Raw genomic sequence first — 230686 nt, 5'->3', positions numbered from 1 at the left:
ATCTCCGTGGCTTTACTGACATAGGCCGCCTGCGGCTGAATACGCACCGACTGATAACCTATGATAGTCCCATTCTCAAACAGGGGAGAAACAAAGGCATCGACCCAATAATAATCACCATTTTTACAGCGATTTTTGACTATGCCTCGCCAGGATTGGCCGGATTTCAGCTTTTCCCACATCTCTTTAAAGGCGTCACTAGGCATATCTGGGTGACGCACTTTGTTGTGGGGATAGCCAATTAATTCTTCGACACTATAACCTGATACTTCTGCAAAACGTTGATTAACATAGGTAATGATCCCACGGGTATCCGTTGTGGAAATCAATTCGTCATGTGGTGTGAGGCGGACTTCTTGTGCGTTACTGTGGAGTTGACTGGTTTTACTGCGGCTAGGGTTACTCTGGCTCATTTAGTGTGTCCATTCAGGGCCGATACGACTTTGGGGTAAATGTAACTGGTAAAACGGGTGCCAGCTCTCATTGGAGTCGGCTTATTATGTGATAATGGTATCATTTTTGTGTGGTTATTGGAGAGCGGTTTTTCGCTTTACCCGCAACAAAAGTAATGTTTTATTGCTTTTATAAGGTTTTGCAAACATTAGTGTTTTTATCTTAAAGAAAACGATTTTTTATCCTGTTTAATGGTTGATTTTGTGTTTTATCCGCTATCGATACTTGTGTGATTACCTTAAAACTTGACCTGTTACCTAAAGATTGGCCGTCATCACTTCAATCTCTTATCTTGTGGAAGCAGCACAAGGGGTGAAAACGGATGCTACATAACTAAGTGCAATTGTGAACTCGATGCTCGACATGGCCAATCCATATGCCTTCGACTTACCTAGCAAATGGTCGTTCACATAAGAACGAACTTAAGCCCAAAAAATTCATACGCTTAGTTTCTTTGAATTGCACGAAAAAGGTGAGCCAGAACTAGGGCCGATATATTGAGCCGAAAATAATCATTGAATGGTGACAGAGCAGCCCTCTTGCTAACGATTCACCTCTGAGTTTAAGGGCTAATATGTTCGCTAAAAAAACAGGCCGAAACTGGCTTTCATACGAAATGATGACTATACCTATTAAATAAATTTAATAGGCTTTTGAGAATAAGAATGAACTCAAATAATGAGCCAAATTATACATAATTTAATTCTATTTAAACGATAGTATATTCACCAAATTAATTTGGTTGTATTTATTCGTCTTGAGTTTTATTTTGGCGATTAAATGTTATTCGGTTGAAATGGGTTAAGTATTCAATAGGAAATAAAATGAAGTTCAGTCATAAGATTGTTGCAGCATCCTCAGTGCTATTGTTATTGACGGTCGCTTTATTAACGACAACCCAATATTTTACCATTCAAAAAGAAATGAAGTCGCAGCTTGAAACGAGCGTCACCGAAATTGTTGACGGCGTTCGTAATACTGTGTCCTCTGAAATTGAAGCCCGTAAAAAAATTGCCGCCTATACCACGAGTTTAATCGAGCAAGACCTCGAGCCTGAACACATATCGTCGGTCATTAACCTTCCTGTTGTTAAAAACACCTTTTTACTTGTCGGCTTTGGTTACGAAAAAGACGGTAGCAATATTAATAATGACCCGACTTGGGACCCCGGAGCTGGTTGGAACCCTAGAGTTCGCCCTTGGTATACGGACGCAAAACAATCTGACAAGTTGATTATTACAGCGCCTTATGCCGATTCTGCATCAGGGGAGATACTTGTCTCCATCGCTACCCCGGTCAAGGATAAGGGCGCGTTTATTGGCGCTATTTTTTATGATGTTAGCCTTGCTGGTTTAGCAAAGCTTGTGAATGAAGTTGAGCTATTTAATGCGGGCTATGTATTTATTATTTCTGGCGATGGAACCACTATCGCGCATCCCGATGCAAAACGAAATGGTTTACCAATGAGTGATTTTTTGCCCAATATCAAGGTGATGGAGCGTCCACAAAAAGTCACTCTCGATGGTAAAAACTATACCCTTGGATTCTCTCGAGTATCAGGGGAAGATTGGTATGTCGGTGTTATCTTAGATGAGGCTATTGCCTATGCTGCGGTGACGAACTTACGTAATAGTTCAATTTTTTATTCTGTGGTCGCCTTAATTATCAGTATCACAGTATTGCTGTTTTTAATAACGAGTTTAATGCGGCCATTACAGACATTAAATAATGCCATTCAAGATGTTGCTTCGGGTGAAGGTGATTTAACTAAACGCTTAAATACCAAAACCGATGCAGAGTTTTCATCTTTGGCGATTGGGTTTAATACCTTTACGAATAATTTGCAGCAATTAATTATTGAATCTAAGTCCATTGGACAAGAAATCCATAAAAGCTCCGAAATAACCTCATTAGAGTTACAGCAATCTACGGATGCGATGAACTCACAACTACATGAACTCGAACAGCTTGCAACCGCAATGCACGAAATGGCAACGACTTCATCCGATGTTGCCCGTAATGCTCAAGGTGCTTCTTCTGCGGCTAAAGAGGCGGATGAGGCAACGGGTGTGGGATCAAAAGTGGTCAGTGAAACCACCGATGCGATTAATGCCCTATCATCGAGAATCGACATGGCGGTGTCTGAAGTCAACGCATTGGGCGCTGCAACGGATAACATTGCCACTATTTTGAAAGTGATTAATGACATTGCTGACCAAACGAACTTATTGGCCTTAAACGCGGCGATTGAAGCGGCAAGGGCGGGGGATTCTGGCCGTGGTTTTGCGGTGGTCGCCGACGAAGTGCGAACACTCGCTCAAAGGACTCAGCAATCGACAACGCAAATTCGCTCTATGATAGAGCAGCTTCAGGCAGGCGCCCGTGCGGTGACCGATGTGATGAGTCAAAGTAAAGATAATGCCAAAGATGCCGTAATTCGTGCACAGGACGCCAATACGGCGTTGGATAAAATTCGTGAAGCCATCATGCAGATCAGCGATATGAATTTGCAGATTGCCTCCGCAGCCGAAGAACAAAGCTTGGTTGCCGAGGAAATTAATAACAACACCATTAGAATTAAAGATTTATCTGTGCAGGTGTCGAATGTCGCGGTCAATGCTAACACAGCGATGCATACGCAAACTAAGTACATCAAAGAGCAAGATACGATTCTGAACAAATTCATTGTGTAGCGTGATTGCCAATCTTTTAGCTTGCAACTAAGAGCGGCTGCGACTCGCTGTGGTCTGTTGGTGAGCGATGTTTTTTAATAGTGCCGTTCTACATATGGCCGTTTTACATGGAATCATTTCACATAAGGACGTTCTATACGGTGCCATTGAATGCTTTGGCATGATGGGCTGCACCTGAGTGTTGGACTTGGTGTTTTGCCTAAATTGAGTTGGTCATTGATGTTCCTTGAAGTGAAGCATTCATGAACCCCAGAGGTTCGCAACTTCGGGTCGCTTGAGTCTATCAATCATGATTTTATCCCGTCTTCGGGACGGAAAATATGAATATAGGAAGGCACTCATCATGAGTAGAATCGTACAGTTACTATTAGTTAGTCTGCTTCCAGTCACTATGCAGGTTTATGCTCAAACCACGGAAGAAGCTGAACGATTGCAACAGCTTGAGCAAAGGGTTAAGGAATTGGAGCAACAGGCAAAATCGACCCAGCAATCTAGCCAGGCAATGCAGTCCTCCTTGAGTAATAGCCAGTTTTCCCTCTATGGTTCCCTTCGCCCCACCTTAGAATACCAAGACAAGTCGGACGACCAATGGGACATCGGTGATGCGCTTTCGCGTTTGGGCGTAAAAGCAGAAACCGAATTTGCGCCTAATTGGCGTGCCATTGCCCGCGGCGAATGGAAAATTCGTCTCGACGATAATGGGCGATTTGGTGAGGCCCGCCTCGCCTTTGCGGGGATAGCCTCTCCCTATGGTCAGTTAACTTTTGGCCGTCAACGCCCAGTACAATATACGTTAGTGGCTGAATATATTGATGTGTTTAATAACGCTAATAGTCCATTTGGTTACAATCAAGAAAGTCCTTTCTTTGTTAATAATGCACTGATATACGAAGTGAAATTCCAACCTGTCACTATCATGGCATCTGGTATTTTTGATGGTAATGCGGGTGGCAGCGGTGCAGATGCGGTGAATGTCGGTGCAGGCTTTGATAAGTATGGCGTTCATTTTGGTATCGCATATTTGCAGCAGGATACTTATACCGGTGAGGTGAAAACGGGGGAGGAGCAGCTCACAGGCGGGGTTATCTCCTACGAGTTTAATAATGGTATTTATGCCGCTGTGGGTTATCAAAATAAGGAATACAAGTTCGATATGGGTGATAACCGCACTGGCAGCACCTTTGATAGTGCGTTAGCTATCCCATTTGGTAATGCCTATAAGCTGAAGCTAGGCTACTTTTGGTTTAAAGATGGGATAGAGGATAGTACGAGTCTGGATTATGACGGCTATAACCTCACCTTAGAATGGCAAGCGGCGAGCAATGTGCGCTTGCATCTAGAATGCCTGCAACAAAACAACGATGAACGTGAAGATGACACCATTTTTGCCTTGGGTGTTCGCTATGACTTTGATTTGAATTGGAAGATTTGATGGTTAGTGGTTTATTCAAAATCACTAAGCAATCATTAAGCAAAGTGTCGTTAGCGCTTTGGGAAAACGGCATATATCTAAAGATGGACTGTAAAGGCGAGGGATAAGGCGTGCATTTGAATGCACGCCTTTATTTTAGGGCTTTGATTAAATGGCTTTTGTTGCCTTTGTCAGCCACTCAAGCTCACTACCCGACATTAATGGCGATAAGGTGTTAAACACTTTCTGATGGTAAGCATTAAACCAGTCGATTTCGCCTTGGGTTAACAGGCTCTTATCAATAAGGCGAGCATCCATTGGGATCAGCGTTAAGGCATCGAATTCATACATTTCACGCTCTGCGCCCTTTAAGGCTTCGCAGTGTTGCACTACCACTAGGTTTTCTAAACGGATCCCAAAACTGTCGGCGCGGTAATAACCTGGCTCGTTGGATAACACCATGCCAGGCATTAAGGCGATGGCATTGAGGTTTTTACCGATGCGCTGCGGACCTTCGTGCACGCTGAGGAAATGGCCAACACCGTGGCCTGTGCCGTGGTCGTAATCAAATCCATGTTGCCACAGATATTGACGGGCGAAGGCATCGAGTTGTTGCCCTGTGGTGCCTTTCGGATAGCGGGCCTGATCTAAGGCGATATGGCCTTTTAATACCAAGGTGACCATTTTCTTCTGTTCATCGGTCACGTTACCAATGGCTATGGTACGGGTGACATCCGTGGTGCCGTCCAGATACTGAGCGCCAGAATCCACAAGGTAAATGCTGTTCATCGTCATCATGGCAGGCGTGCCATTGTTATGGTTGTAGTGGCACATGGCCGCATTAGCGCCAGCGGCGGAAATGGTATCGAAACTGGGTTCGCGATACTGTGGAACTTCGAGGCGGAAGCTTTCTAATTTGTCGGCGAGGGTTGCTTCATCGTGCAGACGATTGGCCGCGACCTCGGCATCGAGCCAAGCAAGGAAACGACTCACGGCCACACCATCACGGATATGGCTGGCGCGCATGCCCGCTAATTCGGCGGCATTTTTCTGTGCTTTAGGCAGGGAGACCGGGTCAATTCCGGCAATTAACTTGGCGCCTGCATCGCGGGCGATATTTTGTGCCCAAGCGTTGGCAGAATTTGGATCGGCGAGCAGTTTCACGCCCTGTAAGCTTGCCAAGGTATCGGCAAGCGAAGCTTCGCTCTTAAAGCTCACACCCGCTCCAACGTGTTCCTCAATGCCTTCAGGGAGTTTGCTTAAATCGGTAAACAGTTGCATATCGCCATTGGCGTGAAGTAGCGCGCAGCCGAGCACGACAGGCAGACGCGGTACGTCATTACCTCGGATATTGAGCAGCCAGCAGAAGGAGTCTAAAGCGGCGATCAGCGCGACATCGGCGCCGGCTTTTTTGACTAGTGCGCCAATCTCGGTGCGTTTTTGCAGGCTGGTTTTACCCGCGCTCTCATTACTAAATAACGTGATAGCTGCGCTCGACGGTGCAGGTCGATTTTGCCAGTGCTTATCAATCGGATTCTGTTCGACGGCAACCAGTTCAATTTGGGCTTTTGCTAACGTGGCTTTGGCGTTTTCAAACCAAGCTAAGGTGTGTAAACGGGCATCGAAGCCCACACGTGAACCAGCTGCAAGCGTATCGCATAGCCATTCGATTTGTGGTGTGTCAGTCAGGCTTTCATAACTAAAGAGATTTGCATCCACTTGCAGACGCACTTGCACCGTATAACGACCATCGGTAAAGATGGCGGCTTTGTCTTTTAAGACAATGGCCATGCCCGCTGAGCCAGTAAAATCCGTTGCCCAGTACAGACGCTCGTTATGCTCAGGCACATATTCGCCTAAGTACTCGTCCGCGCGCGGGATGATAAAGGCATCTAAATTGGCACTGGTGAGTTCACTACGAATGGCGGCAAGACGGTTAGCAATCTTATTCGGTTGTAGGGATTGTGATGACGATGGTAACGACATAGGGGCTCCAAATATTGGCATTGGCGGCTGACGTAGGCGGCCAAAATTATAATGCGTAATGCTGGCGAAAAGGATGCGAATTGGCGGCGATTATCGCAAGCTCTACGCTTAAGATGCAAGGGGATGGAATAAAGGATTTTGTATACAATTTTGTTTTTTCGGCATCACTTTGCGGTAACAAGGGTTGTGATCTTAAACTAATTTCCAAATTGAAATGTTATCTTTATCACTCAGTTCTTCCGACTAATTCTTACAAATTAGCTACTTAAGTTTTATTCAATCGCTAATATTTACCCATTATGCTAACATTCGCCATCTCCGCTCGGGGTCAGAGGGGAGCACATGTATCAGTGGAGTTGGCGATGCAAACATTAACAATAGACGTGGGCGGTAGCAAAGCCCTGTTCGAACTTCAACTCAAGGGGCATACAGAACAATATAAAATCCCCACGGGTGAAGGCTTTAAAATTGAAGATTTAAATGATCAAATCGCGGCGCTGGAACGGGATTATGATTTACAGCATTACCAGTTAGCGATCGCTGTACCTGGACTCGTACAACAGAATCGTTTGGTGTCCTGTAAATCTCTACCTGGTCTCAATGGGCTAAGCTTTGAAACCTTGAAAACCCAAGGTGAACTTAAGTTTATCTGCAATGATATCGACGCCGGTATGCAGGCAACCTGTGATGAAAAATATGCCTGTGAGTTGTTAGTCATGTGTGGCACTGGGATTGGCATGTCGATCGCGTTGAGCGGCAAGGCTTTTACGGGGGCTACGGGAGTGGCGGGGGAGCTTGGGCATTGCCGAGTGATGACGGAGGCGGGGGAGTTTAGTCTCGAACAGCTCGCCAGCGGCGATTCTATCCGCAGCCGTAAGATTTCCACCGCCGATGATTTATATCTCGCCGGAACTTATCTGGGGATGGGGTTAGCGTGGGCGGTCAATCTGTTTAATCCTAATCGGATTTGGTTAGCGGGCGGCATGATGAACAGCGCGCCGTACTACAAGGGTTGTCTGGATAGTTTAAGACGCATGGCTCTCAGTGCACCGTTAGCCGAAATGAAGATTAATCGTGTCGATGATATGGAGACCTTAGTCTGTCGTGGCTTATCGGTGATCTTGGCTAGGGATTACTCGAAGGACGCCGCCTAACGGCTTTCGATTGAGGTGCGAATTGGTCAAGATTGAGGCGTGATAAGTTCGTTCAGGCTATCAATCTTGGCTTACTGACGCTGATATTGATTCAGATATTGGTTCAGATTAGGTCGAGAACAACAGCATGCGGCCATCGGATTTGTGTGTTTGCAGTGCACTCTGCATATCACCTGGTTCGATGACCGCATTTTTGTTTGCACGAGTTATCAAGTTGCGTCTTGCAAACCGCTTTCTTAAGACTTTCGATTTATTTTTATTGTCTTCCCTATTGGCGATACGAGTCGATGATAGGAGCCATAGCTTAAGCAATCCTTTTAAATACAATTCATTGCTCATTTTTTGCACTCAATGGTTTTACTTTTCCTTTAAGCGAATCCTGTGTTGGTAATCGGTGCAACGGCCCGTTTATTAATATTTAGTTGCAATTTAACGCTATAGCGGCATATGCTAATTAACGTAATGACAGCGTTGTCATTAGTGATAAAGGCAAACCAATCGAAAGATTGGGACGCAAAGCCTCCGGTCTAAGGGTTCGTTTGTACCTATGATAGCGGGGATACCACAGGTTGTTTCTTCATGCTGCCGTTGTACGCACATGGTTTTAAGAGTGTTGTTTCCTGTCTACGCTTTGTTTGCCTTATTGATGCATAACTTACTCAATAGGGAAATCTCATGTTTAAGACTCAAATCTCCACCTCGGCGATGTTGGTGGCCTCGGTGCTGGCATCCGTTGCCAGTTTTCAAGCCTTTGCTGCGCTCCCCGGTAAACCGACTTTAGGTTGGGGGGAAACCAAGTTTGCCATTATCGAGGTGAATCAAGCTGCCTCAGCCTATAACCAATTAGTGACGGTTAAAGATGCCGCCGATGTGTCGGTGACGTGGAACTTGTATAACGGCGATATCGGCAATAAGGCGCAGGTGTTACTCAACGGAAATGTGGCATGGGAAGGTCCATCGAGTGCGGCGGGTACGGCCAATTTCAAGGTCAATAAGGGCGGGCGCTATCAAATGCGCGTGCAGCTTTGTAATAACGAAGGTTGCAGTGCCAGTGATGCGAGGGAAATCTTAGTCGCCGATACTGATGGCAGTCATTTACTGCCACTCAATGCGTCTTTGAAGGAAAACAATCGTCCCTATGCGAATAAATCCGGCAAAGTGGTGGGAAGTTACTTTGTGGAGTGGGGTGTTTATGGGCGTAAGTTCCCCGTTGATAAGATCCCTGCACAAAACTTAACCCATATTTTATATGGCTTTACCCCGATTTGTGGCGGCAATGGCATCAACGACAGCTTAAAGGAAATCGAAGGCAGCTTTGAGGCGTTGCAGCGCGCCTGTGCTGGCCGTGCCGATTTTAAAGTGGCGATCCACGACCCTTGGGCAGCGGTGCAAATGCCGCAGGCGGGTGTGAGTGAGTATTCCGATCCCTACAAAGGCAACTTCGGCCAATTGATGGCGTTAAAACAAGCCTATCCCGATCTGAAGATCCTCCCCTCCGTTGGTGGCTGGACGCTCTCAGATCCCTTCTACTTTTTAGGGGATAAAACCAAGCGCGACACCTTTGTCGCCTCAGTGAAGGAGTTTTTACAAACTTGGAAGTTCTTCGATGGTGTCGATATCGACTGGGAATTCCCCGGCGGCAGTGGTGCTAACCCAAGCTTAGGTAATGCCAATGACGGACAAACCTATGTCACCCTGATGCGTGAATTGCGGGCGATGCTCGATGAGCTCAGCGCCGAAACCGGACGCACCTATGAGCTGACGTCGGCCATCAGTGCGGGCGGCGATAAGATTGCTAAGGTCGATTATCAGGCGGCGCAGCAATATATGGATTACATCTTCCTGATGAGTTACGACTTTAACGGCGGCTGGACCAACACTGAGCTGGGGCATCAAACCAATCTCTATGAGGCTAGCTGGGATCCTAATACCCGATACACCACGGACAAAGGCGTAAAAGCCCTGCTCTCTCAAGGGGTGACCCCGGGTAAGATTGTGGTCGGCGCTGCTATGTACGGCCGCGGCTGGACTGGGGTCAATGGCTATAGCGGTAACAATCCTTTCACGGGCACTGCAACGGGCAAAGTGAAGGGCACTTGGGAAGCGGGCGTAGTGGATTATCGCCAGATCGCCAAGGATTATATGGGCGCAGGTTGGAGCTATGCCTATGATGAAACCGCTGAAGCACCATCTGTCTTTAATGCATCTACGGGTGATTTAATTACCTTCGACGATGCTCGTTCTGTTAAAGCCAAGGGTCAATACGTGCTGGCCAATCAGCTCGGTGGTCTGTTCGCCTGGGAAATTGATGCCGATAATGGCGACATTCTCAATGCCATGCACGAAGGTCTAGGTCATGGCGAGGGCACAACGCCACCAGCGAATAAAGCGCCGATTGCCAACGCGGGAGCGGATATCACGGTAACCGGTACAGCGGATGTCACGCTAAACGGCAGCGCGTCGCGGGATCCTGAAAACGGCGCCTTGAGTTATCAATGGAGCCAAGTCTCTGGCCCAAGCTTAAGTATCAGTAATGCGGATATGGCCAATGCTATGGTGCAACTGAGCGCGACGGCGTCGGATGTGGTGTATGTGTTTAGCCTGCGAGTCACAGATCCTGAGGGATTATCTTCAACCGACACTGTGACTCTCACCCATAAGGCCGAGACGGCAAACCAAGCGCCAGTGGTGACTGTGCCTGCGACTGTAACGCTTGAAGCGGGGCAATCGGTGAGCATCAATGCGACGGCGACCGATGCCGATGGCGACAGCCTCACCTACGCATGGACAGTGCCAAGCGGCGTAGCGGCGAGTGGACAAAACACTGCCACATTGGTGGTGACGGCGCCAGCTGTTACTCAGTCGACCCAATACAGTTTGAGTGTATTAGTCTCCGATGGCGCCTTAGATGCCAGTGCTGCCTTGACCTTAACCGTGACGCCTAAGGCGACGGGCGGTCAATGTGACGCAACTGACCCCAATGCGGCCAACTATCCCGCTTGGAATGCGACAAGCATTTACAACACAGGTGATACAGTGAGTTATAACCAACTGGTTTGGAAGGCGAAATACTGGACTCAAGGTAACACACCTTCAAGAACCGCCGACCAATGGCAATTGTTGAGTCAGGTTGAGTTAGGCTGGGATGCGGGCGTTGCCTACAACGGCGGAGCAACGACTAGCTATAACGGTCGTCAGTGGCAAGCCAAATACTGGACTAAGGGTGATGTCCCCGGTGTCGCAGCAGTATGGACGGATATTGGCGCGGCGTCTTGCCCTTAGTCGATAGGGATTAAAGACAAAAAAGCCCTGCAATGCAGGGCTTTTTATTAAGGAATACAGCGTAAGATTAATTTATCTTCAGCAGCTCAACATCAAAAATCAGTACCGAACCGCCGCCAATTTTGCCTGTGCTGCGGTTGCCATAGGCCAGTTCGCTAGGAATAAAGAAGCGATACTTGTCGCCCTCGACCATCAGTTGCACGCCTTCAGTCCAACCTTTAATCACACGATTGAGTGGGAAGGCTATGGGTTCGCCGCGCTCGACCGAGCTATCGAACACTGTGCCATCAATTAAGGTGCCGTGGTAATGCACTGTCACTGTATCACTCGCCTTAGGATGAACTGTGCCAGTGCCTTGCTGTAACACTTGATATTGCAACCCAGAGACGGTGGTTTTCACCCCTTCTTGGGTTTTGTTTTGCGCTAAAAACTCATTACCTAAACGGATATTTTCTTGGGCCGCTTTTTGGTTATTCATCGAGGTAAAGAAGTAAAAAATCACCCCAGCAATCACAACAACGGCAAGTAACATTTTCATTTTAAGGAGCACCTCAGTCAATTTTGGTCATGTTATCAGTTTTTTAGCCGAAGTGGCTAGCGCCTCGATTTGGCGCGGTGTTGGATGATTCGCGTTACATTTTCTCACTTTTTTAAAATGGTTAAAGGCTTTATCCCGTTTTAGAGATCGCTTAACCTGTGACATTAGACTCTACAAAAACTCAATAAAAACAGATAAGAAGAATAAACAAGGACAGTCTTATGTTAACCAAAGCGGCAAAACCTCTGGTCAAGCTCGTCGACCGATATTTACCCGATCCTTATATCTTTGTCTTGCTCTTAACCTTAGTGGTGCTGATTTCGGCCGTGGTAGCCGAGCAGAAAACCCCACTCGAAGTCATCAATTACTGGGGCGATGGCTTTTGGGCGCTGCTGAGTTTTTCGATGCAGATGCTATTAGTGCTGGTGGCGGGATTTATGCTCGCCAGCTCGCCACCGATTAAGAAATTACTCGATGGCATCGCAGGATTTGCCAAGTCGGCGCCTCAGGCCATTATCTTAGTGACCTTGGTTTCCCTCGCCGCCAGTTGGATTAACTGGGGATTTGGTTTAGTGGTCGGCGCCTTATTCGCTAAGGCCTTAGCGCGTAAAGTACGTGTGGATTACCGTTTATTGGTCGCCAGTGCTTACTCGGGATTTGTGGTTTGGCACGGCGGCCTAGCGGGCTCTATTCCGTTAACTATTGCCACTGCGGGGCATTTCTCTGAATCACAAATCGGTATTATCCCCACCAGCGAGACCATCTTCGCTAGCTTTAACCTGCTGTTAGTGCTGATTTTATTTGTGGTTATGCCATTGGTGAACCGCTTTATGTTGCCCGAAGACAAAGACAGCATTTATGTCGACCCTAAGGCGCTTGAGGATGGAGGCGCAGACGATAAAGCGGTACAGTTAACGGCCAATACGACTCGTCCTGCGGATAAATTAGAAAACAGTCGCTTGCTTGGTTGGAGTGTCGGCGGCGCGGGACTCGTTTACTTAGGCTATTACTTTGCGGTGCAGGGCGGCAGCTTAAACCTTAACCTAGTCAATTTCTTATTTTTATTCCTCGCCATAGTGCTACATCAAACGCCACGCAGTTTATTACTGAGTCTCAACGAGGCCATTAAAGGCGGCGCGGGTATCGTCATCCAGTTTCCTTTTTACGCCGGCATTATGGCGGTGATGGTGCAATCGGGGTTAGCCCAGAGTATTTCCGAAGGTTTTGTGGCCATCGCCAGCGCCGAAAGTCTGCCATTTTGGAGCTTTATCAGTGCAGGGATTGTGAATATTTTCGTGCCTTCGGGGGGCGGACAATGGGCGGTGCAGGCGCCGATTATGTTGCCTGCGGCCGAAGCCTTGGGCGCCGATGTAGCACGGGTCGCTATGGCAGTGGCTTGGGGTGATGCGTGGACCAATCTTATTCAGCCTTTCTGGGCGCTGCCAGTGCTAGCGATCGCCGGATTAAAGGCGAGGGATATCATGGGGTTCTGTTTAATGCAGTTGCTGATAACCGGGGTGATTATCAGTATCGCCCTCAGCTGGTTTTAAGATCAAAGTGAGCAGTTTTGATAAAGGGCAATCAACTTGCCCTTTATTTTTATCTTCTTCTTTTTCTCTTTTTTAGCCACTTCACGCCTAAATGCGTTATCAAGTTAAGGTTTTAGTGTGTTGACGCAGCTTAAAACCATTTCTGCGGATAGGGGCGTCGACACAGCAGATTATGATACAGCCAGCCAAAGGATAGGATCAGCACTAGACCACTGGCGACCGGCGAATATAAAAAGTCCCACCCTTGCGCGGTCAGCATAATAACTAGCGGGTTTGCTCCAGCGGGAGGATGCACTGTGTGGGTCAGCATCATCAATGCGATTCCCGCTCCTACGGCCAACCCTAAACTCAGCGGCGAGACGCCCACACTGTGGAGGATGATAAGTCCCATCAGACTGGTCAGTAGGTGGCCGCAGACAATGTTTCTTGGCTGCGCCAATGGGCTATCGGGAAGGGCAAATAAAATCACCATAGTGGCGCCAAAGGGGGCCATCAGCCACAACAGGTGCGAACTCATTTGCTCCAAGCTTGCTAAGGCACTGATACATAACATGGCTCCTATGCCTGCGAGCAGTGCCGGTTTTAATTGCTGTTGGCTTATCACTTTCATTGTGTGTCCTTTGAGCCCAACTTGGCTATCGCGCAAGGGCTGTGGTTTATGTGGTGAATATCAATGGCTGCGGCTTGGGGGGCAGTGTTGGGTTGTCCGTTGACTCGATCCCAGTGGCCGCGATGCACTTAATTGTGTTGAATCTTTAATGGGTAGACCAATCTGTCTACTTGATATCATTGCATGAGTAGACTGAGTTGTCTACCTGTGAGATGATACGTTTAAATCCTAATTGCAGAGGAAGGCGATATGCCGCAACCCGAAGTGTTGTCAGATATGCCCTTAGATAAACGTCAACAGCTCATCAGCACTGCATTTAAACTGTTTTATTTTCAGAGCGTACATGGGGTAGGTATTAACCAAATTTTGCAGGAGTCGGCGATTGCCAAAAAAACCTTGTACCATCATTTTGCCAGTAAGGATGAGTTGGTCGAAGCTGTGGTGCAGTACCGCGATCAAGTGTTTTATCAATGGTTAAGCGAGCGAGTGCAGATGGCCGAGGTGGGCAAGGCGGGGATCCGCGCGTTATTTATGGCGCTCGATGACTGGTTTAATCAAAGAGTGCCGCAGCTGTGTGAGTTTCGGGGCTGTTTTTTTATCAATGTGAGTGCCGAATTTACCGATGCCAGCCATCCCGTGCATCGTTTGTGCGCCGAGCATAAACAGCGGGTGGCAGATTTAATGGGTCAGCAAGTGGCGGCCTTGGGCTTGTCCGAGGCAAAAGCGGCTTATCTTGTCGATACCCTATGCCTATTGAAGGAAGGCGCCATAGTGTCGGCGCAGCTGCGCGGCGACACAGGTGCCGCCATGCAGGCATTAAAAGTTGTCGAGCAATTGATTGAAATAGAAACGAATTAGGGTGACGGTTAAATCAATCTGTCCATGAAACCCGTTTGGATCCCATAACCCAGCAGGGCTAAGTTGGTCACGACCGTGAGCCAAAACAGTTGGCGAAAGGCGGCTTTGACCGATTTATGCCGTAGTAGCTGCTGGGCAAACAGTGCGCCGGGCCACCCACCGAGGAGAGACATTAAATGCAGGGTGCTTTCCTTGGTGCGCCAGCGGCCTTTACGCGCCGCCGATTTGTCGAAGGCGTAGGCGATAAAGGTGGATAAACTCAGCAGCAGATATAAACCCACAATCGCGAGGGGCAGCATGTGCCACCAAGCTGCGCCGATTAGCATCGCCAGAAAAACGAGCGCTAATAACAAAGGCATCGAACTCTGACGCGAGCGCGTGGCTCTAGTCTTAGCCGCTCTTGATTCAGTGGCTCTAGATTGAGTCACTCTTCTTTGAGTCGCTCTTCGTTCATGTACTGGAGCGGACGGCGTTTTATTGGCTCTTTTGTTGTTCATTGTTCGAGTTCAAATGGCTACTAGCGTTGATGGACTTAAAGGCGAGCTGGCGCCAGAGTTTTTCGAGTGGCCCTTGGTGAAAGTAGCGTAAATACAAGCTTGCCAGTAGCAATTGTAGCAGCGAGTAACCCAGCGCTATCGCCATATAACCACCCCTATCGAGGGTTAATAGTAACTCGGGGGCAAAGTGTCGAAAGATAAACACACCGACAATGGATTGCAATATATACAGGCTAAAGGCGAGTTTGCCGACATTTTGCAAAGGCTTTAGCACCGCCGAGCGATTTTGGCAGATTTTAACCAGTATATGGATGTAAATCAGTGCGGTAGGGATAGCGCTTAGCATGACTATGATGTCCGAAAACATCACCAGTATTGGGTTTTGAGTTAATCCCAGCAGGGTATCTAGCGCTGAGAGTACTAAGCTGGCTAAAACCAGCTTGATTAAGGTGTTTCGCTCAAATCCCTGCTTGAAGCTACCCTGGCGATAGAGCGCCATACCGAGCAGCATCAACCCACCCGTGAACCACATTAGCGTGAAGGGAATGACCAGCGCCATGTAGCCGACCTGCATGACATGCAGCAGCAGTTGATTAGGGTAACTCGCTGTCCAAGCGCTGTATTGCTCGGCGAATAAGGGCGATTCGCGGGTAAAGAGTTCGTCACTGCCCATGATGCTGATTAAGCAGATAACCACTAACGAACTGAAAATAAAAATATTGGCCTTACGTTTTAACTCGGCGATGCTGGCATCTCGGTAGCAGAGTGCTAAAAAACCGCTGATCCCATAGGTCAGTAAAATATCACCGGGCCAGATAATGATGCCGTGGATCAGGCCAAAGACAATCAACCATTTCAAGCGTGAGCGCAGCAGCGAATAGGCCGCTAAGCCTTTATCGCTAAATCGTTGGTACTGAATATAAAGCCCAACGCCAAATAAGATGGAAAACAAGCTGATAAAGCGCCCTTCAATAAAGAAATTGCTAAAGGCTTCTTGCACTTGATCTGAGAGTAATGGGATTTGATGGGGCGCATAGCCATAAAAGCTTATCCCCATAAAATAGATATTCATAAAAAATATTCCCAATACCGCTAGCCCACGTATGGCATCGAGGTTGGCATTACGTTCAGTTGGGATAGGCTGATGGGGCGTGTGAGTCGCATCGACGGGATTTCCCCAAGGATCCTGGGCAGCTTGAGTGATAGGTTTGATAGCAGGCATCCTTTTGCTATTGGAAAAAATTAACCGAGTCAGCTCGGCGAGATTGAGTTGATAATACAAGGCGCTAGCTTAACAGGCGCTCAAACCAAAGAACACTCAACGACATAAAGCGTTAGGCGCGTGAACCGCTTCGGAAGATATTGGCTATTCGCCAATATCTTCGTTCCATAGCTGTGGCTTGGCGGCGATAAAATCGCGCATTAACTGTTTGCACTCGTGATTGTCTACCACAGTCACTTCTACACCGCGGGACTGCACATAGGCTTCTGGCCCTTGAAAGGTGATATTTTCACCGACCACCACTTTAGGGATGCCGTAGAGTAGTATCGCGCCGCTGCACATATCGCAGGGGGAGAGAGTCGAATAGAGTGTGGCCTTTTGATAATCGGCGGCGGTTAGTCTGCCAGCATTTTCGAGGCAATCCATTTCGGCATGCAGCACGGCGCTACCTTGCTGCACGCGTTTGTTATGGCCGCGGGCGACAATTTTCCCGTCGATCACTAATACTGAGCCAATGGGGATCCCGCCTTCGGCTAATCCTTGTTTGGCCTCATCAATGGCGGCCTGTAAAAATTCATCCATTTCGATCCCCTGTCTTAGGTTGTTTGGCTTAGCATAGCAGCCTGCAAGCGTTGAGCAAGACAACCTAAGTGGTGATTTCGATTGATGATTAAGCTTGGCTTACTTCTGCGGCTTTTCTGAAATCCATAACTTGATATGCCCCTTCACGACCACAACACCTTGGGTGTCGTAGGCGGTAACGGGCACCAACATATCGCCGGGCGTCCACTGCTCTGGCGTGACTTCAGCAACACATAAAATATCACTGCCCGCCTTGGCGGTGTAATCTAGGCTCATGCCCTTAGGGATCCAACGCAGGTGAGCCGGAATCGATGCTTCGGCCATCACGCCCATCGCCATTTCTAAGCCGTTACAGATGGCGATAACATGCACGGTTTTTATATGGTTATGAACGGCATGACGTTTTTTAATCAGACAAGCGCAGCGGTTAAGGCGTAATTCAGTGATCAGTGGTTTGATGGTGCCAAAATAAGGCGCCATGCGTGATACCATGATGGAGAAGATTTTTTGGCCAAAGGGTAAGCCTTGGGTTTTATGGTAGAGCGCGAGAACCTTATTGGGCTTAGCGTTTGGGGTTTGTGCGTTAGGGCTCATGGTTATCCTTCATCGGAGTGCAAACTTAAGGTGTTAGTCTTGGGCCGCTGATATTTTTTAATGCTTAGCGGCGTGCCTGTTTCTTTCTGGTCGGATGAGTGTAACATTGGGATAACATTAAATGCCAGTCGGCCGAATTAAGTAAACTTCATTTCGCGGTTTTTACGCTAACACCGTATAATCACGACAAATTTGTCATCAATGACACGTCATAATGATTTAACTACAAGGACTCACAGTGAAATATTTGCTGACCTATTTTAAGGGAATGGCCATGGGGGCCGCCGATGTGGTGCCTGGGGTTTCGGGTGGCACTATCGCCTTTATCACCGGTATTCTCGATACCTTGCTCGAAAGCGTTAAACGTATTAATCCTTCCCTTTGGGGCGTGATTAAGTCGCAGGGGATTAAAGGCGCGTTTGAACATATTAATGGTGGATTTTTACTGAGCCTATTAGCGGGCATCCTGACCAGTATTTTTACCTTCGCTAAACTGATTTCTTGGTTGCTGGTGGCACATCCCATTCCGATTTGGTCATTCTTCTTTGGCCTCATCATCATCTCTGTGGTGCACATGCTTAAACAGGTGAGTGGTTTTACGCTGGCGCGTTTGGGATTATTTGCCTTAGGGGTTCTGGCTGCTTGGGTGATCACTGTACTGAACCCTGTATCGGTCGAGGCCAGCTATTTAAATATTTTCTTCGGCGGTGCGATTGCCATTTGTGCCATGGTATTACCGGGGATTTCGGGCAGTTTTATCTTATTGCTGCTCGGCTTATATCCAGTGGTACTCGCGGCGGCAAAAAATATCCAAATCGATATCTTGGCCTGTTTTGCCGTTGGCGCTTTGCTGGGAATTTTAAGCTTTAGCCATTTACTTTCGGCCTTGCTGCGTAAATACCATGATGCGACCGTAGTGTTTCTCACGGGCTTGATGCTCGGCACCTTAGGTAAAATTTGGCCTTGGAAACAAACCTTAACCTGGCGTACTAACTCCCACGGTGAACAAGTGCCGTTATTGGAGCAAAATATTTCGCCGCTGAATTTTGAACAAGTGACGGGCCAACCTTCACAGCTGATGTTAGCTGTTGTGTGTATGTTGGCGGCCATCGCCTTAGTTTGGGGTTTAGAGAAGGTCGGCAAACGGGATTAAGCCAATCCTGTGGATGATATAAATAAAAGCAGCGATATTCGCTGCTTTTATGTTTTAAGGCCGATGGAATGTACTCGACTTTTGGGCAATGTTATTTTGCTGGTCCGTTAAGTTACAATCGCGCCTCAGAGTGCAAGCAGTCGATGTTGTGCATCCGTTTAAACTCAGTGAGAGTTTGCAGTTACGATAAGGATATAGTTGTGGAAAAAAAACAGGTCCCCTGGGTTGGCGTGGCGCTAGCCATTTTTGCCTTAGGTCATGTGGTTAACTTAATCATAGATAAGCAAGATTCTGAAATATCCCCAGAGTTAAAGCTGCAAATTTCTGACACTATTCAGGCTCACAGAACACCCGCTTTCGCGAATAATGTCTTGATTGATGAGCCAAACACCCCTGAGATTGCTGAGACTTCGTCCAAAATCCCTATGCCTGCAGAATTAGCCGATGTGAGTCAAATCTACAGCAATCTCAATGCATTTGCGGCGCTCAAACGAGACGGTACTGTAGTCACATGGGGTGATGGCGAGTGTGGTGGCGATAGCAATAACGCCGCCGAGCCTCTACTTAATGTAAAACAGCTGTATGCGGCAGAGGATACCTGCGGCTTTGCCGCGTTAACCCATGACCACAAACTGATCCCTTGGGGAATGGGCGATGAAACTATGCCTTGGACTCGAGGGGTGAGACCTGTACTGCATGATGTGCGCGATTTTGTTGCGGCTAAGGGGCTCTATGCCGCCATTAAGCAAGATGGAAGTGTCGTCAGTTGGTCTTTTGAAGATGCATCAACTGCCGAGCTAGGCTCTGGTAAGCACGCCGCGCCTGCGATGACTAACGTCGTGTCTGTATCTGTTAACTATCGGGCTTTTGCCGCCTTAAAACGGGATGGAACAGTAGTGACATGGGGGCAGGCTAATTATGGTGGCGATAGTCGCGAAGTCGCCTCAGCGCTTAACAATGTGAAACTACTCTATGCTAATGATGATGCTTTTACCGCGATGACAGCGACGGGCAGATTGGTGTCATGGGGTAAGGTAAGAGAGGAGCAAAAAGGCCGTGAGCAAGTGGCAAAGCTTAGCCAGCTTGCGCCTGCCGTGAAAGTTGTTCCTTCTAAAAATGGCTTTGCGGCGTTACTGGCTGATGGCAGCATTTATGCGTGGGGGGAAGGGGAGTTAACTGAGTATGATGTGCCATTTCCTGCTCGCTTATCTCGTCCAAGTCGCGCCAATAAAGTGATTGATATTTTTGCCAATAATGACGCGTTTGCCGCCTTAACCATAGGTCGTCAACTTATCGTTTGGGGCAGTAAATACCATGGTGCTGATACGACAGTCCTTAAGGATAAGTTACAAAGCGTGCATAAGGTTTATCCCATTGATGAAGGATTTGTCGCGCTACGTAGGGATAATACGGCTATCGCTTGGGAAGGATGGGAATTGGCAGAAAACCAGCCGCGTTATCAAGAGGTCACTCAGGTAAGCAAAGTGGTGACTTATGAACGTGAGTTTGCCTTTTTAAAGCAGGATGGCACTGTGGTTGATGGCCACTCTGGCCCCAAAACTGACATTACTCAAGCAACGGATATTTTCCCTACGGGGTTAGGCTTTACGGTTAAACGCCAAGATGGCTCGATTGCAGTATGGATGCGGGAAGATCCCGCGGTGACGCTAGATAAGCAAGCCGTTGATTTGAGTCATATGCGCGATATTCGCAGTAATTTACTGGATGTGATTGCCCTTATGGACGATGGCACGGTACAGGCTTGGGATGTAACAGGTAGAACGAGCAATGTGCTCTAAGCTAATGAGCAATCCCATTTAAAGCTAGCAAGCGGATAAAAACAAAGGGCTAAGATGAACATCTTAGCCCTTTTGTTTTTAAGCGAGGCTTTTCTCGCTTTCTGCCTGATTGGCTTTAATTTCACGCAAATAGCGGTAAATGGAATGCACAGAAATCCCTAATCGCGTGGCGGCCACTTGGGCGCTATCCTTGAGTTCGAAAATCCCTAACTCATGGAGTTGATTGACAATTTCACGACTCTTTTGTGAAGGGGAAATCGCAAGATTCGCACGCACCTCGTGGTTAACACTATCGATAGTGCTGTGCAGCGCCTCATCAATATTTCGCGCAAACACCTCGGGCGAACTGGTCAATTCGCTGCCGAGGAGCTGCTCTGGCATCATAGTGCGCAGCACAGATTGCAGCGGCGCATCCATATCGGTATTGATGCACAGCAACCCAATCGGCAGGTTTTTAGGATTACGGATCACTGTGGTTATCGAACGTAATGTCTTACCGTTGGCACACTTGGTAAGGTAAGAGTTGGAAATATCCTGACCCGTTTTGAGCTTAAGCAAGGCCAGGTTCGTGATGGGCGCACCGACCTCACGGCCAGTGACATGACCATTGGCAATTTTGATCACAGAAGGGTGCTTAGCATCTAAGCTGTGCAGCACGACCTCTGTATGTTGGCCATACATGGCGGCAATCCCATCGACGATATTTTCGATGGACTTGAGTATATCCAGATCGCTTTGGGTTAAGTCTTGCAATTTCACAATATTCGGCCTTTTTCAGCAGCTTATCAGGAATAACCGTCTTATTCAGACATGATGTTAATGATTGTGACATCCGTAGATGACATGCCATTGAGTACCATCTTGCCTATGTTCTTAATGGTTTTCTCAACATCTTTGGCGATGATACCTTGGCCCGAAACGTTTTGGCTGTTGAGCGCCATTAAGAAGGAGCGCACCGCCGCACTCGATGAGGTACTGACCTTCATGGCGCAGGAGGCTTTGGCTCCATCACAGACCATGCCCGAGCTGTCGCTGATGACGTTTTGAATCGCAAAGCAGGATTGCTCGAAACTGCCGCCCGCTAAATACACCATGGCCATTGAGGCGGCGGCGCTGGTGACCGTATTGCCACAGAATGCCGATAACGGTGGATAGTGGGACTTGATATAAATCGCCCCGAGGTGGCTCATGATCAGCGCGCGAGCCAGTTTCTCTTCGCTGACTTTATAACACTGGGCGGTGATCACCACAGGGATCGTCGCGGCAATCCCTTGGTTACCACTGCCTAAATTGCTCATGGCAGGCAGATTGGCACCGCCCATACGCGCATCCGAAGCTGCCGCGGTGAGCATCACAATCTTATTGAGTAAGTCCTCACCAATGATCCCAGCGGCAATGCCGTTTTTCATGGTACGGCCGACTTCCAAGCCATAGGGTTTGGACATGCCTTCATCGGATAATTTACTATTTAATTCCGAGGCTTTAAGAATAAATTGGATTTCTTCGAAGGGCACTTCTTGGGCGAAGCGGTAAATCGATTCAATATTGATATCGACGCCGTCGCAAATTGAGCCTGTGGCCTTGGCTTGGGCGCTATCGGCGGTAAAGACTAACTCACCATTTAAGCGCTTCTCGGCAATTAAGGTATGGCCGCCGCAGATTTTTACCATGGCTTCTTGTTCGCCAGCGGTTAAGCTCACGCAGCAATAGATAAATTCGTCGGTCTCGGTACGCTCAACCTTCACTTTACCCGCATCGATAAGGGTTTGCGCCTGTGCCACTTGTTCAGGTGTCACGTTGGCCAAGACTTCTAATCCCGCATCGGCATTGCCTGCAAGCGCGCCTGCGGCTGCGGCGATAGCAAGACCGATTTTACCTGTGCCTGGGACATAAACGCCCATCGAGTTTTTATATAAGTTATCAGAAACTTGCACCGCAATTGACTCGGGTTCTACCGGTAATAAGGTGCGTGCTACGGCCGCCGCATAGGCCGCGGCAATCGGCTCGGTACAGCCTAAGGCGGGTTTAACCACTTGGTTAATGATCTGAATGTATTGCTGCCATAGAGGTTTCATCGGGCTACAACCTTACCAATTTATGCGTGAACGTGGGCGATGGCTTCTACTTCCACTTTGACACCCAGTGGAAGATCTTTTACCGCAAAACAGCTGCGGGCAGGGCAGTCGGTTTTGAAATAGGTTTTATAGACTTCATTAAAGGCGGCAAAGTCACTGATCTCACTCAAGTAACAGGTGGTTTTAAGCACGGTTTCTAGGCTGCCACCACCGGCTTCAATCACGTATTTCAGATTCTCAAGGCATTGCACAGATTGTTCGCTGATCCCGCCATCGACAACGCCGCCTTTCTCTTTACATACAGGTAGTTGCCCAGAGGTAAAAATCAGGTTGCCATAACTGGTGCCGTGGGAATAAGGGCCAATCGCGGCTGGGGCACGTTCTGCATGAATGATGCTTTTCATTATCTCTCCAATCTGCAAATAAAATTGAATGCTATCGAAATTCTATGTGCAATATTATTTGCATATTTTGGTTTGGTTGCAATTATTTTTTAATGTTTCATGCCGTAAAGACGAGTTTATGCGTCTTTCGGCGGGTTTTGGGCTGAATTGTGAGCGATGGCACTTTGTTCAACAAAAGTTGAGTATTTTGTTTGCTGAGTTTGTTTTGTTCAAATATATTTGCAAAAATTAACATCAACTCGGTTAGGATGAGATATGGATGCAAGGCTAACGGCGGCACAATGGAAAGAGGATACTCGCTTCGACAGTACGGATTGGGGCTGGATCATTATGAGTATTGGCATGGCGATTGGCGCCGGGATCGTATTTTTGCCAGTGCAGGTGGGGTTGATGGGCTTGTGGGTATTTTTGCTCTCCAGCGTGATTGGTTATCCTGCCATGTATTTGTTTCAGCGATTATTTATCAATACCTTGGCCGAGTCGCCTGAATGTAAGGATTATCCGAGTGTGATTTCGGGGTATCTGGGCAAAAACTGGGGCATCTTACTCGGCGGCTTGTACTTCATTATGTTGGTGATTTGGGTATTTGTGTATTCCACGGCCATCACCAATGATAGCGCCTCCTTTTTACAAAGCTTTGGCGCGACTACGTCATTGTTATCTGAAAATCCCTTCTATGGCCTAGCGCTGATCTGCGGTTTAGTCGCATTGGCCTCCCGTGGTGAAAACCTGTTATTTAAGATCTCCACCTTTATGGTGCTGACCAAGCTTGGTGTGGTGGCGGTACTCGGGCTGATGATGGTCGATAAGTGGGATATCAATAATATCGGTAGCGTACCCAGCGCCGACGATTGGCTAAAGGATGCAATTGTGATGTTGCCCTTTACGCTGACATCGATTCTATTTATCCAAAGTTTAAGCCCTATGGTGATCTCTTACCGCTCGCGGGAAAAATCCCTTGCCGTTGCCCGCTTTAAGGCGATGCGTGCGATGAACATTGCCTTTGGGGTGTTGTTTGTGGTGGTGTTTTTCTACGCTGTGTCTTTTACCTTAGCCATGGGACATGAGCAGGCGGTGCGCGCTTCCCATGAAAATATCTCCGCTTTAGCCATGGTGGCTCAAGGCATGCCAGGACAAACCTTAAAACTGCTTAGCCTGACCTTAAATATCTTTGCGGTAATGACGGCATATTTTGGTGTGTATTTAGGGTTTAGAGAGGCGTGTCAGGGATTGACCATGAATATGCTGCGCCGAGTGATGCCCGAGGAGCGGATCAATAAGTCGTTAGTGGGTTACGGCATCATGATCTTTACTATTTTACTGTCGTGGGGGGCGATTGTATTAAATGCCCCTGTGCTGAGTTTTACCTCTATCTGTAGTCCAATCTTCGGTTTAGTGGGATGTTTGATCCCGGCCTATTTGGTCTATCAAGTGCCTGCGCTGCATAAATATAAAGGGGTGTCGCTGTATATCATTATCGTCACCGGCTTACTGTTATGCGTCTCTCCTCTGCTTGCCTTTAGTTAATGATTTACCTCCTTTACAAACAGGTATGGCAGTTGTGCTGTGCCTGTTTTTTTGTCTGTGATTGGGACAAATTGTCTTAGTCGTCCCCTTGGCAATGGGTGACTCTGTGCGCTGGTAGTGGTTTTTGTCATGCTGTTCGCGCTGGATGAAATTTGGTGATTGTGCCCGATCGATAACTTTCTATAATCCTTGGCAACTACTTTAGTGGTATCTTTTTTTCTAATGCTTATCAAACTAAGGAATGCCTAATGCAAAGACGTGATTTTTTAAAGGGTGCAGCCATTCTGTCGGCGGCAGGAACCGTGATGCCAGTGTTGGCGGCGTCGACGCAAGCCCATGCGGTGGCCGATAAAACCTGTGGTCGCCGCTGTTTTACCTTAACCAATACCTATCAGCTCGTCGCGCCAGAAGGTTCTGCGGGCGTGGTGAAGTTATGGGTGCCACTCCCCGAAAACACGGCTTTCCAGCAGGTTGAAAAACTTAACTTTAGTGGGACTTATCAAGATGCCTACATCAGTGCCAATAACCATTATGGCGCTAAAACCCTGTTTGCCACTTGGCCCGATGCCAAGGGCAAGATGACCCTAACGCTAGAATTAGTGATAGAAACCCAAGATTGGGAACCCGTTAAAAGTGGCGAGTTAGCCCATTACCGTGCGCCAGCTAAGCCTGAGTATCCTGCCGACGTCGCCATTTATCTTAAGCCAACCAAGCATATGCCTGTAGACGGTATTGTGAAGCAAACGGCGGATAAGATTGTGGGCAAAGAAACCGAGCCGCTCAAGCAAGCACAGTTAATTTACAACTGGGTGAGCGCCAACATGTATCGTGATAACGATGTCATAGGTTGTGGCAGTGGCGATGTGGCCGCCATTCTTGAAAGTGGCAAACTCGGCGGTAAGTGTACCGATATCAACTCAGTATTTGTGGCGCTGATGCGCGCTGTCGGTGTGCCTGCCCGTGAAATGTTTGGTATTCGTTTAGGCCAAGCCATCAAAATGGGCCATTATTCCAAAAAAGCCTTTGGTAGTGCCGATGATAAGGGCTTTGCCGATGTGACGGGTGGTCAACATTGCCGTGCCATGTTCTACTTAGCGGGTTATGGTTGGTTACCCGCCGACCCTGCGGATGTGACTAAAATGCGCCTCACTGAGAAGAAGGAGCATAGCGATCCTGCGGTACAAGCGGTGAATGATTACCTGTTTGGTAACTGGGAAATGAATTGGGTTGGCTTTAACTACGGCCGTGACTTTGACTTATTCCCCGTGGCGGAGCAGACTCCACTGAACAATTTTGGTTATCCCTATGCCGAAGTGGACGGCGATCCTGTTAATTACTATGAGCCAAAAGTCTTCGCCTATGACTACAAGTCAAGCGAGCAGCGCTAAACCGCTGCTTGCCACCATGGCCGCCGCAGTTGTTGCGGCGGTTGCCTCTAGCCTTTGCTGCATTGCGCCCTTAATCTATTTAGTGTTTGGCGTGTCTGCGGCGGGGCTGTCGGGGTTATCGAGCTTAGCTTGGTTACAAGTGCCCATGTTGCTCCTATCAACAGGGTTGATCTTGCTGGGTTTTTGGCGCTTGTACTTTGCGAAAAAGCCGCTCTGTACCGGTACATTTAGCCGAGGACAAATGCTATTAGCCTATTGGCTGACTGTGCCTATTGTGCTGGCGTTCCAACTGTATCCCTTTGTTTTACCTTGGCTACTTGAGGTGTTCGAATGAAGCCACTATCACGTATTGCACGACTTGTGCTCATCACATCGTTGGGGTTTACGCCATTCACTTGGGCGGAAAACGTGCAGGTGACACTCGATGTTAAAGGCATGACCTGCCCACTGTGCGTTACCGTCGTTAATCAGGCGCTGCGCAAAACCGATGGGGTGCTCAAAGCCAAGGCGAACCTGAAAACCGAGCAGGCTGTGGTCACAGTCGCCGATGATTTTAACCTCGATAGGTTGATTACCGCCGTCGATGCCACAGGCTACAAAGGCAGCATTAATAAGGTCGAAAAGCAGAGCTGATATTGGCTCAATATCGCTTCAGTATTTAATCTAAAAGGCACAACTTAATTGGGTTGTGCTTTTTTATTAGCGGCTATCAGGGCTGGGTTCTATCAAGCGGAATAATATTAATATTGAGCTATTTCGTTCATTCACACAGTCATGGTTAATATTAATTAAGTTAATACTTTTGACTGAATAAAATTTCTGGTTATTAATGTGGCTATTTTACTGCCAGCAATCATATGCGATATCGCCCATGGCCTGTTATTGGCACCAATAAACAGCATTGCATTATGTTGAGCTAGAGGCTTATCGATGCTGCTTAGTAAATATACTTGGATGAGGAAAGAATCTAATAGCATGCTTACAAGATGAATATTTGCGATTGATGGGCATGGTTTTGATTTTATAGTATTTTTGTCACATCCGACTGCATATTGAGCTTGTGATGGATATTATTAAATAATTTCAAAAAATATATGTCATTCTCTTTTTTGCAACCTTTATATTACCTTGTTCAATCGTTTTAGTCGTTTGCGTCGTCATCGAATATTATCCGTAAGTTGCTGCAATCCTATTTGGGGATGCTTGATATGGTTCTTTTTACCGTTGAATTTCTACTTCAGCACAGAGCAAATTGAATTCGAAATCGCGCTCACTTTCCATCAATAATATGCTTCGCTCAAATAGAGAACCCGATAAAAATCGCCTCAAAAATGTATTTATGTTCGATTAACAGGCATAATGCGGCGTTTTAATATTCAGTACAGGGAATAACCATGAAGTATTTGGTTAGCGTAGTTACATGTTTTCTCTTATCAGCCTGCTCATTTGGCGATGCCGATGTGGAGTTTAAGCCACAAAAAGGCGATGAGCGCGCGTATCAAGTCTATAGCACTGCCCGCATCTCGGTCGAGGCAGGTGGCCGTAATGAAACGGTGGACACCACATCCCATCAATTACTGCGTTATAAGGTGCTCGAGGCAGGTAAAAATAGCCGCTTCGAAGTGCATGTCGATTATATGAAAATGCAAGATGGCCAAGGGAGTGGCGTGAGCAGCGGCGAACGGGCTGAGCGAAATCCCGAAATGCATGCCATTTTCTCTCAGGGCTTTGAATTTTCATTAGATTTACACGATGGCAGCGTTAAAGAATTTAGCGCGTTAAATAAACCAGCCTGGCAAGCCATGCTGGCAGAGCGTGGCCTTGAGCTTGAGCAGGAACTTAAAAAGCTCTTTAGCTCATCGGTTTTTATTAATTCGATACCCGCTGAAGTGGGGGCTGTGGTGATGCTTCCGGCCTATCAAGGCCATGCTAATTCAAAGCTTACCGTGTTAAAGGTCACAGACAAGCATGTTCTGGCTCAGGTGGAAAGCGAAGGTGAGCAAGCCAAAATATACGGCCAACTGATGCTCGAGCGCGACCGAGGATGGCTGGTGCAGATGGGGCTAGTGGCTGAGGTGCCCTTTGAGCGTTACGGTTTTAAGGGGACGATGCGCAGCAATGTGATTATGGTGCCTAAGGAGCGTGAGCTGGGCGACCTGTCGCAGCGAGTGGCTTTTGATTACGATTTCCCACCGGGTGAGTATGAAAAACAGCCCGAATTATCACTTGAAGAGGCCAATAAATCTTTAACCCAAGAGGCGGTATTTGCCTACGATGCGGGTTACTTTGACCTTTATGATGACCAACTCAGCCTTACCTATCAACATGATTTCTCAGGTTTAAAAGCATCGGGAGAGTTTCATCTAACCGATATTACCGCGCACAGTGCCGATGGCAGTGTTTTACCGATACAACTCAGTAAGATTTATCGCTTTAATTTCGCTGAAAAGGATGGTTTTTATAAATCCGTAGAGCAACATTTACTCGTCGGTTGGAATGAACCCTCCGAGCTGTTTTCCCAAGTGACTGAGTTTCGTGCTAAGGCCCACTATCAGGGCGCTAAGCTGGTTAAACTGGCATTAACACCCGATCCAAACAAAACGGTGTCCTTGCAGTATAAAGATTTACAGCTGGAATTTGCTCCCATTCCCGATAAGCCCTTCTCTTATGTGCTGACATCCCGCGACCCAACCCATAAATCTTGGTTAGCGGGGCGATTTGACGGTGCCGAAGGCGCCATGATGAAGTACCAATCGCCGTCGGTAGAGGGACCTGCTTGGTTAACCTCAGCCGAACGCAATATGTTGGGGTTAGCTGCATCGATGCAATTTGAACCCACCACCTTGTTTAGTTTTCCGGCCGAGCCACAGGCGCTAACCATCTATGTGAATACACCGGATGAGAGTAGCGAACTGACTCAAGATGTTCGTTTTATTCCAATGGGGGATTACATGAATAACGTCGCTTATCCCCCTGTGGATCAGCGCACGCTTTACCGTGATGATATGTATGCGCGCTACGATAAGCCGCAAGAGGCATTAGTCGCCGATCCCGCCTTACTCGAACCCCAAATGGTGGCTAAGTATGGCTTGAGCCTACAGTTAAGCGCCGAGCAAGCCGCCGTGTGCTCGCTAACTGTGCTGGACGCCCCCCAAGTTGACGGCCACAGCTTGCAATGGACGCAGATTAAATCCGAAAACAGTATGGCGGAACATCTTGATAAGACGGTTCTATATCAACTCACCAGTGCCGATGGGATCCGTCGTAATTTTTACGATATTAAAGTCAGCAGTGCCTTGAGCTGTACGGGGACGCCCGAATGGCATGCGCTTGCGTATCAACCTAAGCAAGGTTGGCTGATTGATACCACTCAATTGCCAGAACTCGATACCACGCAAACCGTGGGTGAGGTGATGCGCCATTATCGTTTTTTAAATGCGCAGAACATTCCTCTCGCGCCTTTTATGCCTGGGGAGCGCGACGATTTTTATCAACGGCCGTTACAGCAAGTGCTTCATCAAGACCGTTGGTTTGAGCTGCAAGGGCGAGTGCAGGCGATTGAATACCTGAAAGTTAGCGGCGAGCCCGTTAATAAACAGTGGGTTACTACATTACCAGCCTTACCTTAAGGAGCTGATATGAGAGCCTTATTACTATTATCTACACTATTTCTATCGTTTAATGTGCTGGCTGAACGCATCTTACTCGACGAACAATGGCAGCCTAGCGCGGTGCCTAGTGAGGCTATTTACTACCAGAAACAGCAAGCGACTGAGCAAGAGGGCGTGTGGCCAGTAACGCTTTTTTATGTAGAGACGGATAAACCCGTTTTTAAGGGGACAGTCAACGGCCCCAATTTAGCGGAGAGTGTTATCGTCGGTGATTTCGAATTTTATCACCCCAATGGTCAACTCTCTCGCAAGGGACGTAGCGATGCACAAGGGCGTTATCAGGGAACGCATCTGTATTACTGGGAAGATGGAACACGCTCAGGTGAGTACCAATATCTGAATGGCAGGCTCCACGGTGAGCAAAAACGTTACCACACCAATGGTCAATTACGCGACCATCAACATTATGCGAATGGAGTGGAGTCTGGATTAGCGCAAAGTTATTTTGACAATGGCCAGCTGCAAACACGGGTAACCTATGGCGCTAAGGGAATGGAAGGCTTATATGAAAGCTTCCATAGCAATGGTCAGCCAGAGCAAACCGTGAATATGGTCGCGGGTAAAAGAGAAGGCGAGCGCCTTTACTGGACAAAAGAAGGCTGGTTATTCACTAAAGAGTTTTACATCAAAGGAAAATTACATGGTGAAGTGTTGGTTTACCAAGCCGCCGATGTGCCTAGAGAAATTAAACATTATCAGCATGATAAGCAGGTAGGGATACAACAACGTTTTGATCCGCAAGGGCGGTTAGCCCAGCAGCAGAAATACGATGCAAAAGGCCGTGAAATTCAGGATATAACCTATGCGAGTGCAGGCCATGTGACCTCTCAAATTGACACTCAATATCTCGCGAAAGGCCATATAACCAACGAGCAGCGCTTCGATGAGAGTGGAAAGTTAACTTATCAATATCAGCGAGATACCGTAAAAGACTGGAGTCTGCTTCAGCGTTTTGATAGGGCAGGCGAGTTGCTTGAACGAGAAGAGCGAGTTAAAGGCAGCTACGAAGGGGAGTATGTCGGCGCAGGTTGGAATGGCTCTCTCAGGCGGATAAATTACAGTAAAGGCAAAATGCACGGCGCGTTTCGTGAAGATAACGCCGAAAATGGCAGTTTTGTCACAGGGCAATATCAATCGGATCTAAAGGTTGGTAAGTGGGTCACTCAAAATCCAGATTCGACGCGTATCGAACAGTTTAATTCACAAGGACAGCTCAACGGCGAGCAGAGCGATATCGCCGCCGACGGCACGGTAATGTATCGAGCGTTTTATCAAAACAATAAGCTGCATGGCGCTTTTTTACAGCGAGGCTTCGATAAACAACTGCAAGCCCAAGGCCAGTATGTTAACGGCCAGCGTGAAGGCAAATGGTTAGTACAAGATGAGAGCAGCTACAGCGAGGTGAAGTTATGGCACGGCCAATACCAAGCTGGGCACGAAGTGGGACCGTGGCGAGCCATGTCTGCTAACGGCCACTTATTGGGTACGATGCAATACGATAACAAAGGCCTTTTGCAAGGGAAAAGCTACAGCTTCAATGAAGACGGCAGCCTGCAGCGAAGCGAAGAGTATGTTGATAACCAGTTACACGGCAAGTTGGTTTACTACTTCAACGGCGAAGCCTCATCCGAATACCATTATCAAAATGGTGTCGATGTGGGCCAATAACGTATCTGTACTCGCTCAGATCTAAACTGGCCGTTGCTCATTTTTTAGGGGCGCTGTCAGTTTGGATTTGAGCTAAATTTTTCTGCCCCGGTAATTCCCCCAACTGCCTGCCCATCGAAATATATCTCTTGAGTAGTCCCATGTGCAGCTATATTGGCCACATCTTGATGCATTTGGGGTTGTTTACAAAATAAACAATGAAAGTGCATTAGTTAAACTAAAAAATGCACAAGGTCATCTTTTGGGTACAAGAAAATAATGAGCATTAAATCTTAAGAGCTAAGTGGGCAATATCTCGATGTAGCCATTTTGTGGACACTGAAAAGAAAAAGGACTTAGCATTTCTGCTAAGTCCTTGTTTTATTTGGTGGAGGCGGCGGGACTTGAACCCGCGTCCAGAAAACCTACATCCAAGGCGCTACATGCTTAGTCTTTCTATTGTTTAACCGTTTGAACTCCGAAAGACAGGATCCCACACGGTGAGTCCGGTACTGTTTCGCGGTTCACCCCCGGACAGGGTTCCCTCGCTAGCACGATGTGAGATGACCATCAAATCCACTGCCCATGTGCGAAACGTGTGGTAGATGGCTAGCGGCATTAAGCGGCTAGAGCGTAGTTATCGTCGTTTGCAACTATAACTTTGCGGCTTTTAACGAGGCCAACCGCCCCTCGGCATGCTCCCAGGGTTTCGTGAATCCTGTCGAATCCAGAATCGCCCCCAAGAAAGTTGATTGTAACTCGTAGCGTGGCGATAACCTAGTATCATTTGCTGCAAGTTCAATCGTTTGTTCATTATCCGCGCGTTTTTTCCTTTTTCATTACGCGGGCTTTTTCAACTTGCCACTCGCGTGCTTTGGTATCTTCACGCTTGTCGTGGTCTTTTTTACCTTTACCTAGGCCGATTTCTACTTTGACCCAAGCCCCTTTACGCCAGTACATGGAGATAGGGATAATCGAGTAGCCTTGACGTTCCACTAAACCTGCTAGTTTGTCTAACTCTTTACGACTTAACAGTAATTTTTTGAGCCGTATAGGGTCGCACACCACATGGGTGGAGGCGGTATTGAGCGGAATAATGGTACAGCCGTGCATAAAGGCTTCGCCATTTTTTAAGAAAACGTAGCAGTCCGATAGGTTCACTTTACCCATGCGGATAGACTTCACTTCCCATCCCATGAGGGACAGGCCTGCTTCCATTTTTTCTTCGAAACGGTATTCGAAGGTTGCGCGCTTATTACGTGCGATCGTCGCAGGCGCGGCTTTTTTTGAGTTTTTCTTTACCATAGTGGCGCCATTATACGCACGGTGAATCAATTTGAAATGGATATAAGGGTTTATTTGAGCTATTTCAAGCCCCCATCAATTTATTGCTGTTTTTTTATGCGGTTTTGCTTAGTCATCATAGGGATATGTGAGGGGTGCGTTTTTTAAGTATCGTGGTAGAATCCAAACCAATTTTGTTAGCTTCCCTAGAGATTAGGGCGCGCGGAGTTCGCTTGAGACAGCGTGTTTACTTAGATTGAGAGTGCCAAGCCCTATGCCGCAAATTTCTCGAAGTGTGTTAGTTCGTTTTAGTGCGATGCAAATGTATGATTTAGTCAATGATGTTGAGTCGTACAAAGAGTTTTTACCCGGTTGTGTTGGCGGTAAAGTGCTTGAGTTTGATGGTAAAACCATGGTGGCCTCGGTCGATGTGAGTAAGGCGGGGATCCGTAAGACCTTTACCACGCGCAATCAGGTGGTGCCGGGAAAGAGTATCGAGTTAAGACTTGAAAATGGGCCTTTTAAACACTTATTCGGCCAGTGGCGTTTTACCGAGTTGACGGAAGATGCCTGTAAGGTGGAGTTTGACTTAAATTTCGAGTTTTCCAGCTCATTGGTCGATATGGCTTTTGGTAAAGTGTTTAATGATCTTATGGTGTCTATGGTGACGGCATTTACCAGCCGTGCTAAGGTAATTTACAGTGACAAATGAAGCAGATAAGTTCGTCGTCGATGTTATTTATGCGCTGCCGACTCAGCAAAAGGTGATTTCGGTTAGCGTATTGCCCGGCACGAGCGCGATTGACATAGTGCGTCAGAGCAATATGGTAAGTTTTTTCCCTGAGATTGATTTAGAAACGGTAAAGCTTGGGGTGTTTAGCAATGTGGTTAAGCATGACCAAGTGATTTTACCGGGGCAGCGAGTGGAGATTTATCGCCCGCTGATCGCCGATCCTAAGGATGTGCGCCGTCGCCGTGCCGATAAGGCCAAGGATGAAGGTCGTGCCAACAAAGTGACCGGTGGACGGGGGTCTTAATCTGTCGGCAACACGAATAAACAAAAAGCGCCATGGGCGCTTTTTGTGTTTAAGGCAAGTGTTAAACCAGTATGCTTACTTGATTGGTTTTTGAACTTGCGCTTCGGTTTGATTTTCTTTCACTAATGGCTTTTCATCTGGGCGCTGTGCTGGCACGAGCGGCGCAGACTCAGCTGTGTTGGCCATGGGTAACTTACTCTGCTCAAGCGGTGTATTAAACTCTGGGCTTAATTCATAGTCGCCCTTCACTAAGCTTAATTTGTTACCGGTAAAGTGCAGGATCAGTTCTTTGTGGGTAATGCTCGCATCACGGCCACTCTTATAGTGGTACACATAATACCAAGTGTCATCGGCAAAGCTGTCACGCAGTACTGGGCGACCAAGAATGTATTCGGCCTGCTCTTTGGTCATGTCGATACGCAACTTTTCAACCTGTTGCGGCTCCATGTAGTTGCCTTGCGGAATATCGGGCTTATAGATCAGCCAATCAAACACGCTACAGGCACTGAGCGAAACTGAGAGCGCAATGGCACTCAGCAGGGTAAGACTTTGCTTTTTATTGATCATTGTATGCGCTACTTCTGAAAATCTGGCGGCCATCATACCCAAGCACTCCCCCTTATGACAAGGGTAATTGGGCGTTGCGGCGCTTATCGTTGCAATTGTGTGAGTTTTCGACCTAAGCGGCGCGTTTTAGTTCGCTGTGAGTGAAGATTTTTATGCTGATCATTGGGCTTAAATAAGCTGCCCCACGGTAAATTGCGCTGAAAAACCGTAAAGTTAAGCAAAGTCGAAATAGTCATGTAGCAATGTTGTGAAAACATGGGTAAAGTTGTGAAAGTGTTTTACTTTGATGGTGTTAGCATTTTTTCGCTACTTTAGGGAGTAGCATAGGGTTTCGCGGTTGCTATCAAGGTAACGGTTTGAGTTCATCAATAAGCCTGCGGCAGAGCATTATTAGGAGAGACCATTGGGATCACTCGTTTGTGTGGGTACGGGGTTACAGCTCGCGGGGCAAATTAGCGTATTAAGCCGCAGCTATATTGAACATGCCGATATTGTATTTTCACTCTTACCCGACGGTTTTTCGCAGCGTTGGTTGACGAAAATCAACTCCAATGTCATCAATTTGCAGCAGTTTTATGCGCAAAATGGTGAAGTTAAAAATCGTCGAGACACCTACGAACAAATGGTCAATGCCATTCTAGATGCGGTGAGAGCGGGTAAAAAAACCGTGTGTGCACTCTATGGTCATCCGGGCGTGTTTGCCTGTGTATCCCATATGGCGATAACTTGCGCCAAGGCAGAAGGTTTTTCGGCCAAGATGGAGCCGGGGATTTCGGCCGAAGCTTGCCTGTGGGCCGACTTAGGGATTGACCCTGGCAACTCCGGGCATCAAAGCTTTGAAGCCAGCCAGTTTATGTTTTTCAACCATGTGCCCGATCCCACCACCCACTTATTACTCTGGCAAATTGCGATTGCGGGCGAACATACCCTAACCCAATTTCATACCTCGAGTGATAGGTTGCAGATCCTCGTGGAGCAGTTGAACCAATGGTATCCCCTCGACCATGAGGTGGTCATTTACGAAGCGGCCAATTTGCCAATCCAAGCCCCGCGTATCGAGCGTTTACCTTTAGCGAATTTACCCCAAGCACACTTAACGCCGATTAGTACGTTGTTAATTCCGCCAGCAAAAAAGCTAGAGTACAACTATGCTATTTTGGCTAAGTTAGGGATCGGTCCCGAAGATTTGGGCTAAATTGAAGTGTGATACTGAGTCATTATTAACAATAAGGAAAAAACATGTCTGCATTATCGGATTTTTTTACCCAGCTAGGCCAAGATGCGCAGTTAATGGAAGACTATAAGCAGAATCCCGAGGCGGTGATGCGTGCCCACGGATTAACTGATGAAGAAATTAACGCTGTAATGACTGGTGATATGGAAAAGCTCAAAACCTTAAGTGGCGACCAAGACTATCAAGCCTTCTTATTAGTGAATCATGGTAATAATTAACTTATCTTGAAACGGTTACGTTGTGCCCTATTAGCCATCTTTGCTTTGTGTTCGACAGCATTGATGGCTAACTCTCTCGATTTTGATCAGGCACTCAATGAGCTTGATGTATTACTGCAATCAGATCTTAGCGCTGCGCAGAAAAAACTGGCCGAATATGAGACCGCATTTAGCAGTTTAACCCCGACACAAAAAGGCAGACTAAGAATTGACAGAGCCATTAGTTATATTTTTGTCAGTGAATATGCCAAAGCGTTAGACGATCTGCATCAGGCCGAAACCTTAATCACAAGTTCTGAATTATTAGCATCGGTTTATAGCTATCAAGCCACGGTATATATAGGGATGCGCGACTATGACAAAGCTTTATCGGCTGTCGCCAAAGCATTAGCCCTAGTGGTGAATATCGATGATATTACGATTAAACGTCACTCCTATCTAAGAATTGCCAATATTTATTCTGAAATGGACGCTTATAGCGATATGGGCCTCTATGCCAATAAGGTGTTACAACTCGCTCAGGAAACCGATGTTCGCGATATTTGCCATGCCAAATTGCTGCGGGCGATTTACTTGCTCGGTGTAAAAAGTCCTGACGCCTTCGATGCCTTCGAAGATAGCCGTGAATATTGTGATGCGAAACAATTTCCCCTTTTGGCGACTATGTCGATGAAAGGCAAAGGGATGGTATTGCAGGAGCGAGGTGACTATTTAGGCGCGAGAGCGATTTTGCTATTAGCGTTAAAAGGGTATGAAGCTTTTCAATTTCAATTAGAAATCAGCCATGTGCATGCACTACTTGCCGAGAATTACTTTGCAACGGGTGAACTGGTGCAAGCAAAAAGTCACGCTGTTAAGGTGCTCACATTTCCCGATGATAATAGTTATATCGAACATAAGCATATTGCCTACAAAGTGTTTGCCGAGTTGATGGCGGCGGACAAACAATTTGAGCAAGCCTATGAATACTCCAGAAAAGAGCAACATTATAATCAACTAATTTTTGACCAATCTAAGATGAAAACCCTTGCTTATCAGGCGGCTAAGTTTAATGCCGATGAGCAGGCGCGTGAAATCAACTTGCTGAATAAAGAGCGTGAACTTTACATCGCTCAGCAAACGGTAAAAGAACGTGAATACACTAATATGCTGATGTTTATCACGATATTAGTGGGCGGGCTGTTTTTCCTCGCGATTTTGTTAGTCGTGGGCAATTTGCAAAAACGGCGTTTTATGCGCATGGCCAGAATGGATGCTTTGACGGGCGTGCTTAACCGTGGTGCAGGGCAAGACCTGGGTGAAAATCTGTTTGTGCAAGCCGCTGCCCGAGGGGGCGATTTTTGCGTGATTTTATTCGACTTAGACCATTTTAAACGGATTAATGATTCCTACGGCCATGGTACGGGTGACTGGGCGCTGAAAAAAGTCGTTGAGGCGTTAAAACCCCATGTGCGCAATGGTGATGTGTTTGCTCGGATTGGCGGTGAGGAATTTGCACTATTCTTGCCTTACGCCAATGAATCTAAGGGGATGGAAGTTGCCGAACAATGCCGAAGCCGAATTGAAGCCATTGATACGCATCTGTCGGGGCATAAATTTACTATCACCGCGAGCTTTGGGGTTAGCGGTATGACAAAAGAAGACTTAAGCCTAGACCCTCTACTACACCGTGCCGATATGGCACTGTATGCCGCAAAATCGAATGGTCGTAACAGTGTATTCTGTTATGAGGACGCTTTAGCCTCCGATAAACGCGCCACCAATATTACCAGCCAGTTGGCAAGGCAGTAGGATACGAGTTGTATTGTCTGTGTAACTGACTGTTTAGGTTAATGTAACGCGGTTTTCTTCTTTCGCTTTTTCGGTTATTTCTTGCGTTTTCTCGATGATTTTTAGGTCAATTTTTCACACTTTTTCCTGCATAACTAGAGTATGATTGCCAGCGGTAGCCGAAGCTTTTTTCGCTTAAGGTCATACCCCTATTTTTGCCTTTCGCTAACGTTGTGGAGCCCTAATGGAAGAGTCGAGTCTGCTCACTTCTGTACTGTTATTTTTATTGGCCGCGGTGATTTTTGTACCCTTGGGCAAACGTTTTGGCGCAGGACCGATTCTGTCTTATCTCGCTGCTGGGGTGATTTTAGGCCCAGGAGGCATGGCGCTGGTGTCTGATCCCGCAGCCGTGCTGCATTTTGCCGAGCTGGGTGTGGTGTTGATGCTGTTTGTGCTCGGGCTTGAACTCAATCCGAGCAAGTTATGGGAACTGCGCAGCGCCATCTTTGGTCTCGGCAGTGGTCAGTTACTCCTTTCTTGGGCGGCAATTGGCGGTTTAGCTTGGGGATTTGGCTTATCCATTGAGGCAGCATTAGTGGTGGGCGCGGCGTTATCCTTGTCATCGACGGCTTTTGCGGTGCAGTTGATGAGCGAACATAGACTACTGACCACTCCGCTGGGTCGCGATGCCTTTGGGGTGTTGTTAATGCAAGACCTCGCCGTGATCCCCATGTTGCTATTAACCGCTTACCTTGCGCCTAATTCGGCCCAGATTGAGCACCATGCGGTGCCTTGGTATTGGACCTGTGTGGCATTAGTGGGCTTTGTGTTGGTGGGCAAATATCTGTTGCCGCGGTTACTTAAACTCGTTGCCAGCAGCGGGGTTCGTGAAGTGTTAACCGCCTTTGCACTATTGCTGGTGATGGGCAGCGCCGAATTGATGGAGTGGCTGGGGCTATCGGCGGGTATGGGGGCGTTTTTAGCCGGAATTATGCTGGCGAACTCCAGCTACCGACATCAGCTCGAAACCGATATCGAACCTTTTAAGGGATTACTGCTTGGGCTTTTTTTTATGGCGGTCGGCATGAGTATGGATCTCAAGCTGTTTTTAACCGATCCCTTACTTATCCTCGCGATTTTACTGGGCATGTTACTGATTAAGACCCTAGTGCTGATGCTGCTTGGCCGTTTACGACACCATACATGGCGCCCGAGTATTGCCCTAGGCCTTATCTTGGCCGAGGGGGGGGAGTTTGCCTTTGTGCTGCTGTCACAGGCGCAATTATCCAGCATAGTTGATGATAAAATCGCCCAAATCTTAGTGCTCGCCATTGGTTTATCCATGGCAGTCACGCCGATGATTTTCACACTATTTAGAGCCACTAAACCTAAGGTGGTGGATACACGTTTGCCCGATACCATTAATGTGACTGAGTCTGAGGTGGTGATCGCCGGATTTGGACGAGTAGGGCAGATCACTGGGAGGATTTTAGCGTCATCGGGCATTCCGTTTGTGGCCTTAGATAAGGATGCCAGCCATGTGGATGTGATCCGCAAATACGGTGGTGAGGTCTATTTTGGCGATGCCAGACGCTTAGATATGTTGATGTCGGCCGGGATTGCGCGCTCGCGCTTGTTGCTGCTGGCCGTTGATAATGTTGAGGATTCGATTGAAATTGCCCAGCAGGTGAAAACCCATTTCCCCCATATCAATATTGTCGCTCGGGCGCGTGACCGTAACCATGCCTATCGATTAATGAGCCTTGGGGTGACCGATGTGTTCCGTGAAACCTTTGGTTCGGCTTTGTCTGCCAGTGAGAAGATTTTGCAGGGCTTAGGCTTATCACAGGTACAAGCCAATGAAAGGGTGAAGATTTTTGCCGAGCACGATAAAAAGCTGGTGATCGCCAGTGCAGCCCATCAACATGATTTAGCCAAGCTGATTGATTTATCCACTAAGGGGAAAGCCGAGTTGGAGTCGCTGATGCGTGGTGACCGGGAAAACGTCAGTTAAGTCTGCCAGCTAAAACAAACAAGAGAGCCGATGGGCTCTCTTGTTGTTTATGGGCTTAAGGAAAACGCTTAGAAACTGTAGCTATATTGCAGCTTCACATTACGCTCTTCGCCCGGCATGCCACCGAGGAACATCGCCTTGCTGTAATAGTCTTTATTGAATAGGTTGTTGATATTCAATTGTAACTTCCAAGAGTCGGTGGCGTAGCTGATGGCAGAATCCACTAAGGTGTAGCTCGGCACATAACCATCTGGGATGCCAAATGAGCTTGAGTGTGTGCTTCTATTATCCACATACTTGGCGCCTAAACTCAGCTCAATAGGACTTGTTAAGGCAAACCAGTCTGCACCATAGGTTACCCAAGCACTGGCGGTCACATAGGGCACACCTTTTTGACGGCTGTCGTAGTTGGCTTTGTCATTCGGGTTTTGTTTATCCCTAGCGTCTTGATACATGCCGTTAAGGTTGATGCGCCAGTTATCGTTTAAGTGGGCATTGAGATCCAGCTCGACCCCTTGGGTATCTTCGCTGCCATCGTAAAAGTACACGGGCACCTCGGCACCTGACACGCCAGCGTTATAGTCAGGGTTGTTGTAAGGCACATTAGTGCGTGAGCTTTTAAAGAACACCAGCGATGCTAGCATCTGATCGTCAAAGGCTTTAAAGCGCATACCGAGATCGTTACTAACGGATTCTGAGTCTTCGCGGTCGGTATTTTCCCCCGTGATTGAGCCTAAGATGCTATAGGCGGTGCGACCCTTTGAGTGATTGACGAAAAATGATAAATCATCAATGGGCATATAGGTTAAGCCCAAGTTGTAGGTCACGCCGTTATCTTTGCTATCTTCCTCTGGAGTGGGGCTCGCTTGACTCGCGCTGTAGCGCTCATCCACACCTAAGTGCTCATAGCTCTGTTTGATTTCGTTAAAGGCCACGCCAACACGGGTGGTAAAGCCATAACCTAAATAACCCACATGTTGCACGCCTAAGCCCCAAGCGCTGACTGTTTTGTTGTAGTTGGCGGTTTTGAGTGGATCGTAGTCGGCAAATTTACCCGTTCCCCAGTTTGGATTGCGGATATCGTAAATGTACGGTAGCGAACCACGGTAAATCACTTCGCCTTGTTTGTTTTTAATGACTTGATCTGCATCGTAAATCGAGAATTGCTCGAGGCGAATGTTGCGGTCTTCGTAGTTAGCGTTCACCAGTAATTCGTTGTCGATATTGCCGATTTGGAAGTCGTAACGTAGATCGGCAAAATACTGCCATGAGGTTTCTTCGGCATCGAGTTGGCGGTATTCCTGACGTCTGGCGGCAAAGGGATAGAGCACGCCATTTTCAACCAGTGGCGCGCGGGGATCGGCGTTTATCTTGCCTTTGTTATTCCAGTACACATAGTTGTAGGCCCCTGTTTGACGGGCAAAACCTGTGGTGTAGTCGCGATATTGCAACTGCTGGTTGAGGAACAGATTATCGGTAAAGTAGATATTGTGGGTCAGCTTGAACCTTAATTCTTCACCTTCATTATCTTTTGCCATGGGAGAAATTAATCCCGCGTCACCAAAGGAATAGGGAGTTAAACCATCACCACTGGCGAGTGACGCCGCTAATTGCTGACGCTGCTCGTCGGTCAGTTGTATGCCTTGACCTTTAGGATCGTTTATCAAATCTTGCCAAGTGACTTCGCCCGCGGTTTTGCCACCGACAGAATCGGCATTGTAGATACGGATTGGATGGCCGATGGAGTCAACGGCAATGGCGTCTTTGATATACGCGCCGGATAGCATCAGATCTTGGCTATCACTTAATACCCATTTGAGTGAGCCGAACACTTCATCACGGTCGGCGCCTAAATCACGGTAGCCTTCACTGCGGGCGGTTTTGGCGACTAAGCGGTACGCAAGATCATCTGTGATCTCACCTGTACTGTCGATGGCGAGCGAGTAGGTATCCCACTGACCAACTTCTGTGGTGATTTTGTGTTTGGATTCAAATTGCGGTTTCTTTTCAATCAGGTTGATTACGCCGCCCGCGCTGCCCATGCCGTAGAGTCCAGTCGCTGGCCCTTTTAAAACCTCCACGGATTCCACATTGGTTAGGGAGCGAGTGGGGTTAAAGGTATTGCCAAGGCCGGCTCCGCCATACATGCCGTCATAGGTGTAGTTTGCGCCGAGGCCGCGAATCACTAAGTTATCCCCAATGCCGTAGTTATTGCCCGCTTGAGTCACCCCGCTGATATTGCGAATTAAGTCCTGCAGATTGTCGACTCCTTGGCTGTTAATCAACTCCTGGTCAACGATAACAACCGCCGCAGGGGTTTCCATCAAGGACATATCTGACTTAGTCGCAAGTCCTGAGTTTTTCACCACAGAGTTTTGTCTGCCGTATACCGTTATACGCTCGACGTTTTCATCGCGAGCTGAAGGTGTGTCATCGGCGTAGGTTGTGTGTGGTAAAGCGCTGAGGCAGGCGAGTGCAATAAGCGATAAGCGAAATACAGGCTGTAATACTGGCATTGAAAGTCCCCCAATCAGAAAGGTCGCGAATGATAATGATTTTCATCTAGTTTGCAACCCCTTGTTTGGCACTTAAAAGACCATGAAGCTTGGTTATCTTTACATATGAAATACGGTTAACTGTGTTGGGGATAAAGACCTTCACTATCACTTGCTGCCTTCATTTGGAGCAATGCTGGGTCAGATTTCTAATTTGTTTCATTTTTTTTATAAAAAAGTGATTTATTTTTTGGGTTAACCACATCGACTCGGGTTTTTGATCGAGAAACATAACCCGTGAACCCTGTCACTCTCCCCTTCCTTATTCGACTGTTTACGTAAACGTAATAGTTAAACGAGTGTTTAAATTTTTAATCTGTTTCTATTTTGTTAATTGATTGGTTTTGTTGATTTTTACCGCTTTCCTCCGAGTGGAGTTCAAAACGCACACAGGTTTCTACTTAGGTCGAATAGGCTAAAAATGCTGTATATTTAAATTTTCAATAGGTAATTAAATTACGTATAAAATTACAATGCGTTTGTAGTGGTAAAGTTGTCTGACAAATTTCACGATAAGAAAAATCTTATTTAGCTAATGATTTTAAAGTTGTTATTTATCAGCTGTTTGGTTTGTATTTTGCGTCTTGGTCAGACCAATTTTGAGAGGTTTTTTGGTCAAATTTTTTAGCGGTTATGGCACTTTTGGATAGTTGCAAATACAAATGTTTGTCTGTAAGTTTTGGTTCTAAACAAACATTTGAATGTTTTATGGTGAATGTTTGTACATGTTACTCATGTCTTTGCTGGTAACGGGTCGTAAACGAGCAAAAGGTTAGCCTCTTGGGAGGGCGAGAAGATGACGGAACACACTTTAGGTGAACAGCAATTGAATTCGACACAGAATAAGGCCACTGCGAATGGCACTCTGGCCTTAGTGGGAAATACCATCCCAGGGCAGGAGGTGATTTTTACCGAAGGCGCGCTGGCGTTGCTTGAGTCACTTTGCCGTGAATTTGCGACAGAAGTGCCCACCTTACTCGCCAAACGTAAAGATAGACAGGCGCGTATCGATAAAGGGGCTTTGCCTGACTTTTTACCCGAGACTCGCGCTATTCGTGACGGCGCATGGAAGATCCGTGGTATTCCGAATGACTTACTCGATCGCCGTGTCGAAATCACCGGTCCCGTCGAACGTAAGATGGTGATCAATGCGCTTAATGCCAATGCCAAAGTGTTTATGGCGGATTTTGAAGACTCCTTAGCACCGAGCTGGCAGAAAGTCGTGGAAGGTCAGATTAACCTGCGTGATGCCGTGCGCGGTGAGATTGAATACACCGCGCCTGAAACCGGTAAACACTACAAGTTAGGCCCAAATCCTGCGGTATTAATCTGCCGTGTGCGTGGCCTGCACTTAAAAGAGAAGCACGTTGAATTTAACCAGCAGTCCATTCCCGGCGCGTTATTCGACTTTGCGATGTACTTTTACCATAACTATCGCCAATTGCTGGCGAAGGGCAGTGGTCCTTACTTCTATATTCCTAAACTCGAGAGCCATATCGAAGCGCGTTGGTGGGCAAAAGTGTTTGCTTTTGTTGAAGAAAGATTCTGCCTGCAGCCTGGCACAATCAAATGTACCTGTTTGATTGAGACCTTACCCGCAGTGTTTGAAATGGACGAAATTCTCTATGAATTACGCTCAAACATTGTCGCGCTGAACTGTGGTCGTTGGGATTATATCTTCAGCTATATCAAAACATTAAAGCGTCATAGCGACCGTGTATTACCGGATCGCCAAGCGGTGACCATGGATACGCCTTTCTTAAGCGCCTATTCAAGACTGCTGATCAAAACCTGCCATAAACGTGGCGCACTGGCGATGGGCGGCATGGCGGCCTTTATTCCAGCGAAGGATCCCGCTCAGAACGAAACCGTGTTGCAACGGGTACGTAAGGACAAAGAGCTTGAGGCTCGCAATGGTCACGATGGGACTTGGGTTGCTCACCCTGGTCTTGCTGATACGGCAATGGGGATCTTTAACGAATACATAGGCCAAGATCATCAAAATCAATTGCATATCACCCGTGATGTGGATGCACCGATCCTCGCCGCTGAGTTATTAAAACCCTGTGATGGTGAGCGCACTGAGCAAGGGATGCGCCTGAATATTCGCATCGCTCTGCAATACCTTGAGGCGTGGATCAGTGGTAACGGTTGTGTGCCGATTTACGGATTAATGGAAGATGCGGCAACGGCGGAAATCTCCCGCGCCTCGATTTGGCAATGGATCCAACATGGCAAGTCACTCTCAAACGGCAAACCCGTCACTAAACAATTGTTTAAGGACATGCTGGTGGAAGAGTTAGCAAATGTGAAAAAAGAAGTGGGCGGTGACAGATTCACCCACGGCAAATTTACCCAAGCGGCTGTATTGCTTGAGGATATTACCACTTCGGATGAGTTGGTCGATTTCTTAACCTTACCCGGTTACGAGATGCTAACGGCTTAATGATTAGCGTTTTAATGCTGTAACACTGAATGCGTTTACATGGAATGCGTTATGGCGGCCAAGCCGCCAATTAAACCAATGGGCAGGGTGAGGCTGTGGGGCAGCTTCACTTGCTACAACATCACAGAGAAAGGAGTGACACTATGACTAAGGCAACACAGACTTCACGTCAGGCACAAATTGACGCGATCAAAAAAGATTGGGCTGAGAATCCACGTTGGAAAAACGTACGTCGCCCATACACTGCAGAGGAAGTTGTGGCACTTCGTGGTTCTATCGTACCCGAAAACACCATTGCCAAACGCGGTGCCGCTAAACTGTGGGATTTAGTCAACGGTGGCGCAAAAAAAGGTTATGTGAACTCGTTAGGTGCACTGACTGGCGGCCAAGCGGTACAACAGGCTAAAGCCGGTATCGAAGCGATTTATCTGTCTGGTTGGCAAGTGGCGGCCGACGCTAACTTAGCGGGCACTATGTACCCAGACCAATCTTTATACCCAGCAAACTCAGTGCCTGCGGTCGTAGCTCGTATTAACAACTCTTTCCGCCGTGCTGACCAAATTCAGTGGAGCAATGGGGTTAATCCGGAAGAAGAAAACTTTGTCGATTACTTCCTGCCGATTATTGCCGATGCGGAAGCGGGTTTTGGTGGCGTACTGAATGCGTTCGAGCTGATGAAGTCGATGATCGACGCTGGCGCCGCCGGTGTGCACTTTGAAGACCAATTAGCCTCAGTGAAAAAGTGTGGCCACATGGGCGGTAAAGTATTAGTACCGACCCAAGAAGCGGTACAAAAGTTAGTTGCAGCGCGCCTTGCAGCCGACGTGAGCGGTGTTGAAACCTTAGTTATCGCTCGTACCGATGCGAACGCAGCGGATTTATTGACCTCTGATTGCGACCCATACGATCGTGACTTCGTGACTGGCGAGCGCACCAGTGAAGGTTTCTACCGCGTGAAAGCGGGTCTAGACCAAGCGATTTCTCGCGGTCTTGCCTACGCACCTTATGCGGATTTAATTTGGTGTGAAACCGCTAAGCCTGACTTAGAAGAAGCACGCCGCTTTGCTGAGGCAATCCATGCTCAGTACCCAGACCAATTACTGGCCTACAACTGTTCACCTTCGTTCAATTGGAAGAAAAACTTGGATGACGCGACGATTGCGCGCTTCCAACAAGAGCTGTCGGACATGGGCTACAAGTACCAGTTCATCACTTTAGCGGGTATCCATAACATGTGGTACAACATGTTTGACCTGGCTTACGACTACGCTCGTGGTGAAGGTATGAAGCATTACGTTGAGAAAGTTCAAGAAGTTGAGTTTGCAGCAGCGAAGAAAGGCTACACCTTCGTCGCGCATCAACAGGAAGTGGGTACAGGTTACTTCGACCAAGTCACCACAGTGATCCAAGGCGGTCATTCATCGGTGACTGCACTGACTGGCTCGACCGAAGAAGAGCAGTTTTAAGCGAAGTCTGTTGTATCGCGAATAGGTTCTACCCGTAAGATGTTGTACCCGTAAACCCTGTGTTTAGCTGCATTGCAGCTGTTGTCCCCCGTGCAGTTCGCCTACATGTGCTGCACGGGTTTTTAAGTCAAACCTTGTGACTTAACTTCCTACCCAGTCAATACATTGCTTGCCTGAGCTTGGCGACTCTCTGAGTCGCTATTTTTTTATCTAATTGATTATTCTGGTGCAACTCTGACTCGAGTTGGTGCAAGTTTTTAACCGTTTTACAATAACTTAATGCTATCTCATTGTTATTCAATGGCTATTTATCTTGGCCTAAATAATGCTGTGAATTGGCTGTAAAACTTGGCATTCACAGTGAGGTCACCGTCATGAAATATTACAGTCGTCGTTTAGTCAAACCTGAACATTTAAATCCTGCAAATACCCTATTTGGCGGCCAGTTATTGAGTTGGATTGACGAGGAGGCGGCCATCTTTGCTGCGTGCCAGATGAAGAGCTCCAGCCATGTGACTAAGCTGATTTCTGAAATCAATTTTATGACGCCGGCGCGGCAGGGGGATGTGTTGGAATTTGGTTTGGAGCTTGTCAGCCTTGGGCACAGTTCCATTACGGTCAGTTGCCAAGTGCGTAATAAGATGACGCAAGCGCCAGTAGTTAGTATCGATAAGATGGTGTTTGTAAACGTGAATGCCCAGGGCTTACCCGTGCCTCATGGTATTCGCGCCAACGCGGCCTAAGGATTGAGCCCCGATAAAGCAGAGTGACGCATGGGCGTCACTCTGAATCTTCCGTCAGTTCTTCTTTAACCGATTTCACCGCATCCCGTGAGGCATGACCAATGGCTTTGGTGGTGTCGCGGGTGGCGTGACCAATCTCTTTTGTCACATCTTTAGTGGTGGTGCCAATGGCGCGACCCGCATCCTTTAAATCGGCGCAGGCTGTGGTGGCCAGTAGCAGTGGTAGTATTAACAGCATCGCTTTTTTCATTGTACTCATCCTGATAACGCACGTTTGTTAGGCAAGATACCAAATACTGCTGTACCGCGCCTTAATAATCTGAAAATCCAATTATCGGAGCTCCAATCTTTGTAGCCCAATTATTAGATTAGGGATAATGAATCAGTTTGCTTGAGTGAAGATGAAATGTCTTCATCCAAGTTAACGAGGCGTGGGTCTGTGGCGGATGAGTGGCGGTTTAGAATGAATTGATTAGCAAGGTCAGTAAAACAAAATGCCAGAGTATTAACCCTGGCATTGTTGCTATTTAACTTAGCGATTAATCGCTTATGTGACATGTCACTCCCAAGCAAAGCATTATGAGGCTTGGTCGAGTTTCGCTAAACGCTGCTGATAGTCATCAATCAGGTGCTGCATAATTTCTTCTGGGGCGGCATCGTCGCAGCAGGTATCGAGGAAGATTTTAAAGGTGACCAGCGCATGACCATCATTTTTAAGCCTATCGCTCTGCATGGAGAAGTAGGCTTCTTCATTATCGGCTTTGCGGACTACAAACTTACTGGTTTCGAAGGATTTACTGCCTGAGAGTTCATGCCATTTGGTGATACGGTTTAAGGCAATTTCACTGGATTGGTTTAATTCGATGTGGTTTAACCAACTCACTGGATGTTCGGGATCTTTGTAATGCGGACATCTAACTGTGTAGTTATATACATGAGTAATTGCTGTCATAGCGTACCTACCTGTTGAGGATGTTGCTGCCATCATAGGCATCGTTTTTGAATTCGGTCAATCATTAATTGCGCTGATATCGCCCGAGTTAAATCACAGTTTTTACAAGTATTTTTGGTTAAAAATGAGTCAGTTAATTCATTTCCATTCAGTGTTATTTAGCATGAGTTTTTAACGAATATCTATGTGCTATCTCTCAGTTTTGCACTCAAATTCGTTTTTGCTTAATTACTGCGCAATAAAGCAGCAAATAAGCGATAGGATCTACATAGTGCAGTGAGCCATTAAACAGTAGCAAATTATTGGGGAGGTGTAGGGGCGGGTGCTAAAAGGGACAGAGGCCCATTCCTTAGAATGGGCCTCTGAGCTGGCTTCATCTTTTGCAGGGAAAAAGCGAACTAGAGCCAGTCTAGCGGATTTGTAACAGCATGTAACCCACCAAGATCACGTTTTTACGCTATTGGGACGATTTTTCGATCTATGGGATCCCAACTGCCGAAGATTAAGGCGCTACGGCGGTTTTTTACATTATGGCGTAGTGCAAAATTGGCTGGTTCAGCCCAAAAGAAAGGCCCAAACAAGATCCCTTGTTTGGGCCGATTCTCATGTCGTTAGCTTGCGCTAGCCGAACAACATCCTGTCAATTGGCGCGCGACAGACGGCGTTAATGCGAATGCTCTATAACGCGGGTTTATAACGCGTTAGTGAAGATCTGGCAGATCTCTTCATGGGTTGCCTGTTTAGGGTTAGTGAAACCACAGGCATCCTTTAAGGCGTTTTCGGCCAGCGTTGGAATATCTTCCGCTTTAACCCCGAGTAACGTCAGGTTTTCTGGAATGTTTACCGCAACGGATAGGGCCTTAATCGCGGCGATCGCCGCCGCAGCACCTTGCTCATCGGTCATATTGGCTACATCGACACCCATGGCCTTCGCAATATCTTTTAAGCGATCTGGTACCACTTTGGCGTTGTATTCTTGCACATGGGGTAATAACAGGGCGTTACATACACCGTGGGGCAGATCGTAGAAACCGCCTAATTGGTGCGCCATCGCATGCACATAACCTAAGCTGGCGTTGTTAAAAGCCATCCCCGCTAAGAATTGTGCATAGGCCATCTGCTCACGGGCTTCAATATCTTGGCCTTGTTTTACCGCATTCACTAAGTTGCCTTGGATAAGTTCAATGGCTTTAATGGCGCAGGCATCGGTAATTGGGTTCGCAGCGATAGACACATAGGCTTCAACCGCGTGGGTCAGCGCGTCCATGCCTGTTGCAGCTGTGAGGCTCGCTGGTTTTTTCAGCATCAGCTCAGGGTCATTCACAGACAGTAATGGGGTGGTGTGTTTATCGACAATTGCCATTTTGATATGGCGAGCTTCGTCAGTGATGATACAAAAACGGGTCATTTCACTGGCGGTGCCAGCGGTAGTGTTAATGGCCACTAATGGCAGCTGTGGCTTAGCGGATTGGTCTAACCCTTCATAGTCTTTGATGCTGCCGCCGTTGGTGGCAACAAGGGCGATACCCTTAGCGCAATCGTGGGGTGAGCCACCGCCTAATGAAATCACAAAATCACATTGATTGGCTTTTAATAGCGCAAGACCAGCTTCGACGTTGCCTACGGTTGGGTTGGGTTGCACGCCATCGAACACGGTTGAAGTAATGCCGTTTTGACCGAGTTTTTCGGCCACTTCACCGACCAGACCAATCTTGACGAGAGGCTTATCCGTCACGATTAACGCGCGTTTAAAGCCTAATGTTTTGATATCTCCGATAGCATCATCGACGGCGCCTTTGCCTAATACGTTGACGGAAGGGATAAAAAATTTAGCAGCCATAAGTCCACCTATTTGCTTGTAAATTAAATTTGTTTCTTTCTGGTGACCAAGCTACCAATTAAGGGGTATGCAAGATGTGATCTAGATCGGCTTAGGCAGTTTATTGAGGTGAAATTCCCACTAAAGTTGGAACTAGATAACTAAATAATGAACTTTTATGACAGGGATCAGGCTTGATATACGCTATGTTTTTTAAGGTTTTTTTCAGCTTTTACTTGTTTAGTTATCCTAGGACGAATGTGCGATAAAATTACCCGCCGAGGTGAGTTGTGGCTGAGTTTCTGGTAAGGTGCGGCCGTTGGGTTGATGAGGAGCACGCGAAGCACGATGGAAAAATACGAACAACTGCTGATTTCACTGCGCAGGGTGATCCGCGCTATCGACATTCATTCCCGGCAACTCAATAAACATTCAGGCCTGACGGGGCCGCAGTTAATGGTGATGCAGAAAATTGCCCAGCTCGGCGCTCCCTTAGCCAAGCAGGTGGCCGAAGAAATCACCCTCAGCCCAGCCACTGTGACGACAATTATTGATAGGCTCGAAGGGCGGGGATTAGTGATCCGCAAGCGCAGCGAGTCCGATAAGCGCAAGGTGCATTTACATTTAAGTGAGGCGGGGCGGGCATTATTGCAAGAGTCGCCTAAACCACTTCAAGAGCACTTTATAAAGCAATATCAAAATCTTGAAGAGTGGGAGCAGAGTCAGTTGCTCTCATCGGTGGAGCGTATTGCCGCCATGATGGACGCCGATAAAATTGATGCCGCGCCTATGCTGTTGGTGGGTAAAATTCAAGGGGACGAATAATCCCCTTTTGGTGCTAAATAATACAAAAGCACTGTATCTACAGTGCTTTGTTATTTTTGCTAGGCGGCGGGGCAGTTCGTTTCCGTCACGCTATTGATCAAAATTTCATTCACTGGTGTGTCGCTAAAACCATTGCTGGTTTTGGTCGGCACAATGCTTATCTGATCGACCACATCCATTCCTTCGACGACTTTACCAAACACAGCATAACCATAGCTGCTCGCCGAAGCATCGAGCTGCGGATTGTCTAACACATTGATAAAGAACTGTGATGTCGCTGAGTCTGGCACTGTGGTACGCGCCATCGCGATAGTGCCGCGTTTGTTGCTGATGCCGACGGCTGCCTCGTTTTTAATCGGCGCGCTGGTCGGCTTGCTTTGTAATCCCGTGGTGAAACCACCGCCTTGGATCACAAAGTTATTGATGGTTCTGTGGAATAAAGTGCCGTTATAGAATGACTTATCGACATATTGTTTAAAGTTTTTACCCGTGATCGGCATATGGGTGAGGTCGATGGCTAAGGTCAAATCCCCCTTTGTGGTGCTCATTAAATAACAGACATCGGCGCTTAAGCTCGGTGGGGTTGGATCGGGAGTCGGGACCGTTGGTGTTAATTCATCGTCGCCACTGCCGCCGCAGGCGCCAAGGGCCAAACTCAAACTGCTGGCGAGTAAAAGTCCCGTGATTCTTTTCATATCAATTTCCTTATTTTGCATCGTTCGCCATTTATTCCTGCCACTTTGAATGATGTAAGTAGCTGTAGATAAATGTTGCGATTAGGTGTTGTTTTTGTTTTGAACGCGCATAGTGACAGAGCGATGAACTGGAGTTCAAGATGAAAAATGCAATTGATACAAAGTGTTGCAGCTAGTTGCTGATACGGGATTGGGAGTTTGCGCTGGGGATTCAACCTCGGCGATACTTCATTAAATACAGCTCCAAGATAAGACGCTGTTTTGCTTGCGCCATTTAAGCGCGTTGCACCTTTTTTAATCACTCCCTGCTTCAAACTAGTGCGTTTGCGAGGTGGCCCCATGGCCCAAGGCTTGGGCGATAAAGGCACGCATTTTATTCAAGATGCTGATTTATAAGTTTTCTTTGTTGTCATTTGGCTGACACAAATCTGTCTTCATGCTGTTATTTTGCGCTGGCATGGTTACTGCCTATCTAAGGCTATGGATGAGCAGTCGCGGGGGCGACAAATATGGGGCTGGAGAAGTTGCTGTATTTGCGGGGCGTGGGAGCAGACTTTACCGACTGCTTCGGCCAGTACATCCGCATTCCCGAGGCTGACAGGCAAGGGATTTTGACCTGTATGTTGCAGGAGAAAAATACTCAGGCCTGCGAGGCAAAGGATGAACCATTAACGAGTTTACCCAGTGGCGATGAGCTTGACGCTCAGGTATATGAACTCGATGCACACCATTGGACACAAGTGTTGCCGGCGTTTCATTGGTGCTATGTCGACGAACCTTGGGTCTGTCTGTATTTACCTCAATCTTACCGCGGCGATCTGCTGTTCACCTTTACCTGTGAGCAAGGGGAGAGGGTTATTCTCGAGGTGCCGTTTTCGGCGCTAAAACCGATTGGGGATTATCGTATTCAGGCGCAGGAATTGGCACAGTTTGGCAATAGTCCCTTTGCCAATGAGTGTCAGTTCCTGCAATACCGCCTCGACCTCTTAGGTCATGAGTTTCATTGCCGTGATGCGGGCGATGCTGCTGAGCAAGATAGCAAGGCTGAGCTGCGCCGTTCATGGGAAAATGTCAGCGCCGCGCCAAACACATCTAACAATAAAGACAACTTAAGTGATTTATCTTGCTTGGGATTGGGCTACCACACTCTGAGCGTCAGTTTGCTTGGGCTGGCAGATGATCAGCAAGGCCTTGCATCGACAAGCACCCCAGCAGCAAGCAACTCATCAGCAAGCATTTCGGCAGCAAGTAAGGCGACTGAGTTCCATGGCACTTTTATGGTGGCACCGAGAACCGCCTATCAAGGGGTAATGAGTGCTGTGGCTCAAGGAAAGCGCCATAAACCGTGGGGCGTGAGTCTTCAGCTCTATAGTCTGCGCAGTGAAAGCCAATGGGGCATGGGCGACTTTGGCGATTTAGAACAACTTATCGGTTTAGTGGCCGAATATGGCGCCGATTTCATTCAACTTAATCCATTGCATGCCTTAGATATTGCCGCGCCGGAACATCCGAGTCCCTATAGTCCCTGCGATCGTAGAAGGCTGAATCCGCTGTATATTCATTTACCTAGCGTGTCTGAATTTGAGCCATTAAAAACGGAGTTTGCGGCGAAAGAATGGCAAGAAGCCATTGCCCTACTCAACGCGGAGAACTGGCTCGATTACCCCAAAGTCAGCGAGCTTAAGTACCGCGCCTTTGCACGTTTATATACTGTCTTTTGCGAACACCATTTACAGCCAAACACACCCAGGGCGCAGCGATTTGAGGATTTTGTTGCAGAGCAGGGCGCGCCGCTCAGGGAATTTGCCCAAGCCGAATCGCTACGTAGCCCAAGGGCCATCGCGCAGGACGAAGGCTTTTATTTATATCTACAGTTTGTGGCCGAAGATCAACTGCAATTGTGCCAGCTCAAAGCCAAAGAAGCGGGAATGGGCATAGGGCTTATTCGTGATTTGGCCGTAGGCGCCGCGTTGCAAGGCGTTGAGGTTCAAGCCAATTCGCAGCAGTTCTGCTTAAACGCCAGCATAGGCGCGCCGCCAGATCCCTTCGCGCCGCAGGGACAAAACTGGGGACTTACGCCCCTCGATCCCGTCAAGCTAAAACAGCATCAATATCGCCATTTTATTGAACTGACTCGCGCCAATATGACCCACTGCGGTGCGCTGCGAATCGACCATGTGATGGGGCTGCTGCGACTCTGGTGGTGGCCACTGGATAAGCGCCTCGGCCATGGCGCCTATGTGTATTACCCGGTCGAAACCCTGTTGGCGATTCTCTGTCTCGAGAGTCAACGCGCCCGCTGCGTGGTGATTGGTGAAGATTTAGGCCTAGTGCCGCCCGATATTATTCATCGCCTGTATCAGGCGGGGGTTTACTCCAACGAGTTGTTCTACTTCTGCAAAGACCATCAAGGCTTTAAGCCGCCGAGCCACTATAAGTTCCAGAGTTTGATGATGCTGGCAAACCACGATGTGCCGACGTTAGTCGCCTGGTGGACGGGCAGCGATTTGCACCTGAGGCGACAACTCGAACTGTTCAATACCGACGAGCAATTAGGTGAGGCCTTAGCCGGACGTGAGCAGGAAAAACACCAGCTCGCGCAGTGCTTAATCTCCCAGGGCTTATTGCCGGAGACAGATATTCAACAGATTGATATTGAAGATTTATTAACGGCGTGGATGCCCTTTGGTGCCTCGGGTAACAGCGCACTTTACAGTGTGCAATGGTGCGATCTGCTCGGGGATCGCCATGCGGTGAATATTCCCGGCACTTGGCTCGAGTACCCCAATTGGCAGCGCCGATTGCCCATCAGCCTAAGCGAAGCTGCAGCTAGGCCTGCGCTGGCTGAGCGTTTGCAACGCATTGCTGCGGCAAGACATTTGCCAGAAACGGCTGCGCATACAGATACCCTTTGACTAAAAATGGAAGCCAAATGATGACTCAAGCCCAGACTTACTTCTATGACGGTAGCGATGTCGCGCTGTTAAACGGTCAATATACGGATGTGTTTTCCCTGCTCGGTATGCACAGCATCAACGAGGGTAAGGCCTTGGTGGTGCGCTGTTTTTTACGCAACGCCCAAAAAGTTGATGTGATAAGTCTTAAGGATGGCCGTAAGGTGGCGAGCCTTGAGCGCGTCAATGAGGCGGGACTATTTGCGGGCACGCTTGGCAGACGGGTTAAGCCTTTTTTGTATGCGCTACGGGTGACTTACCCCCTTTGTGAGCAGGATATTATCGATCCCTATCAGTTTGGTTCCCTCCTCGATAGTCAGGACTTATACCTCTTCGGTGAGGGAAGCTCTGAACAGGCCTATCGCTTTTTAGGTGCGAACTGGCGCCAAATCGATAGCGTCGAAGGCGTGCATTTTTGCGTATGGGCGCCCAATGCTAAGCGGGTTTCTGTGGTAGGGGATTTTAACCACTGGGACGAGACTCGCCATGTGATGCGCCAACATATGGCCAACGGCTTATGGGAGATTTTTCTGCCAGATGTTGCCCAAGGCGCGCACTATAAGTTTGATTTGGTTTATCAAAATGGCGAGCGCCACGCCAAATCCGACCCCATGGCGACCCAAATGGAATGTGCACCGCATAATGCCTCCATAGTGCCGAAAAAACACCAACATCCTTGGGCGGATACACAATGGATGCACAAACGTGCGACCACGGCTTGGCATCGCGCCGCTATGTCTATCTACGAAGTACAGCTAGGCTCTTGGCGCCGAAAAGGTGAGTTCGGTGAGCAATATTTTGATTATCAAGACTTAATCGAACAGTTGATCCCCTATGTGAAGGAGCAAGGTTTTACCCATATCGAGTTGATGCCAGTCAGCGAGTATCCCTTCGACGGCTCTTGGGGGTATCAACCCGTTGGACTGTACGCGCCGACCCATCGTTTTGGCGATGCCAATGGCTTAAAGGCCTTTATCGATGCCTGCCATCAGGCCGAGATTGGCGTGTTACTCGATTGGGTCGCGGCGCATTTCCCTAAGGATCCCCATGGCCTTGTGCGTTTCGATGGCACTTGCCTCTATGAACATGAAGACCCGCGCAAAGGCACGCACCCCGATTGGGATACGCTGATCTATAACTACGACCGCGGTGAGGTGCGTAGTTTTCTGCTCAGCAATGCCTGCTATTGGCTGCGGGAATTTCACTTAGATGGCCTGCGGCTCGATGCTGTGTCATCCATGTTGTACCTCGACTACAGCCGCGAACCCGGGCAATGGCTACCCAATGCCTATGGCGGACGGGAGAATTTAGAGGCGATTCATTTTCTGCAAATGTTGAATCAACGTTTGTATCAAGCCTTCCCCGGCATTTGCATGATAGCCGAAGAGTCGACCGCCTTTGCGGGGGTGACTAAGCCGACGGATAGCGGTGGGCTGGGGTTTGGTTTTAAGTGGAATATGGGCTGGATGAACGACAGCCTAAGCTACCTAGGCCGAGATCCCATCTATCGCCAGTATCACCATAACCAGCTGACCTTTAGTTTGATGTATGCCTATTCAGAGCAATTTATGCTGTCGATTAGCCATGATGAAGTGGTGCACGGCAAGGGCTCTTTGCTGCATAAAATTCCCGGCGATGATTGGCAAAAATTCGCCACCCTCAGGGCCTATTACGGCTTTATGTGGGGGCATCCGGGCAAAAAACTGCTGTTTATGGGCAGCGAGTTCGCCCAGCGTGACGAATGGAACCATAACCATAGCCTCGATTGGCATTTGCTTGCCTTCGAGCCCCACCAAGGCGTGCAGCGCTGGCTTCGGGATCTGAATCAGCTTTATCGCCTATTCCCCGCTTTATCTGTGCTCGACTATGAGTCGCAGGGGTTTCGCTGGCTCGATTGTGACAATGGTCGCGACAGTATTTTTAGCTTTGTTCGCTATGGCGAGGGCAGTGATGTGCCCTTAGTGTTTGTGGTGAATATGACGCCCACTCTGCACCAAGGATTTCGTATCGGCTTGCCCCAAGGCGGGGATTTCTGTGAGTACCTCAATAGCGACAGCCATCTCTATGGTGGCAGCAATCAGGGGAATGCGGGCAAGGTGATTGCCGAAGATTTACCTTGGCAGGGCATGGCATCGAGCGCGTTGATCACTGTGCCGCCTCTGGGTTGCTTAATCCTCGGGCCTGCGACGGATACGCCAAGAGATACCAGCCTATGACGAATCCTGTGCCTGTAAATGCTGGTGGCTCAACCGCCTATAATCTGAGCGCGGGGCAGCCCTTTCCCTTGGGGGCGACGGTCGATGATGGCGGGGTGAATTTCGCCCTGTTTTCGGCCCATGCCACTGGGGTGGAGTTATGTCTGTTTGATGCTCAAGGCGAGGTGGAAATTCAACGCATCGCCTTGACGGAGCAGACCCAGCAAATCTGGCATTTGTATGTGCATGGACTGAGTGTCGGCCAGCTTTATGGCTACCGTGTTTATGGTCCCTACGAGCCGCAATTAGGCCACAGATTTAATCCGCATAAGTTGCTATTAGACCCCTACGCGCGCCAGCTCGTGGGACGCTATCACCACCATATCGCTAATTTTGGTTATGAGATTGATAACCCCAACGAGGACTTATCTTTCAGCACCTTAGATAACGCGGATTTTGTACCTAAGTGCAAAGTGGTCGATACTCGGCCCCTTTTTGATGCCGCTAAGGCGCATGCTATTCGGCCACTCTCAAGCAAGCGTGAGCCACTAGCGCTTGAGCAGTGCATTATCTATGAGATGCACTTAAAGGGATTTACCGCGCTGCACCCTGAGATAGATGCGCCGCTGCGTGGCACCTTTGCCGGGCTGGCATCGAATGCCGCGATAGATTACTTAGTCAATCTCGGAGTGAATTGTGTCGAGTTACTGCCAGTTCAGGCATTTTTCTCCGAGCCCTTTCTGCTTGAAAAGCAGCTATCTAACTATTGGGGGTATAACAGCATAGGCTTTTTTGCGCCTGAGCCGAGTTATCTCTCGAGTGAGGATATTGGCGAGTTTCGCACTATGGTGGATGCGCTACACGGCGCGGGTATCGAAGTCATTCTCGATGTGGTCTATAACCACAGCGCCGAGGGCAGTCGCCTCGGACCGACCTTTAGCTTTCGCGGTATCGACAATCTGAGCTATTACCGCCTGCATCCAAACGATAAACGCTTTTATATCAACGATACCGGTTGTGGTAATACCTTAAACCTCAATCATCCACGCATGTTGCAGTTAGTGCTAGATTCGCTGCGTTATTGGGTCGAAGTGATGGGCGTCGATGGCTTTCGCTTTGATTTAGCCGCTTGTCTTGGCCGTGAAGCCTATGGATTTGACCCCGGAAGTGGTTTTTTTGATGCGTTGCTGCAAGACCCCGTGTTGTGCCGGGTGAAGCTGATTGCCGAGCCTTGGGATATTGGCCCGGGTGGGTATCAATTGGGTAATTTCCCGGTGGCCTTTAGCGAGTGGAATGACAGATACCGCGACACCATGCGGCGTTTCTGGCGGGGCGATCACGGCATGCTGCCCGAGTTTGCGCGGCGATTTCATGGCTCGGGGGATTTCTTTGAGCATAGCGGCCGCCCTCCCGCCGCCAGTATCAACTTTTTAACCAGTCACGATGGTTTTACCCTCAAAGATTTAGTGAGTTATTGCGAGCGGCACAATTGGGCCAACGGTGAAGAAAACCGCGACGGCCACCATGAGAACTTCAGTCATCACTATGGGGTAGAGGGCGACACTGACGACGCCTCCATTCTCGCGCTGCGCGCCCGCCAGCAACGCAATCTATTGACCACATTATTCTTATCCCAAGGGGTGCCCATGTTACTCAGCGGCGATGAGGCGGGCCGCACCCAAGGCGGGAATAATAACGCCTATTGCCAAGATAATCCCTTGAATTGGTTAGATTGGTCATCGGATGGCATGGATAGCTCATTGCTGAGTTTCACCTCGCAGTTGATTGCTTTACGCAAACGCTTCCCGCTCTTGTGTTCCAAACGTTTTATCCATGAGCAGTTAGTGGCCAATGCCTTCGATTGGTCTTCTGAGTCATCTTCAAGCCATGCTGTAAACCCTGTCTCAACTCCAACGGGGGCGAGGCTGGATTGGTTTAGCCGCCAAGGTGAGCCGATGAGCAAAAGCCTGTGGAGCGAGTCCATGGGCCGCAGCCTCTGCGTGGTGTTATCGGGCAATTTAACCGCTACTCAAGCACAGACTCAGGGTGACAACCTTCAAGCGCTGCTATTGATGGTGAATGCCGATGAGCATCCCTTGGCCTTTACTCTGCCAGTTTTTGACGGTTTAGGGCCTTGGCAATGCCTGCTGCATACCCAAACCGACCCACAATTTTTAACTCCCACTGAGCCGCTGGATGCTCAGTCCTCACCGACGCGGTACTTGTTACAGGATCGCAGTCTTATGCTGTTTCATGCTGATTTTATAAGGAATTAACTATGAGTCATAACAGTGAGCTGAGCCCAAATACCAGCGGCGTTCCCCCAAAAAAACGTGCCACTAAGGCCGCGCCGAGTCAGCCAAAAGCGACACTCGAACCCTGCGAGCCCTGTGATGCCCTGCCCGCGACCTTTAATCGCCATGTGCGTTACGGTTTAAGCCGCGGCGAAGTGGCTCACGGTGAGTTATTTCAATCTCTGGCACTCAGCGTTAAAGAGCAAATGTTGGATGAGTGGCGTGAGACGCGGATAAAAGATAGCTGCTATGACAACAAGCAAGTGGCCTACTTATCGTTGGAGTTTCTCATGGGCAGGGCATTAGGTAATGCCTTGTTAAATTTAGATTTAGAGCAAGACAGCCGCGAGGCGCTTAGCCAATATTCCGTGTCTCTTGAGGAGCTTGAGGAGGCCGAACACGACGCAGGGTTAGGCAATGGTGGCCTTGGGCGACTCGCCGCGTGTTTTCTCGATAGCTGCGCCAGCATGGATTTATCCGTCACGGGTTATGGCATTCGTTACGAATACGGTATGTTCGCCCAGAAGATTGTCGATGGCTATCAGGTGGAGCGTCCAGACCGCTGGCTGCGGGAGGGAAATCCCTGGGAGGTACGCGTTCCGCACCATAATGTGACGGTAAAGTTCTTCGGTCACACCGAATCCTATGTCGATAAACAAGGGCGCAGGCACATGATTTGGGTTGACACTCAAGATGTGCTCGCCGTGGCCTATGACATGCCCGTGCCCGGTTATCGCAATGGTCGGGTGAATAGCCTCAGACTCTGGAAGGCCGAAGCAACGGATGACTTTGATTTAGCAGAGTTTAACCAAGGGGATTACACTGAGGCGGTGGCGTGCAAGAACCTCGCTGAACAAATCACTATGGTGCTGTACCCCAACGATGCCAGCGAAAACGGTAAAGAGCTGCGGTTGCGTCAACAGTACTTTTTGTCCTCCGCTAGCTTACAGGCGATTTTGAAGCGTTGGGTGCATCACCACGGCCATGATTTCAGCGATTTTGCCGCGAAAAATGTGATCCAACTGAATGACACTCACCCCAGTATTGCCGTCCCCGAATTAATGCGGCTGCTGGTGGATGAATATGGCCTCGAATGGGACGCCGCGTGGGCGATTACCAGCCAAACTATGGCCTATACCAATCACACATTGTTGCCCGAGGCGTTAGAGCGCTGGCCCGTGCGTATGATGGCGCTGATGTTGCCGCGAATTTTAGAAATCATCTATGAAATCAACGCCAGATACCTCGATTTAGTTGCCCACCACTGGCCGGGAGATGGCGCCAAGCTGGCGAGCATGTCGATCATTCAAGATGGGCCCGATCCCCATGTGCGCATGGCGTACCTAGCCATAGTGGCGAGCTTTTCGGTAAACGGCGTGGCAGCGCTGCATACCCAGTTATTAAAGTCGGGCCTATTTAAGGATTTTTATAGCCTGTGGCCGGAGAAATTTAACAATCGCACCAATGGCGTGACCCCAAGACGTTGGTTAGCCCACTGCAATCCCGCGCTCGCCAAACTGTTAACCAGCCATTTAGGCAAGGGCTGGGTGACGGACTTAAGCCAGCTGACGGCGCTCAATGCTTTAACCCAAGACGCCAGTTTTATTCAAAAGTGGCGTGAGGTGAAACAAGCCAACAAGGTGCAACTCGCCAAGATGATCGCCAAGGAATGTGGCGTTGAGTTTGACCCTGCAATGCTGTTTGATGTGCAGGTTAAACGGATCCATGAATACAAGCGTCAGCTACTCAATATTCTGCATGTGATCCATCTCTACCATCAAATCCAGCAGGGGCACACAGAGCACCTAGTGCCACGCTGCGTGCTGATTGGCGGTAAAGCGGCGCCCGGTTACTTTATGGCGAAGCTCATCATCAAACTCGCCAGTAATGTTGCCCATATGGTCAACTGCGATCCTGTGGTGGCGCCTTATCTGCGCTTTGCGTTTCTGCCCAATTACAACGTCAGTGCCATGGAAAAAATCTGCCCCGGTACCGATGTCTCCGAACAAATCTCCACCGCGGGTAAGGAGGCCTCGGGTACGGGCAATATGAAGTTCATGATGAACGGCGCACTCACCATAGGCACCTTGGATGGCGCCAATATCGAGATGCTCGAAGAGGTGGGCGAGGATAACTTTTTCCTCTTTGGCCTCAACGCCGAGCAAGTGACCCAAATGCGCTGTGATTACCAACCACAGCGGATTATCGCCGAGTCCCACGCCTTATCCGAAGTTATGGCCTTACTCAAGAGCGGCCATTTCAACCTGCTGGAACCGGGTATTTTCGACCCCATTATCGCCTCGATTGAAAGCCCGGATGATCAGTGGATGACGGCGGCGGATTTCGACAGTTATCGCCTCGCCCAAGAGGCTGTGGCTAAGGCCTATAAAGATCCGAAAAAGTGGACGCAAATGAGTATTCGCAACACGGCGGCCAGTGGTCGCTTCTCCAGTGATGTGACGATTGCTGGCTATCGAGATGATATTTGGAAACTGTAACGGAGAGGTTGATGAGCAAAGGAATGCGCAGTTGTATGCAATCCTGCGGCCTTAGGGCGGCAGGGAAGAGTGGTTGTGAAGCAATCGGCACTGATGTGCTATTTGGGGAGTAGAGCCTATGTCTAATGTACGTTATATCAGTAATTTAACTCGTGAAACCTATGCATTGATTCTGGCTGGTGGCCGAGGCTCGCGTTTACATGAACTCACCGACTGGCGCGCTAAACCCGCGCTGTATTTCGGGGGTAAGTTTAGGATCATCGATTTTCCGCTGTCGAATTGCATCAACTCGGGGATCCGCCGCGTTGGGGTGGTGACCCAATATAAGTCGCACTCGTTAATTCGCCACGTGATGCGTGGTTGGGGCCACTTTAAAAAGGAATTAGGTGAGTCGGTGGAAATTCTACCCGCCTCACAACGTTACTCTGAGAATTGGTATCAGGGCACGGCCGACGCGGTATTCCAAAATATCGACATCATCCGCCATGAGCTGCCCAAGTACGTGATGGTACTCTCGGGTGACCATGTGTATCGCATGGATTACGCTGGCTTACTGGCGGCCCATGCCGAATCCGGCGCCGATATGACAGTCTCCTGCCTCGAGGTGCCCGTGGCCGAAGCGGCGGGCGCGTTTGGGGTGATGGAAGTCGATGACGAGATGCGCATCTTAGGATTTGAAGAAAAACCTAAGTATCCTAAACATTCCCCAGGCAATCCTGAGAAGTGCCTCGCCTCGATGGGCAACTATGTGTTTAACACTGAGTTTTTGTTCGAACAGTTGAAGAAAGACGCGCAAAATGCCAATTCCGATCGGGATTTTGGCAAAGACATTATTCCCTCGATCATTGAAAAACATAAAGTGTTCGCCTATCCCTTTAAGAGCGCCTTCCCCAACGAGCAAGCCTACTGGCGCGATGTGGGCACCTTGGATTCCTTCTGGCAGGCCAATATGGAATTGTTATCGCCCACGCCCGCCTTAAACCTCTACGATGCCAAATGGCCGATTTGGACCTATCAGGAGCAATTACCTCCTGCTAAGTTTGTGTTCGACGATGACGATAGACGCGGCATGGCGGTGGATTCGATTATATCCGGCGGCTGTATTATCTCGGGGGCAACCGTGCGCCGCAGTGTATTGTTTAACGAGGTGCGGGTTTGTTCCTACTCAGTGGTTGAGGATTCAGTCGTACTGCCCGATGTGGTGGTGCTGCGCCACTGTAAGATTAAAAACGCCATCATCGACAGGGGCTGCATCATCCCCGAAGGTACTGTGATTGGTTATAACCACGACCATGACAGGGCAAAAGGCTTTAGGGTATCCGAGAAAGGCATCACCTTAGTCACCCGCGATATGTTAGGGCTGCCCGTGGGCTATGAGTAAGGCCCAAGCCGATAATTTGCTTGAATATTAACCCTGTTGGAGTATGAAGTTAGGTGAAACGCATATTAATGGTCGCGGCGGAAAATGGGGCGCTGAAAGGGGCTAAAGTGGGCGGGATGGCGGATGTGATCCGTGACTTGCCCCAAGCCCTCGCGGGTGTTGAAATCCAAGCCGATGTAATTATGCCAAGCTACGGATTTTTAACGGGCCTAGGGGCCAAACTTATCCATGAGTTTGAGGTGAGTTTTGCCGGGCGACAGGAGCCGATTAAGTTGTATTGGCTAGCGCACCCCAAGGTGCAGGGCGCCAATATTTATTTGCTCGAGCATGGGCTGTGGCAATCCAGCCCCGGGCAGATTTATAGCCAAGGCACGAGTGACCGCCCCTTTGCCGATGATGCGACTAAGTTTGCGCTGTTGTGTGCAAGCGTAGCCAAAGCCTTAGTGGCGGGGCTTGTGCCTATGCCTCAGCTTTTACATTTACACGACTGGCATACGGGATGTTTAGCCATGCTGCGGGCGCTGGCGCCCGAGTATCAAGCATTGCAAAGCATGGAATGTGTGTTTTCGATTCATAATCTTGCGCTGCAGGGGATAAGGCCACTGAGCCATGATACCTCAAGCTTTGCGGCTTGGTATCCTCACTTATTCGCCCAGTTGGATGAGGGCCAGCGCGCCCAGATTATCGACCCCCGTTATCCCCATTGCATCAATCCGATGCGGATGGGAATTACGCTGGCGGGTAAGGTGCATCTCGTCTCACCCACCTACGCCAAGGAAGTGTTGCTTCCGTCTCGCCCCGAGTTGGGGTTCTTCGGTGGTGAAGGTTTAGAGGCGGATTTACAAGGCAAAGCCGAGCAGGGGCGAGTGCTTGGCATTTTAAACGGTTGCGAATACCCAGAGGCTTTAGCGCAAACCTCCCTCGAACGTATGGGATTAACCGAGTTTAAGGAACTACTGAGTTGCATCGAGTCGGCCCTAGTGCAGTGGCAGGGCTGGCGACGTCAGGTGAGTGGCGTCGATATGATTGCCTTTACGCGGCTGCAAGCCTTGTGGCGTCAGGCCTCTGCGGGGGAGTTTCCGGACTTTCTGTTGACCTCGGTTGGCCGGCTGACCGATCAAAAAGTGTTGATCCTGCGCCATATATTACCATCTGGCTTATCGGTATTAGAGACATTGCTACAACAGTTGCAGCAAACGCAGCCTAAGGCACTGTTTGTGCTTTTGGGCAGTGGAGCCCCTGAAATAGGACAATTTTTTCAAACCCTTGCGGCCAAGTATGCCCATTTTGTATTTCTGCAGGGATACCATGAGGAGCTCTCCCAGTGTCTTTATCAAGTGGGTGACTTGTTCCTGATGCCAAGTTCCTTCGAACCCTGTGGTATTAGCCAAATGCTCGCCATGCGTAGTGGTCAGCCTTGCCTTGTGCATGGGGTTGGCGGATTGCGGGATACGGTCGAGGATAATGTTGATGGCTTTGTGTTTTATGGCGACGACATCAAGGCGCAGGGTGAGGCTTTGCTAGCAAAGCTTGGCGCCGCGCTGGAGACATTTGGCGGTAATGATTGGATGCAACTCAAACGTCAGGCGAAAGCACGACGCTTCGACTGGCACGGCATAGCCCTCGAATACCAGACTCGGCTCTACGCTTAAGCTTGCCTACACGGGATTTTGGCCGCGTGCCAAGGCAAGATTTTGTCGGCAAGCCACTGTAATTAGATCATGATTTGTAAGCAATTCTGCTACACTTGTGAGGGAGAGTTTTCGTAAGATAATCCGTTCCCTCATTTTGGAGTTGCTTCCACATCCATGGATAAAAGCATTTTCTTACCCTTAGTGCAAAATGCGGCGTTACTGCTTGCCCTAGTGTTTTTGTACGATGCGATTCCTAAAAAGCATCAGCGGCAGTATTTTCTTCTGTGGCGGCTGGGGATCGGATTACTCATAGGTGGCATAGGCGTCACGATTATGAGTACCCCATGGATGTACGAACCCGGCATTATCTTCGATACTCGCTCAGTACTCTTATGTGTTACCGGCCTCTTTTTTGGTGGTTTGCCTACTGCGGTGGCGGTGATTATCACCGGAATTTATCGTTACAGTATTGGCGGCGCCGCCATGTGGGTGGGATTAGGCGTGATTATGTCCTCGGGCTTGATTGGCGTACTCTGGCGTCAACAGCGTAAATCTTACCTTGCCAATATCTCGGGCAGAGAAATCTTCAGTTTTGCCTTTGTTGTTCACATCGTTATGTTGTTGTGGTTCTTTTTGCTGCCGGACAAGATTGCCATTCCCGTGCTGCAAAAAATCATGCTGCCTGTGCTAACCATTTATCCCCTCGCGACTTGGCTACTGAGCCGTTTGCTATCCCGCCGTTTTGAGCTGGAGCGTGACGAGCAGATCGGTTTGCAGGATGATTTTTTATTCCGCAGCCAATTTAACGTCGGCAACATAGGGATTGCTATTACCGGCGTTGACCAAAAGTGGATCAAGGTGAATCCAAGGCTGTGCCAAATGCTGAAATACTCAGAGGATGAGCTGCTGCATATGACCTGGAAACAGCTCACCCATCCCGATGATGTCGAGGCTGATATCGTCAAGTTTGAACTCATGCTCGCGGGCAAGATTGATAACTATGAGATGGATAAGCGCTTTATCGCCAAAGATAACTCGATTGTATATACCCATATGACGGTCGCCTGTAAGCGCGCGAATCATAATGTGTTATTGGTGATTGCGGGCTACTTGGATGTCACCGCACAGACTCTGGCCGATAGGGAAGTGCTCGCCAGTCGTGAGCAACTTGAATTGGTGTTAAGCAGTAGCGACTTGGGCGTTTGGGACTGGGATATCCGTAATGACCATATCGAGCGTAACGCCCGCAGCGCCGATATCCTAGGTTGCGATATCGACATGCTCAATGCCAATAGCCGTCAATGGATGGACTCGATTGTGCCCGAAGATAGACCCAAGGTGCTGCACTCCATCGAGGCCCATATTCGCGGAGAAACGCCGCAGCATAAGATGGAATATCGCTTAAAAACCCTCAACCGCGATATTCGCTGGATTTTAGATACCGGCAAAGTGGTGAGCCGCGATGCCAATAACAATGCCTTGAGGATGTGTGGTACTTACACGGATATCACCGAGGCCAAGCTTATCGAAGAATCCTTAAAGCTGTCGGCACTGGTGTATGACAACAGCTCCGAGGCCATGAGCGTGCTCGATGAAACCGGTATTATCATCACAGTCAACGCCGCCTTTACTGCTATTACGGGTTACAGCGAGTCAGAAATTCGCGGCCAGCATATTCGCATGCTCTACTGCGACCTCAACGGTCACGGCTTTTATACCGAGATGAATAATGAAATCCGCGAAAAAGGCGAGTGGCAGGGGGAAATGCGCCAGCGACGTAAGAACAACGAAGAGTACGTTATTTGGCTCACCATCAACACCATCAAAGATAAAGATGGCCAACCTTATCGCCGTGTGGCGCTGTTTTCCGATATCACAGATAAAAAACAGAGCGAGCATTTGATTTGGAAACAGGCCAACTATGACACGCTCACGGGCCTACCGAATCGGCGCATGTTGCTCGAATATTTGGGCGCCGAAATCAAGAGTGCCGATCGCAATCGCAATCACTTTGCCTTGATGTTCCTCGATCTGGATTACTTTAAAGAAGTGAACGACACCCTTGGCCATGCCATGGGGGATCTATTGCTGATTGAAACCGCCAGTCGCTTAAAATCCTGTGTGCGGGATACCGATGTGGTGGCTCGCCTCGGTGGGGATGAGTTTACTGTGGTGCTGAGCGCCATGGAGGATCACAAGGGCATTGAGCGGGTCGCCGAACACATTTTACGCCGCATTGCCGAGCCCTATGTGCTGGGGGAAGAAACCGCCTATATCAGCGCCAGTATTGGTATCACCCTTTATCCCGATGATGCGACTAGCATTGAAGGCTTGCTCAAACATGCTGATCAGGCCATGTATGCGGCGAAAGATCAGGGCCGCAATCGTTTCAATTACTTCACCCCTTCGATGCAGGAATATGCCAAATATCGGATGCGCTTAATCCAAGATTTGCGCCAAGCTGTGTTGAATAAAGAATTTGAACTGCACTACCAGCCGATAGTGACCATGACCACGGGCGAAGTGCTTAAGGCCGAAGCGCTATTGCGTTGGTTCCACCCTGAGCGGGGTTATGTTTCCCCTGCGGAATTTATTCCCGTCGCCGAAGATACCGGGCTGATTGTCGAGATTGGCAACTGGGTCTTTGAGCAGGCGGCGCGCCAAAGTGCCCAATGGCGTAAGACTCTGGGGGTTGAAATTCAAATCAGCGTTAACAAATCCCCGATCCAGTTTCGCGATGAAGGCACGCTGCTGCACAATTGGCTGGAATTATTGCAGGAATTGGATGTGACAGGCACAGGGGTGTGCGTCGAGATCACCGAAGGGTTACTCCTCGATGCCAGTATGGGCGTGACCGAAAAACTCTTGGCCTATCGGGATGCGGGCGTACAAGTCTCCTTGGACGACTTTGGTACGGGCTATTCCTCCTTGGCGTATTTGAAGAAGTTCGATATCGATTATTTAAAAATCGATCAATCTTTTACCCGCAATATCGACACGGATGAAAGTGACCAAACCCTGTGCGAGGCGATTATCGTTATGGCCCATAAACTCGGGATGAAAGTGATCGCCGAAGGGGTCGAAACCGAGGCGCAGCGCCAAGTGCTGCTCAATGCGGGCTGCGACTATGGTCAAGGCTATTTATTTTCTAAGCCCGTGAGTGCCACCGAATTTGCGCGTCAGCATTTGGTGAAAGAGGCTTAGGTGAACGTAGCTTGAGCGCCGCCTTGAGTTTATGCCTATCTTTTGCCTATAAATGCGCCGCAAATTTTGCTAGACTCCGCGGCCCCGTAAAGGGCATATGGCGGCTGATTCGAATGGCAGTTAATTAGAGTAGTGCTTGATAAAGCCTGCTAACGACGTCGCACTTTATGGAACCAAGCTGTATTTATCGGTTTTGCATTAACACTTCGCACTCACAAAAAGAGCTTTTATGAAATTTGACACACTCGGCTTATCTTCCCCTATTTTGAATGCGATAGCTGAGTGTGGCTATCAGCAGCTCACGCAAGTGCAGCAGCAGGTTATCCCCCTCGCGCTCGAAGGAAAAGACATTATGGCCTGCGCCCAAACGGGCACGGGCAAAACCGCATCCTTTGCCTTACCCCTGCTTGAGCAGCTGTCAAAGCAGCTAAATGATAAGCCTTTGCTTAGGGCGTTGGTGATGACGCCGACCCGGGAGCTGGCGATTCAAGTTTGCGCTAACATTCAGAAATACAGTCAGTTTTTACCTCTGAAAACATTAGCCGTTTATGGCGGCGCGAACATGAATCCGCAGCGTAAAGGGGTGGAGCAGGGCGTGGATATTCTGGTTGCGACGCCGGGGCGACTCTTCGACATTATTGGCCAGTTCCATTTAGATCTCTCGAGTGTGACCACCTTAGTGATCGACGAAGCGGACCGCATGCTCGATTTAGGCTTTGTGCGCGACATTGAAAAGGTAAAACGCCTTATCGCCACTGAGCATCAAACCATGTTGTTTTCAGCCACCTACAGCGATGCGGTCAAGCAGCTTTCCCATAAGATGCTCAATCAACCCGAGTGGGTCAATGTGGCCGAAAATACCACGGCATCCACGGTTGAGCAGCTGGTCTATCGAGTCGATAAACGCCGCAAGGCCGAATTATTGTCAGAGCTTGTCGGGCGCAACAATTGGCGTCAGGTGCTGGTGTTTGCCAGCACTAAGGAATGCGCCGAACATCTATTACAGGAACTCACCCTCGATGGGATCAGCGCGGGCGTCTTCCACGGCGATAAAACCCAAGGCGCGCGTAATCGTGTGCTCGATGATTTCAAAGCGGGCAAATTGCGAGTGCTGGTGGCGACCGATGTGGCGGCGCGCGGCTTAGATATTCAGGCACTGCCCTTAGTGATTAACCTCGAATTGCCATTCCTTGCGGAAGACTATGTTCACCGAATTGGCCGCACTGGCCGTGCGGGACTCTCGGGTCGCGCGATATCATTTGTGTCTCCAGCAGATGATGAGATGCTAGCAGAGATTGAGGCCTTGATTGGCCAAACTCTGCCAGTGACGGTACAGCCCGGTTACGAGGAAGGCACACCGCTGCCTGCGCGTTACCGTGAGGCGCCGACGGCAAGCACTAAGACCGCTAAGTGGAATTACAAGAGCAGTCGCAATACGGGGGCCAAAGGTGCGGGCGGCAGTGGCACTAAAGCTAATGGCACTAAAGCTAATGGCACTAAAGCTAATGGTGCGCGGGGTAAGGGCGGCTTTGGCGGCAACGCCGGATTTGGTCAATCGAGCGAAAGCCAAGCGCGGGCGCGTAAATCGCCAGCCCGTGAAGGTAAATACGCTAAAAATAAGCCGAATACTCAAAAGGGTAAATAATCTCTCTGTATCGGTTTATCCATTTATCAGCGCGCCATTGGCGCGCTTTTTGTTGAGCTTTAAAGGGATAATCCCTACACTCGAGTGCCCTCAATTCTGTTCGTTGCCATGAGAGTGTCGTCCATGATAGTCAAAGCCATTCCCACAAATATCATCACAGGTTTTTTAGGCGTAGGTAAAACTAGCCTTATTAAACAGCTGCTTAAGGCAAAACCTGAAGGCGAAACCTGGGCAGTCTTAGTGAATGAGTTTGGTGAAGTCGGGATTGATGCTGGGTTGATGGATGCCAGCGACAGCGGCGTGCAAATTCGTGAGGTGGCGGGTGGCTGTATGTGCTGCGCCGCAGGTGTACCGACTCAAGTCGCCATTAATCAGCTTATCGCCCGTGCTAAGCCCGATAGATTGTTAATTGAGCCGACGGGGCTTGGGCATCCCAACGAAATTATCAAAGTGCTTAGCGCGCCCCATTATCAAAATGTCATCAGTTTGCAGAGTACTTTATGCCTTATCGATGCCCGCAAATTACGGGATGAACGCTACCGTGGGCATGACAATTTTATCCAGCAGTTGCACGTCGCCGATATGATAGTCACCACGAAAACCGATTTATACCCCGAGTTTGAAGCGGCAGAGGGCGGGCACTTGGCGGACGACTTAAGCCAATATTTGAATGAGTTACAGCTGAGTGATACCCGTGTGATTGAACACTGTGCGACAAAGGGATTATCCGAAGCCTTGCTCGACGGCCTTAGACAGCCACGGCGTAAAAAAGCCTCGAATGGCAAATCCGCCGCTTTTCGTCCCGTGGCAACATCCGCAAGTCTTTTGCGAAAAACTCGCGACAGTTTAGGGTTGCAGGGCGTTTTTGCCGAGGATGCGAGCGAGCAAACCTTTCAATTCGATGCGCGCGGCCTAGTGCGTAAACACAATCAGGGTGAAGGCTGCTTTAGCTGCGGCTGGGTTGTTGAGCCAATGCAAGAGTTTGATTTTGATAAACTCATGCAGTTTATCTCGGCGCAGACTCAAAGCCATTCTGCACTTTTACGGCTAAAAGCTGTGATGATCACCAGCGATGGTATTGCCGGGATCAATTGGAGTGATGGCGATATGGCGGTGACTGAGCTGGACGATAGCCTAGATTCACGCTTAGAAATGATCGCGACCCAAGCGCTCAATTGGGATGAGATTGAGCAAGGTTTGTTGGGCTGTTTAGCGCGCTAGGCTAAGTGCGCCATTTTATCTGCAGTAGGGCGTTATGCTACTCGGTCAGCATAGTATCTGGGATAGACACGCCCCTCGCCTTAGCGAGGTTTGCTAATTCACCACTTTGCACCATGTCCTGCAGAAACAGATCAAAACTCTCCAGAAGCGGTTGAAATTGGGCGTATTTGGGAAAAGCCATAAAGCCATCTTGAGTATCAATCGCGGGCGAAAGTGGCATGATGTTCTGTGGAAGCTTGATTTGCGCCAGTAACGACTCAGTGTTGCGGACATTGCTGGCGAGCAGATCGAGATCGCCACGGGATAAGCGCTCTATACCACTCTTAAGATCGGCAAATTCATTGATGGTGAGCGACTTAGTGCGCTCATTAAACAGATAGCCGTAACTCCAACCCTGCATTTTACCAATTCTTAGGCCACGGATACTGGCGTAATTGCCATCCCAAGACGTGGGATGATGGGTTCTGGCGTAAAAGACAATGTCGTCACGGTAAAAGGCGAGGGACGAAAAGGCTAAGACTTTCTGACGAGCTTCTGAAATATAGGGGCCAATTAGGATATCCGCTTGCCCTCGTTCGACCATAGATTGGGCGCGGCGCCAGGGCGCAAGTTGATAGTGAATCGTCACTTTTTGGCGTTCGGCAAAGCGATTCAGAATATCTACAGCTAGACCGTTGTATTCGCCCTTGGCGTTTTGTTCAAAAATCTGGCTAAACGAGGTACCGACGGCAAGCAGCTCCTCCGCCTGTGCGGGTGGGCACAGGCTCGAGAGAATAAAAAGGCTGCAAGCGATAAGCACTCTTTTACATGCCATTGACGGTTCCTTTATGACGACTATAGGAATTTAGTTCAATTTTGAGGTAGTTATTAGGTAAATGTTCTTTTTCCTCAATATTGGCAAATTGTACACCGATTTTTATGCTTACTCGCAGTTTGCAAAGTGACTATACGGGATAAGAGTGTTTCTTTAAATGGAAGATAAGCGGATAAATTGATTGGTGTTTTACTTATTTTGCTTATCAGGCTAAACCTGTTTCAATTTGTATCACATTGAGTTGGCTATAGATGAAAGACGCGGATATTCAGGCAGATTCAAGCAATCTGAGGTATGCTGCGCCGTCATGCGTTTTTTCGATAAGAAGTGAGTCGATGAAGTTACAGCAAGTAGATAAAACGATTTACCGCAGCAATATGAACCTGTTTATGGTGGCCTTGGTATTAGGCTTGATTGTGTTATCCCTAAGCTTTGGGGCGGGATTAATTGCGCTTTTTGGCGTAGAGGCTGTGCCCGGTGAGCCGACGGGGAATTTCCATTGGAATCTACTCGGGGTGATTCTGGCGGTGTTGCTTTGTAGCGCCATAGTGTATCAGCTTAAGACTCAGCCCTTTTTTAAAGAAATCTATTACGTTTGGCAGTTAAAGCAGCTGCAAAATCGCATTTACCGTAAGTTGAATAAGATCCGAGCAGCGGCGGCGACTAATGATGTAAATACGTTGATTACATTGCTGTTTTACTTCACCAGTTTACGCCAAGTCTATCTGCTCGATGATAACACCTTGACCTTATCCAGCGTCGATAAAGAATTGAATCAATTGAAAGAGCAGTGCAACAACTTGGGATTAACTCTGTCGGCCGAGCAATTCGAAGTCGAGCTTTTAGCGGGCTTTTAGTGACATTTGTGCCAAGCATTGTCACATCAAATAAAAAAGTGAGTGCCTACACACTCACTTTTTTAGAACTTACTTTTTATATAAGTCTATTGGGGCGAGAACTTACGCCTCATATTGCGCCCCTAAAGACCTCAATCCATTAGTGTGCTGCTTGCTGCGCCCGTTGTAGCGACAGTAACCACTTACCATAGATATAAATCCCCACAGCCGAAATGGTGCCGATCGCGGCGATAATATACCAAGCCATGCCGATATTGTGGCTGTGGTAGAGCAGCTGAGTCAGGTCATGGGCGTTTTCACCAGTAAAGCTGACTAAGGTGGTAAAGGCTTCGCCTTGCGGGATGGCATTCACATCCGTTGAACTCATGCCGCGCTCGAGTAATAACTCGCGTGAGAACAACTCTTTAGAGGCAAAAATCTCATAGAGTTTAGGACCAAAATAACCTTCTAAGCCCCAACCAATCCCTTGCGGCAGCATCACAAAACCAAGGTACATGGCTTTTTTACCTTCGGGGGCAATGTTACCCATAAATTCGTTTTTCTTCGGGCTTATCATCATCTCGCCGATAGAGAACATGGCAATCGCGAACACAATAAACCAAGCGGCATGGAAGGCGCCGATAAATACAAAGGCCAAGATACTGAGTAAACAGCCAATCAGCATCGCGGTGGTGATACGGTATTTGGCGGTCAGCGCGGCAATTAAAAAGCAGCTGGTCATAATCAGTCCGGCGTTAAGGTTCAGCATGCCTTCAGGCATCACCTTAGTGCCTTCGTTATTTAACCCGAGCCAGAACTGTAAAATGCCGTTGCTGGTGCCTTCGCTACCAAACAGACTGGTGACAATCACGCTGGTATCGACCCACTCGGAGATGTGGATCGGCAGTACGTCGAACAGGGCGTTAAAGAGGAACCAAAAGCCTGAAAAAACTAGCATATAATAAATCACGATAGGCTTTTTAAGCTCATGCCAAGCGTCGCGCCAGAGCGCTTCTTGCTTAATTTCGCCGGATTTAATTTGCTGATTGCGTGCAACGCGCTCGGCCTTGCCCGGCTCGGTATAAGTCAATAGGAACAAGAAGTTTAACGAGATAATCGCTGCGCAGGCATAAAACACATTATCCCAAGAAAGCTGGCGCATATGCACGGCAACCAATGGCCCTAAGAAGCCACCGATATTCACGACTTGATAAAATATCCCCCAGGCCATGGAGGTATTATTGCGATTGGTGGAGAGCACTAAGGTGCCTTGAATACCGGGTTTAAATATCCCAGTGCCGATGGCGAGTAACAGTGCCCCCGATAAGAAGCCCCAAAAGGTGGGGAAAAACGCCATGGTCAGGTAGCCCATGATTTTAATCACGGTTGAGCCGAAAATGGTTTCCTTGTAACCGACCCTATCGGAAATCCCGCCGGTAAACACGGGCACAAAGGTCTGCATAATGGCCCAGAGCGAGATAATGATGCCATAGTCGCTGAGGCTGATCCCCAGACCGCCCGCCGACTCGGGGGCTTTGGCGTATAAGCCCGCACTGGCTTTGACACCGTAATAGGCGATACGCTCGACCAGCTCCATACCGCCCACTAACCAAAAAATATAACTTAGGCTAGTGATCGAGGCCCACATGCCTAACTGCTTGACTTCGCGCAGATCATTCTCTGCATTTGGACTGCTATGACTCATGTCCTTCCCTTTATTATTGTTATTGAATTTAATTCCACTAATTCATTATTAATTAAATGGTTAACGCAATTGCTTGGGCAAATAACGCCGTAAGAATTAACCGATTTTGGGCAATTTAAGCCTACACTTTACCTAATTAAGGGTTAAATACCAAAAAAGTAGTGAAAAATGATGACTTTCACCACATCTGTTATTAAGTGATGCTTGCTTGTTGCAATCACGGAATAAATATGTGCTAGCAGTAAGGTATTGTGATGATTAGTTTTTGTTACAAGTTTCTCCCGTTAAACGCGATTGGTATTAAGGTAAAATTTAGGTACAATCCACTGCCGCATTTTTGTTCATCCATTATTTCTCTGTGTAATACCGCCAGAACAAGCTGAGTGCGCGCCCGCCTTTATTTTTGTGAGATTAGGTTATGACTGCTATTTCCGCTGCCGCAACGGACCAACGCCTGCTGCAAGAGCCGATTTCAAAGCTTTTTTGGCGCTACACCATTCCAACGATCGCCTCCATGCTGGTGACTGGGGTGTATGTCACCATTGATGGTATCTTCGTTGGTCATTATCTCGGTGAAACTGGATTGGCGGGCATGATGTTGGCCTATCCCGTGGGCGCGATTCTCTATGCCGTTGGCGCCATGATAGGCATGGGTAGCGCGGCGTTAGTTTCGATTAACTTAGGGCAAGGTAATGTCGCCAAGGCGCGTAAGTTGCTCGGCAACGCCTTTAGCTTGTGTTTACTGGCAGGGGCATTTTTTGCCTTAGTGGGCGGGATCTTTTCTCGGGATATTTTAATTGCCCTCGGCGCCGAGGGGGAGATACTCGAAAACGCTAACGAATACCTGTTCTGGTATTTTGCCTTATGTCATTTCCCTATTATTTCAATGGCATTTACCACCTTGCTGCGTAACGATGGTCGTCCGTCTATGGTCACCTTTGTGCTGATTTTAGGTGGTGTGCTGAACACCTTTTTAGATTGGCTGTTTATTGTGGTGTTTCCCTTTGGTTTGGCCGGGGCGGCGATTGCCACCATGTTGTCCCAGGCCGTGACTGGTTTACTCTGCCTGCAGCATTTCTTTGGGGCGCGCACACAGCTCAAAATTAATCTTGAGCAGATGAAGCTAAGGCTCGACAACTGCCTCAATATTGCCCGTGTCGGCCTGCCAAGCTTTTTGATGAACCTGTATTTGTCGATTGTATTGACCCTGCATAACACCGCATTTTTATGGGTCGGTGGCCCTCTGCATGTGGCGGCATACGGGGTTGTGAGTTACACCGAAGCGTTTTTCTATCTGATTTTTGAAGGCATTGCCCTCGGTACTCAACCGATTTACAGCTTTAATGCGGGGGCAGGGCGCTTCGACAGAGTTAAGCAGGCACGCAATATCGCCTTTGGCATGACACTACTCACCGCCGCACTTGGCTTAGTGTTGATTTATTCCCGCCCCGAATTGTTGGTGTACCTGTTTGCCGGTGACAACCCAAGCTTAACGCCGGTCGCGATTGAAGGAATGCGTTGGTATTTCTGGGGCTTACCTATGGAAGGCTTGATTCTTGTGGGCGCCAGTTTCTTCCAAGCGATAAATTGTTCTAAGCAGGCATCGATACTCACTGGGGCGAAACTGCTGCTTATCGCCGCCATTATCTATTGTTTTGCTTGGGCCTTTGGCGTGATTGGCGTGTGGGTGTCACTCGCGACCTGTAGCACTATGCTGGTGATTTGGATGTTTATCGCAATGGGGCGGCTCCAAGTGAACGCTAAAGTCTAATGTTGTTTACGCATTATCTTTACCTTTGAAACCGACTTAGTACTGGCGTGTCGGCATGCGCTCTGTTACATTTCGCTGGTTTAATCCCAGCTTAAATTTAGCGCAGTTTTTAGCGTGTTTTTTATCACTAAAATACGGCTGCCGACTGACGGTAAAAGCGTGCGGATAGGATAGAATTCTGGGCCTTTTCAGGCTCGTCGTTTGTTATTTATGTTTTATGAGGCTCTTATGCGCACCGCTGCAGTCATCTCTATGCTGTTGTTTGGCGTGTTAACCAGTGTTAATGCCAGTGCCAAGGATAATGAGCTAGTGTTTGCTAGCGATTTTGAGGGTAACCGCTTATCCCAACCTTGGTCTTGGATCATGGGCTGCCAATTTGAGGGCGCAGAGCCCCACAGTGGTGAGAGCGCATTGTTATGTGCCGAAGGCAATAGCAGTATTGTTAGTAAATTCCCTGTCTCCGAAGCGGGCTTGTTGGAGTTTTGGGTCAAGACCCAAAATATCCAAACCCAATATCGGATTAATGTTCTCACATCGCCGGTATTAAAGCTGGATGCCCAGTGGCAGCATGTGGCGCTGATTGATATCACCCCAGCAACTACCGAATATTTGGCCCACAGGGTGTCGATTGACGATCCGAGCCGCCAATATATTCGCCTCGATATCGAAGCCATTAATGGCCCCATCAGTTTGGATGACTTAACCCTAGATAAAATTCGCCTCGATATCGCGCTGCAAAAGAACGAGCAAAAAATCATTGGCGGCATTTTAGATAAGCTTAAAGAAGACAAAAACTACGAGGTTCAGGCTGAATCCTTTAGAACCCTAGGTAAAAACTACGCCGCCCAGCTCGAAAGCCAAAGACAGTACCTCGAATATTCCAATGCGATTTACTCGAGTATCACCTTTGTGTTAGCGACCTCTGAGCGTAACAAAATGTCTAACCCATTGGGTTATAACACCTTTAGGTCGGTATTAACCGATGCTAAGCGGGTGGCATCGCCGATCCAACAGGCGCGTTTAGGCTCTATGGTTAAGCCCTTTGGTGACTTAGCCACCGCCACTTTAAATGTGGTGAGTGCGGGCGCTTATTCTGCATTTGCCGAACCCTTTAAATCCTTCCTCGCGGCCACCTTTGACCGCTCAAACTATGACAACAGCGACTTAAGCCGCAGTGATAAAAAGTTTGCCGAGGAAAATGGCCTTAAGATTTATCAGCAGGCCGAGCGTTTTATGGCTGAAATCGAGAAAGAGCTGCAACAGGTTACGGCGCTCGATAACGATTTAGTCAATATGCAGAAGAACTTAGATACGTTCCGTAAGGATTTAGATAAGCATCTGCGTAGCTACCTGCAACACGCTAGCATTGCCCGCACACCCGAAAATTACAGCAAGGTGATGAGTAAAGATGAGCAAACGCGGGCGCAGATTATGGCCGACGTAAATGCCAATATCAGCGCCAAGGCCGACGCATTATTAGCCGCAAATAGCAATGCTGAATTAGTACAGTACATGATTAAAACCACTGAAAAGATGGATGAGTTTCAGGAGTTTAAAGAGCGTTTCAATCAAATCACTTCGGCGATGTTAACCTTCTACGATCGCTTCGAGCGCTCGATTGCCGCCGAACAAAACCCCTTCACTGACCCAAGCGATAGGGCAGTATGGGAACAACATGCCCAAAGTGCACGCAACTATATTCGCCAATCGAAAGAAGCCTTTACAAAAGCCTTTATGTAGCGGCTTGTTGTAGAAACATCGATTGAGCTTTTTCATAAAAATGGCAGAGAAAAAATTTTCTCTGCCATTTTTATATGTGTAATTTACTGAAGTGATCGTTTAATCGGCCATATTAATCTGACTGTGTTTTATGCACACCGAAAGTGTATTATCTACTTGATTTAAAATGAGTGGCTGAATTTACTAGTCGTTAGGTGTGTAGGATGAATTGCCACTGTTTCCCCAGTGACACACCATAAACTCATCCCTGAGGGCTCAACGGCGGCATTCATGCCGCCAACGGTCACAGTTGCAACAATGGCAATCTTTACGATCATTAAACTGTTCATTGGCTAAAAGCTTTTTGCCCCATTCCTTGTTTCGGCTCTTTAGCTCAACCGAAAATTCCCACACATGCAGCCATAAATATTCTTATCTATTTGCCTATGTTTGGCCTTACCAGAAATCGACTAACAATGTATGGGTATACAGTCGTATTTAAATTTAGGTATTTCTGTATGATTTTTAGACAAAATTAGTGCACACTAATTCCATCCGAAATAAATAAAACTCTATAAAATCAGGTGAATATAGTAACTGAATTTTAGTTAATAGGTTTGGAAAACGCGCATGCGCGTTTTTCCAGATGGTGAATTCGGCTGAAAGCTGATAAGTTCTTTGCATACAGGTAGTTAACCGTGCGCGTTTTCACTGATCAAACGAGGTAAACGCGCATGCGCACTAATCAAATGTTAACCTTCAAGGAGAGTTCGTGCATGCCAAATATTGAAGAGCTGATTGAGGTGCTTGAGGCTGAAATAAATAATGGCGGCTTTGATCAATTCTTTTTTAACTCGGCAGGTGATTACACCGAGGAAACGATCCAGGCTTTGGTGAAAATAGGAGCCAACCATACTGCTGACATCGTCAGGAGAGCGGCATCTAAATTCCCAAACGATATGCCACCAAAAGACCGTGGTGCCCGCCAAGAATTATTGGAGGATATTTCCCCTGATTCGGATGCCTTCGAAGAATTTGATGAAGAATTTTTAGCATACGAAGATGATTTAACTTCTTTGGTATCGAGCCATGAAGGTTAACAAGTCAATAAACTTCGCGCCTACGGCGCCGGACGCAGCAAAGCTGCGCCGGTTATTGAGGCGTTATGAATTATGGATGAACTGTGGAGTATTATTTAAAAAAGTATGGGGATTGGGCGTTTCTTGTATATATCTTAGTTGGAGTCGCTCCAACATTTATGTACGACACAATCCTAAATGAATCATACGATTGGGCATTTAAGTTCTTATCTCTTCCTATCGGCGCGCTTTGTTTTTATGTGTACCTTTTTAAAGTTCCAAAATATCGAAGGAAAGCAGGAAAAGTAAAAGGTTTTCTGTGGACTTCAATGATTGCAGCAATGCTTATTTTTATAAGTGGTGGCTATGTTATGGGACTAAACGCAATGGTTGGGGAACAGCAACAAGTTCAACTAACGGGTGAAATTGTCGAGCTAGACACATATGAAAGTACTAAGGGTGGTATGAGTTACTATGTTTATATTCAAACTACTCATACCAACGAGCCAACTAAACTTGATGTTTCAAAGAGGCATTTTGAATCACTAAAAGTTGGTGACTACTTTTCAGAGAGTTGGTCAAAAGGCTCATTTGGTCTGCTTTATAAGCGGAGATAATGCATAACAAAGCAATTATGAATGGGACGTCTAAAGCTTGGCTGGCGCTCATTCTTCGCTAATTTTAGCCAAGCTTAATACGCCCCATATTGCAGCGTCTATGCAAATACAGGAGGAACAATTGACTATTGCAGATACTGCACGTGATTATTTTCACATCAATAGAGCTGCTCCTTGGTCTCCATTTGAAATGTGGAGAGAAGGACAGGAAATAGATATTGGTGGAGAGAGTAATCCGTATTTCAAGTTTTTTGAGACTCAACGAAAAGAGTATTCAGTAAACACCGAATCAGGTTCTATCATGGTACCAGCTGCAAAGTTTGTTGGGAGTGTCGCTAGAGGTGAGATCAATTCTCCTCATGTGGCTGATATTGCTAGTGAGGTTATTAGGCATTTTGTTGCTTATGTTAGAGAGTTGATTTGGGAAGATATAAGAAAGCAAGAGTTTCCTCATTTGCCATCAAGGCAGCGGTGCATCTGGTTAATCCCAGAACGGGAAGGTGTCAGGTTCTGGCTTGAGCGTTTAGGGCTCGAGGGACAAAGTTTTCAAATAGCGCGGATTAGATTGCAAGGTCGTCTGCACACTGGTAGTGATGAGCACCTTTTAGGTGATAGCGAGCCAATGGAGATGACACTAAAACGTGCAAGACAATATTGGTTAGGAATCCATAATGATTCAGCGACTCAGGAAATCCTTTTTGAAGGACGCCTTCGAGTTATGGAGTTTCTGAGCCCTGAAGAATTTGCATAACAAATAAGGATAGGCCGCGCGTAGCCGCGACCCATTCTCAAAAGGCATGGCAAGTGTTGAACAAGTCCGATGTTGGTTATTGACACTTTATTATGCAAATAGCTGATTGAGAATTTGAAGGTGCTAAGGTCGTATTTTGAAAGAGACTTTTGTGCAGATATGACCTGCCCTTAGAGAACAATTGGTAGAAGAGGATACTGGGCGAATCATTCGCAATGATAAACGTGGCGCCATCAGTGAAACTAGCACTAAGTTACTGACAAGATTAAATATCCCCATGAAAACTGGCTCAAGCCCACTACTGAGTTTGGCAAGTTAAAGGGCCTGAGGAAAGTTAACTCAGACCCTATAAGTACTCGGTTAAAGCGCTGGCCAAATAGAGTTGACCATTGAATGAGTCCATTTAGGAGGAAGAGGGTTACACTGGCTTACAACACACTCCATATCTTAAGCTCGCTCTGCGATGGAGTTCATAGACTTCACAACCTAACAATGGCTCAGTTCTATTCAGCACTGCGCCAAAACGCTCAAAGTAGTCCTCATTAACTTGCTTTGCACTGACCAGTGGTACTTCCATACTGACATCTACACGACCTTTACGTATCAACGCTGGGTCAAGATGATCAAGATGATTTGTGGTCATTATGACTAGGCAGTCATCAAGAGGAATGATCCCGTCTAACGCGTTTAGTACGCCACCTAAAGTGAGTGGTGGGTTGTCTACATTGCTTTCAGCTGCACGTGATACCGTTGCCTTTACACAATCACAGTCCTCTATTAACAACATAGCTCCGGGCGCTACCTTTCTAATCGCCTTATGAATAGTGGCATCATTGACAGTCGATAGATTTAATATGTACAGATCGCGATGATACTCAACCGCTAAGGCCCTCGCGATACCCGTCTTACCCGTGCCCGTTTTTCCATGTAGCAGAATGGTTAGCTTACTGACAACCGATTTTCCCCGACTTGCGAAGTTATCAACTTCCCTCATCAACTCCTGCTTAAACCCTTCATCTAGCACTAAGTCACTAAACCCCGATGATTTTAATGTGCCATAGCGACACCATTCGGTTTCTTCGAAAATATTCACTTTCGGCTCAGTAGAGATGTCTCCACGAGTGTCTTCTAAAAAACTATGTAGTTTATCTTTTGCCCACCATGGTGCTCTTACAGTAATAGAATCGTATGCCATCGTACTATCGACCTTAGTGCGGGTTGCCAACATAAAACAACTATCGTACTTAAACAGGTGCATACCGTAGCCGATAGATTTAACACTGACACGCCCGTCGTAATTCACACCATAGTCAAAGTACACAGCCTCAGAGATAGAGCGTGAAAAAAACGGTATGGTAGTATTACTGATCAAAAAGGACAGCTTATTGAATATCTCTGTGCGTGCCTGATGGCTATCGTCTATAGTGAGCCGCACAAATAGCAGGCTACTGAGCCAACTTAACAGTTTCGCGGGAACATCTTTTAGTATGTAGCCTATGAGTCCAATTAACGTAAATGTTAATACTCCAACAATGACAGCCGTCAACAAAGGATCACTATTGGTGAGTGCCTTTATTTGTAGTAATACCTCGTTCATTTACTCACCTTTACTATAAATGCCTAATAGATATAGTCGAGAATACGACCAGCCGCGTAGAGGTTACTCGCAAGGCATCCTCAGTATTGCGCTATCGCACTTGGTTAAAGTGACTTGATAAATATCCCTTACTTATCACTAGCTATTGCTTTGGCTGCGGTGCTTATCAAAGAGCAGGACGGCGCGGCTTTGCATCCACTGATTGACTTGCACAACATCAGTGTTTAACAGCCCGTTCGCCATCTTATAGGCAGGACGCCTGAATGTCGTACAATGCAGGGATACGTGATAACGACCATGGCTCTCGTTCATAAGCTTAGAAATCCTAGATTGCTCTATTCACCTAGTCGGCGAGCGAATGCCATGGCAAGCCTGTACCTGTAGGCTATTAACCCTTATAAATCAAATATCTCAAATATCGTTATGCTAAATTTTAATAAGAAAGCCGCCAATGAAGGTCGGCTTTCTTGTTTCGATTGTCCCGTAACCTTTGCGTTTTCTTGGTTACATTAAATCTTGAGGCATTACAGCAAATACACGTTCAAGCTACAGGCACCGTGGGCACCGACGACTAAGGCTTGCTCGATATCGGCGGTTTTTGAGGGGCCTGCGATAAATACACCAAACTCACCCGCATCTAAGGTGATGTCCTTGGCGGCTTGATGCATGTTCGGCACAATCTTAGTGCTAGGTAGCGCTAAGATCAGGTTTTCACAGATAAAAGGCGTTACTCTGTGGCCGAGGTTTTTGTTGTTGACCCAAATGGCGCCATTTTCGGCAACGCCAACATCACCAGGAATGACCGCATAATCGATATCCCTGAGCTCGTGAGCCGTTGGTGGCACATCACGGTTTGCTGTGACGCCCTCAACGAGTGAGATGACTTGTAAGCCTTTGGCGAGAAGCTCATCCACTTTGGCTTGCAGTGCCGTAAGACCGCCTTCGCGGTGAAGTGTACCCGCCACGGTTTTAAGATTGGTTTCAAACTGACCAACCAGATCTTCTACCCGCGGGGCGACATCGATGCTTGGCATAGGATGGTTTGTTAAAGCCGACAGTTTGAGCGCATTGAGAATTTCGTGCTTACTAGACATCTTATAGGCTCCTGTGTTTCTTAAACCAAGCTTCGAAGCTGGAGTTGGGGGCGACGGGCAGTTCACGGTATTTACCCCAAGCGCCGCTAAATGGCTTGAGCAGACTGCTCGGCAGAATACGCAGTGCGGTACGAGCCGCGCCCATTGAGCAATTGAGCATGGTCGGGCTTGCCATAAATTTACCCACTAATGGCATATAACTGTTTTTGCCGTAAGGGAGTTTTCCGGCTTCGGCCTTTAGGCGTCTGTGGTGGAAAATAATCTTATCGAGCGGTACTTTAGTCGGGCAAACATAGGTACAGCTACCACACAATGTACAAGCCCAAGCGATGGAGTTAGTGTCATCGCTCTTGGCACCCACGGCAATCCCAATCGGGCCGGGGATAGTGTAGTTGTAGCTGTAACCACCGGAGCGGCGATACACAGGACAAGTATTTAAACAGCCACCGCAGCGAATACATTTTAAAGATTCGGCAAGGATTTTATCCTTGAGCATCTCAGTGCGGCCGTTATCGACTATGATGACGTGCATCTCACCATCGACCTGTGGGCCACGGTAGAAGGCGCTATAGGTGGTGACGGGTTGACCAGTTGCATTACGGGCGAGGGTGCGCAGTAACACGGCGGCGCTGTCGATATCGGGGACAATTTTGTCGATACCCATGGAATGCAACTGCAACTTGGGTAGGTTTGCCCCCATGTCGGCGTTACCTTCGTTAGTACAAACAACCACGGCGCCCTTATCGGCAATCGCCATGTTTACCCCTGTCATGGCGGCATCGGCGCTGAGGAATTGCTCACGCAGGTGGGCACGGGCGGCGCGGGTCAAATAGAGTGGATCGGACTCGCCTGCTTTAGTGCCTAATTTGTCATGGAACAGATCGCCCACTTCTTCTTTCTTCATGTGGATAGCGGGCACCACAATGTGCGAAGGCGGCATTTTCGCCAGCTGAATAATCCGCTCGCCCAAGTCGGTGTCGATAACTTCAATCCCGTGTTGCTCTAAGTAAGGATTGAGGTGACATTCCTCGGTCAGCATGGATTTTGACTTAACTAACTTCTTCACCTGATGACTGGCTAAGATGCCGTGTACGATACGGTTGTGCTCGGCGCCATCTTTTGCCCAGTGGACTTTGATACCGTTTGCTAGGCAATTTTGCTCAAAGGTTTCAAGATATTGCGCAAGGTTAGTTAAGGTATGCAGTTTGATTTCGGAGCCTAGCTGACGCAGTTGTTCCCACTCGGGTAAGCTGCCTGCGGCGCGGTCACGTTTTTCCCGCAGCACCCAAAGGGCCTTAGAGTGCCAGTCAACACGGGTTTCATCACGGCAGAAAATATCGGCCTTGTGGGCGTGAACCTGTGAACCCGTTGCCTCGTGATTATGTTGATATGCCATAGTGGGTCTCCTAGAGCGCGGCGTTAAGCACTTGCGCTATGTGGCGAATTTCAATTGGCAATTGTTGTCTGCGGATCATGCCATCGAGGTGTAATAGGCATGAAGGGTCGAAGCCAACCACATATTGCGCGCCTGTTGCCGCGTGGGCTTGGGCCTTGTCTTTACCCATCTTGGCCGATACGGCGCCTTCATCGACGGCAAAAGTACCACCAAAGCCACAGCATTCATCGCGACGGTCTGGATACACAATGTCGATTCCGGCGATATTGGCGAGTACGGCTTCTACTTTGTTGAATCGTGGGCCCATTTGCTCACTTGGTGTGGCAAGGCTCAACATACGAATACCGTGGCAGCTCAGTTGCAGGCTGATCTTATGGGCAAAAGGCTTGTTGAACGCTGGGATTGGAGCGACATCGTGGAGGAACTCGGTCAGCTCATAGAGTTTGTCGATAACGGCTTGGGCTTCTGGGCTGCTGTCAAACTCGTGGAAGTTTTCTTTGGCGGCCACTAAACAAGACGCGGCAGGGCAAACAATGGCATCACATTCCACACCCTTGAAAGCATTGAGTAATTTCAAGGTAGTACTGCGTGCTGCATCGAAGCAACCCGAGTTGGTCATAGGTTGGCCACAGCATGTTTGGCCTGCGGGTAGAATCACTTGGTGTCCGAGTTTTTCCAGTAATTCTAGGGTGGCAATCGCCACGTCTGGCATCATTTGGTTAACGAGACACGGGATGAAAAGAGCGATTTTCATTGTGTTTTTCTCTTTCTTGTTAGTGAACGACATTGCCTTGCACTGTGACCCCAAAGTCCACACAAATGCTAAGGTAGTTGATCAAATATAGGCTTATCTTAAGTAAATAAGTAGCGCTAATTTAGTAAATGACCTTGTTGATTTTTGCAAAAGTGAGAATATTTTAATGTGTTGATTTTAATATATTAAATATGGTTTCTGTTTTGTGATTCACCTCTCCGCTCAATAGTGTTTAACGATAAATGAGAATAGTTTTCTTCTGATAAAAAAACGGGGCCATTTCTAGCCCCGTTGAGTACTCTTTAGCGGCTGCACTCTTCGAGCAGATACGCTAAGTGGCGGTAGGAAATGCCACTGTGCTGCGTTAAGCCGACCTCACACATACGGTTGGCGTAATAGCCTTCCTTAATCTCGACAGGAATGAGCTTTTTAATATTACGCAGGGCGCTGGCGTTGATTTCTGGCTTATACAGGCCTTTTTCACCGGCGTAACCACAGCAGTCAATGCCCGCAGGTTTGAGCACTTGGCTCGAACAAGCATCGGCAATGGCTTGCATCTTAGGCTCTAACTTCATCTTACGAGCGCTACAACCTAAGTGCAGAGCCACATTGACCTTTTTGTTGATACTCAGTTTATCCAGCAGCTTGTCGTGCATAAACTCAACCAAGTCGGTGATTTGCACCTGAGGGTTACCCGTGAGGGTACGGTAGGTACAAGACAGGGCATCGACTAATACTGGGATTTTGCCGCCATTACTCATCTTGCTGACTACATCGATAAGCTCTTGGCGTTTGGCGTCGGCATTTTTAAAGTCGCCCTTAGATTCCCACATTTGGCCGCAGCATAAATCGCGGGTCTTCTCTGGGGTAATAACGTTATAGCCAGCACGCTCGAGCAGAGTCACAACCACCTCTGGCAAGGTGCGATTATCGGGATCCTTAGGTGTGGGACCAAAGGTGCGGCCACCGCAGGCTGGGAAGTAAACCACGGTTTCTTGGCCCGCTTTAGCTGGGGATGGTTTAGGCAGTTTGCCACCTTTGGGGAAGTCTGGATTCCAATAGGGCACTTCTTTGGAGAGTAAACGGCCAGTTTTCATCAGCGCATTGGTGATACCATCGCCGGTGATTTTATGGATGACTCCCAATACGTCAAAGCCTGTGCTGATCACTTGGTTGACGGCGCCAAAGTGTTTGGCTTGGAAATCCAACACTTTTTGCTCAGTGGTGCTGATATAGGGCGTGCGCAGCTTACGGACTAACTGACCCATGCTGTTATCGACTGGGCAGGCGATAGTACAGAGCTGGCAAGCCGCGCAGGTATCAATCACATCATATTTGGCATCGGCACGCATTTTATCGGCGGCGGCTTTATCGCCAGATTGCTCTAAGCGCTCGATTTCACGCAGGGTGGCGATCCGCTGACGTGGCGAGAAGTTCAGCGCCGAAGTAGGACAGGTTTTTTCGCAGAAACCACACTCGATACATTTATCGACAAAATCATCGACCACAGGGCACGGCTTGATGTTTTTCACGTGCACTGTGCTGTCGTCGTTTAAGATAACGCCGGGGTTGAGCAGGCCTTCTGGGTCGAAGATATGCTTGATGCGTTTCATGAGGGTGTAAGCATCGGCGCCCCATTCCATTTCAACGAAAGGTGCAACCGCACGGCCAGTGCCGTGCTCGGCCTTCATCGAACCATCGTATTTATGGATCACCATCTCGGCCACATCCTGCATAAAGCCTTGGAAGCGCTCAATGTCGGCTTGGGAGGCGAAGGTCGGGGTGATAATAAAGTGGAAGTTACCCGCCAGCGCATGGCCGTAAATCACGCCTTCGGGATAGCCGTGCTTATGGAATAGCTCGGTTAAATCGGCGGCGGCCGCGGCTAAATGTTCGACGTTAAAGGCCACGTCTTCGATGATGACTGAGCTGCCTTTTGGTCGCTCGCCACCAATAATCGGGAACAGGCCAGAGCGCATTGCCCAGTATTTACTGTACACATTGGCGTCGCTACTGAAGCTAATCGGACGCTCGGTTTTGATGTGCGCGAGCTTGGCAATCACATCTTGGGTATAGCTTTCTAAGGTTTGGGCATCGTTAGCGCGGGACTCAATCAATAGAATGGCCGCGCCTTCTGGCAGTTCATTGAGCCAATCTGGCATGCCTTTTTTACCAGTGACGGCCTTGATGGATGCCCAGTCGAGTAATTCGGCGGCGGCAACGCTATCGCCAATAATCGGTGGAATGGCACTCGCCGCATCCACCATATTGAAAAATACCGCCATGGCCGAGGCTTTAAATTTGGCTTCATCGACCGTGTGGTAAGTGACTTCTTCGACAAAGGCTAAGGTGCCTTCGGCGCCGACAATCAAGTGGTTAATTAGATCGAACGGGTCTTCAAAATCCACTAGAGCATTGATGCTATAACCCGTAGTGTTTTTGATGGAGTATTTTTTACGAATACGCTGCGCGAGCACGTCATTGCTGCGGGTTAATTTAGCCAGTGAGGCCAGTGAGTCGAGCAACTCGCCGTGGCTTTGGGTGAAGGCGGCCTTAGACTTATCGCAACCCGTGTTGAGTTCTGTACCATCGGCAAACAGCAGTTTAGCCGAGGCGATGGTCTGGTAACTGTTTTGCGCCGTACCACAGCACATACCCGAGGCGTTGTTAGACACAATACCGCCGACCATGGCCGAGGCAAGGGTCGCCGGATCGGGGCCGATTTTCTTATTGAGAGGCTTGAGTGCCGCGTTGGCATCGGCACCAATCACCGCCGCGCCTAAGGTGATCTTATTGCTGTCGGAACTGATTTCAATGGTTCTAAAACCGTCGTGGCCCAAGATCAATAAAATCCCTTCGCCAATGGCTTGTCCCGATAAACTGGTACCCGCCGCACGGAAGGTTACTGGCACTTTATGGGCACGGGCGATGGCTAAGGTCTGTTTGGCCTGTTCGAGGTTATCCGCGTGGACCACAATTTCAGGCACGATACGGAAATAACTGGCGTCGGTTGACCACGCAAAGCGGCGTACAGGGTCATTTGAGACGGCTGACTCACCGAGTTGTTGAATAAGCTCTTTATAAACAGCGTCATAATTAATAGACATAAGTTACTCTCTCAACGCTAAAAATGACTAAGGCCGCCAAGCGGCCTTAGGTTTAGATTGGCTTAGAAGCCACCCCAAAGAGTTGCGATGGTGCCTGCAAGTAGCGCATAACCAATCGCCACAGGCATAGTTTTACGAATAATTTCTGATTCTCTGCCCGCCATACCTACAACGGTCGCGGCGGCTACGACGTTCATCACACACATCATGTTACCGGCGTTCGCACCGATACCTTGGAGTGCTAACACCAGTGTATGGTTCATGCCAATGTTGTCGGCCACACTGTATTGTAGGCTGGAGAACATCATGTTGGAGAAGGTGGCCGAGCCTGAAAGGAAGGCGCCGAAGATCCCCACAATCGGTGCCATCCATGCCCAAACCGCTCCCATAGATTGGCCTAACATATCGGCTAAGGCGACTGGCATAGACGCAAGACCTGCACCATTAACGCCTGAGTTTAAGAAGATTTTCACCATAGGCACGGATGCGCCTAATGAGATGATAGTCGGTAACATCGACTTGCATGACACGCCGATAGATTGCTTAATCGCTGGGCTTTTCATCTTGAACAGGAAGAAACCTAAGATACACACGGCCACGAAGAAGGCGCCTGGTGCGTACAGGGTCGCAAAGCTGGCTTTTAGCTCAGTGCCCATTAGGCCTGTCCAGCTGATGTTGAAACTGGATAACCAGGCTTTGAGTGGCGCAACCGTACGTGATAACACTAATAGCGCTGCCATGATGATATAAGGTGTCCAAGCGGCGATTTGGGAGAACTTAGCGGTAGTCTCAATTTTCGCGCCTTCTTGGCTATCATTTTCAGCAAAGTCATTCCAAGGCGTTTTTGGCAGTAAGTATCCTTTACGAGCAACGGGGATAACTAAGGCCATACCCACCAATGAACCGATAACAGATGGGAATTCAGGACCTGCAAGGTAGTTGATAATCCAAGCGGGAACGGTAAAGGCAAGACCCGCGAAAATCGCAAACTTCCAAATCGCTAAACCTTCTTTAAATGACTTATTACGGCCAAAGAATCCTGTCAGTATGGTCACCATGACTAGCGGGATTAAGGTACCTGTGATTAAGTCGATAGTGATCATATGCATTACGATAAAGCGAGCATAGCCAACGTAGCTTCCGCCATGGGCTGCAAACTGCTCAGCCGCCAAGCTTACACCACCTTGGGTTAAACCTTGCTCCATACCAAATAGCACGGGTAAACCAATCGCACCGAAGGATACGCAGGCCGAGTCGGCAATCAGCGCCACAACGGCGGCGGCAACGGGCGGAACCCCCAGCAATACCAGCAGCGGCGCACCAATCGCGGCTGGCGTTCCAAAGCCCGCACTACCTTCAATAAAGGCACCGAATAACCAACAGATAATAATCACTTGCACACGGGCATCGGCACTGATGTTAGTGAAACCCGCTCGAATGGTATCCATGGCCCCTGAGTATTTCAGGGTGTTGAGCAGGAATACCGCGCCGAAGATGATGGTTAAGGGGGTGATGGCTGATAGCAGTCCTTCGAGAACCGATGCGGCTAACAGCGTGGTATCCATTTGCCAAATAAACACGGCGGCAAGCGCTGTGATTACCATGGATATGGGCATAGCTTTGGACGCAGGCATTCTGAGTAATACGAGAAAGATCATTACACTGATTACTGGCGTCAAGCTGGCGAGGAGTTGAAGTATTGTCATGCTTGCCTCTACATAAAGTGGTCTGTCTTATTATTTATATTTGGATCTTGCTAGTGTTTTCCTGTTTAACCATCGGCGGATAAATCAGCAGTTTCAACTGCCAATGCCAAGAGTCACAACATTCTGTGGTGTGTACTAGACGCTATTCGGGGCTTAACTAATATGATCTAGATCATTTTGACTGCTGTATAAAATGCTAATTTACAGTGCTGCGGGAGGCTTCTCTCATAGGATTTTCCTAACTGTGATCCATGTCACTCGAAGGTGGTTTTTTATATTTCGATAATGGGATGTTTCACTGATTTCTATTCCTTAAGGTTATAAAAATCGAGATATCCGCTAAATTAGCTATCAGTATTGCAATTAACTGATCCATTTATTTCATTAATGAGTACTTAATGGATTTTTAAGACAATATTAAAATGTGACTCATGTCTCATTTTTATGTGGCGGTAAAAATCACTCCGCTAAACTGAATTGAGTAAGATAGTGAATAAATAGATTTTTATTGAGTTTTGCACCGCAGGAAATATTGAGAGCAAGATCAAATTTTAGTGATGACTAAATTTCGCGTGATGAATATCACTTAATGAATTTTGTTTTAATCTGAAATTTAATAACGGTTAATAAAGCTGTTTACAGCCACGCAGCCGCAACACACCATTCTGTTAACAACTGGTATGGGAATTAACCTGAGTGATTAATGATGGCGTGCCTTTGTGGCCATTATGCCTCGCCTAATGTGGGCTTAAAACAGCTTACTGCCCCAGCCGAGCTTACTGCGTAACACATGGAAGTAATTATGGCCTTTAGGGTGGATAAGTCTGAGCTGCTCAGAGCTGCGGCGCACTATGATTTCATCGCCGGGTAAGACGGCTAAATGCACGTGGCCATCACAACTTACTTCGAGATTTTCGCCATTTTCAGGGGAGACGACCATCTTAATGGTGCTGCAGGCATCGACCACTATGGGGCGACACGACAGTGTATGCGGAAACATAGGCACTAGTATTAATGCCTGTAAATTGGGGGTTAGAATAGCGCCTCCTGCCGACAGGGCATAGGCGGTAGATCCCGTCGGAGTTGAGACTATCATGCCGTCGGCGCGTTGGCTGTACATGAATTGATTGTCTATATAGACTTCAAATTCAATCATATGGGCAATTTTACCCGGATGGAGTACCGCTTCATTAACGGCAGTATTGCTTGCTTTTAACATGCCATGGCGATAGACCTCGGCCTCGAGTAAAAAGCGGTGCTCGGTATCAAATTCCCCATCGAGCACTTTGGCGAGGGCTTCTTCAAAGGCATCGGGCGGTAAATCCGTTAAAAAGCCGAGATTACCACGGTTTACTCCAATCACACCGACATCGAAGCGCGCCAGTACTCTGGCGGCACCGAGCATATTGCCATCACCACCCACGACTATGGCTAAATCGCAGCGTGCGCCAATCTCTAACAAATCGACCGCGACGATATTTGTCCCTAACTCGCTGGCAACGCGCTCTTCCACAAGAACTTCATACCCTTGCACCGTCAGCCAGTGGTGCAGACGTTTGAGGGTTTGATTTGTCCCTGGGTGGTGTGGCTTGCCAATCAGGCCAATGGTGTGGAACTTTGTGGTCATATTTATGCTAGATCTGGCCTTAGGCCTTGAAACGTCAAAATTGATCCCCATAATATGCCCAGAGTATTTAGAAACAAAGCATTTTTAGCTGGAGTGAAAATGAGCAACGAGTCGATTAAAGCAGAACAGGATCTGATCCAAGAGGGTGTAGAGTCTGAAGTTTCTACCGAAGAAGCGAGTCTGATTGACGAGCTTACCCAAGCCAATTTCCGTATTGAAGAGCTGGAACAGTTACTCGCTGACGCTTTGGCGAAAGTTGAAGAGCAAAAAGATTCAGTTATCCGTGCTGCTGCCGAAGTAGACAATATTCGTCGTCGTGCGGCGATGGATGTGGAAAAGGCTAACAAATTTGCATTGGAAAAATTCGCCAACGAATTACTGCCAGTGTTAGACAATATGGAACGTGCACTGCAAGGTACTAATCCACAGGATGAAACCACCAAAGCATTGTTCGAAGGTGTTGAGCTCACGCAAAAGAGCTTCTTAACCGCCGTGGCTAAGTTTGGGGTAAAACCTATCGATCCACAGGGTCAAGCCTTCAACCCAGACCAACATCAAGCCATTGGTATGCAGCCAAGTGCTGAGTATCCAGCCAATACTGTGATGTTAGTGATGCAAAAGGGTTATGAGCTAAACAGCCGTTTACTGCGTCCAGCCATGGTGATGGTGTCACAGGGCGGCCCTAGCCAAGAAATCAACATTGAAGCCTAAGCTAACGCTTAGCGCTAACTAATAAAAAGGACTGCCGATGCAGTCCTTTTTATTTGTCTGTTGTTTTTCTATTTGCCGTTAATCGTGGTTTATCACGTTTGCAGTATTGTGGGAGCTAAGCTCCCATCAACACTCAATCGGCAAGAAAAGCATTAATTTGCGCTAACATACCTTCGGCATCGAGTTGTAAATCATGGGTCACTTCTTCTGGAGAGCCATGTTTAATAAACTCATCGGGTAGGCCGATTTGCAGCACAGGTTTGGGCATTTTAAGCTTTTGCAGTAGCTCTAAAATGCCAGAGCCTGCGCCGCCCATAATGGCGTTCTCTTCCACTGTCACGAGCACATCGTGGGTTTGCGCCATCTCTTTAACCAAATCCACATCTAATGGCTTGACAAAGCGCATATCGACGACGGTGGCGTCTAAGCTTTCTGCGGCGGTTAAGGCGGCGGCTAAGGTGGTACCAAAGTTCAGCATGGCGATACGTTTGCCTAAACGCTTAATCACGCCTTTACCTATCGGCAATGCCGTCATGGCTTCTACCTGAGTCGCGCCAGTGGCGCTGCCCCTTGGATAACGCACCGCACTCGGGCCAGCATCATAGCAATAACCGGTATAGAGCATTTGGCGACATTCATTTTCATCCGATGGCGCCATGATCACCATATTCGGGATGCAGCGCATAAAGCTTAAATCGAATGCGCCTTGGTGGGTTGGGCCGTCGGCACCGACAATACCGCCACGGTCAATAGCGAACAATACTGGTAAGCGCTGTAGCGCCACATCGTGGATCAGTTGATCATAACCCCGTTGCAGGAAGGTCGAGTAAATGGCGACCACAGGCTTAAAGCCTTCACAGGCAAATCCGGCACCTAAAGTCACCGCATGTTGCTCGGCAATGGCGGCATCGAAATATTGTTTCGGAAAGCGCTGCGAAAACTCCACCATGCCCGAACCTTCACGCATGGCAGGGGTAATGCCTAAGACTTTTTCGTCCTGCTCGGCAATATCACATAACCATTTGCCAAACACTTGGGAGAAGGTTGGCAGTCCCGGCTTAGTGGCTGGTTTCTTAAACTGTGACGGGTCAAATTTAGGTACCGCGTGCCAACCGATAGGATCTTTCTCGGCCGGTTCATAACCACGACCTTTTTTAGTCATGATGTGCAGTACTTGTGGCCCCTTTAGAGAGCGCATATTGCGCAGGGTTTCCACTAGGGCATCGACATCGTGGCCATCGATGGGGCCGATATAGTTAAAGCCTAACTCTTCAAACAGAGTGCCAGGTACGACCATACCCTTAAGGTGCTCTTCGGTGCGCTTGGCCATCTCTTTGATGACCGGCATGCCCTTGAGGACTTTCTTGCTGCTTTCACGAATCGTGGTGTAGAGGCGGCCCGACATCAGTTGCGCTAAGTGATTGTTGAGTGCGCCGACGTTTTCTGAAATCGACATTTCGTTATCGTTCAGCACCATCAGCATATCGTTGTGCAAATCACCCGCGTGATTCATGGCCTCGAACACCATACCGCCCGTCATGGCACCATCGCCAATCACGGCGACCACTTTACGGCCTGCCTGTTCTTTTTCGGCGGCAACGGCCATGGCTAATGCGGCACTGATGGATGTGCCAGAGTGTCCGACGCTAAAGGTGTCGTATTCACTTTCTTCCCGCCAAGGGAAAGGGTGTAAACCGTTCTTTTGCCTAATGGTGTGCATTCTGTCGCGGCGACCAGTGAGGATTTTATGGGGGTAGGCTTGGTGGCCAACGTCCCAAATCAAACGATCAAACGGGGTGTTATAGACATAATGCAGGGCAACAGTCAGTTCGACTGTGCCGAGTCCAGAGGCAAAATGTCCGCTGGACATGCCAACGGACTTAAGAAGAAACTCCCGCAACTCATCGGCCAATTGAGGTAACAGGGCCTGAGGAAGCTGGCGGAGTTCATTAGGAGTGTTGGCCTGAGCCAACACGGGAAACTGTGAAATGTCCAAACTCATAGCGAGATACTTCGTCTCTTATTATATTCTTCGCTCAATGATATAGCGGGCGAAGTCTGCGATTAACTGGCTATTGTATGGCAATTTAGCCAGCGCTGATAGTGCCTCTTGGATCAGTTGCGCGGCGGTATCTTTGGCGCCTTGCAGTCCAAGTAGTTGCGGAAAAGTACTCTTATTGGACTCGGCGTCTGAGCCTTGGGGTTTGCCGAGTTCTTCCGTGGTGGCAATGATGTCCAGAATATCGTCTTGCACTTGGAAGGCAAGTCCTACCGCATGGGCAAATTCCATCATAGTCTGATATTCATCTTTTGGCGCATTAGCGGCAATCAAGGCTAACTCAACTGCGCAGCTGATAAGGGCGCCCGTTTTCATATTGTGGAGTTGAGTTAGGGCCTTAAGGTCGATGAGCTTATCGGTTGAGGCTAAGTCAATCGCTTGGCCGCCGCACATACCACGGTAACCCGAGGCTTTCGCCAGCGCTCTCACCATGGCGATATGTTGCTCGCTGCTGATCCCTGGTACTGCTTCGGTAACAATTTCAAAGGCTAAGGTTTGCAGAGCATCCCCAGCAAGGATGGCGGTCGCCTCATCGAAGGCGATATGCACTGTGGGCTGACCACGACGAAGGTCGTCATCGTCCATGGCGGGTAAATCGTCATGGATTAACGAATAAGCATGAATACACTCAATGGCGGCGGCGCAGGCGTCGAGCTTTTCAAGCGACACGCCAAACATTTGCCCCACACTGTAAACCAAGAAGGGACGAATACGCTTACCACCTAACAGCGCGCCGTGGGTCATGGCGGCCTTTAATTGCGGCGCTGTGTCTTCGAGTGTGCTGAAACGTTGTTTTAATTGGTCATCAACCCGTAGTTGATATTCTTTTATTGCATTGACTAACACGCTTATTCGCCCTCAACGGCATAGGGAGAGAGGGGCGCATTTTCATCCTGCTTGAGTAAAATGGCCACTTTTTGCTGAGCTTGCTCGAGTTTTGCTTGGCTGTTACGCACCAGATTGATGCCACGTTCAAATTGTTTTAACGCATCATCCAGAGAGACATCGCCCTGTTCTAATTCGGCAACGATGCGCTCGAGTTCACCAAGGGATTCTTCAAAACTGAGATTTTCGGGTTTCTTCGCCACGTTAATAATTCCTTTGAAAGAGCGGACACAAGGTATATCAGGGCGACTCAAGGGTCAAATTCAGTCGACGGATATTTGCTCAATAGCACGCTTTGTTGCTGAATTTTTTTCAGAAAATAGAAATTGTCGCTAAACTTGCTTAGTGCTTGTCCGATAAATGACAATAATAGCATTATGCTTATAATCATCCTTTGACATCATAGAGTAAGGCTCAGGTTAAAACCAAAGTGTAATCCCTATGCGGATGACATTTTGTATTATTTTGCGAATAGAGTCAGTATCATGTCGTTTATACCGAATATTGAGGAGCCGTTGTGGATTTAGCTACAGTTATAGGACTAGTCGGGGGCTTTGGTTTTATCCTTTGGGCTATGATGACCAGCGGCGGCCTGGCAATCTTTATCGACGTCCCCTCAGTGTTTATCGTGTTCGGTGGTTCATTCTTCGTCGTAATGATGAAATTCAATCTCAAACAGTTTTTGGGGGCGGTAAAAATCGCCGTCAAAGCTTTTATGTTTAAGATTGATAAGCCAGAAGATCTTATCGAGCAATCCGTGACTATGGCGGACGCCGCCCGTAAAGGCGGATTCCTAGCCCTCGAAGAAGCGCAAATTTCCAACAGTTTTATGCAAAAAGCCGTCGATATGTTGGTCGATGGTCACGATGGTGAAGTGGTGCGCGCCGCACTTGAAAAAGACATTGCCCTTACAGAAGAGCGCCATCGCAACGGCATTGCGATTTTTAGGGCTTTTGGTGACGTTGGCCCTGCGATGGGGATGATTGGTACCTTAGTGGGCTTGGTGGCCATGTTATCCAATATGTCGGATCCTAAATCGATTGGTCCTTCGATGGCGGTGGCCTTGTTAACGACGCTGTACGGCGCCGTGGTCGCCAACATGGTGTGTATTCCCATTGCCGATAAACTCACCCTACGCATGGGTGAAGAAATGCTTAACCGCAACCTGATTATGGATGCGGTATTAGCCATTCAAGATGGCCAAAACCCACGGGTGATTGAAGGTTTCTTGAAGAATTATCTTGCTGAAAAACAGCGGAAAATCGATACAACGGACGGAGAGTAGCCCATGGCTAAGTGCAACTGTCCACCGCCCGGAGCGCCGCTCTGGTTGGCAACATTTGCCGATTTGATGTCCCTCTTGATGTGTTTCTTCGTGCTGCTGCTGTCGTTCTCCGAAATGGACGTGATGAAGTTTAAGCAGATCGCAGGCTCGATGAAGTATGCCTTCGGGGTGCAAAACAAGGTCGAAGTCAAAGACATTCCTAAGGGGACGTCTGTGATTGCATTGGAGTTTCGCCCTGGTCGCCCCGATCCCACGCCGATTGAAATCATTAACCAACAAACCAACGAAATGACCGAGCCTGTATTGGATTATCAAGCGGGTGAAGACGATAGCGCGGGTGGTGTGCAGCAGCAAAATGGTTCACAGCGGGGCGGTGAAGCCTCGGCGACGGCCCAAGAAACGGCGGATGCGGTGAAGGCCGAAGCCGCGGCGGCGCAGGATAAAATCAATCAGCAAGTGAAGAAAATGGCACAGGAACTCAATAATGAGATCACCGATGGGGCGATCGAAATTGAGTCACTTGGGCAGCAAATCATTATCCGTATCCGTGAGAAGGGCTCATTTGCCTCAGGATCTGGCTTCCTGCAGCCGCGATTTAAACCCGTGGTGCGCTCGGTCGGCGAATTGCTAAAAGATGTGCCGGGGATCATCACGGTATCGGGTTACACCGATGATATGCAGATAAGTGATGAGCTCTATAGCTCGAACTGGGATCTCTCCAGTAAACGCGCTGTGGCGGTGGCCGATGTGCTGCTGCAAGTGAAGGGCTTCGATCCTAAGCGGATGAAAGTGGTCGGTATGGCGTCGAATAATCCAATCGTGCCCAATGACTCACCTGAAAATCGCGCACGAAATCGTCGAGTTGAGATTGCAATTGAACAGGGTAAAGCCAAAGAATCCGAAGAAATTCAAGTGGGTAAATAGCTTTTAATCCAAACCTGTGATTCGATAAAAACGCCGTGACTTGCTCACGGCTTTTTTATTTGTGATTTTTTGACTATAAGTTCAACTGTGCATAAGCGCACGCCACGAGCAGTCCGAGTGTGGAAACAGGTGCGCCAATCGCCGTGAGTTTGTTATAATCCGGCGATTATTCTTTTAACCAATTTTGCTGTTTACAAAATTGCCCGCGGAAATCCCATGAAGTTTATTGTAAAGCTGTACCCAGAAATCATGATGAAGAGCAAGCCCGTGCGCATGCGCTTCACCAAAATGCTTGAAACCAACATCCGTAACGTGCTCAAAAAAGTTGATGAAGATGCCAAAGTGCAACGTCAATGGGACCGTATTTGGGTAAAGGTGCCAAATGATAAACCTGAATTAGCTCAGGCCTTTGGTGAGCGTTTAGCCTGTATTCCTGGGATCGCCCATGTGGTGCAAGTGGATGAATACAGCTTTACCTCTGTTGACGATATCTACCAACAAGTCTTACCCGTATATCGCGACCAAATTGCCGGTAAAACCTTCTGTGTGCGCGTCAAACGTACTGGCTCCCACGATTTTAACTCTATCGAAGTTGAGCGTTATGTCGGTGGTGGTTTAAACCAGTTTACCGATGCGATTGGCGTGCGTTTAAAGAACCCTGAAGTGACAGTTAACCTCGAAATCGAGGGCGATAAACTGTATATGGTGACTAAGCGTATCGAAGGCTTAGGCGGCTTCCCAATGGCGACACAGGAAGATGTATTGTCGTTGATTTCGGGCGGTTTTGACTCAGGCGTGTCGAGCTACCAATTTATTAAGAAGGGCGCTCGTACCCATTACTGTTTCTTCAACCTCGGCGGCGCGCAGCATGAAATTGGCGTAAAACAAGTCGCTTACCATTTGTGGAAAACCTATGGTGAATCCCACAAGGTGAAGTTTGTGTCTGTGCCGTTCGAGCCTGTGGTGGCCGAGATTTTAGAGAAAATCGACAACGGTCAAATGGGCGTGGTGCTCAAGCGTATGATGATGCGCACCGCGGCGCGTATTGCCGAGCGTATGGGCATTCAGGCTATTGTCACAGGTGAGAGTTTAGGCCAAGTATCGAGCCAAACCTTAACCAACTTAAACGTGATTGACCGCTGCACCGATATGCTGATCCTGCGCCCGCTGATCGCCATGGACAAGCAGGACATCATCAACGAATGTCGCCGTATCGGCACCGAAGATTTTGCTAAATCTATGCCCGAATATTGCGGCGTGATTTCGCAAAAGCCAACCGTGAAGGCGGTACTGGCTAAGGTTGAGGCCGAGGAGACTAAATTCTCTGAGGACTTGATTGACCGTATCGTTGAGCAGGCCGTGGCCATTGATATCAGGGAGATAGCAGAACAAATGAATACGCGTATCACTGAAACTGAAACCGTTGTTGCTATCGACACCAATGAAGTGGTGATTGATATTCGCGCCCCAGAGGAAGAAGAGAACAAGCCGCTGGAGATTGAAGGCGTGGAAATCAAGCGCATTCCTTTCTTCAAATTAGCGACTCAGTTTGCCGATCTCGATAAGCAGAAGACTTACCTGTTGTACTGTGAGCGTGGTGTGATGAGTAAATTACAGGCGCTATACCTGATTGAGCAAGGTTATCACAATGTTAAGGTTTACCGCCCTTAAGCGATAGCCAGTAATGCACGTGCGAAGGCCAAACATCAATTTTGGCCTTAATGCGCCAATAAGCAGGTAAACGAATACAAAAAAGCCGCATTGGAATGCGGCTTTTGTTTTACTGTTCAGCAGTGCAATTTATTCGGTCTTCACCACTTGCTGGGCCGGTAGCACTTCATCGGCAAGCAATAAGGTAGGATCCTGCAGCGCTTCTTGATGCATTTTTTCCATCGTCGCAGTCAGTTCGGCATTGATGCTTGCCTGTAAGTCACTGGTGTCGATGATAATTTCTGCATCGATAACATTTGCGCTGACATTGGCACTGAGTGCGCTGACTAGCACTAATGCAAAAGCAGATTTTAAATTGAACATAGTCGCCTCCGGGCTGACAAAGTATTGCTGTCAGACATTCCCATCACCCGTTCGAGATTGTCCAACTCATGTGTTTCGTTGGCGCAAAATTTAATCAAAAACGCTGGCCTTTACAAACGATTAAATGTAACAATACGGATTAGAAAAACTAATTAAAAATTGAGATAGAGATCACTATGTCAAGACGCTTACCACCACTGAATGCGGTTAAAGCATTTGAGGCCGCCGCACGGCATTTGAGCTTTACTCGAGCGGCTGAAGAATTGTTTGTGACTCAGGCTGCGGTGAGTCACCAAATTAAGGCGCTGGAAGATTTTCTCGGATTAAAATTATTTCGCCGAAAGAATCGTTCATTGCTGCTGACCGAAGAAGGTCAGAGCTATTTTCTCGATATTAAAGATATCTTCACTCAACTGGCGGATGCGACCGACAGGCTGCTGGCACGGAGCGCCATTGGTTCGTTAACCGTGAGTATGTCGCCAAGCTTTGCGATTCAGTGGCTGGTGCCGCGCCTGTCGAAGTTTAGTGAAAAAAATCCCGACATTGACGTACGAATTAAAGCGGTAGACACAGAGGCCAGCTCCTTAACCGACGATGTCGACGTCGCCATTTATTATGGTTTAGGCAATTGGCCGGGACTGCGGGCCGATAAACTCCGCAATGAAGTGCTGATCCCTGTATGTTCGCCCATGCTGTTAAATGGCCCTAAGCCACTATCAAAGCCGGAAGATTTAAAATACCACACCCTGCTGCACGATATGAGCCGCCACGATTGGCAGGCTTGGTTTAGACAATGTGGGATAAGTGATATCAACGTCAACCAAGGGCCGATTTTCAGTCATTCATCCCTCGTCTTACAGGCGGCGGCCCACGGCCAAGGTGTGGCCTTAGGTTATAGCGTACTCGCTCGCCCCGATATTAAGGCGGGGCGACTGGTGTGCCCATTCCAAGAAGTGCTAGTGAGTAAAGATGCTTATTACCTCGTCTGCCAACAGAATCATGCCGAGTTGGGGAAGGTGGTCGCGTTTCGTGAGTGGATGTTAGATATGTTTGCCGAGGAGTCACGCAGTGAGTTGTTGCCCGGATAATCCTTTGGTCAACGAGGATGTTGTTTCAAACGCCTATGTGTTAGCAGGCGAACCATCAGAAACTTTGATTTTATTTGCCCACGGCGCGGGAGCGAATCGAGATTCGGACTTTATGTGCCAAATGGCCGCAGATCTTGTCGCCAAGGGCTTTCAAGTGATGCGCTTTAACTTTCCCTATATGCAGGCCAATGCCGTGGATGGTAAAAAGCGCCCCCCTGACAGAGCGCCAAAGCTGCTTGCCTGTTTTAGCGAGATGCTCGATGTGGCGCACGCTCAGCCTAAGGTTAAGCGTGTGGTCTTGATGGGCAAATCCATGGGCGGACGCATGGCGGCGTTACTGGCTTGCGATAGTGCGCAAGCGAGCCGCATCGACTGCGTCATTTGTTTAGGTTATCCCTTTATTCCACTTAAGGGCGGCGAACCTAGGTTAGAACCCCTAAACGACTGCCAAGTGCCGGTGTTAGTGCTGCAAGGGGAGCGGGATAAGTTTGGCGGTAAGATGCAAATCCCTAGCTGGCCGCTTAAGCGCGATATCCAAATTGAATACTTAGCCGATGGGGATCATAGTTTTGTCCCAAGAAAGTCGTCAGGCACGACCGAAGCGGCTAACCTTGCATTGGCTGTTGATTTATCAGCAAAATTTATTGGTTAGTGCTTATTCTTAATGTGGCCTAAAGCGCTCAGGCATGACTGCTAGAGCGTCGTCTGTCGTAAAGCCTATTGGTTTTTGGAGGTAAAAATGCGTAAAGGATTGTTGTTACTCGCCGCGGTAAGCGGATTTTTGGCGGTCGCGCTAGGCGCCTTTGGCGCCCATGGACTCAAGGCTGTCGCGCCGCCTGAGCTGATTGAGGTGTTTAATCTGGGGGTGCAATATCACTTCTACCATACCTTTGCGCTGATTGCCGTGGCCTTTGCCGGGCAGTGGTTAACCTCGCGTTTGCTGGACTGGGCGGCGTACCTGTTTATGGCGGGCATAGTGCTGTTTTCTGGCTCGCTTTACGGTTTGGCGCTGGTCGGTAGCAAATGGTTTGGCCCTATCACGCCGATGGGCGGTGGCTGTTTCCTCTTAGGTTGGTTATTGCTGGCCGCGGCCGTATGGCGCCATAAAGTGGTGGATGGTAACGAGTCATAATGCTCGTATGGCGTAGCCACTGCGCCATGGGTTCATCCAGCCAATCACACAAAAGCCCGATAGCAAATCGGGCTTTTGTGTATTGAAATTGCTATACTGGCGCCCAAATCGATAGTCGGCCATGTTTATGGCTTGGATTTCTTAAGGATCTCCATGAAAAACCTATTTTTATTTTGCCGTGCAGGCTATGAGAAAGAATGCGCAGCAGAAATCCAACAGCGAGCCGCCGAGCTCAATGTGGGTGGCTTTGTTAAGGCCAACAACAACGATGCCTACGTGGTATATCAATGTTTTGAAGAAGACGGCGGCGATACCTTAGTGAAGCAACTGCCGTTGGATTCACTGATTTTTGCCCGTCAGATGTTTGCCGCAAGCGAGCTGTTGGCGGATTTACCCGAGTCTGATCGCGTCAGCCCGATTGTGGCGGCGCTCAGTGATGTGAGTAAAGCGGGTGAGCTGAGGGTTGAAACCCCTGACACCAACGAAGCGAAAGAGCTGTCGGCATTTTGCCGTAAGTTTACCGTGCCTTTGCGCCAGCATTTGAAAAAATCCGGCAGTTTACTGGCGCAAGAAAATCCTAAGCGTCCGATTATTCATGTGTGTTTTATCGGCCCAGGTCGCGCCTACGCCGGTTATTCTTTCAGCAACAACAGTTCACCCTATTTTATGGGGATCCCGCGCCTGAAAATGGCTGCCGATGCGCCAAGTCGCTCAAGCTTGAAACTCGATGAAGCGTTCGCGCAGTTTGTGCCTAAAGAAGAGCAGGAAGAACGGGTTCGTAGCGGCATGAATGCAGTGGACTTGGGTGCTTGCCCTGGCGGTTGGACCTATCAGTTAGTGCGTCGTGGCATGATGGTCTCCGCGGTCGATAATGGTCCGATGAACGAAAAGCTGATGGAAACCGGACAAGTGAAACATTTCCGTGAGGATGGTTTCCGCTTCGAACCACAGCGTAAAAATATCTATTGGTTAGTGTGTGACATGGTTGAAAAACCCGCGCGCGTGGCTGAGTTGATTGAAGCTTGGGCCATCAATGGCTGGTTTAAAGAAGCGATTTTCAACCTCAAGCTGCCGATGAAGAGCCGTTATAAAGAAGTGATGGCGATTTTGAATACCATGCAGGAAATCCTCAAGGAAAACGGCATCAACGAATTCCAGTTGCAGTGTAAGCACTTATACCATGACCGTGATGAAGTGACGGTTCACCTGTGGATTAGACCGAGCCAGGCTTGGAACTAATCAGCGGTTTTTCACCGTTCTTTTAGTGAATGAAGCCCCAAGTGATGTCTGGGGCTTTTTATTTGGCAATTCCGCTAAATGGCGGACATAAAAAAACGCACCCCAAGGTGCGTTTTTTGTTTCGCGCAAGGCGATTATGACAAACGGTCAAGCACCGCTTGAGTGAAGTCAGTCGTGCCGTGGGTGCCGCCTAAATCGCGAGTCGTACGGTCGCCTTCTTCAATCACTGCCGATACGGCTTTACGGATCATGTCGGCTTTATCAGCCATGCCTAAGTATTCCAGCATTTGGATAGAGGCTAAGATCACTGATGTTGGGTTCGCGAGGTTTTTACCTGCGATATCTGGCGCACTGCCGTGAACCGCTTCGAAAATCGCTGCATCACGGCCAATGTTGGCGCCGGGTGCCATACCTAAACCACCGACTAAACCTGCACACAGATCCGACAGAATGTCACCAAACAGGTTGGTGGTCACGATAACGTCGAAGTTTTCTGGGTTCATCACTAACTTCATGCAAGTCGCATCGACGATCATTTCTTCGGTTTTGATGTCTGGGTAGCGTTGGCTCACTTCACGGGCCACTTTCAGGAACAGACCTGAAGTTGACTTCATGATGTTTGCTTTATGCACGATAGTGACTTTCTTACGGTTTTCTTTGCGGGCCAGTTCGTAGGCGAATGTCGCGATTTGCTCAGCGCCTTGACGAGTGACGATACTGGTCGCTTCTGCGGTGGTGCCGTCTTCAGACACTTTTTGACCGTGGCCTGAGTACATGCCTTCGGTGTTTTCACGCACTGTGATGATATCAATGTTTTCATAACGGGCTTGAGTGCCTTTGAAAGACAACACTGGACGCACGTTAGCGTACAGGCCGAATTTCTTACGTAATGTCACGTTGATAGAGGTGAAGCCTTCGCCTACTGGTGTCGTCAGCGGGCCTTTCAGGGTGATGCGGTTTTTTTCGATCAGTTCTAAAGTACGCTGCGGAAGTAGTTCGCCCTGCTTCTCGAGAGCAGTTAAGCCGGCATCGGCAAATTCATATTCAAAATCACAACCTGCTTTATCAAGAATTTTTAAGGCTGAATCAATAATACTTGGGCCAATTCCATCACCTGGAATTACGGTTATCGTTCTTTTTGACATGGAGAAGTCCTTCCACGGTTCGTCGTTACTGCAATTGTCCGACCCGGGATTAGCCGGGTAACATGACTATGAATTTGGTGTTTTTTCTCCCCATTATTTTAACCGTCTTTGGTCAAACTTCACAGGAAATAGTGAGCAATATCACGATTTTTTATCGGGTATAACTTGTAAAAATACTGGGTTATAACGATGATGGAGGACCAATGGTTAAAAAAGTCTACTTTAGTCTAACAACTACATAAAAGAGGAAGACATTGAAGTTATTACCTATCACATCGCTAGTGCTGTTATCCCTCGGAATACTGCCCAATGCCCATGCAGAAACCAGCACTAAACCGCTTACCCTGACCGACATTATGCATTTTGAGTCCCTCGAAAAACCCGTTATCGCTGACAATGGTCAAGTGCTCGCGGTGGAGGTGGCACCGGATCGTGGCGATAGCCATGGTTTGATAAAGAATCTACAAACAGGTAAAGCGTTTCAGATTGAAGGTGGCTCGGATCCTATCGTGAGTCACACAGGCCGTTATGTAGCCATGGCGGTTAAACCCAGTTTACTCACCGTTGAAACCAGCGATGCTAAAGCGAAGAAAAAGCTTAAGGCCGATATGGTACTGCTCGACACTGAAACGGGTACGCAAACCAAATTTGAACGGGTAAAAGAATTTGTCTTTAGCGACGATGGCGCGCATTTAGCCATTTGGTTTGAAGCCGACGAAGAGGCCAAGAAAGACACCAAAGAGAAAACCGAAGGCACTGATGATAAGCCCAAAGCCGAGAAGGTGAAGGTCGATAAATTCGACCAAGGACGTCGTTTGAGTTTAGTGAATTTATCTTCGCCATCGCAGCGGGTGGATCTGGAGCATGTGACCGCCTATCAGTTTGATAAAGACAGTCGCCGCTTGGCCGTTGCGGTCAATGATATCGAGGCGAAACAACATCAACTGCAACTGATTGATTTGAAAGACTACAAAAAATCAACGGCATTTGAATCTCAAACTCAGCAAATCGGTGCGGTTTCACTGTCGAAAAATGGTCGCTGGCTGGCCTTTACTCAAGGGGATGCGAGTGAATTACCCTATGGCCGCAGTTATCAGTTAAGCCTTGTCGATATCGCTTCGGGCAAAATTCGCCCTGTGTCAAACACCAAAGAGTGGACGTTAAACCGTTACGCAAGTTTAAACTTCTCCCTAGACAGTGAACGACTCTTCTTTGGCCGCGTGCCTGAAGTGAGCCAGCAGCTCAGCCTGAAGAAAATTGTCGAAGAAAAAGATCTTTACGACAAAGAGATTGTCACAGGCCTACGTGGACTTAAGGTTTGGCATGGGGACGATCCACGGATTAAACCCCATGAAATCAAGCAATATGATAAAGAGCAAAAGCGCACTTACTTAGCCGTGCTGCATTTAGGTTCAAACAATGTGGTGCAGCTTGGCGATAAAACGGTGCCGGATGTGACTCTGTCGCAGCATAAGCGTTATATGCTGGCAAGCTCTGACTTACCCTATCGCAAGATGATCACTTGGGCGGGTTTTTATCAAGATTATTACTTGGTGGATATCAACACGGGTCGCAAGTTACCGCTGTTAACCCAACAACCCAGCGATGCTGAGCCGAGCTTATCGGGCGACGGTAAATATGTGGCCTATTATCAGCAAGGTAATGTGTATTTATACGATATTGCCGAAGGGCGCCGTACTAATCTGACCAAGTCTTTAAAGGTGAGTTTTGCCGATGAAGACCATGATTATCCCTCCAATGCGCCGGGTTATGGTTTTGGCCCTTGGCTGAAGGACGATGCAGGTTTTCTCGTCTACGACAAATACGATGTGTGGCAGTTTAATACCGCATCGAAAAGCGGATTTGCTTTAACCGCAGGGCAGGGCCGCGCCCAAAAAATCCAATATCGTGTTGAAGGTTTAGTCGATAATCCCGATGAGCCAACCACACTGGCCTACAATGCCACTGTGCTGCTGCATGGTTACAGCGACAAGACTAAGGCCGATGGTTTTTATCAAGCGACCTTAGGCGAAGCGGGCGTTAAGACCTTGATGGAAGGCGAGTATAAATTAACTGTGCTTGGGCGCAGTAAAGATGCCGATACCTTAGTGTTCTCTAAGGAGCGCTTCGATCTGTTCCCTGACTTGTATACTGCAAGCTATCAGGCTCCACACAATGCCGTGAAGCAAACCGACTTAGATAAGCAGCGCCAAGCCTTTAATTGGAGCCAAGCCGAATTAGTGCATTGGACCAATGGCGATGGCAAGCCGCTCGATGGCGTGTTGATTAAGCCGACGAACTATCAAGCGGGCGAGCGTTATCCTGTGCTGGTTTACTACTATCGCTTTATGACCGACAGACTGCATGCCTTCCCGCAAATGAAGGTCAACCACAGACCAAACTTCGCTTGGTATGTGAATAATGGTTATGCGGTATTCTTGCCGGATATTCGTTTCGATATCGGTTATCCCGGTGCCAGTTCGGTTCAAGCCCTGACCTCGGGCGTGCAAAAGCTTATCGACATGGGCGTTGCCGATGCTAACGCCATTGGTTTACAAGGACACTCTTGGAGCGGTTATCAAACCGCGTTTGCCATCACTCAAACCAAGATGTTTAAAGCCGCGGTGGCTGGTGCCCCTGTCGCCAACATGACCAGCGCCTACAGTGGAATTCGCCATGGCACAGGGCTTGCGCGCCAATTCCAATACGAAACGGGCCAAAGCCGCATAGGTGAAAGCCTCTTCGCTGCACCGCAAAAGTATATCGAGAACTCGCCGGTCTTCTATGCCGATCGCATTCAAACGCCGTTGATGATCATGTTTGGCGATAAAGACGATGCGGTGCCTTGGGAGCAAGGTGTTGAAATGTACTTGGCGATGCGCCGTGCGGGTAAAGATGTGGTGTTTTTACAATATGAAGATGAACCCCATCATCTGAAGAAATACCCCAATAAGCTCGATTACAGCATTCGGATGATGGAATATTTCGACCATTATCTTAAAGGTAAACCTGCGCCAACTTGGTTAAGCCAAGGCGAAGCCTATGTCGAATATAAAGCCGATGATGAGTAACCGTCTGTTTTAGGTTTATTCATAAGCAAACGCCACCGTAAGGTGGCGTTTTTTTATGGGAATAAAGGACCAAAGCGAGCGAGTTTTTACTCGAATAAGTTGCTTTCGGATTAAGATATCTGTTGAGTAACGCCTTAAACACTCGTTGGTTTAAGTTTGTGACTTGTTGGAGCCAAAAAGATCACAGCTTTACCAAGCCCGACGTGTTTTGACTTGTTATTTGTTGGTATTAGCACTGCCATAAAAAACTTGCAGAACCGTTACAGCGACAGACGAACGAATACGCCACCCCACCGCCGCCAAAATTTATTTCTGTTTCCCAGTTTGGTCCTTGTTCTAGTTGAACGACAAATTCCATTGGTTCATTACATGCAGTGCAATTAGGTGTTTCATCACCTTGAATCCATGCGGGTTCACCGGAAATTTGACCTAATACCTCTCGAGGGCTAACGCCATTTTTTTCCGCCCATTCTCTTCTTGCTGCTTCGTAGTCATCTCCATCGACCGATACTACCTGAGCTGAGTGCGCTGTATCTCGAAGCGTTTTGCCTTCAGATGGGACTTGGACAAATTCAAGGTCAAATGGTTTTATTACGATTACAGCGTTGCCGCCGCCATCAGCATCCGAATCGTCGCACATTCCAGGATCGTTTTGGCACATGAAAATTTGATGTAATTCTTCTTCAACCGAGATTTTCGCCAAAAATTGCATTGGAAGGTTACAGCAAGCACAAGTCGGCCAGTGAAAATCTTCACCTTTATTCTTAACTGGTTTTCCACCAAAAGAGGTTTCGTTCATTTCGGCTAGATCAGATTTATTTATCAATAGGTTAATCATATTAATTACTTCCGTTGTATAAATTACGCTTGAATAACGCCGAGCCACTAAACGGCTTCGGCTTAAATGAGTTATTAGGCCCCAGCTGGAGAATGGGCAGACAAGAGTCTCTCGACGTCCCGAGCACTAATGCTAGAGTCGTTGAACTCAATAGATGGGTTGCTCTCCAAAAGAGAGAGGACCTCAGCACTGCCAAGCTCGGTGCAGGGAGAATTCATGTGCTGCAAAGCCTAGCTCGCCATCGAGGCAGAACTCAAGTTTGCAGATCTCATCGCGGCGGTATCAAGCACCGGCAGCCGTTGTACAGGGTAAGCGGCGTTCTTATGTATCCCTTCAACGTCGATGTGTTCCATGGGGCCTAACATGTGATTAGTGCACGTTTATTTTGTTAGAGCAGTAAAAGTACAGAATTAACTATTTGTATATAAAGAACTTATCAGTTTCCCATTTAATAAACCATCCTGAAAACGCACATCCTCTTTTTCGAAACCGATTAACTAAAACCAAGGCTTAAATAATTAATTGATTCCAAATGCTTTTATTTTTTAGCGGTTGAGTTGAGACGTACTAATCTTGCCCTAAAATCACTCAAAAGTATCTAAATTCGAATACGACTGTATACCTTTCATGGTTAGTAGCCGTGTGATAGTTGTTGCAGATGTCGCCGTCGACCCTTTAGGGATGATTCTTGTTAAATAAATCGGTGGCTTGTCACTGGGGGAAACAATGGCAATGAATCGGTATTACATTGCCATTTGGGGATATTGTTTAAACGCTCACGATATTTAGCTTAGGGATGATAGTTATACCAGAGCCAAATCAATTTTTGCTTGAGCTTTCGGCTTCTTTGGCGGTGCGGCTAACGATATCGGTGCCAGCTTCGAGGTACTGTTTATAGGTATCATCGCCCCATGCCACGAGTTTATCGTCTTTAAAAATCAGTGGGGTGCATTCTTCTTTGGTGGTCACGCCATCGGATTTTTCATGGTGAGTACGATAAAAGAGTACTTGTAGTTGGCCATCTTTAAGGGATTTGGCTTCTGTAAAATCGGCCTTGCCAAAGAGGCTTTTGACGGTGGAAATGTCCTGTCCTAGGGTTAACTCATTTAATTTCTGGCTGTTATAGACTTGTCTATCTTCCCAATCCATTTCATCCGGGGTGGGCTCATATACCAGCACCACAACAGCGACGAAGGCGACATATGCGGCAAATATACTGCCAATAATGACCGAAGTTTTTGATTTCATTGAATCTAATTCCTTTGCATATCCAATGTACTATCTGGCAAGTCAATAAAATACGCCTTTGATGGCCTAAGGTAAACGGCTTTATTGCAACTTAGTGTTAACAAGATGCGTTAATCGAGCTGCGGCGTATTGGCGGGGCCATTGACCCTAAAATCCTTGAGGTTGATGTTTAAGGGCAAATCGATTTGTAATTGGGCTAATTTATAACTGAGGCGAGCCATATCTCGTCCTTCAGCCAGCTTCTTGGCTTGTTTCGCGCCAAGATTGGGCAGAGAAGAAAACAGCGCAGCTAGGGTTCTGAAGGTTCGCAGTAATTCTGCCGCCGATTTTGGGCCTATGCCTGCGATGCCAGGGATTTTATTGCCGCTATCACCCGCCAGTGCCATTAAATCAAGGAATTGGCTGCGATCGACGCCCAATTTTTGCTCAAGCTCAGCGATGTTGAGGTACTGCTGATTAAAATGATCCCATTGGCTGATACGCGGGTGATTGAGTTGGCTGAAGCCTTTATCGGTCGACACGATAACGGCCTCACCTTGGGCTTTGGCGGTTTTCATCGCAAGGGTAGCTATAACATCATCGGCCTCGGCTGCGGCATAAATCGATTGGATTGGTAAGCTTTTCAGGTGTTCCTGCAGTGCTGGTAAGCCCGCTGCCAGAGGCTCGGGCATAGGTTTACGGCCCTTTTTATAATCGGGGTAAAGCTGTTTACGCCAGGAGATCTCATCACCATCCCAGACAATGGCGACATGGGTCGGGTGGTGAATGCGCAGCAGTTTAGTGCAGGCGACACTCACACGCTCCGTTAAACTGTCCATATCGTTCTCATCTGGGATCGCCGCATAAATCCGGCGAACTAAGTTGAGACCATCGATAATTAAAAACTTATTCATTGGCGGTTATTGTTTTACTTCACTATTTGATAGCAGGGAACATAAGCGCTTCCCGGCAGTTTCATCCGATGTTGGGCGACAAAAGCGCCCAGCAAATTGTCCATCAGCTCCATTAAATGTGGATCCCCTTTAATGTGGAAGGGGCCTAGTTGTTCAATCTGCTTGATGGTGTCTGATTTTACATTACCCGCCACGATACCCGAAAACGCTTTACGCAAATTGGCGGCCAGTTCGGCTTTATTGGCCTGATAATGTAAATCCAAGTTGGCCATCACCTCGTGGCTAGGGATAAATGGCAATTGGAACTCCGGTTCTATCTTTAGTCCCCATTGATATTGATAGGCATCGCCAGTGGCGCGGCGATGGGTTTTCACTTGCTCCATGCCTTGCTTCATCACCCGCGCGACTTCGGCGGGATTGTCTATGATGATTTGATATTTTTGCTGCGCCTCCGACCCTAAGGTGGCGGCGATAAACTCGTCAATTTTAATAAAATAATCCGCGCTCTCACTGGGTCCTGTGAGCACCAGTGGGAAGGGGGTTTCCTGATTTTCTTTATTGAGCAAAATGCCCAAAATATACAGTAACTCTTCGGCGGTACCCGCACCGCCGGGGAAAATAATAATGCCGTGGCCTAGACGCACAAACGCCTCTAGGCGTTTTTCGATATCGGGTAAAATCACCAGCTCGTTAACAATTTGGTTAGGCGGCTCGGCGGCAATAATACTGGGCTCAGTGAGACCAATATAACGGGCATTCTTAATCCGCTGTTTCGCATGACCAATTGCCGCGCCCTTCATCGGGCCTTCCATCGCGCCAGGGCCACAGCCAGTGCAAATATCGAGTTCTCTTAGGCCAAGCTGATAGCCCACCTCGCGGGTGTATTGATATTCGACGGCATTAATACTGTGACCACCCCAACAGACGACCACATTGGGGTCTTTCATCGGTGCGATGGCGCGGGCGTTACGCAAAATATCGAACACTACGTTAGTAATATGGCTGGCGTTAGTGAGATTGATATGTTTAAGGGTGTCGTACTTGTCGCTGATGTAAAGGATATCCCGCAACACCGAAAACAAGTGTTCTTGGATCCCTGTGATAATTTGGCCATCAACAAAGGCTTGTTCCGGTGGATTGATAAGCTCTAGCTTAACCCCGCGTTCACGTTGCAGTACATTGATGTCGAAGTCGTGATATTGCTCAAATAGTGCTTTAGAATTGTCGGTCTTTAAACCCGCGGCGAGTACCGCGAGTGAGCAGTTACGATACAGTTGATATAGGGCGCTTTTGGCGCTTTTTTTGAGGCGATCAACTTCAAGTTGTGAAAGCTGATCCATGCTGCCCTTAGGGCTGACTTTTACTATCATTTATCACTCCTTCGTCTCGACAGGAGTGATAAGAGGCGACGTATAGGCGGACTTTGTTATACGTCAATCACGACCCTGTCTCTGCTTTCATGTTTTGCTTTGTAGAGTGCTGCATCGGCGCGCTCAAAGGTTTCGTGTATGAGCTCATTGCCCATGACTCGTGCAGCCCCTATAGATACTGTAACTGTAATCCGCTGATTTTTAAATTTAAATGGAATATTTTTTACTTTTTCTCTAACTCTGTTTAAAAGTTGAGCGATATCGTTATCGTCAATATCTGGCAAAATGAGCACAAATTCTTCACCGCCGTAGCGGGCGACAAACTCGGTATCCCGTAAAGAATTTTTTAATGCCATGGCGATGACCTGTAGGGTTTTGTCCCCAGTACTGTGGCCAAAACTGTCATTGATGCTCTTAAAGTGATCGATATCTGCAATCGCAATCCATAGTGGAGATTTATGACGTTGGTAATTGCGATACTCAAGCTCCATGCGCTCTTCTAGGGCGGCACGGTTAGGTAATTGAGTTAGGCTGTCCAGCAGATTGAGCTTTTGTTGTTCGAAAAGTCGTTCTTTATAGGTATTGGCCTCGTTGCTCAGCTCGTTAAGCTCTTTGCGCATGGTTTCCATCGATTTACGCAGTAAGGCTTGCTCGCGTTGTTCTAAGGCTTCTTTGCGGGCGAGTGCGGAGCGAATCGAATTGAGCTGTTCGGTTAAACGTGCTTTGAGGTCGACAATATCGTCGGTATCGATAATGGCTTCACCCACATTATCGACTCGAGAATTGATTTCACGATTGAGCTGGGTTTTTAGCTGAAAACTGCGCTGGTTGTGATTATAGGATTCACTCACCACTTCACGTACCGCGGCTAATGCATCGTTTAGGGCGTATAAAAACTCTTGTGAGGCCGATTTTTCGCGGGCGATGTTATCGAGCAGCAGAGATAAAATGGTTTGATAAGCTTCGAGCAAGGTATCGATTTCGACTTCCGATGCCAGCAGCTCTTTAATCACCAGCACTTGGTCGCGTTGATCTTTACGAAACTCAATTTCCGAAATCATTTGTGCCAACTCATGGGCGAGTTGTCTGTGCTTTGGTAACACATCTAACTTTTCAGTTTCATTAAACTGTTGCTGTAGGATGGTGTCGTAGAAGCCGATAATTTGTTTTACTTTAGGAATGTACTCCCACACCGTATGGAACGGTTTAGCGAGATCTTGCTTAAAGTAGTTAATTTCTTTTTTGAGCTTTTCTGGTACAGAGTTAACCCGTTGAATTTGGCGGACGACCTGTGCAAGCCCTGCGCGACTTTCTTCAAGTTGTACCATTACGTGGTGGTATTGGCCTTTTAATAGGCGTTCAACATCGACCAATTCAGGTAGGGCTTCATCGACTCGCTCAAAGGTATTTAAGTTATGGCGAAGTTTGGCAAGCTTATTATCCAATTCTAAGTTTTGACCTTTGCAGGCAAGACTTAAATGACCAATAAATTGGAGTAAAGTTTGTAACTTAGCATTTCTATCTTCATTGACTTCATCGAGGGCAAGTTTTGCCGAATGAAGTTTCTGTTGAAGTAATGCAAGTTGTGTAACAGTCGCGTTGGAATCCTTCATCCGGAGTATTTTCCTAACTCTGCAGGGCTAACAAGCATGACGTCCTCTGTCCAGATTAGCGGTAAACTCATATGCTTCTAATGTTATAACAATGGCGGTAGAGTGCAAATTGCTTTCCCCATGCCACGATGATTAATTGTCGATATTGATCAAATATTTTCTAATAAATGTCGATCTTGGTTATTTTCCCAGCATGGCCAAATGATGTCGTCTTTGGTTGCGCTGGTGTCGACCCTTATCAGGCCGCGTTCAATCCCTTTTTCGAGGTGCAAAAATAGCGGATCGGCAAAGAGTGTCGGTGGCACAAAATCTAAGGCTCTAAGGCTCACATAATGGCTAGTGTCATTCGGCAAACTGCGCGCGCCTGCGAGTGCCATTTGCAGGGTTTCAAACAGTAATTTAGGGGCTATTTTGATTTCTGATTTAGTCAATAGCGGTAAGCTAATCCAGCCTAAATTAAAATGATAGCCCATGCCTTTGGTATCCAGTTGTGCCCGCAGTGTTTGTAATACTCGCTGCGGTTCTTCTGCCTCGGTAAATCTTACGGCAAACAAGCCTTGACGGATCACATACACGGGCATCGACAATGCATTAGTGATATGGCCAGTTAATTGGCGTGTAATGGCATTGGCAAAATATTGGCCGTGATTCAGATCGGTACTGACATGCTCGCGAAATTCAATTAAGGCGAGGGCGGTTGTGGGCGCATTCGCAGGGCTTTGGGCGAGATCCTTTAATAGCGCGGCATATCCTTGATGGTGGGTAAAAGGCTCTTCGAGGCTTAACTGCTGCAGCATGGCGTTTTGGCGTTTGTGCTTACGGCGCTGATTGAGCAGTATGATGATCCCCACTAAGAGTACCGTCGCAATCAGGCCACTAAAGGCGAGCAATTTATTAGTATTTTTAGTGGTTTCAACCGCATCATTCAGTTTGCCTTGTAACATGCTGAGCTCGAGCTTGAGTTGCTGCTCGGCCAACACTGAGGCGGAAACCGATGGATCTTTGGCTGTGCTTTCGAGTGCTTCACTCAATTCGATAATGCGCTTTTGTGTGCTAATCACTTTAGCTTGGTCGTTGAGCTTTTCCGCAGACAGGGCGATTTGTGTCAGCGCCGATTTTTGCTCGTCCTGCAATTTTAAATCGCTGGCGAGAGCCAAAGCATTCTCGGCGTGGCTCATCATCAGCGGCCAATCTTCCTTCGATTGGGCAATCTCACCGATAAGCAGCTCGTTATAGACTAAATAGTGATGGCTTTGTTTTTCTTGAAATATCTGATTCGCCATCAATAAGTATTTGAGGGCGTTTACCTCATCATGTAGGTGTGAATAGGCTTGGCCGAGATTGTGAAAATTTAGCCCTTGCGCGATGTAGTTACCACGTTTGGCGTCGAGCTGCTGGGCATTTAGGTAGTAATCGATGGCGCGGTTCCAATCGCCCTGTTCGCCATACACCATGGCGATGACCGTCATACAGCTTGATAAATAAGTGTCGTTGCCCAGTTTTTTAAAACCTGCGGCAGCCTCATGGGCATTCTTTAAGGCTTCATCCCATTGTTTTAAATCCCGATAGACCTTCGCCAGTTGCAGCTGCAGGTGGGTTTTCATCGAAGGATAATTGGAGCGATTAGACAGGCGAATCGCTTCGCTATAGTGTTGCAACGACTTAGTGAGTTGTTGATTTTTATTGTAATAATGCCCAAGTTTCGATTCGGCCGCCGCGATAAGGTAGTCGTTTCTAAGCTTGTAGGCGATATCGCGGTAGGTATGAAAATGCATTAACGCAGGCACATCTTGGCGGATGACCAGATGCAATCCGCCTAAATGTTCATGAATGGTGTGCTTTAGCAGCATGGATTCCACATCATAACTGTCGTTAATCCGTGTCAGCGCCTCATTATAAAATGCGATGGCCTCTTGGTATTTTTGTTCGGTACGGCCGATATAACGCCCCTTGAGCATAGCGACTGTGGCTTGTTCGAAGGGACTCTGCGCTATGCTTGCCAGTAATTCAATCAGGCTATTGGCGTCTTGAAAGCCAACCTTGGATTTCACATTTGGCTCGAGATTTAACCGCGCAAGCAGTTGCAGAATATGCTCGAATTCATCACTGCTGTAACCCTGCTCTTGGGCGGCACGTTCAAATTGTTCACGATTCTTAAAGGCAATAGGAAAAGAGATGGACTGGTTAAGTCTGTCATACATCTTCTGCGGCGTTTCACGCAATTCTATTTCTTCGGCCTCAAGATCGGCAGCCTTTGTTTGAAAAGAAATAGACATCAACAAGGTCACGAAAATAACAATGAGTTTATGCATGTGTAGGTGGCCCTATATTCCCTAAGTCAAGGAACTTATTTTGTTAGCTTTTGTTAGCGCCTAATGAGGATGCTACATCGACTTGTTATACTTGGAAAAAATATAAGAAGCATAATAACAGAAGACGGAAGGAAGTCAGAGTGAAACCCAGTAGATTATCTATTTTGCTATTAAGTGTATTAGGGTCGGCTAACGTATTTGCCGATGTGGATTACAAAATTGATTTAAGCCAACCAGAACATCACCTTGCGAAGGTGAGTGTGACCTTCCCCGAGGCTAAAGCGGGTGAGTTGAATGTCAATCTTCCCGTGTGGCGTACGGGCAAATATCAAGTGTTACCTTTATCTGACGGTGTGCGTTTATTTAGCGCCACCGACGCACGAGGCAACGCGCTGCCATGGAAGCGCACCGCCAGCGGTGAATGGCAAATTGCTCTCGATAAGCCCACCAGCGTGACAGTGAATTATCAGCTCTATGCCAATGAATTAGGTCAACGTGTGCGTCATATCGATGCAACCCATGCCTATTTAGATGCCAGTGGCGTATTTATGTATAGCCCGCAATTTCGAGCCGATGCTGTCGCTGTACAATTAACGGTTCCCGAGAACTGGCAAAGTTATTCGGGTATGTCGTCAGGCAACGCGGCGCATTCCTTTGTGGCGCCTAATTATGATGTGCTGATTGATTCGCCCATCGAAACTGGCGTGAGCACTCACAAAACCTTTAGCGCCAATGGTAAAGACTATGAGTTAGTACTGTGGGGCGAAGGCAACTACGATGCCGACAACGTAGTGAAAGATTTAACCGCGCTGAGTGGTCAAGCCAAGGCGATTTGGGATGGTTATCCCTTTGAGCGTTATGTGTATATGGTGCATGCCACTAGCGGTGCGAGTGGTGCAACCGAACATTTGAACTCGACGGTCATCCAACTGCCTCGGTTTAGTTTTCGCGAGCGTAAGGACTACCTACGCTTTATCAGCACCGCCTCCCATGAGTTTATTCATACCTGGAACGTTAAAGCCTATCGTCCAGCGGGTTTGGTCCCTTACGATTATCAGCATGAAAACATGACCGAGCTTTTGTGGATTGCCGAGGGCTCGACCAGTTATTTCCAAGGTCAGTTACTGCTGCGTGCAGGAGTGATGACGCCTAAGGAGTTTTTAGAAGATCTCGCTAAACGCATTGAGAAGAGTGAGCTGACTCCCGGACGCGAAATTCAATCTGTGGCCGAGGCCAGTTTAGGAGAGTGGAGCAGCACGGGTGGTGATTATGCCATTAACCATAGTGTGAATATTTACTCTGAAGGTTATCTAGCCTCACTGGCGCTGGATTTCTCCCTGCTGACCGACTCGAATCTTGCCCACTCGTACCGCGATGTTCATCGTAAACTCTATCAGGATTACCGCGTGCCTAAGGGTTACACTGTGGCCGATGTGCAGCAAATACTGAAGGACTTATCGGGTAAGGATTATGGCCCTTGGTGGCAGAGCCATGTGAATAGTCCTCTAAGTCTTGAGTTTTCAGGCCTGTTGTCTCAGGCAGGTTTAGTGATGTCCTATGGTAAAGACTCTAAAGCTGAGCCTTTTACGGGCATGACTTTAAGCAGCGAACATGGCTCTTTAGTGCTTTCTCAAGTCTTGCGTAATGGCCCCGCTTGGCAGGCCGGTATCGTGGCAGGGGATGAGATCCTCGCGATTAATGGCTTAAAGGTCACGGCACAAGGTTTTGATAAACGCATCAAAGACTTTAAAGTGGGTGATAAAGTCGAAATCACCTTATTTAACAACGACAAAATCAAGCAAGTGGCGTTAACCTTAGGTGAGAAACAAAGCGGTAAGCTAGTGCTAAAAGGCGAAGCGAAGGCGACTAAGCAGCAAAAAGCCTTCTTTAAAGCCTGGCTTGGCATTGATTGGCCATTCGATAATAAGGGTGAGCTGCTGACGAAAAGCTAGTTGGTTTGCGATTTGAGTGAGTGGCGGCAATTAAGGTTGGCATACTTGAATCGCTCCCTCGAATCGCTGCCAATGTATTACTTCAGTTATAGAGACTAAAAAGGCGCCGCAGTGAACTAAGTTCAACTGCGGCGCCTTTATACATTATTTCGTTTGATTTAGCTTAAGCTCGTTTGGCGCTTTCGCTAAATATGGCTGTGCTTTATCAGCTTGGTTAAGCGTTAAGGCTAAGCTTGAGCCTCTTCAATGCCACCCAATGCAGAAACTAGGGCGTGCATTAGTGCGACTAATTCACTGCCCATTAAGGCAAAGTCAGCATCGAGGCGCGCCATCGGATCTTCATTACCCAACTCATCGTTACCCGCTCTAAATTCTTCGGAGAATTTTAAGCGTTTCACACTGGCATCGGATTGCAGCAGTAGCGCAATCGATTGGCCAAAGTGCAGGGCGAGCTTATGCACTTCTTTACCGGTTTCAAGGTGGGCAAGTACTTCGTCTTCTTTTAGATCTTGCTGCTTAAAGCGTACTATGCCGCCTTCATCTGCGGCTGATTTCAGCTCAGCTTCATCTTGTATTTCAAAAGGTAAGGGGGCGCTGCCATTTTTAAGCCATTCAGTTAATTGGCTTTCAATCGGTGCTTTAAAGCTTAATGGGATCACTGGCAAGCTACCTAAGGCCTTGCGTAATAAGGCTAATAATTCTTCTGCCTTAGTGGCGCTTGAACTGTCAACGAGGATCATTTCTAACTCAGGTAAAATCAGTGCGCGTGTTTGGCTGCGGCGCGAAAAAGCGCGTGGCAATAGGCTAGTGATGATTTCATCTTTTAGCGCATCTTTTTCTTTTTTGGCAAGTTTACGATTTTCTTCGTTTTCAATTTGTGCCACTTTTTCTTCTAATGATTCTTTAATTACTTGACCAGGAAGAATTTTTTCTTCTTTAGTGACACAGATTAGATGACGATTGTTGGCGCTGTGCACTAAGGTGCTGCCCTGTTTACCTAAGGCATTGGAAAACCCAAATTTGCTGACGTCTTGGCTGGCGCACGGGGAAAATGTGAAATCGGCAAGTGCGGTTTCAAGTGCTTCTGTCTCGATGGAAAAAGGTTTATTGAAACGATAAATAGTAAGATTTTTAAACCACATAAGATGCGCTCATTGGAAAAATAAAGTCGCAGTTTACGGCATAGTTGCGGCGGGGTAAACCTACCTGAAATCGTTAAATTTTGCCTTAGTTGCAGAATTCATCAAAATGTAACATTGAGAAAAACTCAGCTATAACCCTTGGTGTTAATGGGTTTTGTCTTTTGTAGGTGGTGCGGTTTTATGGTGGTAGTCCTAAGTTGTCACAATTGAAATAAAACTGAAACAGATTCATTGCAAACTTTCGGTCGTTCCAAACCAATAACCAAGACGAACATAACGTCGAAAGGATTAAATGATGAACGTTTTTTGTAAAACTCTACTTGCTTCTGCGCTAGCTTCTGCAACTCTGGCTTCTGCTTATGCCGCTGAGCCACTGACTGTTTATGGTAAGTTGAATGTTAGCGCTCAATCAAACGATGAGAATGGTGACGCTACAACAACTATTCAAAGTAATGCTTCTCGTTTTGGTGTGAAGGGTGATTTCGAATTATCAAGTTCACTTACCGCTTTCTATACTGTTGAGTATCAAGTAGATACTGGTAATGCATCAAGCGACAACTTTACTGCGCGTAATCAATTTGTTGGTTTAAAAGGCGACTTTGGTTCGTTCTCTGTTGGTCGTAACGATACTTTGCTGAAGATTTCTCAAGGTGGTGTTGACCAATTCAATGACTTTATGAATTCTGGTGACCTGGCTAAATTGTTTAAAGGTGAAGTTCGTGCTGCGCAAACGGCAACTTACTTAACCCCTTCCTTTGGTGACTTTGTGTTTGGTGTCACTTATGTTGCGGAAGGTAATGATGTTAAAAGTCAATTTGCTCAAGATGGTTTCAGTGCTGCCGCCATGTATGGTGACGCTAAGTTAAAGAAAACCGCTGTCTATGCAGCCCTTGCCTACGATTCTGATGTGTCTGGATATGAAATCGTGCGCGCTAGCTTACAAACCAAGTTAGCAGGCATCACATTGGGTGGTATGTATCAGCAGCAGGAACAAACGTACAAATACAATGCAACAACGGGCCAACCAGTTGAGGTGTCTGCAGACAGTGCGACTGGCTACCTGTTAAGTGCTGCTTATGATATCAATGCTGTGACATTAAAAGCCCAATACCAAGACATGGAAGACTTAGGTGATTCATGGTCAGTGGGTGCGGACTACAGCTTAGGTAAGCCAACGAAAGTGTTTGCTTTCTATACTAACCGCTCTATGGAAGCGTCTAACGACGATGACAAATACATCGTTGTTGGTTTAGAACACAAGTTCTAATCTCAGTATTAAGATTGAATTAAGGAAGCTTCGGCTTCCTTTTTTATTTTTAGCCCAAAACCACCTACTTCAGTAGGTGGTTATCATCATTTGAGGCTTTGCCTGTATACCTACCCATGTTAAATGCATCTTTGATTTTTAGCGAAGTCAAAAGAGGCAAATAACATGAGTAGATACGAGCAAGCATCGCATGTGTTCTGGCGATGTCAATATCATATAGTCTGGACACCAAAGTACCGCTTTCGGATATTGAAAGGTAATGTCGGAAAAGAGGTTTATCGATGCATTCAGGTTTATTGCCATCAAATGGGATGCATAGTCATGGAGCTAAATGTTCAAGTTGACCATGTTCATTTAGTAGTGAAGGTACCTCCGAAGATATCTATATCGAATTTAATGGGGGCGTTAAAAGGTAAGATAGCTTTGAAAATATTCAGTAAATTTCCTTACCTACGTAAGAATAAACTTTCGGGAAATCATTTTTGGCAGAGAGGATACTTCGTCGATTCGATTGGAATTAACGAGGAAATAATCCGTAGATACGTTAGGCATCAAGAGAAAGTAGAGCGGCAAGAGCAGGGTCAACTTGCTCTTGAATAAAGGCCCCCTTTTAGGGGGTTAAAACAAAGCCACCTTCTTCAGAAGGTGGATTCTTTACTGCGATAAACAAACAGTTATATAAACTTAATATGACAATCATCGCTACTATATAGCTTGTGCGGCACACTTATTCATAAATCTGTAATAAAAATGACTAATAATAGCCGTGTTGACATTCACTGACAGAAAATCACCTATGACTGCAAGGATATTGATAGTAGAAGACGAGTTAGCTATCCGCGAGATGCTGACTTTTGTAATGGAACAGCATGGGTTTACCACCTCTGCGGCAGAAGATTTTGATTCGGCCATTGCGCTGCTAAAGGAGCCTTACCCCGATCTGATTTTGTTGGATTGGATGTTTCCTGGAGGAAGCGGTATTCAATTGGCTAAACGCCTCAAGCAGGATGAGTTTACCCGTCAGATCCCCATTATTATGCTCACCGCCCGTGGAGAAGAGGAAGATAAGGTTAAGGGCCTCGAAGTGGGCGCCGATGACTATATCACTAAACCTTTCTCACCCAAGGAGTTGGTGGCACGTATCAAAGCGGTGCTACGCCGTAGCGCGCCGACCCGTCTTGAAGAAACGATTGACGTACAAGGATTGTTACTCGACCCCGTGAGTCACAGGGTAAGTGTTGGCGATACCGTACTCGATATGGGGCCAACGGAATTCCGTTTATTACACTTCTTTATGACACATCCTGAACGTGTTTACAGCCGCGAACAGCTGCTTGATAATGTGTGGGGCACAAACGTATATGTCGAAGACCGAACCGTTGATGTGCATATTCGCCGCCTACGTAAAGCGGTTGAAGAGTCGGGCCATGATCGTCTCATTCAAACGGTTCGTGGTGCGGGTTATCGTTTCTCAACACGTAGTTAGTGCCAAATAAGAGATAGGCACAGGTTAGCTTTTCGGCTATCTTGTGCTCCTCTTATTTAGCCTGATGTTTGGGTTTATTTATGTTCGACTCTTATTCAGGGTACCGGTTGTTTACGCGCTTAGCCGTATTTTTACTGCTTTGTTTGCTCATTGGTTTATTGGTAGGGAAACCCCTCTGGATACTGATCATTGGATTGCTAGGGCTAGTGTTCTGGCATTACCGTCAGTTAGCGCGACTTAATTTTTGGTTATGGCGAGATAGAAAATTAACGCCTCCCCAAGGCACTGGCAGTTGGGAAGGCGTATTTAATGGTATTTACCGCCTGCAAGGTAAAAATCGTCGCCGAGTCGGTCAATTGGCGGCTCTACTTGGGCGTTTCCGTCAAGGCGCTGAAGCCTTACCCGATGCAGCAGTCGTGCTCGACTCAGAGCATAATATCTTATGGTGTAATAAATTAGCTCAGCTGATGTTGGGATTCGTTTGGCCACAGGATAATGGTCAACGAATCGATAATTTAATTCGTCATCCCGATTTTTCTGCCTATATCAAAGCGGCTGAATATAAGGAACCCTTAGAGCTGGCTTCGCCAGTATCGGAGCGGCGTTTACTCGAAATTCGTATCATGGCCTATGGCGATCGGCAGTTACTGTTGATTGCCCGCGATATTACACGGATAAGACAACTCGAAGGCATGCGTAAAGAATTTGTCGCCAATGTGTCACACGAACTCAAAACCCCGCTCACTGTATTGCAGGGCTATTTAGAGATGATGCAAAGCATGGCGGAACCCGATTCGATGAACGCTAAGCCCTTAGCCTTAATGCAGCAGCAGACTCGGCGAATGCAGTCGATGGTCGAACAATTACTGGTGTTATCGCGTATCGAAGATGCAGTGGATATTAATCTTGAGAACACGGTAAACATGTCGCAGCTAATGGAAGTTTTAAAGGAAGAAGCTAAAGCATTAGCGCAGGATAAATATGAGTTAAGTTTCCATTGTGAGCCGGGATTAGATTCCCATGGCAATGAGCTACAGCTTAGAAGTGCTTGCTCTAACCTGATTTCTAATGCGATTCGTTACACTGAGCCTGGTGGTAAGATTACGGTGCAGTGGCGTAGCGTTGCTACTGGCGGTCTCTTCAGTGTGACAGATACCGGGGAAGGGATTGCACCGCAGCATATCAATCGCTTAACCGAGCGTTTTTATCGAGTTGACAGCGCGCGCTCACGGCAAACGGGGGGCAGCGGCCTTGGTTTAGCCATTGTGAAACATGCGTTAAGTCATCATCACAGTGAGCTTAATATCAGCAGTGAATTAGGAAAGGGTAGCACTTTCAGCTTTATGATCCCGCAGCATTTGATTGAACGTAAAAAATAATTGCTATTTACTGTAACGTTATTTTTTATATTAAAAACAGGCCATTATGGCCTGTTTTGTTTTTTATCGGGTTTGAATCGGCGGATTTTTTATAAAAATGTGTTTTGTCATCTAAGTGTCACATCTTGGACATAGAATTGTCATTGTAGCGGTTGATACTGGCTGCGTCTGAAGAAACTTAAGTTAGAAATTAGTTAGCTTATTACTGGAGCACATAATGAAACTGAAAAAGCTTGTCGGCGCGATGACCCTCACAGCCGCTGGTGTATTCTCTGCCACTGCAATGGCATCTGTTGATCAATCTCTGCCAACTTACGAGAAAGCAAGTGGTGTATCAGGCAACCTTTCGTCTGTAGGTTCAGATACTTTAGCCAACATGATGACTCTGTGGGCTGAAGAATTTAAACAGATGTATCCTAACGTCAACATCCAAATTCAAGCTGCTGGTTCTTCTACTGCGCCACCAGCGTTAACCGAAGGTACTTCACAATTCGGCCCAATGAGCCGCAAGATGAAGCCTAACGAAGAAGAAGCCTTCGAAAAGCACTACGGTTACAAGCCAACAGCAGTGCGTGTTGCGATTGACGCTCTAGCGGTATTCGTACACAAAGATAACCCAATCAAAGGTTTAACTGTTGAGCAAGTTGACGGCATTTTCTCTTCTACTCACAAGTGTGGTAGCAGCGATATCCAACGTTGGGGCGAGTTAGGTCTTGACGGTAACTGGTCAGCAAAAGACGTACAACTGTACGGTCGTAACTCAGTATCTGGTACTTACGGTTACTTCAAAGAGCAAGCTCTGTGTAAAGGTGACTTCAAGGCCAACGTAAACGAGCAACCAGGTTCTGCTTCTGTGGTTCAGTCAGTTTCTCAATCACTGAACGCTATCGGTTACTCTGGTATCGGTTACAAAACTGCCGGCGTGAAAGCTGTTGCTATCGCGAAGAAAGGTAACGAGTTTATCGAAGCGACTGCAGAAAACGCAGCTAACGGTACTTACCCATTATCACGTTACTTATATGTCTACGTGAACAAGCAACCAAACAAAGACTTAGCACCAATGGAAAAAGAATTCATCCGTTACGTGCTGTCTAAGCAAGGTCAGCAAGTGGTTGAAAAAGACGGTTATGTGACTCTGCCTAAGAGCGTAGTTGCTAAAGATTTAGAACAGTTAGGTATCCGCCTCTAATTCTTAATCGCTAAACCATTAAGGGTCTCTTCGGAGGCCCTTTTTGTTTTGGGAAGATTCATTGCAGCTTAAAACTGAAAAAGGGGCATAAAAAAAGCAACCTAATAAGGTTGCTGTAAATTCCAATTCGGAATCCGGGGACGGTCGCGCTAGAAACCATCTAAAGGAGAATGATGATGAACGAAGAAACTCATTGCAAAGATTCGGTTCATAATATCTGACTCAAGGGCGTGAAATTAGTTCAGCAAAAATAGAAAATTTTCGAAAATATTTTTCCTTATAACCTTTATGCATTGAAAAATATGTAAATTTTATTTTTACAGCTTAACTCAAGTCGATGATGGCACGTTATCGACTCAAGCAATGTTACAAAATGCGGATGCGGGAAAGGTTTATTCGATTGCGCAGGAGTTAATCAGCGACCGATAATAGGGTTAGCTCATTTACCGATAACAGGTCGCTTAACAGATGCCGCCAGAAAACCAACCAGTCCCTATTGAACCCCAAACCTGGGATCATAACCGAGATTACCATTCCTTTGCTAATAGCGACCAAGTACAGGTCGCGCACTTATCCCTCTCGCTTAAAGTCGATTTTGTGACTCGTCGTTTGCAGGGGAATGCAACGCTGTCGCTGCGCTATCTAGAATCACAGGTTGGCGAGCTATGGCTCGATAGTCGCGACTTACACATTTTATCGGTCACGACTGAGGATGAAACGGCGCTGGCATTTCATCTTGAAGCGGCTGATGAGATTCTCGGGCAGAAATTAGTCATCCAGTTACCCCAAGAGCTGTGCGAACAAGTTTGCATTCGCTACCACACCTCGCCGGAGGCTGAAGGGTTGCAGTGGCTTACACCTGAACAAACAGCGGGCAAAGCATTACCTTATCTCTTTAGTCAGTCTCAGCCCATTAATGCTCGCAGTTGGATCCCCCTGCAGGATACGCCAAAGGTGCGAATAACCTTCGATGCGCACGTCGAGGTGCCAAATGGCATGCGTGCCGTGATGAGTGCAATGAACGACCCGGATACACTGCTCGAGGGGCAATTCCAATTCGAGATGGAAAAGCCCATTCCCACCCATTTGCTGGCTTTAGCGGTGGGCGATTTAGCCTTTCAAGCCATAGGTCCGCGCAGCGGCGTGTATACCGAACCTTGCATGCTAGAGGCCGCGGCTACTGAGTTTGCCGATACCGAGCATATGCTGGATGTGGCGCAATCACTCTTAGGCCCTTATGCCTGGGGGCGTTATGACATGATCATCTTGCCACCGAGCTTTCCCTTTGGTGGCATGGAAAACCCGCGTCTAGCCTTTTTAACCCCAACCCTGATTGCGGGGGATAAAAGCTTAGTGTCGACCGTGGCCCATGAGTTGGCACACTCGTGGACGGGCAATTTGGTGAGCAATGCCACATGGCGCGATCTCTGGTTGAATGAAGGCTTTACAACCTATTTCACCAATCGAATTGTCGAAGCCGTTTATGGTAAGGAGCAGGCCGAGCTGGAATGGGTCATTGAATTTGGCCGATTAACCGAAGAAATGGCCATGTTACCGCGTCACAGGCAAACGCTGCCCGCTAATGTGCAGCAGGCCGATCCTAATTTGGCCTTTAACCGTTTTACCTACGATAAGGCATCGATGTTCGTTCATGAGCTAGAGCATCGCCTCGGCCGCGCCGAATTTGATAAGTTTCTGTTTGCCTATGTGCAGCACTTCGCCTTTAAGGCGATCACCACAGAAGTGTTTGTCGAATATGCGAAAGCCGCTTTAGTCGAAGCCTATCCCGATAAAATAAACGAAGCTGAGTTGCAGGAATGGATTTATGGCGAAGGGTTACCGCAAGGTTATGTGGGGCCCACATCACGAAGTTTAGATAAGGTCGATAGCGCCTTGGATGACTTCTTACAGGGCAAAGCGGCCAGCGAGCTTAAGGTTAAGGGCTGGCGAGTCCACCATTGGCAATACTTTTTGACTCAATTGCCCGAAGTGGTGTCGCAGGTACAACTGATGGATTTGGACGATACCTTTAAGTTCACCGAGTCTACTAACGCTGAAATTGCCTGCGATTGGTTTAGGGTCGCTATCCGCAATCATTACGACCCCGTGCTGCCCGCCTTAAGTGCGTATTTACAGCGCATTGGCCGCGGTAAGTTTGTCCGCCCACTTTATGCTGAATTGCAGGTTGCGGGTTACCACGCTGAGTTACAACAAATCTATGCCAGTGCGCGGGCGGGATACCATCCTTCGATTCAAGTGCAACTGGATAGAATGCTGAAGGGGTAAAATACAGATAAAAAAAATGGCAACCTAAGGTTGCCATAAAAGAATCAAAGTAGGAGACAAAGGAATGCAGTGCGCTAGCGTGTATTCGATTGTTTCCCAAAAGGGAGATGATGATGAACGACCAACCAATTCGACTCTATGCAATAACTTGAAACTGTTTCATTGAATTAAACGGCGGGTTTTATCCATTTAATCCTTTGCTAAACTTTTCATTTAGCAATCAATTCTGCATCAAAGCGGATTTGTTAATCCTTACATATAGTCAGACTAAGACCTTTTGATAAAGTTCAGTTGGCGGCTAAAAAAATTTAAATTTATTTTTGGGCTTGCTGACATCAGCAAATTGAGTCGCTGGGGAGCAGCTACATTTATTTTACATATAAAACATAGACATAAAAAAAGGCAACCAATTGGTTGCCTAGTGACCTATTCCTAGGTCAAGGGGGCTGCGCTAGAAGCCCCAGGGAGAATGATGAACATGAAAAAGACATTCGCTGTTCAATATGTTTGAGGGACTTATAGAATTAAAGTTCCATCGAAAATAAAAAATAACTTAAATTTTTTATTTAATAATAAAATTTCAATGGGATAGCGTGCGGATTATTTTAAAAGCGCTTCTATCTTGTCGCTAATGGCCTCTGGTTTTGTGGTTGGCGCAAAGCGAGCGACCACTTCGCCCTGACGATTAATTAAGAATTTAGTGAAATTCCACTTAATGCGTTCCGTGCCTAATACGCCTGGCGCCGCTTTTTTGAGGTACTGGTATAAAGGGTGAGTGTGCTCACCGTTTACCTCGATTTTCGAAAACAGTGGAAAGCTCACGCCAAAGTTGAGTTCACAAAAACTTTGGATGCCTTTCTCGTCGGCTTTTTCTTGGGCGCCAAACTGATTGCATGGGAAGCCTAAAACCACCAATCCCTGCGCTTTATATTTTTGATAGAGCGCTTCTAAGCCCTTGTACTGTGGTGTAAAACCGCACTCACTGGCGGTATTCACAATTAAGATCACTTTGCCTTGATATTGCGCCAGTGCCGTTGGATTACCTTGAATGTCGTTTGCGCTATGGCTATAGATAGTCGATGTCATCATTACCTCCTTAGGTGTGGTGATTAGCATAAATAATAGTTTGATTGTTATCAATTGATTTGTGTGCAATTTATTTTGCGGGTTTGCTAATCTTCTTCAATATCAATATAGTTACGCTAATTTTTATCTCAGCAGAAGGGCGTTTATGTGACTGAACATGAAGCCGAATACGAAACAAACACACAGGCCGATGTCGGGCAGGTTGTTCAGCAACTCACTGAAGTTGAAGGTGAAGAACAGGCTGAAGTGTTCAGTGAAATCTTAAATGAAGCTGAGCCTGGCACGGTTGCCTTAGTGCTAGAGTCCTTACCCTTAGACGAGCGTTACGAGCGTTGGCAACAGGTTGAGTTTAGTGACCGTGTGACAGTGCTGAGTTTAATGCGCGCCGATCCGCGTATGGGGATCCTAAAGCAGATGCCCGACAATGAGGTGGATCTGCTGTTTGCGCAGCTCAGTCCTGAGGATTTGATTGAGTGGAGTGATTATCTCCCTGAAAGTTTTACCGACCGCGCCTTGGCGCAAATGGGCGAACGTCAGCGGCAGCGCTTCGAGTTGTACGACCAATACTCTGAAAATGAGATTGGTCGTTATACCGATCATCAAATGTTAGTGCTCAGCGATAAGGCGACTGTGGCCCAAGCGCAGCGATTTTTCAGACGAATAGAACTCGACTGTAACGACAACTTATTTATCGTAGATGAGGCGGATAAATACCTAGGTACGGTCAGACGTTATGATATTTTCAAGCATGATCCCTCTGAACCGCTGATTTCACTGTTATCGGAAGATAGCCGCGCCTTAACCGCAGATACGACGCTACTCGATGCCGCCGAGGCAATTGAACACAGCCGCGAAATTGAGTTACCGGTTATTGATGAGGCAGGGGAGCTGATTGGCCGTGTCACCCTGAGGGCCGCTACCGCCTTAGTGCGTGAACATTACGAAGCGCAATTAATGGCGACCGCGGGTATGGATGAGTCCGACGACTTATTCGCCCCGATCATCAAAGGTGCGCAGCGCCGCGCCGTGTGGTTAGGGATTAACTTACTCACCGCATTTTTGGCCTCTGCAACCATTGGCTTATTTGAGAACGTCTTATCGCAAGTAGTGGCACTTGCGGTGTTGATGCCGATAGTGGCGTCCATGGGCGGGATTGCGGGGAGCCAGTCGCTCACCTTGATGATCCGCGGTATGGCGATGGGGCAGATCTCTGCGGGTAACTTATTCTCGTTAATGAAGAACGAGTTAGGCATTGGCTTAGTCAATGGTACCCTGTGGGCAATTGTGATTGGACTCGTGGCGGGCTGGTGGTTTGCCGACAGCACCATAGGCATAGTGATAGGTTGCGCGATTTTGATCAATATGGCGGTCGCGGCGCTGGCAGGGGTGTTTGTCCCTATGGTGTTGCAGCGCTTTAACCAAGATGCGGCGCTCTCAGGCTCAGTGATTTTAACCACAGTGACCGACGTGGTGGGTTTTTTCACTTTCCTCGGCATGGCGACGATACTGTATCTCTAAGTGGATGTTGGTTGTTTAACTCAATTGTATGAATCAAAACGATATTCAATTTGTCCTTTGCCAAAACGCAGCCGAATTAGCGGCTGCGGCGGCCTTAATCGATCAACGGGATGACAATGCGCATCCCCTCGACCATCAGGCCTTTGCTCTGTCCCGCGCTGTAATATTGGCGAAAACCCTTGAGGGTGAGATGGTTGGCTGCGCGGCGATTAAGGCGGGTTCTGGCTCCGTTGGTGAGTTAGGCTATCTGGTGGTCTCGCCTTTGTACCGCCGCCGTGGCATAGCCCAAGGGCTTACCCTTAAGCGGATTGAAGTGGCTAAAGCGCTGGGGATAACCCTGTTATTTGCCACCATTCGAGATGAAAACAACGCCAGCCGAGTGAATTTACTCAAGGCCGGATTTCACTTTTGGCGGAATTATTTAAGTATTAGAGGAACGGGGAATACCGTCGGTTGGTATTACTTAGCCCTCGAAGATAAGCTGGATATCGATGGCATAATGCAATCCCTCGTTGGAGATCGGGTTCCAGTAAGTTAAATGTTTCTAAATTGTTTGCTTTAAGTTTTGCTTGTGTTTTTTACCGGTTTTCGTTTGGTTTCAAATTCAAAAATCTTTGCGACTCTCTGCTAAATATGCAGATTTTCTTTTTTTATTCGGTATGATTCGCGCCATTACCCACAGTCATTATTGAGGTGTTTTTATGGCTAAGTTCAGAGTAGCAAGTGTCTTATTATTGAGTGCAGCCGCGCTGCAGGTGAATGCGTCAGAATTTAATCTTGGGTTAAACAACGATGTGGTTTCTACCGAGTTAGAGCTGCAAGTGAATAAAGATGTCAATGCAGTATTAGGATATATTTATTCAGACGATAGCGGTCATATTGCCCAAGGCGCAATGCACATGACCCATGATGCGGGTGTGCATCATTTTGAAGTTGGCGCTAAGTTAAGCCAGTTATGGGCAGATGATGCGCCAAATGGTAGCACTGTGTCAGTGGGTGGTCGTTATGCCTTGGCGTTAGGGCCAAACATCTCTTTGCATGCCGCGGCTTACTATGCGCCATCGGTATTGTCTTTCGGTAATGTCGATGGTCAATACGAATTGGATTCAAAGGTACAGTACCGTGTGAACCCTAATATGGCGTTCTATGTCGGTTACCGTAAGATTGCCTTCGAATATGATTACGCCCGTGATTTCACCTTCGAAGATGGCGTTTACATCGGCGGTAAGTTCCGCTTCTAATCTCGCCTTATTGAGTGGCCTATACAGAGGCCACTTCGCTGTCAAAGCCGGCCAAGGTTAACTTCGCCGGCTTTTCCATTTGGCTTTCAGTTCGCTGTAGCTTGGCAGGATGGAGGAGAAGATCACCAGTCCTATGCCAATACACACCACAATGCTTAAGTGCTCATCCAAAAACCACCAACCAAACAATGCGGCAAAAATAAGGCCTGTGTATTCCACGGGCGCCATTTGGCTGGCATCGGCGCGCCGATAGGCGTGGATGATGAAGTAGGTCATGCCGATATAAAACAGGCCTAAGGTCAAACCAACTTGGGCGACGGGTAGGCTAAAGTCGGCGCCTTCGTACCAGGTTGCCGGTATCAGAAAAACCATGGCAAAGGCATTAGACCAAAAGAGTGTTGAAAAGGGATGCTCATGGGTTGAATATGCCTTCAAAATGAGGCTGTTGGTTGCTGAGGTCATAGCTCCAAAAAAGGCTAGACCGATATAGAGGTTAAATTCTGTCGGCTGGCTTATCAGCAAAATCCCTGTAAAACCAATAATCCCCGCGACGGTGCGGCGATAACCAATACGCTCATTTAAAAAGAAGGCGGACATTAGCAACAGTAACAATGGGGAGGTATAAATGACCGCAGTCACAGTCGCCAGCGGTAAGTGCAGCACCGCTAGCATAAAGATGGCATTGCCTAAGCCGATTAACAGTGCTCGGCTCAAGTGCACCTTGTAAAAGGGGCTTAACTTAAGGTTCCCCTGTAGTCGCCAAACAAAAGGTAACACCAAGAGCGTGGCGAATAATTGGCGATACAGCACCAGTTGAAACACGGGGGCATTCGTTTCAAGCAATTTAACCAATAGGTTACCGCTGGCAATCAACAACTGGGCAGCTAGAATCATCAATAAGGGTGCCATAGGTATCCAAGTTAACGGCTGAAATGGTGGCTAAGCTTTTACGCACTAAGTGAACGACCAAAATATCATCATAAGGTACCCGATTGCCGACTAATTTAGTCTAATCAATTGTAAAAAATAAAATGTAGTCATAAAGTTAACACTCTAAAATGATTTTCTGCCTGGAACTAGACGCTGGTATATAAACCAAGATACCTATGAGCAAAACTAACTTACACAATTTCTGGTGCTTTTTGCTGCTTCTTTGGACATTTAGTCCGTTTGCCTTGAGCGCTGAAATTGCGTTGGATTCCCCCTATTTATTCCACGCCGATGATAAACAACAGCCACCGGCTGATTTTAATCAAGTGACTCAATGGATGAGCCAGCTCGAAGAGGCCAGTTCGGTGAGCCTTGCGGGGGGCGATTATTGGATGGTGTCTCCCGTGATGGTCAACAGTCGCCAAAACCATTGGGTGGTGGATGCCAGTAATTCCATTGTCGAATCGGTCGATTATTGGTTGCTCGGCAGCGATGGTTCAGTGCAGTTTGCCCAGAGTGGTTACTATGCGCCCTATGAGTTTTTATTCGATTATGGCCGTAAAGTTAAGCTCAATATGGGGACGGATTATTGGTTAGTGACTCGGCTGAGCAGCCGATATTTTTCCTCTGCACCTGAGCTAGCTATTGAGTCGGAAGAAGTACACCAACTGACCACGGATCGAATGGCCTTGGCCATAATGATTTGTTTAGGTGGATTGTTTTTTATTGCGCTGTACAATTTGCTGATTTATATCTCTATTTTTGATAAAGCCTTTCTATATTACGGCCTGTATGTGTTGACCTATTTTGGTGGTTGGGCCTTGACCTTCCATTTGCCTGCGCACCTATTCAACTTTCATCAGCTTGAGCTGCATCATCTGTTTTTTATCAGTTTGCCGATATTTAACATTCTGTTCTACAAACACTTCTTACAGCTTCCCAGCTATTCACCGCGATTATGGCGCCTTAGCAAGTACCTGTTAATCGCCTGCATTTTAGCCCTGCCAACCAGTGTGTTGTTATTGTCCTATACCGCGATTATTGCCTCAGTACTAATCATGCTGTGGATTGCACTGGCCATTACCTGCGGCAATGTCTGTTTAATGAAAGGTTTTGCTCCAGCGCGTTATTTTATTATGGCTTTTAGCTGCTTATTGCTGCCAGCGTTAATTATTCTTCCTGGCAATATGGGGATCACCCCCGATTTTATCGAACATGCCGAGTTTGCCACGCTGCTGGGCGGCACAGTGGATGCTCTGTTGTTATCTCTCGCCTTAGCGAACAAGCTTAAACTGCTATCCGAGGAACGTAAGGCGCATATCGAAGAGTTAGGAATCGCTTGGGAAAAGGCTAGGCTCGATGGCTTAACCCGAGTGGGTAATCGCTATGCCTTTGATGAGTTTATGAATTCACAATTGGCCTTTGGCAATAAAGTGGTTCAGCCAATGGCTTTGGTGTTACTCAATGTCGACAGCCTTAAAATGGTGAACGATACCTTAGGCCATCAAGAGGGCGACCGTTTACTGCAACACTTAGTACAGGTTTTGCAGGCGACTAATATTGCCCACCTTAAAATTTATCGGATCAGTGGCGATGAGTTTGTGCTGATCCTGCCCGCAAATGGTATGGCAACCTTAACGATCTGCTTGAGGGGCTTAACGACGCAATTTGCCGCTGAGGGCTTAAAGGATTGCCAGTTTAGTTTTGGTTTTGCTATCAATACCGATGTGGCCGAGCCCCACGAGTGGCTTCGCAGCGCCGATAGCAGTTTGTATCAGTCGCGGATGGAAAAGCGCCGTCAGGAATACGCCGATACCCGCGCGGGCGAGATAGTCTCGATTTAGAGTGTCTATTAAAAGAGCCTCCATTTAATCGAGCGCCTCTTTAAATTTGAACACATACAACACATACAAATAGTTGGATAAAAAAGGGGCTGCATAATGCAGCCCCTTGGCATTTAGGCGAAGTCCTTTTCGCCTTTGATAATGGCCGGATGTCCGCAGATGGCTTTGGCAGTATGCATACCCGCCATCGTTGCTGCCTCCACACAACCAGCGTTGAGCCCGGTTTTAATCCAATCTCCCGTCATATACAGATTGTCGATACCTGTACCATCCGTGGTGATCCGATATTGAGAGCTGCCTTTCACTGACAAGACATAACGCTCGGAAGGATCCACATTGGCGCGCCAATATTGACTATCGAATCGCGCCTCGCCTTGGCGCTGCTGTTCATCGTGCAACCATTCCCAGGGGAAGCTGTCGCCAACCTGCTGCCACAGCTTATGAATTTCCGTATTGAGTTGATTGATGGCGCCAGCCTTGGCTTCGGCGGTTTTGCGCTGTTGAAAACCAATATCCGTGCGCGGAGGATAAGCATCCACAGGCAACGCCGAGCAGAAATAGCTGGCATTTTTTGGCTCTATGCCCCGCCAGTCTTCTTTATCGAGCAATTGGTCCATCGATGCCCACGTATCGAAGGGCTCGGTAAAGCCTGATAAGACGGGCTGTTCGTCATCCTCTGAATAATTGGGCCAACCTATACCATTAAGATCTTGATTCATCAACAGTTGATAGGCTTGGGTTGCGACTGTCTGCACTTTATCGACACAGGTTTTGAGCGCCGGACTCTGCGCCATAACCTCGCTCGCCACATGGGGGACCGATCCTAATGACAGACCAAAAATCACTTTGTCGAAGTCCACGCCTTTTTGCAGACGTTTTTTCGGTAGTGCCTGACCAAATTGCGCCTCGTACAGATTGTCCCAATCGCTCCAGAAGTGCTCAAGATTAATATCATGGGCTTTTAGCAATGCGGCTTGATCAGGCTCTAGCTGGTCGTAATTGGGCGTGCTGGGCCAGCAGGCTAAGCCTTTGACATCCACGAGTGGATTGTAGTCTTTAACCGACGGTGCCAGTGCGACTTGCTCAGTGATTTCAATCGCTTGAATGCTGTTGTCGCGACATTCTAAATTATCAACCCGATTGAAGAAGTGGAAATTAACGCCGCGCCGTTTCAGCACTTCATAGTAGGGGGTAAAGACCACATCGCCCATACCCGCCTGCATTTTCCACATAACTCCGCCTTGATAACACAGGGCGATACGCAACATGGAGCGGATGATAGTCCCCGCTTCGACATTGGGTTTGTCGAAGTTGCCTTTTTCGTAGGCAAACACCAGATCATAAAAACCGCGTACCGGCGCGCTGTCGACCGTGTATTGTTGGCTGGCGCCGTGTTTAGTTAGCCATTCGCGGTAATCATAGTCGTTGATGGCATCGAAGCCCTTTTCAAACACATCATCGGCAAACATTCCTTTTAAGATGCTTAAGCCTAAGTCGACGGCAATATACAAATGGCGTAACTCATCGTTAGTGTCTAAATGGTCGCTAAAGCGCTTAACCAACCTTTGGTGCAGGGCATCGACGGCTGATTCGACCAAACCATCGTCACTCTCGCTGTGAACATGCTCATCGCATTCGCGGCCAATCATTTGATTAAAATGGCATTCGAGCTTGTCACCTAGGGCGTCTAGGGATTCCATCGCATCATCGACCGAATCCTCTAACTTATCCTTCAGCCGTTCAAACCAGCTGATATCGAGCCAGTTTTTCGGTGTCGCCATGGCTTTTTCATCGGCTTCCAGCAGGGAGTCCATGTCCTTTAGCCATTTTTTTATCCAAGCAAAGGCGGCCTTAACTACCTTCCAGAAGGTTAAGGTTTCGGTGCCATCTCCAGGGATCCCTGGGAGTGTGGGGAAGGTGATTGGCCAGCTAACGGAGCGGCCATTAATTTCTTCCTGAAGCACAATAAAATTATGGGGTTTAAAGGCATCGAAGAAGGTCGCCAGTGGCGCTTCGGGCGGGCGGTCTAATTCTTCATAGGCTTTACGCATCAAGGCGCAGGCATTCTGGTAAAAACCAAACCAGATATGCAGGCCATGCTCTTCAATCCGTTGTCCCATAGCGGCATTACGGCCACTTGCGCCCTTGCCGCCGATTCGCCAGCCTAATTGATAAACATCAATTTCATATTGGTTCTGCCAACCGGGTCTGTCGGTGAGATAACAGGCGGCGGTCATGGCGGCGACACCTCCGCCGAGAATGGCAATTTTTTGTTTTTTGATTTCAGAGTTATCGACCAGCACTTCGCCAGGTGGTACTTCAAAGTCAAAGTTCACATGGTAGGGCAGTAATACATGCTGCTCGCCAACCTCGACGCCTAGGGTCTCTTTGAGTGGGAAACTGGCATTATCAAAAATGGTGGCGACAAAGTCATTTTCCAGCAGGGCAACACTGTGCACTTTGTTGACCTGTGCGGGCGCCGCCGTAATCGCCTGATAAACCGCTTTTTGGCCTGACGCATCCGGAAACTGCTTTAAAAACACTTGGTCGATAGCGGGCTTAAACAGCAAGTGAAACAGTTGCTCCTCACCTAGCTTATCCAGCTCTGGAATAAAATCCGTTTGTTCTTTAAAGAGCTGCCAGGTTTGGGCTATGGCTTCTAGCGTGGTGAGCTGCGCCTCGGGCTTAGCATTGCAATTCACCTCAATCAGCGGGTGCATGGCAAGTTCAGTGTCAGGGCTAAAGTGTAAGAAGCTCTTTGTTGCCAAGGAGAGGCGAGTTAATGGCTCCCCGACCGCGGGCATAGTGTATTCACACAAATACTTGGGATAACCGAACAACTCGCGGCCATTGATCAGGGCCATCGCATCATTTACCCAAATGTGCAGCGGCTGAAAATACACATGGCTGATGGATGCGCTGTTGCTATTGTCTTGGCGACCGACCATGACCCAAGTGATGATGTCGGTTTCTTGGATCCAACCTTTGGCCCTGTCGGTCGGGTGCTCTGAATAGGCTTTCTCGATTTGGGTAAAGGTTGTCAGTACATAGGGCGACAGCACTTTAAAGTACATGACGCTTCCGGCAACTTGGTTGAGCGTTTTATCGATGGAGCGCTGCAGATTGGCGAGTTTTCCCTTGAGAAAAAAACCGTACATATCGGCTTTATTCAACACTAAGGGCGAGTGCATTAACATACTGCCAGGGGGATAGATAAAATCGGGGCGTTGTTTTTCCATGGGATCATCCTTTAAACCCGTCAAGATGTGTCAGGTGGTTTGGTCAACAAAGGGCGTAAATAAACCCTAAAGAGCATAGGGTAAATCGGCTCATTAGCCTATTGATTTTACAATTGAATCAAAACAGATAAGAGGGGAAACGCTTGGGCTAACTAGCAAGTTGGAGGTTATCCAACTTGCTCGGATTTGACTGGCTTATTAAAGCGCGAATTTGCTAAGGCAAACGGGTAGTTTATCGGTTACTTCGATTTATGCTGATAGAAATCCACCTCTGCATCATCTGAATAACGGCGCTTAGTGTCCCTGCGACGTTGTTTTACGCGTTTGTTTTTTTGCTTACCTTTGACGTTATCGCCCCATGGCGCATCATCGTCGTCAAATTCATAGGAGTGTGACATGGTCAAAATTCCAAAAATACCTGTGCCATTCTCAGCACTCGATCTTTTTACCCAAAGGCGAGATTAAGCTAAAGCGAAATATTTAATCACTGATGGTGAAAAGTTTTGTCCAAGAAGGGGGGATACGTCTCGATGGAATTGGGTTGGCGATTTTACGCCGCAATCTAGGGTTTATCTTGATGATTATTAAATGAATAAGATAAAAAGCGCATTCATATTGGGTGGAGGTAAAAAGAATGGCACTCAGAATATGAGTGCCAAGTTCTGATAAAAAATAAGGAGTTAGTGCTACTGCTTGTGTTGCATACGCGCCACAAACATTCCATCTGTGTTGGCTTCGAAGGGCCACACGGTCAACATTTCTGTTTGTTCGCCGGTAAAGGGGTGGCGGATTGGCACTAGGCTGAACTCGGGATGTTGTTGTAAAAAGGCGCAAACCACTTGCTCATTTTCTACAGGCGACAATGAGCAAGTAGCATAGACTAAGCTTCCGCCCTGTTTTACCGCCTTACTGCTGCGGCTTAAAATATCCAGTTGGAGTGCTGCTTTATCTGTGACGGCATCGAGGCTGTCGAGCCAGCGCATATCGGGATTACGGCGCCAGGTGCCCGTGCAGCTACAGGGCGCGTCGACTAAAACCCCATCAAAATGGTTGGCATCGACCGGCAGTGCATCACTGCGCCAGCGCGCAATGCTGATGCCATCAAATCTTGCCCGCTGGGCACGTTTGCTGAGTTCTTCTAAGGCGTGGGCGCGAATATCTGATGAGACAATTGAGCCTACTAATGGGTTTTGCTTAGTCGCGGCCGTTTGCATCAGTGATCGCAATTGCAAGGTTTTTCCGCCTGCGCCACTGCAGGCATCCCACCAGTGTTGCCAGGGCTCTGGTGCACAAATTTGACCTATCACTTGTGAGGCTAGATCCTGGATCTCAATTTTGCCCTCTTTATAGAGTGATATTTCATTGAGATTCATGCTCTTAGTGCCAAGGTTAATGGCATCTGCAAAATAGGGGCTGAGGCTCGCATCTATCTCTAGCGCTTGCAGTTGTTTGACTGCCGATTGGCTATCTATTCCCTGCGCGCGTCCCCAAATCGGTGGGCGGCTAGACATGGCTTCGATGAGATTTGGACGCAACTCTGGGGCAATCGGGCAGACCTGCCAAAACCATTCGGGTAATAAATCTGTGAGTTCGAAGGACACTTCGGGAAATTGCTGCCGTACCAGTGCCAACTTATCCGTTAAGCTGTTAACGCTAAGGGATTGAAGTTGTTGATAATCAACTGGCGATTGGGCGAGCTCATGCCAGGCTTGGGCGATATCTTGCCACGGATGGGCTTCGATTAAGGCGCTCGCACTGAGCATGGCAAAAAATTGGGGCGCCTGTTGATGATCGCCCGTGGCTTTAAACCAGCCCCACCAACGGAACAGGCTAAATAAGGATTCGCGGATCACTTTGCGATCCTTAGAACCGTGCTTTTTATGTTCCCTAAAGTAGTTCGCGAGCACTCGGTCGGCGGGTTGCTTGGTATTTAAAATCTCGTCGAACAATAACTTAATGGTATTGGCATAACTTAAACCGCGTTTTTGCGCGAGGGTTTGCGGTTCGATATTCACTGTTGATGCCATGATTGCTGATGATAAGCCGTTTGGATTGCCCATAAAGTTAGCCTGAAAAGGGGCTCGGCCGAGTGACATCCAGCCGTAGGGATGAATATGGCCAAGCAAATCAATAAGTGGCGCAGAGTGTAGCAGTTTTACGTATCGCTAGCAGTAAAAAAGCCCCAATGCTGAGTTGGGGCTTGATGGGGAAAACGAATGCGCGAGAGGATAGGATGACCTACTTAGTCACCATCTTCTGGATTTGTTTTGCACGCTCTTCGTCACTTAAGACCGAAGGCGGAGGTGTCACTATGCCTTTTTGGCAAGCGGGGCGCAGGGCTAGCTCGTCTAACCAACGCTGTAAGTGAGTGAGTCCTTCCATATTGATGCCGCTCCATTCATGGATGCGAACCCAAGGCCAAGTCGCGATATCGGCAATGGTGTATTCATCACCGGCCAGATATTGATGTTTGGCTAACTGGGTATTCATTACCTCAAACAAACGTCGACCTTCTTTTTGATAACGTTCAATGGCCGCGGGGATTTTTTCGGGGAAGTAACGGTAAAACACGTTAGCTTGACCCATCATTGGGCCAACACCGCTCATTTGGAACATGAGCCATTGAATGACCTGTGAGCGCTTTTTAGGATCCGCTGGCAAAAACTTACCTGTTTTTTCCGCCAGATACAGAAGAATTGCGCCGGACTCGAACACCACAAAGTCCTGGTTATCTCGGTCGATAATGGCTGGAATACGGCCATTAGGGTTAATGGCGAGAAACTCAGGCTGTTTCTGTTCGTTAGTGTTGAAATCTAGCTTATGCACTCGGTAGTCGAGACCCATTTCTTCGAGCGCGATGGAAATTTTAAAACCGTTCGGGGTCGCGGCGGTATATAAATCAATCATAGTTATCCCTTAAGTCTTAACTGGTTAATGCTTAACTTGGGTACCCAATAGGGCATCGCTGTCAGTTTTTTGGGGTAAGCGACACTATTGCAGGGCGCTGGGCCACTGTCGCAAACCATGCCTGAATGTGGGGCAAGGTGTCATCCACTAGAATACCTAAGTTTTTAATAAAGCTAATAAAAACGTATGCAGAAATATCGGCAATCGTAAAGTTATCGCTCGCCACATAGCTTGATTTGGCTAATTGTTGGTCTAAGGTCGGCAGGAAGTCAATGACCCGTTGGCGTGATTCTGCGCCCCAGGCTTCGACACAATTTTCCCTGTCTTTGTAGATACCCGTTAGATTTCTAAAGGCTTGAAAACCCGCGGTAAAACCTTGTAACTCAATGATACGTTGCCACATTTCCACTTTAGCGCGCTCCAGCGGCGTGTTGCCAAATAAGGAAGTGTCACTCGGATAGAGCTCGTCGAGATAACGGCAAATAGCGACGGACTCACAGATATGGTTGCCATCATCGAGTTCGAGCAGGGGAATGCGGCCGTTGACACTTTTGGCTTTGAATTCAGGGTTAAGGTTTTCACCGCCGCGAATGTCCACACTCACACGTGGAATGTCGATGCCTTTTTCTGCGAGGAAAATACTCACGCGTCTTGCGCTTGGCGTTGGGGCTAATTCATAAAGCTTCATGCTCTTTCCTTCTATTAATCTGTAAGTTTGGTCAAATAGGGCTTTAACGGAACGATCGGTTAGGATAGAATTTACGCCATATCTAAACGGTCAGTCAAGAATGTTTTTGCCCTATGATATTCCGTTTAATGTAGGCATCAATGTAGGTTTGGACCATGGCACGCAGTTGTAATTTTGATAGACAAGAAAAGCTCGTTCAGGCGATGGAGCTGTTTTGGCGAAAGGGATTTGCCGAGACCTCGATTGCCGATCTGGTCGAACACTTAGGGATTAATCGTTTCAGCTTGTATAACAGTTTTGGCGATAAGCAGAGTTTGTATCGCGAATCCCTGCGCTTTTATCTCGACCACTATTCCTTCGGCGCGAAGGAGCAAATCCTGCACGCACAGGCTGGGCTGAGTGAAATCTTGACCTATTTAGCACGATTTGTGGCCTTGCAGCGCGAGCAAGAATACGGCTGCTTTATGCAGAATGCGGTGATGGAAAAATGCCTCGACGATGACTGCGTGCAGCAGGAGTGCCAGCGCTTATTTGCCCAGTTACAGAGTAATTTCGCCGATGTATTAGGCTACAGCCAGCGACAGGGTGAGTTGTCTCAATCGGTTCAGCCTGAGTCGCTCGCGGCATTTTTAGTACTTCAATTACAAGGGATTAGAGTGTTAGGCAAGGCGAAGGAATACGCCCTGTTGGATAACGCATTTGAGGTATTAAGTGAATACCTTAAGAGTCTCGCGTTGACGCCCCTAAAGCCCGTCGATGTGAAATAGGGTGTAGGCTAAACCGATAAGCATGAGACCAAGTCAATGCTTGGTCTCGTCAACTGTAAAAACTTACGCAACCACTTATACAGAAACTTAAAAGTCCAACTCGAGAGCAAAGCACAAGTAGGCCATCAATTGGCTACAGTGGGCGAATTGTTCGGCGCAATAGCGGGCAGCATCGGCTTGGCAGAGTCGCTCGAAGGGAATTGGCTTTAGCGCGATAAAGTCCTTACGTTTGAGCTCGTCCAGCATTGGGTGATGTTTATCGAATCCCTTTGGCGGGCGCGTCAAACTATCACCATCCATCACAAAGCCTTGACTGCTTATGGTGTGCAGCGCCTTTTTATAGCCGTTGGGGTTTTCATCGATACAAGTCCGAATCGCATTCAGCACCTTGGATTCGGGATGCCAAATACCAGCGGCAATAAAACATCCATCCTCGGCAATGTGCAAATACAGCCCAGGTGCATGCACATCTTTACCCTGAAAATGCCGAAACTGGATCCCCACATTGGTCTTGTAGGGCGTCTTGTCGTTGCTAAAACGGCTATCGCGCTGCGGACGCATTAAGCTACCACCGACTTTTTTGGCAACCGCCGTTAATCTTGGGGAAATAGCAACAATATCAGGCTGAATTTGCTCGATAAAACGCAGTGCAGGGGTTCTGACCTTATTTTCATATTCTTCCTGATGGGCTTTAAACCAGTCGCGGGAGTTATTGAGCGCCAGCTGTTTGAGAAAATCTAAGCTGGCGGCCGTAAATGCCAACTCGGTTTGGGGTTGTGCAGTTAGCTTAGTCATGTCCATAAAACCTTTGAGGTGCTTGAGACTGGAATTCCGATCGTTAATCAAAACAGGCTAGTGCGAGTTGAACAAATGCGCGTGGATATTGCAAATTCTTCGAGCATTTCTCTGTAGTGACTATCAGGTTGCGATTTACATGTAAAGTTAGGTGAGAATAATTCTCATCTTTAACTTTGATGCCTATAATGCCGCCCTATTTTTTACACTAGGTAACAGGGGATGGGGAGATGGGATATCAACCTAAGAGCAGGATAGCGACAATAATGATGGGTTGTGCGGGTTTGACGGTATTACCTGCGTTGCCACTCAATGCCAAGGAGGTATTGGGAGCACCTAAGGTCGAGCCCATCGAGATATTACAAGTACATGGCCAGCAATATCGCCGAGCGACCACTATGACTAAGCCGGGTGAGGCGATCATCTCGATGGAGCAAATTGAAGAGATGCAAGCGACCACATTTGCCGAAGTCATCGATGATATGGCCGGTGCCCATGTTGATGGCGGGACTCGCAGTGGTGGTGAGCGCATTAACCTATGGGGATTTGGCGAAACCGAAGATTTTAATATTTATGTCGATAACGCCCCCGTGGGATTTGAGCAGTATCGCTATGGTTCGTTCTTCTTAGATCCCGATTTAATCAAGCGAGTCGAAGTGATTAAAGGGGCCCACGATGTCCGTTCGGGTAACGGCGGCTTTGGTGGCTCCATGTATGTAGTCACAAAATCTGCAGATGATTTTTTAAATTACAATCAAAGTGTTGGAGCAAGAGTTAAAACCAGTTACGCCAGCAATAACGACGCCAAAAGTTACACTGGAACCCTTTATGGCCGAGCGAATCGACAACTTTCAGGCTTGTTGCACGTCACTCGTCGTGATGCGGGGGATGTGACGCTCGCTAATGGTGATGAATTTGAATATTCAGGTTATGAGCAAAATAATTACCTCGGCAAACTGGATTATGAGCAGGGCGATCATCAATTTATGTTGAGCCTGACCCATTACCTCGACGAAGGCCGTAAGCCTTGGGCCAATCGCCGCGGTCCTATGCCCGCGATTTCTGACTACAACATCCGTAAATATGGTTCCTATGAGCAGGCGCTCTATGCCACCACGGCCTACAACACCTATGAAGACAATACTTGGTCGGCGAATTATCGCTATTCACCGAATAATCCTTTAATTGATACCCAGATTGTGATTTCCCATTCGGCGAATGCGCGCCATTGGATCAGGCCGCCAATTGCGTGGGAGAAGATGACTGTCTCCGTCGGCAACTTCGGCCATGAATCTTGGCTGGATTACAAGCGTGACTACATTGACATCAACAACTTAAGTATTGTTGGGGATCATGAGATCACCACAGGGTTGCAGTTCCGTAGCCTCGATAGGGATTCAATGGTCTTTAATAAAAGTTATGAGAAAAATCCTGAGAAAAACTACGGTTGGTACACCCCTTACTATCAGCCCGAAGGACGTCAGGATACCTATGCAGTGTATTTACGCGATGCGATTAGTGTGACGGATGAACTCACCATCACCCCCTCGCTACGGTATGACTTTATCTATAGCATTGGTCGCCCCAACATTGCCCCCGATTACAACGATATCGCGGCAGGGCACGACTACAGTTCGACCCACCATTCGGGCTTTTCACCGCGATTGGGTATCGACTACCAGTTAACTGCTAATACTCGAGTGAATTTCGATTACGCCTACAGTTTACAGGCGCCAGTGGTCGATGAAATCTATGCGGTGCAATACGCCAAGGCGAGCATTACTGGCACGAGTCGAGATATTGATGTTGAGCGTCTGCACGCCTTTAAACTGGGCTTGATGACGCAGCAAACCCATCTTTTTGCCGCCCAAGATACGCTTTCAACCCAAGTGACCCTCTTTGCTAACTTGGGGCGGGATGATATTGCCCAGCGCCGCGGGGCAAAGTCCGACCCAAATCAAGCGATTCAAAGTGGTTACACCAATCTTGACGGCTATGAGATCTACGGTACCGATCTCGAGTCCCAGTACCGTTATCAGGATTTCTTCAGTGACTTAGTCGTTTCTTGGTTACAGGGCGAGCATCGGGGATCGCTCAGAGACAGCCAAGGCGAGGATGAATACCTTGCTAACATTGCGCCGCTGGATATTCGCCTGCGTGTGGGCATGTACATTACCGATGACATTTCAGTCGCTTGGCAAGGTACTTGGTACGATGCGCAGGATAAAGTGCCTCAGGGGGATATCTTTAATGCTGAGTCCCCAAGTGAGAATTACTTCTTACAAAATATATATTTAGCCTACGAGCCTCAAGAAACACTCAAAGGGCTAAGCGTGCGCTTAATGGCAAAAAATCTGACGAACCAGCAAGTGACGCCGTTTCTGTCGGATGGCATCCCTGCGCCGGGGCGAGATATCAGACTCAGTTTAGCTTATGAATTTTAAGGATTAAATGGCAATTTCAAGGATGGGTAAACAGATAACTCATATAAAAAATAGGGTTATCTTGCCTTCCCCCCTGCCGTGAAAAGCCAATTTATGGCATAATCCGCGTTTTATTACGCATGTAGACAGAAAAAATGACTGAAAATGAATTGCTAACTCGCTGTGGCGGCAAATGTGAACTCTGCGCAAGTGACGTCGAACTCTCTATTTATGACTTACCGGCTTCCGATGGTCATGAAAACGAGATCATGATTTGTGAAAATTGCAGCAGCCAAATCGCAGCGCCGGATACCATGGACATGAACCACTGGCGTTGTCTGAACGACAGCATGTGGAGCCAAGTCCCGGCGGTTCAAGTGATGTCATATCGCATGCTGAAACGCCTAAGCAGCGAAAGCTGGGCGCAGGATTTACTGGATATGCTGTATCTGGAAGAAGATTTACGCGCTTGGGGCGATGCCGAAGCGGCTGCCGCGAGCGATGATACACCACCGACCTTAGACAGCAACGGTGCTGTACTGAACGCTGGCGATACCGTTGTTATCATTAAAGATCTCAACGTTAAAGGCACCAGCTTTGTGGCAAAACGCGGCACCGCGGTTCGCAATATCTCGTTGACCAACAATCCAGAGCATATCGAAGGCCGTGTGAATGGCACTCGCATCGTGATCCTGACCTGCTTTGTGAAGAAGTCGTAAGTCACTACCACTAAAGCTTGTTTGAACACTGAACCGCCCAATTTGTATTAATTGGGCGGTTTTTTTATGCAGAATGCAATCTTATCTCTCCACGAAAAGCCTGCGCATATACAAATCGTTTAATTAGGCGATAAAATGTGAGGCATGTGAAGAATCTTTATATAGAGATAAAGCTATGGTAAACGACTCGCAATCACCCGATGCAAAACAACAGTCGACTTCCGCTAAAGATGGATTAGATAACATCCTTGGGCAGTGGCTGGCTCAAGGGGTGACAGAGGATCTAGTGCCAATGGCGGTGTTAGGGCGCATCGCGCGCCTGACTAAATATATGGAAAACGCTATCGCCCTGTGTCACGGCGAATTTGGCTTAGGTCAGGGGGAGTTTGATGTGCTCGCGACCCTCAGACGTTCGGGCGAGCCTTATATGCTATCGCCTTCGCAGCTGTATCAGAGCATGATGTTAAGCTCTGGCGCTATGACCAGTCGCTTAGACCGGCTTGAAAATAAAGGGCTGATTGCCCGTGAGCACAGTAAGGAAGACCGCCGCGCCGTGCATGTGTCGCTCACCACCGAAGGCAAGGCGTTGATTGATGCGGCGCTGCCCAAACATATTCAATGCCAAAGCGCGTTATTGGCTGGGGTGCCTAGCGCCGAGCGCGCAATATTGCAGCAGATTTTAAAGACTTGGCTTGCTCACTTTGAACGTTAATTGACCCAGTTTCTGGGGATGAGAGACAAAGTGTTGTATGGCGTCTTAGGGATAGCATCAGGGAGTGACTATGGTAAAAAAACGCGAAGCGTTTGAAATTGAAGGCAAGCGAGTCATTGCGGGCACGCAAATGGGGATAAAACTTCCCGCCGCTAAACTCTATACCGATACCCAACTCGATATTCACGTGGAAGTGTTCCATGGCCTTAAACCTGGCCCGACACTGTTAGTCTGCGCCGCCATCCATGGCGATGAGCTCAATGGCATTGAGATCTGTCGGCGCTTGCTTGGACGCGTCAATCCTAAGAATTTAGCCGGCACCCTGATTGTGGTGCCTATAGTCAATGTGTTTGGTTTTATTCAACAATCCCGTTATCTCCCCGATAGGCGTGACCTCAATCGTTGTTTCCCCGGCTCGAGCAAAGGTGCGCTGGCGAGCCGTTTAGCCAACCTTTTTGCTACCCAATTATTAGTGCACGCAACCCATGTGATTGATTTACATACGGGTGCTATTCATAGAGATAACTTACCGCAGATCCGCTGCGATACCAGTGATGCAACCATGTTAGCCATGGCCAATGCCTTCGGCGCGCCACTTATCATGCACTCCAAGGCGCGTAGCGTGTCGATGCGTGGCTATGCGAATCAGCAGGGTATTCCCTGTATTTTGTATGAGGCGGGCGAGGCGCTGCGCTTTAGTGAACTGGCGATTAAGTCGGGTCTTAAGGGCGTACTCAATGTGATGCGCAGCCTTGGTATGCTCAAGGGGCGAGTCAGTAACAAGGTCGCCAGCGTGAGTGCAATACGCAGTTATTGGGTTCGCAGTGAGTCCGATGGTTTAGTGAATATGAAGCTTAAACTCGGGCAGCGGGTCAATAAGGGGTATATCATCGCCCATATTGTGAGTCCGCATGGGGGCGATAGCGTAGCCATTCGCGCCCCCACCGATGGCATTATCATTGGGATCAGCAATATACCTGTGACCAACGAAGGTGAGGGCATGTTCCACATTGCGCAGTTCGAGGGGGATGAAATTGAAATCGCCAACGAACAACTCGATGAATTTTTAATGGAATACGCCTGATATTAACTGTGCCATAGCTTTACAGCCAATAGCCCAATGAGGAGTCAAATGAAGACTGTTAACGTCGGTAATAAACAGATTTGCCCGAGTAAAATTCTTTGTATTGGGCGTAATTATGTCGACCATATCCACGAGCTGGGTAATGACATTCCCGAAGATATGGTGGTGTTTTTCAAGCCCAACTCGGCGATTAGCACTGTGCTGCATGCTGAGCATTTAGGCGAAGCGCTGCACTATGAAACTGAGCTGTGTTTTATCTATCAGCAGGGGCGTTTTAGCCATGTTGGGGTCGGGCTGGATCTCACTAAGCGAGAGCTGCAAAGCAAACTGAAAGCCAAGGGATTACCCTGGGAAAAGGCCAAAGCCTTCGATGGCGCGGCGCTCTTTAGTCCCTTTGTTGCTATCGATGATGCCAGCGCGGCATTTGAATTTAGCTTGACGATCGACGGGGCGTTAACCCAAGCGGGCCATATTGAGTTAATGATCTATAACCCGCAGACGATTCTAGAAGAATTACAACGCTTTACTACCTTGGAAGACGGCGACATTGTGATGACAGGCACCCCGAAAGGCGTCGGCATCATTCCACCGAATCGGGTATTTAAGGTGGCCTTAGGCCTAAAGGATGCGCCAAACCAAGCGCCCTTGGTCGAATGTGAATGGCAAAGCCAGTAATGCAATGACGGCGCCCTCTGCATCGGCTCATCAGGCGACTAGTGAGTGGGCAATCAACCCCCTTTGGCAATATTTGCTCGCTTTAGGGGCAGAGCCTGAGCATTTAGCGTCGCTACTTACACAAGCAAGGGCGCTTTCATATCAACCTGGCGAGTGCTTGTTACCCCAAGGCGAGCGTCAACCCTTTGCCTATTTTGTGGTGGATGGCATAGTGCGCGCTTGTCACTATACCCAAGAGGGCAGTGAGCGCTGCAAGGAGTTTTACTTCGAAGGTGAGCTTTGTTTCTTATATCGCAGTTGGTTAAAGCAGGATATTGCGCCCTATCAGCTAGAAACCGTCAGTGCTTGTCGGTTAGTACAAATGCCACTTGCCGTGTTAAACGAGCCATCGATGCAGCGAGTACAACTTGCACTACTCAAACAGCAATTATTGTATAAAGAACAAAAAGAAGCCTTTTTGCTGCTTAACACACCAGAGCAACGTTACTTACATTTACTCGAGCATTTTCCCCTCTGGGTTGAACGTTTAACCCATGCCCAACTGGCTAATTATATTGGCATTACTGCGATTAGCCTGTCGCGGATCCGTAGACGTTTGCAAGATTCAGTATAAACAGCCATCCAATTAACTTAAGTTAATGCGCTTTTTGGTCATCCCCTGCATGCTCCTCGGCTATCAGTCTGAGTCATAGCGGAATGTATTGGCTTATTTCATAGGCCGATATCGAACCCTAAAGGAGCCTATCTTGAGTGCTTTTACCCTGTCGCAACTATTGGTGGCGATTGCCATCGTTTTCGATTTGATCTCGTTTCAATTTAAGTCGCGTGAGCGCATCGTCGCCTGCTTATTCGTCTCGGGAATCTTAATCTCCATCCATTTTTGCTTATTGGCACAATGGACTGCCGCAGGGCTAATGGGGATTGCCAGTGTGCGTTACCTCACCAGTATTTTTACGACGTCTAAAAAGGCCATGTGGGGTTTTAGTGGGGCTGCGGTGCTGATGAGCGGCTTGACCTACAGCGGGCTTGTGAGCGTGATAAGTTGTATTGGAACGCTGTTTCAAACCCGCGCAGCCTTTTGTCAGGCGGATAAAAATCTGCGCTTATTGATGATAGTCGGCACCAGTTTTTGGTTGTGCCACAATATCTTAATTGGCTCGCCTGTGGCGGTATTGATGGAACTGCTGTTTATTGGCAGTAATCTCGTGGGGTATTACCGCCATTATTTTCGTGGACAATTGCACTCGTCCAAAAGGAAGGCTTAGATACCTGCTACGGCCTCCATGTCTAGCTCGATATCGGTACAGCCTTTGGGGCAGAAAATACCTGCTGCCTGCTCGGCTTTAGCTGTCTCCGGCAAGATGACTTTGAGGGTTTGATTACAGCTTGGACATTGCACAGGCTTACCTTTAAATACCCGTTTTATCAAGTTTTTCTGTTCATTAAACGAGTTTGCAGTGGTTTGGTTTAACACAGCAAAAGGGCTGGTCGATGCATTGGTCATTGGCGATAAAATCCTTAAAAGCTCGGCAATATTTTTATGGGATTGATGCATTTTACGGACAGAATTATAGCCCGATTGGGAACGGGAATGAAAAGTCTAAATCATATATATGTCAGCATGGGTTAACTTGCTGAACTTGTGCTGACTAAAAGCAAAAATAAGCGGCTTTGACCTTGTAGGAAGAGCAATTTTTTGATGCTATCAGCAAGGCGGTTTTTATCATAAGAGTGAAACATGCCGCGACTAGGATATTGGGGGAAAAAATGAGTATGTTTGTTAAATTAACGATAGCGGCGACTGTCCTTGTGCTCAGTATTCTTGCCGCGGGCATTTATCGTTTTGATATGACCAATGATGATATCTACATGGTCATGGAAGATGGCCAAGTGCTGCAATACGATGAGGCCATGGCGCAGGCCGATGCTAAGGCAAAAGCCAAAGAGACGGCATTATCTTCCAATGAAGATGCCATCGAATCAGTGGTGCCAAGTGAGGTCAAACCGGTGGCGAACGCCTCCGAGGTGATGCTGAAACTCTTTAGCTTAAATACGGCCAATCCCTTTGAAGTTAAGCTGCCCGATAGCCAACTGCCCGTGGTGTTGACGCACTTTATTAAAATCAAGCAAACGGAATTTGCGCTGGGGGATTATCAACAAGGTGATGAAAAGGGCAGGGTATTGCTAGATTATATGCGGATCACACCGCTTAATTTTGATCCAGCATTAGAACCCGATACCCAAAGCGATGTGCCATTGCAGGATGATCCTAAGCAGCAAACCATGCCCTTTGTGGCGCCTTTTATTGTCAAAAATCAAGGTTCGGGGGTATTTGTGTACCTCGGTTTATTCAGCTTAGATTATGGCCAAAATCGATTACAGCACTTAGGTAGTGTGTTTATTGGCGATCGCATCGAAGTCGATAGTATTGAACCCGTGTATCCCTTTGAAGCCCCATTTAAAGTTGCTATCACCTATCGCGATAGGGCGGCTGGTCAACCTATGGCAGAGGAGCCGAATGTGGCTAAAACCCTTGAAGTCGGTGTGAGTGAGTCGGAAATCAAAGCACTGAATTAGGTTTATATCTGGGCTTATGCTAAGTTAATTTTACCTCAGCTACGGCTGAGGTATTTATTTCACTTAGCGGCTGGGAAAGCTAAGGTTTTGGCATAAAACATAAAATTAAAACAAGGAGCGTGTCATGGAAATGACCAAAGTCACGGGCAAATTTGATGTTAAGCTCAATCCCGAGAATGCCTATGCCACAGGTGTGGGCGGCGTGAACTTGGGCAGAATGACCTTAGATAAAACCTTTTATGGTGAGCTAGAAGCTCGCAGCCAAGGCGAAATGCTCAGTGCTATGACAGCGGTAAAAGGCTCTGCGGGTTACGTGGCGATTGAGCAAGTCGTGGGAAAACTGTGCGGCAGACAGGGCAGTTTTGTGCTGCAACATTTTGGCATTATGACCGATGGTCAAAACCGATTACACCTTGAGGTTGTCCCCCATTCAGGCGCGGGTGAGCTCGTGGGGCTATATGGCACTATGGCGATAAGCATCGAAAATGGACAACATTTTTATGAGTTTAGCTTCTGCATCGAACAGGAAGCCGAAGCCTAAGGCATGATTAACATGACATCGCGCCGATAAAACAAAACCAGCCGAAGCTGGTTTTGTGGTTTTTGCCCGAGTGACTAATATCAAGCGTTGAATTGGCAAGCGCTGAATTAGCAAGGGCTGCATGTCAGGACCATTATGAGGTTTTGACTTTGATTTTATCGACGACCTTTTTCACATCATCGGTATTTTTGGCAATGGTCAGGGCTAATTGACGCTCTGCATCGCTAGCCACTTCACCCTGCAAGGTCACTACGCCATCGGCAACGTCGACATTAATTTGGGTGCCCGATACGTCGGTCGAGAACAACAGACGGGTTTTCACGACTGTTGCAACCTTAGAGTCGGTTAGGGTCTTCACCACCTCACTGGTGCCTTCGTCTTCATTCATCACGGTTAATTTGTTATCGACCCCTTTTACCCCATCTAAGCTTTTGATGAGCTCAGCGGCGAGCGCCTTATCGACACTGCTCTCCACTTGACCGGTTAAGGTGACATGGCCGTTTTTCACGTCGGTCATAATGTCAAAGGAGTTGAGGTTAGTATTGAGCAACAAAGTCGTTTCGGCCTTGCCATCGATCCAAGCATCTTTGGCATCGTCTTTCCAATCCTGTGCGGCGGCCACATTTAAACTGATAGAACCGACAAGTAAGGTGGTTAAAGCTAAAGTTGTCGTGTTTTTCATAATGATATCCTCCGTTGTTATCTCGAAGGAACTAAAGCGTGAATCGTGCCAATATTTTTATCTTACTGATTTTAAATGGGTTAAGTGTTGTTTGCACTTATTTTAGGTGTTTGGCTTAATCGCCAAATCGGCGCTTTTTACCGACAAAATGTAAATATTACCGAGGGTGATTCAGCGATTGGGCTTAAGTGGGATAGGCGTTAAGCTCAAATAGATCGCAGGCAACAAAAACGCGGCTCAGTTGGCCGCGTTATTGGCTGGCATGGCTGCCTTACAGGGCTTGGCTACGCAGGTGTAAGGTATCCAAATGGATTTGTAGCCAGGCAATATCTTCGGCCAATTGGCTGATTAACCTCGGGTGGTTGGCCTTTTTAATTAACTGTTTGAGATGGTTAAGGCGCTGACGCTCAAGCTCACAGAGCACGACGAGGGCATCGGCAAGTTGTTGTTTGATAAGTAAAGCATCGACATCGGCATAGGGCCGAGTCTGCGACGGCGGCACCGAGTTCGGGCTCATTTGTTGTAATGATTGGGCGAGCAATTGCTTAAATCGCGCCAGCATCCCTTGATACGTCTTGATTTGGGCGATAAAAATGCGTTTTAGGCTGTAGTCATCGACAGTGGTATTGGCCCGAGTATAAAAATCCACGCCGGTTTGCGTTAGCTCGATTAACTCATTAACCAGCTTAATATCGGCGCTCAGCTCGGTCTGATGTTGCGCAACATTAGACGTCATAACGACCTCCTGTGGTAGTTTGGGCAGCTCCGCCGACACGGATTGCCCAAGTTTTTTATGGAAATATCAGCTTCATTCAGCTGCTATGCATATTTCGTTCACTTTTTAATGATAAGTTAATGACTTGATTTAACTGATCATATTTATCCATTGTCGCTAGTGGGCTGCTTATTATCGGCAACTCTTACCGTTGAGATTGTTAAAATTTCACGGCTGGCATACAGTGGTGCTTCATTCACAGGGAGTGGCACAAGATGATCCGACCAACGCTTTTCTATCATCTACAGGACTTCGAGACCGAGCAGGCATTAGTGCAGCTCGAGGGCGCGCAGACCTACAACAAGCTACGCAGTACCGATGATTTATCTTGGATTAGTCAGCTGGAGGCCAATCGTATCGATGTGGCGATCATTGAGCTGCCCCGTCTAAGCCGTGAAGATTACTTAGCCTTACTCGAGTCGAGCGCCATTGCGGATGTGGAGTTTATTTTCCTCTCCGACGGCCTGCCGAATCCTCACCTCGATAAACTCTTGTCCAAATACGCAGGCTACCATTTCCGTAAGCCCATCGATATGTCGTTGCTGTGCGAAACCTTAGCGGATTTTGCCCTGCATCTGGTTGCCAATACCTCGACACGCATTCGTCCGTTTGCCAGCGAATTGGACCAATATGGTCTGCTGGTGGGCTCCTCATTACCTATGCACCGCTTGTATCGCACTATCCGCCGCGTGTCGGCCGCCGAGAGTAATGTGTTGATTATCGGTGAGAGTGGCGCGGGTAAAGAACTGGTCGCTAATACCATTCACTTAGCCAGTCCGCGGGTGAATAAGCCCTATATTGCGATTAACTGCGGCGCCTTGAGCCCAGAATTGGTCGATAGTGAACTCTTCGGCCATGTAAAAGGCTCTTTCACTGGCGCGAATCGCGATCATCAAGGGGTATTTGAGCAGGCCGAAGGCGGCACCTTATTTCTCGATGAAGTCACCGAAATGCCCCTAGAGCATCAAGTTAAGCTGTTAAGAGTGCTCGAAAATAATGAATATCGTCCCGTCGGCAGCCCTAAGGTGCTCAAGGCAAATGTGCGTATTGTGGCGGCGACAAACCGCGATCCTTTAGTGGCGATTGAGCAAGGACAACTGCGGGAAGATTTGTACTTTCGCTTAGCGCATTTCCCCATTCAAGTGCCGCCATTGCGGGAGCGTGGGGAAGATATTGTCGGACTTGCGAAGCATTTTCTGGCCTATCGCAATGCGGCAGAAAAACAGAGTAAAGTGTTCTCGCCCTCAAGTTTAGAGGCGATTGCGGCCCACGCTTGGCCGGGGAATGTGCGCGAGTTAAAGCATGCTATCGAGCGCGCTTATATTCTGGCGGACCATGAGATTACCCCTGAGCATTTACAGCTTACGCCCAGTTTGGATAAAGAGGCGACTGCAGAGGAAAATGTCGTGATCCCCCAAGGTATGCGCCTTGAGGAGCTGGAAAAAATCGCCATTTACCAAGCGCTTGAAACGAGTCTGGGCAATAAGACCGACACCGCCGAGCAGCTTGGGATCAGCGTTAAAACCCTCTATAACAAGCTCAGTAAATATGAGCAGGAGTCAGATGCTCAAACTGTTGTTGATGCCGTTAGCGAAGATTCCGTTAGCAATAGCGTCGCCAAGTAGTGACCTACATAAAATGCCTGAAAATAAGCTAATGCATTGATTCAGCTTTTGATTCAGAGTTGATTCTGAATGTGTTAGCTTATTTGGGGCTCTAACTGCGGTTCAGCATTTTGCGCTTGATAGGGCACAAACACCTTCAAAGAGGCGGGCAGGATATCGATATTGAGTTGCTCCGGCTCACAAATCTCGCCATCAATCACATACTTGCATGGGGGCTGACTGCTGATCTTCACCTTTTTCGCGTGGGCATGTTTCACTTTACCCGTGTTGGCCGAGGGCGCAGAGTCGCTATTGGCGGCCTCTTTAATCCAGCCGGTAAAAGCCAGTTCAGCCAGACTGATAAGCTGTTCATTCGGCTCATTATTTGAATCTAACCAAGTGATATCCAACAAGCCGTCGGTCATATTGGGTTCGCCCTTACCTTGGGCGAGTAAGCTGGTAAAAGGTGCGGCATTGGCAACCACTAGGCTGTGGGTTTGCACTGTCATTGGGGTTTGGTCATCTAAAGTCAGCTGCAACTCGAGGTTGGTGTCGGTGTTCACCGCGCGCCACAAACCATCGAGGTAGGCGAGTTGGCCGAGGGCATTTTTACGCTCGCGGCTCGCCGACTCAATCATTTGCTGCTCAAACCCAATGCCGACCAGCAGTAACACCAGTCGCGCATTGCAACGCGCTGTGTCTATGGTCTGTGTCTGGCCTTGGATAATATTATCAAGGGCTTGGGAGACGGCATTGAGCTTACTGCTTAAACCAAAGAGGGCGTGTGACAGGGCATTAGTGGTGCCTAGCGGGATAATGCCTAAGGTGATATCGGTGTCGATAATCTCCGCCGCGACCTCTGTGACTGTGCCATCGCCCCCGCAAGCGATGATGATATCGGCGCCCTGAAGCCGGGCTTTTTTCGCTTGGGTTTGGGCGCTAATCTCTGGCGTGGTGAGCGCTAACTGCACCTCAAAATAGCGTTTCAGCTCAGTGCAAATTTGTTCGCCATGGCTCTGCCATTTACCCGCGCCAGAGACGGGATTGGCGATAATCCAGGCTCGCTTATGCAGTTTGATTTCCCCTTGAGTGTACATCTGCTCCAGCGCTTTGAGTTGCCAGCGATTTAACCCTGCGGTTTTACGAATGCTTTTAATCTGTTGCAGCACCTCGGCGAAGCTGAGCTCGGGGCGGCGGCACATAAGATAAGCGGCCAGCACCATTACGGAGCGCCCGCGGCCGAGCGCACAGTGGATTAATACCCGCTTTTGGGCGCGTACTTGACGGTGTAACCAGTTAATCGCCTGATTTAATTGGGCGCTAGTTGGCACGCTGTGGTCAAGAATAGGGATATTCAGATAGTCGATATGATCCTCATACAGGGACACATCGAGGCCGTCGAATTCGGCGGTGACATCTAAAATAGCGGTAATGCCATAACGATTCAGTTTAGGTAAATCGGCAGCGCTTAAGCGGCTACCCAAGTATAGATATTTATCAATGGCTTGCATTGAAGGCACGCTATCGCGGCGCCGAGCCCAGAGATTATAGAGTCGGCATCCTAATAAAAATGGAATAAAGCCCCAACGGATATACCAAGGGATGGATCCATCCTGACGTTTTCTAAAAATACTGGCGAGATTAAACCAATAGGCCGAGCCGACAAGGGCGAGGGATAGGCTGCTCCATGCCCAAATAAAGGTGAGGATAGGGGAGTGGCCCGTTACGGCAAAATAGCCAAATAACAGTGCTCCGAACAGGTAGAAATACTTAATGTGGATCCTACTCAGCATTGGCATCTCCTCCATTGATAAGCGGCGAGCCTCAGGGAAACCCACTTTATCGTGACCAATAGCTGTCGCGATAAAGTGGCTCGGTGGTACTCAATTGAACTGTGGTTCCCTGATAGGCTCGTTTGCGGGGCTCACTACTCTCCGTCATCCGTCCTAGCAGCGGGTATCTTTCGCTTTAACGCCTTCTTTCAGTTCTTCACAGGCATCTTCAATCGCATTGCCGGTATCTGTGATGGCTTCATCGATTTTTTCGCCTGCGTCCTCGGCGTGATTGTCGCTACAGGCTGACAGTCCAAAGGTTAATAATAAGGCTAAAAATGCAGTGGTAATCATGGTCATAGGTTTCATATCGATTCTCCTTTTATCCAATTTAAGCGCGTGGTACCTTGCCCTTAAGGGCATTGACCAGCAGGGAAATCACAAGTAATACAATAAATAAGAAGAAAATAATCTTTGCGATCCCCGCTGCGGCGCCAGCGATCCCCGTAAATCCAAACAGTCCGGCGATAATGGCCACAACCAGAAACATTAAGGTCCAACCTAACATAGCCACCTCCTTTGTCTTATTTCGGTTTTTCTGTCTTCTTTCACTCTGCATGTTTACATCGAGCGAGCTAGTGGAGTTCGTTGTTGAGAGCTAGTTGAGTAAGTTGAATGTGCCAAGTTGCGTCTTACATCCCGTTATCACTCAATCCCGCAATAAACTCACAATGGGGATATTGCGAGCTTAATGCCAATTTTGAGGTTTTAATTTAATTTATTGAATATTAAGATTATTTTTAAATGCTGTACTGACGGGAGTATTGGTTGATATAAGCGTAATAGGCAATTTTTACCTGTGATTCGGTAAGAGTTGCAGTGAGGAAATAGAGGGAAGCAGCATAAAAAAGCCGATAGCTTTTGAGTATCGGCTTAGATTAAGGTATCGATTGCAAAATTGAGAATACGACTACAGTTAAGTGATACTATTTGGCTAAGTGAAAACCTGATAACCAAACTGAATACCTACTTGATTAATGATGTCTGTGCATTGTGATAGGAACCGCGTTGCTAATGCTGTTGGCTCATATTTGCACATAATATTAATTTTAAACTCTCTCCCACGTGAATCTGGATAGCTTTCAAATACCTCGCCAGACTCGAGAAAAGCCAAGTAGATATTAATCTTTTCCTGAAGGAGCAAGAGATGCTTATCATCCCATTCCAAATGATCTGAGATGGTTAGCACGACGACACCTTCATTATCTATTCCAATGGCGTCAATTGAATCTTGATCTTCTATGCTCATAGATATTCAACTCTAATGGATTGCGGCAAATCTCACCTTCAATAACTTGAAGTGGCAAAACTTAAGTCTTTAATTTTATTGTTTATTTTTGGTTGTGATTCATTTCTATCAGAGCCAGTGCATCAGTACAGTTCTTTTGGGTTTTGTATAACGAATTGTTTGTAATGTATTGAATATTAAGGCTCGATAATAAGGATTATTTGAAATAATGTGCAAAACGATACTTTTGAATGATAAAAATCCTTATTAACAAACCATGATTTATATAAAGTTTTGGGACGATTGCATTTATCAACGTCTCCCACCCAATTTTAAATCTTGCCTCATGTATTGGATTGATTGCAGATAAGTGTTGCAGGCGAGCATTGTCGCGCTACGTTCTGTGACAAGAGTGACCATCGGAAAAAGGGATTTTTCCGTTGAGCCCCCAAGGATGGGTTTACGGCGTGCCACTGAAGTGACAATGCAGAGCGGAAACGGAACTCAGATGGTTTTTTAGATTGATTTGATAGAAATCAACCATGCCGAGCGGATACTGAACTTCAAACAATATTCGAGATTATTTAATAAGTTGCAAGCGACAAGTAAATACTAAATATCCTTTGTACTAAAACGAAGTCAAAAAAGCGGGTTAAGTTTTCACTTAACCCGCTTAATAAGGTTTAGCAAAGCGAATTAGCAGCGTTGCAGTGGTTTCCAGCGTTGCAGGCTGACTGGAATACTTACCCCTTGGGATAACAACAGGTTAATCCGTGCTTGGTAGGCCGCGCCTTGCATCAAATGTTTAGCCAAATCCACAGCATTGCGCTCGCGATAATCATCTAAATAACTACCTTTTGCCCAGGCATTAAAGGCGCCGAGGGCGGGGCCTGCCCAAATCTGGTAATCCATTTCGCGGCCAACTTCACCTGTGTTTGACCAGCGGCTCGAAAGACCCAAATACCAGCGGAAAATCAGTGCCATTTTACGTTTTGGATTATCCAGCGCGCGTTCAATTTGCTTAGGATCGCGCTCATTAAAGTGCGCCACAGTGCCTGCCCAAATCTCATCTAATGAGGCGCGAAACACTTGCTCTTCCAGCTTTTGTCTTTCCTCTGCTGGAATCGCCTCAATCGAATCGTAGCGGGTGTAAATTTCGTAGAGTTTATTGGCGCGCATCGGGAATAGGGTGCCGCGCTTAACCACTTGTAACTTAACGCCCATTTCGAACATATCGGCGGCGGGCGCCATAGTCACATCGGCCATTTCAGTGGTGGCGAGCAATTTGCGGGTATGTTCGCTGGCTCCTGCCTCAACACAGGCTTGATTGATTGAGCCAGTGACAATGAAGGCTGCGCCCATATTAAAGGTCGCCAGCGCCGCATCGGGCGTGCCGATACCACCACCTGCGCCCACACGGATCGGCGTTTTGTACTGGTACTTGGCTTGAATGGTATCTTTTAGCGCCAAAATGGTCGGCAATAGCGTGACCAGAGGGCGATTGTCGGTGTGGCCGCCTGAGTCGGCTTCGGCGGTAATGTCATCGGCCATGGGCACAGATTGTGCCATCAACATTTGATCTTCGCTGATAAGCCCTTCGTTCACTAATTGTTGCAGCATCTTAACCGGGGCTGGCTCCATAAACTTGGTCGCCACCTCGGTACGGCTGATTTTAGCAATCACTTTGTTGCCAATCACAATCTCGCCGTTGGCATCGCGGCTAAGGCCTGCGGCTCGGTAATAGACGATTTGCGGTGTTAAGCCCAAGAAGGCCGAGGCCTCAACCGTACGCACTTGATGCTTAAGGAAAAGTTCGACACTGCCACGCTCAAGCGCTGGCTCGCTCGGGCTGTGGATCAAGTTAAAGGCGTAGGGGCCATTGGGCAATGCCGCTTGAATGCGTTTAATCGCGGCTTCAACGCGCGATGGAATTAACCCTGCCGCGCCAAAGGAGCACAGAATGCCCGCCTGACCTAAGGCGATAACTAACTCTTCCGAGGCGATGCCGTTGGCCATGGCGCCCGCGTAGTAGGCGTATTTCACCCCATGCACACGGCGAAAATTACTGTCGCCCAAGCTTTGGGTGCCAAGGGCGGGGGCGAAGGCACTCACAGGATGCAAACCATTGCTTTTGTGTAAGCTATTGCTGGGTTCTACAAGACCCACCACCTCGGCGCTTTGGGCTATGCCTAGGCCTTTTTCGGCATGATTGACTAAGTAACAGGCTTGATTGAGATCTTTAAGTTTTTTGCCAAGGGAATCGATATCGAAACTGATGGCGGCTTCATCAACCTGCCATGGCCAAGGACTGAGCTTATTATTATCGAGTGTGGTATTCGTCATTTGGGCTATTCACTTTTAGGTGTTTGGGGCCTGAATTTGTTTGCCGCAGTGGGGTTATTCCCTTGCACTGCGGCTGTTGTGTACTGTTTAAGCTAACTTTGGCTAATGCCGCAAGTTAGGCGCTAGCGCTATGCCTCTTCGATACAGATTGCGATATCGGTTACCTCATAAATGCGCAGGCCATCCTTACTCAGGTTGGCATCGCCTTTGATGATGCGTTTTCCGTTTTTATCTTCAATGCTGGTGATATGCACATCCAGCGACATCTGTTTGTTTAATGGATTAATTTGACCGCGATACTTCCATTTAATTTCTGACAGAATTTGGCCAAATTTCGGATTATTGAAGCCTGCGCCTAGGTCTTGGTCTATGGCATAGGTTTGCAGTAATTCGATAATCGCCTCGACGCCGAGTGAGCCTGGCATCACTGGATCTTGATGGAAATGGAACTGGAAGAACCAATCGCTCGGGTCAATAGTGCGCTCGGCGTACAAGTATCCCATTCCCTTCTTACCGCCAGTTTTTACAATTTCGGCCTTGTCGATAAAGTTCAGCTGCCCACCTGCTAGGCGGTAGTGTGGCTTGCCCTGCGGCGCCACAAAACTGCGGCCGTTTTTATCTAACAGATTGATTTGGCTGTCGGCTTTGATATCGTGCTCAATGTGCCAGGCTTGGGTAATTTTACCATTGTCGATCCCCAACTGGTTTTTAAGCGCATCGGCCTTAAAGTAACCGAATACCGCATTACCTCGGTAGAAGGGCTCGCCATCGCAGCTCAGTTCGAAACTAAAGTTTTGAATGATATTGCTGCCAGCAATCACGGTGGACAGCAGGCGCGAATCGTTGACTATGGTTTTACCGCGTAAATCCACTTCGCGCAGTAACTTGCCACTGCCGTCGAGGTTGCGGAAGAATAACTCCTGCCCCGGGAAGCCTAAGGTCGTGCCCATATAGCCCGAGATAAAGCCATTGGGCTGCAATGAGATTTCCATCAACACTGAGTAGGGCATCACACTCGGGTGGCTGTTTTTAGCGTAATACCACGCGTTGCTGGGCACTTCATACTCGGCAATACAGGAGGATGGCTTTTTCAGTTTGCCACGTTTGCCCTCAATGGCCACCACTCGGGTGGTGAGTTGCAGATCGCCGCAGGGCGTACGTGGCGGGATTAAGCCACGGTAAATACTAAAATCGGGGCCGAAGCAGTTTTCAATATCGCCGGTGGCAAACTCAAACAAATGGTAAGGCGTAAACGGCAGGGTGTCGGGCACGCGGTTGGCGTGCTTAGAGCCTGCTGGCGCAATCGGCGCACTTACATGCTTAAGCGGCACAACGCCTTTATTCAGGGGAGCTGAAACATCTGGGATTTGCGCCATCAGTGGCGCTTGTTCCGCTTGATTGTCGATATTTGCAGCTTGCGAATCATTGCCTTGTGAAGAACTGCTCTGCGAATAGCGGGTGCAATCTGCTTCTTCTTTAATCATCACCCCGAGGTTTTGGAAATCCACCACCACTTTGCCATTGAGCAGAATATCGATATTCGCTTTGGCATAGGGGCGAGGGCTCATGCCAATTTCGGTGACTTCCATGCGATAGGTGAGCGTGCCAGATTGTGGCAATACTTGACCGCGGCAGCGCACTTTTTGCGATGCGTTTTCAAGGGGTTGGAAACGACCGTTAGTCACCCCAAGGTGCATACCAATATGCAGCATAAAGAATTGCAGTAACTGACCACAACCTTCGGCCATGAGGGAGCCGGCCATCACTTGGTCGCCCTTGAAATGGCAGGGGAAATACCAATGGTCGGGGGCTAATTGCTTGTGACCTTCAATCAAGCCTAAGCCCCATGCGCCGCCATGCACTTCGAGCTTGCTGACTTGCTCGATCATCAGGAATTTTTCCGAGGCGAAGCACAGTGAAGGTTGGAGGCCAAACTTCGCCTGATGGGCCGCATGTTCACCGCCGAAACAGCCGCCAATGTCAGCGCTCAGTAGACGGTGGATTTGGCCGTAGCTGAAGACCGGTTGCGCGCAGTTAAGTCGCGGTGTGAAGCGTGGCTGATTGCCGTTTCGCGCATATTCATTGGCCAGTGCAATTTGTGCTTGCTCGCGCAGCTTAATTTCGGCCTCGGTGCGGATCACCCCTTTGCCATCGGCCAGTTCTTTATCGGTAAAGAATCCCGCGCAGCCGCCGTCCATTTTTAGGATCAGCTTATCGCCCACGAAACATTCGTAGGAGAAGAAAAACAGCAGGGTATCGCCATTACGGGCAAAGTGGTTGATGGAGATATCGTAGCGCAGGGTGTCACCGCCGCGGGGCAGATCCCCAAGGAAGGTGAGGGTGCAGTCGAGCAGGCGATAGACGCGCTCGCCTTTGTTTTCAAAATCGATACCTAAGTAGCTGATCAGCATTAAGTCGCACTGACCCGATTCGACTGCCACCGCCCACGGAATTTGGCCATCGACCAAGAAGGGCGCATCCATGGGAATGTCGTACTCTGTGGTCATAGTGCTCGGCTGATAGCGGTTCATTTGCGCGTTGAGCTTAGTCACCCGCGAGACTAGCAGATAATCCGAGGTTGGCAGACGCACGCGGCGTGCGTAGCTGTCGATAATGGCGTAATCGGCACCAAAGACCTTGGCAATGTCGCCCTCGGCGTATTCCACCAGATCCTGATAGTTCCAAATGCAGGGCTTAGCCGCAGGAATGGGTGGCGTATAGGGAGCGACATTTGCGTGATCTGGTTTTAGTTCTGGGACTGATACAGCTTGCTGCGCTGCGATGGGAGCAACATTGGCGCTGGTGGCAACATGGGGTGCAACAGACCCCATTTGTGTCGTCTGGGACAATTGCGCTTTTAACAGCGCATCGGCCAGTTTGAGCCCTTGCTCACGGCTCTGTAAAAAGGCTAGGTGAGCTTCGCGGGCCAATTGCTGGTTTTGTAACAGTGCCGCGCTATCCTGCGACGCCCTATCCTGCGCCAAGGGCGCCGCCGAATATTGGTGTGGTGCGTTAGATGACATACCGCTCTCTACTGCTATTGGTGTGGCAAATGGGGTGGCGTTTTCAGCCGTGGTATCAAGTGCTGCGCGCACTGTGGCTACAGTTTGTGTTGCCTGTTGGCCTAAAGGCTGCAACTGGCGCATTTTGCCTTGGATAGTGGCAAGTGCGGGCAGCGGCGTATCCACAATATGTTGATAGATATCGCGGCCACCGAGCGTCACCGGTTTGATTAAGTGTTTTTGCTCACTCAAGGTTAAGTCCTGCGCAAGGCGCTGTTCTAGTTGCGCCGCCTGCGTTGCCGTTTGGCTTAACAGCAGCAGCGAACTCACCCCTTGGCTTTGGGTAGAGACTAATGCCTGCTTATCGGTGTTTTTATTTGAAGCCGCAGACCCGTTCTTTAGGCTTAACAGGGTATTCAAAAGACTGGCCATACCCGCAGCGGCAAAGTTATGCCCAAGGGTATTGGCGACTCGATTGCATGGCGTCCCCATAAGATTAAGCTGCGCTAATAGCTGCTCCGCTGGCAGTTGCTCTTCTGGGGCAATACATTGCTCAACCATATGGATGGCAGCGGGCACTGAAGGATTGGCGATAGCCGTTTCGGTTATCAGCGAATCAAGCAGCTTGGGCAGCTGATGATGTGTGCCAAATGCTTGACCACGAATTTGGCCGTAGCCCTTTTGAGAACTGTTACTCGCTTGTTGACTGTTGCTCGCTTGCTGGCTGGTCAGCACGATAGCGCCCGCACCTTCACCCACCTTCCACTGTGGATTCGCGCTGTTGGCATCGAGATCAACGGCGACTTCGGCGTTTTTCAATATGACCTGTTCAACACTGCCGCTTAAATCCACGGCGGCAATCACTACACCATCGAGTGCCTCTTGGGACAGTAGGTTTTGCGCCACATCGATACAGCGAGCGACCGATTGCTCGGCGGCTGAAATGGTAAAGGCCGGGCCGTTAAAGTCCCACAGCGAGGCGATGCGCGACGCCATAATATTGCCAATAAAGCTGGTGTATTGATTGAGCTTGGCGGCATCGAGCACGCTGTCCATGGCGATAGCTTCGAGGGCAAGGTATTCATCATTGGAGAGGTGAACGCCTTGTTTCTTTAAGCTATCCGCAAGTTGGGTGTGCAAATTCACCCGGCCACGGAATTGGTGCAGTTCAAGCTCGGTTTCCATCGCCACTAACACCGCGACCTTGCTGCCCGCGGTTAACTTGGCATCGCGAATCGCTTCGTCGGCGACTTTGATCAGCAACAATTGCTGGGATATCAGCCTGTCATCCTCATTGGGCGGTACTTTAAAGCGTAAAAAGTCAAAATCAAACTGCTCGATATAGGCGCCTTTGGGCGCGCGATTTAGGCCATATTGGTTAAGGATATCGGGGTGTTTATCTAAGCCTTTCCAGCGGTTAGGTGGCAGCGGGATAAAGGCATCCGTGTGAGCTAATAGCGCCTTATCCAGCGCATTGATGGAGGCCAAAGGCCCAAAATGCGACGCCATGCCGATAACGGTTAATGCTTGCTGCTGATAAACAGGTTTGTTGGCTTGCTTTTCGGCACTGTGAATTGTTGGCTGATAGGATTCCAACAACAGATGGGCATTACAGCCGCCAAAACCGAACACAGACACCCCCGCATGGCGACGATCGTTGCCTGTTTTATCGGGCCAAGCCTGCAACTGAGAGGGGATATTATTACCGCTAAACAATCCCTTAGGCGATGAAATCGGCGCCTTGAGGTTGATACTCGCCGGTAGCTGCCCTGAGCGCATGGCGAAGATCATTTTCATGATCCCAGGCATGCCGGCAGCGGTGAGCAAATGTCCAAGGTTGGATTTAGCCGAACCTATCAACGGCGCCTTAGTGCCGCCGAGTTTATCTTCGAAAAAACGCTCCATCGAGGTGAGTTCAACCTTATCCCCCAGTGGCGTACCGGTGGCGTGGCATTCAATCACTTCGATATTGCTCGGATGCGTGTTGGCGGCGGCATAGGCACGCTCGAAGGCTTGCACTTGGCCCTTACTGTTGGGGCTTAAGACAAATTGGCCCTTGCCATCGTTCGATAATCCAATACCACTGACCACGGCATAAATATTATCGCCATCGCGCTCGGCATCCTCTAAACGCTTAAGCACTAATACACCAGCGCCTTCGCCCGCGAATAAGCCTTTGCTATTGCTATCGAAAGGCGCCGAAATTCCATGGTCTGGATAGGCGTGGAAAATCGAAAATCCCATATTGATAAAGAAGGGATCGGCGCCCGATACGGCGCCTGCGAGCATCATATCGGCCTTGCCCGTGGTTAAATAATCGCAGGCCAATTTAAGGGCATAGACTGAGCTGGCGCAGGCTGCATCGAGACTGAGCTGCGCGCCGCCAAGACCGAGGGCATCGCTTAACAACTTAGAGGCCGTGTGGGCAATGGCGCCGTTGGCGGCCTGTTGCGTGCCTACCATCGACGCATTGGCGAAGGGCGCTAGAGCAAATTCGGATTGATTAAGCTTAGTTTTTAATGCCTTTTCAACCGCTTGATGGTAAATCGGTAAAAACAATTCATTGGAGCTTGCGGTCGGGAACGACAGGGTGCCCATTACAATCCCTGTACGTTCAAGTAATGGCGCCGTTAAATCCACACCCGCATCCAGCAGGGCTTTTTTACTGCAATCTAATGCCCATAAAAAGCTTTCATCGAGCCCATCAAAGGCCGTCGGCGGCAACTGATAACCCAGTGGGTCAAAACGAAAGTTGCGGATATAGCCGCCCTTGTCGCAATAAAATCGGTCGGCTTGGCCTTGAACACCTTGGTAATCAGCTGGATTGGCATTGAGTTTGGCCGCATCGATTTGGCTGCGGGAATCTTTTTTATCCAGCAGATTTTGCCAAAACTGCTCAGGTGTGTCGGCATCGGGATACTGAACGGCAAGGCCGACGATGGCAATCTTTGGCATCGCCTTTGAGCTTTGGCGCTGGTCGTTTGGCACAGCTGTGCTGTCTTGCTGAGTCGGGTGAGCATGCATTTGAGAACTCAAAGGGGTTCTCCTTCTTGGAATACGTTTGAAAAATGGCCTAATGCGCTGGCGCTGGCAGAATGTGGCGCTATCGTTTTCGCTCTAGCCTTATCTGCCGATTGAGGCATAAGCGGCGCAAGGGAGAGTGGCACTCTATGGCTGATAAGTTGAGCTAAGCATTTGAGTAAGCAAGTGATCGTATCGCTGCCCTTGGCATTACATGCCATGGCTAATATCGGTTGCCCCTGTGTTTGAGTGCCATCGGCACCCAACTCAAGTTGGCGGCCGATTTTATCGATAAGTGTGCTGGTTTGCCGATCGGCGCCCACCTCAACAAATAAGCGCGCACCTTGGTTATAGGCGGTGTTAATCAGCGCGGTAAAATTAAGCGGCGCACAAAAGGTATCGGCAATACTCTTGGCAATGCTTTGGCTGTCGATACTGACGGCGCTTTGCTGCGCCGCGCTAATAAAACGCACCTGAGTCTCGCAGGCATTCGCCTTTAAGCCCAAGGTATAAAACCTTTGGATAGCACTGTGCTGTGACTGCGAGGGCGGGGTATGCATGGCGGTGACTTTATTGCTGGCAATGCCACGCTTATTCAGCCTTTTAAGGAGTTGTAAGCAGCTTGTTTCGCAGCCCGCGATAATACAGGTATCACCCTGTTCAATCGCCAGATAAACCCGTGGAAAATCAGGGAGCAGGGCATTAATTTCGGCGCGAGAGGCGCGCACTAAAAAGCTATTCCACACCAGCGGAGCATCTTCACTCAACTGCCAATCGCGGCGCACCGCAAGCAGTGGGCCTGAAATCTCCTGATTGAAGATGGCGCTGTTTTGGGTGGCGTTAATCAGGGCATGTGGCGTTTGCCAGATATCCAAACTTGCCCACATGGCCGCTTCACCCATGGAATAGCCCAGAGCGAGTTGCGGTTGGATATTAAAGATTCGAGTTAACAGCCGACTAAATAGGTAACTGGCGCCAACACCGCTAATCGCAAGCTGGCTTAAGCTCATCTCTGCCGCGTCTTTTGCATCAACAGTACTTTTGGCATAAGCAGCGCTGTGGTAAATCGCCTCGGCCTGCAGCATGGCGGCTAAATCCCCTTCACGTTCAAGCTCGCGATAAAGTTCAGGGAAATAGCCATGTAAGTCACTGAACATATTCGGGTAAACCGTGCCGACGCCGGGGTAGACAAAGGTTAAGCCCGTATCGCCGAGGGGCGTTGGCGTATAATAGCTGCCCGAAGGAGTTTTAAAGGCTAGATTGGCCGATGGCGTTGTCATTGGCGCTGGAGTCTGTTGCGTCTTTTCAATATAAGCGCGCATCGCCTTGGCTTCTTGCATTAACTCCTCAAGGGAGCCTGCCATAAGTACTAATGCCAATGTATCCTTTGCTTGATAGCGCTTAAACCAATCACTGCCTTGGCTGCTGAGCCAATCTGTATCGGGAAGGCTTGCCGATAAATCTAATGAATCAATGAGTTGCGATAGCTTTGCCGTTAACGACTCAAGCGTATTACCGCTAATGGGAATAAAAAGCCTATTGGCATTGAGCAATGGCTGAGGGATAAGCCGAGTGCCTTGGGTCAAGATAAGGCTTTGGGCAGTGCTCGCTTGAGGGGGCTTACCCAAGATATTACCCAAGAGATTTAGGCTTAACACCCTTGCCTGATGGGGCTTGGTAAACCAATAGCCGTTCTGCGCGGTTTTTACGGGCTTTTCAGCGCCCAGTTCAGCGTATTGTTCAGCAAGTTGTGCTGCATCAGTCGCGTCAAGCATTGGTGTCATACCTGCTAGCGTTCGATGACTAAATGCCTCAACCGCTTGAGCTAATACATTCAACTGACTGGCAAGATTGCCTGCCTGCGCGTAGCTATTAACCGCCTGAGCACAATCGCGTTTCGCCAAGGTAAAAGCGCTGTTTAAGCAGCGCTCGACTGTATTTGTATTGATAGTATTTGTATTTGTTTCTTCGGCGGTTTCAGCTTGGATTTGCGCTAATGCTGAAATATAAGCCTCGGCATGCAGATGTAATTGTGCGGCAAGCAGCCCATTGAGCAGATACAGGCAACGGACTTGCTGCTGATATTCAAAGCGAATTTCAACAAGTTGTTTTTGCGCAATATGGGCGAGCTGCTCGCTGAGTAAGCCAACTAAGGTTGGATCATCTGTCGACTCATTGGTTAATGGCTTATCTTCGACATTAAGTCGCACCCGAGAGGCCAGCAAGCGTTGCAGCGCAGTGGCATCAGTTTGAGTATGGCTAAGCACACTCTGCATCCACCCATCACCAAGCCATACGGCAATTCGCAGTGGCTTGGCATTGGGAGGCGGACTGTTTAATGTCGCATTGCTTAATGCGGCATGTGCGCTTGGGTCGAGTGTCACTTAACACTTACCTCGGCCGTGCTTTGGGCGACTGCCTGCACTTGCATTGGTTGCTGAGGTTTATTGGCCAAAAACGCTTGGTTGAGCGTCTTACTGACAGTAACCTTGGCCCGTTTCATCTCGCAGCTTAGTCGGCCATCTTGATGATAGAGGGCAATATTGGCTTCAAGTGTTCGGGACGAATGCTTGATAACATCCAGCACTAATACCGCCTTCTCGCCAAAACCTAAGGGCGAATAGGACACGAACTCGCCAATGGCACTGGGTAAGCTTGCCGCTTGATATTTAAGGCGCGCCCACACGAGCATGGCCTGCAATAACAGATCTTCGGCAAAGGGTTGTGTGCCTTTATCCTCAAGATCTGGCGCAAACTCGCCGCAGTCGTCCAAGGCCAACGCTGGCAGTGCAACCTTAGCGATAAGCTGCTGGTCATCAAAGGCGAGCACTTCGCTTATGCCTTGCAGTCTTGGGCCATGGAACAGCGTGCCATCGCTGTAGAGCGACTCGCGATTCGCGATAGCGGGTTGCTGCGTTATCTCCTCCATCAGAGAATGCAACTCGCCAACCTCGAAACGCTGCGCGTCTGGCATATCATCCGTCTGCGCCACTAATACCGCCTGGTATTGCGGGCGACCTTCAAAGCTGATCAGCGCGGCTAACGCCTCAGTCGATTGTTGTGTAGCGTCAGCAAGCGGCGTGAGCATCAATTCGAGCTCAATAGGCGCATCGCGTGCAAGCAGCGCCTCATCGAAGATGATCCCCTTGAGCAGTCGATAATCGCTGACACTCACCGCCTTACCTAAATGGGCCTTGGCAGCCTCACGCATCCAATCGATGGCGCACACCGTCGGCAATACCGCATGACCATTGATGCAATGATCCTCAATAAAGCTCATGCGTTTAGGGTCGAGGCTGCGCATGACGCGAATACTCTGTGGCACAGTTTGGGCCATAGGCTGCGGATCTAACGCCGTGGTTAGATCCGCTTCAGGCTTTTTTGCTGATGCAGCTTCAACAGCATTGGCGGTATTGCCCTGCATATCGGTTCCGACCAACAGCTGCGCCCCTGTATCACTCAATAATTGGCTGGCAAATAACTCGGCACCGGCTTTGAGTGGAATGACATAAACCCCGCGGTCGATAAACATTTTTTTCAGCGCAGGATTGACCATGCCGCCATCCCAAGGACCCCAGTCAAAGCTCATCACCTTGGCCTGTGGCAATTGCTGCGCAAGTTGTAGCGCAGCCTTATTGAGAATGTCGTTAGACATGGCATAGTCGCTCTGGCCAGTATTGCCGTAAAAACCCGCCGCCGAAGAGAACAGGGCGATGAGCGTTAACTGGCTAAGATCCAGTGCCGACAGCAGATTGTTAAGTCCGGTCACCTTAGTGCCATAAACACGTTCAAGTTCGCTTAAGGTTTTGTCTTGAATATGTTTATCGGCAAGTACACCCGCGCCGTGGATAATCCCCGTGATGGGCGATAGGGCGCTGATTGGCGCAATAGTGCTGGCAATAGCTGCCGGGTCATTCACATCCAAGCTTAAGTATTCGGCGCTGGCGCCAACTGCTTCAAAGGCCTGCAAGGCATGGCTGATTTCAAGGCTGCTTTGTACTGGCCAAACTAAGGCATCCACTTGTTTTGGTGTGGGTTTATCACCCAGGCTTTGCAGATGTGCAATGGCCGCGGCTTTCAGCTCGTTGCGATTTTTACCCTGAGCCCAAGCGGGAATTGCTTGATGGGCGCTGCGACCCGCGAGGATAAAATGGGCCTTGCAGCGTTTCGCTAAACTTAAGGCGCACTCGAAGGTAACGCCCTTAGCGCCGCCTGTGACGAGGATTTTGTCCGCAGACGAGAGAGACGCGCCACTGCGGCGAAGTACGGCATTGCCCGCGACTAAGGTTGCTCGCTCAAGCTCGCTATCAATACCGACTTCGACCGGCGCATCTTGGAGGTAGTATTCCTGCACTACCGCATTGGCGACCGTTTTGGCATCTAAGTTTGGAGCGATATCCAGTGCGCGGCAGACCACTCCCGGCCACTCGTGATTTAAGGTTTTAGTGAGTCCAGAGAGCGCCGCTTGGTTGAGTTCACTCTGGCTAATAAGAATACCTGCCGACTCGTCCATACCGATATAGCCAAAGCCACCATCGATACGGCTGACGGTGACAAAGCGGCAGTGGTCGCGCTCCGTTAAAAGCGGTTGTAAGTGCTTGGCAAACAAGAAGGCTTGCTCGACCGAAGCTTTGGCGTCGTCTGCCAGCACTAAGCCAGCACCTTTATCGGCAACGGACTTATGCTGTGGCTGCAGATGAATAAAACCGGCGATTTGGCCAAGCGCTTCAATCTGATTGATGACCTCACAGATGCTTTCATCATCAATCGCCTCCAGCGTGAAGCTGGCAATATGGCTATCGAGTGGCGATGCGCTAGTCACAACTGTTTTGGGTGAGCGTACAACCGCGACCTTAACCCCTTGGGCGTGAAGCTTTTCGGCAATCACCCCTGCGTTGTGGCCATCGTCGCCGATAACGACGTAACTGTTTGCCGTCAGTTGAACATCGCTAGTTGCTATGATGCGCGCTAACTCAGCCGCCGCTGGCAACTTTTTTAGCATCACCTCACTATGGGGCGGCAGGTCGATGGTTTCCTCGACGGTTTCTGTTGTTGCCTCTTGAATCTCTTGAATTGTCGCAGCATGGTTTTGCTGTAGCGCCTCACTTGATGCTTGCGAACCGACATAGAGGGCGACAATTTCACCCAAGGTGCGACACTCGGCTAAATCCTCTGGGCTCAGTTCTGGCAGGTTCGGTAATTCATCTTGTACCGTGCCTAGAATTTCTACGCGCTTAATGGAATCGATACCAAGGTCGGCTTCCATATCCATACTGAGTTCCAGCATTTCCACGGGATAGCCGGTCTTGTCGGCCACGACCGCCATCATAGTGCGTTCAATCTCGCCATTAGAAACCGCCGCACTTGCTGCTACTGCACTTGCGAGTACTGCATTTTGTGTCGCATGGCTAACTGTGGCCGCAGCTGTTACAGGAGTCGCTTGGCTAAAGAGCGCCACAATTTCCCCTAGGGTGCGACACTCGGCGAGATCTTCAGGGCTCAGTTCTGGCAGGTTCGGTAACTCGTCCTGTACCGTGCCTAGAATTTCTACGCGCTTAATAGAATCGATACCAAGGTCGGCTTCCATATCCATACTGAGTTCCAGCATTTCAACGGGATAGCCCGTTTTGTCGGCCACAACTGCCATCATAGTGTGTTCGATCTCGCCATTAGAAACCGCCGCGCTTGATGCTACTGCACTTGCGAGTACTGCATTTTGTGTCGCATGGCTAACTGTGGCCGCAGATGTTACAGAAGTCGCTTGGCTAAATAGCGCCACAATTTCCCCTAAGGTGCGGCACTCGGCAAGATCTTCTGGGCTCAGTTCTGGCAGGTTCGGTAATTCGTCCTGTACTGTGCCTAGAATTTCTACGCGCTTGATAGAATCGATCCCAAGGTCGGCTTCCATATCCATGCCAAGTTCGAGCATTTCCACGGGATAACCAGTTTTATCGGCCACGACCGCCATCATAGTGCGCTCAATTTCATCATTGGAAATCGCTGCGTTTGCGGCTACTGCACTTGCGAGTACTGCAGTTTGTGTCGCATAGCTAACTGTGGCCGCAGCTGTTACGGGTACCGCTTGGCTAAATAGCGTCACAATTTCCCCTAGGGTGCGACACTCGGCGAGATCTTCTGGGCTCAGTTCTGGCAGCTTGGGTAATTCATCCTGCACTGTGCCTAGAATTTCCACGCGCTTAATAGAATCGATACCAAGGTCGGCTTCCATATCCATACTGAGTTCCAGCATTTCAACGGGATAGCCAGTCTTATCGGCCACGACCGCCATCATAGTGCGCTCAATTTCATCATTAGAAACAGCCGCACTTGCTGCGGCTACTGCACTTTGTGTAATTGACTGCGTGCTTGCTGTAACGGCTGTTACAGGTACCGCTTGGCTAAATAGAGCCACAATTTCCCCTAGGGTGCGACACTCGGCTAAATCCTCAGGGCTCAGTTCTGGCAGGTTGGGTAATTGGTCTTGTACTGTGCCTAGAATTTCCACGCGCTTGATGGAATCGATCCCAAGGTCGGCCTCCATATCCATGCCAAGTTCTAACATTTCAACGGGATAACCTGTTTTGTCGGCGACCACTGCCAGCATGGCGGTCTCGATTTGCTGCACGACTGACTTCTCGGAAAGCGCGCTAGTTGCTGCCGCCACAGTTTGCACTTGTGGTTGTGTTATTTGTGGTTGTGTTACTTGTGGTTGTGTTACTTGAGGTTGCTGAACTTTGGGCTCACTCATAGGCGCAATAGTCGCTTTTGGCTCTGCGGCTAACGCTTGAAGCACGGGCGCCTGAGTTGGAGCGACTGGCGTTGCCACTGCAACCGCCACAGGTGCCGCTTGAATGGGGGCTTGAACCTGAGACGCTGGTATTTGGCCGAGCAGGGCTAATGCCGCTTGGCTGCTGCTGGTCTGCAATTGCATAAATTCAGCATGGCTCTTTAGGGTCTGTGCCTGATGCTGGTGGAACAGCTCCATCGAGCGTTGCAGACTCTCTGGAATGGCGATGCCAAGGCTTGCCATTTTGGCTTGCTCTGCCATCAGGGCGCTGACGGTATCGCCGTATTGCTGCGGGATCGCTAAAAATTGTTGATGTAATTGCGCGGCCTGGGTTTGGGCGGCAAAAAAGGCGCTCAGGGCATCTTGATTCGCCTGTCCAGTAGTAAAGCTGGTTGGCTGTGTGGGCGTTTGCTGTTGAATAGTATTGCTATTTTGTGCCACTGGCTTTTCCACTTCGACAACCTTTTCTAGAATTTTTTCGACAATCACGGGTTTTTCAACGACTTTCTCAACCACTTTTTCAACGATGCGATCCACATACCGAACTTGGCTGGTAATTTTGCCCGATTGCAGCGAATCGACCATTTTGTTGCGGGTCGCTGGGCTGATGTAGTTGGTTGCATTGAGCTTGATATTCATCGCCGAAGGCGATGCGGGCGTAATCAGTTCGGCTTGATAAGGGTCGATTTCACCCAGCTTCACCCCAGCAACCGCCAGTTGCACCGCAGCGCTGCGCAGTTGGCTATCGGAGTCGGCTTTAGGATTCGGGTTAATGCTGATAAGGCAAAGCTCGTTTAACTGCTCGGCGAGGGTATTTTCTGCCAACTTTTGCAGAATGTTTTTCGGGCCGAACTCGACAAATACCCGTGCGCCAGCGGCATACATGGCTTCTAGCTGCTCGCTAAAGTGCACCGATTGCAACATATGCTCTTTAAAGGCGGTTTTGATGGCATTTGCATCGGCGGGATGTAACTTGCCTGTGCCATTGGCATACAGGGCAATCTTTGGCGTGTTGAACAGAGCCTTATCAATGGCTTCGCTAAAGGGCTTTTGCGCATGGGCAACCAATGGCGTGTGGAAGGCGCCAGAAACGGGCAGGGCTATCGCCTTAAAGCCTAACTCGCTAATAGCCTTAGCGGCCTGTTGTGTCGCTGTGGTAGCGCCTGCAATTACCAACTGAGTGGGTGAGTTGTAGTTGGCAATCTTGACGTCGTCATACTGCGCAAGGCAATCGTTGATAGCCTCAATATCCTGTTTTTGCTTAAGAATAACGGCATACATGACGCCAGTATCACGACTGGAGCCGGCATCTTGTGGTGACTGCGCCATCGCCTGTCCACGTTCGAAGGCAAGCTTGATGTAGTCGTCTACTGAAATCACGCCAGCGGCGCACAGGGCCGAGAGTTCACCAAAACTATGGCCTGCGAGCATATCCGGGGCGAATCCCGCCTGAGTAAACAGGGCGTACTGCGCCATAGAGAGCGCGCCGATGGCGCTTTGGGCGTAAAGGGTATTGGTTAACGCACTTTCCTGCGCTTTTCTCGATTCGTCATCGAAGGCGGGGATCGGGTACAGCACGCTTGAAAGCGAAACTTCACCACGGTCACTAAACACTTTATCACTGGCGTGGATATGGCGTCGAAGCTCGGGGAAGTTGTTGGCAATTTCCAGTCCCATATTCAGGTACTGTGAGCCTTGGCCTGCAAATAAGGCCGCAACCTTGTTGTTATCCTTGACCAGCGCCTGGGCGCGAAAACTTATCCCTGAGGGTAGTTGCCAGCTCTCGGCGCTATTGGATTCTAGCTGCGCTATTGCTTGGGTTAACAGAGTCTGTAACTGGGCATAATCCTTGGCGATAAAACCAAGACGGGCTGATTGCGGGGGGAGTTCACGCAGGGCATAGGATTTTGCAAAGGCAACAAAATGCGCCTGAGACAGATCTGCCTTAGTCGCAGTTGCTTGCTGCAGCGCGGTTTTTAACTCGCCCAGCAGCGCGGTTTTGTCGGCGGCGGCAAACAGCCAGCTTTGTGCCACGCTGCGTTGGCGATAGGCGTCATCGCGCGCGTGTTCGGGGTGATATTCTTCGAGCACTAAATGGAAGTTAGTGCCCCCAAAACCGAAGGAGCTGATCCCGGCGCGGCGCGGCGTATCGTCATTGCGTTGGATCCAAGGGCGCGCCTCGGTATTGAGATAAAAGGGCGAACGGGCAATGTTTAATTTAGGGTTAGGCTGACTAACGTTAATCGTTGGTGGCAAGACTTTATGGTGTAGCGCCAATGCAGCCTTAATCACACCCGCCGTGCCCGCGGTGGACTTAGTATGACCCACCTGAGATTTAACTGAGCCTAAGGCTATATGCTGTAACTGCTCATTATCCTTAGAGAATACTGAGGTTAAGCCATTGAATTCGGCCACATCGCCTGCAGCTGTGCCTGTGCCGTGGGCCTCAATCAAGCCTACAGTGTGCGGCGCAAAGCCTGCGTCATCATAGGCGCGTTCTAATGCCTTGGCTTGGCCTTCGGGGCGCGGTGCATAAATGCTCTTAAATTTACCGTCCGATGAGGCGCCTACGCCTTTGATTACCGCATAAATACGGTCGCCATCGCGCTCGGCATCGTCGAGGCGTTTTAAGGCGACCATGCCGATCCCTTCTCCAATCATCATGCCCTTAGAATCGATATCGAAGGGTTGAATATGCTCGTTGGTGGTAAAGGCCGGCGTCTTTGAGAAACTCATATACATGTAGGGCGAGTTGTCGGTACAGACACCGCCGGTGATCATCATGTCGCTGCGACCTTCGGTCAGCTCGGTCAGCGCCATACGCATGGCGGCAAGCGAACCGGCGCAGGCAGCATCGACGACGCAGTTCATCCCGCCTAAATCGAAACGGTTGGCGATACGTCCGGCAATCACGTTGCCAAGGGAGCCGGGGAAAGAGTTTTCTTCCCAGTGGACATATTGATCTTGGAATTTTTTGATCAGCAGCTCGCTATCTTCATCACTCAGGCCACTGCTTTTAAATACTTTTTTCAGCACTGGGTATTGCAGGCGCGCGTTGAGGCTATGGCTTAGTTTTTGACCGCCGCCAATCCCGAGGGTGATGCCGATGCGATCACGGTCGTAATCGTCTGGCAGATTGGCATCCTGCAGGACTTCCTTGGCGACGACTAGTGAGAGTAACTGCGAGCTGTCGGTGAGTTCCAAAATATTGGGCGGCAGACCAAACTCCATCGGATTGAAGTCGACCTCTGGCATAAAACCACCGCGTTTGCAGTAGCTCTTATCGGCCTTGGACTTATCCGCATCGTAATAGTCATCAATCGACCAGTGGGATTCGGGCACGTCGGTGATGGCATCAATCTTGTCGCAAATTAAATCCCAAAACTTATTCAAATAGCGGGAGTTAGCAAAGATACTCGCCATGCCAACGATGGCAATCGGCATATCTTTTAAGCGTTTATTCAGTCTCTTATCGGCTTTTTCATCGGTTGATAATTGAGGCTGTGATGGGGTATGGCTCATAACGAGTCTCCACTGGCAAAGCGTTTGGCCGTTGCCTTATTAAGGGATTTAGCGATGGCTTTAGGGGGGTGCATGCCAGGAAAGCGGGCTAAAAAAGTGTGGTAGTTGCGTACTAGCAATTTACGCAGATGAAACGGCCCATCCTTCAGCACATAGGCAATGTAGCGATTGGCCGCTTGGGTGTTACTGTCTTGATAAATATCGATATAAATCCAATCCGCCTTGCTATCTATGCCAAGGAGTACCGATTTAGGTTCGGCCTCGGTCAATTGCGGCGGCAGGGTGAGGGACACCACTTGCACTACGGTATCGCCATCTGTGCTTGGCAGGGCAAGCGCCTTGGCCAAGGTTTCGGAGTTGACCGTATAGGTTTGTACATCGCTGCCTTGGCTGATAGGTAATTGATTAAAATACTGTTTAGGCACTAGCTCTTGATCAAACTCATCGAGCCGCGAAACCCCATAACGCTTAAGGCAGCGGGCTAACCCCGAGCGGGACACATTGGGGTTGATAAAGGTTTGAGTGGCCTTGAGCAGTCTGTCTAACGGCAGTTTAAGTTGATATCTCAGTCCCACCACCACGTATTCTTCCATCGGCGTGAGGGTGGTATTGAGGTGATGCGGGGTATTCGGGCTGTCGTTCACTGATTCGCGCTTACGCCATTTACGCACGGTCGCTTCGGTAATATTTAAAATTTTGGCAAGCTGACTCACACTCAATTCAGATTGCTGAATAAAGTGTCGCATCTCCGGCGTGGTCGTGGCATTGCGGTGCCTTGCCGTTTTGGGGGCGGATTTGTGCTCCGAGCTTGGCTTATCAGCCTGAGCATGGTCCGCGGCTTGAGTACCCATTTTTCGAGAACTCATGTTGTTAGTGCTGTCCCATCTTTATTATTTTCATCCAACATAATCTATCGGGACTGCTTAAACTTGCCTGCCAAAGCGGAGTGTGGACTCATGCTTAATCTAGGCTTAAAACCCGTGAGCTATGTGTTTTGTTACGCACAATGCTGATGCAGATTACCTGAGGTTTCGGCTCGATACAATCATATGGGACTTGAAATGATTTTTTAATGTTCAAATGACTCTGTTCAAAGGAGCCCAACTCCTGTTTAGCACAGGGAATACATTTAAATAATCATCTAAATTCATAAGATTAGAAACAAAATTAAGATACTGCTCGTCAGGCGAGTAGAACTGAGTAGAATAGGGCAGCCGTTAAACTCAAGGGTTGTTGGGATAAATTAATGAATATTGAGCTTTTTTTTATACCATTAACCGAAATGGATACGGCCAGTACGAATGCGTGTATGGCGCTCTTGAGTGAGGACGAGCGCGCTAAAGTGGCGCGTTACCGGGCGCCCAAGGCGCAAATGAACGGCTTATTGGTGCGAGCGGCGCTGCGCTGCGTTTTATCTCGAGGATTGTCATCTCGCGGTGGCGCCTCACCTTGCTCCTCCCAACGACAGATTGCCCCCCAAGATTGGTGTTTTGAGTATGGGGCAAAGGGTAAACCCAGTCTTAACCATGAGCAGTTTCTGAGTACTGGCATTGAGTTTAATTTGAGCCACAGTGGCCACTGGTTATTGATTGCTTTAGCGCAAGACGATGACAAGGGAGAAACTGCTAATACAGCGCAACCCCGTTTAGGCTTGGGTGTGGATATAGAGCGCTCCCGCGCCAGTACTCATATTTACCCGATCCTTAATCATTATTTTTCCCCGATTGAAGCCGAAGGCTTATTAGCCCTTGAGGGCGAGGATGCGCAGCGGCAGCGCTTTTTTGATCTTTGGGCACTCAAGGAATCCTATATCAAGGCAACGGGTTTGGGCCTAGCGCAGTCGCTGAAATCTTTTGGTTTTGACTTAGCACCAAACAGTTTGCTGGTAGTTGATGATTGCGCGCTGCAAACTGTCGACTCCCCGAACTGGGTTGAACTCAAGCTACAAGAGAACTTTGCTTTACCGAGCCAAGCTATGCCCTGTTCTTATCTTCAACTCCCATCGCGTATTCCACTTTATTCCAATATTAAGCTGCGGATCGAACCTGAAACTGCACTCAATGCCACAAGCTCCCATGCCCAGCATTGGCGGAGTTATTTTGGCCGACTTGATGAGGAATATCGTTTTGGGCTCAGCTTGGTTGATGGTGACAGCTTAGTGCAGGATGACAGGTTGGCGAAGGTGACTATTTCGATGCAGCTGACCAGTATCACTGCATTACTGGCGGCGTGCTCTGCCATCTAGTTTGGCCTTCGCACTAAGGCTTAGGTCGCCTTCGTTCTTGAATAGCTGCTTTACGCAAACCTTTCAAAACACTTTCAACGAGTGCTTTAAATGAGTACTTGGAATTATCGCTTTGAATTACTGCTTTTAATTCAGTTTCTTGTCCCTCCAACTGACTTTGTTATTCCTCCGCTCATATTTCATTTTGGATTAAACCTAGCTCGCTATAGTCACGCCAGAGAACTCACTGACAAGGTTGTTAATCATGAAATTCAAATGCTTTTTATCGACCACCACTTTGCTACTGCTCGGTGGCTGTGGCTACTTTGGTGGCGATGAAAAACAGCAATTAGAGCAGGCATGGCTTGCTCAAGATCCCCAACTACAACAAGTGGTTGAACAAATCCGCAGCCGCGGGCTCGATGTGGTCGCCCAAAGTGCGGCCGCGGGCACTGTGTCTGCCTGTGTGGCCGAAAAACTTAGCCAAGATCCCCTCGGTAAATTAGTGAGTGTCGAAGGCGCCTTAGTAGAGTCGGCCAAGGTGGCGGAATTACTTGGCGATTTACAGAAGGTGATGGAACAAGAGGTGAGTTTTGATCAAGTCGCAAGCCTGTTACAAAAGGGCGCGGATGCGGCGGCCTATGCCAAAAGTTTGATCGAACAGCAAGGCGTCGAGCAAGCCATGCAAAGCCTTAAGCAAATGGCACTCGCCAGTGAACAATTTGCTCAGCAGGATTTAGGCGCGCATTTCCAGCAATTATTGCTCGAGTGCAAATCTGCTCATTAATTGAATAACCGCTGTATTAAGGCTGCTTATCCGTGCAGCCTTAGCAACATAAGGAAATCCCATGTTTAAAAAATTGCTGGCCTCTGTCGGAATCGGTGGTGCGACGGTCGATACCCAATTAATTGATAATCGACTGCAGCCAGGACAAATCTTTAATGCCACTATCGTCGTTAAAGGCGGTAATGTGCCGCAGCAGATCTCCGGCCTCGACTTAGCCCTAATGACTAAGGTGAAAGTGAGTAGCGATAACGGCGACTATTTTAAGAACCATCGCTTGGCGAGCTGGTGCTTAACTGAGTCCTTTGAAATTCAAGCGGGTGAAATTCGCGAGATCCCGTTTTCAGGTAAATTGCACCCCGAAACCCCTTTTACTCAGCTCCCAGTGCGCAATAATCAATCCCAGGTATGGTTACAAACGGGAGTGGACATAGATACCGCGCTCGACCCTAGCGATATCGATGCGCTGGTTATTATGCCAACGGCGATTGCCGAGCATGTGTTAAAGGCGATGGACGGCCTTGGTTTTGTGTTGGTGAAAGCCGATGTGGAGCAAGGTTTCCTCAATACGCGCGCCTTTCGTTCCACTTCGGGTTGTTACCAAGAGCTAGAGTTTAAGCCGCGCAATATGGGCTTTAATCGTTTGCGAGAGATAGAGGTTTCTCTGGTGTGCGATGCTGAGCAAACCCATGTATTGCTTGAGCTTGACCGCGCATTCCGTGGCGATGGTTACTTGTATTTCAGCCTGCCAAACAATGCCACCTTGAGCCAAGTGCAAGAGATTTTTAGGGCGAATTTGGGTTAAGTGCAGGTACAGTTTAAGTTGTGAGTTTGGTTGAAAGCTTACAACAGATAATATAAAGCCCTGATTACTCAAGGCTTTTTGCTGCAAGTTGATTACTGTCTTGGTAAGCGGTGGCTCTCGCCTGGGTGCTCAAAATCACTGCGGTAAGGGTTAATGTCTAGGCCGCCGCGACGGGTATAGCGGGCATAAACGGTTAACTTAGTGCAGTGGCAGTAATGTTTTAAATCGACAAAAATCCGCTCGACACACTGCTCGTGGAACTCGTTATGCTGGCGGAACGAAATCAAATAGCGCAGTAATTTTTCGCGATCGATTTTAGGCCCTTGATAACGGATCATCACACTGCCCCAGTCCGGCTGAGAGGTGATTAAGCAGTTTGATTTCAACAGATTAGAATTGAGTGTTTCGGCAACAATCTGTTTGTCATCTGTGCTGTTTTCAAGATAATCTGGGTTAAAGTCATAGTCGCTGACTTCGATATCCAGATCGTCAATGCAAGTGCCAGGCAGCTCGACGACGCGTTGAATACCAAAACTCTTAGGCTCAATAATCTTCACTGTGACTTGGCCTCGGGCGCATTCAGCGAGATCCTGCACTAAGGTTTTTTGCACTGCTTCGATATTGTCGAACTTGGTTTGGTTAAAACTGTTTAAATACAGTTTGAAGGATTTTGACTCGATCAGATTTTGGCTTTCATGGCTTAGCTGAATGTCGGCAATAGCCACCATAGGTTTGCCCTTGGCGTTTAGCCATGACAACTCATAGGCCGTCCAGATATCGGCTCCGTGGAAAGGCAAACTTTCCGCCGTGAGGTTGATAGCGTTACGGTTAAGTGAGCGAGGAACCCCTTGCAGCAGCGACGCATCATACTCGGCTTGGTAATCCGTGGCTTTACCTAAGGTTAGGCCGGCAAGCTCTTTTGCATCACTATAGGGATCGTGATTGTGTGTCATCAATACTGTTTCCATGTCAAAATAGGCGCACATTATACCCGAAATTGGATTGTGCTTAAGTGTCTTGTCTGCCTGCTCTCGATAAATTTTTGCAAAACTATCATCAGTCTTACCTATCAACTTTAGGCGAATTACCGCGATATTACCCGCAGGGCGAGCCATCTTTGTGTATTCAAGGTGAGTTTGATGAATCATCCGATGAGGCGGTGTCTTGGCTCCCCGTTAAGCGTGAACACCTAGGCAGTTTTGCGAATGTTGAACATGCGCTTGAGCTAACATTGTGGCCGGATATCAATCACTTTTATGGTGAATATTTTGCAGCGCCCGTGTTGTTTGATTCACCATGGGGCACGGGCGAATTGTTGCAGGTATGGAACGAGGCGGATTTTGATGCCCTGCAACAAAATATCATCGGCCACTTAATGATGAAGCAAAAGCTCAAGCAACCGGCAACTTGGTTTATTGGTTTGCTCGATGAGGGCGATAAGATGCTAACCGTTGATAATGCCGATGGAAGTGTGTGGGTTGAAATCCCTGGCGAGCTACCTTCTGCCCAATTGGCGCCGAGTGTAGCTGAATTTATTGAGGCTTTATCGCCACGTATCGCGCCACCTGTGAAACATGAAGAATTGCCTATGCCAGCGCTCGAACATCCGGGGATTTTTGCCAGCTTTAAACGTATGTGGCACAACCTGATAGGTAAGCGTTAAGCGCGGGGAAATGTTGCAAAGGTCTCTTGAAAAATCCTCTTGCAAACCTGTTTCGCAAACTCGGCTATTTTGCCTGCCGAGTTTGCGCTTCAGTACGGGATGTTATTGATGATCCCAAGACAAATTAGACACTATGCGGCATGGTTCGCATCGAAAGTGGAACATATCTAATAGCGGCTCATCGAGTTTCCAGTCGTGACTGCCACAGCGTGGGCAGGGGCGAGCTAACTCGGATTGCAGATCCTGTCCTCCAACGCGATACAAATAATAGTAAGTGGGGATTTTGGTCAGGTATTCTATTCGGCCGCGTAAGTCCCAACCTCTCCTAAATAAATCACTGTTTGGGCTGGATAATTCTTCCAGCGCGGCAAATTCTGCCTTGGTGGCAGCCGCCATTTGTAACTCATCACAGGCTTGCCACTCGGTTTGCCAGCGGATAACCCGTTTATGATCGCCATTAAAGGTAGCGGGGATTTGGTACAACGGAATGGGCAATAAGTTATCGCCACTTCGCAGGGGCGAGCACATATGCACATAGCTAGTGTAGAGCAGTTGCCAACTGGGTGGCTCAGTGTTACTCACCTCAGAATTAATATCCTGACCGATAAATTTTTCGCGTGGCGCCAGTAGCTTAGCCTCGGTTAATTCCGCCAGCGCTTTTTTCACCCAAGGGCTGTGATAACGATGATTCAAACTGTTTTTTTCAGGCATGAGGAGACGTACTCGAAATTCACCCTCATTAAAGGCCACGGCAAATTCGCGGCCGAGGATTTGGCCATTAGCGCGGTAAGCTTCGAGTAATTGATTGATGGCACGTTCTGCCGCACTGATGGTGGTATCGGCAAAGCATTCAAAGCGCAATTCGGTGACAAACATTAAGCGGATTTTCCTTGGGATTCGAGTTGAGTGACACGTTGTTTCAGCTCGATAAGTTCATTTTTGAGTTGCATGATCTCGTTGTTTTTTAACGCGAGAGCTTGCTCAATGCCCTGTTGTAACTGGGCTAACTGTTGCGCCAGTGTGGCGACTGTGGGTGGCGAAGCTTCGGCGGTATGAGTCTCTTCAACCACGGGCTGTGATTGGGCCGCTAAACGCTCACGCTCGGCTTTGGGTATCGATTTAAACTGCTGTAATCCTTGGATTAACAGCGGCATGGGGATTTTGTTACCGACGCGGCTTTTTATCAGAGCAAGGCTTGGGGTTTTACCGCTGGCTTCGAGTGCGCACGCTGCTGCTAACACTTGGTCAATCGGACTCATAATAAGTGAAATTCCTTAATCTATATCGTGTTTTTCACTAACTTACTGTGATGTGGTTATTTTAGTTCTTATAAATCAATGTATTGCCGTTTGGCATTGATTTTGCTTTTTAAGCATTTTTATAACAAGTACACAGGAAGTCATAATATGAACGCAAATATTAATCGCAAACTCATCGCGGTCACGTTTTTAGGGTTAGCAAGCTTAGGTCTTAGCGGTTGTGTGGTCAATGTCGGTGACAGTGAATCTAAGTGGGATAGCAACGAATCTTGGGAAAAAACACAGGACAAAAACCGCAATAATCTGACTAAGCTCAGCCTTGGTATGAGCAAAGACCAAGTGATGACCCTGATGGGCGCCTCGGACTTTAGCGAATCTTATCTGCAGCAGAAAGACGGCCAAGCCGATAAAGAAGTGTTGGTACTCTTTTATCGCACCCAGCATACCCACAGTGACGGTAAAACCACTAAGGATGAATGCACGCCAATCGTCTTAAGTAACAGTGTGTTAGTCGGTTGGGGCGACACCGCCTACAGCAAAATTTAACGACTCAACGCAACTCGCCATGAAGTGATTCAGTGTCAGCCCTAAGCCATTAGGGCTTTCTTAATTGCACATCGAGCTGCTCGATAAGTTCGGTCCACTGGGCATCGGCCTCTAATGCCTCGGTCAGAAAACTCTTTTGTGCCTGCGTCCAAAATGGCGCTTCGGTTAAGTGTGTCTCAGGGGGAAGTTGATGGGTCGCAATAAACTGCCCTATGGCTTGAGCTTGATTGGCTAATCCCAACTGTTCAAATAGATGACTCAAATCGACCGGCGTTGTATCCATGCTCGCATCCTCTCTGTGTGCCTTTATTTAGGGTATGCAACTCACTGAAAAATGCAATCTATGATTAAAATTTGCACTTTTTAGTTTCCTTGATACAGTGATAATTACTCCTAAGAGTGTGATCTAAATCAAGGAATTCTAATAATGGACAATAATACCTTGGATGAGTGCCGTGCAGTTTATCTCACCGCCGAAGATTTACGCCTCGCCGCTTCGATTCTCTACAACGCCTATCATGACGATCCTTTCTTTGTGGATGCTTTATCCACTTCAGACAAATTCGCCTACGAACAAAAATTACGTGCCGCAATCCGTGAAGAGTTGAATGCGCTCTGGCAGGAGAAGCAAGCATTAATCGGGCTGTTTGACCAAACACGCTTAGTTGGTGTTGCCTGTGTGGTCACTCAGGAAGTGCCCCTCGGGGAGGGCCGCTATTGGCACTGGCGACTCAAGATGTTGCTTGGTACGGGCTGGCAATCGACTCAGGCGATGATGAAGAAAGAATCGAGCATCGTCGAACAGCTACCGAGCGAGCACTGCGGGATCCTACAATTTATTGCCCTTGCGCCCAATGAGCAGGGAAAGGGATTAGGCCATCAACTCGTGCAAGCCGTAGTAAGTTGGTGCGATGAGCAGCCCGAGCTTGAGGGGATTGGAGTTTTTACCACCCAAGAAGCCCATAGCCAGTTATTTATGCAACATGATTTTGTCTCCCTCGGAGAATTGAGCATAGGCAATGTGGCCGGACAATTACTTTTTTACACGGGCCAACAAGATGAATGAACCTTACCGCTCCTTCGCTGAGTTTTACCCTTTTTACCTCTCACAGCACCAAGATTTAACCTGTAGGCGGCTACATTTTATTGGCAGTTTTTTGGTGCTCCTGTTATTCGTCGCTGCGCTGCTTTTCGCAAATGGTTGGCTTTTACTGTTTATCCCCCTAGTGGGATATGGTTTTGCTTGGGTGGGACACTTTGTGTTTGAGCATAATCGCCCCGCGACATTCCAATATCCCTTGTACAGTTTGATGGGTGATTGGGTGATGTTTGCACAAATTCTCACCGGTAAGTTGAAGTGCTAAATGTCCCTTACCAGTGAGAAGCTGACACCCGTGTGAGAGATCGCTTACAAAGGCTGTAGGATAAAATGTTTTCTTACTGACTGTTTTGTAATCACAGCTTTTAAAGTGTATTTAAAATCATGGTGTTATGTTTTAATAAAGCTTGATTGTATGAAAAGTGCGCTAGTGTGTGTTCTTTAACCGAAACAAAAATAACGAGAACCACGTAGAATTAACTCATCGCCAAAGCAAATGGACAGCAAGGATTGCAATACAGGCGAGAGGGACGCAAGAAGCGACGAATTCAGGTTCTTGGATTTGAACCACTGACAGTAGGAAAACTGTCATCTGCCTAGGATAGGCTAAGGAAAAGCAAGGCTGCTTTCTCATGGATGATAGAGGACGTTGTATCTGCTGGGATAGCAGGTTTCAGGATGAAAAGGACAAGCTTAAGGATTAAGCGTTACTGGATGCAGGAAGTATCAAGTAAAAGGATAAGTATAAGGGTGAACAGCTTGTACTAAGGTGAGGAAAGGATTCAGCAGGACGCGATAGGGAAGAGTCACTGGATGTGACAGGAGCCGAAATAGGATATTCGGGTCAAAGGATTGAGTGTAGTGGAGACTTCACTGCACAGGGAAATAAAGGGATAGAAGGACGCTTGCAGGGAGCAAACGATCGCAAGGAAGGTGCAGGGAGCACAATCAAGCAGGATGGCTTGCAGAGGATAAATGGGGTGCACATAGTGCGCCCCTTTCTTTTTTCTATTCTCCTACGCCTTTTTTTACGGTACGTCATAATGTCCACTTTTACGTGCGGTATATCTGAAAATAAAATATAGCGGACGATTTTTACTCTTTTATGCGGTCGTTATTTCCTTTGCAGTGTTTAAACGTCTCGGGATAAATCAATGTTTGTGCCTTCCAATGGCATAAATTGCCCGACTTCTTGTGAGATATATCTCACAAGGCTGTAAGTGATTTGTAAGTTTTTTGACTGACAATGACTACCTAGTTTTAGGTGAGTCACATCTAATCAATATGTTAAGAAATTTTTTCTATTATGAACTTAATATGGCGGCTTACATTTTTATCTTTTGCGAAAGCCGCCCTGCCATGGCTGTCGTAGAATTCATTTGTAGACGGAACTACAGCGAACAGGAAGTTAGCAGTCAGGATGACTGGACAGTGTTTAAGGACTAAACACTGATGGAGTGGTAAGGAGAGACTTTCAGGATGAAAGCGATGCGAACCACGGAAGGAAAGACTATCAGGGATAGATAGCCTAATTGCACAGGATTGCAATGGCACATGGAGTGCAATAGAAAGGATGCTACTGAACCTATTTCACGGATGATGCTGGAACCGCTCAGGAAAGAGCAAGCTTGGTAAAAGGAACGCCAAGAGATAGGGAAGTACGTTGAGTACAGGGAAATATCACGGATTGAACAGGGATGATGCAGGACGCAAGTTGACGCATGGATGGTGCAGGGAGCACGAAAATAGCGGGATAGCTTAACAGAGAACAGAAGGGCGTGGTCTTATGACCACGCCCTTTCTTTTTTGGTATTCGTGCAGATTAAGCTGATTGAGTACGGATGTAGAGCCGAGCTATGGCTTAGTGTTATCCATACAGCTCGGCGTTATCTATTCAGTCCAGCTTTACACTGTAATCGCTTAATGGCATTTGCCCGAGCTACAGCTACTTTGGCTGCCGCAACCACCAAACTTGCCTTTGGCCATTGGTGCTTCTTGCCATTCTGGCTCTGGGAAAATAGGCCATTCAATCTTTTGCACTTTTTTCCCTAGCATCCAAATATGGCCGCGGTATTGGTTGATGCCATCGGTGCTGAATTCAAATAGGTATTTTGCCTTCCAACAGATCCCTGTCGTGCCGCCAAGGCTGGGGCGAGCCGTTTCCATTGCGATGGCTAAGAGTTGTACTTTTTGTCTACAACATTCTTTTTCGGCAAAAATACGGCTCAATTCTGCCATTTGACGTAATTGCCAAAAGAAGGCCGCAACCACAACTAGCGCAATAATTAACAGCAGATCTGACATCATTTACTTGTAGCCTTAAACAAGCCGCCAATGGCCTGTGATAGTTGAACACTCCGATTGGGGTTTCTTAACTCACCCAATAAGTGGTTACGCAAACTGGGAATCGCCACAATATCAGCAAAGATCTGATTAAAAAAGGCTTGGGGTTGTCGTGCCAGTGCTTCCAGGTAAATACTGCGACTCAGCTCTTGCTTTAATACGGTCCAGTTTCGGCCCGCGATGCTGATGAGTTCATTGGCCTCTAAGCGCTCGGCTTGTTGAAGATGGGCGAGGGCTTGCTGACTCAATTCGGTATGAGAAGCGAGTGCGCGCAAGTAATAGGCTTGGTACTCGGGAGGAGCCGCCACAAACTTAGCGTAAAGCTTATTGGCAAGCGCTTCTGTTAAATGCAGATGTTCGAGACATTGGCACAGGGCAATTTGCACTTCAATCGCACTATTGTCAAAACTGGCAAGGAGTTGCTGCTCGTGATCTAACTCGCCAAGGCGAACACACACGTCGCTCAATCCTTGCAGGCCAATATGCTGCCATTCACTCGTTGCAATTTGTCCCGAGAGATATTGCACTGCAAATTCATATTGAATAGAGGCGCTTAACCCTAACTGTTTACGCACTAAGGCGTTAAATACCGCCAGTTTTTCTTGGCTGGGTTTAAAGCTAAACGGATTGTTAGCGAGGCGATCCTGCTGTTCATCGGTTAATGGCTGAGTCGGATCTTGCCCCAGTGCCGTTAATACCATTTCAATAAACTGTGAGCGCGGCGCAGGCGAGAGCAGTCCTTGTTCGTCTAACGGTAGCTTTAGGAACCAAATAAAGTGTTGTTGGCTCTCATTCCAAAACACGATGGCAAATTGGGCATGCCCTTGTATGGGGTAAGGGTAGGGCGTGACTAATGATTCGATTTGATGGAAGGCCAGCATATCGATGTGCTGCACTCTTCGTCCTAATTCATAGACTTGGAATTGGGTTTTGGCTGTCGTTAAAAATTGGCTAAGCGTTGTAATTTCAGTCATTTGGCTGCCATATCAATCAAAAAGGCTCAATAAATTGGCGACATTATAGGGGGAAGTTGTCCGCGATGGTATGATTGCCACAGTTTTATCGCCTCAGTCGCAGCGCTAAATTGTCGAATGACTGTGGCTTAATGGACCTTATATCTATGCTTTACAGCCAAACTCAAACCAAACTAGCCCAAATTGCCCACGAGCTACAAAGTGCCGGTCTTTGGTCTACTCGTGCGCCCAGTGATGAAGCCATGGCCAGTACGGCGCCTTTTGCCTGCGATCTGATGTCGTTAGAGCAATGGTTGCAGTTTATCTTTATTCCGCGCATGCAAGCCCTTATCGATGCGGGGCAACCTTTGCCAAGCAAAATTGCGATAGCCCCGATGGCGGAACATGTGTGGTCTGAACAAGCGGCGTTAGCGCCTTTAATCGGTGTCTTGAATGAATTGGATATGTTGTTAAATGAACCTAGATGATGATTGGCTGGATATGCCAGAGGATAAATATAACCCAAGCGAGAGCGACGAGCAGTCAGAGCCTGCGCCTGAACTGTGTGTTTTGTATCAAGACGAGCACTTGGTGGCTATCCACAAACCCGCGGGATTATTGGTTCATCGCAGCTACTTAGCGCGGCGTGAGCGCTTTTTTGCTATGCAGCTGACTCGTGACTTGGTTGGTTGTCATGTGTTTCCAGTACACCGTTTAGATAGACCCACCTCGGGCGTGTTGTTATTTGCCAAAAGCAGTGAGGTGGCCAACGCCCTTTGCGAGCAATTTGCCAACCACAGTATTGAAAAACAATATTTGGCACTGGTGCGTGGCAATATGCACGAGAGTGGCATCTTGGATTATGCGCTTAAAGTCGAATTGGATGAGGTGGCTGACAAATTTGCCAATCAAGATAAAGCCGCGCAGGATGCTGTGACTCAATATGAGCCGCTATTAAATACCGAAATTCCTTATCCGTCGGGGCGTTATGCAACCAGCCGCTTCGCGTTAGTGAAACTGAGCCCAAAAACGGGGCGTAAGCACCAACTCAGACGCCATATGGCGCATTTACGCCATCCGATTATTGGCGATACCACCCACGGCGATGGGAAGCAAAATGCGTTTTTCCGCGCGCATTTCGATATCAATCGATTGTGGCTGATTGCGAAGAAGTTAACCTTTACTCACCCGGTGACACTTGAGCGCTTAAGTATTGAAACCGAGCTTGAGCCAGAATGGGAAACCGTGTTTGCCGGACTGGGCTGGGACGATGCCGCGCTTTGTCGCGAGCCAAGTGTGTTGATTGCAGAGCAAACGACGACAGTTTAAAACAATACTTGTTTGGGCGTTTAAGGCGTGTGCTCACTTAAGCTTGCATCGTGGCTATCTGCTTAGTGGCATGCAATTCGTTGCAACATCCGGCGGTCTTAACTACTGGTTGGTTTGAGACTGGATATCAAGCTGGCTAAGTTGGCGTATTCCGCCGGAACGGTTAGCGGGAATTGCAGATTTTGCTGGGCGGCGTGAAAGTAATGTTTGCGTCTAATTTGGGTGGTTTTATGTTGGTGCTTGAGGTGTTTTTGCCTATTGCTCTGTCGCATCAGTTCGCTTCCTCATGCTCAATAACTTGATTTATAAAATTTTTACCTTGTTGCTTGCCCTAAAGCCTCACAATAAAGTAACTTCAGCTAAGTTGCGTTTACGCATGTGGCACGGAGTATATCATGAAAAAAGTTAATCTGGTGTTTGGCACTGTGTATGGTAGCGCACAATTTACCGCCGAAACCTTAGAAAAAGCGCTGACAGAACTAGGTTATGACACCAAATTGTGGCAACCGAATGAAATTAGTCAATTTACGCCGCCACAGGATGAGTTGTTAGTGGTAGTGACCTCGACCACAGGGCAAGGGGATTTACCCGACGATATTCAGCCTTGGTACTATCATCTTAAGGAGACAGCGCCTTATCTGCCTGAGCTGAAATACAGTGTGATAGCACTCGGCGATTCGAGTTACGATACCTTTTGTGGTGCGGGTAAATCGGTAGATGAATTGCTCAGCGAGCTAGGCGCCAAACCCGTTGTGGCGCGTCTTGAAATTGATGCCTGTGAAACCATGGAACCCGAGGTCGAAGCGATAAAATGGCTGGAAAGCTGGAATCAAATCGTCAAATCCGAACGCGCCGCTTAGGTCATTTCGTTACTCAGCAGTGGTTTAAATTTGCCCAGCGCTTAAGTCAGGCACTGTTAATTCCGATTGCGATTTTACCCGCAGCGGGTGTGATGCTGGGCTTAACTGTGAGCCCAATCCCTTTTATGCCCGAGGTGCTAACCGTATTAATGCTGGCGGTTGGCAAACTGATTTTCGCCATCATGCCCATTTTGTTCGCGGTGGCGGTGGCGATAGGGTTTTGCCGCGATCAAGGCATCGCCGCTTTTACTGCCGTATTTGGTTATGGGGTGATGACTGCCACCTTAGCCGCCTTAGCGGATCTTTACCAACTGCCGACCCAATTGCTACTCGGCATGGAAACCTTAGACACTGGCATTGCTGGCGGCATGTTAATAGGTGGCGTGACTTGCTTTGCCGTGCGCTGGAGTCAATATATTCGCCTGCCCGCGATTTTCTCCTTTTTTGAGGGGCGACGTAGCGCCTCTTTATTGATCATTCCGTTGGCGATGGGTTTAGGTTATATCCTTGCCCATGTGTGGCCGCCGTTATCTCTGCTCATCGAGCGTGTGTCCGACTGGGCGGTTTACCAAAAACCGGCCATCGCCTTTGGTGTTTATGGCGCGCTCGAACGTTTACTCATTCCCCTCGGTTTGCATCATATCTGGAATGCGCCTTTCTATTTAGAAGTTGGCCAATACCAGTTACAGAATTCGGAAGTGGTTCGGGGGGAAGTGGCGCGCTATTTAGCTGGCGATCCGCAGGCGGGGAATTTAGCGGGCGGTTATTTGATTAAAATGTGGGGACTGCCCGCAGCTGCACTGGCTATTTGGCGCTGCGCCGATCCCTCAGAGCGTAATCGGGTCGCGGGTATTATGCTTTCCGCGGCGGCAGCCAGTTGGCTGACCGGAGTCACAGAGCCTATCGAGTTCGCCTTTATGTTTGTGGCGCCATTTTTGTTTCTTATCCATGTGCTGCTGTCGGGGCTGGCATATTTTGTCTGCATCATGCTCGATATTCACCACAGTATTGTGTTTTCCCATGGGCTGGTGGATTTCACGCTGCTGTTTTCGCTGTCGCGCAATACGGGCTGGTTCATATTCTTAGGCCCGCTGACGGCGGTGATTTATTACCTGCTGTTTAGGGGCAGTATTCTGGCATTTAATTTAAAGACGCCAGGACGACTCGAACCCGATGAACCCCATGGCGCCAAAGAGAGTTTAAGGGCCATCATTGCGGCATTGGGTGGTCGTGAGAATATTGTCGAGCTTAATGCTTGTCTCACCCGTTTACGTTTAAGTGTGCACAGCCCTGAGCTCGTCAATAAAGTGCGACTCAGCCAGCTCGGTGCTAAGGGCGTGATTGTGATGGGCAAAGGCGTACAAGTGGTGTATGGCACCAAGGCTGAAACTCTACGCAAAGTCTTGCAGCGCTATTTAGATACTCGGCGCTGATATTGAATCTTATTGAAATTAATCGCTGCTTTATTGTGTTTAATAAAGTTAACTCACAATAAATTCACTTTTTATCACAAAAAATAAGCTTTTCATGCTGTGTGAGTGGATTGGCTATGGCACACTCGAATGAGGGACCATAGAGGAGATCAGATTTTGCAGTCACAGCATGAACAAGTATCGAACGCGCAACCCGCCTTAGCACGTAAAATCTTGATGACGGATTGCGCCGATGCCCAAGGGCTTATCGCCAAAATCACCAGTGTTTGCTTCAATCATCAGCTTAACATCATTAAAAACAGTGAGTTTGTGGATAATGCTCAGGGGCGATTTTTTATGCGTACTGAGCTCGAAGGGCACTTTAATAGCGAGCAATTACTGCAGGACCTGCGGGAGGTCTTACCCGCCCAAAATCATATGACCTTGGTCAGCGCGGGCAAGAAGCGCATCGTAGTATTAGTCACCAAAGAGGCCCATTGTTTGGGCGATTTGTTGATGAAGGCCTACTATGGCGGCTTGAATGTTGAGATAGCAGCCGTGGTGGGTAACCATGATGTGTTAAGGGAATTGGTTGAAAAATTTGATATTCCTTTTCACCTCGTGAGTCACGAAGGGCTCGACAGAATTCAGCATGAGCAGGCGTTATTGGCCGCCGTGTCGCAATATGCGCCCGATTATCTGGTGCTCGCCAAATATATGCGGGTACTGACGCCGGATTTTGTCGCCGAATATCCAAACCGTATCATCAATATCCATCATTCTTTCTTACCAGCCTTTATCGGTGCCGCACCTTACCGCCAAGCCTGGGAGCGAGGAGTGAAAATCATCGGCGCGACGGCGCATTTTGTGAATAATTGCCTCGATGAAGGGCCGATCATTAAACAGGATGTGATCCCCGTCGATCACAGTTACAGCGCACTCGAAATGGCCAAAGCGGGGCGCGATGTCGAAAAAAGTGTCCTCAGTAAAGCGTTACAGCTAGTGTTAAATGAGCAAGTAGTGGTTTACGGCAATAAAACCATAGTGTTTTAACGTCAGTTTAAAGTAACAGGCAAGTAGGCTTTAACTGCTTGTCTGTTAAGACTTTAGGATTAAGCCAAGGCACTGCGCTTGCTATCAGTATGTTTAATTGCAATATTTAAAGCATGATCATCTAGTCACATGACACTTTGAATTGTATGCCATTCAAAGTGTATTACTCATGGAAGGGGTGTTTGATGTCTATGAGCCGTAGTCTCATTATTGGAATTAAAGACCTGCCTGAGGATTTACCTCTTTCTTGGGCACGGCTTGACCGGCAGTTTCGAGTGCAGTGCATGAGCCGGGCATTTTACGAAAGGTGCCAACGTTCGGCTGCGCAAATCATCAATCAACCCATCTGCCAGTTATTCGATGAATTTAATGCCAAACTTTGCGGCGATATTCTTCAACGTACCGATAACTACATCGGGCTGGTGCTGAGGGATAATCAGGGCAGGCGAGTGCATTTTGCCCTATATGCCATTCCTGAGCAGGGGTGGCAGCTTATCCTTGCCGATATTAACTATGAAGAATTGCCGATTAAGGGCCTGCATTCCGATTATCGCCGGGCTATCCAAGCGAGTGATGCCTGGTTACAACATATTGACGATGTGATCCAATCGCCGCAGGAAGAGGTGTTCAAAGTGGCGGTCGCCAAGGCGATTGCGTTGATGGACAGTCAGTATGGTTTTATCCTGCTGCATAATGATAAATCTAAGTCCCTCACCTTAGCGGCCCGCTCTCACTATCCTGCGCCTAAGGTTAACCAAGCCGAGTTTGTGGAGGAAAACACCCAAGCCTCTGAGCTTGAAAGTCAGCTCTGGCAAGAATGCGTTAAAGACTACAAACCCATTATTCAGAATAAGTTAGAGAGCAATCGCTCCGATAATCTACTGTTTGACCGCTTACTGCTGGGCGAGCGCTATCTTGCTGTGCCTATGATTTTCCATAATCGCTTAGTGGGTATAGTGTGTGTGGTGGGGCGTGATGAGCCCTATAGCCGTAACGATGCTCGTTCCTTACTGACCTTTGCCAGTATTTTGTGGCACTCGATTGAGCTTCCACGAAGTTTAAGGGCGGTGTCTCGCCAGTCCAAAATCATCAAGGCGCAAAAAGAGCAGTTATCCCAATCATTAACTCAGCTTATCAGCGCGATTTCTGAGGCGTTAGAACTTAAGGATGCCTATACCGCAGGGCACCAAAAATCGGTGGCACAATTAAGCTACCTGATTGGTGAGAAACTCGGACTTGAGCCGCAGCGTTTAGAGGGGCTAAAAATCGGCGCGCTGGTGCACGATATTGGTAAGCTGGCGATACCGTCGCAGATTTTGACTAAGCCTTCAAAACTATCCAAAGAAGAGTACGCATTAATCCAAACCCATCCGTTGCATGGGGCAGAGATTGTTGAGGATGTTGAGTTCCCATGGCCGATTAAACAGATGATTTTGCAGCATCATGAGCGACTCGATGGCTCGGGTTATCCCTTAGGCTTGAAGGATAAAGCAATTCTTTATGAGGCTAAGATCATTGCCGTTGCGGATGTGGCTGACTCCATTTTATCTCACCGTCCTTATCGTCCCTCCTTGGGACTCGCTAAAATGACCGAGGTCTTAAAGGCGGGAAGAGGCACTTTATTCGACTCTGAAATCGTCGATACTTGCCTCGAGATTTTAATCAATCGTGAACTGAGTATTAGTGACCATATCGGTTCAGCGGTATTGGATCCTGTGGTGTCTGTGACCCTAGACCACGAACTTGCCGATATTAAACGCTTATTAACCTCAGCCCATGCCAAAGTGGCCGTGGTGCTCGATGAGCATCATAAGATTATCGGTGTTATCACTCAGCGTTTACTCGATTATTGGCTTAGCCCTCTGATTGGTACGGCGGCGGAGCGGGAACACGACAGGGCATTCCTGCGTAAAAAAGCCCATCAAATTATGGAGCACTCGGTGCCTTTGATTAGCGATGTCGCCACTTCAGAAGATGCATTGCAGCTGCTGAATCAAATGGATACTGAGTTTTTGGTCGTGGTGAATAAAGCGCAGCATGCGATAGGGATTATTGGCTGGCGAACCATTGCTATGGCCAACAAGGAGCGCCAAGAGGTTGAGCGTTTAATTTAACATGCTTAAGCCTAAGTATTTATGGCAATAAAAAGGCGTCAATTAGACGCCCTAATATTGGCAATCGTATTGAGTTAAAAATTAACGGCATAAACCTCATCCACTGGATTTTGTGCAATATCTTTAATCGTCACGGTACCTTGTACATAACGGCTTATGCGTTTGGCGGTTTTGTCGGCGCCTTGGCTGAGGGCGAACTGATGGAAGCTTTCGCCGTTACAGACTAAGCGGGGGAATATTCGGCTTTGGTTGATGCGATATTCCTGCATAGTGTTGCTAAACGAGATCAGGTTATTACTGGCTCCAGCCTTACAAACCGCCACTAAGGTATTTTCTAACTGAGGGTCCATGGCGGCAAAAGCGTTTGAGCCCATTCCTAAGGTGCAGAGCAGGGCGGCTCCGCCCAATTTTACTAATGTTGATTTCATCTTTAGCTCCTTGTCGGGTGAGTAGACACTTTGAGTAAAGTCTGTTTTTGCGGGCCTTGCAGAGGGATTTGGCCACAGAAGTGTATCTAAATGTGGGGTTGGGAACAGAGTGTTTCTCTGTGTAACTTGATGTGTCTTTCAGCCCCATAGGGCGTGTGTTTTCCATAAAAAATGCCAAGCATTAGCTTGGCATTTTAGGATTGCGTGTAGCGCGAGTTTCGCTTAATCGACGATACGTAACAGTTCGTTGATACCCACTTTCCCGCGGGTTTTCGCATCCACTTTTTTCACAATGATGGCAGCGTATAGACTGTATTTACCACAAGCCGATGGCAGGGTACCCGATACCACGACAGAGCCTGCTGGTACACGGCCGTAGTGGATTTCGCCCGTTTCACGGTCATAAATACGGGTGCTTTGGCCGATATAAACGCCCATGGAAATCACTGAGCCTTCTTCAACCACAACGCCTTCAACGATTTCTGAGCGTGCGCCGATAAAGCAGTTGTCTTCGATAATGGTAGGGCCCGCTTGCAGCGGCTCGAGTACGCCACCGATACCCACGCCGCCAGATAAGTGCACGTTTTTACCGATTTGCGCACATGAGCCAACGGTTGCCCAAGTGTCAACCATAGTGCCTTCGTCAACGTAGGCACCAAGGTTCACGTAAGAGGGCATCAATACTGTGTTTTTACCGATGAATGAACCTTTACGTACGGTTGCCGATGGCACCACACGGATGGCTTCGGCTTTAAAGCGGGCTTCGTCATACTCGGCGAACTTTAACGGTACTTTATCGAAATATTTGGTTTCGGCACCATCGATAACCGCGTTATCGAAAATACGAAATGACAGTAATACCGCCTTCTTCAACCATTGATGTACATGCCATTGGCCATCGATTTTCTCGGCGACGCGTAGTTCACCTTTATCGAGCATATTGATGACATTTTGCACATCGTTACGCACGCTTGCGTCAACAGTGCTTGGTGTGATGTCGGCACGCGCTTCAAATGCGGCCTCAATACGTTGGCGTAAAGCCTCCATTTACTTCTCCCGTTTTGGTTAATTGGTTGACTCTGTGTTGATGGCGCTGAGTGCGCTAATCAAGGCTTCCTTGAGCGTATTCTCTTGGGTTTCATTGAGTTGCAAGCCATCATTGGTTTGCAAAATAAAAAAGTCTTCGGCTCGCTCGCCAATGGTGGTGATCTTGGCGGCTAGCAAGGTCGTGTTGCAGCGATAAAAAATATCGCCCACTTTAGCTAATAATCCCGGCGTATCCAAGGCGATGAGTTCCATCATACTTGTACCATGACGGTTACTCTCAAGGAAACTCACCTGAGTGGGAACATTAAAAGGTTTCATCTTGCGTGACAGTTTTCTAAAACGCGGCAGCTTAGGATTATCGCTCGCAAGCGCCTTTTCTAGGGCCTTACGGATACTCTGAATGCGTGAGAGCTGGCTCACAGGGGCGCCGTCTTGCTCGAGGATAACGAAGGTGTCGAGGGCATAATTATCCTTCGATGTCATAATGTTAGCGTCGTGGACGTTGATGTTTTTATTATCGAGCACCGCCATCACAGTCGCGAACAGCTTAGGCCTGTCCTGACAGTAGACAAAGAGTTCGGTGCCGCCGCGTGTCGTATGTTTAGACACCAGCACGAGCGGCTCGTCCAACTGTTTATGCTTAAGGATGGCTTCGGCATGCCAGGCCACTTGATTCGGCTGGTGGCGCAAAAAATAGTCGGCCTTAAAGCGTTGCCAGAGAGTATCTAACTCTTTTTCTTTTACGCCACGGCGCAGCAACTCTTTCTTGGCCTTGGCTTGATATTCCCGTACCCGCGCGCGGATATCGACGGGTTTTTCTTTCCCCCGCGCCAGTACCCTTTGGGTGGAAAAATATAAGTCGCGCAGCAGTGAGCCTTTCCAGTTGTTCCAGGTCTTCTCGTTCGTGGCGCAGATATCGGCGACGGTTAGGCAATATAAATAACTTAAATGCACCGCATCGCGCACCTTGCTAGCAAAGTCGGCCACCACATCGGGATCGGAAATATCGCGGCGCTGGGCAGTTACCGACATCACTAAGTGATTTTCGACCAGCCAAGCGACTAAGCGGCCATCGTGGTCGTTCAAGCCATGGAGCTTACAGAAGGCGAGGGCATCGCTCGAGCCAAGTTTGCTATGATCGCCGCCGCGTCCTTTTGCGATATCATGGAAAATGGCGCCAAGTACCAACAAACCTTTTTTCGGTAACTGATTGATAAGCACTGAGCCTAAAGGAAACTCTTCCTTCTGCTCCGGCTGAGAGAAGCGCTCGATATTGAGCAGCAATCTGTGGGTGTGTTCATCTACCGTGTAGGCGTGGAACAGGTCAAACTGCATTTGGCCTTCGATATTGCGCCAAGCGGGCAAATAGGCCGACAGCACCCCGTGTTTATGCATCAACGATAGGGCCGCAATGCCACGTGGATGCTTTAAGATTTCCATAAAGGCTTGGCGGCACTGCGGATTTTCCTGCAAGGGTTGCTGCTGTGCCCGGCGTGCGCGCCTTAGTGATCTCAGTGTCGGCGCATAAATGCCTTTAATATTGGAGTTTTTAGCGACATGGACAAAGAGGCGTACAATTTCTTCGCCGCTATCGAATAAATCGTCTCTTAGGGCCTCGATAAAGGCACCGCGACGTTGATAGTTATTGTCAATCGCTTGAATTTCTAAGGCCTTGGTTTGGCCAAGAGTCGCCCGCTTAAACAGTTGCAGCAGCATTTCGTTCAGCTCCATCACCCGGCGCACCGTGCGATAGTAGCGTTTCATCATCTGCTCAACGGCGAGTTGAGTGGCGTCTTCATAACCCATCAGCTCGGCCACTTGGCGCTGGACATCGAACAGCAGGCGATTTTCATCGCGACCGACCGCCATATGCAGGGCAAAGCGCAGCTTCCACAGAAAATGCTGACACTCGAGCAGCTCTTCTAACTCGGCGGGTTCTAAAAATTCGTATTGAACCAGTTCTTCTAGGCGTGAGGCGCCAAAGTGGCGCATGGCAACCCAGGCGATAGTTTGAATGTCCCGCAGGCCGCCGGGGCAACTCTTAATATTTGGCTCAAGATCGAAGGCGCTTGCCTTGGCATGGCGGGCCGTTTGTTCATCACGTTTGGCGATAAAGAACTGGCTCGACGTCCAAAAATCACTCTGGCGGATGGCGTCATAGAGTTGATCAAACAGGGATTCTGGGCCTGAGAGTAACCGTGCCTCGAGCAGGTTAGTGGCGATAGTAATGTCTTCTCGACCTAGATTTAGAGTGTCGCTGAGAGTGCGAACACTGTGACCAATCTCAAGGCTGGCGTCCCATAAAAAGGCGATAAATTCGCTCAGTGCTGTTTCAGCCGCCTGCGATAACTCGCCTTCGAACAGGAATAATAAATCGACATCCGAGTGCGGATGTAACTCGCCGCGACCGTAGCCGCCAACGGCAATCAGGGCGATAGGATATTGGTCCAGACCGTGCTGTTGCCAGGCCTGCTTGACGAGGGAATCGACGAACTGACAGCGCTGCGTCACTAGCTCTTCAATCGGGGTTTTGGCCTTGAATCTTGCTAAAAGCGTTTGATTCTGTTCGATTAATGATTGTTTAGCTAGCAGAGCTGTATTCATCGAGTCCCTTGTTTGGATGAGTTAGGTGTTCAGTAATCCTCTGAGTCCTAACGTACTAAGTATGTCGCTTAGTGATTAATGATACGCGGGAAGTCTTCCTCATCACGTAGAGTCAGGACTTCTACACCGGTTTCGGTCACTAATAATGTATGTTCCCATTGGGCAGAGTTTTTACCATCGGAGGTGGTGACAGTCCACTTATCGTCACGGTCTAACACTGTGGTGTGGCGACCGGCGTTGATCATTGGCTCAATGGTAAAACACATGCCAGGGCGTAAAATGGTGTTATCGCCATTACGGTAGTGCATGACTTGCGGCTCTTCATGGAAACCGGCACCAATACCGTGACCACAATAATCTTGCACGATGGAATATTTCTCAAGACCTGTTTTGCTGGCTTTGATGAATTTTTCGATAGTATTACCGATTTCACCCAGTTTTAACCCCGGGCGAACCTTACGAATGGCGAGGTATAAACTCTCTTGCGCGATACGGCACAGGCGCTTGTCCTTAGGGCTGACTTCACCGATTAAGAACATTTTAGAGGTATCACCGTGGTAACCGTCTTTGATGACTGTGATATCGATATTGAGAATATCGCCATCCTTGAGAACGCGGTCACTCGGAATACCATGGCAAATAACGTTGTTTAACGAAGTACAAATCGACTTAGGAAAACCATGGTAATTGAGCGGGGCAGAAATCGCGCCTTGCTCTTCGGTATATTTGGCGCAGATATCGTTTAGTTCATTAGTGCTCACGCCAGCCTTAACATAAGGGGCGATCATTTCTAATACTTGTGCGGCCAGCTTACCCGCTGCGCGCATTTTCTCGATTTCTTCTGCTGTCTTAATGACTATACTCATTGCGTTTTCTCTTGTGTCTTCGATGTCTATTGGCGGCATCTACCCGATGCAAAAATTTGTGCTTTAGGGCTATTTATGGTATAAAGCGCGCCGTTATGTTTAAGTCTTGCAGGATGTATAAGGTCAGCTTTTGCTTATCTTAACCCAAGGCAAGACTAAAGATGGCGGCCATTATACATGGCAATTTATCTAAATACTAAATCACACACGTGTCGACACATTCTTCGGGGTGCCCTCAGCTGTTAACTGCGGGGTCGAAGACATGGGATACGTGGAGGTCTAACCCCCTAAATTTTAAGGTAATAGAAATGACTACAGTTTCAATGCGCGATATGCTCCAGGCCGGTGTCCACTTCGGTCACCAAACCCGTTACTGGAACCCAAAAATGAAGCCATTCATTTTCGGTGCTCGCAACGGCGTTCACATCATCAACCTAGAGCATACTGTGCCAATGTTCAATGAAGCACTGGCTTTCATCAGCAACGTTGCTTCAAAGAAAGGTAAAGTATTATTCGTTGGTACTAAACGTGCTGCTGGCGAAGCGATCAAAGAAGCTGCTATTTCTTGCGATCAGTACTACGTTGATCACCGTTGGTTAGGCGGTATGCTGACTAACTGGAAAACCGTTCGTCAGTCAATCAAGCGTCTGAAAGAACTGGAAAGCCAATCAGTAGACGGTACTTTCGACAAGCTGACCAAGAAAGAAGCGCTGATGCGTACTCGTGAGCTTGAAAAGCTGGAAAAATCTTTAGGCGGTATTAAGAACATGGGCGGCCTGCCAGACGTATTATTCGTTATCGGCGCTGACCACGAGCATATCGCTATTAAAGAAGCTAACAACCTGGGTATCCCTGTTGTTGCAGTTGTTGATACTAACTCTGCTCCAGACGGTGTTAACTACATCGTTCCTGGTAACGACGACGCAATGCGCGCTATTCGCCTGTACACTACTTCTGTTGCTGCAGCTGCTAACGCTGGCCGTGGTCAAGATTTAGCTGTTCAAGCTGAGCAAGACGGTTTCGTAGAAGCCGAATAATAAGGCGGGATGAGTTTCATCACCCTTATTAACCAAGATTTTGATTGGTTAACAGGGGCCATTCGGCCCCTGTTTTATATCTGCAAATTAGTCGAATTTTTAGAGAGGATTTAACAATGGCAATTTCTGCTGCCCAAGTTAAAGAACTGCGCGAGCGTACTGGCGCAGGCATGATGGATTGTAAAAAAGCGTTAGAAGAAACCAACGGCGACATGGAGTTAGCAATTGACAACATGCGTAAGTCTGGTGCTGCTAAAGCTGCTAAGAAAGCAGGTAACATCGCTGCTGACGGTACTATCCTGATCAAAAACGGTGAAGGTTTCGCAGTACTGTTAGAAGTAAACTGCCAAACTGACTTCGTTGCTAAAGATGCGAACTTCTTAGGTTTTGCTAACGCTGTTTTAGACGTTGCTGCAGCGTCTAAAGTGTCTTTAGAAGACTTAAAAGCCCAATTCGAAGAAGCCCGTGTTGCTCTGGTTGCTAAAATCGGTGAAAACATCAACGTTCGTCGCGTTGAGTACATCGACGGCACTCAATTAGCTTCATACCGTCACGGTGAGCGTATTGGTGTTGTAGTAACTGGTGAAGCGGATGAGGAAACTCTGAAGCACTTAGCAATGCACGTTGCAGCTTCTAAGCCAGAATACGTTAACCCAGAAGACGTTCCAGCAGACGTAGTTGCTCGTGAACAAGCTCTGCAAATCGAAATCTCTATGAATGAAGGCAAGCCTGCTGAAATCGCAGAGAAAATGGTTGTTGGTCGTATGAAGAAGTTCACCGGTGAGATCTCTCTGACTGGTCAAGCTTACATCATGGAACCAAAGAAAACTGTTGGCGAATTCTTGAAAGAGAAAGGCGCTAAAGTCACTAACTTCATTCGTTTAGAAGTGGGTGAAGGTATTGAGAAGAAAGAAGAAGATTTCGCAGCTGAAGTTGCTGCTCAAATCGCTGCTTCTAAAAAGGCTTAATCGCCAACGCTAAATACCCCCAAGACCGCAGCAATGGCTGCGGTCTTGTTATGACCAGGACAAAAAAATATGAGCACCAATCCAAAACCTGCATTTAGACGCATTCTTCTAAAATTAAGTGGCGAGGCACTGATGGGCGACGAAGGCTTCGGCATCGACCCTAAAGTGTTAGATCGCATGGCTCAAGAAGTGAAAGAGCTGGTAGAGTTAGGCATTCAGGTGGGTGTGGTCATTGGTGGTGGTAATCTATTTCGCGGTGAAGGCCTAGCAAAAGCGGGCATGAACCGTGTGGTGGGCGATCACATGGGTATGCTGGCAACGGTTATGAACGGCTTGGCCATGCGTGATGCCCTGCACCGTGCCTATGTTAATGCTCGTCTGATGTCGGCAATCCCGTTAAAAGGGGTATGCGACGACTACAATTGGGCTGAGGCTATCAGCTTATTAAAATCAGGCCGTGTAGTGATTTTTGCTGCGGGTACTGGTAACCCATTCTGCACTACCGATTCTGCTGCTTGCTTACGCGGCATTGAAATCGAAGCAGAAGTCGTGCTAAAAGGCACTAAAGTTGACGGCGTTTATTCTGACGACCCGATGAAAAATCCAGAAGCAGTGAAGTACGATGAATTATCGTACACTGAAGTACTGGACAAAGAATTAAAAGTAATGGACTTAGCAGCCTTTACGATGGCGCGTGATCATGACATGCCAATCCTAGTATTCAACATGAACAAACCTGGTGCACTGCGCCGCGTGGTCATGGGTGAAGAAGAAGGCACATTGATCAAAGCGAAATAAGTTTTTAATGACCAAGAAGGACATTTAACGTGATTGCAGATATTAAAAAAGATGCTCAAGAGCGCATGGGTAAATGCGTAGAAGCGACTAAGAACCAAATGGCGAAAGTACGTACTGGTCGTGCACACCCAAGCTTACTGGATTCTATCCAAGTGTCTTACTACGGCACTATGACCCCGCTGAACCAAGTGGCGAACGTGGGTATTGAAGATGCGCGTACCCTGTCTGTGACTGTATTCGACCGTAGTGCAATCCAAGCGGTTGAGAAAGCGATTATGAGCTCAGATCTTGGCTTAAACCCAATGTCAGCGGGCGCAACCTTACGTATTCCATTACCCGCACTGACTGAAGAACGTCGTAAAGACTTCATCAAAGTGGTTCGTGCAGAAGCTGAAGGCGGCCGTGTGGCGATTCGTAACGTACGTCGTGACGCGATTTCTGAAGTGAAGAAACTCGAAAAAGCCAAAGAATGTACTGAAGATGATGTTCGCCGCTTTGAAGACGAAGTGCAAAAGTTCACCGATGCTCACATTAAGAAGGTCGATGAGATTTTAGCGGCCAAAGAAATTGAGTTGATGGAAGTCTAATCTCAGGCGCTATAAGCTAGAGTTGCTACGCCGTGTAGGGGTATACTACACGGCGTTTGTCTATTTTAAAGGGTTGTAATAGATGTCATCCACAGTGGAATTTGATCCGCAATCTAGGTCAACTGAGCAGGATGCTTGTGCTCAGACAAGCTTACCGGAGGTATTACCCGAACTCGTTAAACAGTCATTACCTAAACATGTTGCGATTATTATGGATGGTAATGGGCGTTGGGCCCAAACCCAGGGCAAACCACGAGTGATGGGGCATAAAGCCGGCGTAAAGGCGGTGAGACGTGCGGTGAGTGCGGCCAGTCAGTTAGGGATACAATCGCTGACGCTATTTGCGTTTTCCAGCGAGAATTGGCGTAGACCCGATAAAGAAGTCAGCTTGCTGATGGAATTGTTTTTTACCGTGTTACAACGGGAAATTAAGTTACTCGATAAGAACCAAGTCAGATTGAATATCATCGGCGATATCAGCCGTTTTTCTGCGCGTTTACAAAAACAAATTCGTGCCGCAGAAGAAAAAACCGCAGGCAACAGTGGATTGATATTGAATGTAGCGGCTAATTACGGTGGCCGTTGGGACATACTGCAAGCTGCGCAAAAGTTAGCTGAAAAGGTGGAAAATGGCGAAATGACCAGCAGTCAGTTCACCGAAGAAGCCTTGAGTGAACATTTGTGCATGCAAAATCAGAGTGAAGTTGATTTAATGATCCGTACGGGTGGGGATTACCGGATCAGCAATTTTGTGCTCTGGCAGGCTGCCTATGCTGAATTGGTGTTTATGGACACCCTTTGGCCTGATTTCGATGAACAGGCTTTTCATGAAGCGATTGCTACTTTTACCAGTCGCCAGCGCCGTTTTGGTTTGACCGGAAGTCAAATTGATGAGATGCGCGCATTGTAAAACGTCATGAGGGATTTTTTTTGCTAAAACAACGTATAATAACAGCAATTTGGTTAATTCCATTAGTTTTGGGAGCAATCTTTTTACTCCCCGTAGAGTACTTTGCTTGGGCCTTAGTGGCCGTGTTTCTGATCGCCGCTAAGGAGTGGGGCAGGATCATCGATAGTCAATGTGATGTCACTCAATGGAGTTTTACTTGCACCGTCGGTATTTTACTTATCGCGTTGAATTTAATTGTTCCTGCCGACACGATTTGGCTTAGGGGACAAATTCATCCTATCTATCTTGCCGTGATGGCCATCGGTGCACTGTGGTGGATAGTGTCGCTGCTGTTAGTGGTGACTTACCCTAAGAGCGCCAAACTCTGGCAAAAGAACCCGATGCTAAAGTCCATGTTCGGGCAACTCACTTTAGTACCTTGTTTCGTGGCGCTGATTGCACTCAAATCCATTAGTTCGCAAATATCGCCTTACTATGGCGCGTCGTTGGTATTACTGGTGATGCTGATTGTCTGGGCGGCTGATTCGGGCGCGTATTTTGTCGGTAAGGCTGTCGGCAAGACCAAGCTGATGCCTGCGGTGAGCCCAGCCAAAACCTTAGAAGGGTTACTGGGCGGCCTGATGACGACACTGATTGTTGTCGCGGGCGTGATGTATATTTCGCCTGAGCAGGAATTAGGTTTAGTGGTCGCGGTCACTATTTTCGTGGCGCTGATTTCGGCGCTTGGCGATTTATCCGAGAGTATGTTTAAGCGTGCTGCCTGCATCAAAGACTCTGGCACGATTCTGCCTGGGCATGGTGGCGTGCTCGATCGCATCGACAGCCTTACTGCGGCCTTGCCGGTGTTTACCTTAATCTACATTGCATTTTGGATGTAACGCTATGCAAAAAATGGTGATTTTGGGTGCGACCGGGTCGATTGGTGCCAGCACTTTAAGTGTGATTTCGGCTAATCCCGATGCCTACCGTGTTTACGCTTTAGTGGCGAATGCGAGTGTCGATAAGATGCTCGCCCTGTGTTTGACCCATCGCCCCCAAGTCGCCCATATGGTCGATAGTCAGGCCGCATTAGCGCTACAAGCCAAGCTTCCCCCTGAGCTTAATATCCAAGTGAGCAGCGGTGAGGATGAACTCATCGCCTTAGTCACAGCCACCGAAGTGGATACTGTGATGGCCGCTATCGTCGGCGCGGCGGGGTTAGTACCCACCTTAGCCGCTGTTAAGGCGGGTAAGCGTGTATTGCTTGCCAATAAAGAAGCCTTGGTGATGTCAGGTGAACTCTTTATTGAGGCCACGAAAGCCTCCGGCGCGACTCTATTGCCGGTTGATAGTGAGCACAATGCGATTTTCCAATGCTTACCCGAAGAAGTGCAGGCCAATTTGGGCCGCTGTGATTTAGGCGCATCGGGAATTTCCCATATTTTACTGACCGGCTCGGGCGGCCCCTTCTTGACCGCGGAGCTTGCCAGCCTTGCATCGATGACGCCAGCACAGGCCTGTAAACATCCAAACTGGTCGATGGGGCCGAAAATTTCAGTCGACTCCGCCACTATGATGAATAAGGGCTTGGAGTTTATTGAAGCGCGCTGGTTGTTTAATACCCAGAAAGACCAATTAAAGGTGGTTATCCATCCGCAGAGCGTTATCCATTCGATGGTGCAATACCGCGATGGCAGTGTGATCGCGCAAATGGGTAACCCGGATATGCGTACACCGATTGCACATTGTATGTCCTATCCACAAAGAATTAGCTCTGGCGTTGAACCTTTGGATTTTTTCAAAGTCGGACAGTTAAGCTTTTGTGAGCCGGACTTTAATCGCTTCCCTTGTTTGGCGTTAGCGATCGCCGCTTGTGCCCAAGGCCAAGAAGCGACTACGGTACTCAATGCCGCCAATGAAATCGCCGTTGAGGCATTTTTACAGGGACAGATTGGTTTTACCCATATCGCTAAGGTGAATGAAGCTTGTTTATCATCAGTGCCTAAACGGACGATGACCAGCATCGATGATATTATCGCCCTCGATGCGCAAACGCGGATATATGCCCGCGAACAGTTAGCGAAATTGGCTTAATCCTCATTTGATGAGGAATAAGCGAATTTGACGATGACATAAGGAGTGGAATGTTAGATTTTTTGTGGAACTTAGGTTCGTTTATCGTTGCGCTTGGGTTGCTTATCACCGCCCACGAATACGGCCATTTCTATGTTGCACGTCGCTGTGGCGTGAAGGTTGAACGTTTCTCGATTGGTTTTGGTAAGGCGATTTGGCGCAAAGTAGGTCAAGATGGCACTGAGTACGTCATCGCCATGATCCCGTTAGGCGGCTATGTCAAAATGCTCGATGAGCGAGTAGAAGACGTACCCGATGAGTTAAAGGACCAAGCCTTTAACCGTAAAAGTGTATGGCAACGGATTGCGATTGTGGCCGCAGGTCCGATTGCAAACTTTATCTTTGCGATTATCGCACTGTATTTAATGTATTTAATTGGCGTGCCATCGCTCAAGCCAGTGATTACCTCTACCACACCTGGCACAGCGGCGGCGCAAATCCAAGTGAATGAGCCGATGCAAGTGACGGCAATTTCAGGCCAGCCTGTACGCAATTGGGAAGAAGTGAATTTAGCACTAGTGGGCCATATCGGCGATGACAGCTTAACCGTCTCTCTCGCGCCGCTAAATGGCTTGCAAGGTTTAGATACCACGGCTCGCACTTATACCCTTGATACCCGCGAATGGCGTTTCGACCCAGAAAAAGAGTCGCCGATTACGGCGTTGGGTTTGGGTGTGTATCGCCCTGCGATTGAGCCACAAATAGCGCTTATCAGCGAAGGTAGTGCGGCGGCTAAGAGTGACCTGAAAGTCGGCGATACTTTGGTTGCCATCAATGGGCAAAATTACACGGATTGGCAAGCTTTTGTTGACATTATTCAACATTCTGCCAATGTGCCTGTTGAGTTAACTGTGCGCCGTAATGGCGAGCAGTTTGCCATCTCTGTGACACCTGCGAGTGTTAAAAATAGCGATGGCAAAGATATAGGCGTGCTTGGGGTGAGCCCTGCTCAGGCGCAATGGCCCGAGAATATGCGCCTACAACTCGAATATGGCCCAATCGATTCTTTCGCTATCGCAGTGGATAAAACATGGCAACTTGTTGCTGTGAGCTTTAAGATGATTGGCAAATTATTTACTGGCGATGTGTCAGTGAAAAACTTAAGTGGACCTATCTCAATCGCACAGGGTGCGGGCAATAGTGCAAACTATGGCTTGGTTTACTTTCTCGGTTTCCTCGCGCTTATCAGTGTCAATTTAGGCATCATTAACCTGCTGCCATTGCCTGTGCTCGATGGGGGACACCTGCTGTATTACTTCGTTGAGGTAATCACTGGTAAACCTGTGTCTGAAAAGGTACAGGAAATAGGATTCAGATTTGGGGCAGCATTGCTGCTGATGTTGATGAGCATCGCGCTCTTCAATGACTTTGCCCGACTCTGAGCAAGGACAGACTAATAATTAGAAGTGCTCTATGAGATTGAATAAACTTTTTGCCTCGATGTTATTCGTCGGTGCGTCGTTTTCAGGGACTGTGTTGGCGGATACTTTCCAACCCTTTGAAGTGACCGACATCCAAGTTGAAGGTTTGCAGCGAGTCGCACTGGGTGCTGCCTTGTTAAGCTTACCAGTGAAAGTGGGTGACACTGTTGACCAGTTAAAAATTCAACAAGCCATTAAAAGCCTGTATGCATCGACTAACTTTGAGAACATCTCAGTCAGTCATGATGGCGGCGTGTTGATTGTTAAAGTCACTGAGCGACCAACGATCAGCGCAGTGACCTTTGAAGGCAACAAAGACATTAAAGATGAGCAGTTACAGGAAAGTCTGGACGGCTCAGGCGTGAAAGTCGGCGAGTCCTTAGACCGGACTATGCTGACGGGCATCGAGAAGGGGTTACAAGACTTCTACTACGGTGTAGGTAAATACGGCGCGAAAGTGGAAGCGCAGGTGATTAACTTGCCCCGTAACCGTGTCGAACTCAAATTCAAGTTCACCGAAGGTTTAGCGGCTGAAATTCGCCAAATTAACGTGGTTGGTAACAAAGAGTTCACCGATGCTGAGCTTATCGGCATGTTAGAACTCAAAGACTACGTGGCTTGGTGGGATCTGTTCGGTGAGCGTCGCTACCAGAAGCAAAAGCTGCAAGCTGACCTTGAAACCATTAAAACCTATTACCACAACAAGGGTTATATTCGCTTTGAAGTCACCTCGACTCAAGTGGCGATGACGCCTGACCGTAAAGGTTTGTATATCACCATCAACGTCAACGAAGGTGAGAAGTACAAGGTTAAAGACGTTAACCTCACCGGCGACTTAATGGGCCGCGAAGAGTTAATGAAATCGATTCTGCCAATTAAGGCGGGCGATATGTACAACGGTGGTGATGTGACCTTCACCGAAGAGATGTACAGCAAATACTTAGGTCGTTTCGGTTACGCGTATCCTGAAGTGAAAACCTACCCTGAAATTGATGATAAAACTAAGGAAGTGACCTTAAACATCAATATCAAACCGGGTAAACGTGTATATGTTCGTTCGGTTAACTTCACCGGTAACACAGTGACTAAAGACGAAGTGATGCGCCGCGAGCTGCGTCAGATGGAAGGTGCTTGGTTAAACTCGGCGCAGGTTGAGCAATCTAAAGCCCGTCTAAACCGTTTAGGCTTCTTCGAGACCGTTGATACCGAAACCATTCAAGTGCCGGGTACCGACGATTTAGTCGACGTGGCCGTGAAGGTAAAAGAGCAGCCATCGGGCTCATTTAACGCCGGTGTGGGTTATGGTACTGAATCGGGCTTAAGTCTGCAGTTTGGTGTGCAGCAAAATAACTTCCTCGGTACGGGTAACCAAGCGGGCGTGAGTTTAAGCACTAATAAGTATTCTAAGAACGTAAACTTATCTTACACCGACCCTTATTGGACCAAAGATGGTGTGAGCTTAGGTGGTAGCGTTTACTGGAACGAGTTTGATGCGAACGAAGCTAACCTTGAGCGCTATAAGAACAGCTCCTACGGTGTGGCATTAAACTCAGGTTTCCCAATTAACGAATACAACCGTATCAACGGTGGTATTGGCTATCGTCATAACACGATTTCAGAAATCTCAGCCTACGAACAGGCGCTGCGTTTCTACAATATCTACCGTGACGATGATCCGAATGCCGATTTAAGCTTCGACAACTTCGAGCTCAGCTTAGGCTGGTACCGCAGTACCTTAAACCGTGGCACCTTCCCAACAGACGGTTCGTCACAGCGTTTAAGCGGTAAGATGACAGTACCAGGCTCGGATCTGCAGTACTTTAAGACAGACTTCGATACTAACTATTATTTCCCTATCACCCGCAGCCATAGTTTTGTGCTGTTAGCACGTGGTCGTTTAGGTTATGGCAACGGTTACGGTCAATTTAATGATAATGACCAAATCCTGCCATTCTGGGAAAACTATTACTCGGGCGGTAGTACCTCACTACGTGGCTTTAAGTCTAACTCGGTCGGTCCTCGTTCATTCTATCTGTATCGTGGTAGTGAGCCTTGTGCGCCGGATCCATCGGGTGACGGTTGTAGCTTACCGGGCGATCCAAACAGTATTCAGGTCAGTTCAGGTCGTTCAATCGGTGGTAACGCGATTGCAACTGCCAGTATGGAGCTGATTGTACCAACGCCGTTCTTGGATGAGGCCTACACTAACTCTGTTCGTACCAGCTTCTTCGTCGATGCGGGTAACGTATGGGATACTGAGTTCGATTTCGCTAAGTATCAAACGCTGCCAGCGGAAGAGTTTGACAAGCTGCAGGACTACAGTGATCCAGGTCGTATCAGAGCCTCTTGGGGTCTAAGCTTACAGTGGCTGTCTCCTATGGGACCCATGGTATTCAGCTTGGCATGGCCGATTAAAGAATACGAAGGCGATCAAACAGAGATCTTCTCGTTCAATATTGGCAAAACTTTTTAAAAGGCATACACTCGGCAGGTTTTGCTGAATATAACAAAGGTAACAAGGAGTCTATTTTGAACAAGATGGTAAACCGTGCCCTGGTGACGTTGGCTTTATTAGGTGCACCTTTAGCGGCGCAGGCAGAAAATATTGCTGTTGTTGATATGGGCGCTGTGTTTGAGCAGTTACCTCAACGTGAGCAAATCTCCCAATCTCTGAAATCAGAGTTTGGTGATCGCATGGCTGAAGTTCAGAAAATGCAAGAAGAAATGCGCTCTCTGATGGAGAAGCAGCAACGTGACGGCGCGTTAATGAATGACACGCAAAAAACTGAGCTGGTTCGTAAAATGGAAGCGTTAAAATCTGAATATCAGCTGAAAGGTAAAGCGTTGGATGAAGACTTACGTCGTCGCCAAGGTGAAGAGCAAAACAAACTGTTAGTTAAGGTTCAAAAAGCCATTAACACTATCGCTGAAAAAGAAAAATACGATTTAGTTTTACAGCGCGGTGCCGTCATTTATGTTAAGCCAAATGCTGACATCAGTGGCAAAGTGGTTGAAGCCTTAAGCAAAGGCAAGTAATTAATGAAAAGTGTGACTTTAAAAGAGCTAAGCCTGTTATTAGATGGCGTTGTCCAAGGTGATGAAACGTTAGTGATCAACAGCGTTGCGACACTTGAACATGCCCAATCGGGTCAAATCTCTTTTTTAGCCAACAGCAAATACCGTGCTCAGCTTGAGTCAACTCAAGCGAGTGCGGTGTTATTGTCGGCTAAAGACGCGCAGGACTATTCAGGCACTGCGTTAGTCGTTAAAGACCCCTATGTGGGGTTTGCCCGTGTGGCACAGTTTTTAGATACCACGCCCAAGGCGGCCGTGGGTATCCATCCTTCGGCACAAATCGACTCTTCTGCCCAGTTAGGCGAAGGTGTAGCCATTGGTGCCAATGTGGTGATCGGCGCGAATGTGATCCTCGGCGAAAACGTGCAGATTGGTGCGGGCTCTGTGATTGGTCAAGACTCCATAGTAGGCTCTAACACTCGTCTGTGGGCCAATGTGACCCTCTATCATAATGTCCATTTAGGCCAAGATTGTATAATCCATTCCGGCGCCATTATTGGCTCCGACGGTTTCGGTTACGCTAACGAGCGTGGTCAGTGGATTAAAATTCCCCAAACCGGTGGTGTCCGAATTGGCGATCGCGTCGAAATCGGTGCGAACTCAACCATCGACCGTGGGGCTTTAGGTCATACCGAAATCCACAACGGTGTGATCATCGACAACCAAGTACAGGTTGCCCATAACGATATTATTGGTGAAAATACCGCGATCGCTGGCAGCACGACCATTGCTGGCAGTGTAACAATTGGTAAACATTGTATTATTGGTGGTAACTGCGCGATTGCAGGCCACTTGACCATTGCTGACGGTGTCCATCTTTCTGGCGCGACAAACGTTACAGGTAACATGCGTGAGCCTGGTTTGTATTCTTCTGCGACAGTGGCAATGGAAAACAAAGTGTGGCGTAAAAATACAGTTCGCTTCCGTCAATTGGATGAACTGTTTCAACGTGTGAAAACGTTGGAAAAGAATTCAAATACACCAGAGTAATTGCCCCAAGGCAATTTTGAGGAACTAGGTTCGTGTCAAATCAAATGAACACTATGGATATTACGGAGATCCTTAAGTATCTACCCCATAGATATCCATTTTTATTAATCGATCGCGTTTTGGATTACACCCCAGGTGAGAGTCTCCATGCGATTAAAAACGTGACGATTAATGAACCCTTTTTCCAGGGACATTTCCCTGTTCAGCCTGTGATGCCGGGCGTGCTGATTTTAGAAGCCATGGCACAGGCCACTGGTCTGCTCGCGTTTAAGACCATGAGTGACGATGTACCGCCTCCTGGTGTGTTGTACTATTTTGCTGGTATCGATAACGCCCGTTTTAGACGTGTAGTTGAGCCCGGCGATCAAATCCATTTTGAAGTCAAAATGATTAAAGAGCGCCGCGGGATTGGCGTTTTCTATGGTGAGGCCAAAGTGGATGGTGAAGTGGTTTGTTCCGCTGAAATCATGTGTGCCCGCAGAGAGATTAATCAGTGATAGATACATTAGCGTTTGTGCATCCCGATGCAAAAATTGGTAAAAACGTCACCATAGGTCCATGGAGTTATGTGGGCGCGGGTGTCGAGATTGGCGACGATTGTTGGTTAAGCTCCCACGTAGTGGTGAAGGGCCCAACCATTATCGGTAAAGGCAACCGTATTTTCCAATTCGCCTCCGTGGGTGAAGAATGCCAAGACAAGAAATACGCTGGCGAGCCGACTCGACTCATTATTGGCGATAACAACGTTATCCGTGAACATGTGACCATTCACCGTGGTACGGTTCAAGACAATAGCGAAACCCGTATCGGCTCTAATAACCTGTTTATGAACTACGTGCATATCGCCCATGACTGTGTGGTCGGTAATAACGTGATTATGGCCAACAATGCCTCTATCGCAGGCCATGTGCATGTGGGTGACTGGGCGATTCTCGGTGGTATGACTGGGGTTCATCAGTTTGTGCATATCGGTGCCCACGCTTTTACTGCGGGTTGTTCGTTATTGCTACAGGATGTGCCACCCTTTGTGATGGCGGCGGGACAACCTGCCATTCCTCGAGGCTTAAACAGCGAAGGTATGAAGCGCCGTGGTTTCTCTAAGGAGAGCCAATTAGCGGTACGCCGTGCCTATAAAACCTTATATCGCAGCAGTTTAACTGTTGATGAAGCGATTGAAGCGCTTGCCGAAGATGCGCAGAACGATGAGCAAGTTAAGTCGTTCATTGAGTTTGTTAAATCATCGGGTCGCGGCATTATTCGTTAAGAGTCCTAGACTCTACACTATGCCATTCATAGGCACTGCTCGTACTATTCTGCTTTAGACAATGCCATGGCAGAGATGCGCTGCGGTGCCATTCACTTGTCAGATATGATTGGTTTATGAGCAAAAAATCTCAATTAGTGTTTGCAATGGTCGCCGGAGAACTCTCCGGCGATATTTTAGGTGCAGGTTTAATGGCCGCACTACAAAAAACACACCCCAACGCCCGTTTTGTCGGTATTGGTGGACCTCGAATGGAAGCCCTAGGCTTCGAATCTCTGTTCGCGATGGAAGAGTTAGCCGTGATGGGGATAGTCGAAGTGCTATCACGTCTGCCACGCTTACTCCATGTGCGCTCATCCCTGATTAAGTCCATCACCGAACTTAAGCCCGATTGTTTTATCGGTATCGATGCACCGGATTTTAATATTGGTCTTGAGCTTAAGTTAAAGACGCAGGGGATTAAAACAGTTCACTACGTCAGCCCTTCGGTATGGGCATGGCGCCCTAAGCGTATTTTTAAAATCGCTAAGGCCACCAATATGGTGCTGTCGTTATTGCCCTTTGAGAAGGCCTTTTACGATAAGCATCAGGTGCCTTGTACCTTTGTTGGCCATACCTTGGCCGATGATATTCCGTTAGAGAGTGATAAGGCGAGCGCCCGTCAGTTGCTTGAGCTCGATCCTGATGCCGAATACCTTGCGATTTTACCCGGCTCACGTGGCGGCGAATTAAAGCAATTGGCCGAGCCTTTTGTGAAGGCTGCGCTACTTATCAAGCAGCAATTTCCCGATATTCGCTTTGTGACGCCTTTAGTGAATCAAAAGCGCCGTGAGCAGTTTGAGCAAGCATTAAAAGCGCATGCGCCGGATCTGGAAATCCACATGGTGGAAGGCAAATCACGCGAAGTGATGGCCGCCGCCGATGGCATTTTACTGGCGTCGGGCACGGCAACACTTGAGGCCATGCTGATCAAACGTCCTATGGTGGTGGCGTATCGCGTGAGTCCGCTGACCTATCAGATAGCGAAAACCATGATGCAAGTGAACCGTTTCTCCCTGCCGAATCTGTTAGCGGGGCGAGATGTGGTGCCAGAGCTTATCCAGCACGATTGCACCCCAGAGAAGATTGCCGAAGCGGTTGGCGTTGAGCTGAACCGTGACTTTGCGCCAATCAAAGCCGAATTTGAGCGTTTGCACCAAATGCTGCGCTGCGATGCCAGCCAAAAAGCGGCCGAGGCAGTGTTAGCGCTCGTCGATGCTAAGGATGTGAACTAATGGCGGTATTTAAGACGTTGACCGACGCCGATATCGCCACCTTCTCAACAGGTTTAGTGGCGGGCGTGGATGAAGTCGGCCGTGGCCCGCTGGTGGGCGATGTGGTCACCGCTGCGGTGATCCTCGATCCCAATCGTCCCATTGCTGGCTTAAATGACTCTAAAAAACTCAGCGAGAAGCGCCGCGAGGCCTTGTTCGATGAGATTTGTGAAAAAGCCTTGAGTTATCATGTGGGGCGGGCCAGTCCAGCGGAAATCGATGAGCTGAATATTCTTCATGCCACAATGCTTGCGATGCAGCGCGCGGTAGCGGGGCTTACACGTGCGCCCGAGTTAGTTTTAGTCGATGGAAATCGCAGCCCGGCGTTTACGCACCAGGGGCTATCTCTGACAAGTCATAGCATAGTCAAAGGTGATGGCCTGATTGCGAGTATCAGTGCGGCGTCAATTATTGCCAAAGTGACCCGCGATCGGGAAATGGATGCCCTCGATGCGGCCTATCCCCAGTATGGATTTGCTAAGCATAAGGGGTATCCGACTAAGGCGCATTTTGACGCCATCGCCGAGCACGGCGTGTTCGACCAATATCGTAAAAGTTTCAAACCCGTCAAGGCATTACTGGAGCGTTAACACCGATTGGGTGTTTTCACTTCAGCTTGAGAGCAAAGTCACTAGCCCAAGGGCTGTGACTTTGTTAGTCTGCTTTTTTAGTGATTGTTAACCTGCTATTCAAAGATAATTCTAATTATGTCCGATCCTCGTTTTGTGCATCTTCGTGTCCACAGTGACTTCTCTATGTCCGATGGTGTGGCTAAGGTAAAACCCATCCTCGCCCAAGTTGAGGCGAAGGGCATGGCCGCGGTGGCCTTAACGGATCAAAACAACCTCTGTGGTCTGGTGAAGTTTTATGGTGGTTGCCATGGGGCGGGGATCAAGCCGATTATCGGCGCGGACTTTTGGATGCAAGTGCCGGGGTTTGATGGTGAGTTTTGTGCCTTAACCATTATTGCGATGAATAATGATGGCTATCAAAACCTTACTCAAATCATCAGCCAAGCCTATTTACGTGGCCATGTTCAAGGGCGCGTGGTGATTGACCAAGAGTGGCTGGTCACCTACAACGAAGGCATTTTACTGCTGTCTGGTGGTCGAGAAGGGGACGTAGGTAAGGCGCTGCTTAAGGGCAACAATACTCAAGTTGAGTCCTTATGCGAGTTTTATCAGCAGCATTTTGAAGGGCGTTATTACCTCGAGTTATTGCGTACGGGGCGCACCGATGAGGAGCGTTACCTGCATATGGCGGTGGGACTGGCGCAGGAAAAGGGCATCCCTGTGGTGGCCACCAATCAGGTGGTGTTTTTAAAACCTGAAGACTTTGAGTCCCATGAGATCCGTGTGGCGATTCACGATGGTTTTACGCTCGCCGATCCCCGCCGTCCTAAAAAATACAGTGAGCAGCAGTATCTTCGTAGCGAAGAGGAAATGTGCGAGCTGTTTGCCGACATTCCTGCCGCGCTTGAAAATACCGTTGAAATTGCCAAGCGCTGCAACGTTACCATCCGCTTATACGAATACTTCTTACCTAACTTCCCCACCGGCGATATGTCGATTGAGGATTATCTGGTTGATTGCTCTAAGAAGGGGCTTGAAGAGCGTTTAGAGTTCTTATTCCCCGAACCACAAGTGCGCGCCGAGCGCCGCGGTGAATATGACGAGCGTCTCGATGTTGAGCTTAAGGTTATCAACCAGATGGGCTTCCCCGGTTACTTCCTTATCGTAATGGAGTTTATCCAGTGGGGTAAGGATAACGGCATCCCCGTGGGGCCAGGCCGTGGTTCGGGCGCGGGCTCGCTTGTGGCCTATGCCCTTAAGATTACTGACTTAGACCCCCTCGAATTCGACCTGCTGTTCGAACGTTTCCTCAACCCAGAGCGGGTATCTATGCCCGACTTCGACGTCGACTTCTGTATGGATAGACGCGATGAGGTGATTGACCACGTGGCCGAACTCTACGGCCGTGAGGCGGTATCGCAGATCATTACCTTCGGCACCATGGCGGCCAAGGCTGTTATCCGCGACGTGGGTCGTGTGCTTGGCCATCCCTATGGCTTTGTGGACCGTATTTCTAAGTTGATTCCGCCAGAGCCTGGCATGACACTCGCCAAGGCCTTTGAAGTCGAGCCTGCGCTGCAGGAGTCCTACGATGCCGATGAGGATGTGAAAGATCTTATCGACATGTGCCGTAAGCTCGAGGGTGTGACCCGTAACGCCGGTAAGCACGCGGGGGGCGTGGTGATTGCGCCCACCAAGATCACCGACTTCTCGCCGCTTTACTGCGACGCCGAAGGTAAAAACCCGGTAACACAGTTCGATAAGAACGACGTGGAAACCGCCGGCTTAGTCAAATTCGACTTCTTAGGGTTAAGAACCCTCACCATCGTCGACTGGGCGCTGGAGATGATCAACAAGGTGGAGGTTAAAAACGGCCGTCCACCTGTGCGAATTGAGGCGATTCCCCTCGACGATCCAGCTTCGTTCCGCTTGCTGCAACGCTATGAAACCACTGCGGTATTCCAGCTCGAATCCCGTGGTATGAAGGATTTGATTAAGCGTCTGCAACCCGACTGCTTCGAAGATATGATCGCACTCGTGGCACTGTTCCGTCCGGGGCCTCTGCAATCGGGCATGGTGGATAACTTTATCGAGCGTAAGCACGGCCGTGAAGAGGTCTCTTATCCCGATTCTCAATACCAGCATGAATCCTTAAAGGAGCTGCTGTCGCCCACCTACGGCATTATTTTGTACCAAGAGCAGGTGATGCAGATTGCGCAGGTACTATCGGGTTATACCTTAGGCGGCGCGGACATGCTGCGCCGTGCTATGGGTAAGAAAAAGCCCGAGGAGATGGCCAAACAGCGCGGTACCTTTAAAGAAGGAGCGATTAAGAACGGCGTTGACGGCGAGTTGGCGATGAAGATCTTCGACTTAGTGGAAAAGTTTGCGGGCTACGGCTTTAACAAATCCCACTCCGCCGCGTACGCCCTCGTGTCCTATCAAACCCTGTGGCTCAAGACTCACTTTCCCTCGCAGTTTATGGCGGCGGTAATGTCCGCCGATATGGACAACACAGACAAAATCGTCACCCTAGTGGATGAATGTGAGCGCATGGGACTCACCATTATTCCGCCGGATGTGAACAAAGGTCTGTTTAAGTTTACCGTCGATGATGATCTGCGTATCGTCTACGGCATAGGCGCCATCAAAGGTGTGGGTGAGGGGCCGGTTGAGTCGATTTTAGAGGCGCGTAAGGACGGCCCCTTTAAAGATTTATTCGACTTTTGCGCCCGTATCGATCTTAAAAAGCTCAACAAGCGGGTGATTGAAAAGCTTATCTGCGCCGGCGCCTTAGATGCGCTTGGGCCGCACCGCGCCTCTATGATGGCCACCTTGCCAGAGGCAATAAGCGCCGCCGATCAGCACGCTAAGGCCGAGGCCATCGGCCAGCATGATATGTTTGGTCTGCTTAATAGCGACCCTGAAGACAGCAAGCAGCAGTTTGTCGAATGCACTCCGTGGCCGGATAAAATTTGGCTCGAAGGGGAGCGCGAGACCTTAGGTCTATATTTAACTGGTCACCCGATTAATCAATACCTTAAAGAACTTAAGCATTACACTTCTGGGCGCTTAAAGGACGTGCATCCAACCGATCGCGGCAAAACCGTGAAGGCTGCTGGCCTTGTGGTCGCAACCCGGGTGATGCTCACTAAGCGTGGCTCGAAAATGGGTCTGTTGACCTTAGATGACAAGAGTGCGCGCCTCGAGGTGATGCTCTTTACCGAAGCCTTTGAGAAGTTTAACCATCTGCTCGAGAAGGACAGGATCCTGATCTGCGAAGGTGAAGTCAGCTTCGATGATTTTGCCGGTGGCAACCGCATGACGGCGCGCAATATTATCGATATCAGCGAGGCGCGCAGCCACTTTGCCAGCGCCTTAGAAATCGATCTAGACGCATCGCAGTTAAATCCAAGCGTGCTCGAAAGTATCGAGCAATCGATAAGCCCGTGGCGCAACGGTGCCGTGCCTGTGGTGATTAACTACAGTCAAGCGCAGGCCAAGGGCCAATTTAGGTTGGCGGAACATTGGCGAGTCAATCCCAGCGATGAATTGGTGTTTGCCCTTGAGAGCCTGCTTGGGCCAAATAAAGTACGGATCCTGTTCCCCTAATTGATAAGCTGACAAAGACTTGGGGTTGGCAGGGGATAATTAGCATCAGCGAGCGATGGATTTTATAGGGTGAGTCGAATGGCGGCGGTGGAACTGAGTGCCCATATAGCGCGATTTTTAGCGAGCTTACCTCTGCAAGCGGGGAGCAAGTTAGTCCTTGCTTACAGCGGCGGCGTCGATTCCGAAGTGCTCGCCTACGGTTTGAGTGAATTCGCCAAACATCACCCCGAGTTACATTATCAATTGATTTATGTGCACCATGGCTTGAGCCCTAATGCCGATGCTTGGGCCGATCACTGCCAAACTCGCGCCGCCAGCTATGGTTTGCCAATCACGGTAGAGCGGGTGCAACTCACCCTAGGGCCGAGAGTGAGTGTTGAAGCCGAGGCGCGAAAAATGCGTTATCAGGCGATATTGCAGCACCTTAAGCCTCAGGATGTGCTGCTGACCGCCCACCATGAAGACGATCAACTCGAGACGATTCTCCTCGCCCTCAAACGCGGTCAGGGCCCCAAAGGATTAGCCGCCATGGGACAAATCCAAATGCTCTCACTCGGAGAGAAGGGGGCTTGTCTGCAAGCGCGTCCCTTGCTCGATATTAGCCGTGAGCAGATTGAAGCTTTCGCCCAAACGCAGCAGTTAGTGCATATCGAAGATGAAAGTAATCAAGACGATAAATACGATCGTAACTTTTTACGCCTTGAGATTATCCCACGCCTAAAAGCACGTTGGCCCAGTATCGCCACCACCGCAAGTCGCAGCGCCCAGCTTTGCGCCGAGCAGCAGGCCATAGTGGACACCGAGGTGAGTGAGCGTTTACCTAAGCTGTTAACCGAGGCGCCCTTTACCCAGCAAACCGTGCTTAAGCTTGATGGGCTCTCTACGCAAACTAGCGAATGGCAAGGATTACTGCTGCGGGGCTTTATCGAATCCCAAGGCTTTGCATTGCCTTCCTATGTGCAGCTACAGCAAATTCTGCAGCAGTTAATGGGGGCAAAAGAGGATGCCAAAGTGCAGCTCCAGATTGGTGACTGTGTGCTGCGCCGCTTCGCTGGCATGCTTTATCTGGATACGCTAAGCACTGCATCCGCCACGCCGCGAATCACTGCGCGCGAGCTGCATCAAGATATTCTGGCTTTACTGACTCAAGCATCAACAATGGTTGAAGATAACATTGCGCCATTTACCTTCGCGACCAAAGGTCCTCGGCTGCGATTACCCAATGCGGATGAGGTGGTGAGCCTGCGCTATCAGCTGCCGGGACAATTTCGCTGTCAGCCGCATTTTCGCGATAAGGGACGCGAGCTAAAAAAACTCTGGCAAGAATGCGCTGTGCCGCCATGGTTACGTGCTGAGGTGGGGTTCTTGTTCTATAACGAGCGTTTAGTGATGGCGCTGGGACTCTGGGTTGAAAAGGCATTTTGTGCCCAAGGGGATGACGTCGGGCTTAAGTTTGATGGGCAGGCAATCGGATAGCAAAGTCTATTTGCCATGCTTTATCGCCAGTGAGCAGCATCCATGCTCGATTAAGACAGTTGGGTTGGGCTTAACTTGTAGCAATTACGGCCCGAGGCTTTGGCTTGATACAAGGTTTTATCTGCTTGCTCATAGAGTTGTTCAGCTTCCATGGTGTCGCTCGCCTCAGCGGCTCCCAAGCTACTGCTCACGCCAAATTGATGGAAACTCGCATGGGCATTAGTCGCTGTGACGATACGTTCGCACAGTAATCCCGCCGCATGAATATTACCTTGTACTATCACCACAAACTCGTCGCCCCCAATACGGAAGGCTTGATCGGTACTGCGGATACTGCTGCGGATAATGTCTCCAAACTCTTTCAAAATATAATCACCGCATTTGTGACCATATCTATCGTTAAGTTGCTTAAAATTATCCAAATCCAATACGATAAGTGACACCGCGCCCTGTTTTCTGTGGGCTCTGGCTACCGCGTTTTTCAAACTTTGAGTGTAATAATGACGATTGCCAAGGCCTGTTAGGGAATCGAACATCGCCTGCATCGACATCTCTTGATACTGCATGGCATTTAATAATGGCTGCAGCAGCAAGGGCTCAATCTCTTGCAGGATAATGGTTTGCGAAGGCGTGAGCGGCGTCAGCAGTTGATACTGCAGTGTCAGTGGGGTGCCGCCACAGATGATCTGTCGTTTAAGACTGATCCCATAACGTTTGCCCCAACTTAATTTTTGTTGTTCGGCTTGCAGGCGAACACCTTGGACGGGCAGATGTTGTCCTAGCACTTTGCCGTAGCAGGCAAAGACTGTCCGCGGATCTAAACTCGCGTGCAGCTGTTGGATCACTTGCACTAAATCCAATGGCGTAGAAGCTGGACTGTATGCCTCTGTTTGATAGTTATATTCATCAGGATATAAGGTTGTCGCTAAGCCAAAGTCCATTATGATTACCCCAGCAAATGAAATGGCGATTGGAACTCTTACCCCTATTAAGCAATATGTGTGCCGCATTGTTTGCTAATAAAATTTGTCTTTGTATGTCAATCAGTTAAGCTTAAAGCGCACTCCCATATTTTTGACACGCCAGTTATTTGACAGGAGTTATTTCGCCTATGGAGCATGGTTTCTTAATCCAGATACTGCTGATGCTAGTGATTGCGATCGTCGCGATTGCCTTGCTGCGGCGTATCGGCTTGCCAGCGATTTTGGCGTATTTGTTAACTGGTGTGGTGAGTGGGCCCAGTGGGTTCCATTGGTTTACCCAGCAGCAAATGCAGTCCGTCGCCGAGCTAGGGGTCGTGCTCTTGATGTTTACACTGGGACTCGAGTTTTCGGTCCCTCGGCTTTGGGCCATGCGCAGAACCGTATTTGGATTAGGTAGCGCGCAGGTGGTGGTGACCACAGTGTTGACTATGCTGATTGCCTTAGCCTGTGGCTTGAATGGCGTAGAATCCCTCGTCATCGGCGCGGCGATTGCACTTTCTTCCACCGCGATTGTACTCAAGCTACTTAACGAGCAGGGCTGGCTAAGGCGCCGCCATGGTGAGCTGTCGGTCAGTGTGTTGTTATTTCAGGATTTAGCCGTCGTTCCTCTGCTTATTTTACTGCCATTGCTTGGGCAGAATGATGAGCCCTTGATGTTAGCGGCAATCGCCTTGGCGCTGCTGAAGGGGATTCTTGCTTTCTTCTTGCTGATGGCCTTAGGCAAATGGGCCTTACCTCGACTGTTTGATGAGGTGGCAAGATCCCGCTCCAATGAACTCTTTGTACTCTCGACGCTGGTGGTGGCCTTAGTCACGGGGGCTTTTACCCAGTGGTTAGGCTTGTCTATGGCGCTAGGGGCCTTTATGGCGGGAATGCTACTTGGCGAGAGTCAGTACCGCCGCCAGCTTGAGGCGGATATTCGGCCGTTTCGCGATTTACTCATGGGGCTGTTCTTTATCTCCATCGGCATGATGCTCGATTTCGCGCTCGTTATTCAATTTTGGTGGCAGATTTTACTTATTCTGCTGGCGGTAGTCGTTGGCAAGGCGCTGATTATCCATGGCTTATTGCGGCTGGTTGGAGAGCCTTTTCGGATTGCCATCAGCACGGCCTTGAGTCTGGCGCAGGTTGGTGAATTCAGTTTTGTGGTGTTAGCCCTTGCGGTAAGTTATGGGCTATTGAGTAACGAGACCAGCACTATGTTGGTGATGGTCGCGGTATTGTCTATGAGTATTGCTCCTTGGTTGGTGCGCCATAGCGTGGATATTGCCAAGTGGCTGTTGGGGATCCGCCAGTCTGGGCATGTGGATGAAGTGGTGCCTATTATTACCGAGGATCACGATCTGGTGCTGATTTTAGGTTACGGCCGGGTTGGTCAAACCATAGCCCGGTTTTTAAAGACAGAAGCCGTGCCCTATTTAGTGCTCGATCTTGACCCCACGCGGGTGTCCGAGGCGCGCCGTGCGGGGGAGCCGATTTATTTTGGCGATGTGTGCAAGCGGGCGATCCTTAAGCAAGTGGGGATTAAACACGCCAAAATGATCGTGATTACCTTCTGTGAGACCCGCAGTTTAGAAGAAGCCTTACCCCTGTGTAAGCAGTTGGCGCCCGACGCCAAAATACTGGTCAGAACCCGCGATGACAGTGAATTAGATATGCTGCAAAAGGCGGGGGCGAATCAGGTGATCCCCGAATCCCTCGAGGGCAGTTTGATGTTGGTCTCGCAGGTGCTGCATCAATGTGGTGTGCCGCTGGCGCGGATCCTCAAGCGACTGGAGTCGGAGCGGCGCAATCATTATCAATTTTTACACGGTTTCTTTTCGGGTACCGAAACCGACTTTACCTTAGAGTCGCTGCACGCCGTGTTGTTACACCGCGGCGCGGATGCCGTGGGCAAGCAAGTTGCCGATATTGATTGGGAATTGCTTCGGGTAGAGTTAAGAGCCATCCGCCGCAGCGGCGCCGAAGTTGAACATCCTGAGCAGGATTGGGTCTTTCGCGCCGGTGATATTTTACTGATTGTGGGTAAACCTAGAAGATTAGAAAAAGCGGAAGCGAAATTATTACATGGCTAGGGCGTGCTGACGTTTCAGGGTTATTTTTGCAGCAATGTGGCTGGCTTTTATGCAAGGCAAAGTCCGTGCAGTGTAGTTATTCTACATAAACGGACGATAACGCAGCAAAAAAGCCAGCCAAATGCTGCCCGAAGGGGTCGTCTGGCAAGCCCTTGCTCTTTGTCACTCGTCATTTGAGTAGAATAACTACACATCATTCCTCGTTTCGCGAGCACGTGCTTGCCAGAACGAACAAAATTTAATCTCGAAACGTCAACACGCCCTAGTAGAGTTTACGACTAGGTAAAAAAACGAGAATCCCCAAAAGACACCAATAAAAAATGCCGACACTGAGTCGGCATTTTTGTCTGTAAACTTGTTGTTAATTAATCCCTTACGGGAGTTTAATTACAGAACAACAACGTTCGCAGCTTGAGGACCTTTCTGGCCTTGTTCGACTTCGTAAGAAACCTTTTGGCCTTCGGCTAAAGTTTTAAAGCCTTCAGATACGATTGCGCGGAAGTGAACGAATGCGTCAGCGCCACCGTTATCAGGGGAAATAAAACCAAAACCTTTGTCTTCGTTAAACCATTTTACTATACCAGTAGTTTTAGACATGAATGTCTCCAAATTTTTATCAAAAATAATTCGCAACAATGCGGGACTTTAGCCAGAAATAGAATTATTTACATCGATGATAAGTTATGAGTGGAAAGCTTCATGACAGCAAACAAATTGCAGGATACAGCGAAGGTTTTCAAAAACATAATATTGCTTATAAATAGGTCTGACTCACAGGCCAGGACGCAGAATAACATACGCTGACTTTTTGTATAGCTTTATTTTTAATAAGGGCTTTCATATTTGAGTTTTTATGAAAAGTTATTGAAAAAATAAATATTTTTACTTTACGTATTCATGAGGATAGCAGTTTTCGGCATCCATAAGTCCTAAGTGAAAATAATTTATTAGCCAGACTCATTGTGGCAATAAAATCGCTTTTAATCTTCTCGCGGAGAATGGGTTTGTTGTCATCTTTCGTTACTTTATTAAATTGTTGTTAATTCTTGGTGGTGGTATTGTTTTCGCTCGGGATATTGTCCCATTGATGCTGATAATAACGACCAGTGGAGCGTGAATATTGAAAACGGTATTAAAACGAATTGGACTTGGCACACTCGCCATAGTGCTGTTGCTCGGGGCGCTCGCCGCCCATGAATGGTTTGCGAAAAAGCCTTTTTTCTTCCGTGCATTTTTAGATAGAAGCATGGTCAAAATGGCATTCGAAAGCCCAGAGACCTTAACCTCCTTGGGATTTTTAGAATCCGTTGGCATCACTGGTCACAATGCCTTGCTCGACGATGATAGCCCTGCGGCCATGGATAAAACCTTTACCCAAGTCCGTGCCTTAAGGGATACCTTACTCAGCTACCAAGATACCGATCTGGATGATAATCAGCGCATTTCGAAGGACATCGCACTGTATCTGGCGGATTTTGCCTTGGCATCTGAACCCTATCGTTATCACAATTATCCAGTAAATCAGCTGTTTGGTGTGCAAAATGGTTATCCAAGCTTTATGCAGGCGCAGCACCAAGTTCACTCGGTTGAAGATGCCGAAAACTACCTATCACGCTTAATTGCGGTGAAGACTAAATTTGGCCAAACCATAGAAGGACTAAAGCTTCGAGAGGCTAAGGGCATTATTCCGCCAAAGTTTGTGATTGAGCGGGTGCTAACCGAGATGAATGACTTCATTAACGCGCCCGTCGAAGACAATATTCTCTACAGCTCCTTTAAGACTAAGCTCGCCGACACGCAAATCAGTGCCGATGAACAGGCGCGTTTGCTGGCGCAGGCAAAAGCCAATATTGAGTCCGACGTTAAACCGGCATATCGACTCTTTATCGATTACTTCACGGCGTTACAAGCCAAAGCGGGCACGGACGATGGCTACTGGGCTTTGCCGAATGGTGATGTGGCCTACGAGCAGTTACTGAAGTTTTTTACTACCACCAATTACAGCGCCGATGAAATCCATGCCAAGGGATTAGCCGAGGTGAGCCGTATTCAGGACGAAATCATGACGATTTTGGCCGCACAGGGATACGACACCAGCCAAGGATTCTCGGTGGCAATCGAAGCGCTGGCCGCCGATCCAAAATTCTATTATGAAGACTCAGATGCGGGCCGGGCGCAGATCTTAGTGGATTACCAAAAAATCCTCGATGAAGTGAATGCGGGCTTAGACAATGCCTTCCGTATTCGCCCGAAAGCGGGAATGGAAGTGGTGCGCATTCCTGAATTTAAAGAGAAAACAGCACCGGGCGCTTATTATCAGCAGCCGGCGATTGACGGTAGTCGTCCGGGACGTTTCTACGCCAACCTGTTCGACATCAAAGCAACGCCTAAATACGGCATGCGTACTTTGGCTTACCATGAGGGGATCCCTGGGCATCACTTCCAAATCGCGGTGGCGATGGAGTTAGAAGGGCAACCGCTGATCCGCAAGATGGCGCCTTTTACGGCCTATATCGAAGGTTGGGCACTCTATTCTGAACGTTTAGCCTGGGAACTCGGTTTTCAGCAAGATCCCTTCGACAATATCGGTCGCTTACAGGCGGAGCTGTTTCGGGCCGTGCGTCTGGTTGTCGATACGGGAATTCACCACAGCCGCTGGACACGTGAGCAAGCCATTGACTATATGAAACAAAACACCGGTATGTCCGACCGCGACGTGACCGCAGAAATCGAGCGTTATATCGTTATGCCCGGCCAAGCGACGGCCTATAAGGTGGGTATGATGAAAATTCTCGAGCTGCGGGAAAAAGCCAAACAAGCCCTAGGTGATAAATTCGATTTACGGGATTTTCACGATGTAGTGCTGAAAAATGGTGCCGTCCCCTTAGATATTCTAGAAAAATTAGTTGACCGTTATATCGCCGAAAAACGCAGCCAAGCCTAAGCTTGCGTAAGCTAACGACCCGCAGGTGATCCCTGCGGGTATGTTATCCGGCTCTCGTATGTGAGTCCTATTCTGGCTTTCCCCATTCGGTTTCAATACAATTCTCCCTTACACGTTGATAAATGCCTTAGACAATCATGGTTTATTGTCCGTCGAGGTATTTTTGAGTTTCAAGGTTTTGCAGATGAATCGCTTGTCCCCCCAAGAGCCAATCCAATTGACTCAAACGGCTATTGAGTCCTTATTCACGCCGCCGACACTGATGCGCGCCCGTGATTATGTGATGCAGGGGAGGGTGTTAAGCGCGAAAGCCAATGCCGATTTTCGCCATATCGAAGGCACAGTCACGGGCACGGAAACCACGCCCTATCGTCAGGATATTCGTCTGGTCAGTGTCAATCATAAGCTAGTGATGAATGGCTTTTGTTCCTGCCCCGCCAGCGGCAACTGCAAGCATATGGCCGCGGTGCTCTACAGTCTGCTTACGGACAAAACCGTTGAAGATCAACGTATCGCCCAGTGGTTACACCTACTCGATGAAGCCGATGACCCCAATGTGAATGATGTCGAATCCCTCTACGATGACAGGGTGCTGTATATCCTTTCAAAGGACGATAACGGGGTGTTTATCGAGCTTAGGCGCGGCAAGCTTGGCAAGAAGGGCGGTTACAACAAGGGCACTAAGATTGCGCTCTCGGACGTGCAATATTATATGCCCGCTTGGATTGGCGCCGAGGATGTGCTGATCTTAAATCTTATCATGTCAACCAGACGCCACGGCGCATCGCGCCTGTATCTTAAGGCGCAGCTAGGGGCGGTAGCGATTGAGAAAATGCTCGCCACCGAACGCTGCTTCTGGGAGGAGAGCCGCCTCGCATTAACCGCGGGCGAGGCCATTACACCGCAATTTCTCTGGCAAGATATCGACAGCGAGCACAAGCAAATGCGCCTTGTATTACCCGAGCGGGATAACTGGGAACTCGTGCCGACAGAGCCGCCTTACTATATCGAGCTGGATTATTTTCATATTGGCGCTATCGATACCGACATTAGCGTCGATAAGCTGCGGCTACTTAGCCAAATGCCGCCTGTGCCGAGCACTCAGGTTGAACTGGTGAGCCATCGACTGATCAAGCATTTTTCGGCGCGTACTGTGCCGCCGCCAAGTGCGATCGATTTTGTCGAGCTAAGAGATCAGTTACAGCTTCGTTTGACGCTTAAGGTTGTCCCCGCAGGCACAATGCCACCTGGCAGCACTCAGTCAGCTGCAATGGGGACTGGTATTGCCCAGCCGTATCTGGCGCTGGAGTTTGTCTACGGGGATCTCATCTTAAGTGGCAATGCCGCTAAAGAAGCATTAACCCTAGTGACTCAAGGCGGCACCACCTATCAAATTAACCGCGCGCTTGAAGAAGAGCAGCAAGCCGTGTCCAAACTGCAAACCCTTGGCTTTAGCCGCTTCTCCTTGGAGGGCGCCGCAAATGGGGCTTCCCTCTGGAGCTTAGGTCACTTGCCCGATGCGATTCGGGAATGGCTAGCGTTTATCGATGAAGAAGTCCCAAGATTACAAACTCAAGGCATAGAGGTGCGATTTGCCCCAGAGTTTAGCCTTAAGGTGGTCGATACGCCGTTAACGGTTGAGCTGGATGACAGCCAAGAAGGCTGGTTCTCCCTGTCGTTGCATGCCGATATCAATGGCCAACGCTTGCCTATGTTGCCGCTGGTGGCCGCTTGGTTAAAACAACATGGCGAGCCCGCCGATGATGCCGAGTTATTGCTACCTAGTCCCTCTGGCGAATGGCTTAAAATTAAAGCCAGTGTTATCAAGCCATTAATGAGCATTATTCAAGAGTTGTTTGAGCAGCATCGCGGCCACAGTATCGCCTTACCTAAGTACCGTGCGCATTTACTCAATGAATTAGCCGAAAGCGAGATTAGTCTGCTCAATGGTGAAAGGGTGCGTCAGCTCGCGACAAAGTTAGCCGAATTTAATGGTGTGGTTGCGGTCAGCGCGCCGACAGGACTGAATGCACAGCTGCGGGCTTATCAGCAGCAGGGCCTAAATTGGCTTTGTTTTTTAAAGGAATACCAACTCGGTGGCATCTTAGCCGACGATATGGGGCTTGGGAAAACCATTCAAACCTTGGCATTTCTGTTAAAGCAGCAGGAGGCTAAATTAGCAGGGCAGCCAAAATTGCCGAGCCTGATTATTTGCCCAACCAGTTTAGTGGGGAACTGGGCGAAGGAGGCGGCCAAGTTTGCGCCATCGTTAACTTTGGCGGTGATCCATGGTGCCCAGCGTGGCCCGTTGTTATCGCGATTAAGCGAGTTTGATGTTGTCGTCACTACCTATCCCCTTATGGTGCGGGATTACGATTATTACCAAGCTCAGCCATTTGAACATATTGTACTCGATGAGGCGCAGCAGATTAAAAACGCACAAGCCAAAGTGAGCCAGCAAATTAAGGCGTTGCAAGCGCCATTTAGACTCTGCCTTACCGGCACGCCCCTTGAGAATCATTTAGGTGAACTCAAGTCATTGATGGATTTTTGTTTACCGGGACTCCTGGGTACAACGGCCTATTTCAATAAGGCGTTTCGCTATCGGATTGAGCGTTATGGCGATGGCGAGCAGGCGAAGGTGTTGAGTCAACGTATCGCCCCCTTTGTGTTAAGGCGAACCAAAGCCGAGGTGGTGACTGAGCTGCCGCCTAAAACCGAGATCCATCAAACCCTAGAGCTTGAGAAAGATCAGCGTAATCTATACGAAAGTATTCGCCTGAGTATGGAGAAAAAAATTCGAGAATTGTTTGCAAGCCAAGGCGTGGCGGGCAGCCATATCGAGTTTTTAGATGCCTTGCTCAAATTGCGCCAAGCCTGCTGCGATCCGCGATTAGTCAAACTCGAACAGGCGCAAAAGGTTAAGAATAATGCCAAGCTAAACTGGCTCAACCAAAACCTGCCAGAAATGGTGCAGGAAGGTCGCAAGATTTTAATCTTCAGCCAATTTACCAGTATGTTGCTGTTAATTGAGGAATTGCTGCAATCCCTCGACATCGACTACAGCAAACTGACGGGGCAAACTCGGCTGCGTCAGGGGCAAATTGATAAGTTCCAAGAAGGCGATACGCCAGTATTTTTAATCAGCTTAAAGGCGGGGGGCACTGGGCTTAATCTTACCGCGGCGGATACGGTTATCCACTACGATCCTTGGTGGAATCCGGCTGCAGAAAAGCAAGCGACGGACAGGGCGCACCGCATTGGCCAAGAAAATCCCGTGTTCGTCTACAAGCTGATTGCCGAAGGCACGGTGGAAGAGAAAATCCAAGAAATGCAGCAGCATAAGCAAGGTTTAGCGGATAGCATTCTCGAAGGAAAAGGCAAAGGCGCGTGGCAGGGCAGTGCCGATGAATTGCTCTCGCTATTCCACTAGCTGAGCCTAAGGGACGTTAACCGACTAATGGTTAGCGCATACAGATCACAATAGTCAGAACACTAGTACAATACAGAGGTGACCCATGCAGTACCCAGTCGATACCCATACTCATACCGTGGCATCTACCCATGCCTATAGCACTATCCACGATTATTTGGCGGTGGCGAAGCAAAAGGGGATCCGTCTGTTTGCCACTACCGACCATGGTCCGGCGATGGCGGATGCACCGCATTTTTGGCATTTTGTGAATTTACGTGTGCTCCCGCGTATGGTCGATGGCGTGGGAATTTTACGCGGCATCGAAGCCAATATTAAAAACCGCGAGGGTGAAATCGATTACTTTGGCGATTATTTGTCGCAGCTCGATATTGTGTTGGCAGGGTTCCATGAACCAGTATTTCCGCCTTCGGATAAGGCCACCCATACCGAGGCGATGATTAATGCCATTAAAAGCGGCAAGGTCGATATTATTACCCACCCGGGTAATCCTGCTTATCCCATTGATATTGAAGCTGTAGCCGCAGCTGCTGCCGAATATGGTGTGGCGCTTGAAATCAATAATTCCTCCTTTGAAGTCTCTCGCAAGGGCAGCGAAGCTAACTGTACCGCGATTGCCAAAGCGGCAAAAGAATTGGGGGCCACCTTAGTGATGGGGTCGGATTCCCATGTGGCTTTTAGTCTCGGCGGGTTTGACCGTGCCTTAAGTATTATTGAAGCGGTTGATTATCCGAAAGATAAGCTGCTCAACCGCTCGCCGATGGCGCTGCTTAACTTCTTAGTTCAGCGGGGGCATAAAAGCGTTGCCGATTTAGTGCCGCTGTTTAGCGACGATATCGCTTGAGGCGCCAGCGTTAAGAATGCAAAAGAATATAAAGGCGATGCATGCGCCTAATGGCGAGCCAGAATCGACAACAACAGTATTGTTAACTGGCGCTGATAGCCAACTCGCTAAGGCTCTATTACGAACGCTTGCCAAGGCGGCATATAGATTAGATGGCCGCGTCTTTCGTGTGCACGCGCTAAGCCATGCCCAGTTAGATATCGGTGATAAACAAAGTGTTGCCGCTGCCTTTGCCCGCTTTAACCCTGAGTGGGTGATCAACTGCGCCGCCTACAATGCGGTCGATAGGGCGGAAACGGCGGCCGATGAGGCTTATCGTGTCAATAGCCTAGGGCCAGAGTTATTGGCAAGCGAATGTGCGCTTACGGACGCGCGTTTGGTGCATCTCTCCAGCGATTATGTCTTTAGCGGCGAGCAAGCGGAGGTAGCTTCACAGGCATTAAATCAGTGCGGGATAACCCGCAGTGGCTTAATTGAAAGTGGCTTAATTGAAAGCGGCTTAACTGAAGGCGGGTTAACTGAAAACGCCACGCCTGCGCCCTTATCTGTCTACGGCCAGAGTAAACTCGCGGGGGAGCAAGCGGTGCTGCGTATTTTGGCTGAGCGCGCGGTGGTTATTCGCACCGCATGGCTCTACGGTGTCGATGGACATAATTTTGTGAAAACCATGCTGAGGTTGATGGCTGCTGCGCCAGATGCTCAGCCACTTACCGTGATAAACGACCAAATAGGTTCGCCAACATGGGCAGATGCGCTCGCACATCTTATTTGGCAGTTGATAGCGAGTCCGTTAAACGTCGGTTGCGGAACTGGATTATTCCATTATGCCGGGCAGGGGCAATGCAGTTGGTATGAATTTGCCCTCGAAATCCAGCGCCAAGCCTTGGCACTGAAGTTATTAGATAAAGCCGTGCCGATTAGCGCCATAGATAGCCTAAGTTATGCGGCAAAAGCGCTTGAGAAAGGCAATAAACTGGCACCAAGACCCAGTTACAGCGCGTTAAATAGCGGTAGAGTACGCCAGTGCTTAACTGGACAAAATATGGCATTAACCCTTTGCCCCGAGCTGTGGCGTGACTGGCGATGGCAGCTTAAGGCCATGCTTGAGGATTATGCCGCGCAAGTTCATTAAGCGTTATCTCTCATAATAAATGGTTGGAGATGAAGCTCTTAGTCTTGGTCTAAGGCAAGTGTTAGCTTCAAGTGGCTTCATCTTACTCCGCCGTTTTCTTTCTCCTCTTTGCAGTGTTTTCAAGGCTGTGAATACGAATGCAGCCTAGGCAATGACTCTTTTCAGCGTATTCGGCTTGGCTTAGACTCGACTTATTTAGCGTTTATGCCCGTGGCGTAAGCCTTGCGCCTGACAGAATTTGTCAGTGCCTTAGTCGATTTTGCTCGATGTATGATGAATTTGTTCTTAATTATCAATTGCTGCCAGTGGCATAATGCCGAAAAGCAAATCGAATACAGGTGGCTAAGTGACAGATAATACAGCGATGGCAGCGCATTTTTCGAAGGCCGATTTACTGCGGGTGGTAAAGATTGCCCATGCGGCAGGCGACGCCATCATGGCAATTTATGCCCAAGAGGATTTTGCCGTTACGCAAAAGCGTGATGAGAGCCCGGTGACGGCGGCTGATTTGGCGGCTCACAAAGTTATTTTAGCCCAGCTTACCGAGCAATTTGCGGGCATTCCCGTGATGTCGGAAGAGGCGGCTGATATTGCCTGGGATGAACGTCAACACTGGCAGACCTATTGGCTGATTGACCCTTTGGATGGCACTAAGGAATTTATTAAGCGAAATGGTGAGTTTACCGTCAATATTGCGCTTATCCATCAAGGTGTTGCTATTGCGGGTGTGGTTTATGCGCCCGTGCTCAATACTGTCTATTTTGGCGCCAAACACTTAGGCGCTTGGCGACAGGATGGGCAACAAGAGCTGGTGCTACAGGGCTGTAACCCGCCAAGAGAAGTGCCAATTGTTGTGGGCAGTCGTTCGCATCTAAGCCCTGATGTGGCGGAATATTTAAAGGATTTCGGTCAACACGAGATGTTAAGCGTGGGAAGCTCGCTGAAGTTTTGTATGTTGGCAGAGGGCAAGGCCGATCTCTATCCCAGATTAGGGCCTACGAGCGAATGGGATACGGCAGCCGCGCAGGCTGTGCTGGAAAGCGCAGGCGGCAAAGTTGTGTGTTATGACTCAGGTTTACCCTTAACCTACAATCAAAAACCTGACATATTAAACCCTTATTTTATTGCCACGGCGCCAGGCTGGGCAGAATAACGAATAATGCCAAGGGCGTCTGTACTGACGTCTTGGTCGAATAACAGTGGAGTAAGTCATTCATGATACGCATGGGCATCGATTTAGGTGGCACAAAAATAGAACTCGTCGCCTTAAGTGAGGAAGGTAATGAACTTTTTCGTAAGCGTATCAATACCCCTCGGGATTATCAGGGCACCCTGAATGCCATCGTCGATTTAGTGAATGAGGCCGAAGCGACCTTAGGTGAAAAGGGCACGGTTGGTGTGGGGATCCCGGGAGTCATTTCTCCCTATTCAGGATTAGTCAAAAATGCCAACTCGACCTGGATCAACGGTCATCCCCTCGATGTGAATTTAGGGGAACTGCTCGGCCGCGAAGTTCGGGTTGCTAACGATGCCAACTGTTTTGCGGTATCTGAGGCCGTCGATGGTGCTGCTGCGGGTAAATCCGTGGTGTTTGGGGTGATCATTGGCACGGGCTGCGGCGCGGGTGTGGCCATTAACGGCAAAGTCCACGCGGGCGGTAATGGCATTGGCGGTGAGTGGGGCCATAATCCGCTGCCTTGGATGACCAAGGAGGAGTTTAATACTACCCGTTGTTTCTGCGGTAATCCCGATTGTATCGAAACCTTTATTTCGGGCACTGGCTTTGTTCGCGATTATAACGAGGCCCTAAGCCGTGCGGTGAATGTCCAGGCTGCGCCCGCGAAATCCGGCACTGAGATCATGGCCTTAGTCGATGCGGGGGATGAAATGGCCATCGCGGCCTTTGATCGTTACATGGATAGACTCGCGCGCTCACTCGCCCATGTGATTAATATGCTCGACCCAGATGCGATTGTCCTCGGTGGTGGCATGTCTAATATTGAGGCGATTTATCCACGATTACCTGCATTATTAACTCGTTATGTTGTGGGAAGAGAGTGTCGAACGCCTGTCGTACAGAACCTTTATGGCTGCTCTTCGGGTGTGCGCGGCGCCGCTTGGTTATGGGAAAAATAACCCAGTAACATTATGTTTTCCCTCGTGACAACGCATCGCCTTGGCGATGCGTTTTGCTTTCTTTTGATGTTATGATTGCGCTCCTTTGAATAATTGGGCACTAACGCATGTTTTGGGTTAAGAAAGTTGTCTCTCAGGCAATAATGCCTATTCCATTTATCCTGTTGTTATTACTGCTATCTTTGTTGGTTTGGCGCAAACCTAGGT

180 protein-coding genes, 1 other RNA gene, 1 pseudogene and 1 riboswitch (2 of these 183 only partly in view) are annotated in these 230686 nt (G+C 48.3%); of the genes and pseudogenes, 109 read left to right on the top strand and 73 right to left on the bottom strand.

Going from position 1 to position 230686, the window contains the following annotated elements; all coding sequences use genetic code 11:
- A protein-coding gene (locus N7386_RS15505; RefSeq protein ID WP_279769549.1) for a PAS domain-containing methyl-accepting chemotaxis protein crosses the window boundary here: on the bottom strand, positions 1-413 show its 5' end (the start). Its footprint begins 1156 nt before the window's first position; the window shows 413 of its 1569 coding nt (coding positions 1-413); it begins with the start codon at positions 411-413; the stop codon falls past the left edge of the window.
- Positions 414-1277: 864 nt separating this feature from the next.
- Here N7386_RS15505 and N7386_RS15500 point away from each other — a divergent pair.
- Together N7386_RS15500 and N7386_RS15495 are read left to right on the top strand one after the other, a co-directional pair.
- Complete coding sequence (locus tag N7386_RS15500; RefSeq protein WP_279769548.1) at positions 1278-3146, top strand: methyl-accepting chemotaxis protein; 1869 nt, start codon at positions 1278-1280, stop codon at positions 3144-3146.
- Positions 3147-3489: 343 nt separating this feature from the next.
- On the top strand, positions 3490-4578 hold the full coding sequence (locus tag N7386_RS15495) for a porin (protein WP_279769546.1): 1089 nt from the start codon (positions 3490-3492) through the stop codon (positions 4576-4578).
- Between the two features lie 147 nt (positions 4579-4725).
- Here the strand turns inward: N7386_RS15495 and N7386_RS15490 are convergent, their stop codons facing one another.
- Positions 4726-6543 (bottom strand): aminopeptidase P family protein, encoded by a 1818-nt coding sequence (locus N7386_RS15490; RefSeq protein WP_279769544.1) that lies wholly within the window; start codon positions 6541-6543, stop codon positions 4726-4728.
- A 362-nt stretch (positions 6544-6905) separates the two neighbouring features.
- On the opposite strand from N7386_RS15490, the gene N7386_RS15485 reads away from it, so the two are divergent.
- Both N7386_RS15485 and N7386_RS15480 read left to right on the top strand, forming a co-directional pair.
- Positions 6906-7697 carry an ROK family protein gene (locus N7386_RS15485; protein WP_126511677.1) on the top strand — a complete coding sequence of 264 codons (792 nt, stop codon included), beginning with the start codon at positions 6906-6908 and terminating at the stop codon, positions 7695-7697.
- Positions 7698-8175: 478 nt separating this feature from the next.
- Positions 8176-8264: riboswitch (cyclic di-GMP riboswitch) on the top strand.
- A gap of 108 nt (positions 8265-8372) precedes the next feature.
- A complete protein-coding gene (locus N7386_RS15480; protein ID WP_279769541.1) occupies positions 8373-10979 on the top strand; it encodes a glycosyl hydrolase family 18 protein in 2607 nt (868 codons plus the stop codon).
- Between the two features lie 67 nt (positions 10980-11046).
- Here the strand turns inward: N7386_RS15480 and N7386_RS15475 are convergent, their stop codons facing one another.
- Positions 11047-11517, bottom strand: a complete 471-nt coding sequence (locus N7386_RS15475; RefSeq protein ID WP_086903332.1) for an FKBP-type peptidyl-prolyl cis-trans isomerase — start codon at positions 11515-11517, stop codon at positions 11047-11049.
- 221 nt (positions 11518-11738) lie between these two features.
- On the opposite strand from N7386_RS15475, the gene N7386_RS15470 reads away from it, so the two are divergent.
- Positions 11739-13067, top strand: a complete 1329-nt coding sequence (locus tag N7386_RS15470; RefSeq protein ID WP_133180974.1) for a short-chain fatty acid transporter — start codon at positions 11739-11741, stop codon at positions 13065-13067.
- A 130-nt stretch (positions 13068-13197) separates the two neighbouring features.
- Here the strand turns inward: N7386_RS15470 and N7386_RS15465 are convergent, their stop codons facing one another.
- Entirely contained in the window at positions 13198-13677 is a 480-nt protein-coding gene (locus N7386_RS15465; protein ID WP_279769538.1) for an HPP family protein, read from the bottom strand.
- Between the two features lie 249 nt (positions 13678-13926).
- Between N7386_RS15465 and N7386_RS15460 the strand changes: the two genes are divergently transcribed.
- Complete coding sequence (locus tag N7386_RS15460; protein WP_279769536.1) at positions 13927-14535, top strand: TetR/AcrR family transcriptional regulator; 609 nt, start codon at positions 13927-13929, stop codon at positions 14533-14535.
- Between the two features lie 8 nt (positions 14536-14543).
- Here the strand turns inward: N7386_RS15460 and N7386_RS15455 are convergent, their stop codons facing one another.
- The 4 genes from N7386_RS15455 to N7386_RS15440 form a co-directional block, all read right to left on the bottom strand.
- A complete protein-coding gene (locus N7386_RS15455) occupies positions 14544-15032 on the bottom strand; it encodes a DUF1294 domain-containing protein (protein WP_279769534.1) in 489 nt (162 codons plus the stop codon).
- On the bottom strand, positions 15010-16254 hold the full coding sequence (locus tag N7386_RS15450; protein ID WP_167373578.1) for a DUF418 domain-containing protein: 1245 nt from the start codon (positions 16252-16254) through the stop codon (positions 15010-15012). The genes N7386_RS15455 and N7386_RS15450 overlap by 23 nt, the downstream gene beginning before the upstream one ends.
- 144 nt (positions 16255-16398) lie before the next feature.
- Positions 16399-16836: a nucleoside deaminase gene (locus N7386_RS15445; RefSeq protein WP_086903337.1), complete on the bottom strand. Its 438-nt coding sequence runs from the start codon at positions 16834-16836 to the stop codon at positions 16399-16401.
- Between the two features lie 99 nt (positions 16837-16935).
- Complete coding sequence (locus N7386_RS15440) at positions 16936-17430, bottom strand: hotdog fold domain-containing protein (RefSeq protein ID WP_011626844.1); 495 nt, start codon at positions 17428-17430, stop codon at positions 16936-16938.
- A 238-nt stretch (positions 17431-17668) separates the two neighbouring features.
- On the opposite strand from N7386_RS15440, the gene N7386_RS15435 reads away from it, so the two are divergent.
- Positions 17669-18583: a DUF368 domain-containing protein gene (locus N7386_RS15435; RefSeq protein ID WP_011626843.1), complete on the top strand. Its 915-nt coding sequence runs from the start codon at positions 17669-17671 to the stop codon at positions 18581-18583.
- Between the two features lie 200 nt (positions 18584-18783).
- Positions 18784-20382 (top strand): hypothetical protein, encoded by a 1599-nt coding sequence (locus N7386_RS15430; RefSeq protein WP_279769529.1) that lies wholly within the window; start codon positions 18784-18786, stop codon positions 20380-20382.
- 78 nt (positions 20383-20460) lie between these two features.
- Here N7386_RS15430 and N7386_RS15425 read toward each other — a convergent pair whose 3' ends face one another.
- From N7386_RS15425 to N7386_RS15415, 3 genes are read right to left on the bottom strand one after another with little or no spacing between them, the layout of a single operon-like run.
- Entirely contained in the window at positions 20461-21141 is a 681-nt protein-coding gene (locus N7386_RS15425) for a PAS domain-containing protein (RefSeq protein WP_279769527.1), read from the bottom strand.
- A 41-nt stretch (positions 21142-21182) separates the two neighbouring features.
- Positions 21183-22457, bottom strand: coding sequence for an L-serine ammonia-lyase, iron-sulfur-dependent, subunit alpha (locus N7386_RS15420; protein ID WP_279769526.1), 1275 nt, complete (start codon positions 22455-22457; stop codon positions 21183-21185).
- 20 nt (positions 22458-22477) lie between these two features.
- Positions 22478-22861: a RidA family protein gene (locus N7386_RS15415; RefSeq protein WP_086903343.1), complete on the bottom strand. Its 384-nt coding sequence runs from the start codon at positions 22859-22861 to the stop codon at positions 22478-22480.
- Positions 22862-23116: 255 nt separating this feature from the next.
- Here N7386_RS15415 and N7386_RS15410 point away from each other — a divergent pair, with 255 nt between their 5' ends.
- The 6 genes from N7386_RS15410 (at position 23117) to N7386_RS15385 (ending at position 31115) form a co-directional block, all read left to right on the top strand.
- Positions 23117-24388: a hypothetical protein gene (locus N7386_RS15410; protein ID WP_279769524.1), complete on the top strand. Its 1272-nt coding sequence runs from the start codon at positions 23117-23119 to the stop codon at positions 24386-24388.
- A gap of 248 nt (positions 24389-24636) precedes the next feature.
- Positions 24637-25776, top strand: a complete 1140-nt coding sequence (locus tag N7386_RS15405; RefSeq protein ID WP_279769522.1) for a transglutaminase domain-containing protein — start codon at positions 24637-24639, stop codon at positions 25774-25776.
- A gap of 16 nt (positions 25777-25792) precedes the next feature.
- On the top strand, positions 25793-26110 hold the full coding sequence (locus N7386_RS15400) for a hypothetical protein (RefSeq protein ID WP_086904600.1): 318 nt from the start codon (positions 25793-25795) through the stop codon (positions 26108-26110).
- Positions 26107-26409 carry a heavy-metal-associated domain-containing protein gene (locus N7386_RS15395; protein ID WP_011626837.1) on the top strand — a complete coding sequence of 101 codons (303 nt, stop codon included), beginning with the start codon at positions 26107-26109 and terminating at the stop codon, positions 26407-26409. The genes N7386_RS15400 and N7386_RS15395 overlap by 4 nt, the downstream gene beginning before the upstream one ends.
- Before the next feature lie 761 nt (positions 26410-27170).
- Positions 27171-29405 carry a hypothetical protein gene (locus N7386_RS15390; RefSeq protein ID WP_279769518.1) on the top strand — a complete coding sequence of 745 codons (2235 nt, stop codon included), beginning with the start codon at positions 27171-27173 and terminating at the stop codon, positions 29403-29405.
- A gap of 9 nt (positions 29406-29414) precedes the next feature.
- The gene (locus N7386_RS15385; protein ID WP_279769516.1) at positions 29415-31115 is read left to right on the top strand and encodes a hypothetical protein; all 1701 of its coding nucleotides are present in this window, start codon (positions 29415-29417) and stop codon (positions 31113-31115) included.
- 365 nt (positions 31116-31480) lie between these two features.
- On the opposite strand, the gene ssrA is transcribed toward N7386_RS15385, so the two are convergent.
- Positions 31481-31835: a transfer-messenger RNA gene (gene ssrA / locus N7386_RS15380) on the bottom strand.
- Between the two features lie 72 nt (positions 31836-31907).
- Positions 31908-32399, bottom strand: a complete 492-nt coding sequence (smpB, locus tag N7386_RS15375; protein ID WP_279769515.1) for an SsrA-binding protein SmpB — start codon at positions 32397-32399, stop codon at positions 31908-31910.
- Positions 32400-32652: 253 nt separating this feature from the next.
- On the opposite strand from smpB, the gene N7386_RS15370 reads away from it, so the two are divergent.
- Entirely contained in the window at positions 32653-33090 is a 438-nt protein-coding gene (locus N7386_RS15370) for a type II toxin-antitoxin system RatA family toxin (RefSeq protein WP_011623526.1), read from the top strand.
- On the top strand, positions 33080-33415 hold the full coding sequence (locus N7386_RS15365; protein WP_279769513.1) for an RnfH family protein: 336 nt from the start codon (positions 33080-33082) through the stop codon (positions 33413-33415). Before N7386_RS15370 ends, N7386_RS15365 begins: the two co-directional genes overlap by 11 nt.
- Before the next feature lie 75 nt (positions 33416-33490).
- On the opposite strand, the gene bamE is transcribed toward N7386_RS15365, so the two are convergent.
- Positions 33491-33982 carry an outer membrane protein assembly factor BamE gene (gene bamE, locus N7386_RS15360; protein WP_039978606.1) on the bottom strand — a complete coding sequence of 164 codons (492 nt, stop codon included), beginning with the start codon at positions 33980-33982 and terminating at the stop codon, positions 33491-33493.
- Between the two features lie 403 nt (positions 33983-34385).
- Between bamE and N7386_RS15355 the strand changes: the two genes are divergently transcribed.
- The 4 genes from N7386_RS15355 to N7386_RS15340 all read left to right on the top strand — a co-directional run bounded on the left by N7386_RS15355 (position 34386) and on the right by N7386_RS15340 (position 39218).
- Positions 34386-35177: an SAM-dependent methyltransferase gene (locus N7386_RS15355; RefSeq protein WP_279769509.1), complete on the top strand. Its 792-nt coding sequence runs from the start codon at positions 34386-34388 to the stop codon at positions 35175-35177.
- Positions 35178-35221: 44 nt separating this feature from the next.
- On the top strand, positions 35222-35434 hold the full coding sequence (locus tag N7386_RS15350) for a hypothetical protein (protein ID WP_086904596.1): 213 nt from the start codon (positions 35222-35224) through the stop codon (positions 35432-35434).
- 63 nt (positions 35435-35497) lie between these two features.
- Positions 35498-37225, top strand: coding sequence for a GGDEF domain-containing protein (locus N7386_RS15345; RefSeq protein WP_279769506.1), 1728 nt, complete (start codon positions 35498-35500; stop codon positions 37223-37225).
- 223 nt (positions 37226-37448) lie between these two features.
- A complete protein-coding gene (locus N7386_RS15340; RefSeq protein ID WP_279769505.1) occupies positions 37449-39218 on the top strand; it encodes a monovalent cation:proton antiporter-2 (CPA2) family protein in 1770 nt (589 codons plus the stop codon).
- 68 nt (positions 39219-39286) lie between these two features.
- On the opposite strand, the gene N7386_RS15335 is transcribed toward N7386_RS15340, so the two are convergent.
- A complete protein-coding gene (locus tag N7386_RS15335; protein WP_279769504.1) occupies positions 39287-41734 on the bottom strand; it encodes a TonB-dependent receptor in 2448 nt (815 codons plus the stop codon).
- An 835-nt stretch (positions 41735-42569) separates the two neighbouring features.
- On the opposite strand from N7386_RS15335, the gene aceB reads away from it, so the two are divergent.
- The 3 genes from aceB (at position 42570) to N7386_RS15320 (ending at position 46428) form a co-directional block, all read left to right on the top strand.
- Positions 42570-44219, top strand: a complete 1650-nt coding sequence (gene aceB, locus N7386_RS15330; protein ID WP_279769503.1) for a malate synthase A — start codon at positions 42570-42572, stop codon at positions 44217-44219.
- A 143-nt stretch (positions 44220-44362) separates the two neighbouring features.
- Positions 44363-45685 carry an isocitrate lyase gene (gene aceA, locus N7386_RS15325; protein ID WP_086904378.1) on the top strand — a complete coding sequence of 441 codons (1323 nt, stop codon included), beginning with the start codon at positions 44363-44365 and terminating at the stop codon, positions 45683-45685.
- Between the two features lie 374 nt (positions 45686-46059).
- On the top strand, positions 46060-46428 hold the full coding sequence (locus N7386_RS15320) for a hotdog domain-containing protein (protein ID WP_011623516.1): 369 nt from the start codon (positions 46060-46062) through the stop codon (positions 46426-46428).
- 37 nt (positions 46429-46465) lie between these two features.
- Here N7386_RS15320 and N7386_RS15315 read toward each other — a convergent pair whose 3' ends face one another.
- From N7386_RS15315 to yiaY, 3 genes are all read right to left on the bottom strand, one after another.
- Positions 46466-46678, bottom strand: coding sequence for a hypothetical protein (locus N7386_RS15315; protein WP_011623515.1), 213 nt, complete (start codon positions 46676-46678; stop codon positions 46466-46468).
- A 327-nt stretch (positions 46679-47005) separates the two neighbouring features.
- A complete protein-coding gene (locus N7386_RS15310) occupies positions 47006-47380 on the bottom strand; it encodes a cytoplasmic protein (protein ID WP_086904376.1) in 375 nt (124 codons plus the stop codon).
- Between the two features lie 691 nt (positions 47381-48071).
- A complete protein-coding gene (yiaY, locus tag N7386_RS15305) occupies positions 48072-49220 on the bottom strand; it encodes an L-threonine dehydrogenase (protein WP_088210573.1) in 1149 nt (382 codons plus the stop codon).
- A 327-nt stretch (positions 49221-49547) separates the two neighbouring features.
- Between yiaY and N7386_RS15300 the strand changes: the two genes are divergently transcribed.
- On the top strand, positions 49548-50024 hold the full coding sequence (locus tag N7386_RS15300) for a MarR family transcriptional regulator (protein ID WP_041408827.1): 477 nt from the start codon (positions 49548-49550) through the stop codon (positions 50022-50024).
- 59 nt (positions 50025-50083) lie between these two features.
- Here the strand turns inward: N7386_RS15300 and N7386_RS15295 are convergent, their stop codons facing one another.
- Entirely contained in the window at positions 50084-50719 is a 636-nt protein-coding gene (locus N7386_RS15295) for a peptidylprolyl isomerase (protein WP_279769502.1), read from the bottom strand.
- A gap of 509 nt (positions 50720-51228) precedes the next feature.
- Here N7386_RS15295 and malQ point away from each other — a divergent pair.
- The 9 genes from malQ to N7386_RS15250 all read left to right on the top strand — a co-directional run bounded on the left by malQ (position 51229) and on the right by N7386_RS15250 (position 69745).
- The gene (gene malQ, locus N7386_RS15290; protein ID WP_279769501.1) at positions 51229-53634 is read left to right on the top strand and encodes a 4-alpha-glucanotransferase; all 2406 of its coding nucleotides are present in this window, start codon (positions 51229-51231) and stop codon (positions 53632-53634) included.
- 17 nt (positions 53635-53651) lie between these two features.
- Entirely contained in the window at positions 53652-55889 is a 2238-nt protein-coding gene (gene glgB / locus N7386_RS15285; protein WP_279769500.1) for a 1,4-alpha-glucan branching protein GlgB, read from the top strand.
- Positions 55886-58144 (top strand): glycogen debranching protein GlgX, encoded by a 2259-nt coding sequence (gene glgX, locus N7386_RS15280; protein ID WP_086904373.1) that lies wholly within the window; start codon positions 55886-55888, stop codon positions 58142-58144. Before glgB ends, glgX begins: the two co-directional genes overlap by 4 nt.
- Positions 58145-58146: 2 nt before the next feature.
- A complete protein-coding gene (locus N7386_RS15275; protein ID WP_279769499.1) occupies positions 58147-60660 on the top strand; it encodes a glycogen/starch/alpha-glucan phosphorylase in 2514 nt (837 codons plus the stop codon).
- Positions 60661-60778: 118 nt separating this feature from the next.
- A complete protein-coding gene (gene glgC, locus N7386_RS15270) occupies positions 60779-62041 on the top strand; it encodes a glucose-1-phosphate adenylyltransferase (RefSeq protein WP_047535906.1) in 1263 nt (420 codons plus the stop codon).
- A 68-nt stretch (positions 62042-62109) separates the two neighbouring features.
- Positions 62110-63693 (top strand): glycogen/starch synthase, encoded by a 1584-nt coding sequence (locus tag N7386_RS15265; RefSeq protein ID WP_279771043.1) that lies wholly within the window; start codon positions 62110-62112, stop codon positions 63691-63693.
- Positions 63694-63849: 156 nt separating this feature from the next.
- Positions 63850-66879 carry an EAL domain-containing protein gene (locus N7386_RS15260; RefSeq protein WP_279769498.1) on the top strand — a complete coding sequence of 1010 codons (3030 nt, stop codon included), beginning with the start codon at positions 63850-63852 and terminating at the stop codon, positions 66877-66879.
- Between the two features lie 229 nt (positions 66880-67108).
- Complete coding sequence (locus N7386_RS15255; protein WP_279769497.1) at positions 67109-68524, top strand: DEAD/DEAH box helicase; 1416 nt, start codon at positions 67109-67111, stop codon at positions 68522-68524.
- A 123-nt stretch (positions 68525-68647) separates the two neighbouring features.
- The gene (locus tag N7386_RS15250) at positions 68648-69745 is read left to right on the top strand and encodes a GTP-binding protein (RefSeq protein ID WP_279769496.1); all 1098 of its coding nucleotides are present in this window, start codon (positions 68648-68650) and stop codon (positions 69743-69745) included.
- Between the two features lie 37 nt (positions 69746-69782).
- Here the strand turns inward: N7386_RS15250 and N7386_RS15245 are convergent, their stop codons facing one another.
- Positions 69783-70559, bottom strand: coding sequence for a transporter substrate-binding domain-containing protein (locus N7386_RS15245; protein WP_279769495.1), 777 nt, complete (start codon positions 70557-70559; stop codon positions 69783-69785).
- A 335-nt stretch (positions 70560-70894) separates the two neighbouring features.
- On the opposite strand from N7386_RS15245, the gene N7386_RS15240 reads away from it, so the two are divergent.
- Positions 70895-71416: a DUF3087 domain-containing protein gene (locus N7386_RS15240; RefSeq protein ID WP_279769494.1), complete on the top strand. Its 522-nt coding sequence runs from the start codon at positions 70895-70897 to the stop codon at positions 71414-71416.
- A gap of 139 nt (positions 71417-71555) precedes the next feature.
- On the opposite strand, the gene N7386_RS15235 is transcribed toward N7386_RS15240, so the two are convergent.
- Positions 71556-73100, bottom strand: a complete 1545-nt coding sequence (locus N7386_RS15235; RefSeq protein WP_279769493.1) for an MFS transporter — start codon at positions 73098-73100, stop codon at positions 71556-71558.
- A gap of 418 nt (positions 73101-73518) precedes the next feature.
- Between N7386_RS15235 and N7386_RS15230 the strand changes: the two genes are divergently transcribed.
- The 6 genes and pseudogenes from N7386_RS15230 to N7386_RS15205 form a co-directional block, all read left to right on the top strand.
- The gene (locus N7386_RS15230) at positions 73519-74871 is read left to right on the top strand and encodes an MATE family efflux transporter (RefSeq protein WP_279769492.1); all 1353 of its coding nucleotides are present in this window, start codon (positions 73519-73521) and stop codon (positions 74869-74871) included.
- Between the two features lie 228 nt (positions 74872-75099).
- Complete coding sequence (locus tag N7386_RS15225) at positions 75100-76611, top strand: hypothetical protein (RefSeq protein WP_011717784.1); 1512 nt, start codon at positions 75100-75102, stop codon at positions 76609-76611.
- A gap of 755 nt (positions 76612-77366) precedes the next feature.
- Positions 77367-77690, top strand: coding sequence for a DUF4375 domain-containing protein (locus N7386_RS15220; RefSeq protein ID WP_279769491.1), 324 nt, complete (start codon positions 77367-77369; stop codon positions 77688-77690).
- A gap of 83 nt (positions 77691-77773) precedes the next feature.
- Positions 77774-78286 (top strand): hypothetical protein, encoded by a 513-nt coding sequence (locus N7386_RS15215; RefSeq protein ID WP_037425858.1) that lies wholly within the window; start codon positions 77774-77776, stop codon positions 78284-78286.
- Positions 78287-78407: 121 nt separating this feature from the next.
- Positions 78408-79037: a DUF2441 domain-containing protein gene (locus N7386_RS15210; protein WP_279769490.1), complete on the top strand. Its 630-nt coding sequence runs from the start codon at positions 78408-78410 to the stop codon at positions 79035-79037.
- Positions 79038-79227: 190 nt separating this feature from the next.
- Positions 79228-79355: pseudogene (locus tag N7386_RS15205) on the top strand (transposase); the annotation flags it as partial.
- Positions 79356-79455: 100 nt separating this feature from the next.
- On the opposite strand, the gene N7386_RS15200 reads toward N7386_RS15205, so the two are convergent.
- From N7386_RS15200 to nadK, 7 genes are all read right to left on the bottom strand, one after another.
- The gene (locus N7386_RS15200) at positions 79456-80634 is read right to left on the bottom strand and encodes an AAA family ATPase (RefSeq protein ID WP_279769489.1); all 1179 of its coding nucleotides are present in this window, start codon (positions 80632-80634) and stop codon (positions 79456-79458) included.
- Between the two features lie 524 nt (positions 80635-81158).
- The gene (locus N7386_RS15195) at positions 81159-81728 is read right to left on the bottom strand and encodes an LUD domain-containing protein (protein ID WP_279769488.1); all 570 of its coding nucleotides are present in this window, start codon (positions 81726-81728) and stop codon (positions 81159-81161) included.
- A gap of 1 nt (position 81729) precedes the next feature.
- Positions 81730-83124 (bottom strand): lactate utilization protein B, encoded by a 1395-nt coding sequence (locus tag N7386_RS15190; protein ID WP_279769487.1) that lies wholly within the window; start codon positions 83122-83124, stop codon positions 81730-81732.
- Between the two features lie 10 nt (positions 83125-83134).
- Positions 83135-83878 carry a (Fe-S)-binding protein gene (locus N7386_RS15185; RefSeq protein WP_011623487.1) on the bottom strand — a complete coding sequence of 248 codons (744 nt, stop codon included), beginning with the start codon at positions 83876-83878 and terminating at the stop codon, positions 83135-83137.
- Between the two features lie 302 nt (positions 83879-84180).
- Positions 84181-86985 carry an FAD-binding and (Fe-S)-binding domain-containing protein gene (locus N7386_RS15180; protein WP_089067340.1) on the bottom strand — a complete coding sequence of 935 codons (2805 nt, stop codon included), beginning with the start codon at positions 86983-86985 and terminating at the stop codon, positions 84181-84183.
- Positions 86986-87047: 62 nt separating this feature from the next.
- Complete coding sequence (locus N7386_RS15175; RefSeq protein ID WP_089067341.1) at positions 87048-88691, bottom strand: L-lactate permease; 1644 nt, start codon at positions 88689-88691, stop codon at positions 87048-87050.
- Positions 88692-89439: 748 nt separating this feature from the next.
- Entirely contained in the window at positions 89440-90318 is an 879-nt protein-coding gene (gene nadK / locus N7386_RS15170) for an NAD(+) kinase (RefSeq protein WP_084789193.1), read from the bottom strand.
- Between the two features lie 99 nt (positions 90319-90417).
- Here nadK and grpE point away from each other — a divergent pair, with 99 nt between their 5' ends.
- Complete coding sequence (gene grpE / locus N7386_RS15165; RefSeq protein ID WP_086902308.1) at positions 90418-91029, top strand: nucleotide exchange factor GrpE; 612 nt, start codon at positions 90418-90420, stop codon at positions 91027-91029.
- 133 nt (positions 91030-91162) lie between these two features.
- Here the strand turns inward: grpE and dxs are convergent, their stop codons facing one another.
- Genes dxs through xseB form a run of 3 tightly spaced genes read right to left on the bottom strand, consistent with a single transcriptional unit; the run spans position 91163 to position 94176 of the window.
- Positions 91163-93031, bottom strand: a complete 1869-nt coding sequence (gene dxs / locus N7386_RS15160) for a 1-deoxy-D-xylulose-5-phosphate synthase (protein ID WP_249555925.1) — start codon at positions 93029-93031, stop codon at positions 91163-91165.
- A gap of 21 nt (positions 93032-93052) precedes the next feature.
- Positions 93053-93934: a (2E,6E)-farnesyl diphosphate synthase gene (gene ispA / locus N7386_RS15155; protein WP_086902310.1), complete on the bottom strand. Its 882-nt coding sequence runs from the start codon at positions 93932-93934 to the stop codon at positions 93053-93055.
- Between the two features lie 2 nt (positions 93935-93936).
- On the bottom strand, positions 93937-94176 hold the full coding sequence (gene xseB, locus N7386_RS15150; RefSeq protein ID WP_011623480.1) for an exodeoxyribonuclease VII small subunit: 240 nt from the start codon (positions 94174-94176) through the stop codon (positions 93937-93939).
- Positions 94177-94490: 314 nt separating this feature from the next.
- Between xseB and pomA the strand changes: the two genes are divergently transcribed.
- The 3 genes from pomA to thiI all read left to right on the top strand — a co-directional run bounded on the left by pomA (position 94491) and on the right by thiI (position 97853).
- Positions 94491-95258, top strand: coding sequence for a flagellar motor protein PomA (gene pomA, locus N7386_RS15145; protein ID WP_011717762.1), 768 nt, complete (start codon positions 94491-94493; stop codon positions 95256-95258).
- A 3-nt stretch (positions 95259-95261) separates the two neighbouring features.
- Positions 95262-96182 carry a flagellar motor protein MotB gene (locus tag N7386_RS15140; RefSeq protein WP_011623478.1) on the top strand — a complete coding sequence of 307 codons (921 nt, stop codon included), beginning with the start codon at positions 95262-95264 and terminating at the stop codon, positions 96180-96182.
- Positions 96183-96398: 216 nt separating this feature from the next.
- Positions 96399-97853, top strand: coding sequence for a tRNA uracil 4-sulfurtransferase ThiI (thiI, locus tag N7386_RS15135; RefSeq protein ID WP_011717761.1), 1455 nt, complete (start codon positions 96399-96401; stop codon positions 97851-97853).
- 129 nt (positions 97854-97982) lie between these two features.
- Here thiI and N7386_RS15130 read toward each other — a convergent pair whose 3' ends face one another.
- Positions 97983-98216 carry a hypothetical protein gene (locus N7386_RS15130; RefSeq protein WP_011623476.1) on the bottom strand — a complete coding sequence of 78 codons (234 nt, stop codon included), beginning with the start codon at positions 98214-98216 and terminating at the stop codon, positions 97983-97985.
- A 176-nt stretch (positions 98217-98392) separates the two neighbouring features.
- Between N7386_RS15130 and N7386_RS15125 the strand changes: the two genes are divergently transcribed.
- The 4 genes from N7386_RS15125 (at position 98393) to rlmM (ending at position 101675) form a co-directional block, all read left to right on the top strand.
- Positions 98393-99304, top strand: coding sequence for a transcriptional regulator GcvA (locus N7386_RS15125; RefSeq protein WP_011626781.1), 912 nt, complete (start codon positions 98393-98395; stop codon positions 99302-99304).
- Entirely contained in the window at positions 99285-99956 is a 672-nt protein-coding gene (locus N7386_RS15120; protein ID WP_279769475.1) for an alpha/beta fold hydrolase, read from the top strand. Before N7386_RS15125 ends, N7386_RS15120 begins: the two co-directional genes overlap by 20 nt.
- Before the next feature lie 87 nt (positions 99957-100043).
- On the top strand, positions 100044-100436 hold the full coding sequence (locus N7386_RS15115; protein WP_279769473.1) for a DUF423 domain-containing protein: 393 nt from the start codon (positions 100044-100046) through the stop codon (positions 100434-100436).
- A gap of 153 nt (positions 100437-100589) precedes the next feature.
- Complete coding sequence (gene rlmM, locus N7386_RS15110) at positions 100590-101675, top strand: 23S rRNA (cytidine(2498)-2'-O)-methyltransferase RlmM (protein ID WP_011623472.1); 1086 nt, start codon at positions 100590-100592, stop codon at positions 101673-101675.
- A gap of 134 nt (positions 101676-101809) precedes the next feature.
- Here the strand turns inward: rlmM and N7386_RS15105 are convergent, their stop codons facing one another.
- Positions 101810-102820 (bottom strand): isocitrate dehydrogenase, encoded by a 1011-nt coding sequence (locus N7386_RS15105; protein WP_011623471.1) that lies wholly within the window; start codon positions 102818-102820, stop codon positions 101810-101812.
- 254 nt (positions 102821-103074) lie between these two features.
- Here N7386_RS15105 and N7386_RS15100 point away from each other — a divergent pair, with 254 nt between their 5' ends.
- Positions 103075-105891, top strand: coding sequence for a prolyl oligopeptidase family serine peptidase (locus N7386_RS15100; RefSeq protein ID WP_279769472.1), 2817 nt, complete (start codon positions 103075-103077; stop codon positions 105889-105891).
- Positions 105892-106120: 229 nt separating this feature from the next.
- Here the strand turns inward: N7386_RS15100 and N7386_RS15095 are convergent, their stop codons facing one another.
- The 6 genes from N7386_RS15095 to N7386_RS15070 form a co-directional block, all read right to left on the bottom strand.
- Positions 106121-106729 carry a hypothetical protein gene (locus tag N7386_RS15095; RefSeq protein WP_279769471.1) on the bottom strand — a complete coding sequence of 203 codons (609 nt, stop codon included), beginning with the start codon at positions 106727-106729 and terminating at the stop codon, positions 106121-106123.
- 819 nt (positions 106730-107548) lie between these two features.
- Positions 107549-107977, bottom strand: a complete 429-nt coding sequence (locus N7386_RS15090) for a DUF3192 domain-containing protein (RefSeq protein WP_220056170.1) — start codon at positions 107975-107977, stop codon at positions 107549-107551.
- Between the two features lie 110 nt (positions 107978-108087).
- Complete coding sequence (xni, locus tag N7386_RS15085) at positions 108088-108870, bottom strand: flap endonuclease Xni (RefSeq protein ID WP_279769466.1); 783 nt, start codon at positions 108868-108870, stop codon at positions 108088-108090.
- Between the two features lie 14 nt (positions 108871-108884).
- A complete protein-coding gene (gene ppnN, locus N7386_RS15080) occupies positions 108885-110240 on the bottom strand; it encodes a nucleotide 5'-monophosphate nucleosidase PpnN (RefSeq protein ID WP_279769465.1) in 1356 nt (451 codons plus the stop codon).
- A 56-nt stretch (positions 110241-110296) separates the two neighbouring features.
- A complete protein-coding gene (locus N7386_RS15075; RefSeq protein WP_279769464.1) occupies positions 110297-111853 on the bottom strand; it encodes a GGDEF domain-containing protein in 1557 nt (518 codons plus the stop codon).
- Positions 111854-112002: 149 nt separating this feature from the next.
- Positions 112003-114165, bottom strand: coding sequence for a tetratricopeptide repeat protein (locus N7386_RS15070; protein WP_279769462.1), 2163 nt, complete (start codon positions 114163-114165; stop codon positions 112003-112005).
- 140 nt (positions 114166-114305) lie between these two features.
- On the opposite strand from N7386_RS15070, the gene N7386_RS15065 reads away from it, so the two are divergent.
- Positions 114306-116117 carry a PDZ domain-containing protein gene (locus tag N7386_RS15065; RefSeq protein WP_279769461.1) on the top strand — a complete coding sequence of 604 codons (1812 nt, stop codon included), beginning with the start codon at positions 114306-114308 and terminating at the stop codon, positions 116115-116117.
- Positions 116118-116344: 227 nt separating this feature from the next.
- Here N7386_RS15065 and rdgC read toward each other — a convergent pair whose 3' ends face one another.
- The gene (gene rdgC, locus N7386_RS15060) at positions 116345-117259 is read right to left on the bottom strand and encodes a recombination-associated protein RdgC (protein WP_088585848.1); all 915 of its coding nucleotides are present in this window, start codon (positions 117257-117259) and stop codon (positions 116345-116347) included.
- A gap of 292 nt (positions 117260-117551) precedes the next feature.
- On the opposite strand from rdgC, the gene N7386_RS15055 reads away from it, so the two are divergent.
- The 6 genes from N7386_RS15055 (at position 117552) to N7386_RS15030 (ending at position 124866) form a co-directional block, all read left to right on the top strand.
- Entirely contained in the window at positions 117552-118526 is a 975-nt protein-coding gene (locus tag N7386_RS15055) for a porin (RefSeq protein ID WP_279769459.1), read from the top strand.
- Positions 118527-118691: 165 nt separating this feature from the next.
- Positions 118692-119126 (top strand): IS200/IS605 family transposase, encoded by a 435-nt coding sequence (gene tnpA, locus N7386_RS15050; RefSeq protein ID WP_088585846.1) that lies wholly within the window; start codon positions 118692-118694, stop codon positions 119124-119126.
- A 196-nt stretch (positions 119127-119322) separates the two neighbouring features.
- Positions 119323-120012: a phosphate regulon transcriptional regulator PhoB gene (gene phoB / locus N7386_RS15045; protein ID WP_011071727.1), complete on the top strand. Its 690-nt coding sequence runs from the start codon at positions 119323-119325 to the stop codon at positions 120010-120012.
- Positions 120013-120092: 80 nt separating this feature from the next.
- Positions 120093-121391: a phosphate regulon sensor histidine kinase PhoR gene (gene phoR / locus N7386_RS15040; RefSeq protein ID WP_122040753.1), complete on the top strand. Its 1299-nt coding sequence runs from the start codon at positions 120093-120095 to the stop codon at positions 121389-121391.
- A 217-nt stretch (positions 121392-121608) separates the two neighbouring features.
- Positions 121609-122580 (top strand): phosphate ABC transporter substrate-binding protein PstS family protein, encoded by a 972-nt coding sequence (locus tag N7386_RS15035; protein WP_279769454.1) that lies wholly within the window; start codon positions 121609-121611, stop codon positions 122578-122580.
- Positions 122581-123048: 468 nt separating this feature from the next.
- Positions 123049-124866, top strand: a complete 1818-nt coding sequence (locus N7386_RS15030; RefSeq protein ID WP_279769453.1) for a M1 family metallopeptidase — start codon at positions 123049-123051, stop codon at positions 124864-124866.
- Between the two features lie 600 nt (positions 124867-125466).
- On the opposite strand, the gene N7386_RS15025 is transcribed toward N7386_RS15030, so the two are convergent.
- Positions 125467-125952 carry a glutathione peroxidase gene (locus N7386_RS15025; RefSeq protein ID WP_011626764.1) on the bottom strand — a complete coding sequence of 162 codons (486 nt, stop codon included), beginning with the start codon at positions 125950-125952 and terminating at the stop codon, positions 125467-125469.
- 147 nt (positions 125953-126099) lie between these two features.
- On the opposite strand from N7386_RS15025, the gene N7386_RS15020 reads away from it, so the two are divergent.
- The 3 genes from N7386_RS15020 (at position 126100) to N7386_RS15010 (ending at position 128711) form a co-directional block, all read left to right on the top strand.
- The gene (locus N7386_RS15020) at positions 126100-127470 is read left to right on the top strand and encodes a magnesium transporter (protein ID WP_011626763.1); all 1371 of its coding nucleotides are present in this window, start codon (positions 126100-126102) and stop codon (positions 127468-127470) included.
- A gap of 28 nt (positions 127471-127498) precedes the next feature.
- Positions 127499-128008: a GNAT family N-acetyltransferase gene (locus N7386_RS15015; RefSeq protein ID WP_279769452.1), complete on the top strand. Its 510-nt coding sequence runs from the start codon at positions 127499-127501 to the stop codon at positions 128006-128008.
- Positions 128009-128171: 163 nt separating this feature from the next.
- Positions 128172-128711: a YfaZ family protein gene (locus tag N7386_RS15010; protein WP_086902328.1), complete on the top strand. Its 540-nt coding sequence runs from the start codon at positions 128172-128174 to the stop codon at positions 128709-128711.
- Positions 128712-128768: 57 nt separating this feature from the next.
- Here the strand turns inward: N7386_RS15010 and N7386_RS15005 are convergent, their stop codons facing one another.
- Positions 128769-129620, bottom strand: a complete 852-nt coding sequence (locus tag N7386_RS15005; protein WP_086902329.1) for a DMT family transporter — start codon at positions 129618-129620, stop codon at positions 128769-128771.
- 197 nt (positions 129621-129817) lie between these two features.
- Between N7386_RS15005 and N7386_RS15000 the strand changes: the two genes are divergently transcribed.
- The gene (locus N7386_RS15000; protein WP_086902330.1) at positions 129818-131485 is read left to right on the top strand and encodes a diguanylate cyclase; all 1668 of its coding nucleotides are present in this window, start codon (positions 129818-129820) and stop codon (positions 131483-131485) included.
- A gap of 113 nt (positions 131486-131598) precedes the next feature.
- On the opposite strand, the gene N7386_RS14995 is transcribed toward N7386_RS15000, so the two are convergent.
- From N7386_RS14995 to N7386_RS14975, 5 genes are all read right to left on the bottom strand, one after another.
- Positions 131599-134724 carry an NAD(P)-binding protein gene (locus N7386_RS14995; protein WP_086902331.1) on the bottom strand — a complete coding sequence of 1042 codons (3126 nt, stop codon included), beginning with the start codon at positions 134722-134724 and terminating at the stop codon, positions 131599-131601.
- A 239-nt stretch (positions 134725-134963) separates the two neighbouring features.
- Positions 134964-135122 (bottom strand): hypothetical protein, encoded by a 159-nt coding sequence (locus tag N7386_RS14990; protein ID WP_011626757.1) that lies wholly within the window; start codon positions 135120-135122, stop codon positions 134964-134966.
- A gap of 288 nt (positions 135123-135410) precedes the next feature.
- Complete coding sequence (locus N7386_RS14985; protein ID WP_279769449.1) at positions 135411-136784, bottom strand: RsmB/NOP family class I SAM-dependent RNA methyltransferase; 1374 nt, start codon at positions 136782-136784, stop codon at positions 135411-135413.
- Positions 136785-136962: 178 nt separating this feature from the next.
- Positions 136963-137631: a glutathione binding-like protein gene (locus N7386_RS14980; RefSeq protein WP_220053519.1), complete on the bottom strand. Its 669-nt coding sequence runs from the start codon at positions 137629-137631 to the stop codon at positions 136963-136965.
- A gap of 61 nt (positions 137632-137692) precedes the next feature.
- Positions 137693-138319 (bottom strand): glutathione S-transferase, encoded by a 627-nt coding sequence (locus N7386_RS14975; protein ID WP_279769440.1) that lies wholly within the window; start codon positions 138317-138319, stop codon positions 137693-137695.
- A 155-nt stretch (positions 138320-138474) separates the two neighbouring features.
- On the opposite strand from N7386_RS14975, the gene N7386_RS14970 reads away from it, so the two are divergent.
- A complete protein-coding gene (locus tag N7386_RS14970; protein WP_089067368.1) occupies positions 138475-139086 on the top strand; it encodes a TetR/AcrR family transcriptional regulator in 612 nt (203 codons plus the stop codon).
- Between the two features lie 87 nt (positions 139087-139173).
- On the opposite strand, the gene N7386_RS14965 is transcribed toward N7386_RS14970, so the two are convergent.
- Positions 139174-139881 (bottom strand): DUF2461 domain-containing protein, encoded by a 708-nt coding sequence (locus N7386_RS14965; RefSeq protein ID WP_126511632.1) that lies wholly within the window; start codon positions 139879-139881, stop codon positions 139174-139176.
- A 230-nt stretch (positions 139882-140111) separates the two neighbouring features.
- Here N7386_RS14965 and N7386_RS14960 point away from each other — a divergent pair, with 230 nt between their 5' ends.
- The 7 genes from N7386_RS14960 (at position 140112) to N7386_RS14930 (ending at position 146759) form a co-directional block, all read left to right on the top strand.
- The gene (locus N7386_RS14960) at positions 140112-142325 is read left to right on the top strand and encodes a TonB-dependent receptor (RefSeq protein WP_126511631.1); all 2214 of its coding nucleotides are present in this window, start codon (positions 140112-140114) and stop codon (positions 142323-142325) included.
- Between the two features lie 134 nt (positions 142326-142459).
- On the top strand, positions 142460-143023 hold the full coding sequence (locus N7386_RS14955; protein WP_011626751.1) for an alkylphosphonate utilization protein: 564 nt from the start codon (positions 142460-142462) through the stop codon (positions 143021-143023).
- A 175-nt stretch (positions 143024-143198) separates the two neighbouring features.
- Positions 143199-143735, top strand: coding sequence for a MarR family transcriptional regulator (locus tag N7386_RS14950; RefSeq protein ID WP_126511630.1), 537 nt, complete (start codon positions 143199-143201; stop codon positions 143733-143735).
- Positions 143736-143805: 70 nt separating this feature from the next.
- Positions 143806-144819 carry a succinylglutamate desuccinylase/aspartoacylase family protein gene (locus N7386_RS14945; protein WP_086902337.1) on the top strand — a complete coding sequence of 338 codons (1014 nt, stop codon included), beginning with the start codon at positions 143806-143808 and terminating at the stop codon, positions 144817-144819.
- Between the two features lie 48 nt (positions 144820-144867).
- Entirely contained in the window at positions 144868-145494 is a 627-nt protein-coding gene (locus tag N7386_RS14940; protein ID WP_126511629.1) for a fumarylacetoacetate hydrolase family protein, read from the top strand.
- 4 nt (positions 145495-145498) lie between these two features.
- Positions 145499-146107, top strand: coding sequence for a Crp/Fnr family transcriptional regulator (locus tag N7386_RS14935; RefSeq protein WP_126513225.1), 609 nt, complete (start codon positions 145499-145501; stop codon positions 146105-146107).
- Between the two features lie 133 nt (positions 146108-146240).
- Entirely contained in the window at positions 146241-146759 is a 519-nt protein-coding gene (locus tag N7386_RS14930; RefSeq protein WP_279769430.1) for a YgjV family protein, read from the top strand.
- Here the strand turns inward: N7386_RS14930 and N7386_RS14925 are convergent.
- On the bottom strand, positions 146756-146998 hold the full coding sequence (locus tag N7386_RS14925; protein ID WP_023265783.1) for a hypothetical protein: 243 nt from the start codon (positions 146996-146998) through the stop codon (positions 146756-146758). The two genes, N7386_RS14930 and N7386_RS14925, sit on opposite strands and share 4 nt — an antisense overlap.
- Positions 146999-147261: 263 nt before the next feature.
- On the opposite strand from N7386_RS14925, the gene N7386_RS14920 reads away from it, so the two are divergent.
- Complete coding sequence (locus N7386_RS14920; RefSeq protein ID WP_279769425.1) at positions 147262-148071, top strand: hypothetical protein; 810 nt, start codon at positions 147262-147264, stop codon at positions 148069-148071.
- A gap of 124 nt (positions 148072-148195) precedes the next feature.
- Complete coding sequence (locus N7386_RS14915; protein ID WP_279769423.1) at positions 148196-148612, top strand: DUF3224 domain-containing protein; 417 nt, start codon at positions 148196-148198, stop codon at positions 148610-148612.
- A gap of 133 nt (positions 148613-148745) precedes the next feature.
- On the opposite strand, the gene N7386_RS14910 is transcribed toward N7386_RS14915, so the two are convergent.
- Together N7386_RS14910 and N7386_RS14905 are read right to left on the bottom strand one after the other, a co-directional pair.
- Positions 148746-149294 (bottom strand): BON domain-containing protein, encoded by a 549-nt coding sequence (locus N7386_RS14910; protein WP_133180769.1) that lies wholly within the window; start codon positions 149292-149294, stop codon positions 148746-148748.
- Between the two features lie 271 nt (positions 149295-149565).
- Positions 149566-150030 carry a hypothetical protein gene (locus tag N7386_RS14905; protein WP_279769416.1) on the bottom strand — a complete coding sequence of 155 codons (465 nt, stop codon included), beginning with the start codon at positions 150028-150030 and terminating at the stop codon, positions 149566-149568.
- A gap of 254 nt (positions 150031-150284) precedes the next feature.
- Here N7386_RS14905 and N7386_RS14900 point away from each other — a divergent pair, with 254 nt between their 5' ends.
- A complete protein-coding gene (locus N7386_RS14900; protein ID WP_279769415.1) occupies positions 150285-151694 on the top strand; it encodes a sigma-54 dependent transcriptional regulator in 1410 nt (469 codons plus the stop codon).
- A gap of 74 nt (positions 151695-151768) precedes the next feature.
- On the opposite strand, the gene N7386_RS14895 is transcribed toward N7386_RS14900, so the two are convergent.
- The 9 genes from N7386_RS14895 to N7386_RS14855 all read right to left on the bottom strand — a co-directional run bounded on the left by N7386_RS14895 (position 151769) and on the right by N7386_RS14855 (position 174274).
- Positions 151769-153466 carry a diacylglycerol kinase family protein gene (locus N7386_RS14895; protein WP_089067385.1) on the bottom strand — a complete coding sequence of 566 codons (1698 nt, stop codon included), beginning with the start codon at positions 153464-153466 and terminating at the stop codon, positions 151769-151771.
- Positions 153467-153619: 153 nt separating this feature from the next.
- Positions 153620-153814, bottom strand: a complete 195-nt coding sequence (locus N7386_RS14890; protein WP_011623423.1) for a hypothetical protein — start codon at positions 153812-153814, stop codon at positions 153620-153622.
- A gap of 22 nt (positions 153815-153836) precedes the next feature.
- Positions 153837-154013 (bottom strand): DUF1328 domain-containing protein, encoded by a 177-nt coding sequence (locus N7386_RS14885; protein ID WP_089067386.1) that lies wholly within the window; start codon positions 154011-154013, stop codon positions 153837-153839.
- A gap of 426 nt (positions 154014-154439) precedes the next feature.
- Positions 154440-154754 (bottom strand): DUF6572 domain-containing protein, encoded by a 315-nt coding sequence (locus N7386_RS14880; protein WP_011717716.1) that lies wholly within the window; start codon positions 154752-154754, stop codon positions 154440-154442.
- Positions 154755-155429: 675 nt separating this feature from the next.
- Positions 155430-157076, bottom strand: coding sequence for an eicosapentaenoate synthase subunit PfaD (pfaD, locus tag N7386_RS14875; protein WP_089067388.1), 1647 nt, complete (start codon positions 157074-157076; stop codon positions 155430-155432).
- A gap of 128 nt (positions 157077-157204) precedes the next feature.
- Positions 157205-163102, bottom strand: a complete 5898-nt coding sequence (locus N7386_RS14870) for a beta-ketoacyl synthase N-terminal-like domain-containing protein (RefSeq protein WP_167373690.1) — start codon at positions 163100-163102, stop codon at positions 157205-157207.
- 8 nt (positions 163103-163110) lie between these two features.
- Positions 163111-165483 carry a PfaB family protein gene (locus N7386_RS14865; protein ID WP_086017263.1) on the bottom strand — a complete coding sequence of 791 codons (2373 nt, stop codon included), beginning with the start codon at positions 165481-165483 and terminating at the stop codon, positions 163111-163113.
- A complete protein-coding gene (locus N7386_RS14860; protein WP_279769402.1) occupies positions 165480-173408 on the bottom strand; it encodes a type I polyketide synthase in 7929 nt (2642 codons plus the stop codon). The genes N7386_RS14865 and N7386_RS14860 overlap by 4 nt, the downstream gene beginning before the upstream one ends.
- A complete protein-coding gene (locus N7386_RS14855; protein WP_279769400.1) occupies positions 173405-174274 on the bottom strand; it encodes a transcriptional regulator in 870 nt (289 codons plus the stop codon). The genes N7386_RS14860 and N7386_RS14855 overlap by 4 nt, the downstream gene beginning before the upstream one ends.
- Positions 174275-174654: 380 nt before the next feature.
- On the opposite strand from N7386_RS14855, the gene N7386_RS14850 reads away from it, so the two are divergent.
- The 3 genes from N7386_RS14850 to N7386_RS14840 all read left to right on the top strand — a co-directional run bounded on the left by N7386_RS14850 (position 174655) and on the right by N7386_RS14840 (position 177221).
- Positions 174655-175653 carry a 4'-phosphopantetheinyl transferase superfamily protein gene (locus N7386_RS14850; protein ID WP_279769399.1) on the top strand — a complete coding sequence of 333 codons (999 nt, stop codon included), beginning with the start codon at positions 174655-174657 and terminating at the stop codon, positions 175651-175653.
- Between the two features lie 244 nt (positions 175654-175897).
- Complete coding sequence (locus N7386_RS14845) at positions 175898-176419, top strand: hypothetical protein (protein WP_279769397.1); 522 nt, start codon at positions 175898-175900, stop codon at positions 176417-176419.
- A 61-nt stretch (positions 176420-176480) separates the two neighbouring features.
- Positions 176481-177221, top strand: coding sequence for a sporulation protein (locus N7386_RS14840; RefSeq protein ID WP_279769395.1), 741 nt, complete (start codon positions 176481-176483; stop codon positions 177219-177221).
- A gap of 92 nt (positions 177222-177313) precedes the next feature.
- Here N7386_RS14840 and queF read toward each other — a convergent pair whose 3' ends face one another.
- Complete coding sequence (queF, locus tag N7386_RS14835) at positions 177314-178174, bottom strand: NADPH-dependent 7-cyano-7-deazaguanine reductase QueF (protein ID WP_279769393.1); 861 nt, start codon at positions 178172-178174, stop codon at positions 177314-177316.
- A gap of 59 nt (positions 178175-178233) precedes the next feature.
- Between queF and syd the strand changes: the two genes are divergently transcribed.
- Positions 178234-178884, top strand: a complete 651-nt coding sequence (syd, locus tag N7386_RS14830) for a SecY-interacting protein (protein WP_279769391.1) — start codon at positions 178234-178236, stop codon at positions 178882-178884.
- A gap of 102 nt (positions 178885-178986) precedes the next feature.
- On the opposite strand, the gene N7386_RS14825 is transcribed toward syd, so the two are convergent.
- The gene (locus N7386_RS14825) at positions 178987-179760 is read right to left on the bottom strand and encodes a Zn-ribbon-containing protein (protein ID WP_023267368.1); all 774 of its coding nucleotides are present in this window, start codon (positions 179758-179760) and stop codon (positions 178987-178989) included.
- Positions 179760-180143, bottom strand: a complete 384-nt coding sequence (locus N7386_RS14820) for a hypothetical protein (RefSeq protein ID WP_279769387.1) — start codon at positions 180141-180143, stop codon at positions 179760-179762. Before N7386_RS14820 ends, N7386_RS14825 begins: the two co-directional genes overlap by 1 nt.
- Positions 180144-180290: 147 nt before the next feature.
- Here N7386_RS14820 and N7386_RS14815 point away from each other — a divergent pair, with 147 nt between their 5' ends.
- Positions 180291-180689, top strand: coding sequence for a DUF3192 domain-containing protein (locus N7386_RS14815; protein ID WP_011623408.1), 399 nt, complete (start codon positions 180291-180293; stop codon positions 180687-180689).
- A 49-nt stretch (positions 180690-180738) separates the two neighbouring features.
- Here N7386_RS14815 and N7386_RS14810 read toward each other — a convergent pair whose 3' ends face one another.
- Entirely contained in the window at positions 180739-180972 is a 234-nt protein-coding gene (locus N7386_RS14810; RefSeq protein ID WP_011623407.1) for a DUF2789 domain-containing protein, read from the bottom strand.
- 144 nt (positions 180973-181116) lie between these two features.
- Between N7386_RS14810 and N7386_RS14805 the strand changes: the two genes are divergently transcribed.
- Both N7386_RS14805 and N7386_RS14800 read left to right on the top strand, forming a co-directional pair.
- The gene (locus N7386_RS14805; protein WP_279769383.1) at positions 181117-181755 is read left to right on the top strand and encodes a GNAT family N-acetyltransferase; all 639 of its coding nucleotides are present in this window, start codon (positions 181117-181119) and stop codon (positions 181753-181755) included.
- Positions 181748-182053: a DUF962 domain-containing protein gene (locus tag N7386_RS14800; protein ID WP_279769382.1), complete on the top strand. Its 306-nt coding sequence runs from the start codon at positions 181748-181750 to the stop codon at positions 182051-182053. Before N7386_RS14805 ends, N7386_RS14800 begins: the two co-directional genes overlap by 8 nt.
- A 1655-nt stretch (positions 182054-183708) precedes the next feature.
- Here N7386_RS14800 and N7386_RS14795 read toward each other — a convergent pair.
- A complete protein-coding gene (locus N7386_RS14795; RefSeq protein WP_011623404.1) occupies positions 183709-184095 on the bottom strand; it encodes a DUF3301 domain-containing protein in 387 nt (128 codons plus the stop codon).
- Complete coding sequence (locus N7386_RS14790) at positions 184092-185105, bottom strand: DUF3549 family protein (protein ID WP_279769379.1); 1014 nt, start codon at positions 185103-185105, stop codon at positions 184092-184094. Before N7386_RS14790 ends, N7386_RS14795 begins: the two co-directional genes overlap by 4 nt.
- Positions 185106-185251: 146 nt before the next feature.
- Between N7386_RS14790 and N7386_RS14785 the strand changes: the two genes are divergently transcribed.
- Positions 185252-185572, top strand: a complete 321-nt coding sequence (locus N7386_RS14785) for a YqcC family protein (RefSeq protein WP_220056133.1) — start codon at positions 185252-185254, stop codon at positions 185570-185572.
- Positions 185559-186413: a tRNA pseudouridine(65) synthase TruC gene (gene truC / locus N7386_RS14780; protein ID WP_279769376.1), complete on the top strand. Its 855-nt coding sequence runs from the start codon at positions 185559-185561 to the stop codon at positions 186411-186413. The genes N7386_RS14785 and truC overlap by 14 nt, the downstream gene beginning before the upstream one ends.
- A 98-nt stretch (positions 186414-186511) precedes the next feature.
- Here the strand turns inward: truC and N7386_RS14775 are convergent, their stop codons facing one another.
- Positions 186512-186685: a hypothetical protein gene (locus N7386_RS14775; RefSeq protein WP_086902369.1), complete on the bottom strand. Its 174-nt coding sequence runs from the start codon at positions 186683-186685 to the stop codon at positions 186512-186514.
- A gap of 123 nt (positions 186686-186808) precedes the next feature.
- On the opposite strand from N7386_RS14775, the gene N7386_RS14770 reads away from it, so the two are divergent.
- The 4 genes from N7386_RS14770 (at position 186809) to N7386_RS14755 (ending at position 191852) form a co-directional block, all read left to right on the top strand.
- A complete protein-coding gene (locus tag N7386_RS14770) occupies positions 186809-187273 on the top strand; it encodes a flavodoxin (protein ID WP_249555889.1) in 465 nt (154 codons plus the stop codon).
- A complete protein-coding gene (locus N7386_RS14765; RefSeq protein ID WP_279769372.1) occupies positions 187225-188706 on the top strand; it encodes a PTS transporter subunit EIIC in 1482 nt (493 codons plus the stop codon). Before N7386_RS14770 ends, N7386_RS14765 begins: the two co-directional genes overlap by 49 nt.
- Positions 188707-188922: 216 nt before the next feature.
- On the top strand, positions 188923-189738 hold the full coding sequence (purU, locus tag N7386_RS14760; RefSeq protein WP_023267379.1) for a formyltetrahydrofolate deformylase: 816 nt from the start codon (positions 188923-188925) through the stop codon (positions 189736-189738).
- Positions 189739-189923: 185 nt separating this feature from the next.
- Positions 189924-191852, top strand: coding sequence for an HD domain-containing phosphohydrolase (locus tag N7386_RS14755; RefSeq protein WP_279769370.1), 1929 nt, complete (start codon positions 189924-189926; stop codon positions 191850-191852).
- Positions 191853-191926: 74 nt separating this feature from the next.
- Here the strand turns inward: N7386_RS14755 and N7386_RS14750 are convergent, their stop codons facing one another.
- From N7386_RS14750 to map, 4 genes are all read right to left on the bottom strand, one after another.
- Positions 191927-192280: a DUF3718 domain-containing protein gene (locus tag N7386_RS14750; protein WP_279769368.1), complete on the bottom strand. Its 354-nt coding sequence runs from the start codon at positions 192278-192280 to the stop codon at positions 191927-191929.
- A 222-nt stretch (positions 192281-192502) separates the two neighbouring features.
- A complete protein-coding gene (gene dapD, locus N7386_RS14745; RefSeq protein ID WP_279769366.1) occupies positions 192503-193327 on the bottom strand; it encodes a 2,3,4,5-tetrahydropyridine-2,6-dicarboxylate N-succinyltransferase in 825 nt (274 codons plus the stop codon).
- A gap of 18 nt (positions 193328-193345) precedes the next feature.
- The gene (gene glnD, locus N7386_RS14740; RefSeq protein ID WP_279769364.1) at positions 193346-195931 is read right to left on the bottom strand and encodes a bifunctional uridylyltransferase/uridylyl-removing protein GlnD; all 2586 of its coding nucleotides are present in this window, start codon (positions 195929-195931) and stop codon (positions 193346-193348) included.
- A gap of 68 nt (positions 195932-195999) precedes the next feature.
- Positions 196000-196797 (bottom strand): type I methionyl aminopeptidase, encoded by a 798-nt coding sequence (map, locus tag N7386_RS14735; protein WP_041408815.1) that lies wholly within the window; start codon positions 196795-196797, stop codon positions 196000-196002.
- A 308-nt stretch (positions 196798-197105) separates the two neighbouring features.
- Between map and rpsB the strand changes: the two genes are divergently transcribed.
- The 17 genes from rpsB to tilS all read left to right on the top strand — a co-directional run bounded on the left by rpsB (position 197106) and on the right by tilS (position 216932).
- Positions 197106-197834 carry a 30S ribosomal protein S2 gene (gene rpsB / locus N7386_RS14730; protein ID WP_011071784.1) on the top strand — a complete coding sequence of 243 codons (729 nt, stop codon included), beginning with the start codon at positions 197106-197108 and terminating at the stop codon, positions 197832-197834.
- Positions 197835-197950: 116 nt separating this feature from the next.
- Positions 197951-198802, top strand: a complete 852-nt coding sequence (gene tsf / locus N7386_RS14725) for a translation elongation factor Ts (RefSeq protein ID WP_011623392.1) — start codon at positions 197951-197953, stop codon at positions 198800-198802.
- Positions 198803-198871: 69 nt separating this feature from the next.
- A complete protein-coding gene (pyrH, locus tag N7386_RS14720; protein ID WP_011717690.1) occupies positions 198872-199600 on the top strand; it encodes a UMP kinase in 729 nt (242 codons plus the stop codon).
- A gap of 29 nt (positions 199601-199629) precedes the next feature.
- Positions 199630-200187 (top strand): ribosome recycling factor, encoded by a 558-nt coding sequence (gene frr / locus N7386_RS14715; RefSeq protein ID WP_011717689.1) that lies wholly within the window; start codon positions 199630-199632, stop codon positions 200185-200187.
- 82 nt (positions 200188-200269) lie between these two features.
- Complete coding sequence (gene uppS / locus N7386_RS14710) at positions 200270-201097, top strand: polyprenyl diphosphate synthase (protein WP_279769361.1); 828 nt, start codon at positions 200270-200272, stop codon at positions 201095-201097.
- Positions 201098-201117: 20 nt separating this feature from the next.
- On the top strand, positions 201118-201975 hold the full coding sequence (locus N7386_RS14705) for a phosphatidate cytidylyltransferase (protein ID WP_220053488.1): 858 nt from the start codon (positions 201118-201120) through the stop codon (positions 201973-201975).
- Between the two features lie 4 nt (positions 201976-201979).
- Entirely contained in the window at positions 201980-203170 is a 1191-nt protein-coding gene (gene ispC / locus N7386_RS14700) for a 1-deoxy-D-xylulose-5-phosphate reductoisomerase (protein WP_279769358.1), read from the top strand.
- A gap of 50 nt (positions 203171-203220) precedes the next feature.
- Complete coding sequence (gene rseP / locus N7386_RS14695) at positions 203221-204591, top strand: sigma E protease regulator RseP (RefSeq protein WP_279769356.1); 1371 nt, start codon at positions 203221-203223, stop codon at positions 204589-204591.
- Between the two features lie 31 nt (positions 204592-204622).
- Positions 204623-207103: an outer membrane protein assembly factor BamA gene (bamA, locus tag N7386_RS14690; RefSeq protein WP_220056124.1), complete on the top strand. Its 2481-nt coding sequence runs from the start codon at positions 204623-204625 to the stop codon at positions 207101-207103.
- Between the two features lie 65 nt (positions 207104-207168).
- Positions 207169-207666 (top strand): OmpH family outer membrane protein, encoded by a 498-nt coding sequence (locus N7386_RS14685; RefSeq protein WP_011623384.1) that lies wholly within the window; start codon positions 207169-207171, stop codon positions 207664-207666.
- 3 nt (positions 207667-207669) lie between these two features.
- Complete coding sequence (lpxD, locus tag N7386_RS14680) at positions 207670-208695, top strand: UDP-3-O-(3-hydroxymyristoyl)glucosamine N-acyltransferase (RefSeq protein ID WP_109285350.1); 1026 nt, start codon at positions 207670-207672, stop codon at positions 208693-208695.
- Positions 208696-208727: 32 nt separating this feature from the next.
- Positions 208728-209192 carry a 3-hydroxyacyl-ACP dehydratase FabZ gene (fabZ, locus tag N7386_RS14675; RefSeq protein ID WP_041412686.1) on the top strand — a complete coding sequence of 155 codons (465 nt, stop codon included), beginning with the start codon at positions 208728-208730 and terminating at the stop codon, positions 209190-209192.
- Positions 209189-209959: an acyl-ACP--UDP-N-acetylglucosamine O-acyltransferase gene (gene lpxA / locus N7386_RS14670; protein WP_011717682.1), complete on the top strand. Its 771-nt coding sequence runs from the start codon at positions 209189-209191 to the stop codon at positions 209957-209959. Before fabZ ends, lpxA begins: the two co-directional genes overlap by 4 nt.
- A 116-nt stretch (positions 209960-210075) precedes the next feature.
- Positions 210076-211233, top strand: coding sequence for a lipid-A-disaccharide synthase (gene lpxB, locus N7386_RS14665; protein WP_279769350.1), 1158 nt, complete (start codon positions 210076-210078; stop codon positions 211231-211233).
- Complete coding sequence (rnhB, locus tag N7386_RS14660) at positions 211233-211862, top strand: ribonuclease HII (RefSeq protein ID WP_279769348.1); 630 nt, start codon at positions 211233-211235, stop codon at positions 211860-211862. The genes lpxB and rnhB overlap by 1 nt, the downstream gene beginning before the upstream one ends.
- Positions 211863-211979: 117 nt before the next feature.
- On the top strand, positions 211980-215456 hold the full coding sequence (dnaE, locus tag N7386_RS14655) for a DNA polymerase III subunit alpha (RefSeq protein WP_279769346.1): 3477 nt from the start codon (positions 211980-211982) through the stop codon (positions 215454-215456).
- Positions 215457-215534: 78 nt separating this feature from the next.
- Positions 215535-216932 (top strand): tRNA lysidine(34) synthetase TilS, encoded by a 1398-nt coding sequence (gene tilS, locus N7386_RS14650; protein WP_279769343.1) that lies wholly within the window; start codon positions 215535-215537, stop codon positions 216930-216932.
- A 50-nt stretch (positions 216933-216982) separates the two neighbouring features.
- On the opposite strand, the gene N7386_RS14645 is transcribed toward tilS, so the two are convergent.
- Positions 216983-217873: a GGDEF domain-containing protein gene (locus N7386_RS14645; RefSeq protein ID WP_086902381.1), complete on the bottom strand. Its 891-nt coding sequence runs from the start codon at positions 217871-217873 to the stop codon at positions 216983-216985.
- A 170-nt stretch (positions 217874-218043) separates the two neighbouring features.
- On the opposite strand from N7386_RS14645, the gene N7386_RS14640 reads away from it, so the two are divergent.
- A complete protein-coding gene (locus N7386_RS14640) occupies positions 218044-219990 on the top strand; it encodes a monovalent cation:proton antiporter family protein (RefSeq protein WP_248966876.1) in 1947 nt (648 codons plus the stop codon).
- A gap of 387 nt (positions 219991-220377) precedes the next feature.
- Here N7386_RS14640 and N7386_RS14635 read toward each other — a convergent pair whose 3' ends face one another.
- Complete coding sequence (locus N7386_RS14635; protein ID WP_011623374.1) at positions 220378-220587, bottom strand: cold-shock protein; 210 nt, start codon at positions 220585-220587, stop codon at positions 220378-220380.
- A gap of 523 nt (positions 220588-221110) precedes the next feature.
- Here N7386_RS14635 and N7386_RS14630 point away from each other — a divergent pair.
- From N7386_RS14630 to N7386_RS14600, 7 genes are all read left to right on the top strand, one after another.
- Complete coding sequence (locus N7386_RS14630; RefSeq protein WP_089067423.1) at positions 221111-222934, top strand: DUF885 domain-containing protein; 1824 nt, start codon at positions 221111-221113, stop codon at positions 222932-222934.
- A gap of 184 nt (positions 222935-223118) precedes the next feature.
- Complete coding sequence (locus tag N7386_RS14625) at positions 223119-226367, top strand: SNF2-related protein (RefSeq protein ID WP_089067424.1); 3249 nt, start codon at positions 223119-223121, stop codon at positions 226365-226367.
- 85 nt (positions 226368-226452) lie between these two features.
- Complete coding sequence (locus N7386_RS14620; protein ID WP_089067425.1) at positions 226453-227211, top strand: phosphatase; 759 nt, start codon at positions 226453-226455, stop codon at positions 227209-227211.
- 16 nt (positions 227212-227227) lie between these two features.
- Positions 227228-228343: an NAD(P)-dependent oxidoreductase gene (locus N7386_RS14615; protein WP_279769334.1), complete on the top strand. Its 1116-nt coding sequence runs from the start codon at positions 227228-227230 to the stop codon at positions 228341-228343.
- Positions 228344-228689: 346 nt separating this feature from the next.
- Positions 228690-229496, top strand: a complete 807-nt coding sequence (gene cysQ / locus N7386_RS14610) for a 3'(2'),5'-bisphosphate nucleotidase CysQ (RefSeq protein ID WP_279769332.1) — start codon at positions 228690-228692, stop codon at positions 229494-229496.
- A gap of 62 nt (positions 229497-229558) precedes the next feature.
- Complete coding sequence (gene mak, locus N7386_RS14605) at positions 229559-230479, top strand: fructokinase (RefSeq protein WP_011623368.1); 921 nt, start codon at positions 229559-229561, stop codon at positions 230477-230479.
- 143 nt (positions 230480-230622) lie between these two features.
- Positions 230623-230686, top strand: partial view of a YdcF family protein gene (locus tag N7386_RS14600; protein WP_279769330.1) — the 5' portion only. It continues 635 nt past the right edge of the window; only the first 64 of its 699 coding nucleotides appear in the window; the start codon lies at positions 230623-230625; the stop codon falls past the right edge of the window.

This window comes from Shewanella sp. GD04112 (genome assembly GCF_029835735.1).
Lineage (GTDB): Bacteria > Pseudomonadota > Gammaproteobacteria > Enterobacterales > Shewanellaceae > Shewanella.
The sequence above is the reverse complement of the archived record's forward strand: the minus strand, read 5'-3'. Positions and strand labels throughout refer to the sequence as shown.

Bases quoted from the DNA above. Each gene is read 5' to 3' on its own strand.
- N7386_RS15500 (WP_279769548.1), top strand. From the start codon at position 1,278: ATGAAGTTCAGTCATAAGATTGTTGCAGCATCCTCAGTGCTATTGTTA.
- N7386_RS15495 (WP_279769546.1), top strand. From the start codon at position 3,490: ATGAGTAGAATCGTACAGTTACTATTAGTTAGTCTGCTTCCAGTCACT.
- N7386_RS15490 (WP_279769544.1), bottom strand. From the start codon at position 6,543: ATGTCGTTACCATCGTCATCACAATCCCTACAACCGAATAAGATTGCT.
- N7386_RS15485 (WP_126511677.1), top strand. From the start codon at position 6,906: ATGCAAACATTAACAATAGACGTGGGCGGTAGCAAAGCCCTGTTCGAA.
- N7386_RS15480 (WP_279769541.1), top strand. From the start codon at position 8,373: ATGTTTAAGACTCAAATCTCCACCTCGGCGATGTTGGTGGCCTCGGTG.
- N7386_RS15475 (WP_086903332.1), bottom strand. From the start codon at position 11,517: ATGAAAATGTTACTTGCCGTTGTTGTGATTGCTGGGGTGATTTTTTAC.
- N7386_RS15470 (WP_133180974.1), top strand. From the start codon at position 11,739: ATGTTAACCAAAGCGGCAAAACCTCTGGTCAAGCTCGTCGACCGATAT.
- N7386_RS15465 (WP_279769538.1), bottom strand. From the start codon at position 13,677: ATGAAAGTGATAAGCCAACAGCAATTAAAACCGGCACTGCTCGCAGGC.
- N7386_RS15460 (WP_279769536.1), top strand. From the start codon at position 13,927: ATGCCGCAACCCGAAGTGTTGTCAGATATGCCCTTAGATAAACGTCAA.
- N7386_RS15455 (WP_279769534.1), bottom strand. From the start codon at position 15,032: ATGAACAACAAAAGAGCCAATAAAACGCCGTCCGCTCCAGTACATGAA.
- N7386_RS15450 (WP_167373578.1), bottom strand. From the start codon at position 16,254: ATGCCTGCTATCAAACCTATCACTCAAGCTGCCCAGGATCCTTGGGGA.
- N7386_RS15445 (WP_086903337.1), bottom strand. From the start codon at position 16,836: ATGGATGAATTTTTACAGGCCGCCATTGATGAGGCCAAACAAGGATTA.
- N7386_RS15440 (WP_011626844.1), bottom strand. From the start codon at position 17,430: ATGAGCCCTAACGCACAAACCCCAAACGCTAAGCCCAATAAGGTTCTC.
- N7386_RS15420 (WP_279769526.1), bottom strand. From the start codon at position 22,457: ATGAAACCTCTATGGCAGCAATACATTCAGATCATTAACCAAGTGGTT.
- N7386_RS15415 (WP_086903343.1), bottom strand. From the start codon at position 22,861: ATGAAAAGCATCATTCATGCAGAACGTGCCCCAGCCGCGATTGGCCCT.
- N7386_RS15410 (WP_279769524.1), top strand. From the start codon at position 23,117: ATGGATGCAAGGCTAACGGCGGCACAATGGAAAGAGGATACTCGCTTC.
- N7386_RS15405 (WP_279769522.1), top strand. From the start codon at position 24,637: ATGCAAAGACGTGATTTTTTAAAGGGTGCAGCCATTCTGTCGGCGGCA.
- N7386_RS15400 (WP_086904600.1), top strand. From the start codon at position 25,793: ATGGCCGCCGCAGTTGTTGCGGCGGTTGCCTCTAGCCTTTGCTGCATT.
- N7386_RS15395 (WP_011626837.1), top strand. From the start codon at position 26,107: ATGAAGCCACTATCACGTATTGCACGACTTGTGCTCATCACATCGTTG.
- N7386_RS15390 (WP_279769518.1), top strand. From the start codon at position 27,171: ATGAAGTATTTGGTTAGCGTAGTTACATGTTTTCTCTTATCAGCCTGC.
- N7386_RS15385 (WP_279769516.1), top strand. From the start codon at position 29,415: ATGAGAGCCTTATTACTATTATCTACACTATTTCTATCGTTTAATGTG.
- smpB (WP_279769515.1), bottom strand. From the start codon at position 32,399: ATGGTAAAGAAAAACTCAAAAAAAGCCGCGCCTGCGACGATCGCACGT.
- N7386_RS15370 (WP_011623526.1), top strand. From the start codon at position 32,653: ATGCCGCAAATTTCTCGAAGTGTGTTAGTTCGTTTTAGTGCGATGCAA.
- bamE (WP_039978606.1), bottom strand. From the start codon at position 33,982: ATGATCAATAAAAAGCAAAGTCTTACCCTGCTGAGTGCCATTGCGCTC.
- N7386_RS15350 (WP_086904596.1), top strand. From the start codon at position 35,222: ATGTCTGCATTATCGGATTTTTTTACCCAGCTAGGCCAAGATGCGCAG.
- N7386_RS15345 (WP_279769506.1), top strand. From the start codon at position 35,498: ATGGCTAACTCTCTCGATTTTGATCAGGCACTCAATGAGCTTGATGTA.
- N7386_RS15340 (WP_279769505.1), top strand. From the start codon at position 37,449: ATGGAAGAGTCGAGTCTGCTCACTTCTGTACTGTTATTTTTATTGGCC.
- N7386_RS15335 (WP_279769504.1), bottom strand. From the start codon at position 41,734: ATGCCAGTATTACAGCCTGTATTTCGCTTATCGCTTATTGCACTCGCC.
- aceB (WP_279769503.1), top strand. From the start codon at position 42,570: ATGACGGAACACACTTTAGGTGAACAGCAATTGAATTCGACACAGAAT.
- aceA (WP_086904378.1), top strand. From the start codon at position 44,363: ATGACTAAGGCAACACAGACTTCACGTCAGGCACAAATTGACGCGATC.
- N7386_RS15320 (WP_011623516.1), top strand. From the start codon at position 46,060: ATGAAATATTACAGTCGTCGTTTAGTCAAACCTGAACATTTAAATCCT.
- N7386_RS15315 (WP_011623515.1), bottom strand. From the start codon at position 46,678: ATGAAAAAAGCGATGCTGTTAATACTACCACTGCTACTGGCCACCACA.
- N7386_RS15310 (WP_086904376.1), bottom strand. From the start codon at position 47,380: ATGACAGCAATTACTCATGTATATAACTACACAGTTAGATGTCCGCAT.
- yiaY (WP_088210573.1), bottom strand. From the start codon at position 49,220: ATGGCTGCTAAATTTTTTATCCCTTCCGTCAACGTATTAGGCAAAGGC.
- N7386_RS15300 (WP_041408827.1), top strand. From the start codon at position 49,548: ATGGAAAAATACGAACAACTGCTGATTTCACTGCGCAGGGTGATCCGC.
- N7386_RS15295 (WP_279769502.1), bottom strand. From the start codon at position 50,719: ATGAAAAGAATCACGGGACTTTTACTCGCCAGCAGTTTGAGTTTGGCC.
- malQ (WP_279769501.1), top strand. From the start codon at position 51,229: ATGGGGCTGGAGAAGTTGCTGTATTTGCGGGGCGTGGGAGCAGACTTT.
- glgB (WP_279769500.1), top strand. From the start codon at position 53,652: ATGATGACTCAAGCCCAGACTTACTTCTATGACGGTAGCGATGTCGCG.
- glgX (WP_086904373.1), top strand. From the start codon at position 55,886: ATGACGAATCCTGTGCCTGTAAATGCTGGTGGCTCAACCGCCTATAAT.
- N7386_RS15275 (WP_279769499.1), top strand. From the start codon at position 58,147: ATGAGTCATAACAGTGAGCTGAGCCCAAATACCAGCGGCGTTCCCCCA.
- glgC (WP_047535906.1), top strand. From the start codon at position 60,779: ATGTCTAATGTACGTTATATCAGTAATTTAACTCGTGAAACCTATGCA.
- N7386_RS15265 (WP_279771043.1), top strand. From the start codon at position 62,110: ATGGTCGCGGCGGAAAATGGGGCGCTGAAAGGGGCTAAAGTGGGCGGG.
- N7386_RS15260 (WP_279769498.1), top strand. From the start codon at position 63,850: ATGGATAAAAGCATTTTCTTACCCTTAGTGCAAAATGCGGCGTTACTG.
- N7386_RS15255 (WP_279769497.1), top strand. From the start codon at position 67,109: ATGAAATTTGACACACTCGGCTTATCTTCCCCTATTTTGAATGCGATA.
- N7386_RS15250 (WP_279769496.1), top strand. From the start codon at position 68,648: ATGATAGTCAAAGCCATTCCCACAAATATCATCACAGGTTTTTTAGGC.
- N7386_RS15245 (WP_279769495.1), bottom strand. From the start codon at position 70,559: ATGGCATGTAAAAGAGTGCTTATCGCTTGCAGCCTTTTTATTCTCTCG.
- N7386_RS15240 (WP_279769494.1), top strand. From the start codon at position 70,895: ATGAAGTTACAGCAAGTAGATAAAACGATTTACCGCAGCAATATGAAC.
- N7386_RS15235 (WP_279769493.1), bottom strand. From the start codon at position 73,100: ATGAGTCATAGCAGTCCAAATGCAGAGAATGATCTGCGCGAAGTCAAG.
- N7386_RS15230 (WP_279769492.1), top strand. From the start codon at position 73,519: ATGACTGCTATTTCCGCTGCCGCAACGGACCAACGCCTGCTGCAAGAG.
- N7386_RS15225 (WP_011717784.1), top strand. From the start codon at position 75,100: ATGCGCACCGCTGCAGTCATCTCTATGCTGTTGTTTGGCGTGTTAACC.
- N7386_RS15220 (WP_279769491.1), top strand. From the start codon at position 77,367: ATGCCAAATATTGAAGAGCTGATTGAGGTGCTTGAGGCTGAAATAAAT.
- N7386_RS15200 (WP_279769489.1), bottom strand. From the start codon at position 80,634: ATGAACGAGGTATTACTACAAATAAAGGCACTCACCAATAGTGATCCT.
- N7386_RS15195 (WP_279769488.1), bottom strand. From the start codon at position 81,728: ATGTCTAGTAAGCACGAAATTCTCAATGCGCTCAAACTGTCGGCTTTA.
- N7386_RS15190 (WP_279769487.1), bottom strand. From the start codon at position 83,124: ATGGCATATCAACATAATCACGAGGCAACGGGTTCACAGGTTCACGCC.
- N7386_RS15185 (WP_011623487.1), bottom strand. From the start codon at position 83,878: ATGAAAATCGCTCTTTTCATCCCGTGTCTCGTTAACCAAATGATGCCA.
- N7386_RS15180 (WP_089067340.1), bottom strand. From the start codon at position 86,985: ATGTCTATTAATTATGACGCTGTTTATAAAGAGCTTATTCAACAACTC.
- N7386_RS15175 (WP_089067341.1), bottom strand. From the start codon at position 88,691: ATGACAATACTTCAACTCCTCGCCAGCTTGACGCCAGTAATCAGTGTA.
- nadK (WP_084789193.1), bottom strand. From the start codon at position 90,318: ATGACCACAAAGTTCCACACCATTGGCCTGATTGGCAAGCCACACCAC.
- grpE (WP_086902308.1), top strand. From the start codon at position 90,418: ATGAGCAACGAGTCGATTAAAGCAGAACAGGATCTGATCCAAGAGGGT.
- dxs (WP_249555925.1), bottom strand. From the start codon at position 93,031: ATGAGTTTGGACATTTCACAGTTTCCCGTGTTGGCTCAGGCCAACACT.
- N7386_RS15140 (WP_011623478.1), top strand. From the start codon at position 95,262: ATGGCTAAGTGCAACTGTCCACCGCCCGGAGCGCCGCTCTGGTTGGCA.
- thiI (WP_011717761.1), top strand. From the start codon at position 96,399: ATGAAGTTTATTGTAAAGCTGTACCCAGAAATCATGATGAAGAGCAAG.
- N7386_RS15130 (WP_011623476.1), bottom strand. From the start codon at position 98,216: ATGTTCAATTTAAAATCTGCTTTTGCATTAGTGCTAGTCAGCGCACTC.
- N7386_RS15125 (WP_011626781.1), top strand. From the start codon at position 98,393: ATGTCAAGACGCTTACCACCACTGAATGCGGTTAAAGCATTTGAGGCC.
- N7386_RS15115 (WP_279769473.1), top strand. From the start codon at position 100,044: ATGCGTAAAGGATTGTTGTTACTCGCCGCGGTAAGCGGATTTTTGGCG.
- rlmM (WP_011623472.1), top strand. From the start codon at position 100,590: ATGAAAAACCTATTTTTATTTTGCCGTGCAGGCTATGAGAAAGAATGC.
- N7386_RS15105 (WP_011623471.1), bottom strand. From the start codon at position 102,820: ATGTCAAAAAGAACGATAACCGTAATTCCAGGTGATGGAATTGGCCCA.
- N7386_RS15095 (WP_279769471.1), bottom strand. From the start codon at position 106,729: ATGATTAACCTATTGATAAATAAATCTGATCTAGCCGAAATGAACGAA.
- N7386_RS15090 (WP_220056170.1), bottom strand. From the start codon at position 107,977: ATGAAATCAAAAACTTCGGTCATTATTGGCAGTATATTTGCCGCATAT.
- xni (WP_279769466.1), bottom strand. From the start codon at position 108,870: ATGAATAAGTTTTTAATTATCGATGGTCTCAACTTAGTTCGCCGGATT.
- ppnN (WP_279769465.1), bottom strand. From the start codon at position 110,240: ATGATAGTAAAAGTCAGCCCTAAGGGCAGCATGGATCAGCTTTCACAA.
- N7386_RS15075 (WP_279769464.1), bottom strand. From the start codon at position 111,853: ATGAAGGATTCCAACGCGACTGTTACACAACTTGCATTACTTCAACAG.
- N7386_RS15070 (WP_279769462.1), bottom strand. From the start codon at position 114,165: ATGCATAAACTCATTGTTATTTTCGTGACCTTGTTGATGTCTATTTCT.
- rdgC (WP_088585848.1), bottom strand. From the start codon at position 117,259: ATGTGGTTTAAAAATCTTACTATTTATCGTTTCAATAAACCTTTTTCC.
- N7386_RS15055 (WP_279769459.1), top strand. From the start codon at position 117,552: ATGATGAACGTTTTTTGTAAAACTCTACTTGCTTCTGCGCTAGCTTCT.
- tnpA (WP_088585846.1), top strand. From the start codon at position 118,692: ATGAGTAGATACGAGCAAGCATCGCATGTGTTCTGGCGATGTCAATAT.
- phoB (WP_011071727.1), top strand. From the start codon at position 119,323: ATGACTGCAAGGATATTGATAGTAGAAGACGAGTTAGCTATCCGCGAG.
- phoR (WP_122040753.1), top strand. From the start codon at position 120,093: ATGTTCGACTCTTATTCAGGGTACCGGTTGTTTACGCGCTTAGCCGTA.
- N7386_RS15035 (WP_279769454.1), top strand. From the start codon at position 121,609: ATGAAACTGAAAAAGCTTGTCGGCGCGATGACCCTCACAGCCGCTGGT.
- N7386_RS15030 (WP_279769453.1), top strand. From the start codon at position 123,049: ATGCCGCCAGAAAACCAACCAGTCCCTATTGAACCCCAAACCTGGGAT.
- N7386_RS15025 (WP_011626764.1), bottom strand. From the start codon at position 125,952: ATGACATCGACTATCTATAGCCATAGCGCAAACGACATTCAAGGTAAT.
- N7386_RS15015 (WP_279769452.1), top strand. From the start codon at position 127,499: ATGAATCAAAACGATATTCAATTTGTCCTTTGCCAAAACGCAGCCGAA.
- N7386_RS15010 (WP_086902328.1), top strand. From the start codon at position 128,172: ATGGCTAAGTTCAGAGTAGCAAGTGTCTTATTATTGAGTGCAGCCGCG.
- N7386_RS15005 (WP_086902329.1), bottom strand. From the start codon at position 129,620: ATGGCACCCTTATTGATGATTCTAGCTGCCCAGTTGTTGATTGCCAGC.
- N7386_RS15000 (WP_086902330.1), top strand. From the start codon at position 129,818: ATGAGCAAAACTAACTTACACAATTTCTGGTGCTTTTTGCTGCTTCTT.
- N7386_RS14995 (WP_086902331.1), bottom strand. From the start codon at position 134,724: ATGGAAAAACAACGCCCCGATTTTATCTATCCCCCTGGCAGTATGTTA.
- N7386_RS14990 (WP_011626757.1), bottom strand. From the start codon at position 135,122: ATGTCACACTCCTATGAATTTGACGACGATGATGCGCCATGGGGCGAT.
- N7386_RS14985 (WP_279769449.1), bottom strand. From the start codon at position 136,784: ATGGGCAATCCAAACGGCTTATCATCAGCAATCATGGCATCAACAGTG.
- N7386_RS14980 (WP_220053519.1), bottom strand. From the start codon at position 137,631: ATGATTGATTTATATACCGCCGCGACCCCGAACGGTTTTAAAATTTCC.
- N7386_RS14975 (WP_279769440.1), bottom strand. From the start codon at position 138,319: ATGAAGCTTTATGAATTAGCCCCAACGCCAAGCGCAAGACGCGTGAGT.
- N7386_RS14970 (WP_089067368.1), top strand. From the start codon at position 138,475: ATGGCACGCAGTTGTAATTTTGATAGACAAGAAAAGCTCGTTCAGGCG.
- N7386_RS14965 (WP_126511632.1), bottom strand. From the start codon at position 139,881: ATGACTAAGCTAACTGCACAACCCCAAACCGAGTTGGCATTTACGGCC.
- N7386_RS14960 (WP_126511631.1), top strand. From the start codon at position 140,112: ATGGGATATCAACCTAAGAGCAGGATAGCGACAATAATGATGGGTTGT.
- N7386_RS14955 (WP_011626751.1), top strand. From the start codon at position 142,460: ATGACTGAAAATGAATTGCTAACTCGCTGTGGCGGCAAATGTGAACTC.
- N7386_RS14950 (WP_126511630.1), top strand. From the start codon at position 143,199: ATGGTAAACGACTCGCAATCACCCGATGCAAAACAACAGTCGACTTCC.
- N7386_RS14945 (WP_086902337.1), top strand. From the start codon at position 143,806: ATGGTAAAAAAACGCGAAGCGTTTGAAATTGAAGGCAAGCGAGTCATT.
- N7386_RS14940 (WP_126511629.1), top strand. From the start codon at position 144,868: ATGAAGACTGTTAACGTCGGTAATAAACAGATTTGCCCGAGTAAAATT.
- N7386_RS14935 (WP_126513225.1), top strand. From the start codon at position 145,499: ATGACGGCGCCCTCTGCATCGGCTCATCAGGCGACTAGTGAGTGGGCA.
- N7386_RS14925 (WP_023265783.1), bottom strand. From the start codon at position 146,998: ATGACCAATGCATCGACCAGCCCTTTTGCTGTGTTAAACCAAACCACT.
- N7386_RS14920 (WP_279769425.1), top strand. From the start codon at position 147,262: ATGAGTATGTTTGTTAAATTAACGATAGCGGCGACTGTCCTTGTGCTC.
- N7386_RS14915 (WP_279769423.1), top strand. From the start codon at position 148,196: ATGGAAATGACCAAAGTCACGGGCAAATTTGATGTTAAGCTCAATCCC.
- N7386_RS14910 (WP_133180769.1), bottom strand. From the start codon at position 149,294: ATGAAAAACACGACAACTTTAGCTTTAACCACCTTACTTGTCGGTTCT.
- N7386_RS14905 (WP_279769416.1), bottom strand. From the start codon at position 150,030: ATGACGTCTAATGTTGCGCAACATCAGACCGAGCTGAGCGCCGATATT.
- N7386_RS14900 (WP_279769415.1), top strand. From the start codon at position 150,285: ATGATCCGACCAACGCTTTTCTATCATCTACAGGACTTCGAGACCGAG.
- N7386_RS14895 (WP_089067385.1), bottom strand. From the start codon at position 153,466: ATGCTGAGTAGGATCCACATTAAGTATTTCTACCTGTTCGGAGCACTG.
- N7386_RS14890 (WP_011623423.1), bottom strand. From the start codon at position 153,814: ATGAAACCTATGACCATGATTACCACTGCATTTTTAGCCTTATTATTA.
- N7386_RS14885 (WP_089067386.1), bottom strand. From the start codon at position 154,013: ATGTTAGGTTGGACCTTAATGTTTCTGGTTGTGGCCATTATCGCCGGA.
- N7386_RS14880 (WP_011717716.1), bottom strand. From the start codon at position 154,754: ATGAGCATAGAAGATCAAGATTCAATTGACGCCATTGGAATAGATAAT.
- pfaD (WP_089067388.1), bottom strand. From the start codon at position 157,076: ATGACGAATACCACACTCGATAATAATAAGCTCAGTCCTTGGCCATGG.
- N7386_RS14870 (WP_167373690.1), bottom strand. From the start codon at position 163,102: ATGCATGCTCACCCGACTCAGCAAGACAGCACAGCTGTGCCAAACGAC.
- N7386_RS14860 (WP_279769402.1), bottom strand. From the start codon at position 173,408: ATGAGCCATACCCCATCACAGCCTCAATTATCAACCGATGAAAAAGCC.
- N7386_RS14855 (WP_279769400.1), bottom strand. From the start codon at position 174,274: ATGAGTTCTCGAAAAATGGGTACTCAAGCCGCGGACCATGCTCAGGCT.
- N7386_RS14850 (WP_279769399.1), top strand. From the start codon at position 174,655: ATGAATATTGAGCTTTTTTTTATACCATTAACCGAAATGGATACGGCC.
- N7386_RS14845 (WP_279769397.1), top strand. From the start codon at position 175,898: ATGAAATTCAAATGCTTTTTATCGACCACCACTTTGCTACTGCTCGGT.
- N7386_RS14840 (WP_279769395.1), top strand. From the start codon at position 176,481: ATGTTTAAAAAATTGCTGGCCTCTGTCGGAATCGGTGGTGCGACGGTC.
- queF (WP_279769393.1), bottom strand. From the start codon at position 178,174: ATGACACACAATCACGATCCCTATAGTGATGCAAAAGAGCTTGCCGGC.
- N7386_RS14825 (WP_023267368.1), bottom strand. From the start codon at position 179,760: ATGTTTGTCACCGAATTGCGCTTTGAATGCTTTGCCGATACCACCATC.
- N7386_RS14820 (WP_279769387.1), bottom strand. From the start codon at position 180,143: ATGAGTCCGATTGACCAAGTGTTAGCAGCAGCGTGCGCACTCGAAGCC.
- N7386_RS14815 (WP_011623408.1), top strand. From the start codon at position 180,291: ATGAACGCAAATATTAATCGCAAACTCATCGCGGTCACGTTTTTAGGG.
- N7386_RS14810 (WP_011623407.1), bottom strand. From the start codon at position 180,972: ATGGATACAACGCCGGTCGATTTGAGTCATCTATTTGAACAGTTGGGA.
- N7386_RS14805 (WP_279769383.1), top strand. From the start codon at position 181,117: ATGGACAATAATACCTTGGATGAGTGCCGTGCAGTTTATCTCACCGCC.
- N7386_RS14800 (WP_279769382.1), top strand. From the start codon at position 181,748: ATGAATGAACCTTACCGCTCCTTCGCTGAGTTTTACCCTTTTTACCTC.
- N7386_RS14795 (WP_011623404.1), bottom strand. From the start codon at position 184,095: ATGATGTCAGATCTGCTGTTAATTATTGCGCTAGTTGTGGTTGCGGCC.
- N7386_RS14790 (WP_279769379.1), bottom strand. From the start codon at position 185,105: ATGACTGAAATTACAACGCTTAGCCAATTTTTAACGACAGCCAAAACC.
- N7386_RS14785 (WP_220056133.1), top strand. From the start codon at position 185,252: ATGCTTTACAGCCAAACTCAAACCAAACTAGCCCAAATTGCCCACGAG.
- truC (WP_279769376.1), top strand. From the start codon at position 185,559: ATGAACCTAGATGATGATTGGCTGGATATGCCAGAGGATAAATATAAC.
- N7386_RS14775 (WP_086902369.1), bottom strand. From the start codon at position 186,685: ATGCGACAGAGCAATAGGCAAAAACACCTCAAGCACCAACATAAAACC.
- N7386_RS14770 (WP_249555889.1), top strand. From the start codon at position 186,809: ATGAAAAAAGTTAATCTGGTGTTTGGCACTGTGTATGGTAGCGCACAA.
- N7386_RS14765 (WP_279769372.1), top strand. From the start codon at position 187,225: ATGGCTGGAAAGCTGGAATCAAATCGTCAAATCCGAACGCGCCGCTTA.
- purU (WP_023267379.1), top strand. From the start codon at position 188,923: ATGACGGATTGCGCCGATGCCCAAGGGCTTATCGCCAAAATCACCAGT.
- N7386_RS14755 (WP_279769370.1), top strand. From the start codon at position 189,924: ATGTCTATGAGCCGTAGTCTCATTATTGGAATTAAAGACCTGCCTGAG.
- N7386_RS14750 (WP_279769368.1), bottom strand. From the start codon at position 192,280: ATGAAATCAACATTAGTAAAATTGGGCGGAGCCGCCCTGCTCTGCACC.
- dapD (WP_279769366.1), bottom strand. From the start codon at position 193,327: ATGGAGGCTTTACGCCAACGTATTGAGGCCGCATTTGAAGCGCGTGCC.
- glnD (WP_279769364.1), bottom strand. From the start codon at position 195,931: ATGAATACAGCTCTGCTAGCTAAACAATCATTAATCGAACAGAATCAA.
- map (WP_041408815.1), bottom strand. From the start codon at position 196,797: ATGAGTATAGTCATTAAGACAGCAGAAGAAATCGAGAAAATGCGCGCA.
- rpsB (WP_011071784.1), top strand. From the start codon at position 197,106: ATGACTACAGTTTCAATGCGCGATATGCTCCAGGCCGGTGTCCACTTC.
- tsf (WP_011623392.1), top strand. From the start codon at position 197,951: ATGGCAATTTCTGCTGCCCAAGTTAAAGAACTGCGCGAGCGTACTGGC.
- pyrH (WP_011717690.1), top strand. From the start codon at position 198,872: ATGAGCACCAATCCAAAACCTGCATTTAGACGCATTCTTCTAAAATTA.
- uppS (WP_279769361.1), top strand. From the start codon at position 200,270: ATGTCATCCACAGTGGAATTTGATCCGCAATCTAGGTCAACTGAGCAG.
- ispC (WP_279769358.1), top strand. From the start codon at position 201,980: ATGCAAAAAATGGTGATTTTGGGTGCGACCGGGTCGATTGGTGCCAGC.
- rseP (WP_279769356.1), top strand. From the start codon at position 203,221: ATGTTAGATTTTTTGTGGAACTTAGGTTCGTTTATCGTTGCGCTTGGG.
- bamA (WP_220056124.1), top strand. From the start codon at position 204,623: ATGAGATTGAATAAACTTTTTGCCTCGATGTTATTCGTCGGTGCGTCG.
- N7386_RS14685 (WP_011623384.1), top strand. From the start codon at position 207,169: ATGGTAAACCGTGCCCTGGTGACGTTGGCTTTATTAGGTGCACCTTTA.
- lpxD (WP_109285350.1), top strand. From the start codon at position 207,670: ATGAAAAGTGTGACTTTAAAAGAGCTAAGCCTGTTATTAGATGGCGTT.
- lpxB (WP_279769350.1), top strand. From the start codon at position 210,076: ATGAGCAAAAAATCTCAATTAGTGTTTGCAATGGTCGCCGGAGAACTC.
- rnhB (WP_279769348.1), top strand. From the start codon at position 211,233: ATGGCGGTATTTAAGACGTTGACCGACGCCGATATCGCCACCTTCTCA.
- dnaE (WP_279769346.1), top strand. From the start codon at position 211,980: ATGTCCGATCCTCGTTTTGTGCATCTTCGTGTCCACAGTGACTTCTCT.
- tilS (WP_279769343.1), top strand. From the start codon at position 215,535: ATGGCGGCGGTGGAACTGAGTGCCCATATAGCGCGATTTTTAGCGAGC.
- N7386_RS14645 (WP_086902381.1), bottom strand. From the start codon at position 217,873: ATGGACTTTGGCTTAGCGACAACCTTATATCCTGATGAATATAACTAT.
- N7386_RS14640 (WP_248966876.1), top strand. From the start codon at position 218,044: ATGGAGCATGGTTTCTTAATCCAGATACTGCTGATGCTAGTGATTGCG.
- N7386_RS14635 (WP_011623374.1), bottom strand. From the start codon at position 220,587: ATGTCTAAAACTACTGGTATAGTAAAATGGTTTAACGAAGACAAAGGT.
- N7386_RS14625 (WP_089067424.1), top strand. From the start codon at position 223,119: ATGAATCGCTTGTCCCCCCAAGAGCCAATCCAATTGACTCAAACGGCT.
- N7386_RS14620 (WP_089067425.1), top strand. From the start codon at position 226,453: ATGCAGTACCCAGTCGATACCCATACTCATACCGTGGCATCTACCCAT.
- N7386_RS14615 (WP_279769334.1), top strand. From the start codon at position 227,228: ATGCAAAAGAATATAAAGGCGATGCATGCGCCTAATGGCGAGCCAGAA.
- mak (WP_011623368.1), top strand. From the start codon at position 229,559: ATGATACGCATGGGCATCGATTTAGGTGGCACAAAAATAGAACTCGTC.